The following is a 170,437-nucleotide window of genomic DNA, read 5'->3' as shown; positions in this document are numbered from 1 at the left end:
TTGTAGGCCCAGGCCGGATCGTCCAGGTAGTCGTAGAAGGTGGTCTGGTTCGGCTGGTCGGTGACCAGGTCGTCCTGGTCGATGCGGGTGACCACGTACTTGTGGAACCAGTCCAGCGTCGGGTCACCAGTGCCCGGCCAGGAGAAGTACGCCGGCATGCAGCGTTTGGTGTTCGAGTGCGGCGTCGGCCGGGTGCTGCGGGTGCAGTCGTGCCCCGAGTAGGTGACCAGGATGTCGCCGCCGGACTCGGTGCGGATCTGCTTGATCCGCCACCGGTTCAGCTCGGTGCGCTGGTCCGACGGCCCGTCCACCCGGTTGGCCAGCGGCTCGGCCCCCGGGTTGAAGGTGATCTCCGGGTCGGAGACGGCGACACCGCCGGCGGTGGTGACGTGCCCGGTCCGGGTGATCCCGCGCAGCCACATCGGCGTGCTCTCACCGGTACCGGCGTTGATGAACTCCTGCCGCAACGCCCAGGACTCCACATCCCGGTACGACGACGTGCCGTTACGCAGCTGCGCGGTGACCTTCGTCAGCCGCCGCGCCGACCAGAACGTCGGCGCGTTCAGCTCGTTACACGGGGCCTCCTTGCAGAACTGGTCCCACGGGGTGTCCGGCCACGAGGCCGGCTTCGGATCCGACGTCCACGCCGTACCCGTCCAGCAGTTCGACAGGCACCGCTCGTTGGTCTCGAACATCACCCGCAACGGCGCCGCCGCGCTGTACTCCGCGCCCTTACGCATGCCGTACTCGATGCGGTCCAGGTAGCCGCCCCGGTCGTAGGTGGTCCGCTGGGTCGGCGTGTTGTTGCGGCCGTACGCGCCGGTCTCCTTCTTGTAGAAGTACGCCAGCGAGTTGTTGTTCGGGTCGACCACGTAGTCCAGGTTCCACCGCCACCCCTGGTTACAGCGGGCGTCGGCGAACGTGGAGTCGTAGCACGGCTCACCGGAGTTGTTGCCGTACACCGGAGTCGTGAACGTCGAGTTCGTCACCGGATCCCCCGACGACCAGCCCGGCAGCCGGTGGTAACCGAAGAAGTACTGCACCCCGTCGGTGGTGGTCACCTTCCAGTACTCGTTGTCGTTGTCACCGTTGGCCCGGGCCGAATCGGTGACCCGCTCGATCTTGGTACCGTCGTCGTTCTTCATCCGCCACACCGAACCGTCGCGGATCAGCTCACCCGCCCGACCGTTCAACGACAGCGTCGCGTTGTCGTTGAACCAGCACAGGTCACCGGTCTTGTGGCCCGGGTTGTCGTCCGCGCAGGAGTCGTACCGCCGCTCGATGTAACCCGGCCAGGACGCCCAGCCGTCGCCGACCCAACCGCCCTGGTTATTCGACATCGTGGTCAACCCGTCCACGCTGCCCGACGAGTACGCCAGGCTCACCGACGGCTCGGGACCGCCCAATCCTGGGGGTATCCGCATCTCGTACGACCAGGAGAAATCACCGGTTTGGGCCGACACATCCCAGGCAGCGGCCGGTGAGAGGTCGGTGGCCTTATAGTCACCGTTGTCGCCGCCCGAGTCCGCCTGCACCGCCAGTAGTGTCACCGCCTTACCCGACAGGTCGACCTGCGCCGACACCGTTGACGCCTGCGGGTCGTTCACCGTCGGCACCGGCGTGGCCGTCTGGCATTCCGGCAGCTGCGGCGTGCTCACCGCACAGGCGGGACGCTGCGTCAGCCGCAGCCGCGACGCCCAGTCGCCGCCGAACGCCTGCGCGAACCCCGAATAGTCGACCCCGACCGACACCCGCCCATTGCCCGGTATGCCATCCGAGTGACCAAGACTCAGTAACACACCCTGCACGCCTGCCCGCGCGGTGGCCGCTCGGTCGAACACCCGCACCGTCACCGCTTCCGGCCCGGCCACACCCCGCGCGCCGAAGCCTTCTGACTCCACTGCGGACACGGTCACCGGCAGCCCACCAGCCCGATGCGCACCCGCCACAGTTGGGCGGGCCGTCGCCGTACCCGGCTGCGGCCAGGTCACGGGCCGTGGGCCCCGCACCGCACGCGACTCCGGGAAGGCCGTCACTCGTGCGGCCTGCGGCTTTGCGTCGGTCACCCGCAGTCCGGCAACATCCTTCGGCTTTGGCGGTTCCCACTTCGGCGCTGCCTCGACAGCCGACGGCTGGTCGATCATCGTGACCGCCAGGAGCACCGCCAACGGTGCGGACATCCAGCGCATCCGGCGCCCGACGCCAGGCCTTGCTTTCGTCCGCTGCGGCGGACCCTCGACTTCAACCCTCATGGCGCTGCTCCCCATGCATGCTTCTAGCGACGGAACCGGAGGTGAAACGTGACGAGCTGACGGCACATGAGTTGGGGACTCCTGGCAGCCTTACCGACATGGCAGTCGAGCCTCGCCCACTGACGGTGGCTCGGGCCGCCCGGAGTCCGGGTCGGATGGGTTACTGGGCGGCTTGCTGGCAGATTTCGATGTCGGAAAGGGTCCGCTGGAAGGCGTGGACGTCATCGATTTCGCCGCGCCAACGGTTCGCGGCGGCGCCCGACGACAGAGCACGGCCGATTGCGAACGATCCGGTCGCCGACCACGTGCCGGTAAAGGATGCTTCGGCGGTCTCACCGCCGCAGTTGAGCGGGTCGCCCATCACGAACGCACGGATCTTGTGGGCGGCCGCGTCGTACACCCCGGCGAGGTGCACCCACGTGCCCACGGACGGTAGTCCCCAGGACGTTCCGTCCGTGCAGGCGCTCGTCGAGTTGCCACCATCCGTGGGGCGCATGGCGAAGCACCAGCCGCCGGCGCCACTGTTGGCGTCCTTGTTGTACATCAGCTGGAAGCGGCTGGCCGTCGTTCCGTCCTGGCTCAGCGCCACCTGATAGTCGTGCGCAGCCAGGTCTGATGCGCGGACCCAGGCCATCACCGTGAAGCTCTTGGTGGTGTCCAGTACCGGGCCGCTCATAGTGATCTGACCACCGGTCCCGGTGAACGAGGCGGCGCCGCCCAGATAGCCGGGTGCGAACGACACCGAACCCGACAGCGTTCCCGGCGACAACGCGCTACCACCCGATCCTGAGTCCGCCGTCGTCGTCCCGGACATCTCGTCGAGCTTCCAGCGGGAGAACTTGTTCGGCAGGGGCGATACCCAGAACTGATGCAGGTGGGTCTGGCTGATGTTGCCGGCGATGTCCTTGGCCACCACGCTCAGCGTGTGGACCATGTCCGTCGTGGGGTTGTGCGTCACCGACGCCGTCTTTGGATTCGTGCCGGACGCGGTGACCGTCGTCGCCGATCCGCCGTCCGCCGACCAGGTGAAGTCCGCGACATCGGCTGCGCCGGCTAACGCGAACGTCCCGGGGGTGCCCAGCACTGCACCCCAGTCCCGCAGTGGGTACTGCGCCGACGACACCGACGTCACCACCGGTGGTGACGTGTCCACGCTCACCGTCTGCCACGTCGACCAGTCGCCTGTCAGATTGTTCTCATCTGTCGAGTACGCCCGCCAGTAGTAGGTCGACCCGTTGGACAAGCCGGAGGGCACTTTCCAGGTCGCAAGGCCCGGCGCCGCGGTAGTCGACGGTGCTGCGGAGTTGCTCGCTACCAAGGTCGCCGACGGCGAGGCCGACGTACGTACCTCAAACCTGGTCTTCAGGTTCCCGTTGTACGGGTCCGAAACGTTTGCCCGCAACGTCGGCGTCGTCGTGCGGACCACCGCCGGCGACGTGCACGCCTTGTAGCAGTCCGTCGTGGTGGAGAACGCCTGCGCGGCCGGAGGGTTCGGCTTCTTGTCGTACGTCGCGATCAGGTAGGTGTGAGCGGCATGAAACTTCTTCCACCGCTCCTGCAATGACTCGTGCTGGCCGTCGCTGTTACACGCACACAACCCGACCGTGTAAGTCGTCGCGTTCGCCGTCGCCCGCGCCTGCACGTTGTTCTTCAACGTGGAACCCTCGAACACGGCGGTCGCGTCCGGCTGGATCGAGCCGCAACCACCGGCCTCGTTCGCGTTGCCCTCCCACGAGTCCAACCAGTGCGACGAGGGCAACGGCCGAGTCGACCAGTTCATACGCCCGGCACTGGACACCGTGATGCCGTCAGTGTTGGTGCGGTACAGGTGCACCCACGACGGGTCACACGACCACGAGTGGTCCAACTCCATGGTCACCTTCGCCGACAGAATCTGCGTTCCCCGCAAGGTCGACACATTGAAATCGAAGAACGACCGGTACAACACGCCGTCGTAGTCGTTGCGGCCTACCCAGGCCCGGCTGCCGACGTCCCAGTTCTTGTTGGTGTTGTTCGCGTACGCCCACTTCGAGCGCAACCCGTTGAACGGCGGATCCACGAACACCGGCCACGTCACCGTCGGGTCATCCAACATCGCCTCGTCCGTCACCACAGTCAGGTCGCCGCCATCGACCTCCACAGCGACGCCCGTCCGCCGCGACGTGACACCCGGTTCCGCACCCGTCGCCGGCACCGCCGTCTCCCCGGCAACGCCGCGCGCCGAGATCACCTCACCAGCACCCGCCGGATCCACCGACGAATCCCACATCGACGCCCCATGCGTGACCGCGACCGTCTCCCCGCCCGGATCAACCAGGCGCAGCCCGCCACCGCCATCCGCCTCAACCTGCACATCCCCGCCCAGCGCATACCGGATCTGGCGCACCGCCGGGTTAGCCGCCGCAGCCGGGGTCAGAATCTCCACCGCATGCGAAAACCCCTCCCGCAGCGCAGTCACATGCAGATTCACCCCCGGCAACACACCGTCGTAGACCGCCGAGGCGCCCACCAGCCGCGGCGCAGGCAACGCACCCAACGGCCACGACAAAGTGAACGACGAACCGCCCACCCGCCAGGTTGCCAGCGGCCCCGACCCGCCCACCGAGAACCGCACATCGGCTAGGGTCGCCGCCGGCACCACCGCCCCGCCCACTACCGACAGAGTCGGATCGATCGCAGCCCACGAACCATCGGTCCGCTTAACCCGCTGCGGCACCGCCGCCACCGTCAACGTCTGCGAACCAGATGGTTCCACCACTACCTGCTCAAACTCGGTCCGTTCACTCAACGCCTCCACCGACACGCCACACTCGGCAGCCAGCGCAGCCGCCGCCGCCTCGTCCGCAGCCTCCGTCACCGAGCAATCCGGGACCACCGAGGACGCCGCAAGAGCAACGTCAGGCCCGTCCACTACCTCAAGCCCTGACCCAAGCACCGCAACCGCCAGCACGACCGCTGACCAGCGCGACCGGCGTGGCCGCTGAGCATGTAAGGACAAACCAGAACCGGCCAAAGCGACGCCCTCCCCGCGAGAAATGATCACCACCTTCGCCGACACATATCGATGTGTCAACATCAGCGAGCGGCGATCTGAGGGATTTGATCGACACTGTCGGGAAGATCATGTGTACAGCGAGTGGTCGACGTCGACCAGCACAGCCCAGCGCGCACACCAGAGGCACTGCGCCTGCGACGTCCAGGCGCCGCGCGGCCGAGTCGTAGGCTGGATCGCGGACCAGAACGAACACCGCCCGGCCGGCCGGGCGGGAGGCGGGGCGGGCGGGCGGGCGGGCGGGGCCAGAGTGTCGGCAGATGCCGAGCAACGATGATAAGAGTTGACAACCCGCGGTTACCAAACGTCACCCTGCCGAGCTTGTCATCGCTGGTCATAATTTGGCGTTGACCTGCATGAACGCTGTCCTGCATTCATCGCCTCTTGTCACTCGTAGTCAGCGCTGGGGTGGGGTTTTCGGGGGGTAAACGGGGGCACCCTGCCGGGTGCGATCAGTGAACGGATGCTGGCGCAGGTTGGTGCCCTGGGGTGGGGATGCATGGATCAAGGACACCTCGTCGTGCGGATTCCGAACGTCGAGTGGTACAGGCCAGTCCTGCGCTCCTGGCCCGCACGAGTGCAGTGGTGCGGCAACTCCTCGACAGGTACCGAGCCGAGATCAGAGCGCCGCCCGGCGGCGCATGTGCGCTAGCACTCCGTCCGACCACATTGCCATCGGACTCAGCTCTTGGTGATCTAGACGCTACTTAGAGTGTCGGTGACACGACAGCCTGGACAGCTTTTTGTCGACTCGACAAAAAGCTATGGTCGAGCGGTGCCCGATGACACGTGGAAACCACCCCGGATCCTGCTCACGGTCGATCTTGTGATCCTCACCCTGCGCGGTGGCCGTCTGCACCTGCTTCTCGTGCGACGCGGCGTCGAGCCGTTCGCTGGGCGGGCGGCGCTGCCTGGTGGGTTCCTCGCCGATGAGCGCGAGAACATCCTCAGCGCCGCCCGCCGGGAGCTGCGGGAGGAGGCGGGGCTCACCGACATCCCGCACCTGGAGCAGCTCGGTACCTACGGCGACCCCGACCGTGATCCTCGTGGACGTGTGGTCTCCGTCGCTCACCTCGCCATCGTGCCGCGCCTTCCCGAGCCCATCGCCGGAACCGACGCCGCAGCAGCCGAGTGGACGCCGGTCGACGATGTACTCGCCGCACGGGTACCGCTCGCCTTCGACCACCTACGCATCGTCGTCGACGGGGTGGAGCGTGCCCGTTCCAAGTTGGAGCACACGGGACTCGCGACCGCTTTCTGCCCCGAGGTCTTCACCCTCACGGAGCTGCAGCAGGTCTACGAGGCCGTCTGGGGCACGCCGCTCGACCCCCGCAACTTCTACCGCAAGGTCCAGGGCACGAAGGGCTTCGTGGTCCCCGCCGGTCCGCCCCGCGCCACGGGCACCGGCCGCCCGGCCCGCGTCTACCGCGCCGGTCCGTGCCGGAACCTCTACCCACCCATGATCCGCACGGTTCCGACCGTCGCAGCCGGAGGAGACGAGAGATGACCAGACCCGTGGTCGTGCTCACCGCACTGGACCTCGAGTACAACGCAGTCCGCGAACGTCTCACGAAAGTCGCACCGCACGTACATCCGATGGGCACGCGCTTCGAGCGTGGCACCGTGACCGGAGGCTCCTGTGAGATCATTCTCGGCCTTGTCGGCAAGGGCAACCACCCCTCCGCCGTCATCGCCGAACGCGCCATGACCGAGTTCGATCCGGAAGCGGTCATCTTCGCCGGCGTGGCCGGAGCGCTCTGGCCCTCCGTCGGCCTCGGCGACGTCGTCGTGGCCACCCACGTGTACGCCTATCACGGCGGCACTAGCGAGAGCGACGCGTTCCGCACCCGACCTCGCGTGTGGGAGATCCCCCATGCCTGTGATCAGCTCGCCCGGCATCTTGAGCGGGAGCGGGGCTGGGCGCGGGGCCTCGCCGGAGAAGTGCCCCAGGTGCGGTTCGGCCCAATCGCCGCCGGAGAGGTCGTCCTCGACTCAGCGTCCTCGCCCGAGGCAAAGCGCATTCGTGATCACTACAACGACGCGTTGGCGGTGGAGATGGAGTCCGCCGGGGTCGCCCAGGCCGCCCACCTGAACCGCTCTCTGCCGGCCGTCGTCGTCCGCGGCATCAGCGACCGTGCCGACGGGACCAAGGTCCACACCGACGGCGGACTCATGTTCGTCTTCGACGGCGGAGTGCTGACAGCGGACCAGACTGCGACGATCCGCCTGTGCCCCGACGAGCTGGACCGGTACGACTTCATCGAGCCGGAACGCCTCGATGAGGTGTTGATTCCTCGGTTGGCTCGGCGGGTAGCGACAGCGGTCACCGCCATCGGACATGGCGGCGTCTACCTCGAGGACGGACGTGCGACCGCAAGCAGGTAATCGGCCGCGCTGAACCATGAAGGTGCGCAGGTCAGGTCAGGCGACGCGGAGTTTAAGGTGGACACCCAGGCAAGGGCGGCCTCGACCTATGGTCAGGCGATCATCTGCCTCGGCCTCGGTCAACCCTCGGCGCGGACGACGATACTCAGCGCGTCGACGGCTAAGCGGGTGAGGTCAGGAAGCTGGTCTTCACCGAGAACGACGCCGTGAAGGTTGTCCAACGGTGTCCTGAAGTGTTGCAACCGGCTGCCCCGCAGATCGGCGCCGTCGAGGCGGCAGGATTCCAGCTCCAGGTCGCTGAGATCGCAGGAGCGCAGGGCAACGCCGGACAGGCGGCAGGACGACCAACTGCCGTGGCTGAGCGTGCATTTGGTAAAGGCCACCGAGCCGGCCGCGCTGACGCGATTCAGGGTGGCGTAGTCGAACCGGCAGTCGTCGAACAGGACGTCTTTGAGGCGGACGTCGATGAGCCGAGCGCCCGTGAACCTAGATCCTGTAAACGAGCACCGCTCGATGCTGATGCCGGTGAGGGTCGCGCCAGACAGGTCCGTCTGCGCGACCTCGCACCCGTAGAGAGCTCCGGCTTCCCAGCTGACCTCACCGAGGTCCGCGCCGGTGATCCGGCAACCTCGGATGCTCTGCTCCGCAAGCTGCTCGCCACGCCAGGAGACCCCATCGACGAGGCCGTCGCGGACGTCATCGTCGGACAGATCGCTGACCTGGTCGAGGTCCTCCGGATCGAGGTCGGGCAGGAGAAGGGTCACGTCGCCCACGGTGGTCGTCCGCATGTCTCCTCAACCTGTTCGGGCGCGGGGTGGGCACGCCACCCCACGTCGAATCGCACCGCCGGTCGGCGGGCTACGACTTCTTCTTGTTCCAGTTGTCCCAGGCGGGGCGGCTGTCGAACTTCCCCTTGTTGTCCCAGGTGGGCCGGTTGTCGAACTTCGCCGCGTCGATCGACGCTACCGCGCGGGTCGGGTCGGCGCCGAGCAGGGCGAGACGGTCCGGCGGGGCGTCGAGAAGCGCAGTGAGGGCGTGGGTCATGACGGTCCTCCTTGAAGGGTGAGGTGATCCGCAGCAGCGCAGATCAGGGCTTGCCGGGTCGTGCGGCAGTAGGCGGTCTCCCGCGGGGTGAAGGTGCCGTGTTCGAAGTAGCGATTGCCGGCCTGCGCACCCCGGCAGAAGTCGTAGAAGTCGCAGCGGTCGGCGCAGTCGTTGAGCGCGGTCACGAACTCGGTGACGTATCGCAGCTCGCTGGCATGGGCGAGCATGTCGCCGACCGGCTCGTGGAGCACGTTGCCTGCGATGAAGTCCGCGTAGCGCGGGTCTTTGATGCCGAGCAGTTCCGGTGACAGCAGAACCACCTGGCCGTCGTGGGAGACGGTGGGGATCGGCTCGTACGGGACGTGGTCGACAAGCCCGGCGCGGGTGGCGGCGAGGTAGTCGGCCAGGCGGTCCACGTCGCGGATCCGGAGCGGACTGCCAGCAAGCCGGTACCGCACGATCTGGTGCCAGAACCAGTACGCGGCTTCCTCGGAGACCGGCAGGCGGTCGGCACCTTCCTGCTCCTCGATGTTGAAACCCACCGACTCACAGCCCGGCAGACTGGCGAAGAACTCGACGAGGTCGTCGGCATGGTCGATGGTCTCGGGAGTAACGACGCAGATCACTGAGTACGTCAGTCCGTTGTCGACGAGCGCCTGTATGCCACGCATCGTCCGGGCGGTCGTTGCCTTCCCGGCCCGGTCGAGCCGGTTGCCGTTCAGCGTGCCTGGACCGTCGATGCTGATCCCGATCTCGAAGTCGTGGGTGGCGAGCAGGTCGCACCACCGCTGGTTGATTAGGGTGCCGTTGGTCTGGATCTCGTGACGCAGCCGGCCGTCGCGCCGCAGATCCTCAAACGGAGTCAGCAGCCGCTGAAAAGTCTCGGTGGGTGTAGCAGTCGGCTCGCCGCCGTGCCACACGACGCTGACCGGATGACTGCTGTTCTGCTGGGCGATCGATTCGGCGCAGGCTCGCGCGACGGCATCGCTCATCAGGCGGATGGATCTGCGGTCGGGCAGATAGCAATAGGTGCAGTCGAGGTTGCAGAAGCTGGTGGGCTGCACGACCAGTGTGTGAAACCTGCTGGCGATCGCCGGCTGACGATTGACGCTGATGAGGCCGATGCCGTTCACGATGTCTCCTCGTTCCCGATCGCCGTGGCGGTGTCGGCTCGGTAGGCGTGGGTGCGGGCGGGCCACCCGAGGAACCGGTCAAACAGTGAGGCGGTACCACCCGCCTCACTGGAATTGAGCCGTTGCAGGTCATCGATCGCGTCGTGCAGGCAGCTGGCCAGGTAGAGCAACAGGCTCACCGGGCTGTCCCGGTACTCGGCCGCGAGGGCGAGCTTCGCCGCGCCACACGGCCACGGCTGACCGCACCGCCAGCAAAGCCACAATGGCTGCATAGGCAGATGTTCCTGCCGGAACAGCGCTGCATTCGCTCGGGCCCGGCTCTGGCCCCGGTCGCCGGTCACCGGCGGCCGGCTTCCCGGACCTGCCGCTCGAACAGTTGACGCCAGGCGTGGGTGAGCAGTGGTGGATCAGCCGGGCGAGTCGTTTGTGGCATAGGGCCCTCGGCGATCAACGTCTGTCGCCAGAGGTGGTCGGCTTTCGCGTGACGCGAGACGTACACCGTCATGCCAGCACGTCCGTTCGAGACGGTGAGCGGTGGGCTCGCCGGGGGAAGGGCGAGCCCACCGCCGCCGCACGGCGGCCTCGGGCAGACCGCCGATCACTCACCCACGCAGCCCCGATGGCGGTACGCAGGCGAGGAAGACTCCGATACGGTGCGCTCCAGGACAGTCCGAGCCGGCGATTCGAGCCGCCCTCTGGTAAGCCGGTCATCGATTCCTCCATCCGCAGCTCTCTGTCAGGCGATCCAGGCCTAGGCATCGACATGCGACGGTGACCTGGGGTGCACTGAACGTAGGGGCGACCTGTCGAAGGGACCGGGAAAATTCGTACCGGGTCAGGCGGACATCAGCGGGCAGGGTGATGGTGTGCGAGGAATGACGGACGACATGACCATCGGCCAGCGCGTCGCCTTCTACCGGCGGCGGCGAGGGCTTTCCCAGGAGGTGCTGGCCGGACTGGTCGGCAAGACCCAGGAGTGGCTACGCAAGGTCGAGACGAATCGCGCCGACCTGGACCGCCTCTCGGTCATTCGCGCAATCGCCAGGGCCCTCGATGTCTCTCTTGGGGACCTCATCGGCGCACCGAGCTTGTTCGAGTGGTCCGACGATTCAGGACGTGAAACCATTCCCGCGTTGCGCGCCGCGCTCCACGACTACCGGCACCTCGCGCCAGCTCTGGCCAGCCCGGCTGCTGTCGATGCGCTAGCCCTGCGTGAGATCGAGAACAACGTGGCCGAGATCTGGACCGCCTACCAGCACTCGCGCTACGGCGCTCTCGCTCGCCGGCTTCCGTACCTCATCCACGACTGCCTGACCGCCACCGAGGCCTACGACGGAGACGACGGCCAGCGCGCACACGCGATGACCGCCTACGCCCACCAGCTCGCTGCGCTGTTCCTCACCAAGCTCGGCGAAGGTGATCTCGCATGGACCGCGGCCAGTCGAGGGCTGGCCGCCGCCAACGCCAGCCACGACCACGTCGTCATCGGCTCGCTCAGCCGCTCCGCCGCGCACTCTCTGATTGCGATCGGCGAATACGCGCAGGCCCGAGGCCTCGCCGCCACCGCAGCACAGTTCCTCGAATCACGGCTGACCAGACCCGCACCGCAGTTGCTGTCGGTCTACGGCAGCCTGCACCTCGTCTGCGCCCTCGCCGCCGCCCGCGACGACGACCGCGCCTCCGCGGACATCCACATCGCCGAAGCCGACGCCGCAGCGACCCAGCTCGGCGCCGACGCCAACCACGTGTGGACCGCCTTCGGGCCCACCAACGTGTCGATCCACAAGACGACCGTGGCGATGGAACTCGGCGACGTCCAACGCGCCATCGCCATAGGTACCCCACTCGACACCGGTGCCCTGCCCATCGAGCGGCAGGTCCGCCACGCCATCGAGACCGCGCGAGCGCTGGCGCGCTGGAACCGCATCGACGACGCCCTCGGCGCGCTGTTGGACGCGGAGGTCATCGGCCCAGACCAGGTGCGCTACCACCGGCTCTCCCGCGACCTCGTCCGGGACATCCTCATCCGCCCCCGGCCGCCCCGTCTGGCCGTCGAACTCAGCGAACGGATGGGCGTCCGGTCGGGTGGACCACGCTGGTAGCCGTCGTCAGACCAGCCGGCTCGTGTAACCGGCCGCCACCAGTCGCTCGAACGCAGCCCGGATTTCGTCCGGCATCTCCTGTGGGATCGCGAACCCACGCTCGGCGTACACCTCGATCCGCTGGGTGTCACCGACCAGCATCTCCACCACCCGCCGCGGGTCCCCGATGCTGCGCACGTAGTCGTCGAGTGCCAACGGGTTCGACGCGCAGACCACGTCGACCTCCGGCCACATCAGCCTGCAGGTGGCGTACGCCCGACGCTGCTGGTACGGCCGCGACATGATCAGCACTGACCGCACCGGGATACGCCGTTCGGCCAGGAGCTGCCGGGTGTACTCCAGGTTCTGGGCGGTGTTCGTCGCCCGTAACTCCACGAGAATCGAATCCGCCGGCACGCCCTGCTCCATCGCATATTCGCGGTAGTGCACAGCCTCGCCGCGAGGGAACCGCTCCACCGTCGTCGGCGCGTTCGCCCCGGTGAACACGATCCAGGGAAACAATCCCTCGTGGAACAGGCGCGTCGCGATCACCGCGACACCTAGGTCATGGCTGCCCAGCCCGATCCCCACGTCACACGACTGCAGTTCGTGGCCCATGTCGTGGTAGCGCCACAGCGTCTCCACATCGACACGGATCTCGTCGGGGATCGACTCAGCCGGCGCCGCCGGGCGCTGATTCATCAACAGGTACCAGGCAGGACCGTCACCGCAGTCCCTCGTCGGATCGGCCCAGTGCCGCCAGGCCCGCCCTCGCTACCTCCAGCGGCACGACAGCGGCGACCGGTTCATCCTGCTCGCTGAGGTAGACGACCTGCCCCTCACGAACACTCCGCAGCAGCTCAGGCAACAAAGCCGAGACCGGGAGGTCATCCGGCGTGGCGTAGGTCCGGTCCGCACTGGGTTCCCTCATGCCGCCAGCGTAGGGGTTGCGCGGCAGCGGGGCGACGCCGACTCCAAGCAAGGATGCTCTGCTCAAGCTGCCTACACCGAAAGCAGTGCCTCCTTGTTGGAGGTGATGAACTCGGTGAGCACTTCCGGCTTGAGATCCACCGCAGGCAGTTCCTCGATCGTCACTCGGTCAACCTGATAGTCACCACGCGACGGATCATCGAACTCCGGCCCCGTTCGAGCATCTTCTCGCAGCTCAAGTAGCCGACAGACGAAGAAATGCTGCACGGAAACACCATCCCCAAAGGGAGCGGTGAACAGGAACACCTGGGCGAACCGATCGGCCGAGGCACCGAGTTCTTCCTGCAACTCCCGACGAAGCGCAGCCTCCAGAGAGACATCCGTCGACTCCACACCACCGCCCGGCGTCGTCCAGTACGGCACCTGCCCGGACTTGATCCGCTTGATCAGCACGAGGCGGTCGTCACCGTCCAGCAGAATCGCCCGCACCGACGTACGCACGATCCGACGCATGACCAACCCCTATCCCCACCCGACGGGATGCACTGGCGGTAACACGCCCATGTGATCTTCGAGCCTGACCGCTGGCATCACACCGCGTCCCACCGACGCCGCCCCGGTCCAACGGCTCCCGAGCACCCACCGAGCGACCGCCCGCCACACGCGTACGCGAAAAAGGCCCCGACTGGCAGAGTTCTACCAGGTCAGGGCCTTGCTCGTTGGTGCGCCGCCAGGGACTCGAACCCCGAACCCGCGGATTAAGAGTCCGCTGCTCTGCCAGTTGAGCTAGCGGCGCTCGTTGGCAACGGGGAGAACACTAGCACGCACTGCGAACGGGGTTCCAATCCGATCCCCGGGTCGTCCCTTCGGACGAGCTTTCCGGACATTTGACGAGAAGACCTCACAAGGCGTGGGACGGGCTCATGCCGGACGGCGGCTATACGGCACGATGTCCGCCAGGTGGGCAACGACAGGGGTGGGGATGGGCAGGTTCGCGCGGGCCGGGGCGTTGGTGGGCACCCTGGGTCTGATGGCGTCGCTGGCATTGTCGGGCTGCGGTGAGGATCCCGTGACGGCCGAGTTCGTGCCCGGGGCGACGCCCGGGGCGACCGGTAAGCCGGCGCCGGGAACATCGGGGACACCCGGGACACCGAGCGGGCCGCCGTTGGCGGTGAGTCCGGCCGACGGGTCGAAGAGTCGGCCGGTCAGCGTGGAGATCGCCGCGAAGCTGCCGGACGGCGGTGAGGTGTCGCAGGTCAAGCTGACCACCGCGAACGGCAAGGAGGTCAAGGGTGCGCTGCGCAGGGACGGCTCCTCGTGGGTTCCCGCGGCCCCGCTCAAGTGGTCCACCCGCTACACCGCCACGGTGACCGCGAACCGGCCCGACGGCACGGTCAGCGAGGGCACCAGCACGTTCACCACGATGGCCAAGCCGGGCTCGATGATCACCTCCGGGCTCTACCTCTTCGACGACCGTACGTACGGTGTGGCAATGCCGGTGGTGGCCGAGTTCCACCCGGGCATTCCGGAGAAGGACCGGGCCAAGGTGCAGAAGCGGATGTTCGTGCAGACGGACCCGCCGCAGCCGGGCGCCTGGCACTGGGTGGGTAACGGCACGCAGGCGTACTACCGGGCGCCGGAGTACTGGAAGCCGGGCACCAAGCTTTCCGTACGCATCGCGCTGGCCGGCATCCCGCTGAGCAACGGCCGGTTCGGCAACGTCGACCGCACCGCCACCGCGAAGATCGGCTCGGCCTTCGAGATGAAGGTGGCCAACTCCGACAAGCAGATGCGGGTGTACGAGAACGGCCAGCTGATCAAGACGTTGCCGGTGAGCCTGGGCAAGAAGAAGACCCCCTCGTCCAGCGGCACCCTGGTGGTGATGGAGAAGAAGGAGTCGACGGTCTTCGACACGATGGACGACCCCGACCCGGAGAACCGGTACGTCACCGACATCGACTTCGCCCAGCGGATCACCTGGGGCGGCGAGTACATTCACGCGGCACCCTGGTCGGAGCACGTCCAGGGGCGGCAGAATGTCTCCCACGGCTGTGTGAACGTCTCCATGGCGAACGCCCGCTGGCTCTTCAAACGCACGAAGATCGGCGATCCGATCACCATCACCGGCACCGAACGTAAGCTGGCTGCCGGTAACGGTTGGACGGCGTGGAACCTGAGCTGGTCGGAATTCGTCAAGGGCAGCGCGCTGCCGGTTCCGGACGGTGGCGCCGGTCCGAGCCTCTGACCGGTCAGGATTTGTCACTATCCGGACATCCCGCTCCACGTGTTTCGGTTCACCTTCTGCAACGGGTACGTGAACTGGTGCGTCTGTGCTGTGGACGGGCAGCGGACCAGGACTGTGAGGACACCATGCGAGTTCGGGACCAGCGCAACCGACGGCGGGGGGTGCTCGCCGCGGGGATGCTCGTCGTGGCGTTGGCGCTGACCTCCGCCTGCACGGGCGGCAAGGGCGGCGACGACGGGCCGGGCTGGCAGGACGGTGCCGACCAGCCGGCCGCGAAGGCTTCGGTCAGCATCAGCGAGCCGGCCGCCGACGCGAAGGACGTGCCGGCCTCCACGGCGATCACCTTCGCCGCGAAGGAGGCCGAGGACACCAAGGTCGAGCTGACCGACGCCGACGGCGAGACGGTCGAGGGGGACCTCACCGCCGACGGCACGAGCTGGCTGCCGGCGAAGGCGTTGACGTACGGCGGGACGTACACCGCCACCGTCACCGCGACCGGCGACGACGGTCTTCCGGTGACCGCCACCAGTGCCTTCACGGTGATGAAGCAGCCGGCCAAGCAGGTGCGGGTCAGCAGCTTCCTCGGCGACGACCAGACCGTCGGGGTGGCCATGCCGCTGATCGTGAAGTTCGGCCGGGCCATCCCCGAGCAGTACCGGGCCGACCTGCAACGCCGGATGACGGTGACCTCGACGCCGGCCCAGGAGGGCATCTGGCACTGGGTCAGCCCCACCGAGGTCCGCTACCGGCCGAAGGAGTACTGGCAGGCCGGCAGCGAGGTGTCTTACCGGGTGCAGGCCGGTGGGTTGCCGCTGGGCGACGGCTGGTACGGCCGGGCCGACCTGACCGTGGACATCGAGATCGGCCCGAAGCTGGTCATGACGGTGGACAACAAGACCAAGCGGATGACCGTCACCAAGAACGGCGAGACGATCAAGACGATCCCGGTGAGCCTGGGTAAGAAGAGCACCCCGTCCTCCAGCGGCACGATGGTGGTGATGGAGAAGCTGCGCAAGACGGTCTTCGACACCTTCGACGAACTGGGCCCCGACGACGGCTACCGGACGAAGATCGACTACGCCCAGCGGTTGACCTGGGGCGGCGAGTTCATCCACGCCGCACCCTGGTCGGAGGGGCAGCAGGGCACCACCAACGTCTCGCACGGCTGCGTGAACGTCTCGATGACCAACGGCGCCTGGTTGTTCAACAACACCACGGTCGGTGACCCGATCGTGGTCAAGGGCACCGAGCGCAAGCTGCAGCTCGGCAACGGCTGGACGGACTGGAACGTCAGCTGGGACGAGTACGTCAAGGGCAGCGCCCTGCCGTACGAGCCGGCGCAGACCGACGGGGTCGACCCGGACGTCGCGCCGAGCAGTTCCGCCGAACCCACCGCCTGAGTCGACACCGGCGGCGGCCTCTCCTCGGCCGCCGCCGTCGTGGCTCCGCAACCACTCTCCTGGAACGCCGAAGGCCCCGTCCTCCGACGGGGCCTTCGCAGTGGATTCCGAGATCCACCAACCGGGTGACTGATGGGAATTGAACCCACGACAACCGGGACCACAACCCGGTGCTCTGCCAACTGAGCTACAGCCACCATGCCGCCTCGCCCCGGTCGAATCCCCGGGGCGGGTGCGGGGAAATCATACCCCCACCACGGCCGACCACGTACAGCGGGTTGCGCGCAAAGCCGACCGGCGGTCGGGAGACGCCGCTCAGAGTTCGGCGGCGATCGCCTTGGCGCTCTCCACGTCGGGCCCGGGCAGTGGGACGAAGATGGTGCGCCGGTAGTACTCCATCTCCCGGATGCTCTCCCTGATGTCGGCCAGGGCACGGTGGGCCAGGCCCTTCTGCGGCTGGCCGAAGTACACCCGGGGGTACCAGCGGCGGCACAGTTCCTTGATCGAGGAAACGTCGATCATGCGGTAGTGCAGGTGGGCGTCGAGGCGCGGCATGTCGCGGGTGATGAACCCCCGGTCGGTGGCGATCGAGTTACCGCAGAGCGGGGCGGTACGCGGCTCCTTCACGTGGCGGGTGACGTAGTCGAGCACCCGCTCCTCGGCCTCGGCCAGGGTGACGGTGGAGCGGCGCACCTCGTCGGTGAGCCCGGACTTGGCGTGCATCGTGCGGACGATCTCCGGCATCGCGGCCAGCGCCGCGTCGTCGGCGTGGATGACCACGTCCACGCCGTCGCCGAGCACGTTGAGATCAGGGTCGGTGACCAGTGCCGCCACCTCGATCAGCTTGTCGCCGCCGAGGTCGAGCCCGGTCATCTCACAGTCGATCCAGACGAGAAGATCAGCCACTCGGACAGCCTACGCGCAGCCCAAGACCCGTGGCTGCGCGCCGTGGGCCGCACTGACCGCTAGGGTCTTTCCCGTGCCCGCCGAACCTGCCACACCGTCCAGCGTCGACCTCGACGATCCTGGTAGCCAGACGGCACGCCGGGTGGTGGGCGTGCTGGCACTGGCGACGGTGATTCCGGTGCTCTACCTGCCCGGGACCATCCACAACTTCTTCGACCTGAAGATCTACATGAAGGCGATGGACTGGTGGGCCGCCGGCAACCCGCTCTACGACTACGCGCAGCCCGACCGGGTGCAGGGTGAGCTGTTCTTCACCTATCCGCCGTTCGCCGCGTTGCTGCTGCTGCCGTTCGCCGCACTGAAGCTGGGCGCCACCGTGGTGATCTTCACCGGGCTGACCCTGCTCGGTGTGGCAGTCACCACGAAATGGCTGCTCGACCCGGTGATCCGCCGGCACCGCCTGCCACAGCTGTTCACCCTCGCAGTGGGCGTGCTGTCCGTGCTCGCGGTGGAGAGCACCCGGGAAACGATCACCTTCGGGCAGATCAACATGCTGCTGGTCGTGCTGATCCTGGCCGACCTGCTGTTCGCCGTACCCCGGGGCAGCCGCTGGGCCGGGGTGGGCATCGGGTTGGCGGCGGCGTTGAAGCTGTTCCCGGCCATCTTCGTCGTCTACCTGCTGGCCAGCCGGCGCTGGCGGGCGGCGGTGGTGGCCGGTGCGACCGCCGCCGGGGCGACCCTGCTCGCGGCGGCGGTCGCGCCCGGCGACTCGTGGCGGTTCTGGACGCACGAGCTGTGGGCCACCGATCGGGTGGGCCGCACCGACTACACCGGCAACCAGTCGCTGTTCGGGTTGTTGAGCCGGCTCACCGCGCCGGAGGAGCCGAGCCGGCTGATCTGGCTGGCACTGGTCGCGGCAGTGGCCGGGTACGGGCTGTGGCGGGCGGTGCGGGCGGCGCAGGCCGGGGACGCGCTCACCGGCCTGACGTTGACCGGCCTGGTGGCGGCGCTGATCAGCCCGATCACCTGGACACACCACATCTACTGGTTCATCCCGGCGGTGGTGATCCTGATCGACGCCACGCTGAGCACCGACCCACGCACCGCCGTCGGGGCACGCCGGCGCCGCCGGCTGGGCCTGCTCTCCCTCGGCACCTCAGCGATCATCGTGTACGGCGTGGTCTCCTTCTACGACTTCGGCATCGCCCCGGTGCCCACCAGCACTCCCTGGGAGTTCCTGCTCCGCAACGTGTACGTGCTGCTCTGCCTCGTACTGCTGGTCGTCCTGCCGGTCCGCCCCGGAGCCGACCTGCCAAGAAACAAGGACCCGAAGCCAACCACCCGCCCCCAAACCCCCATCCACCACTGACCCCCTCCCCCCTCCCTCCCCTCCCCACCCCCACCCCACCTCTTCGCCGATCTTGCACTTGTGGTCGCCGCTATGACCCAGCTATCGGCTTTGTCCCGTGCCACAACTGCATGATCGACGAAAGTGGTCGGTGGGGTGGGGTTAGTGGGGTGGGGCTGGGGGGCGGAGGGGGTGGTGGGGGGCGGGGAGGTCGGGTGGGAGGTCGGCGGGGAGGTCGGCGGGGAGGTCGGGTGGGAGGTCGGCGAGGGTTTCCGGGCGGGGGACGGGGCCGATCGCTGGTCGGGCGGCGATCGGCACCGCGGCGGCCACCGAGACGAGTTGGCGTTCGGGCAGCCGGCGAGGGCCGGGCTGGGCCGGCGCGCCGAGGCCGGTGAGCGAGGTGAGTCCGAGGCGACCGGCGAGCACCGGCACCTGGTCAGGTTCGACCACGAAGATCACCTCACGGGGGCGGAGCGGGCGCAGCAGCAGCAGCGCGGCGAGGATCACCAGCAGCATCCCGCCGGCCAGCGAACCCCAGGTGGCCGGGGCGATCCACCCGGCCCGCAGTTCGGCGCGCAGGTCCAGAGTCACTTCCGGCCCGCCGTCGGGCCGCATCAGCACCAGGCTCAACCGCTGGCCGGCCAGGTCGGCGGGGCTCCATTCGAGCACGCCGGTCCCGGCGCGTACCCAGAACGTCTGTGCCGCCGGTCCGGCCGGGACGGTCGGTGGCACGCCGGCCGCCGGAGTGACCTGATCCAGACGGACCGGCAGCGGCCCCCGGGCCAGTGCGATCCGCTCGACCACGGCGTGCGGCGCGCCGGTCAGCCACCGCTGCACCTCGCCTGCCGGGGCCAGCCCGACGAAGGCCGGGCCCTCGGGGGTGCGGGCGTCCAGCCGAAGGCGGGCCTGCCCGGCCCGGGCGAAGGGCGCCTCCCGCCGCATCAACGTGTCGAGGTCGGTCACCACCACCGCGTGCCCCGGGGTCTGCACCGTCTCCATCCGGGCGGTGAACGCCCCGCCCGGGTCGGCGTGGCCGGTCAGCAGGCCAAGCGCGGCAGCGCCCAGCAGCGCGGCGGTGCCCATGGTCAGCAACAGCATCCCGGCCAGCGCCCACACGAAACGCATCCGCCCTGTCCCCCTCCGTAGCCAGATACCCGGCCGACCTTACCCACGCCGACCGGCTGATCAGCGGATATCCACGGCATGGGCGTCGAAAGCGGACGGGCCCGCCCGGATGATCCCGGCGGGCCCGTGGCGCGGCAACGCTTCAGGAGGTCGTTGCCGCCTGGTCGCCCTGGACCGCGCCGCCCTCGCGCCGGCCGCGCGCGAAGGCCAGCCCGCCGAGTACCAGCCCGCCGAGCCCGGCGACCAGGCCGGCGACACCGAGCCCGACGGCAAGCCCGTTGCCGGAGTCGCCCCCGGTCGAGTCGTCTGCGGCAGTGGGTGCCTCCGCGGCCCCGGTCGGTGCCGCCGAGGGCGCGTCGGCGGCGGCGGTCAGGGTCAGCACCGCCGCCGGGGTCGCGGGCTCCTCGCCGCCGGGCTCGGGCTCGTCGATCCAGCGCACCACCGCTCCGTCGGAGTAGGTCTGCAACGCCTTGAAGATCATCTGATCGGTCTCGGGCAGCGGGCCCAGCAGGACCGGGAACTCCTGGAAGGTGCCGGGGCCGATCGCCGTGCCGGCCTCGGCCGTCCATCTGACCTTGGCGACCACCTCGGAGATCTCGGCGCCGTGCACCTGGACCGGCGGGTCGACCGTGCGCTTCTCCACGGCCACCGTCCAGCCCGGCACGGGCGTGGTGGAGACCGAGCCGATCGCCGCGTTCTCCGGCAGGAAGACCTCGACCTTGGTGGTCGACGCCTCGTCGCTCTCGTTCGGCACCCGGAACGCGAACCGGCCGTACCCGCCCTGCTCGGCCACCTCCGGGCTGATCGTGACGTGGGCCGACGCGGGCGCCGCGAAGCCGAACACGGCCGTTACGACGGCGCCGAACGCCAGGGCGGCAGCGGTGCCTACCGTACGCCGGTGACGGATCATCGATGGAACCTTCCTATCGGATGGGCACGGTGGCGGTCACCGTGGCCTGGTCGATCTCGGTGGTACGGGCGGTCACCCGCAGCTCCCAGTCACCCGCCGCGGGCAGGCTGATCTCCCCGGTGGCGTGGTTGTCGGTGAGCGGCAGCAGCGGCACCTGGATCGCTTCGATCCCGGCCGACGGCAGGGCCACGGTGGCCCGCCACTCCACCACCGGCAGCGGCTGGTTGTCCAGCGTGTACGCGTAGAAGTGCACCGAGTTGTTGCCCCGCTTGGCCGGCGACATCTCGATCTGCAACGAGTAGAGCGAACTGTTCACCGTGGTGTTGAAGTAGCCGCTGTCGGTGGCCACGTCCGTCGACACGCTGCGGGCCGGGGTGGTCTGCACCAGGCTGGCCGAGACCCCGAGCACGATCGCGGTGATCGCCAACTCCGCCCAGATCGCCCGGCGTACCGGCGCTGGTCGGCTGGCCGCGACCCGGGTACGCACCAGCTGCCGGGAGTACGCGGCCACCGCGATGACCAGCGCGAAGAGCCCGATCTTGACCAGCACCAACTGCCCGTACGGGGTGTTCACCAACGCCGCAGGGGTAGCCACCTCGATCAGCGCCTGGACGATGCCGGCGAGCAGCAGCGCGGAGACCGCCAGCGCGGCCCAGCGCGACCAGATCGGCAGGATCGCGCCCAGTTCCCGCTCGTCGGCCCTGGGTAGCAGGAACCCGGCGAGCATCACCAGGCCGCCGAGCCAGACGGCCATGCCGCCCAGGTGCACCGCGTCGACGACCACCGACACCGCGGGCGCGGGCGAGGCCGCCGGATGCCCGGCCAGCGGCCAGGTGAGCAGCGCGGCACCGGCGAGCACGCCGAGGATCACCAGGTCGGTGCGGCCCACCGGGCCGGTCAGCAGCGGTCGCAGCAGGAATGCCGCCGCCGCCAGCAGACCGAGACGGACCAGGTGGGCGGCCCCGAAGGTGCTGCCGAGCACCAGGCTCAACCCGTCTGCGGTGATGTCGAACGGCCCGCCGCCGTTGGTGTAAGGCACCTGTAGCAGGATCGCCGCGACCGTGGACAGCGCCACCAGCCCGAGGCCGACCCAGGCCAGCCGGGCCGGTCCACTGCGGGACAGCCGACGCGGCCAGAGCAGGGCGAGCACCAGCGCGGGCCCGACGACCAGCAGCAGACCCGCGTACCCGAGGTACTTGGCGACCTTGACCGCGTTGCCGACCACCGCGTTCGCCCGACCGCTGTCACCGGTGTCCACCGGCGGCTCGGACGGGGCGCCCACGGAGTAGGTGAACGCCCCGGAGACCGGGTGGCTGTCGGCGGAGATCACCCGGTAGGTGACCAGGTAGGTGCCGTTGCCGCCGGCCGCGTCGACGGGGATGTTGACCACGCCGCCGGTAAAGGTGGGCTCACCCCGGTCCGCCCGGGACCCGTCCGGTGCGATGACCCGGATCCGGTCCGGCACCTTGCGGACCGTCTCGCTGAAGGTGAGCACCACCTCGGCCGGTGCGGTGGGCACCACGGTCGAGGCAGCGGGGCTGCTGCTGTTCAGCACGGCGTGGGCGCTGGCCGGGCTGGCGGGGGCGAGCAGCAGGGCGAGGACGGTGACCAACAAGCCGGCGGCGGCGGCCAACCGGGCGAATCGGCGGCGATGGACGGCAGTCATGCCCGTCATGCTCGCTGACGACACCCCTTCTCGGCGACCCACCCCGGTCGCCGACACCGCACGGCCGCCCCTCGACGACGCACGCGCGGGTCCGGGGGCGCAGGTCATGAGCGGATAGTCGGTCCGAACCCGGGAAAAGTTCCCGAAGTGGTCCAGGCCATGGAGGGGCCGAAGGACCCTGCTGCTCACCGCACCGCCGCGTAACCTGGTTTGTCGTGATCCCTGTCCCGCGCGACCCCTCCGCTGCCGCCGACCGCGCCGCAGCCGACGCGCGTGCCCCGGAGCCGACCAGCGCAAACTCGACCAGCGCGGAGTCGACCAGCGCGGACTCGACCACCGGCTGGGCGCTCGCCGCCCGCAGCGGTGACCCGGTCGCCCAGGCCGCCTTCGTCCGGGCCACCCAGCCCGAGGTGTGGCGATTCACGGCGGCGCTGGTCGATCCGGACAGCGCCGACGATCTGACCCAGGAGACGTACCTCCGCGCGTTCCGCGCGCTGCCCGCCTTCGAGGGCCGTTCCAGTGCCCGTACCTGGTTGCTCGGCATCGCCCGGCGGGCCTGCGCCGACCACCTGCGCACGGTGGTCCGGCGGCGGCGGCTCGACCAGCGGCTCACCGCCCATGCCCACATCGACGTGCCGCACCCCGACCCGGCCGGGCAGCTCGGCGCGGCCGACCTGGTCCGCCGGCTGGCCGCCGAGCGGCGCGGGGCGTTCGTGCTGACCCAGCTGCTCGGTCTGTCGTACGCCGAGGCCGCCGCGGTGGAGGGGGTGCCGGTGGGCACCATCCGGTCCCGGGTGGCCCGGGCCCGCGCCGAACTCGTCGACGCTGTCGGTGAGGCGCTGGCCGGATGAACGAGAGGTTGCGCAGCTGGCGTCCCTGGCTCGGGCTCGCCGTCCGGCTCGGCCTGGCGGCCGTCTGGCTGTACGCGGGCTGGTCGAAGGTGGATGACCTGGCCGCCTCGGGCCGCGCGGTGCACGCGTACCAGGTCCTGCCGTACGACGTGGCGATGGTCCTCGGCGCGGCGCTGCCGCTCGTCGAGTTGGCGCTGGGCGTACTGCTGCTGGTCGGGCTGGCCACCCGGCTGGTCGCCGGGGTCTCCGTGGCGCTGCTGCTGGTCTTCATCGCGGGCATCGTCTCGGCGTGGGCGCGCGGGCTGGCGATCGACTGCGGCTGCTTCGGGGTGGGCGGCGAGCTGCCGGCCGGCCAGAGCCCCAGCTATCTCCCGGAGATCCTCCGGGACCTGGGCTTCCTGGCGCTGGCCGGGTTCCTGCTGATCTGGCCCCGCACCGCCGTCTCAGCCGACGGCGCGCTGACGGGCGAACCGGTGGAGGACGATGATGAGTAGTCGCAAGGGACGCAAGGACGCGGCCCGGGTGGTCCGGGAACAGCTTGCCCGGGAGCGGCGCCGCAAGCGGACACTGTGGATCTCGCTCGGTGCGGTGGTGGTGCTGGTCATCGCCGGGCTGATCGGGTGGAGCGTCTGGTCGGGCCAACAGTCCGATGAGTACACCGCACCGCCGGGCGCCAACGACGCCGGCACCGGTGTGGTGGTGGGTTCCGGGCCGGTGACCATCGACATCTACGAGGACTACCTCTGCCCGGCCTGCAAGCAGTTCGAGCAGAGCAGTGGCGCCACCATCGCGCAGCTGATCAGCGACGGCAAGGTGCGGGTGGTGTACCACCCGGTGGCGTTCTTGAACCGCTACTCCAGCACCGAGTACTCGACCCGCTCGTCGGCTGCGTCCGGCTGCGCCGCCGAGGGCGGCCGGTTCACCGAGTTCTCCAAGGCACTGTTCGAGCGGCAACCGCCGGAGGGCGGTGCCGGCCTGAGCAACGACGAGCTGATCGACATCGGCGTCGAGGTCGGACTGGACCGGGACGCCTTCGGCAGCTGTGTCCGCGACGGGAAGTACCAGTCGTGGACGGACCACGTCACCGACGAGGCGACCCGCGCCAACATCACCGGCACGCCGAGCATCCTGGTCGACGGGGAGCCGGTGCGGGAGTGGACGCCGGAGAACATCACCGCCGCGGTGGAGGCGGCCGGCAGGTGATCCCGGCCCCACCGGTCCGGGCCCTGCTGGCCCGGGCCGGGCTGCTGCTCGCCGGCGCGGTCACCGCGCTCGTCGCGACCGCCACCCCGGCGCTCGCGCACGGCGCGGACGCGCCCGACGGCACCGACTACCGGGTCGAGGTCACCGAGGTGACCCCGGCCCGGCCGGAGCTGCGGGTACGGGTGATCGAGGCGGGCGCCCGGCTGGAGCTGACCAACACCGGCGGCGAGCCGGTCGAGGTGGTCGGTTACTCGGGCGAGCCGTACCTGCGGGTGGGGCCCGACGGTGTCTTCGAGAACACCCGGTCGCCCGCGACATACCTGAACCGCACCATCGTCGGGGACACCGTGCTGCCCGCCGAGGTGGATCCGGCCGCCGCCCCGCAGTGGCGACGCGTCGACGGTGGAAACACCGCCCGCTGGCACGACCAACGCGTCCTGTGGCGCGAGGCGGCACCGCCCGCGCAGGTCCGCGCGGCACCCGAACGCGAGCACCGGGTACGCGACTGGGTCGTGCCGCTGCGCGACGCCGACGGACCGATGGAGCTGCGCGGCACCCTGGACTGGGTGCCGCCGCCGGACGCGTACACCTGGTGGGTGGCCGCCACCCTCGGCATGCTGGCGGTGGGCGCTCTCGGGCTGCTGCCGGCGGCCTCGACTCCGGGCCGGCGGGCGCTGGTGGCCCTCGGCGGACTGCTGGTCCTCGGCGGGGTGGCGGCCGTCGTGCTCTCCGTCGGGCGGGTGCTGGACGCCGGAGCCGAGGGGGTCGGCGGCACGCTCGGCGGGCTGCTGACCGGCCCGGTGTGGGCCCTGCTGACCGGGCTCGGCGCGATCGCCGCCGGAGGCTGGGCGACGACGCGTACCCGCGCCCACGCCGACTTCGTGGTGGCGCTGGCCGGAGCATGTCTGGCCCTGTTCGCCGGGGTCACCAACGCCGCCGTGCTCGCCCGTGCGGTCGTCCCGATGCCGTGGCCGGCGACCGCCGCCCGGCTGCTGGTCGTCCTGGTCCTCGTCGCCGGGGCCGGCGCGCTGGCCGCCGCCGTGCTGCGCCTGCACACCGCCGGCCGACGCGCGGCGGCGGCTACTCCCTGACCGGGGTGGGGCCGGGGGTGGGACGGAAGAGGTAGGGCAGTTCGAGGCGGTGCCGGGCCAGCAGTTCCTCGTCGCCGAGGAGTTCGGGGGTCGGCCCGTCGGCCACGATCCGCCCGCCGTCGAGGATGACGGAGCGGTCACAGAGCTCGAAGGCGTACGGCAGGTCGTGGGTGACCATCAGCAGGGTCACCGGCAGGTCGCGCAGGATGCCGGCCAGTTCCCGCCGGGCCGCCGGGTCGAGGTTGGACGAGGGCTCGTCGAGCACCAGGATCTCCGGGCGCATGGCGAGCACGGTGGCCACCGCCACCCGGCGGCGCTGGCCGAAGGAGAGGTGGTGCGGGGTCCGGTCGCGGTGCTCGGACATGCCCACCGCCGCGAGCGCCTCGTCCACCCGCGCCGCCAGCTCCGCGCCGCGCAGCCCGAGGTTCGCCGGGCCGAACGCCACGTCCTCGGCGACGGTGGGCAGGAAGAGCTGGTCGTCCGGATCCTGGAAGACGATGCCCACCCGTCGACGGATCTCCGCCAGCCTCGCCCGGTCCGAGCTGACCGCCAGCCCACCGACGACGATGCCACCCTCGGTCGGGGTGAGGATGCCGTTGAGGTGCAGCACCAGGGTGGTCTTGCCGGCACCGTTGGGGCCGAGCAGGGCGACCCGTTCGCCCCGCGCCACCGTCAGGTCGACGCCGTGCAGGGCGACGTGACCGTCCGGGTACGCGTACCGGACGCCACGGACCTCCAGACTGGGCGCGGTGGGCTGCACCGTTCGATCATGTCAGCACGACTGCGGTGGCGGCGACGGCGCCCGCCAGGACCGGCACGGTGGCCGCGACCAGCCACTGCCCGGTCGTCGCCGCACCCGCGCCCTGCCAGACGGCCGGCATCCGGCCGGTGTAGCCGCGCGACAGCATCGCCAGGTAGACCCGCTCGCCCCGCTCGAAGGCGCGCAGGAACAGCGCCCCGACGCCGGCGGCGAAGCCGCGCAGCTGCCACACGAAGCGTGGGTCGTCGCCGCGGGAGATCCGGGCGACCCGCATCCGGCGGGCCTCGCCGACCAGCACGTCCAGGTAGCGCAGCATGAAAGTGGCGATCTGGGTGAGGATCTGCGGGCAACGCAGCCGGTCCAGCCCGACGATCAGGTCGCGGGTGGTGGTGCTCGCCGCCAGCAGCAGCGACGCCCACACGCCCAGGGTGCCCTTGGCGACGATGTTCCACGCGCCGTAGAGGCCGTCGACGGAGAGGCTCAGCCCGGCCACGTCCACCCGTTCACCCACGCCGAGGAACGGCAGCGCGACGGCGAAGACCACGAACGGCAGCTCGATCGTCGAGCGGAGCAGCAGCCAACGGGCGTTCACCCGGGCCAGCACCGCGACGGCCACGACCAGCAGGGCGTACGCGCCGAAGGCCCAGAGCGCCTCGCGGGGAGTGGCGACCACGGCGATGGTGAACGCCACCATCGCCGCGATCTTGACCTCCGGCGGCAGCCGGTGCACCGGCGAGTCGACCTCGCGGTACAGCACGTGGGCGTGCCCGGCGGCCACCCGCGCTATGCCTTGTTCGTGGCGGTCGGATCGGTCGTGGCCGGGTCCGTCCGGCCGGCGCCCGGCGATCCGGCGACGTGCTCCGGCGCCGGCTCCGGGCCGCGCCGGCGAACCAGCCAGAAGGTGCCACCGGCCACGGCGAAGGTCAGCAGCACCCCCAGCACGCCGGAGAGCCCGGTGGAGAGGATGTCGTTGTCGAGGCCCGAGATGCCGTAGTCGGCCAACGGCCCGCCGATCTCGTGCTCCTTCTCCTCCTGTGCCGGGCAACTGCCGCCGGTGATCTCGTCGTCGGCGTCGAAGGTGCAGCCTTCGCGCAGCGACGAGTCCAGCCCGTCCGGGTGGGACGAGGCGAAGTTGCTGACCACTCCGGCCAGCAGCAGGGCGACGAGCAGGCCACCGAATACGAACCCCAGGGACCGCTTCACCGGACACCTCCGAGCGCCGGTGCGGGTGCCGGCGTGGCCGGCTTCAGAGCGCGCAACGCGTACACCAGGTCGGGTCGTACCTTCGCCACGGTGACCACAGTGGTGGCCGTGATCAGGCCCTCGCCGACGCCGATGAACAGGTGGGACACGGCCATCGTGCCGGCCAGCCCGGACAGGTTGCCGCCGAGGTCGGTGGTGCCGCCGAGCTGGTACTGCAGCACGAAGCCCATCGCCGCGACGACCACGCTGACCAACGCGGAGACGAAGGCGGTGATGCTCAGTCCGGCCATGGTCCGGGGCAGCACCCGCAGCAGCAGCGCGATCACCAGGTAGGCCACCGCGATGCCGATGACCGCCATGTTGGTGATGTTGAGCCCGAGCATGGCCACCCCGCCGTCGCCGAAGACGAGGGCCTGCACCACGAGCACCACCGCGACGCAGAGCGCGCCGACCCAGGGGCCGACCAGCATGGCGGCGAGCGCGCCGCCGAGCAGGTGGCCGCTCACCCCGGCGGTGAAGATCGGGAAGTTGAGCATCTGGACGGCGAAGATGAAGGCGGCGACGAGGCCGGCCATCGGGGCCAGCCGGTCGTCCAGGTCCTGCCGGCCGCGCAGGACGCAGAGCGCCATCGCCGCCAACGCGATCGCCGCGAAGACCGCGGCGACCGGACCGTTGATGATCCCGTTGGAGATGTGCATCGCCAGGGTTTCCACGTGACCTCCCACGTGTCGGCGAGCCCGCGCTCACCGGCAGGGGGTGAGCCTATTTCCCGCACCATGCTGTTGCCAATAGCTGGCAACAGCACCGGCCCTTGCACACCTCGTGGGCGCGGCGCGCCCGAGGAGCCGGACCCGGACGGCGGTAGGGTCGTGCCATGACCGCACCCGCTCGCCTCTCCCCCGGTGACCCGGCGCCTGAATTCACCCTGCCCACCGACACCGGCGGGCAGCTCACCCTGGCCGACCTGCGCGGTCGCAAGGTGGTCCTGTACGCCTACCCGGCCGCGATGACCCCCGGCTGCACCAAGCAGGCGTGCGACTTCCGCGACTCGTTGGCCTCACTCAAGGCCGCCGGTTACGAGGTGATCGGCATCTCACCGGACAAGCCGGAGAAGCTCGCCAAGTTCCGCGACCGCGACGCGATCACCTTCCCGCTGGTCGCCGACACCGACAAGGCGGTGCTGAACTCCTACGGCGCGTACGGCGAGAAGCAGATGTACGGCCGTACCGTGACCGGGGTGATCCGCTCGACCTTCGTCATCGACGAGGACGGCAAGATCGAACGGGCGCTCTACAACGTCAAGGCCACCGGCCACGTCGCGAAGCTCCGCCGCGACCTCGGCCTGGACTGACCCACCCGGCCGACCTGCCGACCCGTCGCACCCGCCAGCCCGCAGACGACGCGTCAGCACCGGGCGCGGTATAGGTCTCGACAGCGGTCCGGCCCGACGCTCTAGACTCTCTCAGGCTGGCGGGAGTGGCGTAATGGCAGCCGCGGTAGGTTTAGGTCCTATTGTCCGAAAGGACGTGGGGGTTCGAATCCCCCCTCCCGCACCACGGTTCCCCTGTCGGGAGCATCACGATCACGGGCGGCCCGGGCTACGGCAGGTCAGGATGTCCGACGTGAGCCTGCGTTTCGTTCACGATCCCGTGCTGGCCCCAGATCTGCGCGCGCGGATCGTCGCACTCTGGGTCGACGTGACCAACGCCGGTGGTGCGGTCGGCTTCGTGGCACCGGTCACCGCCGACGAGGTACGCACGATCGCCGACCCCACGCTGGCGGGCATCGCGGACGGCCCGGACCGGCTGCTGCTCGGGTACGACGACGAGCGGCTCGTCGCCATGGCGATCCTCACCGATCCGCGATTCCATCTGAAGCCGCACCTGCGGGTGCTCACCCGGGTGATGGTCCATCCCGACGCTCAGGGGCGTGGATTCGGCGAGGCGCTGCTGCGCGAGGCAGAGCGGATCGCCCGGGACATCGGCCTCACGGGGTTGCAGGTGACCGTACGGGACGGGCTGGGGCTGGACCGGTTCTACCGACGGCTCGGGTACCGCGAGGTGGGCCGGTGGCCCGGGGCGCTGCGGGTGGCTCCCGGCGATGACCGGGACGAGATCCTGATGTGGCTCGGGTTGACCCAGGACCGGCACGGTCACCGCGCGGCCGACTGAACCCGCTGTCCCGGCGACCCGGAGCCGCCCCGGCCCGGTGGATCCGTCAGCCGCCGCAGCCCGGCGACGCGGCGAGCGACGCGGGCGCGAGCGCCGTATCCGTGGCCGGTGTGGCCGGGGCCGACGCACTGGCCGTCGCCGGCACGGAAGCCACGGACGAGGCGGACGGCGTCGGGCGGGCCGTCGCGCTGACGCTCGGCTTCGGGCTGGCCGACGGTGACCTGGTCGAGGTCGTCGACCCGCCCGAGGTGGCCCCGTACATCCGGACGGTGCTGCGCTGCACCTGGCCGGGAGCCATCCGGATGCCGGTGGCGGTGGCCCGGTGTCCCCGGGTGTCGGTGACCCGGATCTGGTACGGCCCCGGGCCGGCTCCCGAGTCGATCAGCCAGTAGTTGTAGCTCTCCCGGCTGGCCGCCCGCCACGCACCAGAGCTGCCCTGCCGTACCTCGACAGCGCGCAGCGGGTTGCCGTGTCCGGCGACCAGCACGGCGAACCAGTACCGGGAGGCGCCCTCCTTGATCCGGAAGGTGAGCGGGCCGGCCAGCGGCGGGTCGCCGACCATCCGGTAGCTGACGTTGACGATGCCCTGCACCGGCTCGGCGATCCGGGCGAAAGCCTCGCGGGACAGGTCGACATGGCCGGGGGCGCACTCGGGACACTGGTCCATCACCATGACCCGCACCTTGCCCTTCGGGCCGGTCACGTCGAGGTAGCCGCCGCACGCCGCGCCGTCGGCGTACTCGCTGGGGCCGAGCGCGACGTACAGGCGGTCGGCGGGGGCGGCGGGATAGGAGCAGTTGCCACCCGCGCCCTTGGAGTCGTAGAAGGTGGCCTTTCCCTTGTTCAGGGTGCCGGCAGCAGGCGGGGCGAGCAGCGCGGCGGCACGGGCGGGCGCGGCGCAGGCGGGCGCGGCACCGGAGCTCAGTGCGAGGCTCAGCCCGAGGACCGTGGCCAGCGCGGCAACGGCCCCGCCGGCCAGCCAACGTCCCAGCCGAGAAGGCGGGGCCGCTGTCCGGTCGGCGGGGCCGTCGGTTCCGTCGGTCACGTGCACACATGCTGCCGGAGAAGCGCCGGGACGGACAAGCGAGCTAAGCGAAAGCTAAGACAAGATCCAACGTGGCCGGTCAGTCGGCCAGCTCCACCGTGTCGCCGAGCCGCAGCGTGCCGGACTCCAGCGGCAGGAGGTTCAGCCCGAACAGGAGCTGGCGACCGATGTTGCGGTGCCGGGCGAGGGTACGCAGCGGCTCCCGGCCGCGTACCCCGGTCTCCTGGTCGGTGGTGGTGACCAGGCAGCGGGCCGACGGGTTGGCGGCACGGAAGGCCAGGCCGCCGATCCGCATCGGCCGCCCCTCCCAGTCGTCCTCCGCCCAGGCCGGGGCGCCGTCGACCACCAGGTTGGGCCGGAACCGGGTCATCGGCACCGGGTCCGCGCCGGCCTCGGTGAGCCAGTCGCCGAGCGCGGCCAACGACGCGGTGCTGGTCAGCAGCACCGGGTACGCGTCGGCGAAGCTGACCTGGTCGCCCGGGTCGTGCTTCTTGCTGCCCCGTTCGACGTGCCGGGCCGGCTCGGCGAGCCAGACCAGTCGGACCGGCCGGTCCAGCAGCGAACTGAGCCACGCGTCGGCGGCCGGACCGGCGGGCAGCGCGCCGACCCGCAGTGGCCGCCGCCGGAAGGTACGCACCTGGACCGGATCGGCGCCGGTCGGCTCGGGCACCAGTAGCTCCGGGTACCCGTCGGCACCCAGCAGCAACCCGCCGGCGCTCGGGTGGGCGCGCAGCCGGACCAGTGCGGTGTTCTCCCGCTGGGTGACGCCGACACCGTCGGCGTCCACCACCATCCAGCGCCGGTCACCGTCGAGCCCCCACGACGCCACCGCGGCCTGCTGGTGGCCGAGCCGGTGACAGCCCTTGACCGGATAGGTACTGATCTCGCTCAGCCGCACCCGGTCACCATGCCACGCCGATACCGTCCCCGGGGTACCAGTGGTTCGCCGGGGTCTCCCGATAGGCGAGGAACCGCCGGCCGGTGCGCTCGGCGTGGTCGGCCAGCACGTTGGTGTGGGTGACGTTGTCGGTGAGCAGCATCGCCCCCGGGGCCAGCTTCGGCTCGACGGCGGCGAACTCCCGCTTCTCGTAGACCCGGCTGTGGTCGCTGTCGTGCAGGAACAGGTCCACCGGCCGGTCCAGCGCCGTGATCGACTCGACCGAGTCGCCGATGACCAGGTCGATCACCTCCGACCAGGGCTCGCTGTGGGCCAGGTAGCCGGCCTCCGGATTGATGTCGATGGAGCTGACCCGGCCGGGGTACCCCTCGGCTGCGTTGCGCAGCAGCGCGGCAGCCAGTACACAACTGCCCAACCCCTTGTCGACACCGGTCTCCACGACGTGCTTCGGCCGGCGGGCGCGGACGATCGCGTACCAGCCGATCCGACGGGCGTACCGGACCTGCTTGTCGGCCAGGCCGCGACGCGCGGCACTGGCGATCGACGAGGTGATGTGCTGCCGCAGCGCGTCATCCGACTCGATCTCGGCCAGATACCCCCGGACCTGCTTGACCGGCACGTCGCAGACCACGCTCACGAACCAGGCGAGGTGACTGCGGCTCAGTTTGGTCAACTCGTAGGTGTAGTTGTGATGCTCCCGGGAGCCGACCAGCCAACGGGCCGAGGTGCGCAGCACCTTGGCGTCGTGACGGGCGACCGCGACAAGTCGTTTCGGAAAGGCGGCGACGGGGGCGAGGCGGGTACGGGCGATCGCCCGACGCAGCTTGACGGCATCCACCGCTGCGTTCTACCAGACCGAGGGAAACATCGGGGTAACAAACGGGAATCGAGCGTTTCGCGAACTTCCACAATGTTCGGCCCGATATCCCGGTCCGCCCATACGTCGAAACACGAATGGAACGCAAGGGGGAATGCGAGCGAGAAGTGAGAATCAGTAGCATCCCCCCATGCGCCAACACCACGGGGACGTCGAGACCGAGACCCTGTTCCTCGACCGGCCACCAACGGCTGACCCGCCGGCCGACGGGCAGCCGACGCCAGATCCGCCGGCCGAGAGCCCACGGCGACGGCGCCGCTGGCGGCGAACCCTGCTGATCACCTGCCTGGTCCTGGTGGTACTGGGCGGCGGCGGCATGCTCGCCAGCGGTCTCTACCTACGGTCCGTCGAGTCCGGCATCGAGCGGGTCGACGCCTTCGAGGGCGTGCCGGAGGAGTCCCGGCCCCAGGTGGTGGCGAAGGACGCGATGAACATCATGATCCTGGGCAGCGACTCCCGGGACCCGGAGAGTAGTTCCGGCTCCCGCACGGACACCATCATCCTGGCGCACCTGCCCGCCGACCGGTCGAGCGCGCAGCTCATCTCGATCCCCCGGGACACCTGGGTCAACGTGCCCAGGTCCGCGCAGGGCCGGGGAGGCCGGGACGCGAAAATCAACGCAGCGTACGCGTGGGGCGGTGTTCCGCTGATGGTGCAGACGGTCGAGAAGTTCACCGACGTCCGCATCGACCACGTGACGATGGTCGACTTCGCCGGCTTCAAGGAGATCGTGGACGCCCTCGGCGGCATCGAGATCACCGTCGAGAAGGGCTTCACCTCGCGGCACTCGCTGAACCCGGACGGCCGGCGAGAGTTCGTCGCGGGCAAGCAGACCATGGACGGCTCCGCCGCACTGGACTACGCCCGCGAACGGTACGCCTTCGCCGACGGCGACTTCACCCGCATCAAGCACCAGCAGCAGGTCATCAAGGCGATCCTGGACAAGGCCGCCTCCGGCGGCACGCTGGCCAGCCCACCGAAGCTGAACTCCTTCGTCCGGGCCACGGCGGACGCGGTGGCGGTGGACGAGTCGATGTCCCTGCTCGACCTCGGCATGGAGTTGCGCCACCTCCGTGGCGGGAACCTCGACTTCTACACCTGCCCCACCAAGGGAACGGGCCGGATCGGCACCGAGAGTGTGGTGCTGGCCGACACGGCGAAGGCCGACAAGCTCTTCGACGCGGTCCGTCGGGACGCGGTGCCGGAGATCCAGTCCGCCGCCAAGTAGGAAGGTGAACGGGTCATTCTCATGATGGCGGTCAATGTCAGCCGGCCGTATCCTGCGGTCGCCCTCCGAGCCTCCTAGCGCGATCGAGGGTTCCACGGGGGGAGCTCCAACATGGCAAGCCAACCAGCGACAAGCACGTCCGCGCCCGCCGCTCTCCGCACCGGGCTCGACACCACCGCGGTCCTGCCGTACGCCAAATCCCGGGCATCGTCGCGCACGCGCTGGCTGCGGGCGTGGATGATGACGCTGCCCATCGACATCGCCGCGCTGCTCACGCCGTTGCTGCTGAGCCAGACCTACTGGCGCGGGACGCTGGCCAACGCCGCCCTCACGGTGGCTATCTTCGCGGCTGGCGGACTTTACCGGCCTCGCCGACACGTGGGAATCCTGGATGAGCTGCCGATCCTCTGCGGGCGGCTGCTGGCCTCCGCCGCCGTGGTAGCGATCATCGCGGCACAGCGACACTCCTCTGTGGAGTACGTCAGCGGTTTCGTGCGTGGCGTCGCGCTCTCGGCTGGGCTGGTGATCGCCGGCCGGGCGCTCAGCCGGGCATTGACCATCCTCGTGCGCAAGCAGCGGTGGGTGGAGCACAACGCCATCGTCATCGGCAGCGGGCCCATCGGCCTCGAACTCGCCCGGCTGCTGCGCCGCTATCCGCAGTACGGCCTACGGTTCGTCGGTTGCGTGGACGCAGCAGCGGGACAGAAAACCGGCAGTGTACCGCTGAGCGGCACTCTTGATGACCTCGAACAACTCGTGCGGCTCCTGGAGTGCGAGGTCCTGGTCATCGCCGACCCGAACTGCCCCGAGTCCGCGCTGATGGAGACTCTGCTGCGACCCCGCAGCTCCCGCTGCGACCTCTGGGCCGTGCCGCGACTATGGGGCTCCGGTACGCAGGGCGGATACCCGGACCACATCGGAGCCATCCCGATCATCAAGATCAGCGACATCACGCTCTCCGGGCCGCGCTGGGCCATCAAGCGGGCCTCCGACCTGACGTTCGCCACGGTGGCGCTGATTCTGCTGACCCCGTTGCTACTGCTCTGCGCCGTCGCCACCTTCATCGACGGGGGCCGGGGCATCTTCTTCCACCAGGAACGGATCGGCCGGTACGGCAAGCCCTTCAAGGTCATCAAATTCCGGACCATGCGCCCGCTGGACGAGCAGGAGTCGCAGACCAACTGGTCGATCGCCCACGACCGTCGGGTCGGGCCGATCGGCCGGTTCATGCGTCGCACCTCGCTGGACGAGTTGCCCCAACTGTGGAACATCCTGCGCGGCGACATGAGCGTGGTCGGGCCGCGGCCGGAGCGGCCGTACTTCGTCGAGAAGTTCTCGGCGGAGTACCCGACCTATGCGGCCCGCCACCGGGTGCCCGTCGGCCTTACCGGGCTCGCACAGGTCAGTGGCCTGCGCGGGGACACGCCGATCTCCGACCGCGCGCGGTTCGACAACTACTACATCGAGAACTGGTCGCTCTGGCTCGACATCAAGGTCTTGTTGCGTACCGTCGCGGAGGTGTTCCGCGGCGGTGGACGCTGACGAGCCGCACCAGGGCGGTGTGAAGGACCAGGGCCTCGGCACCGTCCTATGCGGCGGTGGCTCCACCGGGCCGGGCCGGCAGGGGTTCCGCGAGCGCCACGGCGCGCAGGACACCCGCGTGGCCAGCCAGGGACTCCTCCGGATTGAAGAGCCCGATCGCTTCGTCACGCAGCCGTTGACGGGCGTCCGCCCACGCGACGCGGTCACGGATCATCGACGACATGGCCGCCACCAGTTCGGCGCGATTCGGCTGCGGCCGGTACCGAAGGTCGTTGATCACTGGCCAGTCCACCAGCTCGGCCTTTCCCGCCGGGTTGGCGACCAGGTAGCCCCGTCGTCCCCCGCCCAGTTGTTCGCGGGCCCCTCCGACGTCGGTGAGCACGACGGGAACCCCGGCCGCCAGGGCCTCCATCGACGCCAACGACCAACCCTCGAAGAAGGAGTCGAGAACGAAGGCGTCCGCCGCCGCCAGCAGGGCCAACGGGTTGGCGCAGTGGCCCCGCAGATGGATCCGGTCGGCGGCCGGCAGGGTGCTCGCGAGCTGGCGCGTCTGCTCGTAGTACAGCAGGTCGTCATTGGCCCGGCCGGCCACCAACAGGTGTGCGTCCGGGTGTCCGGCTGCCACCTCGCCGAAGGCCGTCACCAGACCGAACGTGTTCTTCTGCAGGCAGTACCGCGCTAGCGAGACGAACAGGAACTCGTCCGTAAGTCCCAGAGCGGCGCGCGCCCGTCCTCGATCCACGAGGCGCACCCGCGAGCCATCCACCCCATTCGGCACCGTGACCACACGGTCACTGGGATACGTCGGGTTGCGCGTCAGGTACTGCCGGCGGACGAGATCGCTCACCGCGACCTGCGCGGAGATCCGTTCCGCCCGCCGGCGCTCCGGTGCCCAGGAATGGGGGTGGTAGAGCCGATGCATGTCGTGCAGCGTCTCGACCCACGGGACGCCGAGTTCGGCGGCCAGATCGAGCAGCCAGTCTTCGGCATTGTGGGCGCTGATCACGTCGGGTCGCCAGGAACGCATCCACTCGGCGGCGTCTTCCGGGCCGAGCAGCCGCGTCGCGACCCCTTCGGCCGCGAGGGCGCGGGCGAGTCGTCCGCCCTCGCCGTCCTGCCCCGGCAGTCGCGTACCCGAATAGATGACCACGGTCTCGAAGCCGTGCCCGGGCAGCCGTCGGGCGAGGAACGCGGCAACCTCCTCCGCACCTCCGACGTCGAGCACACTCGCGGCGATGGCGCATCGCACGCGCCGTGCCCGGGTGACCGGGGCATCTGGCGGCAGCGGCGGCTGAGCGGCGACCGGCCGGAGCGCTTCGAGGTCGCCCGCGGCGGCGCGGGCGACGAGCGGAACGGACCAGTCCTCACTCGGACGCGACGTGCCGACGTCGGCACGCGTGAAGCGCCGAAGGCCGCGCCCGCCCAGACGACGTAGCGGCGCCGGGACAACGTGCGCCCGGCGCTGGGCCCAGAGCGCGAACCGTCGGGCGCGCGACGATGGGTCGGTCATTCCAACGGCCCTCCTACGACTCTCAGCTGGCACCTCGTTCCGCGCCGTCTGCCTCGTCCGACACCGATGCGGAACCCGCGGACCCGATTCCCTGATCGTGCCTGCGACGATCAAAGAGGATCGGGGCGAGGATTCCGGCCGCGACACCGGTCACCAGCGGCCACCGGCTCGTCTCGGACAGGAATGGCGCGGTCATCAGACACGGTGGCACGATCAGGCAGAACGCGGCCGCCGAGCGGGTGACGAGGTCACTTTCGGGATCGCGTAGGCGGGCCAGGGCGGCCAGAGCAGCGACCACGAAGAACAGCACCACCAGCAGCGGTGCCGCTGGACCGTACCGCAACCAGTCCTGCAGCAGCTGGTTGTGCACGTAGATCCGCTCGGCGTTCTGGGCGGCCAGGCCCGCGATCTGCGGCGCGAGCGGGCCGATTCCGGTCCAGAAGTTGGCGCGTACGTGCTCCCACCCGATGCGCAGGTCGGTCAGGTGCCCGGTCGTTGATGCGGCCTGATGGTCAGCGGTCTCGTTTCCCTCAGGCAGCGGGGCGCCAGGCGTCGCGGACACGGTACGCGGCCCGGGCGACCCTGGGCTCTCGGAGGGTCGTGTGGCACCAGCCGTCTCGGCCGGCCCGCTGGTCTCCGGCGCGCTCGTCTTCACTGGCGCGCTCGTCTTCACTGGCGCGCTCGTCTCGACTGGCGCGCTCGTCTCGACTGGCGCACTCGTCTCGACTGGCGCGCTGGTTGCCGGCGAGCCATCGGTCGGAGCCGCAGCTCCGCTGCCGAGTTCGAAGCTTCCCGCGCTTCGGAGACCCACATCGGCGGCGAGCCCCGGTGCGGCGAACACCACCACGGCCACCACGAGGCCCGCGAACGCGAGCCGCTGGATCATCGGCCGCCACCGGAGCCAGGCGACCAGCAGAGCGGCGATCACGACGACCAGCACGGCGAGCCAGACGCTACGCCGGAAGCTGATGACGACAAGGAGGGGCGCCGCGACGGCCAGGGACATGTGCCGCCAGTCCCAGCGCCATCCGGCGTCCCCGAGCATGCCGATGAACACCGCCGCCGCGATCGCGGGTAGCGCCGAGTCGTAGTAGACGAAGTAGGCGCTGAGTCGCTCGTCGGCGATCTCACCGAAGGGGATGGCGATGGCCGCCGCGACGAGTAGCAGGGTCAGGGCCGCTCCGACCGTGGCCGGCAGTACCTTGCGGTCGTCCGGCAGCCACCGCAGGCTCATGCCGAGGAGCAGTCCGAGCAGCAGCAGGACAAAGGGCCGGGCGTTCTGGTTCACCGCCGAGAAGACCGATTGCCCGTGCAACAGACCGGCGACGGTGGCAACGCCGACCAAGGCCGCGGCGAGCCCGAGCAACGCCCCACCGACGGACCAGAGCTGAGGGCGTCTCGCCGGCCACCACCGGGCACCGGCAGCCAGTGCAGCCGTCAACGCGAGCGGCAGGACGACTGGGATCTTCCCGGTGCTGATGAGCAACTGATGGCCCAGCGTCGTCAGCTCACCGAAGCGCCCGTTTGGTTTGATCTCCTGCGCGAGCACGGCCACAAGCACGATGCCGGTCAGCGGGAGGCGGAGCATGAGCAACGGCAGCGCGACCGCCAGGAGGAGACCGACGGGCGCGGGCAAGGCCCACGCGACGTACGCGGCGGAGAACACTGCGGCCGCCAACGATGCCCACCCAAGTGGGTGCCGCGGCGAGGTGGACAGGAACCGAAGGGCGCGGTGCGGCGGCACGGAGTCATCGACCGGTTCGGGTGGGCCGGATTGTTGATCGGCGGAAGGGAGGCCGGCTTCGGTGCCGGAACCAATCGTTCCTCTGGAACCCATTGCCGCCTTCGCCCCGTGAGCAGGCCCGTCCGTTCTTACCGGCACAGGGCCACTGACAAAATGCCGGATCGGCTGCCATGACAGTCGCGGGACGACCACCAGCCAGGTGACCCGGTGGCCCGGGCAAGCGTGCACTGTGGTGGGTCGAGCGGCACGCCACGGCGGCCATCGCGGCACACAGTATCAGGCTCGGGAACGATGATCGCCACCGTAAGTTTTCACCCGACATCGATTCGACCGGCCGGTTTCAGTAGGATGCCACCCGCGTTCCCGATTCCGATCCGGGACGCCGCCACGGCCTGCTGTCGAGGTTGTCGATCCCCCGGAGCCGAGATGATCGCCCGTCGCAGCCTGCTCGCCCTCGCTGGCGGCATGCTCCTGGCGGGCGACTCTCCGCGACCGAAGCGCGTCGTGCTGCCCGAACCGTCCGGCGGCGATGACACGGCGGCACTCAACGCCGCCCTCTGGGCCGGCGCGGGCGGTCTCGTGCACGGCCCCAAGGGTGCCCGTTACCAGGTCAGCGCGCCACTCGTGGTGCATCGCGGCACAACACTGATCATGTCGGATTGCGCGGTAACCCTGGCGGCGGGCAGCGGCTGCAACCTCCTCACCAACGCGGCGGTCACCGACAGCGGACGGGACGCGAACATCACCGTGATCGGCGGCAGTTGGGTCCGCGCTGCCGGTGTCGGTGGCAGCGGTCCCGACCTGCACACGCTGTGCTTCCGCCGGGTGGACCACCTGGTGTTGCAGGGGCTTACGGTGAAGACCTCGGGCGACAAGTACGCCATCTCGCTCGGTGACGTCACCGACGCGACCGTCACCCGAATCCAGTTCGAGGTGCAGTCCGACGGTGTGCATATCCAGGGTCCGGCGGCGCGGACCAGGGTCAGCGCCATCCGGGGGGTGACCGGTGACGACACGGTCGCCATCACACCGCGAGACTGGCAGTCATACGACGACGTCTCGGGCCCGGTCACCGACACCCTGATCGAGGACATCGACGTAGTCTCGGCTGCGGCGCTGGTCAAGGTGCTCGGCGGATCACCGGAGACCGCCGCGCTACGCACCACCGTGCGTGGCGTCGCCGGCCGCGCACACAACAACGTCATCTGGATTGGCGACGACACCGCCGAATGGCGTACCACGGGCGGCCGCGTCGACGAGTTGACGGTGGAGCAGGTCGCCGCCGCCACCGTCCCCGGTCGGCACGTGGTGTTCCTCAACGGGTCGAACGTCGGCCGGGTCCATGTCCGAGGGCTCACCTTCGCCGATCCGGAGGCGGACGGGGCCGTGCTGCGGGTCGCACCGCTGACCGCCGCGACCGTCGCGGAACTCGCCGTCGAGGATGTTGAGGTCGCTCATCTCGGCGCCGGGCCCCTACTGAGTGTCGATCCCACAGCGCGGCTGCAGCGGCTCCGGGTAGGCCGTCTGACCGTCGCCGCATCGGCTGCCGGCGCCACCCTCCTGCGGATCGCCGGCGCCATCGACGATCTGAACGTTCAGGGCGTCGACGCGGTTACGCCCGGCGACAGCTACCTGCTGGAACTGCCCGATTGGGCGGCGAGCGCCACGGTTCGGCAGGCGAGCCTGTCGGACACGGCGATCATCGGGCGCGGCGGTGGCCTGATCGCCGCCACCGCTGCCACCCACACGCTGCCTCGGGTAGCCATCAGCGGTGCCCAGACCACGGGGAAAGCCTGGCTGGCCGACCTGAACACCCGCACCGACCTGCTGTTGTCCCATGTCACCGCCGACGACACCACCGGCGGGATCGCAAGGGTACGCAGCTCGGGAGCGGCGGTGGTGCGCGGTAACGCCCTGCGCGTCGCCCCCGGCGCACAGGGTGTTGCCGTCGGGTCCGGCGGCTCCGTCACCTCGTACGTGCTGGAATTGGCCGTCGACGTCAGCAGGCTCGTCCGGGCGGAGGGCAGCTCGGCGACGAACACGAACGCCCGGTTGCCGTGCGGGGCTGGTCCGGTGGTGTGCACCGGTCTGACCTGGCGCAACCTCAACACCGGCGCCACCTACTGACGTGCCGGCGACGGCTGTGCTCACAGGGCCTTTCGGGACAGCACCCGGGTGAGATCCGTCATGGTGAGCGCCCGCGAGACCAGCACCGCAACGCCGAACAGGCCACCGGCAAGCGCTGCCTCGATCGGCCACGGGAGGTCGACCAGCCACAGCAGACCGATCGTGGCGACTCCGGCAAGCGCGACGCACGCCACCTCGCGCACGGGCAGCCGCGACGTCATCGCGCGAGCGGCCAGCAGGCAGGTTGAGAGGCCGATGATCAGCTCCGTACCCGCCACAACGGCTGCCGCGCCGGTTGCTCCCCAGCGGGCACACGCCCAGAACTGGGCCGCGAGGTTGACCACCGCCACCGAGACGGTCAGCACCGCGATCGGCCGTACGACGCCCAGCGCCGAGCAGATCGTCGTCCCGACGTAGCCGAGAGTGACACCGACGAAGGCCACGGCCAGCAGCATCAGCGGCCGCACCGCCGGGCCGTAGTCCTCGCCGTAGAGGAACGCGACGAGGACGGGAGCGAGTGCGACCAGCATGACCGCGCTACCGACGCCGACCACCATCCCGGTACGCGTCGCCAGACTGAAGACCAGGTTTCGGCGGTGGCCGTTCATGGACATGCTGGTCGCCACGATCGGCAGTAGTGGAGCCACCAGCATGGCCGGACCGAGCTGGGCGACGTCGAGGAACTTGTAGGCCGCCGAGTAGTAGCCGACCTCAGCGGCACCCTGGAGATGGAACAGGACCACCGAGCCGAGGCGGTAGTAGACCATGACCGCGAGCGAGCTGATGGCGAGCGGCCAGCTCAGCGCGAGGATCCGGCCCACCTCCGTCCAGGACGGCCGACCGAGGGGCACCAGCCTACGGTTGATCATCACGCCGATACCGGTCTGCAGCGTCACGACGGCCACGAAGAGCCAGGCGAGGAGCATCACGTCGCCGCCGGTTCGGGCGATGACCACGACCGCGATCAGCCACAGGACACCCTGGACGAGAGCGAGGATGGCGGATACCTCTGGACGGAACCGGGCGGTCGCCCCGGCCGTGAGGATGGACGCCGCGGACAGCGGTGTGGCGACCGCGACGACGCTGACCACCGCACTGGACTCGCCGAAAAGCCCCTGGGCGGCAGCGACGAGCAGGATCACCGTGGCGACCAGCGCCACCGCCGTGCGGATGGCCAGGCCCGTGGTCAGGATGCGCCCGGCCGACACCTTCTCCCGCGCGATCCGGGAGCTGACCGTGATCGTGGTGCCCATGTCGGCGACCTGCGCGGCCGCCGTACCGAGGGTGAGCGCGAGGGCGAAGACGCCGTACCCGTCAGGGTTCAGGTAGCGGGCGAGCACGGACGTGGTCGCCATGCCAACTGCCATGCCGACCAGCCGCAACCCGAGGGAGACGGCCGTGGCCATGCTGAGCCCGCGGGCCGACCGCGAGCCCGCCGTACCCACCGCCTCGCCGGTCGCGCCGGGCTCAGGCGGGGCGCCGCGTTCTCCCGGCTCGGTCGTCGTAGGCCAGGGCGAGCTCATCGGAGGCACTCCGCGAAAACCTGCTCGTACGCGTCCAACCAGGGCTCTCGGCCGTGTCGCTGCTCGACATACGCCGCGCCGCCGCCCCGCCCGGTCAGCAGCGCTGTCGCCCTCCCGGTCGTCAGCTCCGCCGGTTCCCCGATCACGAGGCCACCGCAGCGGCGCACCAGCTCGGTGCCGGGGTCGCCACGGAAGGCCACGATGGGCAGTCCACTGGCGGCGGCTTCGAGGACGCAGGTAGGCGTGCCATCGGTCTCCGCCCCGCAGTAGAGGTAGAAGTCGGCCGCCGCGAGAAGCTCGGGCACATCCTCCCGGTGGCCGGTGAAATGCACGTCGGCGCTGCTCGCGCCGAGCCGTTCCAGCCGCTCCCGGTCCGGCCCGTCACCGACGACGACCAGGACGCTGCCGCTGGCCAGCGCCGCCGCGATCGCCCGGTCGTGTCGCTTGGCTCGGTGCAGCCGAGCGGCGAGGATGGCTACCCGACGGTGCTGGAACCGGCTCGGAAGCAGGCGCTCGCGCAGCACCGCTCGGGTCGCGGCCGTCGGGGCGGCGTAACGCCGGGTGTCGATCGCGTTTGGCACCACGACCAGCTTGTCCCGCCCGATCACCGGTGCCAGGTCGGCGGCCACCGCATCGCTGACGCAGACCACCCGGGAGACATGCTCGGCGGCGCGCGCGTAACCCGCGAGAAGCAGTCGACCGGCCGCCCCGCCCATCCATCGTCCGTGCTCGGTCCAGACCACCGGGGCTCGGCGGGCCAGCGGTGCCGTCAGCGCGATCTGTTCCCGCTTGAACTGCAGATAGTAGATCGATGAGTCGGCGATCTCCCGGGTCCGGCGCCGTTCCATGGGCACCCGCGCCATTCCGGTGACCATCGTCCGCCTCGACCACTTCGGCCCGAGCGCGATCTCCCGTCGGTCAAGGCCGTGCTCCTCCCAACCCGGGCACCGGCCGTACAACAGGGCGCTGTGCCCGCGCTGCCGCATTCCCTTCCCGAGCGCGACGGTGTGCGCCTCGGCACCACCTGCGGTGTCCGATACGGAGATCACCGTAATGGTCATCGTTGACAAGGCACACCTCACTTCCGGCCCTTGGCCCGGCACTGCTGGGCGACGGTGTACTCGTGTAGGTAGCGGCCGGCTGCGTCCGCCGTGTCGAGCGGTTTCGCCCCGGTGTCGTAGGCGGCCAGGACGGCGTCGCGTACCGCCGAGGCGCTGTTGTCCCGGGCGACGGCGGTGGCAAATTCGGCCAGACCGCCGCACGGCACCACCGCCGTCGGCACACCGAGCCGGGCCGCCACCGCCAGGACACCAGACTGGCTGGCGACCTCGTACGGCGCCACGACGACGTCAGCGGCGGCGACCAGCGCGGTGAAGTCTTCGACGTCCAGATATCGATAGACGGTGGTCACTGCCGCCCCGGTCCGTGCGATCAGCGCGTCGATCTGCCGGCCCGGCCCGAGGTCCTCGCCGACCACCGCTGCCCGCCAGGCGGGCAGTTCCGCCAGTGCCCGGACGAAAAGCTCGGGGTTCTTGTCGGCGCGGACCTGGCCCGCCAGGAGGGCGAGTCTGGCTCCGCCGGAAGTCAGCTTCGCGCGCCAGCCGGCCACGAGGGCCGGGTCCGCGGGTGGGATCCACTGCACCAGGGGTACCCGGGCGACGTTTGCCACCCCTTGGTCGTGCAACCTCCGCCGGTCGGCGTCCGAGTAGACGAGGATCCGGTCAGCGCCCTCCAGTGCGCTGCGCAGCGCACGGCCCGCACCGCGGGCGTTGGACCGGGCGAAAGTGTTGTGCGGGCTGACGACCACGGTCGCGGCGCGCCGGCGGGCAACCGAGATCAGTTCTGGGGTCAACGCGAAACTGCCCTGGATATGGACCACGTCCTCGGCCTTGATCGCACCGCGCAGGTGCGGCAACGTCCGCAGGACGTACCGTGCCGAGGTCCTCGCCTGCCGGACCAGCCGGCTGGATGAGGTGCGGTGCCAGGTGACGCACCGGCAGAGGCGCACCGAGGCGGGAGCCGCCTCGCAGTCGTCGGCGGTATGCACGACGACGTCCACACCGAGTTCCACCAGACCGGAGGCGACCTCGACGCTGTGGTTGAAGACACCGCCCCGTCCGCCCGACTCGACGAGGTGAACCCGCCGGATCACGGCGTCGACTTCCGACCGGCGATGGCGGTCACGGAGTCGGTCAACTCGCCGACCGTCCGAGACCAGCCGAGCGCCTCGCAGTGCTGCCACCCGGTGCGCTCACGCGCGTGTCGCGCGGGCACGTTCCGCAGGGCGTCGACGACCGCCCGCGCGAAGGAGCGTGGATCGTCGCCAACCCAGTAGGCGTCGGCCTTCTGGATGGGTTCGGGAAGGCCCCGAGCCGCGAACGGGCTCATCACGACGGAGCGCCCCCGCGACATCGACTCGGTCAGCTTGAGCTGCGCGCCACCGCCGATGGTCGCGGGCGCGACGGTGAACGCGGCCGCGGCGTATACCTCCGACACGTCGTCGAGAGTGCCGAGCACGGCAACGCCGGGGACGGCGTCGAGTTCGGGAGCCAGCGTCTCGCTACGCCGGCCGGCGACCACCAGCCGCGCCTCGGGAAATTCCGCGCGAGCCAACGGCCAGACGTCCCGCACCAGTGTCCGGAGCGCCAGCACGTTCGGTTCGTAGTCGTACGACGCCAGCGCGAGCACGTACCCGTCCGCCGGTGAGGGGTGGTAGGGCAGGACGTCAACGCCGTTGGGGGCGAGGACGACGTCGCGAGTCCAGCCTCGCAGCACATCCAGATCCGGCCGGGAGAGGGCGACGCAGAGGGCCGCGCGGGCGGCGACCCGGGGCTCCCAGTGGCCGGCCTTGGCCGCCTCGGCACGGCGGGCCATTCGTTGCCATCCGTGAGCCGACGTCACCAGGGTCCGCAGGCGACGGCTCTCGATGTTGGCGAACTCGACGACGTTTGCGACTCGCCGGGACGCCGGAGGAGCCCACGCCGCCAGATAGGAGTGCGACCAGTAGACCGCGTCGGGACGGAACTCGTCGCACAGCGCGTCGAGGGCCCCGGCCACGGGCGCCAGATAGTGTCCACCCAAGTGCGGTCGACCGGACACGCGGGTGCGTAGCGCCGGTGGCGGCGACCAGGGCAGCGCCCGAGTCGCGACCGGGGGCTCATCGTCGTGCCGGCCGTGGTCGGGAAAGGTGACCAGCACCTCGACGTCACGGCTGAGCGCCTCGGCCACCCGGGCGGTGCGGATCCGCCCGCCGTGCTGTGCCGGCCAGGGCGGTTCGACGCTGACCACCAGAACCCGACTCATCCCCCCGACACCCCCGTCTGTGACCGCGGCGCGGTCGGCGATCGTTGCTCACGGCGCGCTATCGTCCCCGGCCCAGCTCGTTCTCCAGCAGGGTGCGCAGCACTGCGCCACGGCCTTCCCAGCCCTGCTCCGCCGCGCTCGCCATCCGGTCGGCCACCACGGTGTCGGACACCGGGTCGAGCAACTCCACCACACGGGCTGCGAAGTCATCGGCCTCGGCGACCGTGACGTGAGAATTCGTCTCGGCGAGCTCTCGCACCGACGGCAGCCCGGTGCTGAGTACCGCCAGACCGGAGGAGAGGTATTCGAAGCACTTCAGCGGGCTCACGCCCCGCGTGTAATCGTTGATCGCGTACGGGATGAGCCCCACGGCGCAGGTGCCGGCGATCTCGGCCAACCGCGCGGGGGTGAGGACACCGAGATGGCGGGCGCCCAACTCCTCGAGACGCCGCAGCTCAACGTCGAAGCTGCCGCCACCGGCGGCGAGCGGTCCGGCCAGCAGCAGCTCCCCCCGGCCGCGCAGGGCGGTGGCGACCGATTCGAGCAGCCGTAGGTCGAGCTTGTGGACGGTGAGGTTGCCGGAGAAGAGCACGGCGGGACGGCGCTCGGCCACTGGCCGGCTCGCCGCCGTGAAGACCGACACGTCCGCAACGTTCGGCAGCAGCTCGATTCGGGGAAAGCCGACGGCGGCGAGATGTTCCCGCACGGCCGTGCTGGTGGCGATGGCCACGGTGGTGCGCGACGACAGGGACGCCTCGCCACGGCCTACCGCCACGGCGTCCACGCCGGGGAAGGTCGCCAACAGGTCCACGCAGTGGTAGATCACGACGTCCGCCGACGCCTCCAGCCCGTACGTGACCGGGGTGAACGTCCAGAGGACGCGCGGCCGGGGGCCCGCCAGCCAGTCGCTGGTGGCGCGACGCAGCAGCGCCCGGTTGACCGGGAATGTCGGTGCCCGGTGTACCGGCAGCACCAGCGGCGACACGATCTGCGCGCCGGGTGGCCGGGGCCGGTGAGCCGGGGCGGCGTGCTCGCCGCCGAACGCCCGGCGGGCCCTCGACGCCATCCGGACGACATCGTCGCGCCGCAGCCTTGGCCGGCGTAGACCCAGTGACTCGACGAATGTCACCCGGGTGGTGTGGGCGAGTTCGCGCGCGACGTAATGCTGATTGGTCGCGATCGGGGAATCCCACTCGGCCGTGCCCAACATCAGAACGTCCGCCACCGACCCGTCACCGAGCCGGGACTGCTCCGGCACGGAGGCCGTCACCATAGGTCAACTCCCGCTCGCAGTGCTCTGAGCCCGGCGCAAGACTAAGGGAGGCGGCAGGCGAAGCCAATACCCGCCGGTCCGGCCCGGTCCCGGATGCCGAGGTCGGCTACGCCTCTTCGGCCAACCAGGCGGCGATGTTCGCCTGAAAGGCCTGGGGGGTGAACCGTCGGGCATTGGCCATGGTCGCCGCTGCGGACAGTCGCGTCGCCCGCCTTACCGGCGCCACGTACGCGGCCGGGTCGGTGGCGTCGAGAAGGACGCCGGTCTCGTCCGTCACCACGGTCTCCAGCAGGCCGCCACGGGCCCAGCCGACAACCGGCGTGCCGCAGGCCTGCGCCTCCACCGGAATCATGCCGAAATCCTCGAGCGCCGGATAGAGCAGCGCCATCGCCCCCCAGTACAGCTCGCGGAGCCGCTCCTTCGAGGGCCGAAACTCGAACTCGACCGGCACGTCGACCCGGGCAGCCAGCCGACGCAGGTTCTCCTCCTCCGGCCCTCCCCCGGCGATCACCAGAGGCAGGCGGGCCGCCGCGGCAATCTCGATCATCAGGTCGAAGTTCTTGTACGTGACCCAGCGGCCGACACCCAGCAGATAGCGGCGGTCCTGGTCACGCACCTGGGCCGGGGCCGCCCCGAAGTAGTCCACCTCGACCGGCGGGTTGATCACCCTTGCGTCGCGCCCCCAGTAGCGACGAATCCGTGCCTGCACCTCAAGGGAGTTCGCCGCGTAGCTGTGCACGTGCCGGCTCAGCCTCCGGTCACCTGCCTGGAGCACGGCGCGCACCGGTGCGAGCAGAGCGTTGGCGCCCCGCTGGTCCAGCTCCGGGCTCCAGACGTAGCGGGCCGGTGAGTGCACGTAGCTGAGGTGCCGGGTCCGATCCGGATTCCCGATCTTGGCAGTGTGCGCGAAGGCGTGACTCGACGACACAACGACGTCGTATCTTTTGCGGGTCAGCGTCCGCCAGGTCAACGGCATGGCGGGCAGCGCGAGGGCCTTGTTGCGCCGCAACGGGGTCTTCGCCATCCAGGACTCCTGGATGGCCTGGTCAACTGTGGCGTCATCGTCCTTCCACAGGACGAAGCGGTCCGCGTGCGGTACGACCTCGGCCATGCTCAGGAAGACCTGCTCGGAACCGCCGGTGGCACCGAACCACTCGTGGATCAGAGCGACACGACGGTCGGCGAGCGGTCGGCGCGCGGCCTCGGGTGTGGACGATGAGAGAGTCATCAGAAGACGGTGACGTCCCGGATGTAGCCGGCGAAGCGACGCAGTTGATACGCCTCGGGGACCGGTGCGGTCATCCGGACGACAACCTGGCGATTGATCAGACCCGCCTCGCCACTACGGAAGTAGGCGACGACGACCAGGCCGTGTCGCTTCTCACCGTCGATCTCGATGATCTGCTCGGCGAAGCTGCCGTACTGGCCGCTGCGGATCCACTGTGCACCCCAGGCCTCCTCGACCGCACGCATGGCGTTCTGCCACTGTTCGTTGCACGGTTCGGGACAGTTCCGCACGATCAGCTCGCCGCCGGTCAACTGGTTGCCCAACGCCGCGTTGCCGCAGTTGTACTTGACGTACCCGTCGGCCCGGGCGACGAGCGTGCACGTCCAGCCCTCCGGCACCTTGACCGGGAATCCGACCCCCTCGAGATCGACCAGCGTCTGCACCTGGTCCCGCTCCGTGAACTTTGGCCACTGCGTCGGCCACGCGCCGGGCTCCGGTGGCTCGATACCGGGCGACTGCGGCGGCGCGGTCGGCATCGGCGGCGGCGCCGCCATGTCGGGAGTCGACGCCACTGGCGGCACGGGGGCGTCGTTCCCACGGGAAAGCAGGGCGACGGCACCGGCGCTGGCGAGCACCACCAGGGCCAGTGCGGCGGCACCGATCCACAGCCCGGTACGCCGACGGGGCGGTCCCGAGGGTGTGATTCGACGGACGGGCGAGGCGAACGGGTCGCGGGGGGTGACGTCGACCGGCACCGGGTGTGGGGACGGAGAGGACGGTGCCAGCCCTGCGCCCGTCGCTGCCGGCGAGGCCGGAGCGCCGGAGATCGGGTGCGAGGCGAGCGCGGGCTGGTAGGGGATCGCCCCCGCCTGCGCTGCCCACGGCGGCTGCGGAGCGCCGGACGTCGGCTCGGGTGCCCCGGAGACCGGCTGCGGCGGCGCCGACACCGGTGGCGCCGAGGTCGGTGACGGGGAAGTCTGGACCGGCGTGTACTCGACGCCAAGGGAACGGAACAGCTTCTCCGCGCCCGGCCCGGCCTCGGCCGGATACGCCACCCACGGCGCGGCGGCGGAGAAGTCCGCATACGTGTAGGCCATATCCGAACCCTGGGCCAACGAGGTGACCATCCCCGCGAACGCCTCGCGCCAGCCCTCAGAGGCGGCCACCGTGGCGTCCAGGACGGCCACCGTGACGAGGCGCCCCTTGTCGTCGATGGCTGCCCACGCCTTGCCGACCGGCGACCCGCCCAGCAGGTGGGTGTACCGGTACGGGCCATCCGGCTGCATGGCAACTCCTCTGCTCGACCGCCGTGCGGATCCTATCGACCCGTCGCACCTCACCCTGCCCACCGGTCACCACACTCCGGGTGATCTTCCCGTAACCGCAGCTCAGCAGTAGTCCACTATGGAACTGTGAGATAGCTTGCTCAATGAAAGTTTTTATGCATAGAGTCATGGAATGAATGAGGCAGCTGCCATGGCGCCGACCGAACGGGTCGTCGGCCTGTTCGACGGGGTTCGGCTGACCCCGACGCAGCGGCGCATCGCGCACTGCCTGGTGCAGCACGCTCCCGCCATCGGCTACCTCTCCGCCGCCGAGGTCGCCGAGTTGGCCGGGGTCAGTCAGCCGTCGGTCACCCGGTTCGCGGTGGCGCTGGGCCACGACGGCTACCCCGCCCTGCGCCGCCGGCTGCGCGAGCTGACCGCCGCCGCGCCCGGTCCGGCCACCGCCGGCAACGAGCTCCAGCAGGCGGTACGCGCCGAGATCGGCAATCTGGATCGGCTGGCCGGACAGCTCGCCGACCGGGAGCGGATCGCCGAGATCGGCCGGCTGCTCGCCGCCAGCCGACCGTTGCCGGTGCTCGGTCTGCGGGCCGCCGCGCCGCTGGCCGCCTACTTCGCCTACTTCGCGGCCAAGGTGCATCCGGACGTGCGGGTGCTCGACGACGGTGGCAGCCTGCTCACCGACCGTCTTGAGCAGGCCGCCGAGGCCGGGGCGACCGCGCTGCTGGCGTTCGTGCTGCCCCGCTACCCCCGGGAGACCCTGGACGCGCTCCGCGAGGCCCGCGACGCGGGGCTGACCGTGGTCGCGATCACCGACTCGCCGGTCAGCCCGGCGGCCGAGTACGCCGACCTGGTGCTGCCCGCGGCGGTCGGCGCGCAGCTCGTCTTCGACCTGCACACCGCCCCGATGACCCTGGCCATGGTGCTGCTCCAGGCGATCTGCGATGCCGCGCCGGCCGAGACCCAGCGGCGGCTGGAGGCCTTCGAAGCCTCGGCCACCCGTCGACAGTTGTTCCTCGGTTAGGAGGAGATCCGCGATGACGCGATCCGACCAGGCCGCCCCCGGCACGGGACCCATTCAGGCCGCGCCCGGCGCGGGACCCATCCGCGCCGCGCGCGGCAGCGAGCGCACCGCCCGCGGTTGGCCGCAGGAGGCCGCGCTGCGGATGCTGATGAACAACCTCGACCCCGAGGTGGCCGAGCGCCCCGACGACCTGGTCGTCTACGGCGGCACCGGGAAGGCGGCCCGGGACTGGCCGTCGTACCACGCCCTGGTGCGTACGCTGACCGACCTGCGCGACGACGAGACGATGCTGGTGCAGTCGGGCCGGCCGGTCGGGGTGATGCGTACCCACGAGTGGGCGCCCCGGGTGCTGCTGGCCAACTCCAACCTGGTCGGCGACTGGGCCACCTGGCCGGAGTTCCGTCGCCTGGAGCAGCTCGGCCTGACCATGTACGGCCAGATGACCGCCGGGTCGTGGATCTACATCGGCACCCAGGGCATCCTCCAGGGCACCTACGAGACGTTCGCCGCCGTGGCCGCCAAGCTCGCCGGGGCCCGCGACGGGCAGCAGACCGGCGACGGCACCCTCGCGGGCACGCTGACGCTGACCGCCGGGTGCGGCGGGATGGGCGGGGCCCAGCCCCTCGCGGTCACCATGAACGGCGGCGTCTGCCTGATCGTGGACGTGGACCGCAGCCGGCTGGAGCGGCGCAGGCACGACCGCTACCTCGACGAGATCGCCGACAGCCTGGACGACGCGGTGCAGCGGGCCCTCGCGGCGAAGCGGGATCGGCGGGCACTGAGCGTGGGGGTGGTCGGCAACGCCGCCACGGTCTTCCCGGAGCTGCTGCGCCGGGGCGTGCCGATCGACATCGTCACCGACCAGACCAGCGCGCACGACCCGCTGTCGTACTTGCCGGAGGGGGTGGAGCTGGCCGACGCCCGGGACTACGCGACGGCCAAGCCGGCCGAGTTCACCGACCGGGCGCGGGCCTCGATGGCCAGACATGTCGAGGCGATGGTCGGCTTCCTCGACGCCGGCGCGGAGGTCTTCGACTACGGCAACTCGATCCGGGGGGAGGCACGGCTCGGCGGGTACGACCGGGCGTTCGACTTTCCCGGTTTCGTGCCGGCGTACATCCGGCCGCTGTTCTGCGAGGGCAAGGGCCCGTTCCGGTGGGCGGCGCTCTCCGGCGACCCGGCCGACATCGCCGCCACCGACCGGGCGATCCTGGAGCTCTTCCCGGAGAACGAGTCCCTCGCCCGGTGGATGCGGCTGGCCGGCGAGCGGGTCGCCTTCCAGGGCCTGCCGGCACGGATCTGCTGGCTCGGCTACGGCGAACGGGACAGAGCAGGCGTACGGTTCAACGACATGGTCGCCTCCGGCGAGCTGAGCGCACCGGTGGTGATCGGCCGGGACCACCTGGACTGCGGCAGCGTGGCCAGCCCGTACCGGGAGACCGAGGCGATGGCCGACGGCTCCGACGCGATCGCCGACTGGCCGCTGCTCAACGCGCTGGTCAACACCGCCAGCGGGGCGTCCTGGGTCTCCATCCACCACGGCGGCGGGGTGGGCATCGGCCGCTCCATCCACGCCGGCCAGGTCTGCGTCGCCGACGGCAGCGCCCTGGCCGGGCAGAAGATCGAGCGGGTGCTGACCAACGACCCGGCGATGGGCGTCATCCGGCACGTCGACGCCGGGTACGACACCCCGCACACCGGCGTCCGCATCCCGATGGCGGAGTGAGGAAGGGCCCCTTGTCAACGCATACGGTAGAGGAAGGGTCCCTTCCTGACAGGTTCCGGAAGCTGTGGGACGAGATCGCCCCGATCGGGCGCGATCCGGGCAGCGGCGGCTACCTGCGTTACGCGCTCACCGAGCCCGAGCTGCGGCTGCGCGGCTGGTTCCGGGAGCAGGCCGACGCGCGGGACATGCCGGTGCGCGAGGACGGCAACGGCAACCTGTTCGCCTGGTGGGGCGACCCGGACGCCGGGGACGCGGTGCTGACCGGCAGCCACTTCGACTCGGTGCCGCACGGCGGGGCGTACGACGGGCCGCTGGGCATCGTCAGCGCGTGGCTGGCCGTGGACGAGCTGCGCGCGGCCGGCGTCGCACCGGCCCGGCCGCTGGTCGTCGGCGCGTTCGTCGAGGAGGAAGGCGCGCGGTTCGGCGTACCGTGCCTGGGTTCGCGGCTGCTCACCGGGCAGATCGCCCCGGAGCGGGCGGCCGGGCTGCGCGACGCGGCCGGGGTGAGCTTCGCCGAGGCGCTGGGTGACCGGCCGGCGGGCGCCGACCCGGCGCTGCTCGGCCGGCTGGCCGCCTTCGTGGAGCTGCACGTGGAGCAGGGCCGCGCGCTGGTCGACCAGGCCGCGCCGGTGGCGGTGGCCAGCGCGATCTGGCCGCACGGCCGCTGGCGCTTCGAGGTCACCGGCGAGGGGAACCACGCCGGTACGACCCGGATGGCGGACCGCCGCGATCCCATGTTGACGTACGCCTTCACGGTGCTGGCGGCGAACAAGGAGGCCCGGCTTCGCGACGCCCACGCCACCGTGGGTCGGGTGGCCGTGGAGCCGAACGCGACAAACGCCATCCCGTCGCGGGTGACCGGGTGGTTGGACGCCCGCGCCGCCGAGCCGGAGACGCTGACCGGCCTGGTCGAGGCGGTCCGCGCCAAGGCCGCCGAACGGGCCCGGCGCGACGGCACCGAGGTTACCGTGGTCGAGGAGTCGGCGACCCCGCTGGTGGCCTTCGACGGTGGACTGGCCGACCGGCTGGCGCAGCTGCTGCACGCCCCGGTGCTGCCCACCGGTGCGGGTCACGACGCGGGGGTGCTGGCCGCGCACGTTCCCACGGCGATGCTCTTCGTCCGTAACCCCACCGGCGTTTCGCACTCCCCCGCCGAGTCGGCCACCGACGTCGACTGCGCCGCCGGGGTGACCGCCCTGGCCCGGGTACTTGAGGATCTGACCGGATGACCTCGACCCGCTGGCTCGCCGAGTACGCGTGGCTGCCCGAGCAGGCCGAGCCCACCGCGGACGTACTGATCGAGACGGTCAACGACCGGATCACCGGGGTGACCCCGCTGACGCCGGCCGGTCGGCCCGACGCCGGCGTCGACGTGCTGGTCGACGCGGTCCGGCTGCCGGGGCTGACGCTGCCAGGGCTGGCCAACGCCCACTCGCACGCCTTCCACCGGGCGCTGCGTGGACGCACCCACGCGGGGCGCGGCGACTTCTGGAGCTGGCGCGACCAGATGTACGCCGTCGCCGCCCGCCTGGACCCGGATTCCTATCTGGCGCTGGCGCGGGCGGTCTACGCCGAGATGGCGCTGGCCGGCATCACCTGCGTGGGCGAGTTCCACTACCTGCACCACGGGCCGGGCGGCACCCGGTACGCCGACCCGAACGCGATGGGAGCGGCGCTGGTCGAGGCGGCGGCCCACGCCGGGATCCGGTTGACCCTGCTGGACGCCTGCTACCTGACCGCTTCCGTGGACGGCCAGCCGCTGACCGGGCCGCAGCTGCGCTTCGGCGACGGCGACGCGCTGCGCTGGGCGGAGCGGGTCGAGGAGTTCAGCCCGGAGGGCGGGCACGCCCGGGTGGGCGCGGCGATCCACTCCGTCCGTGCGGTGCCGGCCGACCAGCTCGCCACGGTCGCCGCCTGGGCGGACCACCGCGACGCACCACTGCACGTGCACCTGTCGGAGCAGCCCGCCGAGAACGACGCCTGCCGGGCGGTGCACGGCCGCACCCCGACCCGCCTGCTCGCCGAGCACGGGGTCCTGCGCCGGTCCACCACGGCGGTGCACGCCACCCACCCCACCAGTGCCGACGTGGGCCTGCTGAGCGAGAGCCGGAGCGGGGTCTGCCTCTGCCCGACCACCGAGCGGGACCTCGCCGACGGTATCGGACCGGCCCGTCGGATGGCCGACGCCGGCATCCCGCTCAGCCTGGGCAGCGACAGTCACGCCGTGATCGACCCGTTCGAGGAGGCGCGGGCCGTCGAGCTGGACGAGCGGTTGCGTACCCGCCGGCGCGGCCACTTCGCCCCGGCGGAGCTGCTGACCGCGGCGAGCCAGGCCGGACATGCCGCGCTTGGCTGGACCGACGCCGGCCGGATCGCGGTAGGTGACCGCGCCGACCTGGTGACGGTGCGGCTGGACAGCGTACGCACGGCCGGGGTGAGGGCGGCGGGCGTCTGGTTCGCGGCGAGCGCCGCCGACGTCGCGCAGGTGGTGGTGGACGGGCGGGTCCTGGTGCGCGACGGCCGCCACCTGACCGTCGACGTGCCGCAGGAACTGTCCGCCGCTATCGCGGAGGTGACACCCCGATGAGTCTGCTGGTGGACAACATCGGTGAGCTGGTCACCAACGAGGCCGGTCGGGGCGAGGGCGGGCCGCTGGGCATCCGCCGCCGGGCCGCGGTGCTCGTCGAGGACGGCGAGGTGGCCTGGGTCGGCCCGGCCGCGGACGCGCCGGCCGCCGAGCGGCGGATCGACGCCCGGGGGGCGGCGGTGCTGCCCGGTTTCGTGGACAGTCACGCCCACCTGGTGTTCGCCGGGGACCGGGCCGCCGAGTTCGCCGCCCGGATGGCGGGGCAGCCGTACACCGGTGGTGGCATCCGGACCACGGTCGGCGCCACCCGCGCCGCCTCCGACGGCGAGCTGCGCGCGACCGTGCGCCGGCTGCACGCCGAGGCGTTGCGGCAGGGCACCACCACGATCGAGATCAAGAGTGGGTACGGCCTCACCGTCGCCGACGAGGCCCGCTCGCTGCGGATCGCCGCCGAGGTCACCGGGGAGACCACCTTTCTCGGCGCGCACGTGGTCCCGCCCGAGTACGCCGACCGCCCCGACGAGTACGTGGGGCTGGTCTGCGGGCCGATGCTGGCGGCTGCCCGGCCGTACGCCCGCTGGATCGACGTGTTCTGCGAGCGGGGCGCCTTCGACGCCGACCATGCCCGGGCGATCCTGACCTGCGGGCAGGCGGTCGGCCTGGGCGTACGGCTGCACGCCAACCAGCTCGGCCACGGCCCGGGCGTGCAGCTCGGGGTGGAGTTGGGTGCGGCCAGCGTGGACCACTGCACGCACCTGACCGACGCCGACGTCGACGCGCTGGCGTCGACCCGGTTCGACTGCATGTGCCACGAAGGCGGGCACACCACCACCGTCGCCACGCTGCTGCCCGGCGCCGAGTTCTCCACCCGCTCGCCCTATCCCGACGCGCGCCGGCTACTCGACGCCGGCGTCACCGTGGCGCTGGCCACCGACTGCAATCCCGGCTCGTCGTACACGTCGTCGATGCCGTTCTGCGTCGCGCTGGCCGTACGCGAGATGCGGATGACCCCGGCGGAGGCGGTGTGGGCGGCGACCGCCGGTGGCGCGCGGGCGCTGCGCCGCGACGACATCGGCGTGCTGCGGCCCGGCGCGCGGGCCGACCTGATCATCCTCGACGCCCCGTCCCACCTGCACCTGGCCTACCGGCCCGGGGTACCCCTGATCCGCAAGGTTCTGCACAACGGAGTTCCGCAATGACCGTGACCATCCAGCCCACCGGGATCTCCCCCGCCGACGTGCTCGCCGTGGCCCGCGGCACCGCCAAGATCGTCATCGACCCGGCCACCATCGACGCGATGGCGACCAGCCGGTCCATCGTGGCGGGCATCGAGGCCGCGGGACGTCCCGTCTACGGCGTCTCCACCGGTTTCGGGGCACTGGCCAATACCTTCGTCGCCCCCGAGCGCCGCGCCGAGCTGCAGCACGCGCTGATCCGCTCGCACGCCGCCGGGGTGGGCGCACCGATGCCCCGGGAGGTGGTGCGGGCGATGATGCTGTTGCGGGTGCGTTCGCTGGCGCTCGGGCACTCCGGGGTACGACCGCTGGTCGCCGAGGCCCTGGTGGAGCTGCTCAACCACGACGTCACCCCGTGGGTGCCGGAACACGGGTCGCTGGGCGCCTCCGGCGACCTGGCACCGCTGGCGCACTGCGCCCTGGTGCTGCTCGGCGAGGGCTGGGTGCTCGGCCCGGACGGCGAGCGGGTGCCCGCCGCGGCGGCGCTGGGCCGGGCCGGCCTCGCCCCCGTGCAGCTGGCCGCCAAGGAGGGGCTGGCGCTGATCAACGGCACCGACGGCATGCTCGGCATGCTGCTGCTGGCGATCCACGACGCGGCACACCTGTTCACCATGGCCGACGTGACCGCCGCGCTGGCGATCGAGGCGATGCTCGGCTCGGAGCGACCGTTCCGGCCGGAGCTGCACGCCATCCGCCCGCACCCGGGGCAGGGCGTGTCGGCGGCGAACATCCACCGGTTGCTGCAGGACTCGGCGGTGATGGACTCGCACCGCGACGACCTGGCGCACGCGGTGCAGGACGCGTACTCGATGCGCTGCGCTCCGCAGGTCGCCGGCGCGGCCCGGGACACCCTGGACTTCGTCCGCACCGTCGCCTCCCGCGAGCTGGTCTCGGTGGTGGACAACCCGGTGGTGCTGCCGGACGGCCAGGTCGAGTCGACCGGCAACTTCCACGGCGCTCCGCTGGGCTTCGCGGCGGACTTCCTGGCCATCGCCGCCGCCGAGGTGGGTGCGATCTCCGAGCGCCGGGTGGACCGGCTGCTCGACGTGACCCGGTCCCGGGACCTGCCGGCCTTCCTCTCCCCCGACGCGGGCGTCAACTCCGGGCTGATGATCGCCCAGTACACGGCGGCCGGGATCGTCGCGGAGAACCGGCGGCTGGCCGCGCCCGCCTCGGTCGACTCGCTGCCCACCAGCGGCATGCAGGAGGACCACGTCTCGATGGGCTGGGCGGCGGCCAAGAAGCTGCGTACGGTGCTGGACAACCTGACCAGCCTGCTCGCGGTGGAGCTGCTCGCCGCCGTACGCGGATTGCAGCTGCGGGCGCCGCTGACGCCGTCGCCGGCCGGGCGGGCGGCCATCGCCGCACTCCGTCCGGCGGCCGGCGAGCCCGGCCCGGACGTCTTCCTCGCCCCGGTGCTGGAGGCCGCCCGCACCGTGCTGGCCAGCCCCGACCTCCGCGCCGCCATCGAGGTCGAGCTGGGCCCCCTCGGCTAGCCGATCGTGCTGAGCCGACGGGCCACCAGGATCTCGGGTACGCAGTCGTTCAGGCGGTCGGCGGAAGCACCTTGGCGACCAGGGCGGCCAACTCACGCAGCGCTTTGCCGCGGTGGCTGATGGCGTCCTTCTCGTCGGGGCTCAACTCGGCGTTGGTGCGGTCCTGGCCGTCGCCGAGGAAGATCGGGTCGTAGCCGAAGCCGCCGTCGCCGCGCGGGGCGCGCAGCAGCCGGCCCGCCTGCCGGCCGTCGACGAGATGCTCCTTGCCGCCGGGCAGCACCAACGCGACCGTGCAGACGAAGGAGGCGCCCCGGTGCCCGTCCGGCACGTCGCCGATCTGGTCGAGCACCAACTGGAGGTTGGCCTGGTCGTCGCCGTGCCGGCCGGCCCAGCGGGCGCTGAACACCCCCGGCATCCCGTTGAGCGCGTCGACGGCCAGCCCGGAGTCGTCGGCGATCGTCGGCAGGCCGGTACGCCGGCACCCCTCCCGCGCCTTGATCAGCGCGTTCTCACCGAAGGTCAGCCCGGTCTCCGGCAGCTCGGGATACGCCTCGACGTCGTCGAGCCCGATCAGGGCGACCCGGTGCGCGCCGAGCGCCCCGTCCAGGATTCGCTGCAGCTCGATCAGCTTCTTGCGGTTCCGGGTGGCGAGCAGGACCTTGTTCATTGGAGCAGCGCCTTCCGCTGGGCTTCGGCCAGGTCCAGACAGCCCAGGACGGCCAGGTCGAGCAGGGCGTCCAGCTGCTCGCGGGCGAACACGCCCGCCTCGCCGGTGCCCTGCACCTCGACGAAATCGCCGGTGCCGGTGCAGACCACGTTCATGTCGACCTCGGCCGCCACGTCCTCTTCGTAGCACAGGTCGAGGCGCGGCTCCCCGCCGATCAGACCGACACTGATCGCGGCCACCGAACGGTGCATCACCGCCTCCGGCTTGCCGGTCAGGGCCTTGCGCGCGGCGAGCCAGTGCACCGCGTCGTGCAGGGCCACGTAGGCGCCGGTGATCGCCGCGGTCCGGGTGCCGCCGTCGGCCTGCAGGACGTCGCAGTCGAGCACGATCGAGTTCTCGCCGAGCGCCTTCAGGTCGATGCCCGCGCGCAGGCTCCGGCCGATCAGCCGGGAGATCTCGTGGGTACGCCCGCCGACCCGACCCTTGATGCTCTCCCGGTCGGACCGGGTGTTGGTGGCCCGGGGCAGCATCGCGTACTCCGCGGTCACCCAGCCCAGCCCGGAGCCTCGCCGCCAGCGGGGCACACCCTCGGTGACGCTCGCCGTGCAGAGCACCCGGGTCGCGCCGAACTCCACCAGCACCGACCCCTCCGGATGGGTGCTCCAGCCGCGGGTCAGGGTCACCGGTCGAAGTTGGTCGGGTCGCCGCCCGTCAGGTCGCGCCATGCCTGCACCCTATGTGGTGCGCTGATCGAACCATCCCGGGGTGTCCGCCCGTCGGTCACGACGCCGCCGGCAGGTCGACGACCGGGGTGGCGGCCCGGGCGGCCCGGTAGTGCCCGACGAGTTCGTCACCGACCGACGCCCAGCTGCGCCCGCTGACCGCCGCGCGCGCCGCGAGGCCGTACGCCTGGCGGCGGGACGCGTCGGCGACCAGCGCGGCCACCGCCTCGGCGACCGCCACCTCGTCCCCGGGCGGCACCAGGGTCCCGGTGCTCCCGGGCGTGACCAGATCGACCGGTCCGCCGCTGGCCGGCGCGACCACCGGCACCCCGCTGGCGAGCGCCTCCTGGATGGTCTGGCCGAAGGTCTCGTGCGGTCCGGTGTGCACGAACACGTCGAGGCTGGCGTAGAGGCGGGCCAGCGCGTCGCCCTGCTGCACGCCGAGGAAGCGCACCCCCGGCAGGTCCCGTTCGAGCTGGCGGCGCGCGGGACCGTCACCGGCGACGACGACCCGGACACCGGGCAGCCGGGCGGTGGCGGCGAGCAGTTCAACCCGCTTCTCCGGAGCGAGCCGCCCGACGTAGCCGACCAGAAGTTCACCTCCGGGCGCGAGCGCTCGGCGCAGGCTCGGGCAGCGCTGGCCGGGGTGGAAACGCTCGGCGTCGACGCCCCGGCGCCACAACCAGACCCGCTGCACACCGTGGGCGGCGAGGTCGGCGGCGGCCCGGGTCGAGGGGGCCAGCGTGCGCCGCGCCGAGTTGTGGATCTCCCGCAGCCGCCGCCAGGCCGCGGCCTCACCCCAGCCGACCCGGTACGCGCGGGCGTAGGCGGCCACATCGGTCTGGTAGACCGCGACGGTGGGCAGCCCGTGCCGGGCCGCCAGCACGGCCGCCCGCGCGCCGAGGACGAACGGACTGGCCAGGTGCACCACGTCGGGTGCGTGCTCCAACAGCACGCCGGCCAGCCGGTTGTTCGTCGGCACACCGAGCCGGAAACCCTGGTATCGGGGCAGCGGCACGCTCGGGATGCGGACCACCGGGTAGGGGTACCGGTCGGTGTCGCGGCGCAGCGCCCCGGGCGGGGCGGGAGCGATCACCAGCGGCTGGTGGCCGCGGGTGACCAGGTGCTCGGCGGCCCGCACGACCGAATGTGCGACACCGTTGACGTCCGGCGGGAACGACTCGGTCACGATGGCGATCCGCATGCCTCCCACCGTGGGGGCGGCAGCGAAGGTCCAGGAGACGTCCGGCTGGCCGGCCGGCGAACACTGCGGCACGAACCCGCGCCGGGCGGGTCAGATCTCGTAGCTGGCGCCGGGGCGGACCACTTCCAGCGGGCCGGCGTACGCGGCCGAGGCGGCGGCCACCGTGTGTGCCTCACTGCCCCAGGCGGGGACCAGGTGGGTCAGCAGCAGCCGCCCGACATTGGCCTTGGCCGCCGCCTCGCCCGCCTCGCCGCCGGTGAGGTGGAGATCCGGCGGGTTGTCGGCGCCGTCGAGGTAGCTGGCCTCGCAGAGGAAGACGTCGGCGTTCTGAGCCAGGCGCAGCAGCGCCTCGCAGGGGGCGGTGTCCGAGGAGTAGCAGAGCACCCGCCCGGCGTGCTCCAGGCGGACGCCGTAGGTCTCCACCGGATGCAGCACCCGGTCGACCGTGACGGTGAACGGGCCGATCGGGAAGGTGCCGGGTTGCAGCGAGTAGAACTGATAGACGTCCTCGACCGTGCTGTCCTCCTGCCCGTAGGCGGCGGCCAGCCGGTCGGGGGCACCGGCGGGGGCGTAGACCGGCAGTGGCGGATACGGGCCGTCGGGGGCGTACCGGCGCACCACCACGTAGGTCGCGGCGTCGAGCATGTGGTCGCAGTGCAGGTGGGTCAGGAGGATCGCGTCGGGGGCGTGCAGCCCGGCGTAGCGCTGGAGGGTGGACAGCGAGCCCGGGCCGAAGTCGACCAGGAGGCGGAAGTCCTCGGTCTCGACCAGATAGGCCGAGCAGGGGGACTCGGGTCCGGGGAAGCTGCCCGCACAGCCCAGGACGGTCAGTCGCATCGAGTTGTCTCGCTGTCACGGTAGGTAGTGATCGTGCCGGCCGCCGCTCCGGCGGTGATCACTACCGACGCGTACGCCACGCTGCGCAGCCTACGCCCGCCCGTGCAAGGGCAAGAATGATCTGCAGGAAGTTGTCACCAACGTGACACCGGTTTCGCCCGTCCGATCGACTCCCGATCACCGGAGTGGTTGGTGCGGACCGACCAACGCGACGAGGGCCACCGGCGGCGTGCCGGTAGCCCTCGTCGGATGCCGCTCGCGCCGCAGGTCAGGCCCAGAGCTGACCCTCCAGAGCCTCCTCGGCGTCGGCGAGGGTGCCGCCGTACGCCCCGGTGCTCAGATATTTCCAGCCGCCGTCACTGACCACGAACGCCACATCGGCGCGGCGCCCGTCGCGTACCGCCTCGTGCGCCACCGCCAACGCGGCGTGCAGGACAGCTCCGGTGGAGAAGCCGACGAAGAGGCCCTCCACCTCCACCAGTTGCCGGGTACGCAGCACCGCGTCCCGGGTGCCGACGGAGAACCGCCGGGTGAGCACGGTGGCGTCGTAGAGCTCCGGGACATACCCCTCGTCGATGTTGCGCAGGCCGTAGACCAACTCGCCGTACCGTGGCTCGGCGGCGATGATCTGAATGCCCTCTACCTTCTCGCGCAGGTAGCGACCGGTGCCCATCAGGGTGCCCGTGGTGCCCAGACCGGCCACGAAGTGGGTGACCGTCGGCAGATCGTGCAGCAGCTCGGGGCCGGTCGTCTCGTAGTGCGCCCGGGCGTTCGCCTCGTTGCCGTACTGGAAGAGCATCACCCAGTCCGGGTGCTCGGTGGCGATCTGCTTGGCGGTGGCCACCGCCTGGTTGGAGCCACCGGCCGCCGGCGAGAAGATGATCTCCGCGCCGTACATCCGCAGCAGCTGCACCCGCTCGGTGGAGACGTTCTCCGGCATCACGCAGACCAGGCGGTAGCCGCGCAGCTTGGCCACCATGGCCAGGGAGATGCCGGTGTTGCCGCTGGTCGGCTCCAGGATGGTGTCGCCCGGCCGGAGCCGGCCGGCCGACTCGGCGGCCCGGACCATGAACAGGGCCGCCCGGTCCTTGACGCTGCCGGTCGGGTTGCGGTCCTCAAGCTTCGCCCACAGCCGCACCGGCGGCGCCCCGTCGGGCACCGTCGGTGACAGTCGGGGCAGCCCCACCAGGGGCGTACCGCCGCAGGCGTCCAGGAGGCTGTCGTACCGCGCCATCGCGGCCGCCCTCAGCTCGCGGCGACGGGCACGCGGCGCCCGGCGGCGTTGTGCTGCGCGATCGCCGCGGCGGCCGCGAAGCCGAACGCACCGCCGGCCACCGCGGGCAGGATGGTGACGCTGTCACCGTCGTTCAGCTTGGCGTCCAGCGCGCCGAGGAAACGGACGTCCTCGTCGTTGACGTAGACGTTGACGAAGCGGTGCAGCGCGCCGGCCTCGGTGACCAGCCGCCCACGCAGCCCGCCGTGCCGGGAATCCAGGTCGGTGAGCAGGTCGTTCAGCGTGTCGCCGCTGCCCTCGACGACCTTCGCGCCGCCGGTGTAGCTGCGCAGGATGGTGGGGATGCGAACCTCGATGGCCATGGTGTCGTACTCCTTGATCGGGTGTGCTCGGTGACGGAGAAGGGTGTGCGGGGGCTGAGAAGATCAGCGACCCGAACACTCGTAGTCGACCGTCGCCGGGCTCTGCCCGAACATGTAGGACTGCACGGCGTGCGGATCAACCCCGGCGTCGAGGATCCGCACCGGCTCCTCGGTCACCACCCCGTCGGAGATCCGGAACGAACGGATCTCCTCCGTGTCGGGCTCGCGGGTGGAGACGAGCAGGTAGTGCGCACCAGGCTCACCGGCGAAGGCGATGTCCGTCCGCGACGGGTACGCCTCGGTGGCGGTGTGCGAGTGGTAGATGATGATGGGCTCTTCGTCCCGATCGTCCATCTCCCGCCAGACCCGCAACTGCTCCATCGAGTCGAACTCGTAGAAGGTCATCGAGCGGGCGGCATTCTCCATGGGGATGTGCCGGGTCGGGGTGTCGCTGCCGACGGGGCCGGCAACCACGCCACATGCCTCGTCGGGGTGATCCCGACGGGCGTGGGCGACGATCGTGTCGACGATCGACCGGTCGATGCTCAGCACGCCGCCAAGCCTAGCGCCGGCGGTCACCGCCCGCGAGGCGGTGCTGGTCACAATCAGTCGATCAAGGCGTTGAGCAGGGACTCCTGGAGATAACCGAGGTAGGCGTAGACCGAAAGCTGGAACACCCGGCTGGAGGCCGGGTCCTCCGCCACCGCGTCGTCGAGCTCCTCGCCCAGGTCCGTCCCGTCCTTGATCTCAAGCCGGACGCCCATCGCCAGCCGGGCGTCGTTGAGCGCCCGAAGCCAGGCCTCGGCCGCCTCGGCGTCCAGGCGGACCTCTCCGCCGCCGTCACCGGGGAGTGCGGCCAGGATCGCACCGGCCTGATCGATCTTGGCAGTCTTCAGGTCGCCCTCGGTGTAGCGGCGAAACTCGGCGGCGCCGGCCGCGTCATCCGGGTACGCCTCGGGAAAGAGCCGGCAGACGACCGGGTCGGTGTGGTCGAAACCGTCGGTGAGCAGGCCGACCACCTCGGAGGCGACCTTGCGCAGCACCCGCACCTCGTCCACGGCGAAGGTGGCGACGTAGCGGTCACCCCGGCGGCGGAACATGCTCACGACCGGTCCACCGTTGCCCAGAGACCGTACGCGTGCAACTGGGAGGCATCGTGTTCCATGCGCTCCCGGGCACCGCTGGAGACCACCGCCTTGCCCTTGTGGTGCACGTCCAGCATGAGCTGCTCCGCCCTCTCCCGGCTGTAACCGAAGAGCTTCTGGAACACCCAGGTCACGTAGGTCATCAGGTTGACCGGGTCGTCCCACACGATCGTCACCCACGGCCGGTCGGGTTCCGGCACCTCATGGGTGTCCGGAGTCTCGACCGGTGCAACCTGCGGAGCCGCCATACCCCCCATCGTGCCACCGGATCCGTGGAACCGAGGAACCGGAACGCCGGACCGGCCCGGATCACCACCGACGGCCGCGCCGTGACCACGACCGGTCGCCCTGTCGGCACGCGGCGCTGCCCCGCCTGCGCTGCCGGCGGGGTGGACACCGGGGCCGTCAGGCGAGCAGGATGCCGTGTTCAGCAGCATCCGACAGCACCGTGCCGAGCGAGAGGCGAATCGCCTCGAACCGGCGGGCGATCTCCCGCGACAGTTCCAGTTCGATCTCCCGAAGCGCCCGCTGGGCCCAGGCCCGCGCCGCGCTCGGATCGTTGTTGCCAGGCGTACGCCAGTGCTGCCAGCAGCCCCCGGCCAACGCCACCGCAACTGGTGGCAGCACCGCCGTACGGGCCGCCGTCGGGTACGCGGACAGCATGTCGACGGCTTCCGGACCGCTCAGTGACGTCACGCCCGCGTTACTGGTGACGAGCAGCGCCCGCTCCAACTCCTGCCCGGTGGTGTGGTCGGTCATGCTCCAGCGGACCGCCTGCTGGATACGCCGGTGGACACCCTCCGGCAGCGGTGCGCCGAAGAGCCGACCGGCGATGTCGTCGACGAGTTCGCGGACGTCGTGGTCGCACTGCGCGGTGGCCAGCAGCGACAACGCCGTCATCTCCCGGTCGAGCAGCTCGGGCAGGCCGGCACAGCCGACGCCGAAGACGATCTCCTGGACCAGCCGCAGGTGCATCTTGGCCAGCTCCAGCGCGAGGTGCTGCCGAATGCGCTGGGCGGCCAGCCGCGTCCGCCGGTCGAGCTGCTCGGCCCACTCGCCCGGTTCGGGCAGCACCGGCACCCGTCCGTGGGTGCCGGGCAACTCGGGCGGCTCCAGACTCGCCCGGCGCAGCCCCTCGTGGGCGGACCAGCCCACCAGCGCCCGTTTCAGGTCCGCCTCGCCGCCGGCGACCATCGGGAGCCAGCGGGCCTGCGCCAGCCCGGGCACGGCGGCGAGCAGCGCGGCCCGGTGCGCCTCGACGGTGACCGTGACCGGATCCACCGCCTGACCTCCGGACTCCCCCGATCCCTGCCCAGCCGCCGCGCCCTCGCCGACCGCCCAACCGCCGGCACCCGGCGTGACCGCGAAGAAGACCTGGACCGGGGTCCCGGCGATCTCGGACAGCACGGTCAGCTCGGCGGCGCTGAAGGACTGGTCCGCCGCGATCACGAACAGGAGCGCGCCGGCCCGACCGACCGCGTCGAGCAGGATGCCGGAGCCGGCCGCCCCGAGCGCGGCGATGTCCGGCGTGTCGACCAGGACGAAGCGTTTCAGCAACGGCTCAGGCAGGCTCAGCTCGACCCGGCGCGGCGGCCGGGCCAGCGCCGGCCCGACGGCCGGCAGGTCCGGCCGGTATGAGTGGGGCTGCCGGTAGCCGGGCACGTAGGCGTCCCGGGTGGCTGTCGCGGCGTGGCGTACCACCAGCAGAGCGCCGGGCGCACCGGCGAGCATTCCGGCGTCGAGTCCCAGCAGCGCGGCGAGCACCCGCTCCCGACCGGCGCCCGCAGGTCCCGCGGCGATCACCGCAAGCGGCTCGCGTGCGTCGGTGCGTGATACTCCGAGCCGCGTCGGAAACTGCGCTTGACCAGGAGGCATGGCGGCCTCGTCGGGCGTTCCGAGGTCAGGGAGCGGGCCCGGCATCATCAGTCGGCGGCCCTCCGAGGCAAGGCGGCCGGCGTGACCGGTCGCGGTGAGTATCCAGGAACGCACCCGGATTCCGGAAGAGTAAGGCTGCCAGCGTCGGGAACGGGACAATTGCGATACTCACGGGTAACTCTGCGACTACTCAACTTCACCCTCGCGCGCTACCGGGCCGACGGTAGTTCCGTCGATATGCTGCGCGAATGAGTCGGTGGAGCTTCGTGGGCCGCGCTGAGGAACTCGACCGCCTCCGGCTGGCGCTGAGCGGTGCCAGAGGGCGGGGCGTCTTCTTCACCGGCAGCGCGGGCATCGGCAAGAGCCGGCTGCTGCACGAGGGCGTCGCGGCGCTGCCCGGCGAGGAGTACGCGGTCTGGCGGATCGCGGCCAGCGCCACCACCGAGGCGATGGCCTTCGGCGGTCTGGTGCAGGTGCTTCCCGTCGAGCAACCGCAGGGCCTGTCCCCGGCCGGCATCCTGCGTTGGGCCGTGAACGTGTTGCAGCAGCAGGCCGCCGGCCGACGGATCGTGCTCGCGGTCGACGACGCGCACCTGCTCGATCCGCCGTCGGCCGCGCTGGTGCACCTGGTGGCCCGCGCGGACAACGCCTTCGTGGTCGGCACGCTGCGCGACGGGGAGCAGATCCCACTGCCGATCCGGGCACTGTGGACCGACGGCCTGGTCGAGCGCGCCGAGCTGAGCCCGATGACGCCCACCGAGACCACCAACCTGCTCACCGCCATTCTCGGCGGCCAGGTGGACAGCGGCTCCGCCGACCGGCTGGGCCGGCTCAGCGCCGGCAACCCGCTGCTGCTGCGCGAGTTGGTGCACGCCGCCAACACCGGCGGCGAGTTCACCGAGAAGTACGGCGTCTGGACCTGGACCGGCCGCCTGGAGCTGGCACCCAGCCTGACCGAGCTGATCAACATCCGGATCGGCCAGCTGACGCCCGGGGTACGGGCGGTGGTCGAACTGGTCGCGTTCGGCGAGCCGCTCGGGTTGCGGCTGCTGCACCAGGCCGTGGAGCAGCACGATGTGGAGTACGCCGAGGAACGCGGCCTGATCAGCATGGTCGAGTCCGACCGGCGGCTCGACGTCCGGCTGGCCCATCCGCTCTATGGCGAGGTGGTGCGCCGGCAGTGCCCGGTCAGTCGCACCCGCCGGTTGCAGGCACACCTCGCCGACCTGCTGGAGAAGGTCGGCAAGCGGCGGCGCGAAGACCTGCTGCGGGTGGCGAGGTGGCGGCTGGCCTCCGGCACCGCGCAGGACCCGGCGATGCTGATCGCCGCGGCCGGGGAGGCGTTCGCCCGCTACGACATACCGCTGGCGACCCGCCTGGCCCGCGCCGCGCTCGACGCCGGGGGTGGTTTCGACGCGGCCGAGCTGCTGGCGACCATCCTGATGTTCGGCGACCGGCCGGCCGAGGCGCTCGGTGTGCTCGACGCCGTCGCCACCGACACCGGCGAGGATGAGCGGCTCAGCCGGTGGCTGACGGTGCGCGGCATGGTGAGCTACTGGGGGCTGAGTCAGCCCTCCACGGTGGAGGAGATCGCCACCCAGGGAGCGAAGCTCACCGACTCCGCCGCGCAGGCCCGGGTCCGCGCCTTCGAGGCGATCATGCGCCTGCACCGGTTGGAGGCACCGACCGCGCTGCGGCTCGCCCAGGGCGTGCTGGACCGGCCGGCGGCCAGCGTCGCCGCCCGTGAGCTGGCCCGCTGCACGATCGCCCACCTGCAGGCCGTGCAGGGCCAACTCTCCCGCAGCGCCGCCGCGGTGGACCTGGTGCAGGCGAAGGTGGCCAGTTGGCGAGCGGACATGCCGTACCTGCAACTCGCCGTGGAGTTGGCCCGGGGCACCCGGCTGGCTCTCTCCGGCGACCTGACCGGCATCGACACCCTGGTCGCCGACGAGTTCGCTGACCTTGCCGACGCGGGCGACTTCCGGCTCGGCACCGGTTACCTGGCGATCCTGCGGGCGTACGCGGCGCGGTTGCGCGGGCGCAGCGACACCGCGTTGCAGGCCGCGCTCGGCGCCTGCGCGGTGCTGGCGACCAGCCAGGTCTATGCCGGGTGGGCCCAGGCCGAACGGGCGCAGGCCGCCGCGTTGCGCGGCGATGCCCGGCAGGCGGCCGAGGCGATCGCCGAAGCCGACCGCCTCCACTCGCCGAACATGGGTGTGCTCTACCCGTGGCTGGAGCAGGCCCGGGTTGCGGCGCTCGCGGCCGGCGGCGACCTGACCGGCGCGGTGGACAGGCTGCACGACCTGGTGGACCGGCTGCGCGCCGACGGCTTCGTCGGGCACGAGACCCTGGCGCTGCACGACCTGGTGCGGCTCGGCCAGGCCGGGGCACCGACCGGGCCGAGGTGTTCCGACGGCAGCCGCCGATCGGTCGCCCAGCGGCTCACCGAGCTGTCGGAGCAGGTGGACGGGGAGCTGCCGCCGCTGTTGGCGCGGCACGCCCGCGCGGCGGCCAACGGTGCGCCGGAGCAGTTGCTGGCCGCCGCCGACGGATTCATGGATCTGGGCCTCGCGCTCCCGGCCGCCGAGGCCGCGGCCGGCGCGGTACACCTGCTGCGACAGCGGCGCTCGCCGGATGCCGCCGCCGCCCGCGAGCGACTCGCCGCGCTGCTCAGCTGCTGTGACATGGTGCACACTCCGGCCCTGCAGGCGGCCACCCCGACGCTGACCGACCGGGAGTGGCAGGTGGCTCGGCTCGCGGCCGACGGTGGGACCAGCCGGGCCATCGGTGAGCAGCTCTTTCTCTCCGCCCGCACGGTGGAGAACCACCTGCAGCGCATCTACAGCAAGCTCGGGGTGGCCAGCCGGGCGGAGCTGAAGGCGGCGCTGCGGACTATCCCGGGCCGTGGCGGCACGACGGCAACCTGAACCCTAGGCTGAGGGTGTGCACACCCTTCGTCCCGCGCTGCTGACCGACCACTACGAGCTGACCATGGTCAGCGCCGCCCTGCGGGACGGCACGGCCCATCGGCGCTGTGTCTTCGAGGTGTTCAGCCGGCGGCTGCCGACCGGCCGCCGGTACGGTGTGGTCGCCGGTACCACCCGACTGATCGATCTGATCCGCGAGTTCCGCTTCGAGCCCGCCGACATCGACTTCCTGCGCCGCACCGGCGTCGTCGACGAGCAGGGCGCCGACTGGCTGGCCGACTACCGGTTCACCGGCGACATCGACGGGTACGCCGAGGGTGAGCTCTTCTTTCCCGGCTCGCCGATCCTGACCGTGTCCGGCAGCTTCGCCGAGTGCGTGGTGCTGGAGACGCTGGTGCTGTCGGTGCTCAACCACGACTGTGCGGTGGCCGCCGCTGCGGCGCGGATGGTGACCGCGGCCCGTGGCCGGGCGCTGATCGAGATGGGGTCACGCCGGGCCCACGAGGAGGCGGCGGTCGCGGCGGCACGGGCCGCCTATCTGGCCGGGTTCCGGTTCACCTCCAACCTCGCCGCCGGCCAGCGGTACGGCATTCCGACCGCGGGCACCGCCGCGCACGCCTTCACCCTGCTGCACGACGACGAGCGGGCGGCGTTCGCCTCGCAGGTCGCCACGCTGGGCACGGAGACCACGCTGCTGGTCGACACGTACGACATCAGTCAGGGCATCCGTACCGCGATCGAGGTGGCCGGGCCGAAGCTGCGCGCGGTCCGGATCGACTCCGGCGACCTGGCCGTGATCGCCCAGCAGTCCCGGCAGTTGCTGGACTCGCTCGGCGCCACCGAGACGAAGATCATCGTGTCGGGCGACCTCGACGAGTACGCCATCGCGGCACTGGCAGCCGAGCCGGTGGACTCCTACGGCGCGGGCACCGCCGTGGTCACCGGCTCCGGTGCACCGACGGCCGGCCTGGTCTACAAGCTGGTAGAGGTCGAGGGACGCCCGGTGGTCAAGCGATCCGAGCACAAGGGCACCATCGGCGGGCGCAAGGTGGCCGTCCGGCGGCACAAGCCGACCGGCACCGCCGTCGAGGAGGTCGTCGTCCCCCAGGGTGTACCCGACCACCGCCCCAACGACCGGCTGCTGCAACGGTCGTACGTCGCGGACGGCGATCCGATGGCCCTGCCGACGCTCGACGAGTCCCGGGAGCACCTGCGGCAGTGCCTGATCTCCATCCCGTGGGAGGGCCTGAAGCTCTCCGCGGGCGACCCGGCCATCCCGGTCACCGTGGTACCCGCGCAATGAAGGAGTGGAATCGGTGAGCAACGCGCTGATCATCGTGGACGTGCAGAAGGACTTCTGCGAGGGCGGATCGCTGGCCGTGGCCGGCGGCGCCGGTGTGGCAGCCGGGATCTCCCGCCTGCTGGCCGCCGAACCGGACCGCTGGGACCACATCGTGGCGACCAAGGACTACCACGTCGATCCGGGTGACCACTTCTCCGACTCACCGGACTACGTGAGCACCTGGCCCCGGCACTGCGTCGTCGGCACCTCCGGCTCGGAACTCCACCCCGAGCTGGCCACCGACCGGATCGAGGCGATCTTTCACAAGGGTGAGCACGCCGCCGCGTACTCCGGGTTCGAGGGGCACGCCGAGGGCGGCGAGGGTCTGGCCGACTGGCTGCGGCGACACGACGTGGACCGGGTCGACGTGGTCGGCATCGCCACCGACCACTGCGTCCGGGCCACCGCCCTGGACGCGGCCCGGGACGGCTTCACCACCACCGTGCTGCTGGACCTGACCGCGGCGGTCGCACCGGACACCACCGACGTCGCGTTGCGGGCCTTCGAAGGCGCCGGGATCACCACGCTCGGCACCCCTGTGATCAGAACCGCATGAGCCGGTAAATCGTTGGCGAGTGTCGTACCTGCCGTCGAGGATGTCCGACGGAGGTACGGACCGACGTGAACATGAACCCTTACCGGGAGGCGCTCGCCCTACCCGGTCTGCGATCGCTGCTGCTCGTGGCGGTGCTGGCTCGGGTTCCGCTGACCGCGACGGGCGTCACGCTGACGTTCTACGTCGTTCAGGACCTCGGCCGCGGCTACGGTGCGGCGGGCTTGGCCGGTGCCGCGATCACCGTCGGCGCGGCGGTCGGCGGCCCGCTGCTCGGCCGCCTGGTGGACCGTCGCGGCCTGCGGCCCGTCCTGGTTCTCACCGCCGTCGCCGAGGCCGTCTTCTGGTCCACCGCGCCGATGCTGTCGTACCCCCTGCTGCTGCCGGCCGCGTTTCTCGCCGGCCTGCTGGCGCTGCCGATCTTCTCGGTGATCCGGCAGTCCGTCGCCGCGCTGGTGCCGGCGGAGAAACGCCGCCCGGCGTACGCGCTGGACTCGATGTCGGTCGAACTGTCGTTCATGATCGGCCCCGCCCTGGCCACCGTGGGCGTCACCACCATTTCCGCCCGCCTCACGCTCTACCTGGTCGGGGCGGGCATCGTGGCCGCCGGCGTGGTGCTGTGGCTGCTCAACCCCCCGGTACGCAGCGTCGGCGAGGTTGCCACCGGCCCACAGCCGAGAATCGCCCGCCGGCAGTGGCTCACCCCGCGACTGGTCGCCGTGTTCGCGGTGAGCGCCGCGGCGACCCTGGTGCTCGGCGGCACGGACGTGGCGGTCATCGCCGTGCTTCGGGAGAACGGCGACGTCGGCTTCACCGGTGCGGTGCTCTCCGTCTGGGCGGTGGCGTCGCTGGTGGGCGGCTTCACGTACGGCGCGGTCCACCGCTCGTTCTCCTCGGTGGCGCTGATGGGCGCGCTGAGCCTCTGCACCATCCCGGTCGGGCTGGGCGGGTCACACTGGTGGCTGCTCTGCCTGGCGCTGATCCCGGCCGGCGCGCTCTGCGCGCCGACCATTGCGGCCACCTCCGACACGGTCAGCCGGCTCGCCCCGGCCAGCGTGCGCGGCGAGGCGATGGGCATGCACGGCTCGGCGGTCACCGTCGGCATCGCGGTGGGCGCCCCGCTGGCCGGAGCGGTGATCGACGCCAGCAGCCCCGCCTGGGGCTTCGCGGTCACCGGCGCGGTCGGCGTGCTGGTGGCGCTGGTCGTGCTCCCGATGGAGTTCCGCCGCCGCCGGGCCGAACCGCCGGCGCCGGAGGTCCATCAGCTCGCCGCAGCCCACTGAGCCGCCCAGCCCACTGACCCGGCCGACCCACTGACCCGGCCGGCCCACCGCCCGCGCTCCCGGGGCGAGAGGGTTGCCGGCAGCCGCCATGATGATCGCCATGCGCAGCAGACGGGTGGTGGCGGTGCTCCTGGCAGCCGGTACGGGCGGGTTGATTGCCTGCTCCGGGCCGCCGGACGAAAGCGGGCCGGTCCGGGTGGCGGAGCTGCCGGCCGAGGTCACCGGTCTGGGTCCGGCGGTCTTCCTGGCCGAGGTGCCCGACGATCGGCGCTCGGACCTGCGGGGGCTGTACCAGGTCGAGCGCTTCGGTGCTGACCTGGCCGGCGTAGCACCGACGCGTCGGCACGTCGAGGTGGGGGTCGGGGACCCCCTGTCTCCGACGGTGGCTCGGGGGCTCGCCGAGGATCCGCGGGACGCCTTCGTCCACGGCGGCCAGGTGCGCGACACCGTGCTGCCCGAGCACAGCTCGGTCGACTCGGTGACGCCCGTCGGCGCCGGTCTGGCCGTCACCGGCAGCCGCTGCCTGGTGTTGCGCGCAGACGGGCAGGTCCGGCAGCCGTCGGTCGAGGCCCGCTGCGAGGCGGCATCGACCGGCGGCGTCCTCTGGTCGGTCAACCCGACCGGGCAGTGGGGCGGCGTCGACCTCACCACCGGCACGCCGAGCCCCGGTGTCACGGTCACCGGTACGCCGTTCGGCGTGACCCCGGACGGCCGGCACCTGTTCGTCACCCAGCCCGGCACCCGCCGGGTGGCCGTGGTCGACACCTCCACCGGCACCACCATGCCGGTGGACCTGCACCTGGCGCGGGGCGTTCCGGACCACGGTGCGGTCGGCCCGGCCGGCTACGCGTACGTGCGGACGGCCGACAGGAAGCGCCGGTTGAGCCTGGTCGGCGTCGACGGGACGGTGCGGGACCTCCTCTCCCCGGTCGGTCACGTCGCCTTCACCCCGGACGGCACCCGGGCTCTGGTGGCCCAGCCGAGCGAGGGGTACCGGATCGTGGTGGTGGACCTCGCCAGCGGCGACGTACGCCCGTTGACCGGCGCGGAGCGTCCCACCGGGAAACTGACGGCCGTCCTCACCGACGAGCACGCACTGGTGGCCGACGTGACCGGCGCAGAAGATCGCTCGGCTCGCCAGGTCCGGCCGGTCCGGTTGTTCACCGTCGACCTGACGGCGGCCCGGCTGACGGCGGTACCCGGGGAGTTCGAGGCCAGCACCGCCCGGTTGACCGACGCGGTGATCACCCTCGAACCGGGCGGGGAGGTGCTGAGCCTGGACGGGCAGGGCCGGGCGGTGACCGTCGGGGCTGGTGCCCGGCCGGGTCCGGCACTGCCCGACGGCCGGCTACTGTACTGGCTCGACGACGGTGCCGGCGGTACCCGCGCCGACCGGCTACTGGTACGCGGGGCGGACGGGCAGCAGACCGAGCTGTCGACCGGGGCCGACAGTGACCAGGTGGTGTCGCACCTGCTGCCCACCCCGGACGGCGGGCACCTGCTGGTGTCGTTGCAGCCCGCTCGGGGCCGCGGGGCTCCCGGGCCGGGCAGCGAGATCGTGCTGGTCCGGCTGGACGGCACCGGCGACCCGTTGCTGCTCTACCAGGGGGCTCTGCTGGTCAGCCTGGGCCTGACCAGCTGAGCCGGCCAGCGGCAGCCGACCGGCCGTTGGAGGAGATTGGCGACGAGCGGCACGGGGAGCACAACCGCCGGTGAGCACAACGGCGCGGTGAGCACAACCGCACGGGCAGCACAACCGCGCGGTGAGCACAACGGCGATGGGCGCCGTACCCGGTTGGGTACGACGCCCATCGGAGCGCGCGGCGGGGTCAGCGGCGGTCGATGTCGCTGGCGATGTCCTCGGTGTAGCTGGCACCGCCGTCGGACTCGCTGGTCAGCGGCTTGGAACCGCCCTCCGGCGGGCCGGCCAGAGTCTGTCCGGCGGCCAACTCGGGGAACTTGTGGTCGAACGCCGGCCGCTCCGAGCGGATCCGCGGCATCCGGTCGAAGTTGCGCAGCGGCGGCGGCGAGCTGGTGGCCCACTCGAGCGAGTTGCCGTGGCCCCACGGGTCGTCGACCTCGACCACCGGGCCGGCCTTGTAGGACTTCCAGCAGTTGTAGAGGAACGGCAGCGTCGAGATGCCGGTGACGAAGGCGCCGATCGTGGAGATCATGTTCAGCGTGGTGAAGCCGTCGCCGGGGAGGTAGTCGGCGTACCGCCGGGGCATGCCCTCGCTGCCCAGCCAGTGCTGCACCAGGAACGTGGTGTGGAAGCCGATCATGGTCAGCCAGAAGTGGATCTTCCCCAGGCGCTCGTCGAGCATCCGGCCGAACATCTTCGGGAACCAGAAGTAGATGCCGGCGAAGACCGCGAAGACGATCGTGCCGAAGAGCACGTAGTGGAAGTGGGCCACCACGAAGTAGGAGTCGTGCAGGTGGAAGTCGAGCGGCGGGGCGGCCAGCAGCACGCCCGTCAGGCCACCGAAGAGGAAGGTGACCAGGAAGCCGACCGACCACAGCATCGGCGTCTCGAAGCTGATCTGCCCCCGCCACATCGTGCCGAGCCAGTTGAAGAACTTCATTCCGGTCGGCACGGCGATCAGGTAGCTCAGGAAGCTGAAGAACGGCAGCAGCACCTGGCCGGTGGCGAACATGTGGTGCGCCCACACGCTCATCGACAGGCCGGCGATGGCGATGGTCGCGGCGACCAGGCCCTTGTAGCCGAAGATCGGCTTGCGGGAGAAGACCGGGATGATCTCGCTGATGATGCCGAAGAACGGCAGCGCGATGATGTAGACCTCGGGGTGGCCGAAGAACCAGAACAGGTGCTGCCAGAGCATCGGCCCGCCGGTCTCCGGGCTGTAGACGTGCGCACCGAGGAGGCGGTCGGCGGCCAGCGCGAACAGCGCGGCGGCCAGCAGCGGGAAGACCAGGATCACCAGCAGGCTGGTGACCAGCATGTTCCAGGTGAAGATCGGCATCCGGAACATGGTCATGCCCGGCGCCCGCAGGGTCAGGATCGTGGTGATCAGGTTGACCGCGCCGAGGATGGTGCCCAGACCGGAGATGGCCAGACCGACGACCCACATGTTCGCCCCGACGCCCGGGGCGTGCTCGCTGGTGCTCAGCGGGGTGTACGCGGTCCAACCGAAGTCCGCCGCCCCGCCGGGGGTGAGGAAGCCGGCGGTGGCCATGGTGCCACCGAACAGGTACAGCCAGTAGGCGAAGCTGTTCAGACGCGGGAACGAGACGTCGGGAGCACCGATCTGGATGGGCACCACGTAGTTGCCGAACGCGAACACGATGGGCGTCGCGAAGAACAGCAGCATGATCGTGCCGTGCATCGTGAACAGCTGGTTGTACTGCTCGGGTGAGAGGAACTGCAGCCCGGGCCGGGCCAGCTCAGCCCGCATGATCAGGGCCATCAGGCCACCGATCATGAAGAACACGAACGCGGTGACCATGTACATGATCCCGATTTGCTTCGCGTCCGTGGTCCGCAGCAGCCGCGCGATGGCCGACCCCTTGACCGGCTCCCGGACCGGCCAGGGCCGGGTCACGACCGGCTTCGGTGCGACGGTGGTCACGAGTGGCCTCCGGTTCTGGGTTGTCCCGCTCGGCACGCGCTGTCTCGGCGGGCCGTCATCCGCAAGGAGGATAGTCCCCGGCAGGTGGCAGCGCCGCGTGGGGTCGTCGGGGGTGGATCACAGCGGGCCGAGGAGCAACCGGTAGTGCTCGCCGAAGATCCGGCCGCCGCGTCCGCGCAGCAGCGGGTCGCGCAGCGCGGGCGGCACGTCGCGGGTGCGGTTGCGGTCGCGGGTCCGATCCTGCACCCATCGGGTACGCGGCCTGCGGCGGCTCTCGTACGCGGTCAGCGCCGCGTCGACACTGCCCGCGGCGTGCAGCGATTCGGCGAGTACCACCGCGTCCTCGAACGCCATCGCAGCCCCCTGCGACAGGGTCGGGGCGGTGGCGTGGGCAGCGTCGCCGACCAGCACCACCCGTCCCCGGTACCAGCGCCCGAGCTCGACCTCGTCGGTGGTCGTGGCGTGCACCCCGTCGAGCGCGTCGAGTACCTCCGGCACCGGCCCGCCGTAGTCGCCGAAGAGCTCGCGCAGCCGGGCCAGCGGGTCGGCCGGCAGTGCGGTGCCGGCCTCGTCGGCGTAGCAGTGCAGCCGGCCGGCGCCGATCGGCACCACCAGGAAGCCGGAGCGCTGACCGAGCAGGGCGGTCCACTCCCGCACCTGCGGGCCGCCGCGTACGACACCCCGATAGACCACCTGCCCGGCGGGGCGGGGCGGACCGCCGAGGGCGGCCAGCGCCCGGATCGAGGAGCGCGGTCCGTCGGCGCCGATCACCAGGTCGTACTCGGTCTGCGTGCCGTCGACGAAGGTGACGCCGACGGCGGCCGGCAGCAGGCTGATGGTGCGCACCTCGGCACCGTGTCGGACCGCGCCACCGGCTCCGCTCAGCAGCACCCGGTGCAGGTCGGCGCGGGGCAGCGCGCGGCACTCGCCGACCCCGGCCCAGAGCGCGTCGAGGTCGACCTCGCAGAGCGGCGCGCCGGTCGAGTCGAGGAAGCGCTGCCGGTGGATGACCTGCCCGAAGGGGCGTACCGGGCCGTCGAGGTCCAGCCGGCGCAGCGCGCGGGCCGCGTTGCCCGGGAGGTAGAGGCCGGCGTCGGTGAGGTCGCCCGGCGGGGCCTTGTCCGTGAGGTCGGGCCGGAATCCCGCCAGGCGCAGCGCGCGGGCCACGGCCAGGCCGGCGATGCCCGCGCCGACGACGAGGATGCGCAGGGGGGAGCCACGCATGGGGGTGTACGCCTCCGGAGGGGTTCGGCACGCGTTGGAGGCAAGACACTACTCGGCGCAATCGGCGCACGCCAGAGGCGACCGGCCTGCCACCGGGGCCCCTCGGTGTCGACGGCTCCGCCCGTCGGCGCTGGCCACCGGCCATCAGGGGACGATCGGGTGGCCGATGGTAGCGTCCGTGACACACGTAACAATTGACGCCATTCGCCCTCCCCAGTTGCGCCCATTGTTTCAAGGATGTAAATGTGACGATGAGCAATGGGAGCGCTCCCGGGCCCACCCCGTCGGCGTGCGTTCCGACCGCTCCGTCCGCATCCGTCCCGGCGTCCAGGTGACGCCGCAGCGCAAGGAGCATCATGAGACGTACCCTGCGGGCCATCATGGCCGTCGGCCTGCTCGCCACCAGCTCAATCGCCGCCGTGGCCCTCGGCGGCACCGCCTCCGCCGACACCCTGATCTGCGACCAGTACGGCAGCACCGTGATCCAGAACCGCTACGTGGTGCAGAACAACCGCTGGGGCACCACCGCCCAGCAGTGCATCAACGTCACCAGCACCGGTTTCGAGATCACCACCCAGAACGGCAGCAGCCCCACCAACGGCGCACCGACGGCGTACCCGTCGGTCTTCGTCGGCTGCCACTACACCAACTGCTCCCCCGGCACCAACCTGCCGATCCAGGTCAGCCAGATCAGCAGCGCGACCAGCAGCATCAACTACCGGTACGTCAGCGGGGCCACCTACAACGCCTCGTACGACATCTGGCTCGACCCGTCGCCCAAGCGGGACGGCGTGAACCAGATGGAGATCATGATCTGGTTCAACCGGCAGGGCCCGATCCAGCCCATCGGCTCGGCCGTGGGCACGGCCAACATCGCCGGCCGGAGCTGGGAGGTCTGGCGGGGCAACAACGGCGGCAACAACGTCATCTCGTACGTCGCGCCGTCGGCGATCACCAGCCTGAACTTCAGCGTGCTGGACTTCATCAACGACACCCGCAACCGGGGCGCGATCACCAACTCCTGGTACCTGACCAGCATCCAGGCGGGCTTCGAGCCCTGGCAGGGCGGCGTCGGCCTGGCCGTGACCAACTTCTCGGCCGCGATCAACGGCGGCGGCAACCCGACCACGCCTCCGCCGAGCAGCCCGCCGCCCACCACGCCCCCGCCCACGGGTGGTGGCGCGTGCGCGGTGAAGTACACGGCCAACTCGTGGAACAACGGCTTCACCGCCGACGTGCAGATCACCAACACCGGTTCGAGCACCATCAACGGCTGGACGCTGGCGTACTCGCTCCCCTCCGGCCAGCAGGTGACCAACACCTGGAACGCCACGCTGAGCCAGAGCGGATCGTCGGTCACCGCCCGCAACGTCGGCCACAACGGCACGATCGCCCCCGGCGGCACGGCCAGCTTCGGCTACCAGGGCACGCTGAACGGGGCGTACTCCTCCCCCACCAGCTTCACCCTCAACGGCGCCGCCTGCTCGCGCTCCTGACGGGCTCCGGGTGGGGGTGCGGCACCAGCCGTGCCCCCACCCGGCACGAATGAGGCTGCCGGCCGGAGCACCTGCCGGCCGGCAGCCCCCGCCCGCCCCCGATGGCCGGCCGCTCAGACCCGGGTCAGGCGTACGGCGTCGGCGATGACGTAGCCGCTGGCGGAACTCCACCGGCTCACCGCCACCCGGTTGGCGTCACCGGCCGGCAGCGCGAAGGTGCCGAGGCCGCGCCACTGACCACCGCCGGTGCGCTGGTCCACGTACACCGTCCGGTTTCCGCTCGACGTGGCGACGATGTACGGCGTCGCGCTGTTGTAGCCGGCGTTGGCCGGGTACCAGACCTCCACCCGGTAGTTGGCGCTGGCCGGCACGTTGAAGCGGTACCAGGCGGCGTCGCTGGCGGCGACCGGGTCGGCGTACCGGTAGTCGGCCCCGTAGCGCTGGCCGGAGTACGACGAGACGCCCCAACTCGTGCCGGCGGTGAACCGGCCGGCGGTGCTGTTGTCCACCGTGGCGCTCCACGCGGTGCCGCCGGTCATCCGGGCCGCGACGTCCGAGCGCATCGTGTTCAGGTCGATGAAGGACGGGTCGATCTTGCCGGTGGTGCTGGTCTCCCGGTGCCCCCGGGCATGGCTGGCGTCCCGCCCGAGCCGGGTGAGCACGGCGGCGGTAGCGGCGATCGAGGCGTTGTACTGCGCGGCGGTCATCTGCTGGTCGACCCCGTTGTAGTCGATCTCCCAGCCGATCATGAGGGTGTTTCCGTCGCCGGCCGGGATCGGGCCGCTGCCGCCGCTGACCCCGGCATGGTTGCAGCGGCCGGCGGAGATGACGTGGAAGACGCCGTGGTAGTCGACCAGGGCCTGGCAGAGCGGACCGGGCAGGTCGGAGCGGCCGTTGATGCAGATGTTGAGTGCGGGATGCGGGTTGCTGGCGCTGGAGGTGGCCGCGGTGTGGTGCCAGAGCACTCCGATCGGATCGAACGAACCGGGGCGCATCCGGTTGAGCCAGTCGCCCTCCACCACCACCTGCACGCCGGCGCCGCGCAGCACGTCCACCAGCCATCCGACGGTGGCCATCAGGACTCCTGGAGCAGGTCGGCCAGGCACTCGGCCGGCGGGGCGGCGGTCGCGGCGGCGGGCCGGGCGACCAGGGTGAGTGCGGCGGCCACCAGGGCCGGTACGCCGAGCAGCCCTCGGCGGCGCAGACGGATGGGGTGGGCAGGGGTCATGGCAGCCCTCCGGACGACGACGGTCATCGATAGTTGGGCGAGACGCTAGAGCGCGACCGTCATCGATGTCAATAGTCTTCATGCCACGACGGGCAGCTGAAGCTTTCAACCGACGCGTCGGTGGGGTTGCCGCGCCACATCCGAAGCTCGGAGACTGAGGCCCGACGACGGGGGGATCGGATGCTGACCGTGGACGTACGCCTCGAAGGTGACGGGATCGTCCTGCGCCAGTGGTCCCAGCACGACCTGGGCCAGTTGGTGACGCTCTTCGACGACGCCGAGATGGCGTACCGGCTGCCGGTGGCCGCCCCGTTCGACCTGCCCGCCGCCGAGGCGTACCTGACCACCGCCCGGCACGCGCAGCTGGCCGGCGCCCGGATCTACCTCGCCATCACCAGCGGCGACGACCTGGCCCGCGGCGAGGTGATGCTCAACCTGGCCGCGGGCACCATCGGCTACGCGGTCGGGCCGGCCTACCGCGGTCAGCGCCTGGCCAGTCGGTCCCTACGGCTGATCACCGGGTACGCCCACTCGGTGGCCGGCCTGCCGACGGCCTACCTGGAGATCGAGGCGGACAACGCCGGCAGCACGGCGGTGGCCCGGTCGGCCGGCTACCGGCCGACCGGTGGCGAGCCGGTCTTCGTCGAGGACAAGGGCCGGCGGTACGCCCTGTACCGCTGGTCGCACAGCGAGCCGCCACCGCCGGCCACCACCTGAGGCCGCCCGTCAACGGTCAGGATCCGCCGAGGGCGTCGATGTCGCGGATCTCCTCGGCGGTCAGCGAGAAGCCGAAGATGTCGGCGTTGGCCCGGATCCGCTCCGGGGTCACCGACTTGGGGATCGCCACGATCTCGTGGTCGAGGTGCCAGCGCAGCACCACCTGGGCGGGCGAGACGTTGTGCGCGGCGGCGATCCGGGTCAACACCGGGTCCGACAGGTCGCTGGTCTTGAACGGGCTGTAGCCCTCCAGCACCACCCCACGATCCCGGTGCTCGACGTGCCGTTGCCGGTCGTACAGGCGAGGGCTCCACTTGATCTGGTTGACCGCCGGATTTTCCTCGGTGGCCTGGATCAGCTCGTCGATCTGCGCGGTACTGAAGTTGCTGACCCCGACCGCCCGGGCCAGGCCCGCGTCGCGGGCGGCGAGCATCTCCCGCCAGATCGGGATCAGGGCACCGGCGTCGCTCGGCGGCCAGTGCACCAACCACAGGTCGACCTGCTCGACGTCGAGGGCGCGCAGGCTCGCCTCGATCGTCTCCCGTTCCCGGCCGGCCCGCTCAGGCGGCAGCTTGGTGGTGATGAAGACGTCCTCCCGCCGCAGGCCGCTCTCGCGCACGGCCCGGCCGACCTCCTCCTCGTTGCCGTACATGGTGGCGGTGTCGATGTGCCGGTAGCCGGCGTCCAGCGCGGCGAGCACGGCCTTGAAGCCGGCATCACCGGTGGCCTGCCAGGTACCGAAGCCGAGCAACGGAATCCGGACGTCGCCGGGGAGGGTGGCGGTCGGGTGGTCGGTGTGGTCCATACCGACCGTTCTACCCCCGATGGCCGCCACCATGCCGGGGATCGGGGCATGGCGGCCCGCCGGTCCGGCGCGCCGGTCCGGTTTGCCGGAGAATGCGGGGCGTGGACGCGAGCTGAGACGGCGAGGAGCATCGTGTACCTGACCCACCTGGAGTGCCCGCGCTGCGGCCGGGAGCACGACGCCGGCGTACCGCAGAACCTCTGTGCGTGCGGCTCGCCGCTGCTGGCCCGCTACGACCTTGCGGCGGTGGCAGGGGCGGTGGAGCCGGAACGGTTCGGGTTGCGCCCGGCCGACCTGTGGCGCTACCGGGAGTTGCTGCCGGTGGCCAACGAGAAGTGCCTCACCACGCTCGGCGAGGGTTGGACGCCGATGCTGCGTGCGCCGTCGTACGGGGCCCGGATCGGCGTCGACGATCTGCTCGTCAAGGACGAGGGCCTGACCCCGACCGGCTCGTTCAAGGCACGTGGCGCCGCGGTGGGCGTCAGCCGGGCCCGGGAGCTGGGCATCCGACGGATCGCCATGCCGACCAACGGCAATGCGGGCGCCGCCTGGGCGACCTACGCGGCCCGCGCGGGGATCGGCGCCACGATCGCGATGCCGTTGGACGCGCCCACCATCTGCCGCCGGGAGTGCGTGGCGGCCGGCGCCGACCTGCGCCTGGTCGACGGACTCATCAGCGACGCCGGGCGCCAGATCGCCGCGCTCGTCACGGCCGCGGCGGGCACCATCTTCGACGCCGGTACGCTGCGCGAGCCGTACCGCCTGGAAGGCAAGAAGACGATGGGGTACGAGATCGTCGAGCAGCTCGGCTGGCAGGTGCCCGACGTGATCGTCTACCCGACCGGCGGTGGGGTGGGGCTGATCGGCATCCACAAGGCGCTCGGCGAGCTGCGCGAGCTGGGCTGGGTGGAGGACAAGCTGCCCCGGCTGGTGGCGGTGCAGTCCACCGGCTGCGCGCCGATCGTGCGGGCGTTCGCCGCCGGGGAGGACCGGGCGCGACCGTGGGCGGACGCGCGCACCGTGGCGTTCGGCATCAACGTGCCCGCGCCGCTGGGCGACGAGCTGATCCTGAACGCGCTGCGGGCCACCGCCGGCACCGCGATCGCGGTGGACGACGCCGAGATCCTGGCCGACCTGCGCGACTTCGCCGCCCGGGAGGGCCTGCTGGTCTGCCCCGAGGGGGCGGCCTGCCTGACCGCGACCCGCAGGTTGCGGGCCGGTGGCTGGATCCGCGCGGGCGAACGGGTGGTGGTGCTCAACACCGGTGCGGGCGTCAAGTACCCGGAGACGATCGACGTGACCGGCGTACCGGTCCTGCCGCGCTGACGCGCGACGCCCCGGGGCGGGACCAGCACCCGGGGCGTCGGCGGTACGGCCGGATCAGCGATACGTGAGCCGGCCGGCGGATTCTCAGGAGGTCGGGGGCTCGTCCTTACCGGCGGCCTCGGCCGCGTCGGCTTCCTCCTTGGTCCGGTGGACCGCCTGGTCGGCGTGCTCCGGCGGACCGTAGACGGTGTAGAGCACCAGCGGGTTCGGCCCGGTGTTGACGAAGTTGTGCTTGGTGCCGGCCGGTACGACCACCAGGTCGCCCTGCGCCACCTTGCGCTTCTTCCCGGCGACCTGCGCCTCGCCGACACCGCTGACGAAGGTGAGGATCTGGTCGATGTCCTCGTGGACCTCCTCACCGATCTCGCCGTCAGGCGGGATCGTCATGATGACCAACTGGGTGTGGTCCCCGGTCCACAGCACGCGCCGGAAGTCCGGGCTCTTCTCGGCGACAGTCGCGATAGTGAAGTGCTCCATGCCCGCTTCATACCCCATCGCGGGCTGGCCCACGCCGGGGTTCACAAATGGCGGAATTAGCCACGGTCTGAGGGTTTGGACCGGCACCGATCGGGGATCGACACGACCGACCGGCATCCTCCGGTCACGCCAGGTCCCCGCTGACGTACCGCCGTACGGCTGCGACGGTGGGAGACGGCTGAGCGCGGCGACGTTTCGACCTCGGGTCTGACGGCGCCGCGCGCTCGCCTGCGGGGCCCTGGTCGGCCGGTCAGGAGAGCACGGCCAGGTGGAACGGGCGGTCGGCGCAGACCCCCGCGCCGTCGAAGGTGATCACGAAGACCGCGTTCGGTATCCCGGTGCGACCGGCCACCCCGATCTAGCCGGCGGCGGCCAGCCCGGGCCGGGCGCTTCTCAGTCGTCGTCATCGGGCTCCAGTACGGGCACCCCAGCCACGCACCGCACCGACAGCTCGTACTCGCCGCTCGGGCCGACGAACTTCACCTCGGCGTCGTCGTCCGGGCCACGGTCGACGTCGTCGACCTGGTAACCCGGCCGCGGATTGAAGGACACCAGCCGCACCCCGCCCGGTACGCACTCCGCCACCGCGCTGCCGCCCGGGTTGGTGAAGCTGCGCCGGTTGTCGGGCTCGGCGCTCGGGCTTACCGGCAACGCGCTCGGACCGACCGGCGGCGTGGCGCTCGGATCCGGCGGACCAGGCGACCCGGTGCCGGTCGCAGCGGTGCCGCTCGGTATCGGCTCGGCGAGCGCGCGGGCGATCTCCTCCTGGCTGCGGACCCCGCCCGGCGTTCCGGTGAGGCTCTCCCCCACCAGCTGGATCGCGGCGAGCCCGATCAGGGTGGCGGCGACCGCGGTGGCCAGCCACCCGGCGACGGCGAGGAAGGTACGACGGCCCATCACCCGACTATCCCCGATCGAGGATTGGGCCGACCTTCGGGCAACGCTAAGGGACGGTTAAGGCACCCGGTCGCCCGCCACCGGCGGGGATACTCTGCCTGCTGTGGCCCGCCTGCTGCTCATCGAGGACGACCTGACCATCCGCACTCCGCTGGTACGGGCGCTGCGCGAACGGGGGCACGCCGTGGCCGCCGCGTCCACCGCGATGACCGGCCTGCGCGACGCCCTCGACGACCGCCCCGACCTGGTCGTGCTCGACCTCGGGCTGCCCGACCTGGATGGCCGCGAGCTGTTGCGGATGCTGCGGGCGGTCAGCGCGGTCCCGGTCATCGTCGCCACCGCACGTGACGACGAGCGGGAGATCGTCCGGGTGCTCGACGCCGGTGCCGACGACTACCTGGTCAAGCCGTTCACCGCCGCCCAGCTCGACGCGCGGGTACGGGCGGTGCTGCGCCGTGGGCCCGGTGGACCGGCCGACGAGGACCCGACGGTGGTGGTCGGCGGGCTGCGGATCGACCCCCGCTCCCGGCAGGTCAGTCTCGACGGTGAGCCGGTCGAGCTGACCCCCCGTGAGTTCGACCTGCTGCGGCACCTGGCCACCCGGGTCGGCGAGGTGGTGACCAAGCGGGAGTTGCTGACCGAGGTCTGGCAGATACCGTACGGCGGAGCGGACAAGACCGTCGACGTGCACCTGTCCTGGCTGCGCCGAAAGCTCGGCGAAAGCGCCCAGCAGCCGCGTTACCTGCACACCGTACGCGGCGTCGGGGTGCGGCTGGTCTCCCCGGAGGTGGCCGGGTGAGGGCGCGCCTGGCGCTGCTGGTCACCGCGGTCAGCGTGCTCATCGTGATCGCCTTCCTGGTGCCGCTGGCGCTGCTGCTGCGTACCGCCGCCGAGGATCGGGCGACCAGCCGGGCCACCGCGAACGCCCAGAGCCTCGCCCCGGTGGTCGGCACCGCCGACGTGAACACCGTCCGGCTGACCGTGGAGCAGCTGGTCGCCGAGTCCGGCCGGCCGGTCAGCGTGTTCCTGCCCGACGGCACCGTGCTCGGCACCCAGAGCGCGCCAACCCCCGCGGTCGAGTTGGCCGCCCGGGGGCAGAGCCTCACCGCCGAGACGGCCGACGGGCGCGAGGTGGTGATCGCGGTGCAGGGGCGCACGGACGGCATCACCGTGATCCGCGCCGTCGTGCCGTACGACGAGATGACCGCCGGGGTGGACCGGGCCTGGCTGGTGCTGGCCCTGCTCGGGCTGCTGCTGGTGCTGATCGCCCTGGCCGTCGCCGACCGACTGGCCCGCACCCTGGTCCGTCCGATCGGCGAACTCTCGGCGGTGTCGCACCGGCTGGCCCGAGCGGAGCTGGACGCGCGGGTCGACCCTTCCGGGCCGGCGGAGCTGCGCGAGGTGGGCGGTGCCCTCAACCACCTGGCCGGCCGGATCCAGGAGCTGCTGGTGCAGGAACGGGAACAGGTCGCGGACCTGTCGCACCGGCTTCGGACCCCGCTGACCGCGTTGCGTCTGGAGGCCGAGTCGCTGCGCGACCCGCAGGACGCCGCGCGGGTCACCGACGCGGTGGACGGGTTGGAACGGGCGGTGACCGGCCTGATCCGGCAGGCCCGCTGGCACACCCGGGCCGACAGCGCGGCGGTCACCGACGCCGTGGCGACGGTGGCCGACCGGGTGGCCTTCTGGTCGGTGCTGGCCGAGGAGACCGGCCGCCGCGTCGACCTCGACCTGGCGCCGGGTCCGCTTCCGGTAAACGTTTCGACCGACGAGCTGGCCGCGGCGGTGGACGCGCTGCTCGGCAACGTCTTCGCACACACCCCGGACAGCACCGCCTTCGCCGTACGGCTCGTGCCGGCCGGCGATCAGGTGGTGTTGACGGTGGCCGACGAAGGTCCCGGCATCGCCGCCGACTCGGTGCGCCGGGGCGCGAGCCAGGCCGGCTCGACCGGGCTCGGGCTGGACATCGCCCGCCGCGCCGCCCAGGCCAGCGGCGGCCGGTTGGAGCTGGGCGAAACGCCCGGCGGCGGGGCCGCGGTGACCCTCCGGCTCGGCTCGCCGAAGCCCTGACAGGTCCCCCGAGGACCTTCTTAACCCGGCCTTAGCGTTCGGACAGCGCGCCGCTATCGTGCCGGCACCGATCCTCGATACAACAACCGAGGAGAGGTGGACGAAGATGAAGCGCAACCCCCTGATCCTGGCGTCGGTCGGCGGCGCGGCGGCGGTCCTCGCGATAGCCGGGGTGTTCCTGGGCGTCGCGGCGGCCGACAACGACCGGGCGCAGCAGGCCACGCTGACCGCCGCGACCGGCGCCCCGGGCGTGCCGGACGACAGCGGCACCGCGAGCATCCCGGCCGACCCGACCGTGGCGCCGGCCGACCCGACCGTGGCGCCGACCGGCAGCGGATCGCCCGCCAGCGGCGACGACGCGGTGAGCCGGGAGCGGGCCGGCGAGCTCGCGCTGGCGCACGCCGGTGGTGGCCGGATCACCGACGAGATCGAACGGGACCGGGAGAACGGCCGGGCGGTCTGGGAGGTGGAGATCGTCAAGGGCGACACCGAGCACGAGATCGACATCGACCGGCAGACCGGCGAGGTGGTCAAGGCCGAGCAGGAGCCGGCGGACGACGATGACGACGACCGGGACGACGACGATGACGACGACCAGGACGACCGGGACGACGACTGACCGGACGATCCCGGGCCGATGACGGCCCACTGGCACCCCGGAGCGGCACCCGCCGGCCGGGGTGCCGCCGTTCCTGCCCCCGGCGGTAGTCGGTCGATCAGCCGTCGCGGTGCAGCTCGGTCGATCAGCCGTCGCGGTGCAGCCAGGAGAGCAGATCCGGCGGTGCGAGCGCGGCGCACCGGCTGCGGTACCGGGCCCGTGCCTCGTCGTCCAGCATGGCCCGGCCCTGACCGGAGCGACCGCTGCGGAAGAAGGCCTGCCGGTCCTTCAGCACGCCCGCCGGGTCGGGCGCGAGCCGGTCGGCGTGGGCACGCATCCGGTCGAAGGTGGCCGCCTCGACCAGCTCGGGCCCGGGCGGGTCGAGGCCCAGCCGCGCGGCGAGGCGGTGCATCTGCCCGGACAGGTCGGCACGGAGGTCGTCGTAGTGCACCAGGTGGATGTTCGGTCGGTGCCGGCGGACCCAGGCGTCCCGCAGATGCCACAGGACGCCGGGCAGGGAGTCCAGCTCGGTCCGCGGGTCCGGATCCGCGTCGATCCAGCGTACGAGCGCCTGCTCGATCGGCGGCCGGGGCCGCTCCGGCTCCGGCGCATCGGGCTGGCCGGTCAGTTCGGCGAGGCGTGCCCGATCGAGGTTCGCGGCCTGATGGTGCAGGGACACCGCCAGGTCGAGCGGGTGGCGGGCCACCACCACGTAGTGCACCTGGGGATCCGCCGGCACGCCGTCCAGCGGAGTGTGGGTCTTGATGAAGCGACGGTGGCGCTGGGCTGCCAATCGGGCGTACACCGCCTCCTGTGGTTCGACCAGCCAGTCCAGCCAGGGTGACAGCTCGCTCAGCGGTGCCGGCAGCTCCGGCGTACGCAGCACCAGCAGGGCGCAGATCATCTGCATCCAGGTGGTACCGCTCTTCGAGCGGGTGCTGATCACGATGTCACCCGGGCGGAGGGCGAGCCCCTGCCAGCGGGCGCTGTCCTCGTCGGAAGACCGGTATCGGGTCGGGGTGCCGGACACCGCGGAGATGATAGTCGCAGAGCTGACAGTTGGCCGGGTAATTTGCCGCCGGCACTCCTGTGAGGTGCGGTAATCGCCTGGCTACAGTGAATTCATGGTGCCCGCCCATAGTGGTCGGGCGGAGGAACCGGTCTACCGCCCCGTCCTCGCCGCCCGACGGGGCGAGTTGGAGGCGCTCGCTCACCTCGACGACGCCCTCGCCCCGATGCTCAGCCCGATCCTGCAACTGTCCGGGACGGACCCGTCCATCGTGGACGCACTGGCACGGATGCCGACGCGACTGGTCCCGGCCGTCGACATCGGCGCCCTGCCCGAGCCGGCGGGAACGGAGCTGGCCCGTTGGGGCGTACCGCTGGTGCCGGTGATCGGCCTGACGGACGGTGAGCGGCGACTGGCGGCGCTCGGCGGCGCGGCGCGGGCGTACGCCGGGCGGGCCGTGGTCCGACTGCGGATCCGCCAGGATCGGGCTGGCCCCGACGCCAGCACGGTGGCCGTGGAGCAGATCTGGCGGTACGCGTGGCTGGCCCCGGAGCAGTGCGACCTGCTGCTCGACTGCGGCGACGTGTGTTGCGCGGCGGACGTGCGGATGACCGAGCCACGGGTCCGGTGGGTGGTGGACTGGGCCCGGCGGCACGCCTGGCGTTCGGTGAGCGTGGTTGCCGGCGGCATCCCGCCGACGCTGTCCCGGCTGCCCACCGACGAGCCCGTACGGGTGGAACGCTGGGACTGGGTGCTCTGGCAGCGGCTGGCCGATCTCGGCGTCGGGTTCGGCGACTACGGCGTCAGCCCGGCCGCACCGGGAACGCCGTCGTCCGGTGACCGGCTGCCGACCGTCCCCTACACCGGCCAGGGCGCATGGTGGGTGCACCGCTGGTCACGGCGCCGGGGCCGGGGCGACGACCGGGTCGCCGACCTGTGCCACACGCTGGTGTCGGGACCGCACTGGCCGGTCACCGGCGCGAGCTTCTCCTGGGGTGACCACGAGATCCTGCGGCGGGCCCGGCGGTTCGCCGGTGCCGGTTCGACGACCAACTGGATGGCCTGGAGCACCTCGCACCACCTGGCCCATGTGCTGGACGCACTGACTCGGCCCGCGCGTGGCGGGGCCCGACGCCCCGGTCAGGCATCGCCGAACCGGGGCCGTTCGCAGCGCGGCGGGGAGACCCGCCGCGCTGGATGACCTTGCCCTACTGCTGCTCGGTGAACCCGAACTGCACGACGCCCTCGTCGTCGACGCTCGCGTCGACCGAGGCTTCGCCGAGCAGGTCGGCGGCGTCGGAGTCGAGGAAGATCCGGGCGCCCTGGTTGTCGACCACCTGGTCGCCCTCGACCGGCGCAGGGACCAGCTCCACGGTCAGCGAGCCGGCCGTGGTGTCTGCTGCGATTCGCACCCCACCGCCCTCGGAGACGTCCTGCTGGGCGGCCAGATCACGGATCACCAGGACGGCGTTGTCGGTCATCGTGAGCATGCTGAGACTCCTCGTGGTGTTCTCGCACTCCCGGTGCGGACGCACATTCGCGGATCTGCGGGCAGGCCGGACGATGGCCGTCCACCGCCGCATCGGGGCAGCTCAGGGGCCCCTCACCTGCCCACGGTGCCCGGTGCCGGGGCATCCGTCAAATAGAGCATCGTGCATACGATGCAGCGGCATGACCGCGCGCCGAACGGGTACTCAAGACCGTTTCGGGAAGGGCCCCCTCGCCTGGGGGGCCCTTCCGGCGGACCTCAGTCCGTCGGCCGGGGCGGCAGCGGAGCGGCCGGGTCGCCGCGTTCGATCAACGCGGCGATGTCGGCGTCGCGCAGGCCACGCAGCGCGAGCACCCGGGTGCCCCAACGGTGCAGCCGACACGGGTGCGGGCTGGCATCGTTGCGGCAGACCGTCCCCCCCGACCATCTCCGTGGCGCGTGCACCACGACGGCCCGGACCGCGAACTGGGCATCCTCGGCGGTCACGTACGGCGGCAGCGGGATCTCCCGCAGCCCCGCTCCAGCCCGCTCGCCGGTGGACGGGTACGGACGGACGGTACTGCTGCTGTTCATCGGCCTGACCTCCACACAGGACGGTCGAACACGGACAGCAGGACGTTACGATCCGTTCGACACGGGGTGACGGACAAACTGTCCCGGTGGCTCAGTCCACCGCCTGCGCCCGCAGCGCCGACGCGGTCTGGCCGGGGTCGTAGCCCGGGCCGACGCCGTCGAAGATGATCAGTGATGCCTCGATGTGCCGGGTACGCAACGGCAGGATCTCCTGGTACTCGGGCGAGTCGTACCAGCCGTGCGCCTGCTCCCGATCGGGGAACTCGAGAATGACCAGGCTGCCCGGCCACTCCCCCTCGCGGACCTCCACCTCCGGCCCGTGCACCACGAACCGTCCGCCGAAGGGCTCCAGGGTCGCCTGGATCCGCTCCAGGTACGTCAGGATGTCCTCGTTGACCTGCGGATCGCGCAGGTGAGCCAGGGCGAAGGCGGGCATCTGTGGTCCTCCCGGTCGTCTCGTCCGCCGGACACGAGCCCGGCGGTCACCGGCAGTCTGCCGCAGCCGATCGCGGTCGGCCAACCCGCAGCCGGGCGCGCCACGGCCGGCTGCGGGCGCGATGCCGCAGGTCAGATGCGTTCGAGCAGCACCACCGGAATGTCCCGGTCGGTCTTGGCCTGGTAGTCGTCGTACGCCGGCCAGATGCCGGTCATCAGCGGCCACAGCTCTGCCTTCTCCTCGGCCTCGGCGGTCCGGGCCCGGGCGGTGAACCGCTCCGCGCCGACCTGCACCTGCACCTGCGGCTCGGCCAGCAGGTTGAGATACCAGGCCGGGTGCCGGGGATCGCCGCCCTGGGAGGCGACCACCGCGTACGCGTCGCCGGACCGGCCGTAGATCAATGCGGTACGCCGCAGGGCACCGGTGCGTCGGCCCCGTGTGGTCAACAGCAGCGTGAAGACACCCGGCCGCCACTCGTGCCCGTCGGCCCCGTCGGTGTCGATGTACCGCTGAATGTGCTCGGCCACCCAATCCGTGGGGCTGTCGCGTACCTGGTCGCCTGTGGTCATCGGTCCTCCGGTTCGTGGATCGCTCGCCGACCACGCTACTGGGGATTCGCGCCGCCGGCCGTCCAACGCCGGGTTACCCGACGCGCCGCCGCCACGATCAGCGTAGGGCGACGGCCTGCAGGCCGACGTTGCCGCAGTGCGAAGTGAAGGTCTCCTCCACCGTCCAGGTGAGCAGCAGCCGGGTCCCCTTCGGCGCCTGGAACCGGATGGTCGCCCGGGTGGACTGGCTGGTGTGTCGCTCCTCCAGCCGAAGCGTCCGGCTCGGCCCACCGTCGGACAGCCGCATGTCCAACCTGCCACGGGCCATCCACACGCCGAGGTAGACGGTGGCGGTTCGCGGTTGACCGTCGGCGACCACCGCGAGGCTGAAGCCGTTGTCCACACCGCAGGTGTAGACCCCGTCGGGTGTACCGCCGGCCGACCTCACCGGCTCGCCGTCGCGCCACCGGAACAGCTCCTGGTTGCCGTCCCAGCCGCCCCGCTCACCCTGGCCGCCCAGGTCGCGGATCTCGGCCGAGCCGTCGCGCTTGCGGACCGTCGCCGCGCCGCCACCCAGTCCCCAGTGCACCCAGTCGCGCTCACCCGCATCGGTCAGGTTGACCGTCGCCGGCACGTCCGAGCGACCGACGGTGAGTATCAACGGCACCGTCGGGGGCGTCGGAGTGCCCGGGCGGACGCTGGGGCTGGGGCTGGGGCTCGGCGGACGTTCGCGGGGCCGCAGGCCCGGTACGGCAGGAGCGGTGGGCTGGCTGCTGGGCAGGCTCGGGCGGCCGACCCCCGCCGGCAGTCCCTCCCGTTCGGCCGGCTCCTCACCGCTGGGCTCCGACCACCACTGCGCGTACCCGACCAGGGCCAGCAGACTGGCCACGGCGGTAGCCGCGATCGCCTCCACCGCGTAGCGGCGACGTCTCCGGGCCCGGGCGAGCCGACGGGCGGCAGCGCGGGTCTCGCCCGTGGCGGCGGGTGCGTGTCGTCGGGTCTCCGGTGCGCGGTGCCGAGCGGTCTCGCCGCCGTGAACTGCCCGTGGGGGGTGCTCCTCCGCCACCGACCCTCCACTTCTGCCGGACCGGACTCGCACCGGCACACTCCACTCGGTTGTGCGGGTGCCTCACATTCGCATTGAGGAGACCTTTCGCGCTAGTCGGGAGGAACCGCCGTGTCCGGGTCGTGTCCCCGGCGGCGCGGGCACACCTCAGCCTCGGACGTCGAAGCCGAGGGCCTGAGCGAGGGTCACCGACTGCACCATGTCGATGACTGCTCCGGCACGCTGCACCGCCGTCGGGTCCAGCCCGGTCAGGTCGCTGCCGCGCAGGTCCGCACCGGACAGCCGGGTGCCACGCCACTGCACGTCGGAGAGGTCGACCCCGGTCATCGTCGCCCCGGTGAGGTCGACGCCGGACAGGTCGGTCTCCCGCATCCGTACCCCGGTGAACCGCCCGCCGCGCAGGTCGGCCCCGGCGAGGGTGACGAACGACCAGTCGCCTCCACTCACCGTCAGCGGGCGCAGGTCACAGCGGTCGAAGGTGCTGCCCACGACCTTGCAGCCGGTGAACTCCGCCTCGAACAGGTTGCAGCGGGTGAACACGCACCGGGTGAAGGCCGAGTCGGTGTGCCGCGAGACGTTGAACTGCACGTCGCCGAAGGTGCAGCCGTCGAAGACCGCGCCCTGGCTGGTCGCCTCGGTCAGATCCACCCGGTGGAAGGTGCAGCCGATGAAGTGCCGGTCGGCCAGCTCCTCGGCGTACCAGTCCTCGTCGTGGAAGGTCACGTCCTCGATCGGCTCCGGCATGCCAGGAGGCTAACCAGTGACACCGACAACCATGCCTTCCCGCCTCCGGTACCGGCCGGTAGGTTCGGTCGGGTGAACGTGGCGAGCAGCATCGACGCGGAGCAGCTGGGTTTCGACCCGGCCCGGTTGGCCCGGATCGACGAACACTTCGGCCGGTACGTCGACGACGGCCGGCTGGCCGGATTCCAGGTGATGGTCACCCGAGGCGGCCAGATCGCGCACAGCTCCACCCACGGGTTGCGGGACCGCGAGGCGGGCGCGCCGGTGGAGTCGGACACCCTCTGGCGGATCTACTCGATGACCAAGCCGATCACCTCGGTCGCGGCGATGATGCTCTGGGAGCAGGGCCACTTCGAGCTGACCGACGAGATCGGGCGCTGGCTGCCCGAATTCGCCGACATGCGGGTCTATTCGAAGGGGTCGACGCTCAAGCCGTACACCGTGCCGGCGATCGAGCCGATCCGGATCTGGCACCTGCTCACCCACACCGCCGGGCTGACGTACGGCTTCATGCAGACCTCGGTGGTCGACGGCCTGTACCGCGCGGCCGGCTACGACCTGTACCCACCCGCTGAGGTCGACCTGGCCGAGGCCTGCCGGGTCTTCGGCGAGCTGCCGCTGCTGTTCCAGCCCGGCACCGCCTGGGGATACTCGGTCGCCACCGACGTGCTCGGCCGGCTGATCGAGGTGGTCTCCGGGCAGAGCCTCGACACGTTCCTCACCGAACGGATCCTGCGTCCGCTGGGCATGGGCGACACCCGCTGGCACGTCGACGGCACCGACACCGACCGGCTCGCCGCGCTGTACGTGCCGGACCCGGCGACCGGCCGGGCGGTGCGCCACGACGCGCTCGGCGGCCTGGCGTACGAGAAGCCGGTGCTGCTCTCCGGCGGCGGCGGACTGATCTCGTCGGCCGCCGACTACCACCGGTTCACCCAGCTGCTGCTGCGCGGCGGCGAGCTGGACGGCGTCCGCCTGCTCGGCCCGCGCACGGTGCGCTTCATGACCCGCAACCACCTGCCCGGCGGCCAGGACCTGGGCGTCCTGTCCACCGGCGGGTTCGCCGAGACGACGCTGGACGGCATCGGGTTCGGTCTCGGCTTCGCGGTGGTGGACGACCCGGTCCCGAGTCGGGTGCCGAGCAGCATCGGCGAGTACTACTGGGGTGGGGTGGCCAGCACCGCGTTCTGGGTCGACCCGGCGGAGGAGATCACCGCCATGTTCTTCACCCAGCTGATGCCGTCGAGCACCTGGCCGATCCGGCCGCAGCTGCGCCAGTTGGTCTACTCCGCGCTGATCGGCTGAACGCCGGGATCGCCGTTCCACCGACGGTCGCCGGATCCGATCCATAGCCTGGGAGGCGTGAGCGACATCGTCGTGTTCGGTGCGGGAGGCACCGCGGGTTCGCGGATCGTCATCGAGGCGTTCAACCGGGGCCACCGGGTGGTGGCCGCGGTGCGCCGGCCCGAGGCGGACGCGCCGTACCTGCCGGCCGGGGTCCAGGTCGTCACCGGGGACGCCACCAGCGAACGCAGCGTACGGGAGCTGGCGCCGGCGGCGGACGCGCTGGTCGTGGCGGTCGGTGGCGGTGATCGTTCGCTCTGGCCCGACGCGGCGCGCACCCTGCTCGACGCGCTGCAGGGCATGCCGGCCGCACCCCGGGTCATCCACGTCGGTGGCGGGGCCACGCTACTCACCCCGGCCGGGACGCGGCTGCTGGACGAGCCGGACTTTCCCGAGGAGTACCGCGATGCCGCGCTGGGCCAGGCGGCTGCGCTGGACGTCTACCGCTCCGGCGCCGACGGCGTGACCTGGACGTACGTCTGCCCGCCGCCGCTGGAGTTCCGTCCGGGGCAGCGCACCGGCCGGTATCGCACCGGCACCGACCAGCCGGTGACCGACGCGCAGGGCCGGAGCGTGCTCAGTTACGAGGATCTCGCCGTCGCGGTGGTCGACGAGATCGAGGATCCGCACTTCCAGAACATGCGCTTCACCGCCGCGTACTGATCTCTGATCTTGAAAAAACGCCAGCTCGCCGGATAGATTCGAGTCTCTGTGACCGGGCGTCACACCCCTGACGTCCAGGTCGGACCTCGAATCAGGAGGGCGCCGTCTTGGCTTCGCTCGACGACACCGTGACATCCCCGCACGAATCGTCCCGCTCCACCGGATCAGGCCAACTCAACCGGCGACGGATGTTGACCGTCGCACTCGGTGGCGCCGCCACCGTGGCGCTGCCCGCGCCTGCCTGGGCAGCAGCCGACCACCGGCCCGGCGCGATCCGTCCGCCCAGGCTCACCCCGGAGGACCGCAAGGTCGTCGCCCAGCTCTCCGCGAAGCGCGCACTCGCGCACCTGAAGGTGCTCTCGGAGGACATCGGACCACGCATCGGTGGCACCGACTCGGAGCGTCGAGCCGCGCACTACATCGCCGGTCAGCTCGACAAGCTGCGCTACGACACCACCCTGCAACCCTTCCCGGTCGCCGACAAGTTCCTCGCCCAGCTCAGCTCGCCGGCCCGGCTGCCCGGGGACCTGAACTGGCAGGTCGGGGCGAGCGGACAGGCGGCGCTGGACACCAGGGTCACCGCGTCGGTGGTCGATGTCGGCGCGGGTACGCCGGCCGACTACCCGGCCGACGTCAGCGGGAAGATCGTGCTGGTGGACTATGTCGCGGCCCAGCGCGAGCAGCTGGCCGCGACCGCCGTGGCCGCCGGGGCGGCCGCGGTGGTCTTCCTCCCGGCCGACCTGGTGGAGCCCCGCCGGGCGTCTGCCTTCTCCCCCACTCTGCCCGGCTCCGCCTCCGCGCCACTGCCGATCCCGGTCGTCGGGGTGGCCCAGGCGCAGAAGCACCGGCTCCGGGCCCTGCTGGCCGCCGGCCCGCTCACCCTGACCATCGCCACCACCGCGCACCGCGGGCTGACCTCGCACAACGTGTTGGCCGAGCGGCGCGGGCGCTCAGGCGCGGGCGGCCCGGTCGTCATGGTCAGCGCCCACTACGACTCGGTCATCGGCGCACCGGGCGCCAACGACGACGGCTCCGGCACGGTGCTCTGTCTGGAGCTGGCCCGGGTGCTGAAGGCGGTGCCGGTCGACGCCACGCTGCGCTTTGCCCTCTGGGGCTCGGAGGAGCAGGGACTGATCGGGTCGCGTTACTACGTCGCTCAACTGCCGCAGGCCGAGCGCGACCGGATCCTCGCCGTCTACCAGAACGACATGGTCGCCACCAGCTGGGACCCGGCTACGCGGTACTGGCTGCTGTCGTTCACCGGCGAGAGCAACCGGGCCACCGACGAGGTCTCCGCCGCGGCGCGGCGGCTCGGCTACGAACCGCAGATCTCCCCGGTGACCCAGCGCGGCGCCAGCGACCACCAGTCGTTCCAGGAGGTCGGCATCGCCAGCGCGAACTTCTCCTGGCGCGGTGAGGAGTCGCCGGCGCTGCTGGAGCCGCCGTACCACAGCCCGGAGGACACCATCGCCAAGAACATCAGCCTGGAGCGGCTTCAGGTGTCGATGGAACTGATCGGCTGCGCCACGTACGCGACGGCACGGCACTGACCGTTTCGGGCGGGGCGCGGTCGCGCCCCGCCCGTACGGCCCGGTTGGGGCCCTAGTCGGCCAGCCGGGCCGGGAAGCCGCCGGTGGCGACCGGTCCCCACCCGGTGATGGTGACCCGGATCAGGGACTTGCCCTGCCGCAGCATCGCCTGCCGGTAGTCGTCCCAGTCCGGATGCTCGCCGGAGATGCTGCGGAAGTACTCGACCAGCGGTTCGAGGGCCTCCGGCAGGTCGAGCACCTCGGCGGTGCCGTCGATCTGCACCCACGGGCCGTTCCAGTCGTCGGAGAGCACGCACGCCGACACCCGTGGGTCGCGGCGGATGTTGGCGACCTTGGCCCGCTCCGGATAGGTGGAGACCACCAGCCGGCCGGTGGCGTCCACCCCGGCCGCCACCGGCGAGGACTGCGGCCGGCCGTCGGCGCGGGTGGTCATCAGCACCACCCGGTGTCGGGGGCGGATGAATTCGATGAGGTCTTCCCGGTCGACCCGGGCGTTGCGAGCGATCGTGCGTGGCATCGTTCGTTTCTACCAGCCGTCACCGGTGGTGGCTGGCGGACTGCTGGCTGGGCACCCTGGGCCGCGCCGACGGGCGCCAGGCCCGGCCGTTGGCGTAGATGATCCGGAAGCCGAGGTACGACGCCAGGGGCGCCCAGTGCGCCGAACCCATCCGCAGCTCGGCGGCGTTGTGTCGCCGGCCGTTGGCGAGCACGTCGAGCAGGACCGTCTCGAACGCCGCCGACTCGACCCAGTCGACCTCGCGGCTGAAGCCACAGATCATCGCCGCCCCGGTGACGTCGAGGAACTCGCGCAGCACCGACTCCGGGGCACGCAGCACCGAACAGCTGCCGAAGTAGAGGCGCCGCCCCTCGCAGCGCCCGGCCATCAGCTCGGCCACCTCGGTCAGCTCGACCGAATGCCAGTCGGTCAGGCACAGCCGGTTCGGTTCGCCGTGCATCGCGAAGAAGCCGAGCCGGTGGTCGGCGTACTGCTTCAGCAGCCAGCGGTCGATGAAGTAGAAGAGTTCGTCCCGGGTTGCCGCGTCCTTGTGAATGAAGCGGACCTTGCCCAGCCGTTCGAGCAGTTCGAGGGTGGGCAGCACGGAACCGCGCTCGTTGAGATCACGGTGCCACTGGCCCTCGACGCAGAAGATGCCACCACGTGCCACGCCCACCTCCCCGCCGTCGCCCGCGCTGACGTTACCGGTCCGGGCCGACCAGGGAACATGGCCCTCGGTGTCGCCCTATGCGCGCTCCGCGCGCAAATGGCCAGTCTGCGGCCGGTCGAGCATTGCTGCCCGTTTCGCAAATAGCCCGAATTCCCAGCGAATGCTCAGGTGCAACGAATTGTGAGGACATTTCTTGTTAATCGCCGCCAAAGGGCTGGGCCGGTGCGAGGGTGGATCCACGGGACGGTTCGGTCGAAGTCCCGGATGCCACCCCAATCGCTGCCTATCGGGAGGACTTCTGTGCGCGTACACACCCTGAAACGGGCAATCGTCGCCCTCGCCCTCGCCCTGCCGGGCGCCGCGATCGCCTCGGTGGTCGCCGCGCCAGCGGCCCACGCCGACGGCTGCTACACCTGGGACCGCAACCTCTACCAGGGGCGCTCCGGCAGTGACGTGCGTGAGCTGCAACTGCGGGTCGCGGGCTGGGCCGGCAACAACAACATCGTGGAGCTCGACGGCCGGTACGGCCCGAAGACCGCTGCGGCGGTACGCCGCTTCCAGTCCGCGTACGGCATCAGGGCCGACGGGATCGCCGGACCGCAGACCTTTGCGAAGCTCTACCAGATCCAGGACAACGACTGCACGCCCCGGCACTTCAGCTGGAGCGAGCTGGACAACGGCTGCGGCGGCAGCGGGTGGACCGGCGGCCCGCTGACGTCCGCACAGACCCGGCAGAAGGCGCTACGCACGATGTGGAAGCTGGAGGCACTCCGCAAGAGCCTCGGCGACCAGCCGCTGAACGTGACCAGTGGCTTCCGCAGCCGCACCTGCAACAGCCAGGTCGGTGGGGCGTCGGACAGCCAGCACCTGTACGGCAATGCCGCCGACCTCACCTCACGCAGCAGGTCGCTGTGCCAGGTCGCCCGCGAGGCCCGCAACCACGGCTTCAGCGGGATCATCGGCCCCGGTGTGGCGGGACACAACAACCACGTGCACGTCGACTCGCGGCGGGAGAACAACCAGGACCGCAGCGCGAACAACACCTACTGGGCCGCGCCCGACTGCGGGATCCCGGCCGGCTACCGCTGAGGTCATGACGCCGACCCGGGCGCGGGCGGGAACCGGCCGCGCGCTCCGGGTCGGCGTCGTGCCGCCGCGGGCGAGCCCTCTCAGCTCGCCCGCGGCCAGCGCGGCGCGGTGGCGGGGGGAGCCACCGGCCGGCCGGACCCGGCGGGCCGGACGCCGGTACGCGCCGCCGGAGCGGCCACCCGGGGGGCCGGACCGCGCGTCGGGTAACCGGTGGCACGGTCCGGTCGTGCCGGATGGCCCGCAGCCCGATCGGTGCGCGGCGGGTAGCCACGGTCGGTGCCCGCCGGACGTGCGGCGGGCGCCGGACGTCCGGCGGCGGGCCGGCCCGCCGCCGGTCCGTTGACCAGGAACGGGAACGGCACGTGCACGAACGGATTGCCGTGCCGGATGAGGGCGTCGAGCTGTCGCTCGTTGAGCCCGTGGTTCAGCAGCACCCGCCGACCCCAGCGGTGCAGCCGGCAGGGGAATCGAGCACCGTCGTTGCGGCACAGCGCCCCCGACGGCCACTCCTCCGCCGCGTGCACGACCACCGCCCGGACGGCCAGCCGGACGTCTTCAGGGGTCAACGACGCCGGTACAGGCAACTCGCCCAGAATCTGATCGATGGGATCCGTCGACTGCTCATCAACTCGCACGGCAGGCCTCCCGCAGCTCCGGTAGCGGTGCGCTTGAGCACCGCACCTCGCAAACTGGTACGGCTCCCGGTGCGGGAAAGTTCAAATCCTTTACCGAGCCGCTCAGGGGCGCCGCGGAGCGCCGCCGGTCGAGCCGCTCAGACCAGGCCGGCGTCGTGCACGAGCAGGGCCACCTGCACCCGGTTGTTGAGACCGAGGCGGGTCAACAACCGGGAGACGTACGCCTTGACGGTGGCCACGCTCATGAACAGCTCGGCGGCGATCTCGGCGTTGGTGTGGCCCCGGCCCAGGGCCACCGCGACCGCACGTTCCCGCTCGGTCAGGGCCGCGATCAGCCGGGCAGCGCGCTCCCGCCGTGGGTCGGCCGGCGTTCCGGCCGTGACGTGCTCGATGAGGGTGCGGGTGACCGTCGGGGACAGGGTCGCCTCGCCCGCGGCGACCCGGCGCACCGCCCGCACGATCTCGACCGGTGGGGTGTCCTTCAGCAGGAACCCGCCGGCCCCCGCCCGCAGCGCCCGCAGCACGTGCTCGTCGGCGTCGAAGGTGGTCAGCACGAGCACCTCGGGCGGCCGGGGCAGCGCCCGCAGTGCCTCGGTGGCGGCCAGCCCGTCCAGCCGGGGCATCCGGATGTCCATCAGCACCACGTCCGGCCGGCAGGCGGCGACGGCCCGGACGACCTCGCTGCCGTCGGCCGCCTCGCCGACCACTGTGAGGTCGGGGGTACCGCCGAGGATCATCGACAGCCCGGCGCGCACCAGGGCGTCGTCGTCCACGATCAGGATCCGGACTTCTCGGCCCGGCCCCGCCGGAGGTACGGAATCCGCCGGCACTGCCCGCCCGCCCTCCGGCACCGGGCCGCTCACGGCGCCGGCCACGGCAGCCAGGCGGCCAGCCGGAAGTCGCCGTGCTCGTCACGGCCGTGCTCCAGCCGCCCGCCGGCGAGGTTGACCCGCTCGGCGATGCCGACCAGTCCGGTGCCGGTGCCAGGGATCGGCACCCCGGTGGACTCACCCACCGGCCAGCGGTTGCGGATCTCCACGGACAGCCCGTCGCCCGGGGCGCCGCTGAGCCCAACGGTGACGGCGGCGCCGGAGGCGTGCTTGCGGGCGTTGGTCAACCCCTCCTGCACGATCCGGTAGACGCTGCGGCCGACCGCGACGGGCAGCCGGTCCGGCGCGGACACCTGGTCACGCAGATCGACCCGGATCCCGGCGGTCCGGGACTCGGCGACCAGCGCGGGCAGGTCACCGAGGGTGGGCTGGGGTCGTTCCGGATCCTCCGGGAGCAACACCTCGGCGCGCAGCACACCGATCACCTCCCGGAGGTCCTGCAGGGCGGCGTGCGCGCTGTCCCGGATCACCCCGGCCGCCCGCGCCACCTCCGACGCGGGGGCGTCCGGACGGAACTCCAGTGCTCCGGCGTGCAGGCTGAGCAGCGAGATCCGGTGGGCGAGCACGTCGTGCATCTCCCGGGCGATACGGGTGCGTTCCAGCTGCCGGGCCTGGGCCACCCGCAGCTGCTGTTCGGCCTCGGCCCGCTCGGCCCGCTCGCGCAGCGACAGCACCAGCTGCCGGCGTGCCCGCACGAACAACCCCCAGGCCAGCACCAACAGGGTGATCACCATCCCCCAGACGGTGGACACCCAGTACGGGTTGCCCGGCTCCGGGCGCAGCAGGGCGAAGAACAGGTTGGTGAACAGTCCGGCGGCGGTGACCGCCAGGGCGACCGCCGCACGGCGGTGCACCACCACCGTGAAGTAGATGATCAGCACTGCCGCGACGGAGGTGACGGAGAACATCGCCAACGGCAGTGTCACCAGCGCGAGCCCGAGTGGCCAGCGGCGGCGGAACCAGAGCGCCAGCGTGCACACCAGGCCGAGGAGCGCCTCCCCGACGATCATCCAGTCGTACGGCAGCTGTTCGGCGAGGGCCGGGCTCGGCGAGGCGGCGTCGAAGGTGGCCAGGATCACCCATCCGAGCGAGACCAGGAAGCAGAAGCTGTCGACCAGCCAGTCGCGGGCGGTACGCCGTTGCTGACGGGGTGCCGCAGCGCCGAGCGACCCGGGCAGCAGCCCCGGGTGTTCGAGTACGACGGCGCTGGTCACAGCCGCAATGGTAGGCAGCCGTGGGTCGTGCGGCCAGCTACCAAAGTCGAGACCTGAGAGTCGACCTTCGGCTAGCCGACGGTCGACCGTTGGCCGCAGCGGGCGACCGGGTGGCCCGGGCAGGCTGACCACATGATCGCGGTAAATCAGCTCACCAAACGGTACGGGCGCTACACGGCCGTCGACGACGTGTCGTTTCACTGCGAGCCGGGCACGGTCACCGGCTTCCTGGGGCCGAACGGGGCCGGCAAGTCCACCACCATGCGGATGATCTGTGGGCTGACCCCGCCGACGTCGGGCACGGCCACCGTCGACGGGCGCCCGTACCGCCAACTGCCCAACCCGGGCCGCACGGTGGGGGTGCTGCTGGACGCGTCGGCCCAGCACGCGGGGCGGACCGGCCGGGAGGCCCTGGCCGTGGCGGCGGCGACGATGGGCATCGACCGGCGCGGGGTCGGCGAGGCGCTGGACCGGGTTGGACTGGGCCCGGTCGCGGCCCGCCGACGGGTGCGCGCGTACTCACTGGGCATGCGCCAGCGGCTCGGCCTGGCCCACGCACTGCTTGGCAATCCCCGCGTGCTGGTGCTGGACGAGCCGGCCAACGGTCTCGACCCGGAAGGGATCTTCTGGATGCGTGGCCTGCTGCGTGACTTTGCCGACCGGGGCGGCACCGTGCTGCTCTCCTCCCACCTGCTGCGCGAGGTGGAGGCGGTCGCGGACCGGCTGGTGGTGATCGGGGGTGGCCGGATCGTGGCGCAGGGCGGCAAGGAGGAGCTACTGGCCGGCGACGGCACCGTCGTGCGGGCCCGCGACGGCGCGGCGCTGCGCGGCGCGCTGGAGCGGGCTGGCCTGACGGCCAGCGAGGGTGCCGAGGGGCTGCTGGTCCAGGCCGACCCCGACGCGGTCGGTGAGGTCGCCCTGGCGGCCGGGATCGCCCTCACCGAGCTGCGTCCGGCCGGCGGCGATGGCCTGGAACAGCTCTTCCTGACGCTGACCGCCACCGCCGCGAGCCCCGCTCCGGTGGGCCCCGCTCCGGTGGGCCCCGACGCGAGCCGTACCGACGCCGAACTGACCAGGGAGACCGTCCGATGACCATCGCCACCGAGGTGACCCCGACCGTCCGCGCTGCGCAGCGCCGACCGTCGCTGGCCCGGTTGACCGCCGTGGAGCTGCGCAAGCTCGTCGACACCCGGGCCGGCCGCTGGTTGCTGATCACCATCGGCCTGGTCACCGCCCTCATCGTGACGCTCCAGGTGATCTACACGGAGGCGCCGACCCAGACGTTCAGCAACTTCTTCGTCCTGTCGCTGCTCCCGGTCGGATTCCTGCTGCCGGTGCTGGGCATCCTCTCGATCACCAGCGAGTGGTCCCAGCGCACCGCGTTGACCACGTTCGCCCTGGTGCCCCGGCGGGAGCGGGTGATCGTCGCCAAACTCGCCTCGATGGTGCTGGCGGCGCTGGCGTCGGCGCTGACCAGCCTGGCGGTGGCCGCCGTGGGCACGCTGGTGGCCGGTGTGACGGGCGGTGCCGGTACCTGGCGGATCGAGGGTGCCCTGGTGGCGCACGCCGTCGTCTTCCAGGTGGCCGTCGTGCTGATGGGCGCGGCGTTCGGCCTGCTGCTGCTGAACACCCCGCTGGCCATCGTGGCCTACCTGGTGCTGCCGACCGCCTGGTCGATCGTGGGCGAGCTGGTCCGGCCGTTGCACACCGCGGCCGAGTGGCTGGACACCGGGCGCACGATGGAGCCACTGTTCACCGCCGACGTGACGGCCGGGCAGTGGGCGCGAATCGGGGTCTCGCTGCTGGTCTGGCTGGTCGTGCCGCTGGCCGCCGGGCTGGTCCGGACCATCCGGCGGGAGGTGGCGTGACGGCGTACGGTACGCCGACCGTGGTCAGCGGCGGCGCTACGGAACTGCTGGTGCTCTGGGGCGGGATCCCGCTCGTCGGTGGCGCGGCGGGTGGGCTGCTCGCGGCCGGATCGGGCTGGGTGGCCGGCCTGCCGTGGGCGCCGATGCAGGGCCTGTTCCGGCTGGTCGACGGCCTACCCGACGGGTACGCCCTGACCGGCGGCGTGGGCGCCGGCGTGCTGGTCGGGTTGGTGATCGCCGCCATCGGCCACGCCGAACGGGTGCGCGTCACCGTGTCGGGGCACCAGGCACGGCTGCGCCGCGGCAGCACCGAACGGGAGTTCGGCCGGCGGGACACCGGTGCGGTGTTCGTGGACGGCAAGGACCTGGTGCTGCTGGGCACCGACGACGGCGAGTTGGTCCGGCAGCGCGGCGACCTGCCGGCCGAGCGGCTGGCCGATGCCTTCCGTGCGCACGGCTGGCCGTGGGTGGACACGGATCCGCACCGGACGGCGTACCGACGTTGGGTGCCCGACCTGCCCGGCCTGCCGGCCGGCGCCGACGCGCTGATGCGGGCCCGGCAGGAGGCGTTGGAGCACGATCGGGGCGACGAGGCCCGGGAACTGCGCACGGAGCTGGCCCGCTACGGCGTAGTGGTCCGGGACGACGGCAAGCGGCAGCACTTCCGGCTGACCCGGTCCGCGACGCCGCCGGCCTGACGCGAACGGACCGGGCCCACGAAGGGACCCGGCCCGCTCAGCGCGGCAGTTCGGTCACCTCCCGGAGGGACCGTGCTTGTGCTTGTGGCCGTGCGACTTGCCCTTGCCGTGCGACTTGCCCGGCGTCTTCACGCCGTTCACCTTCGAGGTGTCGTGCGCGAACGTAATCACCGCGGCGGCGATGGCGTCGGCGTTGACGTCGAGGGCGAAGACGTTGACGTTGCCCTGGAGCTTGTACTTCTTGCCCAGCGACTTGTACACGGCGGCGTCGGCACCGTCGGCGACCGGCGTACGGCTGTCACATGCCTGGTGGTAGCAGGGGTCGTAGGCAACGTCCGCCAGCCCGCCGAAGAGAGCGACCTCGGCGGCCGTCTTGACGCCCTCGGCGCCGGTAAAGAGGCCCCCGGCCGGGATGTCGACGCCGATGAACGCTCCGTAGTCCGAGCGGCCGGTGAAGTCGGACGGCACGGTGGGCAGCTTGCGGGAGGCGAAGAACTTCTCGAACACCTGCTCGATCTCCGCCGAACCCTCCGGCCCCGGGCCGGCACCCTGCTGCGCCGAGTCGTCCCCGTCGTACACCCCGAACACGTAGTTCGGCGAGCCGACCATGTCGAAGTTGAGGTAGAGGGCGATGTCGGCGACCTGCTGCTCGGTCAGGCTGTCCACGTAGTACTGCGAACCGATCAGGCCCGCCTCCTCCGCACCCCACCAGGCGAACCGGACCGCGTTCTTCGGCTTCACCTTCGCCATCTGCAGCGCCACCTCAAGCAGCGCGGCACTGCCGGTGCCGTTGTCGTTGTAGCCCGGTCCGGCCGGGTCCGAGTCGAGGTGCGCGCCGGCCATGACCACGTTGTCGGTGCGGCCGTGCCGGGTCTGCGCGAAGACGTTCTCGGTGCTGCGGATCTCCGAGGTGGTGTCGGCCTCGATCTGGACGACCAGGTCGGCCGTCGCCGCGAACTGCGCCCCGGTGTAGTACGACACGGAGACGGCCGGGATGCCGACCGGCGCGCCGAGCGTACCGGCGAACAGGTCGTAGCGGTCCGCGTTGGCCTCGGGCGTACCGTTGCCCTGGTTCATGACGATCGCGCCTGCCGCACCGGCGGCCTCGGCGTTGGCGACCTTGTCGCCGAACCCGCAGGTGCCGCGCTGCAGCAGGGCGACCTTGCCGGCCACGTCGACGCCGGCGAAGTCGCTGGCCTCACAGCCGGAGGTCGAGGCACGCGGCGGATCGAGGACGAGGTCCACCGGGACGACCAGACCCTGGGCGGTGCCGTCACCGGAGTAGCTCATCAGCTCGTAGTCGACCCCGTCGACGTACGACGTCGGGTTCGGTGCCACCTGGGTGAACGACGAGCCGAACTCCTCGTAGAACGCGAAGTCGAACTGCTGGCGGGTGACCTGGTAACCGGCCTTCTTCAGCAGCTTGGCCACGTAGTCGGCGCTCGCGTCGTAGCCCGGTGTGCCGGAGGCGCGGGTGTCGTTGTTGGCGTCGGCGATGGCCTGGAACCTGTCGAGATGCTTGAGCACCCCCTTGACCGTCACCGCCTTGGTCAACCTCTTGACCGAGTTGTTGGGCGGGCTCGCCAACGCCGGGCTTACCAGCGCCGTCGTGCCCAGGAGGGTGCCGGCCGCGATGGCGGCGAGCACTTTCCTGCCGGAGAAAGGCACCACGATGTGCCACGTCCTTCCTCTGTTGGTCGCCGGCTCCCCTACCCCCGTACGCCGGACCTCTCGCCATCCTGATGCACGTCGATGTGCATGCAAAGGGCCTGTTCAGCCGAGCCGAGCCGACGTTCGGCCCGCCACCTCAGTCGATCCCCAATGGGTTGCGACAGCCTTCGACCCTCCACTCAGGAGATCAGGGCGACCGTCAGCGCGGTGGCGGCGGCCAGCGAACCGACCAGCGAGGCCACCCGTCGCCACGGCACGGTGGCGTCGTTGACCGGCAGCTCCCGCCAGCGGTACGCGACCAGGGCCAACCCGGCCCCGGAGGCCGCGAAGCCCACCGGCCAGAGCCAGCCGGGCACCGCCGACCAGTCGCCCAGTTGGTGCCCCAGAGCGGGGTAGAGCAGCGCCCAGCCCGCCGCCGGCAGCACGGTCAGTCGGTCCACCGCGGTACGCAGCGCGGTGCCGAGCAGCGACAGGCCGCCGATGAAGGTGAACAGCAGCGCCATCCCGGCGCCGACCCAGGTGGGCAACACCGGCGAGGCGGTGCCGGCCGACTCCTGGGGTACGCCGAGCAGCCGCAGCCCGATCGGCTCGACGCCCTTGTCGGTGTTGCCGAGTACCACCACCCCCTGGCCGGTGGCCCGGTCGAAGCCCACGTACGAGTGGAAGCCGCCGGTGGCGCCGTTGTGCCAGGTGATCTCGCGGTCGCCGTAGCGGGTGGTGAACCAGCCGTACCCGACGCGGGCCCGTTCGGTGTCCTCGAAGCGCGGGTCCCCTGCGTCGGCACCGGGCGCGGTGCCGGCGGCGGTGGCCGAGACGAGCCGGGCGAGGTCCTCGGCGGTGGACCAGACACCGATGCCGGCGGGCGCGTATCCGGCGCCGATCCACGGATCGGGGGTGCGTCCGCTGCTCTTGGCGCCCTGGGCCCGCCCGGCGGGCAGCGCGTCCGGGTCGGTGGCGAGCACCGTCGCCGTCATGCCCAGCGGGGTCAGCAGTTCCCGGTCGAGCAGGTCGGGGTAGCTGGTGCCGGCGTTCGCGGCGAGCGCCTGACCGAGCACCGCCATGCCGAAGTTCGAGTAGGCGACCCGCCCCCGGCCGTCGCCCGGGCCGTGTTCGTCGGTCGCCGCGCGGATCCGGTCGACGTTCTGACCAGCGTACGGGTTGCCGGCGGAGAAGTTGGACCACAGCACCCGTGCCCAGTCGCCGACCGAGCCGATGGCGACCCGGGGCAGGCCGGCGCGGTGGCTGGCCAGCTCGGCCAGGGTCACCTCGTGGGCGGGGCCGGTGACCTCGGGCCAGGTGACGCCGAGGGTGTCGTCGGGGCGTACCGCTCCGGCGGCGGCCTGCTGGGCCAGCAACATGCCGGTGAGGACCTTCGGCACCGAGCCGATCTCGAACGGGGTGCCCGACTCGACCGGGTTGCCGTCGCGGTCGCGGTCGCCGAGGCCGGCGGTGCGGACCTGGCCGCCGTCGATCAGGGCGACGGAGAGTCCCCGGTATCCCTTGGGGTCCTCGACCGCGGCCCGGGCCGCGGCGGCGAGATCGGCGTCGCCGGTGGTCTGTGCGGTCAGCCGGGGCTCGCGGGGCATGAGACCGAGTCCGGCGAGACCGGCGACGACCCCGGTGACGAGGGCGATGACGGGCGGCTTGCGCATGGTGATGTTCCCTTCCGTCGGCGCTCCGGCGGCCACCGGCTGTGGTGGCCGCCGTGCGCGGTCAGCGACCGGCAGCGGTGAGGATGACCAGCAGCGGCACCACCCGCTCGACGGGAATCGCGTACCGGCCCCGGCCGGCGCTGCGCAGCCAGCCGGCAGCGGTGAGCTGACGCAGGTGGTGGTGCAGTTGGCCGGTGGTGCCGAGGTCCTCGATCCCGGCCAGTTCGGCGGTGCCCTGCCGGCCGCCGAGGATCTCGCGCAGCAGCCGCAGGCGTACCGGGTGGGCCAGGGCGGAGAGGGCCGACGGCAGCTCGGCCCAGTCGTCGGCCAGCACGTCGTCGACGGTCCGGCCGTACTGCCAGTCGTACTGCTGGCCGGCGAGGCGGACGGTGCCGGTGTAGAGCGCGGCGCCGGAACTGTCGGCGGGGAGCCGCTGCTTGAGCCCGTCGAGGGCCCAGAAGGTGCCCTCCGGCGGTGTCGCCGGCTCACCCGCGTCGCCGAGCCGTCCGACCAGCTCGGCGACCTGGGCCTCCAGTGCGGCCAGCCGCTTCTCCACATCCGCCATTGCTCGATAGTACGAACTTACGTAGTTACGTGCAAACGACGGACGCCCGGAAAGATCGACTCCTGCCGGACGGCCCGCTACCGTCGGTCGTCTTGGGGAGGTACGTCGATGTACGTCGTGTCCGTAATCAACTACAAGGGTGGGGTCGGCAAGACCACGGTGACCGCCAACCTCGGCGCCGAACTGGCCAACCGGGGGATGAAGGTGCTGCTCATCGACCTCGACCCGCAGGCCAGCCTGACGTTCGGCTTCTACGACCCGGACGACTGGCGGGACCGACTGCGCGACAGCCGGACCGTGAAACGCTGGTACGACGGGCTGCGCGAGGGCGACTCGACAGTCACCCTCAGTGAGCTGGTGGTGTCACCCGGCCCGGCGAACAGCCGCCTCACCGGTGCCGGCCGGCTCGACCTGATCGCCTCGCACCTGCAACTGGTGGACATCGACCTGGCGTTGGCGCGCAGCGTCGCCGGTGGCGAGGAGTACGACGCCGAGCTGTTCCGGGTACGTGGCTCGCTCGCCGAGGGACTGCTCGACGGCGGCCTCGACCCGTACGACCTGGTCCTGATCGACTGCCCGCCGAACTTCAACGTGGTCACCCAGTCGGCCATCATCGCCAGCGACCACCTGGTCATCCCGGCCAAGGCCGACTACCTGTCCACCCTGGGCATCGACTACCTGCACGGCAACGTCCGGGAGCTGGTCGACCAGTACAACGCCGACGCCCGCCGGTTCGCCACCGTACGCCGGCACCAGAAGGTCGCCCCCGACGTCGCCGGGGTGGTCTTCACGATGATCCAGCTGCTCGCGCAGCGGCCCATCGCCACCCACCAGGGGTACATGGACCAGGTACGCAACCTGGGCCTGCCGGTCTTCCCGACCGCACTGCGGGAGAACGTCACCCTCTACGCCACCAACACCCCGCGCGGTGTGCCGGTGGTGCTACGCGACCGGGTCACCGTGCCCGCCGTCCGCGACGAGCTGCGCCGGCTCGCGACCGAGTTCCTCGACCACCTCCAACCCCGACGGCAGCCGGCGTGACCGGCCGGGACGGCCCCGAGGACCCGACCAGGGCCGCCGAGCGACTGGCGGCGATGACCAGCCGCGCCGACGGCACCGCCTACCTCTCCGACTGGCCGGCCCGCGACCTGCGGGAGCTGGCCGCGAGCCTCGGCCTACGCGGCCTCGGCGGGCTACGCAAGGCTGAGCTGGTCGAGCGGGTGGTCGAGCGGACGATCGGCTATCGCCTCGCCTCCACCGCCGTGCGGCAACGCTGATCCGGGATGCCGTTGTGACCTCAGTTGCACAAGCGTGGTGCGTTGACGGTTTGGCGTGAAAAGGTCGGCCACAGCGGGTATCCCGCGCGAATGGCAACCAAGATTCCGGACATTGCGCTCAACGACGGCAACACCATTCCGCAGCTGGGCTTCGGGGTGTTCCAGATCAGCCCGGCGGATACCGCCGGGTCGGTACGCACCGCGCTGGACGTCGGCTACCGGCACATCGACACGGCCGAGATGTACGGCAACGAGGCCGAGGTCGGCCACGGCGTACGCACGGCCGGGCTGGCCCGCGAGGACGTCTACATCACCAGCAAGCTCAACAACGGCGCACACCGTCCCGACGACGCCCGTGCCGCGTTCCAGGCGACGCTGGACGCGCTGCGCAGCGACTACATCGACCTGTTCCTCATCCACTGGCCGTTGCCGACCCGCTACGACGGCGACTTCGTCGCCACCTGGAAGGTGCTGGAGGAGTTCCAGCGCGACGGTCGGGCCCGCTCGATCGGGGTGTCCAACTTCCAGGTGCCGCACCTGGAGCGGCTGGCCGCCGAGGCCGACGTGGTGCCCGCGGTCAACCAGGTCGAGGCGCACCCCTACTTCACCAACGACGAGGTGCGCGAGTACGGCCTCAACCACGGCATCGTCACCCAGGCGTGGTCGCCGATCGCGCAGGGCGCGGTGCTCGGTGACCCCACCATCGCCGACATCGCCGACCAGGTCGCCCGGACCCCGGCCCAGGTGGTGCTGCGCTGGCACGTGCAGCGTGGCGACGTCATCTTCCCGAAGTCGACCAACCCGAAGCGGATCGAGGAGAACTTCCGGATCTTCGACTTCGAGCTGGACGACGCGGTCATGGAGCGGATCACCCAGCTCGACCGGGGCGAGTCCGGCCGGCAGGGTCCGCACCCGGACAGCTTCGACTACCTGCCGGACTGATCTGATGCGGGCTTGACCTCGAGTGCGCTCGAACACGGACGCTGGTGTGGCGTCCACCGGCTCGGGCGCACGAGAGGAGTTTTCATGCGGTACCGCACGATCGGCACGGACCCGCGTACCCGGCGCGAGGTCAGCGTGCTCAGCCTCGGCGCGATGCTGTTCGGCACGAAGACCGACGAGGCCACCTCGTACGCGATCCTGGACCGCTTCATCGAGGCGGGTGGCACCTTCATCGACACGTCGAACAACTACGCGTTCTGGATGACCGGCGGGCAGGGTGGGGAGAGCGAGGAGTTGCTGGGCCGGTGGCGGCGCAGCCGGGGCGTCGGTGACGAGATCGTCATCGCCACCAAGCTCGGCGCGCGGCCGCTGGCCCCCGGCACCAGCTATCTCGACAACCCGGAAGGGCTGTCCGCGAAGGTCATCCGGGAGTCCGCCGAGCGCAGCCGGGAGCGTCTCGGTGTCGGCAGGCTGGACCTGCTCTACGCGCACATCGAGGACCACCAGGTCCCGATCTCCGAAACCGTGGAGGGCTTCGCCGAGCTCGTCGCGGAGGGCACGGTGGGGCTGCTCGGCGCGAGCAACCACCGGACCTGGCGGGTGGAGCGGGCCCGCGCGCTGGCCGCGGCGGCCGGCCTGCCCGGCTACGAGGTGCTCCAGTACCACCGCAGCTACCTGCCGAGCCGGCTGGACGGGCCGAGCGACCTGGACCAGGACGGAAACGTGGGCGCGGCCGGCGGTGAGCTGGTCAGCTACCTGCGGTCCGAGCCCGGCCTGACCCTGGTGTCGTACGGGTCGCTGCTTTGGGGCGCCTACACCCGTTCGGACAAGCCGCTGGGACCGGGGTACGACCTGCCGAGCGCACCCGTCCGGCTGGCGGCGCTGCGCGAGGTGGCGGAGCAGACCGGCGCGACGGTCAACCAGGTGGTGCTGGCCTGGCTGATCGGCGGTGACATCCCCACCATTCCGCTGGTCGGTGCCTCCTCGGTGGCGCAACTGGAGGAGAGCCTCGGCGCCGTCGACCTGGAGCTGACGCCCGAGCAGCGGCAGCGGCTCGACACCGCCTGGTAACGGGGGCCGGCAGCGAAGCAGGGTTCGCTGCCGGTGGTGGTGCGCGCCGCGGCGTGGCGGGCGTCGGACAGCCGCCGCTAGATCTGATCTAGCGGCGGCTGTGCGTTTTCTCGCGCCTTCGGGGTGAGCCGGCCGACCACCCATCCCCGGTCGTCCTCGTTGTAGGAGGCGGACGGCGACGGGTGCGACGATTCTGTCGTACCCGTGCAGTGAGGTGGGCGGCGAGCCGCAGAGGTGCCGCGCGGCCGGCTCGCAGCTGAGACGATCCCGCAGCTGAGACGATCGAAGGGCGAATAAAGATCATGAGTAGACGCACCACCGGCCTCGCCATCGAGGCTGTCGGCCTTACCAGGTCGTTCGGCGAGACCCGCGCGCTCGCCGGCCTCGACCTCCAAGTGCCCGCCGGCGCGGTGTACGGCGTGCTCGGCCCGAACGGGGCCGGCAAGACCACGGCGGTGCGCGTGCTGGCCACGCTGCTGCGTCCGGACGGCGGGCAGGCCCGCGTCTTCGGCCACGACGTGGTCGCCGAGGCCGACGCGGTCCGCGCCCGGGTCAGCCTCACCGGCCAGTACGCCTCGGTGGACGAGGACCTGACCGGCACGGAGAATCTCATCCTGCTGGGCCGGCTGCTCGGGCTGCGCAAGCCGGCCGCCCAGCAACGGGCGGAGCAGTTGCTGGCCGCGTTCGGGCTGACCGAGGCGGCCGGCCGGCAGGTCAAGAAGTACTCCGGCGGGATGCGGCGGCGCATCGACATTGCGGCCAGCATCCTCAACACGCCGGATCTGCTGTTCCTCGACGAGCCGACGACGGGGCTGGACCCGCGCAGCCGCAACCAGGTGTGGGAGATCATTCGGGCGGTGGTGTCGCACGGCACCACCGTGCTGCTGACCACGCAGTATCTGGATGAGGCCGACAAGCTGGCCAGCCGGATCGCGGTGGTCGACCATGGCCGGGTGATCGCGGAGGGCACCCCGGGCGAGCTGAAGTCGTCGGTCGGTTCGGGCACGGTCCACCTACGGCTGCGGGACGCGGGCCAGCGTCCCGAGGCCGAGCGGGTGCTCGTGGCGGCGCTCAGTGTGCCGGTGCAGCTGGAGGCCGATCCGGTGGCGATGACCGCCCGGGTCGGCGGTGACGGCAGTGACCTGGACGCCGCCGCGCAGGCCGCCCGGGCACTGGGCGAGCTGTCCCGCGCCGGGATCGTGGTGGACGACTTCTCGCTCGGCCAGCCGAGCCTGGACGAGGTCTTCCTGGCCCTGACCGACCACCCTGCCGTAGCGACCGAGGACGAGCGGGACGACGAGCTGGAGGCAGCCCGATGAGCAGCGACACCGCCACCTCGACCGGCCGGGCGCCGACGGTCTACGTGCCCTCGTCGGAGGCGCTGGCGACGGTTCTCGCCCCGGGTGCGCGACCGACCCGGCCGAGCCCTCTGTCGGCGTCGCTGACCTTCAGCTGGCGGGCCCTGCTGAAGATCAAGCACGTGCCGGAGCAGCTGTTCGACGTGACCGCGTTCCCGATCATCATGGTGCTGATGTTCACGTACCTGTTCGGCGGCGCGCTCGCCGACAGCCCGCGTGACTACCTGCAGTTCTTCCTGCCGGGCATCATGGTGACCAGCGTCGTGATGATCACCATGTACACGGGTATCGGGCTGAACACCGACATCGAGAAGGGGGTCTTCGACCGGTTCCGGACGCTGCCCGTCTGGCGACCGGCGGCCCTGGTCGGCATGATCGTCGGCGACGTGCTGCGCTACGTACTCGCGGCGCTGGTGATCCTGACCGTCGGGCTGGTGCTCGGCTTCCGCCCCGACGGTGGGGTGCTCGGTGTCCTCGCCGGGATCGGCCTGCTGGTGGTCTTCTCGTTCGCCTTCTCCTGGGTCTGGACGTTCTTCGGGCTGATCCTGCGCAGCGAGAAGTCCGTGATGGGGGTCAGCATGATGGTGCTGTTCCCGTTGACCTTCCTGAGCAACGTCTTCGTCGACCCGTCGACCATGCCGGGCTGGCTCCAGGCATTCGTCAAGGCCAACCCGATCACGCACCTCGTCTCGTCGGTGCGCGCGGCGATGGCCGGTACGACGGACGCCTCAGCCATGATGTGGATCATGCTCTGGAGCGTCGTGTTCGTGGTGGTCTTCGGCACCCTGACCATGTACCGCTACAACCGCCGCTGACCAAGCTGCCAGCCACTGTCGATCATGAGGTTAGCGGCCTCCTTGAAGCCGAAAGAGCCGCTAACCTCATGATCGGCGCACGAGTCAGGGCGCCGGAGGTCAGAGGCGCCAGGGGACGGGGGCGGGCGGGAGGTAGCGGCAGGCGGTGCCGGTGGAGACCGTTTCGCGTAGGTGGGCGGCCAGGGGCGGGTGCCGCGCGTCGAGGCGGCGCAGCGTGTCCCGGATCCGGGCGGTGACCGTCTTGCGGACGCGTTCCGCCTCGTCACCGAGGCGGCGGGTGCGACCGGCCAGCCCGGCCGCCGCGCGCAACTGGTCGATCAGGGCCTGCCGCTCGGCGTCCAGCGCGGCCACCTTGGCGCGGTCGCCACGCTCGGCCAGCCGATCGATCTCGTCGTCGAGCCGCTCCAGGTGGCGCCGGTAGCGGCTCTTCGCCTCGTCGTCGAGCACCTGGTCACCGCCCATCCGGCGGGCGGCGACGAGCTCCGGCCCGGCCGCCGGGTCGAGCAGCTCGACCGAGGGCACGTCGACGCCCGGACGACCGAGCAGCAGGCGAAGGTCGTGCAACCCTTTGGCGTCGGGCAGATGCACGGTGGCGCCGTCGTAGGTGAGCCGCCAGACGTCACCGTCGCGCCGAAACTCGTAAGCCGGGCCCGACGCGCCACCGGCCCCGACCGCCACCGACGCCGCCGCCACCGACCCGACCGCCACCGACCCGACCGGTGTCGACCCGACCGGTGTCGACACGACCGGTGTCGACACGACCGGTGTCGACACGACCGGCGCCGGATCGACAGGTGCGACGTCGGCGAGTCGGGCGAGCACTTGCCGCATGTCGAGTTCCCGGGCCGCCCGGTCGGCATCGGCGCGCAGGGCCGCCGCGCTCGCCGCGTCGCCCGGGCCACCCCGACCGGTCAGTGCGGCGGCGAGCGCGACCTGAGCGATCAGCGACCACGGGCGGGCACCCATCCGGTCGGCGGCAGCGCGAGCGGCGGAGAAGCCGGCGACCGCGTCGTCCCAGCGCTGGTCGGCAGCGTCGATCACCGCGAGCCAGTGGTCGACCGGGCCGCTGAGGTCACAGCCGTACAGCGAGACGAGCCACTGGCCCCGGTACGGCAGCAGCGCCTGCCGGGCATCGGCGCAGCGACTCGGGTCCGCGACGGTGGCCTGGGCGCGTAGCCGCAGCCAGAGCGGGGAGATCGAGCCGGGGAACCGGGTGCCGGCGGCCTCGAGCCGGGCGACGATGCGGCCCGCGCTGCCATGGTCGCCACGCTCGGCGGCGGTCACCCCACGGAGCAACTCCAGGTGCGGGTGGCCGGCCTGGCCGAGGCTGCGAAGCATGACGTCGATCTCGTCGAAGCGGCCCCGCAGCAGCAGTAGCGACCAGAGCAGGTGATGGCCGAGGAAGGCGTGGTCGGCCTGCTCCCAGTCGTTGAGGTCGCCCAGCTCGGTATAGCAGGCTTCGGCGCCGGCGAAGTCGCCCCGGAAGGCGCTGGTGATGCCACCGTCGATGGCGGCGGCCATCCGATGTCGAGCCATCTCGGTCTGCCGGCCCGCAGTCACGAAGGCAGCGACTTCGTCCCGGTAGCACGGGTCGCCAAGCTCCAACAGCGCCACCCAGCGCAGGGAGGTGGACCACAGCTCCGTCTCCCGGTCGTCGTTGCGGCGGGCGACGTCGCGGATCTCCGCGGTCAGGACGGCCCGTTCCTGGGCCGTGCCCAACCCCCAGGTGGAGTCGTGCCGAACCCACAGGCTGAAGGTGAGTGCCTCGTCGTCGTGGGATGACCGGGCGAGCGTCTCGGTGGCGGTGATCAGGTCGGCTTCGAGCACGGCAGGCCCGGCGGTGTCATCAGGTTCGCCGATCAGCCGCCGGTACGCCTCGCGCAGGAGCGCATCGACGCCAACGTCCGAGACGGAATTGAGCCGGCTGTGGCGCCGTACGTTGAGGGCGAACCGGGCCAGCAGCGCCTGGTCGTCGATGGTCAGAGCCAGCGCGGTGGTGTCGGTGAGCAGTTGGTGCGCTTCCTCGCGGCGGCCGGTGTGGAAGAGCTGCTCGGTCAACACCGTCATGATCTTGACTTGCTGGGAGCCGTCTCGCGCGAGCTCCAAGGCCCGGCGGAGGTGGACGGTGGACTCGTCCAGCGCAAGTCGGCATCTGGCATCCCGGGCTGCGCTGAAGAGCAGCTCCGAGGCGCGGGACGCGTCCAGGTGCTCGCCGGCGTGCCAGGCGTGGCGGGCCAGGTCGGCCGGGATCAGCAGCTGGTCCAGCGCGTCGTGCTCGTCGACGGCCCGGACCACGGCGGCGTGCCGGGCCCTGCGGTCGCCGTCACTCAGCCCTTCGTACAGCGTCTCGCGGACCAGGTCGTGGGCGAACGAGTAGCGACCACCACCCGGGGCGAGCAGCAGCCGCGCGGTGACCGCGACGTCGAGGAGTTCGTCGACCCGGGTCGGTGGCAGACCGGCGCTGGCCGCGAGGATCTCGCCGTGGAACTCCCGGCCCAGCACGGCGGCCTGGGTGAGCGCGTCGACCACCATCGCCGGGAGATGGTCCAGCCGACGACTCACCACCTCCCGCACCCCGGGAGGGATCGTGGTCAACGCGCCGTCGGTGTGCCAGAGCCGGGCGGTCTGCTCGACGAAGAAGGGGTTGCCGCCGGTGCGCCGGTGCACGTCGTCGACGCACTGGGAGTCGGGCTGCCGGCCGGCGGTGCGGGCCATCAGCGCGCCGACCTCGTCGCGGGACAGGCCGGAAAGGGTGATCGTGGTGGCCTTGGCCACCAGCGACATCAGCAGCGGGCGCAGCGGGTGGTCGCCGGCCTCGACCTCGGCGTCCCGGTACGTGCCGACGAGCAGTAGCCGCTCGAACCAGGTGTGCTGGGCGGCGAACTGGAGCAGCCGCATCGAGGCCGCGTCGGCCCAGTGCAGGTCGTCGAGGATCACCATTACCGGCCGGCGCTGGGAGACGGTGACCAGGGCGGTGGTGACCGTGTCGTAGAGGGCGAACGCCTCCTGCTCGCCGACGTCGCCCCCGCCGGGGATCCCGGCCGGCCACAACGGTGCACCGGGGGCAGCGGCCGGCGACGACGACGCGCCGGGTGCGCCGGCCGGCGAGGAGGTCACGCCGGGGACAGCGGGCGGCAGTGGGTGGCTGCCGGTGTGCACCGGGACGGCCACCTCGCCGAGCAGCAGGGCGAGCGCCGGCTCGGCGGACTCCCGGGCCACCGCCCAGTCGTCCGGCGACCGCCGCAACCCGCGCAGCACCTGCGCCCAGGGCCAGTAGCCGGGTGCGCTCGCCGAATCCCAGCAGGCGGCGCCGAGCACCAGCGCGCCCTGCCGACGGGCCTCGTCGGCGGCGGCGGTCACCAGGGTCGTCTTGCCGATGCCCGGCTCGCCGGTCACCAGGACGAGACCACCATGGCTGGCCGCTGCCCGGTCGACCTCGGCGCGCAGCAGACCGGCGGGATGGTCCCGCCCGAGCATCGCTTCCCCGGACTGCGCCTTCATCGCAACCGACGGTAGCCCACACCACTGACACGGCGAGGCGGCTGAGCCTCAGCGGGCGTCGGTGACGACGTGAGCGCAGGCCGCGCAGGCGGCGGGTCCCTGCTCGGCAAACCAGCGGCAGGTCCGCCGGATGGCGCAGCGCGGCAGGTCGACCTCCGGTTCGCCGGCGGTCTGCGCGTACGAGGCGACGAGGCGTTCGCCCAGACCACAGTGCTCACCGGTCCAGAAGCCGCAGCTGCTGGTGACGCAGGGGCCGGCGAGCCGGTACCGCGCCTCGACCGGGGCACCCGCCTCCATCGCGGCGTTGACGGCCACCTCGGCGGGCAGCGCCGGGGTGACGTAGGCGACCCGACCCGCCGCAGTGATCATGCCGAGGAAGACCGTGGCGTTGGCCGCGGGCGTACTCGGGCACATCCGCTCCGGCGGGGAGGGTCGGTCCGGCGGTCGGGTCACTTCTGCAGCCAGAAGCCGATGTCGTTGATCTTCTCGCCGAGGTCCTGGGCGAACGGACCGTCGATCACCCACAGGCCGTACCACTCGGGCCGCAACCGCAGGTTGGCGTGGCCCAGGGCGATCGGGTTGGTGAGCTTCGTGCCGGCGACCGAGAGCGCGGCCAGGCCGGCCTTCTGAATCTCACCGGCGATCTGGCTCTGCTGCGCTGAGGTGAGGTCGACGCCGTCGACCACAAAGCGGAACTCGTGGCGTGCCATGGTGTTTCCTCCGGTTCGTCAGTACGTGTCGGTCCGCAGCCCGCGCCGCAGGGCCGTCCTGGTGAAGGCCGCCCAGGCGGGGCGGGAGGCGCTGTCGGCGTGGCCCACCAGGTGCCGCCACGGGGCGACCCGGGCGGTACGCACGCCCCACAGTCGGTCGCAGGCCGCGAACGCGAACGCGACCTGCTCGGGCGAGCCGGTGAACCCGGCCTCGCTGTCGACCACCCGCAGCCCGCCACCGGCGATGACGGTGACCTGCCCGAAGTGGTGGTGCAGGCTGGCCAGGGTGCCCAGGTGGGCGTGGTCGGGCCGGCCGGCGACGAAGGCGTCCACCGGCTGGTCGTCCACCACGACCCGGATGGCGTGCAGGGTGAACGCTTCCCCGGTGGCGTCGGCCTGGCCGGCCACCTCGGTGGGGACGCTCCAGCCGCGCGGCGAGTTCGCCGACCAGAACGCCAGCCAGGCGCCGAGGCGCTCGTGCAGGTCGGGCTCCAGCACCGCCGGTGCGGCCAGTCGGGCGGTGGCGATCCCATCGTGGGTGACCGCCGGTAGTGCCGCGCGGACCGGGCTGGCCGCGACGGCGGGTGCGGTGGCGACGGTTGCGGTGACGGCGGCGGCCGAGGCGACCGCGGTGCCAGCGAGCAGCCCGCGCCGGGACAACGGAGCAGATGGGGATTTCACACAGCTCACGCTATAGACGGCGGCAGATCATCTGAATCGATGTTCTATCGGTACAGCGACACAGAACCGGGTGATCGAGGACGGCGTGAGTCCGTTCACCCTGCATGCCGTCCTCGCTGGTCAACGCCCTGGGTGGGTGACCGTGGCCAGGTGGGCGAGGATCGCCTGGTGGGCCTCCCAGCCGTCCGGGAACTTGACCGGCACGTCCAGCTGCGGCGCCTCGGTCGACGGGTGGGCGTCCAGCAGCTCGCCGATGCCGGCGCGGGCAACCACGACACAGGCCTGCCGGTGCCGTGAGGCGAGCACACAGAGCCGCCCCGACTCCAGGTGGAAGGCGGTCGCGTCGCGTCGGCCCGACAGCGGGTGCAGCACGATCGTCACGTCGTACTCGCGGCCCTGTAGGCGGTTGGCGGTGTCCACGGTGACGTCCGCGCCGGCCTCGCCGAGCTGTGCCCGGATGGCCGCGACCTGGTCGCGGTGGGCCGCCCCGACGGCGATCCGGTCGGCGGTGACCGGCGCGCCGCCGGGCGCCTGCTCGCTGACCGCGACCGCACCACGCCGCAGCATCCGCAGCGCGAGCGCGGCACACGCGGCGGCGGCCTCGCCGTCGGTACGCAGGGTGTGCCGGGCCGGCAGCTCGTGCAGCGCCCAGCCGGTGGCCGCCGCCAACTCCACCGCCCGGTCGACGGCGTCACCGGGCCCGGCCTCGGTGAGGTGCAGGGCACGCTCAGCGGTCGCGGTACCGGCCCGGAAGCCGGTGAACGGGTAGAACGCCCGGGACACGACCGGTGCGGCCGAGGCGGGCAGCCGCCAGGACACCGGCAGCCGATGCACCGGCAGCTGCGGGTTGTGTCGCAGCAGCACCGCCACCGCCGACTGCATCGGATCCCAGGTGAGCCCCGCCCACCGCCCGGTCTCCACGGTCGAGAACGGATCGAGCTGCCCCGGATCCCCCACGAACAGGGCCCGCTCGAACCGGCTGGCCACCCGCAGCAGGGCGTCCGAGCGCATCTGGTACGCCTCGTCGACGATCGCCCACGGCCAGCGACCCTCGGTGACCGTGGCCCACTTGGCGGCCGTACCGATGGCCACTGCCGAGGCGCTCAGGTCCGCGGCCTTCGCGGCTACCCGGACGTTCTGGTGGCTCGTCACCCGCGACGACGGCCGGTAGTCGGCGGCAGAAAGCCGGCCCACCCGCAGTTCGGGTGCCTTTCCGGCGAGCCGGTCGATCAGGTCGTCGACCTGCTCGTTGGTCTGCGCGATGATCATCAGTGGCTCGCCGGTGGCGGCCAGCTCAACGGCGGCCCGCACGACCAGCGTCGACTTGCCGGCGCCGGGCGGCGAGTCGACCACCACCCCCCGATGGTCGCCCGAACGCAGGTCGGCAAGCACGGCGGTGATCACCCGCTCGGCCTCGACCGCCGGCGGCACCGCCAACTGCGGCATCATCGCCCCCACCTCCCCACCCCGCCACCACCCCACCCGGCGCCCCGCACCCTACCCCCGTCGATCTAGGGATTCTCGTCGTTGCTGGAGATCGACTAACGACGTTTGTCCCTAGATCGACACGGCGGGGTGGGTGCGGCGGGGTGGGTGAGTGGGGTCTGGGTGGGTGGGTCAGTGGGTCAGTTGGTCAGTGCACGACGACCGGGACGGTCGGCTGGTCGGTGGGCTGGTCGTCCAGCAGGTGTGACCGCTCCCGCCGTCGAGGTAGGAACGCGGCCGGGATGAACGTCGCCGCCACCAGTGCGAACGCCACCCAGAAGGTCGTGGCGAAGGAGTTGGCGGCGAAGTCCAGGCCACGCTCGATGAGCGACGGGTCGGGAACCTGCTGCGCCAGTTCCGGCCGTTGCTGGGCGGCGATGGCCAGGCCGGCCTCGGTGATCGGCGCGCCGTTCGGGTCGGTCAGGCCGGGGATCGTGCGGGAGCCGTTCAACTCGTTAGTGAGGATCACCGACATCGTCGCGGCGCCGACGGAACCGCCGATCTGCTGGAGGATGTTCACCAGCGTGGAGCCCCGGGCCACCTCGTGCCCGGTCAGCGTCTTCAGCGCCGAGGTCATGATCGGCATCATCGTGCCGCCCATGCCCAGGCCCATCACGAACAGCGAGCCGCAGAGCAGCAGGTACGAGGTGTCCGCGTCGAGCTGGGTGAAGGTGAAGAACCCGGCGAGGATGAGCAGCAGCGCGAACGGCACCGTGCGGCCGACCGGCACCTTGTCGGCGAGCATGCCGGCGATCGGCATGGTGACCATGGCGCCGATGCCCTGCGGCGCCATCAGCAGGCCGGCGTGCAGCGTGGACTCACCGCGCACCTGGAGGAAGTAGCTCGGGAACAGCAGCCCGGCACCCATGAAGGCGATGATGAAGACGAACATGGTCAACGCCGCGATGGTCAGCCTGCGGTTACGGAACAGCCGCAGGTCGAGCAGCGGATGCTGAGGCTTGAACGAGTAGAGCACGAACGCCACCACCAGCACGGCACCGATCAGCATCGGCCCCCACACCTCGGAGTCGGCAAAGGTGCCGGCCTCGGGCAGCGTGGAGACGCCGTAGAGGAAGAGGGCGAGACCCGGCGAGAGCATCAGCATGCCGAGGAAGTCGAACGACTCTGACGGCTGGGGGCTGTCCTTCGGCAGGGCCAGCTGGGCGTAGACCAGCGCGACGACGCCGATCGGCAGGTTGATCAGGAAGATCCAGTGCCAGCTCGCCACGTCGATCAGCCAGCCGCCCAGGATCGGGCCGCCGATCGGGCCGAGCAGCATCGGGATGCCGAGGACGGCCATCAACCGGCCGATCCGGTTCGGCCCGGCCGCCCGCGTCATGATCGCCATGCCGATCGGCATGAGCATGCCGCCACCGAGGCCCTGCAACACCCGGTACGTGATCAACTCGCCGATCGTGTCGGCGGTGGCGCACAGCCCGGAGCCGATGGTGAACAGCGCCAGGGCCATCATGTAGAGGCGTTTGGTGCCGAACCGGTCGGCGGCCCACCCGCTGAGCGGGATCACCGTGGCCAGCGCGAGCGTGTAGCCGGTCATCGTCCACGCCACCCGGGCGTACGACGCGTCGAACTCGCTCTGGAACGTCGGCAGGGCGACGCTTACCACCGTCACGTCGAGGATCGACATGAGCGCACCGAGCACGACGACACCGGCCACCTTGAGCACCGCGGCGTCGAGCTTGTCCGAGGTCGGGACAGGCTGCGGTGCCGCGACAGATTGCTGTGTCACGAGGTCTCCTGTTGTCAGAATGTCCATAGGACGAGCGGTGGTGGCCGACGTGGCGCCCACTGGCCGGCGCGACGGCGGTGGTGAAGCCCGCACGGCACAGTAGCCCTCGCCAACGACACTTCGCCGCCCGTTTAGCGACCAGCAGAGCCTTCTGTGAGCACGGCCACGGCGACTCTGCGGCGCGAGGCGTGACCGGGCGGGAAACGGGTACGCGCGGCACGCGGTCAGGGCCGGGCAGACGGGTGGGAAGGTGGTGCCAGCGTGGCGAAGTTCCTGGTCACGGCGATCTACACGGTCCCGGGAATGGCCGGGCTGGCCAAGGATGGCGGGACTGCGCGGGCCGAGGTGATCGAGGCCCTGATCGAGAACGCCGGCGGGCAGGTGGAGGCGGTGTACTACGCCTTCGGCCAGTTCGACCTGTACGTGCTCTGCGAGGTGCCGGACAACGTGACAGCCGCCGCACTCGGCATCGCCGTGCGGGCGGCGGGCGGCGTCGACGCCCGCATCGTGCCGCTGCTGACCACGGCGGAGATCGACGCCGCCGTCCGGCTGCCGGTCACCTACCAGCCGCCGACTCCGTGACCCGGGTCGGGCCGGACGGCGATTCGCCGCCCGACCCGACCCGACCCGAGCCGCCCGACCCGAGCCGCCCAGCCCGAGCCGCCCGGCCACCCGGACCACGCCACCGGACGCCCGACCTGACGGCCCGACGTCAGCTGCCACCCAACACGACATGCGGCATCTCGCGGCTTCCCGCGAGCAGAAAGCCCAACATCCCGCAACCCGCGACCCCCACAGCCCCAACCGGCCGTCAGGCCAGGCCCGGCCGCCGGGTCGGGGTCGTCGGTCAGCGGCGGCGCTCCCCCACCCGGTACGTGACCAGGTTCGGGTCGGCCCGCAGCTGCTTCTGCGTGAACTTGATGGTGTCCCAGCCCTTGCCCGAGTACAGCCGGGTCTGGTCGGCGTACCAGGGCGAGTTCGGGTTGGCCGACTGCGAGTAGGTGAGCAGCTGCCGGCCCGACGGCCCGTCGCGGTCCAGTTCGACGGCCATCAGGTACGACGTACCGTGCCGCACCTTCGGGTAGCCGACGCCGGGCTGCACCTGGTTGATGATCATGTTGAAGACACCGGCCTCCGGCCAGCCGCCGTGGATGGGGATGCGTTCCGTGCCGCGCGGCTCGCTCTGGATGTCGCCGAGGCGGGCGTCCAGCGGGATGCCGTCGAGCAGTTTGACGGCGTCGGCGAGCGCCGTGCGGACCCTCGGGTCGTCGACGGCGAGCCGGTTCGGCGTGGTCAGCGGAGTGGCCGGGTCGAACGGGTCGGCGAAGCGCAGGCCGCCGGCCCGAGCGAACTCGGTGAACACGTGCGAACCCCGGCTGCCCAGGTCGACCCGGAGATCCCAGCGTCGTAGCGCGACACAGGCGGCCGTCAGGTCGACTGTGCTGCCGTCCGAGGCGGTGGCCGTCGGCTGAGCTTCGCAGAGCCGGACCAGGTCGTCGCGGACCAGTTCGCCGCCGTACGCCCGGTTGCCGAGCGTCACGTCCCACAGCCTGCCGGTGGTGAAGCCCCGGCCGGGCAGCCCGTCGGTGCCGGCGAGGCGCTGCCGCACCTGGTGCACGCCGAGCCGGGTCCGCAGGCTGCGGACGGTTCGCTCGTCGCCGATGATGCGCGGGTACCCGACGAGCGGGCGAGCGGGGTTGGCCAGCCAGTAGCTGTCGTTGGAGTTGGTCACGTAGTCGTCGCGGACCAGCGTGGGCAGGTTCGCCGGCCCGAGGATGCCGGGTACCGCCGCGTCGCGGTCCCGGCCCAGCTCACACGATGATCGGGAGCCGTCGAGGACGGCTTGGCCGCTTGTCGCGTACAGACTCTGGAAGGAAGCTGGAATGCACGCGGCCGCGAGGGAGTCGGTGACCCGGGGCACGACGGAGTGGTCGGCGTAGAGGGCGCGGCCGTCGCGGTCGGCGGCGATCACGTTGACCCAGGGCAGGAACTGCCGGCGGTCCAGCACCGACCGCAGCTCACCCACCGACTTCGCCCGGCCCATGGCGAGCCAGCCGTCAAGCGCACGGTTGTTCGTGGCGTTGACGTCGGTGATCGCGTACGCCGTGTCGGTGGTCCAGTCGAAGCGGCCCGGCACCACCACGACCGGGCCGAAGTGGGTGTCGTGGAGGGTACGGCTGACCGGCCCGGCGGGAGTCTGGACGGTGACCGTGCGGGCTGTCATCTTCCGGGTCTGGCCGTCGTAGCGGTAGCTCGTCGGGTCGCCGGGCACCAGTGCGAGTTGGTGCCAGACGAAGCGGCGGGCGGTGGAAACGGTGTGCGACCAGGCGACCTTGCCGTTGTGTCCGATCTCGACGAGCGGGTCGCCGATCAGGGCCGCGCCTTCCACGTCGTATTTGCCGGGCACCTTCAGCCGCATCCGGTAGAAACGCTCGTCGCCGTCCCACGGGAAGTGCGGGTTCGCCAGCAGCATGCCGGCACCGCTGGTGGTGGCGCCGCGTCCCAGACCGTACGCGTTGCTGCCCACCCCGGCCGGCGCCCCGTCGCGGGCGGTGACCACGGCTTCCGCCCGCGGGGCGCTCACCGTTGCGCTGCTCCCAACGGCGCTGCTCCCGCCGGCGCCGCTTCCGTTGGCGCCGCTTCCGCCGGTGCTGCTCCGGCCGGCGCTGCTTCCGTTGCTGGTGGCGGCGGGCGGCGCGGCGACGACGATGCCGTCGGCGAGTGCGCCGGAACTGGCCCGGACCATCCGGGCCCAGTTGGCCCGCCACAGGTCCAGCTCGCTGATCGGACGCACCCACTCCTTCCCGGCGCAGGCCGGGTCGTTGATCTTCTTCTGCGCACCCCGCAGGTAGGCGTTGTAGCCGGCGGCGAAGCCGCGCATCTGGTCGCGTACCTCGTTGGAGGGTGCGCGGAGGCCGTCGCGCCGGCCGACGAGCCAGCGCTCGGCGGCCCGATCGTCGATCGCCTTCTGGTGGAACAGGTCGCTGCCGACGTTCTCGGTGTCGGCACCGAAGAACCGGGACCGTTGCGCGCTTACCGTCACCACACTCTCGGCGATCAGGCAGATGTTGTCCTCCGCCTGGGCGTACCCGACGCCGTAGCCGAGGCCGGCGAAGTCGCGCGCGGTGATGTGCGGTACGCCGTACGAGGCCCGCTGGATCAGGGCCGAGTAGCCGCCGCCGTGCGCGACGGCGGTCCCGCCGGTCACGGCGAGGCCGGCCGCGACCAGGACGGCGGCGGTGGCCGTGGCGACGATGCGTCGCCCCCTCATCGGACAGCTCTCTTCATGGGACGTCCTCCCCGTATGTCGACTGTGCCCGGTCAACTAGTTGCCCGATCGAGGCTAATCACATCGACCGATCCGGCAATCCGGGATCACCACCACCCTCCTCCGGGTCAACCCCCACCGCACCCCGCACCGAGCCCCGCGCGCCGCGCGCCGCGCGCCGATCATGCAGTTGTTGGTACTACCCAAACAGCGGCATACCACCATCAATCAGGAGCCACACCTGCATGATCGGCGAGGACAGAGGGTGGGGCGAGGGCTGGGGGCGGGTCAGGCTGGGGGTGGTGCGGAGGCCCCTGACCAGGGGACGACCTGGTCGCAGGTGGACCCCGGAGCGCTCGGCCGGATCGAGTCCCGGCAATACTGACCATTGATATTCATGCATTCAGCTCTCTAGCATGCGCACTATGCGTGCTCGTCGGGTAACCCTTGTCGCAGTCCTCGGCATAGTGCTCGGGCTCTCCGGTACCGCCGTCGCCCGTGCGGCCGACGATCCGGTCCTGACCACTCCCGGCGCACCGGTGGTGGTGGCGAACGAGCCGCACCTGCTCAGCCTGACCTGGTCGCCGTCGACCTGGATCGGCGAACCGGGCGGGACGCCCATCCGGCACGAGGTGCGGGCCTGGCTCGGCCCCAACGTGTACCGCAGTCTCGGCACCACCACCGGTACCGACCTCACCCTGACCGACCTCGCACCAGGCACCGAATATCGGCTCACCGTGTGGGCGTACACCGACGGCGGGTACTCCCTCGACTCGGCGGTGACCCCGGTCCGCACCGCGTACGGGAAGGCCCGGGTCAGCTACCGCAACCTGAGCTGGTCGCCGACGGACAACCAGATCCAGCATGTCCTCCAGGTCATCAACACGGGCACCGCCCCGCTCGACCTGGCGGACGTGCGGATCCGCTACCACCTGACGTTCGAGGGTGGGAACACCTCGCTCGTCACCAACTGCGACTGGGCGGCGATCGGCTGCGCCAACGTGCAACGCCACATCCAGTACTTCCCACCACCCCTGCCGCCGGGCCCGCCGGGCACACCTGCCTCGCCACCGCCGGCTGCGCCATCGCCGCCCGCCTCGGGATCGTCATTGTTTCCCGCGACGACCACGTCGCCGCTGCCGCGGACTCCGACGCCCACCCCGACTGTCTTCCCGCCGCCCGGCACCCCGATCCCCGGCTGGATCGAGCTGACCTTCGCCGGCAGGGAACTGGCTCCCGGCGAGTCGACCGGACCCATCTACCTCCGTCACCACCGTCCGAACTGGTCGACGATCGACGAGCGCGACGACCGCAGCTGGCAGCAGGCCACCGGCGAGTGGGCCGACAACAGCCGGATCACCCTCGACGTCAACGACATCCGCGAGTACGGCGACACATACGCCTGAGCCATTGACGTGGCTCGCCAGCCGACGCAAGCAAGATCGGCGCGCTAAGGGGCAGGCTCAGGATTTCGCTGGAACCGGTTCGAGGACGAAGACGGGGATCTGGCGGTCGGTCTTGCGCTGGTAGTCGGCATAGTCCGGGTACGCCTCGACCGCCCGGCGCCACCAGACGGCTTTCTCGTCGCCGAACACCTCACGGGCCCGGTATTCCCCGGTCTTGGTCCCGTCCTGAAGCTCGATCACCGGATCGGCGACCAGGGCGGCGTACCACTGCGGGTTCTTGGGCGCGCCGCCCATCGATGCGACGGCCGCATAGTGTCCCTCGTGCTCGACCCGCATCACCGGCGTCTTGCGCAGCTTGCCGGTCTTGGCGCCCCGGTAGGTCATCAGCACGACGGGCCGGCCGGCGATCGTGACGCCGTCGGTCGTGCCGTTACGGACAATCTGCTCGACCTGCTCGCGGACCCACTCCAACGCGCTCGGCTCGTAATCACCCGTCAATCCCATGCCCCCAACGTACGCGACCTCTATGGACGTCGCCCCACGCAACCGCCGACCGTCCCAGTCGACCACCCCGCGTCGATCTTGCAGTTTTCGTCGCGACAAAAACCTAGATCCCGGCCATTTTGCCGACCGAAAGTGCAAGATCGACGAGTAGAGGCGATGTCGACGCTGCTCGACCGTCCGGCGCCACCAGAGGGCCTTCTCGTCGCCGAAAACCTCACGGTGGCGGCGACTGCTTCGGGTTGACGGTCAGGCGAGCCGGAACAGTTCCTCGACCGGCCCCCACTCCAGGCCCCCGCCAGGAACGAGAGCGGCCTCGCCCCAAGAGACGCCGAGCAGCCCCTCGTCCGAGTTACAGGCGAAGCCGATGAGCAGTGTCCTGGGCTGCGGGGAGAGCTGTTCGATCTCCTGACGCAGCGCCGTCCGGTCACGGGCCTCGTCCGGCGTCGGGGGCATCTCCGGCAGTGTCGGTTCTTCATATCCGGACTGTGGGCCGAAGAGGATCAGCAGGTCACGGATCAGCTGATTCTTGAGGCGACCCCGGACACGCCGCATATCGATGCCGCGGCGCTTGGCGTACATCCAGGGCAACAGCAGATGGTCGCGGCAGATAGTGACGCGCACCTGCGCACCCGATGGATGCACGTCCTTGACATGCGGCAGATCCTGGAGCTGCTCGTGCAGCGACTCGTACTGCTGCTTCCAGCGAGTCGGACCGAAGGCGTGATCCGTGTCCAGCGCCGAGGCCATGCGCGCATCCTGGGCGAGCTCGACAGCCCGCTGCAGGGCCTTGGGTATCCGTGCCCGCAGGTCGAGAGCCAGGTCCGGGCCGAACTTCTCGACCGACCAGCGAGACGGCTCCTCAGCAACCCCCACGCCACTCACCCCCTGTATCGAGGCGATCACCGACCGATACAAGGTCTCACATCTGTCGATGCGATTGACAGCCCTGATGACGTGGCAGCCATGACGGTTGACCGCCGCTGCCTGGGAGCAGCTGGCAGATGCTCCTCGGCCCTAGAGTCGGGACGTGCAGGAGACACGGCTGACGGTTCGGCCGGCGACGCTGGCGGATGTCCCCTCCCTGGTGGAGTTGCGCCTGGCCAACGCCGAGGCGCACCTCGCTCTTGACGCTGGCACCTACCGCGTCCCGCAGCGTGAAGCGGTGGCTCGCCACTTCGCGACCATGCTGGCCGACGAGGCGGGGCCGGATGGTGTTCTCGTCGCTGAGGCTGATGATGGCCGGGTGGTCGGCATGGTTGAGGTGTTGCCACGACCTGATCCGCCCGAGCACCAGATCCTGCGGCCCGAGCCTTCAGCGCAGGTACACACGGTGGTGCTGCCCGATGCCCGAGGGCTCGGGGCGGGATCAGCGCTGCTGCGTGCGGCCGAACGGTGGGCGAGCGCCCGGGGAATCACGTACCTGTCGGCCGGTATCCACCACCGTAACGACGGTGCGGTGCGCTTCTACAGCCAGCACGGCTACTGCGACGCCGGCCTCTCCCTCGGCAAGAACATGAACTAGCGTCGGCCAGGCGAGAGTCATTGGATCGTGGGCAGGTGGAGCCGGTTGGTGGGTATGCCGGCGGCGGGAAGTCGGTGCCGGGCGGTGTCGAGCATCGCGGGTGGGCCGCAGACGTAGACGTGTTGGCCAGGGCGGTAGTGGTAGAGGCCAAGGGTCAGTGCGTCACCCTGTTCGGCGGGGGCGGCGATCGGGTCGTGGGAGAAGGCGGGTACGACGGTCAGCCAGGGGTGGGTCTGGTCGAGTTTGTCGAGGGTGATGGCGTCGTAGAGGTCGGCGATGGTGCGTGCGCCGACGATCAGGGTCACCCGGCAGCCGTCCGGGGCGGCGGCGACCTGCTCGATCAGGGCACGTAGCGGGGCCAGTCCGGTGCCGCCGGCCACCAGCAGCAGATCCCGGGGCGGTTTCGGGGTGGCGGGCAGGCTGAGGCCGATGTCGACGGGTGGGCCGAGGTGGAGCAGGTCGTCGGGGCGTACCTCATGGACGAGGGTGCGGGAGACGATGCCGGCGGGGACCGCGCGGACATGCAGCTCGACGGTGCCGTCGGGGCGTGGAGCGTTCGCCGGGCAGTACCAGCGCCAGCGGCCGGGGTGTTGCGGCAGACAGAGCGGCACCGCCTGGCCGGGGCGGAACGGCAGCCGCCGCCACGGGCGTACGGTCAGGATGACGATGCCCTCGGCGGCCAGGTCACGGCCGACCACCTCGGCGGGCCAGAACGCCGGGCCGTCGCCCATCCGCCCGGCGGCGCGCTCGATCAGCGCCCACGCCCGACGCCAGCGTCGCTCCCAGCTGACCTGCGGCGGGCAGAGTCGCGGCGCCACCGGGGCCAGCGCGGCACCGATAAGCGGGCCGTGCTCGGGGCGCAGCCGGTACCGGCGGTGGACCTTGCCGAGCACCGCCAGCAGCGCCAACCGCCCGACCCGGTCACCGCCGCCGCTGACCAGCCGGGCCAGCGCCGCGACGACGAGCGCCGTCGCCCGCTCCGGCAGCAGCCCCGGGCAGTACGCCTCCAGACCGGCCCGGAAGCTCGCGGCAACCTCGTCTATCACTGCGTCGTCGCCAGCCGCCCCGGTCACCGGCGCTCCCCCGCCGAATGCCCGTGGGGTCGACACTCGGCGTGCCGGGACTGCCACTGCCGCAACGCCTGCCGGATCCGCTCCGACTCGGTGTTCGCGGTCGTCAACTCCCGGTGCAGCCGGGCGAGTTCGTCGGCGACCCGGTCGAGATAGTCGTACACCTGGGCGGGGTCCAGGCCCCGCCAGCGCCTGCCGAACTCGGCGGCGCGTACGTGATGCGATTGCAGGCGTTCCCCGGACAGGTAGATCATTTCCGCGGTGCCTCCTGCTCGGCGATGAGCGCCTGCACCTGCCGGTCGCTGAGGCCGCGCCGGTCCAGCACCCGCCGCCCCCACCGATGCAGCCGGCACGGATGCGGCGCGCGGTCGTTCCGGCAGCGCGGCCCCTCGGGCCACTGCTCCGCAGCGTGTACGGTCACCGCCCGCACGGCGAAACCGACATCCTCCGCTGTCACGTACGGCGGCATCGGCAGCTCGCCGAGCACCTCGTCGATCGAATCCATGTCCCTCCCCTGCTGTGGTTGCGGCACCGAGGCGGGCGGGGACGGCGCACCGTCGGGGGTCGGCACCGCCGGAGCCCAGCACCCGCCCCGGGCCATGTCTGGCAGAGTTGTGGATCAGCAGGACGGGCCGTATGACATGGGCGAAGTAGGCGACATGCACATGCCGTATGCGGTCGGTCTACCGACCGTTGCGGCTCACCCGGTGGTCTCGCCAGCGGCGGGCGGCATCAATCAACGGCCCGTGGTGCGGGCCGGGTGCGGAACGTTGCTTGCGTTCCCACAGGCACACCAGCCCGTCGGCGAAGGCGTGCAGCGCTTCGTCGGAGGCGTGCCCCCATGCCGGGATCTGCGCGGCCCATGCCTCGGCTTCGACGGGAGGATGGCTGGCGCGGATGAGACGGACCAGCATGAGGGCGGTGTCGATCCACGCCGCGCCGCACGCCGGGCTAGACCAGTCGACCAGCCACAGCCGGTCACCGACGAGGAAGTTCCGCGGCGTCATGTCGGTGTGCAGCAGCGTCTCGCCGTCGATCAGGTTGGGAGCGATCAGCCCCTGCCAACGGTCGGCGAAACGCTGCACCTGGACGGGCGGGCTGGGAGTCAGCAGGCGGCTCTGGGTGGCGAGCAGGTCCGCGACCGCCGTCAGATCCGGCGATCCTGGAGCAAGGCCGGGATGCCGGCCGGCAACGTACTCGAAGCCGAGGATCAACCAGCCTTCCGCCTCGACCGTCCAGCGCAGACGGGGTGCCACATCAGGTAGCCAGGGATTGACGCGGGCCTCGTTCCGGTAGAGCCAGGCGGCCGGTCCTTCCGCCGCGCCGCCCTTGCAGAAGACCCGGCCGCTGTCGGTGTCGACAACGGCGGCCAGGTCGCAGGAGGCACCGGTCGGTACGGAGTAGGCGGCATGGACAGCACCGGTGCGTTGTTCGATCTGCCGGCGTACCTCTTCGGGAAGCTCGTGCCAGTCGCGGCGACGCGGCATCCGGTGGCCTCCCGAGGGCGAGCGGTCCCGGGCAGTTTATGCCCGGGACCGCTGGTGGCCTGCCTATCGAGTCGGGCTGTCGGTGCAGCCGGCGTGGCACTGGGTGCAGTCGGCCACCCGGCCACCCCACAGTTCATGATCGACGGCGAAGCCGGCGGCGGTGATCGCGGCGACCGTCCGGGAGATCGGAGCACCGATCGGCTCAGGCCCCGACGGCGGCTCCTCCGACGTGGGCTCCGGCTGGTGGTGGATGAACCACCCGGCGATGCGCTGGCAGAAGTCGGCGTATTCGCGGGTGTGCAGGATGAACGTGTGCCAGCCGATATCGACCAGGTCGCTCGGCCCGAGCGGTCCGGTGGCGGTGGCGCAGGTCCCGAGGAAGGCGAGCGCCTGATCGAGGATTCGGGCCGGCAGGTCGGGGGCGAGTTCGGGGCGATCGTGAGCGATGCGGGCGGTCATCTGGGCGAACAGCTCGTCGGAGACGAGCGCCCGTCCGGTGCCGACTCGGTCGATGGTGAGCATCCTGCTCCTTCCGTTGGGTGGTCTCACCGCAGGCTGCGCCCCGATGCCCTCGATCCTCATAACGCTGTGGGCATTGCCGATATACGTGGCGCGTATACCGCGAGCCCACGAAGGCGTTTGAATGGTTAGGCTCGACGGAGCGCAATGGACACAGCCACCCGCGAACGGCGAGGTTGCCGGTGACACCTGCGAACTGCCCCCGCTGCGGGGCACGCCTGGCCCGCGACAACGACAGCGGACGCTGCGCGCCCTGCCAGGCCGCCGAACGCGACAGGCTGAGCGCTCCGCCGGAGGTTCCGGCGTCGTTCTGGTCGCATCCGCCGCTACGGGCGGCCCTGGTGGAACGACACCTCGGACGGGTGATCCGGGCGTACCGACACCACCCCTACCACGGAAGGGCAGCGTTGCCGCAGGCCGTGGTGGCGGGCTGGTTGGGAATCACGCAGGCACAGCTCAGCCGCGTGGAGAACGGACCTCCTCCGGTGCATCTGGACCTGCTTGCCCACTGGGCAGCGCTGCTGCGTATACCCGCCGGGCACCTGTGGTTCGACGTCGTGGGTGGAGATCGTGTTTGCGGGAGCAGGTCAGCACCTCAGGCGGTTCCAGGGATCAAAGGTCCGGACGGGAGCCGGCGGATGTTGCTGGCAGGCATCGCCGCCGTGGCTGCCGGCGCGGGACTGCTCGGCGGCACCACCGCATCACGATCCCGGCGAGTTGGCGCTGCCGATGTCGCGCGCTTGAACGCCGTCCTCGACCTATACCGATCGGTCGACTATGAGTGCGGCGGCGGGGTTCTTTACCAGGAGGTGGCCCGATTCGCGGAGTCGGTATATCGGATGCTCGACTGGTCGCACCCCACCAGCCTTACACCTCAGCTCGTCGCAGCTGTGGCAGCGGCTCGGCAGGTGGCCGGCTGGACGGCCTTGGATGCGGGGCGACACTCGGACGCCCAGCGACACTTCGTCGCCGGTGAGCGGGCAGCACTGGCCGCTGACGATGGTTCCTTAACCGCCATGATCCGGTATTCGCAGGCCAAGCAGCTTCAACACCTACGGCACAATCGGGACGCCCTGGCTACGCTCCAACTCGCTCGCGGGCAGCTCGGGTCCCAGGCCACGCCAGCGGTCAAGGCTCTGATCCTGGGGGCGGAAGCTGCCTCGCTGGCGTCTCTGGGCAACTACGCAGCCGCCGATCGAGCGCTCGGTGAGGCCAGCTCGCAGTTCGAGCGGATTCACTCAGATCGGGAGCCGGGCTGGATGGCGTTCTACGACCGTGGGGAGTTGCTGGCGCAATACGGCCGCGTCTACCGCGATAAAGCCCGCCAGGACAAGAAACACGGGTCGGCGGCGGTGCGCTACGTGGCGGACGCGATCGATGCCTTCGGTCCCGGAAACGTACGGAGCAGCGTGCTCAACGAGGTCGGGCTCTGCAGCGCGCTCTTCCTCGCCGACGAACCCGAGCAGGCGCTAGACGTAGGGCGCCGCGTCTTGCGCCAAACCCAGGGCATCAGCTCGGCACGGGTGATCGATCGGGTCGCCAACCTGCGCCGTGATCTGGCACGGCACCGAGAGCTTCCAGAAGTTGCCATGTTCGCGCGGGACCTCGCCGCGCTCAGGGCAAGGGCGTGAGCGTGGGTGCCACAGGCCGGTTCACCGAAGAGGCGATGACTCAGGCCATGCGGCAGATCGCCGCCCGGCTTGCCGTCCCGACCGACGATGCCCGGCTGCTACACCTCACAAACAACGCAGTCTTCGCCCTTCCCGAGGCGAAACTGGTCATCCGGATAGCACGGACCCATCGGCTTCATGACCGTGTGGCAAAGGTGATCGACCTCGCGCGCTGGTTCGCGGCAACCGACGCACCTACGATCCGGCTCGCCCCGGTCGTCCAGGAGCCAATAGTCGTGGGTAGCCTGCTCGCCTCGGTGTGGACCTACGTCCCGCCCACGACTCCAGCGCCCACGGTCAACGATCTCGGGAAAGTCCTGCGGGAGTTTCATTCTCTCCCCGCTCCACCGATCGCGCTTCCCGAGTGGGACCCGATCGGCGACGCCCGTCGTCGGCTAGCCGACGCCGAAGGGCTCAGCCACGATGAGCATGGTTTCCTCTCCCGGTGGTGTGACCGCCTGGAGCCTCAGGTGACAGCTCTAATGACGCAGACGTCCCCTCGCCTCGTTCACGGGGACGCCCACGTTGGCAACCTACTCAGAGAGCCCTCCGGCCGAGTCGTTATGTGCGACTTCGACGCCACCTGTCTCGGCCCGTGGCAGGTGGACCTGGCGGCAGTCCCTGTTGGCGAAGCTCGCTTTGGTGGGGTCGGCAACCACGCCAGACTGGCTGCCGCCTACGGCTTCGACGTCGTGACCGACCCGTGGTGGCCGCTGCTCCACGAGGCACGTGAGCTGAAAATGATCGCTGCGGCCACGCCGTTCTTGGCTAGTTCTTCCGTCATCAGGGCGGAGTTTAGGTGGCGTGTCAGGTCGGCACAGAGCAACGATCACGACGCGCGCTGGACGCCCTTCGCCGACCTCGCAACGCCTGCCAAGGAGTAGCAGCCCGCCGCCTGGACGTGGCTCCCGCTGAATCACGTCAAATACAGGTGCCTACCTCAATCTTGTTGAGGTCTCCTCCTGTCTGACTTACGACAAAACTGCGTCCCGATTGTGGACATCAGTGGAGCTTTCCTCACGCAAGGTGCGACTGCCGAGCGGCCGAATAGATGCCACCTTCTGATCTGCTGGCTAGGGTTTCGGCTCCGCACTCATCTACCCCTTAGCTACCCCTTAGGACAGACGTGGGAATCCTCAAGGAGATGCAGCGGGCGCACGCACGTCAGGTACGCGCTCAACGGCAGGTTCAGGCTGCGGCCTACCGGCACCACCGACAGCTGCAGCGGGAGGCGGAGCGGGCCATGAAGGAAGCCCAGCGCGCTGCCCCGGTGAATGAACGCGAACGCAAGCGGCTCTACGCCGAAGCGCGAATCGCAGAGGTGGCCGCCATGAACGCAGACCTTCAGCTCCGCCTTGACACGCTGGACAACCTCCTGGCTGCGACGCTCGAAGTTGACGATCACATCGACTTCAGCCGACTGAAAAAGAACGTGACTCACCAGCCTTTCAATCCCGGCAAGCTCGGCTCCCCTCTGCCGCCGCCGGATTGGCGCCGTTTCGAACCGTCGCCACCGACGATCTTGAGCAAGATGTTCGGGGGACAGACCAGGTATCAGCAGCAGCTCGCCATCGCGCAGCACGCGTTTGCCCAATCTCAGGCGGAACATGCGACGGCCGAGGCGGACCGCCAGCGGAAGCTTGCCGCCGCACACCAGAGTTATCAGCGTCGCTGCGCCAAGATTGACGAGGAGACCGCCGCACACAACGCCGAGATCGACCGGTTCGCCGCCGCGTTTGCCGCCGGGGAGCCTGCGGTGGTCGTCGAGTACTTCAGCATGGTGCTCGGCAACTCGGTCTACCCCGACGACTTCCCGCAGCAGTTCCGGCTGGCCTACGTCCCCGAGTCCCGCCAGTTGGTCGTGGAGTACCACCTGCCGACGCTCGATGTTGTCCCACCGGTTCGGGAATACCGATACGTCAAGGTCCGCGACGAGATCACCTCGGCCACGCGACCCGCGAAGGACAGCAAGGAGCGGTACGCGAACCTCGTTGCTCAGCTCACCCTGCGTACCGTGCACGAACTCTTCGAGGCCGACCGTGCTGGACTCGTGGACACGATCGTTTTCAACGGCATCGTCGACACCACGGATCCGCGCACCGGAGCCTCGGTGCAGCCCTGCCTGGTGACGCTGCGGACGACCCGCGACGTGTTTAGCGGGCTGCACCTCGGCATGGTCGAACCCAGCGCCTGCCTGCACCATCTCAACGCCTCGGTGTCGAGGCGTCCGGCTGAGCTGGCACCCGTCCGCCCAGTGTTGGAGTTCGACATGGTCGACAAGCGCTTTGTCGACGAGGTCGACGTGCTCGCCGACCTCGACCAGCGGCCGAACCTGCTCAAGTTGAGCCCCACCGAGTTCGAAAGCCTCATCCAGAACCTGTTCGCGAAGATGGGATTGGACACCAAGCAGACCCGCCCCTCCCGTGACGGCGGAGTGGACTGCGTCGCCTTCGACCCTCGGCCGATCTTCGGCGGCAAGGTAGTCATCCAAGCCAAGCGCTACCGCAACACGGTCGACGTCTCGTCTGTACGAGACCTCTTCGGCACGGTGCAGAACGAGGGCGCGTCCAAGGGAATCCTTGTGACCACCAGCGGGTACGGGCCAGCGTCATACCAGTTCGCCTCCGGCAAGCCGCTAGAGCTGATCGACGGCTCCAACCTGCTCTTCCTGCTCGCTGAACACGCGGAGGTGAAGGCCCGCGTCGACCCGAGCGAGCTGGACTGATCGATGGCAACCGGAACCGACAGCCGGCCAAGACCGATCTGGATCATGCACTTTACGCACATCGACAACCTGCCGCGCATCCTGAAAGCTGGTCGGCTCTTCTCGGATGCCGGAGTCGGCCCGCAATTGTCGACCAACGTCGGCGCCGTGGAGATCAAGACTCATCGACGGCATCGGCCCGTCCCCTGCCCGCCGGGCGGCGTCGTAGCCGACTACGTACCGTTCTACTTCGCCCCGTGTTCCCCGATGATGTTTCGGATCGCGTGCGATCACCGGGAAGGAAGGCAGGGTTGCTACCCAGGAGGGGATGATCCGCTCGTCTATTTGTTGAGCACGGTGGAGGAAGTTCATGCCGCCGGCCTCCCCTGGGTGGCGAGTGACGGCAACTGTGCTGCCGGGCTCACCACCTTCTCGACCGATTTCGATGAGCTGGCGACTCTCGTCGACTGGCCATTGATGCGAGCGAAAGTCTGGAAGGATATCCCCGAGGACATGGACCGGAAGCGCCGGCGGGCTGCCGAGTTCCTGGTGCACCGTGAGTTTCCTCTCCACCTGCTCGCCGGTTACGCCGTACGGACAGCGGAACGGCGGGAAGAGGTGAGGCAGGTCCTCCATGACGCTGGCATGATCGAGCCATACGTTGATGTCAGACCGAACTGGTACTACGGATACACGCGGAGGGAGGTGCGCTGATGATCATCCTCAGTCATGGCAACCTGCTGACCGCTGACGCCGACGCGTTGGTCAACACCGTGAACACGGTCGGGGTGATGGGCAAGGGCATCGCTCTCCAGTTCAAGCGCGCCTACCCGGCCAACTACGCGGCCTACCGCGCGGCCTGCGCGAAGAACGAGGTCCGGCTGGGCCAGATGTTTGTGTTCGACTCGACCCGCCTCGGCCTCCGCAGATTCGTCATCAACTTCCCCACTAAGGGCCACTGGCGAGCCAACTCCAAGCTGCCCGACATCCAAGCCGGCCTCGCTGATCTCGTCCGCGTCATACGCGAACGGCAGATCACGTCAGTAGCGGTGCCCGCCCTGGGCTGCGGTAACGGGGGACTGGACTGGGACGAGGTCCGGCCAACTATCGAGCAGGCTTTCGCCGAGCTCCCCGACGTGCGGGTGCTGCTCTTCCCGCCGGAGGGGGCTCCGGATCCGGCCGACATGCCGGTAGCCACCGAGAAGCCCTCGCTGACCCCCGGGCGAGCCACCCTGCTGCGGGCCATTGACGGCTACCTGCAACGAGCACGGGCCATCGAACCCCGCGACGGGGTCACCCTCCTGGAAATCCAGAAGATCGCCTACTTCCTCCAGGTCCTGGGGCAGCCGCTGCGTTTGGAGTTCACTCGCGGTCGATACGGCCCGTACGCCGAGAACCTCAACCACGTCCTCGACCGGTTGGAAGGGCACTACCTGACCGGCTTCGGCGACCGGTCGGCACGGGTCGAGGAGCTCCAGCCGATCCGGCTCACCGCCGACGCCACCGAAGCGGTCGCAAGTTGGTGGGCGGCCCAGGGCTCGGCACCGCCCGACGCCCTGGAGCAACTTTCCCGGCTGGTCGACGGCTTCGAGGCCCCCTACAGCCTTGAGCTGCTGGCCACCGTCCATTACGCGGCTACGCTGACTCCGCCAACCAGCGACCTCGCCGAGTTGACCGAGCGAGTTCGTAGTTGGAGTGGCCGTAAGGCACGCCTCTTCACACGCCCGCACATCAAGCTGGCCTACGACCGGCTACAGACCGCCAGCCTCCTACCTGCACTGAATCCGGCCTGATCGTCGCGGTGTCGAACCGGCAAGACCGCGAGATCAGCAGGAACGACGAGAAGTGGTTGGGTTCGCGGGTGACGGATCTTGAGCGGGGTCTATACGAGCACGTCGTCACGCGCGACCTGGCCGATCGGCTCCAGCGGGTCGACGCCACACTGATTCAGCACGGGAAACTCGATCCGGCTGACGCCCCCGATGCCCTTGCCCGTCACATCGCCGCCCTGGCGCATCGCGCCCTGCACGCTGTCACTGGCGGGGACGACAGGCTCCACCATCAGGTCGAGCTGGCCAACCGCATCGCCGAGACCATCGCCGCCCTGAGCCCGCAGGCCGCCACCATCGATGACCAAGTCACCGACGCGAAGCACCTTCTGCACGCCATCGCCGCGCCGCCGACCCCACCCGCGCAGCCCACCTTCCCGCCACGCCCCACCACCCCGCTCTCGACCGGCGCGCTGCTGGTCAACGGTCGTCATCAGCCGCGCATCGGTCACGAGGTCACTCACGAGATGGCGTCCGCAGACCAGGTCGATCTGCTCTGCGCGTTCATCAAGTGGCATGGCCTGCGCATCATCGAGCCCGCCATCCGCGACCTGATCGATCGTGGCGGCCGTCTCCGCGTCATCACCACGACCTACCTCGGCGCGACCGACCAGCGCGCCCTCGACCGTCTCGCCGAACTCGGCGCTGACATCAAGATCTCCTACGAGACCAGGACCACCCGGCTGCACGCCAAAGCGTGGCTGTTCCGTCGCAACAACGGCATGACCACCGCGTACGTCGGTTCGTCGAACCTGTCGAAGGCGGCGCTTGTCGACGGGTTGGAGTGGAACGTCAGGATCTCCAACGTCGAGCAGCCCTACGTCATCGACACGTTCACCGCCACCTTCGAGGACTACTGGCACGATCCGGCGTTCGAGGACTATCACCCGGGCAGGGACGGCGAGCGGCTGCGCACAGCGCTGCGCGGGGAACGACGCGACGAGGCGTCGACCGAGATCGCCAACCTGGATGTGCGGCCGTACCCGTACCAGGCGGAGGTCCTGGCCGACCTGGACGCCGAGCGGAAGGTCCATGGCCGCTGGCGGAATCTGGTGGTGATGGCCACCGGTACGGGCAAGACGGTGGTGGCGGCGCTCGACTACCGCCGGCTGCACCGGGAGAAGGCCGTCGACTCGCTGCTGTTCGTGGCGCATCAGGAGCAGATCCTGCGGCAGAGCTTGGCGACGTTCCGGCAGGTCATGGGGGACGGTAGCTTCGGCGAGACGCTCGTCGGGGGTCGGGAGCCGCAGCACTGGCGGCACGTCTTCGCCTCGATCCAGTCGCTGCACCGGCGGGAGATCGACCCCGGGGCGTACGACATTGTGATTGTCGACGAGTTCCATCACGCGGAAGCGCCGACGTACGCCCGACTGCTGGAGCGGCTGACGCCGCGCGTACTGCTGGGATTGACGGCGACGCCCGACCGCAGTGACGGCGGCGACGTGCGGCGGTGGTTCGATGGTCGCGCCGCCGTTGAGCTGCATCTGTGGGAGGCGCTGGAGCGGCAACTGCTCGCGCCGTTCCAGTATTTCGGGCTGCACGACGACGTCGACCTGTCGCAGCTGCGGTGGAAGCGCGGGCAGGGGTACGACCCGGCGGAGCTGGACGGCGTCTACACCGGCAACGACGCGCGGGCGCGGATGGTGTTGCGGGCGGTACGGGACAGCGTCGACGTCGACCGGATGCGGGCGCTCGGGTTCTGCGTGAGCATCGGGCACGCCGAGTTCATGGCGGGTTGGTTCGGCAGGCATGGTGTGCGGTCGGCGGCGATCACGTCCCGCGTCGACGCGGCCGGTCGGCAGGCGCTGCTCAAGGAGTTCAGGGACGGCACGGTCAAGGTGCTGTTCACCGTTGACCTGTTCAACGAGGGTGTGGACCTGCCGATGGTCGACACGATCCTGATGCTGCGGCCGACCGAGAGTGCCACGATCTTCCTTCAGCAGCTCGGCCGTGGGCTGCGCCTGGACGACGACAAACCGTGCCTGACCGTGCTCGACTTCATCGGCGGGCAGCACGCCAACTTCCGCTTCGACCTACGCTGGCGGGCCCTGACCGGGGTCAGCCGCCGCGCGATAACCGAGGCGGTACGCGACGACTTCCCCTCCCTGCCGAGCGGCTGTCACATCCAGCTCGATCGGGTGGCCAAGGACATCGTGCTGGCCAACCTGAAGTCAGCCATGCCGACCTCGAAGACCGGGCTGGCGAAGGAGCTACGGCTGCTCGGAGACGTTGGCCTTGATGTGTTTCTGCACGAGGCGGGGGTGGAGATCGAGGACGTCTACCGGTCGGCGAGCGTCGGCGGGTGGACCGGGCTGCGGCGGCTCGCCGGGCTGGAAACCTCAACGGGCGGGCGGGACGACCGCGAGTTGGGTCGGGCCATCGGGCGGCTGCTGCACCTGGACGACCTGGACCGGCTCGACCTGCTGGCCCGGATGGTGGCCGGCGAGCGGCCGGCGGCCGGGCCGCTGTGGGACATGCTGCACTTCGATCTGTGGGGGCCGAACGCGCCGCTCACCGAACGCGAGGAGCGGCTGTCGCGGCTACTCGCCGAGCCTGCCCGCTGCGCCGAGCTGCGGCAGGTCACCGAGGTGCTACGCGACCGGATTCACCGGGTGACGCAGCCCGTCGGAGGGCTGCCGTTGAACGTGCACGCCCGGTACAGCCGCAACGAGGCGTGCGCCGGCTTCGGCATGTCGAAGCCGGGATCGCTGCGCGAAGGGGTGAAGTGGCTGCCAGACGCCAAGGCCGACATCTTCTTCGTCACGCTGGTCAAGTCCGAGCAGCACTACTCCCCCACCACCATGTACGCCGACCGGGCCATCACCGAGACGCTGTTCCAGTGGGAGTCGCAGAGCACCACGTCGTCGGCGTCGGCGACCGGGCAGCGCTACATCCACCACGCCGAGCGGGGCTCGACCGTGCATCTCTTCGTGCGGGAGACCAGGATTGCCGACCGGGATCTCGGCGCACCGGCCTACCTGTACGCCGGGCCGATGACCTACGTCGAACACAGCGGCGACCGGCCCATGCGGATCGTGTGGCGGCTGGACCATCCGCTACCCGCCGACATGTACGCCGCCGCCCGCGCCATCGCCGCATAACGACAGCCTGCGGATGACGCTGAACCCGACGGCTAGTCAGTCGAACGGCCATCGTCCAGACTGAGGATGCCGCGATCCAGGTCCGCCCGCCGGAGGCCCCAACGGGCGCTCGGGGACAGGCAGGGCGCACAAGAGTCCATCGAACGCGCCACGGGCTGCGAGCGTCGCGAGTTGCGGCATCCCGGGCTATCCGGCGAGGTAGAAGCCGCGACTTGCGGCATCTCGTGCCAGCCGGCAGCCCCCAGGGGTTGCCTGATGAGAGTCCACGTGCACAGGATACGGAGACGCTCGATCAGCGTGCGTAGATCCACCGACAGCCGGCCACCCGGGGTCGGGCGGGTCTTCCACCAATGAGGAGGTTTCGTGGCACGACGCCGCTTCGCGGGGATAGCAGCCAGCGCCATCGTCCTACCGTTACTAGTCATCGCCCAGCCGGCGTCGGCCAACCCGGAGGCCACCGTGGTGCGGCCCGCTCCGGTGCCGGCCTCCGGGGTCGCCAGCGATGTCCGCGAGCTGAACCGGAAAGACTTCACCTTCAACGGTGAGAGCCTTGAGGCACCCACCCAGTATCAGCCGCGTACCCAGACGCGGCGGTCGCAGGCCGCCGAGACGCCGCCGGTCGGCACCGTGCGGCAGTGGCTCGCGCTGGACGACTACCAGGGCGTGATCTACCTGAAGCCGTACACGCTGCGTGGCGTGGGCGACAACATCGAGGTGTGGGTCGCCAACGACACCGCCTTCCCGGAGGGCGACTGCCGGCGGCAGGTCGCCAACTCCACGGTCATCACCGACGCGCAGGTCGCGGACCTGGTCGACGAGTTCGACACCAACATGTACCCGAAGTCCACGGCGGCGTTCAGCACCCCGCCGGATCGGGACGGCAGCAACGCCTCCATCGACGGGGACTTCACCGGTGCCGGCAACCGGACCGTGACGCTTGTCGACAACGTCCGGGACGACAACTTCTACGACTTCCCGGCCGCGCCCACCTACATCGCCGGCTTCTTCTTCTCGCTCTTCAACGAGCTGCTCGACCGCAACGTCATGACGATCGACGCGTTCGACTGGGCGCACCGCACGGGCGTGAACCCGCCGAACGAGCCGACCGACGACCTGTGCACCAGCCGGCCGGCCCGCCCCAACCTGTACGAGGGCACGTTCATCCACGAGTGGCAGCACCTGGCGCACTACTACGCCGACCCGTTCGAGAGCATCCTGATCAACGAGGGTCTCTCCGACTTCGCCCAGACGCTCGGCGGCTACTCCGACGCCACGGCCCGGGTCGACCAGCCGGGCGCGGACAGTCACATCTACTGCTTCCAGGGCTTCGGCACCGTCCAGACGGACTACAACACCAATCCCCGGGACTGTGGCGGCCCGGAGAACTCGCTGAACCTCTGGGACGAGGGCGGCAATCCGAACGCCGTACTCGCCGACTACGGCAACGCGTACTCGTTGATGTTGTTCCTCTACGACCGCTACGGCCTGGACTTCATCTCGAAGCTGCACCGCGACGGCGACCTGCAGGGGCTGGCCAGCATCGAGGCCGCGCTGAAGGACGAGGGCGTCAAGGACCTGTACGACGTGATCCACGACTACCAGACGATGAACCTGGTCGACCGGATCGTCGGCAACTCGAAGCTCGGCGTCACGCTCGGCGTCGACAAGCGCAAGGTCACCTCGGCCAGCCTCAACGCCACGGTCAACCTGGCCAACCCGGCCTCGCACGCGACACCGGGCGCGGCACCCAACGGCGCCGACTACGTCCAGTTGCGCAAGGCCAACGGCAAGCCGCTGAGCCGGGGCGAGCTGCGTTCGATCAGGTTCAGCGGCGCGAAGTCGCTGCCGGCGGTGCCGCTGGCCTGGACCACGGTGACCGACGACCCGGACCGTCCGGGCAACTCGGTGCTCTGGTCCGGCAACGGCAACAGCCTCGACGCCGCCGCCGTCACGCCGGTGACCGTGCCGGCCGGCGACCCGACGCTGACCTTCCTCGCGAAGTACGGCGCCGAGGCCGGCTACGACTACGGCTACGTCAGCATCTCCACCGACGGCGGCAAGAGCTACACCGTCATCGAGGGCGACCAGACCATCGACGGTCCGCTCGGCCCGGCGCTCAACGGCACCACCACCGGTTTCGAGCCGCACTCGTTCGACCTGTCGGCGTACGCCGGGCAGGACGTGCTGGTCAGCATCCGGTACGTCAGCGACGGTGGCGTCAACGAGGGTGGCCTGCTGATCGACGACATCGCCGTCGGCGGCACGCTGGTCAGCGACGGGTCGAACCTCGACGCGTTCGACTCGCCGTCGGAGATCGCGCCGACTGCGGTGGCGAACTGGAACGTCCGGTTCGTCGGCATCGACGAGAAGCTCAAGCTGGCCCTGCAGTTCGAGGTCGACGGCAAGTCTGGCTTCACCCTCGGGCTGATCCAGACGGCGCTGCTGACCGCCTTCCCCACGGTGGTCGCCATCGTCGCCTACGACGAGCCGACCGAGCAGGTCGCGCAGTACGCGCCGTACCAGTTGACGGTGAACAACGTCGTGCAGCCCGGCGGCGCGCCGCTGAGCTGACCTGAACAGAAACTCCCGGTGCCGCGGGCGCGGCACCGGGAGTTTCTCTGTTTTGCCGGCGAAGCTGCCGGATCCGGCGACGCGGACCGGCGTCGGTCCCTAGCCTGGCGAGCAGAGGCATCGTCGGGGGCAAGCTGCGGGGGACACCATGACCAACGCGATCGGTGACGAACTTGATGGCGTACACGAGGTCGAACTGACCGTGACCGGTCGCCGGACCGGGCGGCAGATCACCCATCCGGTGTGGTTCGTCCAGGAGGACGACAACGTCTTCCTGGTGCCGGTGACCGGCTCGGACAGCCAGTGGTACAAGAACGTCCGGCAGACTCCGATGGTCCAGTTGGCCGTGAACGGCACCGCGTTGAGTTCGAGCGCCACCCCGATCACCGAGGCCGACCGGGTCGACCACGTCGTGGCGATGTTCCGCGACAAGTACGGCGCCAACCAGATCTCCACGCTCTACTCGAAGCACGACGTCGCCGTCCAGGTTCCCCTCGGGTAGCCCCGCCATGCCGGGGTAGGTTGCCGTGATGGAGCAGCGTCTCAGCCTGATCACGCTCGGCGTCCGCGACGTGGCCCGCTCCCGCGAGTTCTACCGGCAGCTCGGCTGGCAGGGCCAGGAGGTCGAGCGAACCGTGTTCTTCCAGGCCGGCGGGCTCGCCGTCGTGCTGTGGGCGCGGCAGTCGCTGGCCGAGGACGCCGGTGTAGACGACCGGGGTGCGGGCGGGTTCGCCGGGTTCACGCTGGCACACAACGTGCGCGAGCGCGGCGAGGTGGATCAGCTGATGGCCGCCGCCGCCCGGGCCGGGGCCGCGGTCACCCGACCGGCCCGCGACACCTCCTACGGCGGGTACGCCGGCTACTTCGCCGACCCGGACGGTCACCTCTGGGAGATCGCCTGGAATCCGGGTTTCCCGATCGCGGCGGACGGCACGATCACCATCCCCGACTTCGACACGGCCTGATTCGACGTGGCTTCGTGTTGAGCCGCCGTGCCATGCTCTGCGCAACGGCTCTTGGATCGGGGTGTCGATGGAGCTGCGTAGACGCCGCGGCGCGTTGGTGCTCGGACTGGTCTTCTTCGCGACCGGCGCGTTCGTTCTGGGCTGCTTCGAGTACCTCACCGTGCTGGGGTGGATCGTCGGCCTCCTCGCCCTGCTGGTGGGCGGCGGGGTCGTCCTCGCCGAACGCCGTCCGTTCAGGTTCCACATCGGGCCCAACGGGATGGTCCTACGGGTCGCCAGCCTCAACCGGGCGGTGCCGTGGACCGAGGTCGACGCGATCGTCCTCGACCAACAGGTGCCGACGATCGGCGAGAAGCAGCCCATCTCCTCGTCGCTGCTGCTGGTGCCGCCCACGAATTCGTTCGTCGAGGGCCCGCTCGACGGCCGGAGCCCGGTCGACGGCCGGCCTGCGCTGATCCTGCTCGATCTTGCCGATGTCCGGCAGTCCGTGGACGAGGTGGCGGCGGCCCTGGCCCGCTTCGCCGGCAGCCGCTTCACGGATGTCCGCCACCTGCGCCGCGCACGTTTCGACTCCCCGGATTTCAACATCAGGCCGGGAGGATACGAGCCTGCCCAGGTGGACGACCTGATCCGGCAGGGCCGAGACGGGCTGCTCATCGATCAGCTGCTGCCACGCTGGGCAGCCAAGGCGACCTTCGAGCGGGCCCGGGCGGAGCTGCCCGCCAGCGAGCTGGGCTACGACCGCACCGAGGTCGACTCGTTGCTGGACGAGCTGTCGGTCCTGATCGCACGGTCGCCGAGCCGGGGCACCCAGGCCGGCTGAGCATCAAAGATCACTGGTGACGGGTGCGGGCGAGGGTCAGCAGCATCAGCAGGGAGACGTTGGGCGTTTCTCCTCCGGTGGGCAGTGCCGCAGGTGGTGTCGACGCGACTCAGGCAGCGTCGGCGTCGGGGGTGAACCTGACGTCGAGCTTCTTGTGCAGAGCCCGCGCGAGACGCTCCGGGACCGGCAAGGTCGGCATCGTGCCACCTGCTTCGAACCGAGCCATGGCGGACGAGGCGGCAGTCAACCGCCACACCCAGGTTCGCGTTGATCATGGGTCGGTGCCGGTTGCGTCGGCGTGCCATGCTCTGCACGGCCGCTTACAAGATCGAGGTGTCGCTGTGGAACTGCGCAGGAATCGACGTTCGCTGGCGCTCGGCGTCCTGCTGCTCGCGTTCGGCGGGTCCCTGCTGCCCGGCGTGGACTCCGCCGGGATCGGAACTTGGATCTTCGTCGGAGCCGCGCTACTGACGGGTGGCTGGATCACCGCCCGGTCGCTGCGGCCGTTCAGGTTCCGCATCGCGGCCGAGGGGCTGGATCTGAAGGTCGCCGGGCTCAACCGGCTGGTGTCGTGGGCCGAGATCGACGCGATCGTGCTGGGCCAGGCCGCGGATGCCGGCACACCATCCCCGTCGTTGCTGCTGGTCCCGGCCGGGTCGACCATCGACCGTCCGCTCGCCGGCCGCAGCCCGGTCGACGGCCGGGCCGCGCTGGTCCTGCTCGACCTCGCCGACGTGCGGCAGTCGGCGGACGAGGTGGCAGCCGAGTTGACCCGGGTCAGCGGCGGTCGCTTCACCGACGCCCGGCAACGCCGACCGGAAGGTCTCGACGAGCCGGTCTTCGACTCGGCGCTGCGCGGCTATGACAAACGGATGGTGGACAGCCTGGTCCTGCGGGGTCTGGCGGCGCGAACCGCCGGTTCGACGGCGCAGCGTCAGGCGATCAGGGCGGAGTTGGACCGGACCGGCACGACGCTGACCGTCGCGCTGCGCGGCTACCACATGGGGCAGGTCGACGACTACCTGGAACGGCTCTCGGCCGCCCTCGCCGACAAGCCGGCATAGCCGACAAGCCGCAGTAGCCGCCCTACTGCACGCGGGTGGGGCGGGCGAGGGTCAGCAGCATCAGGAGGGAGGCGGCGGCTGCGCCGCTGAGTACCACGGCCATCGGAATCGCGCTGCCCTCACCGCCGAGCCCGACCAGTGGTGCGGCGCTGGCCGCGACCACGGCCTGGACGCCGCCAAGCAGCGCCGCAGCGGTGCCGGCGCGGGAGGCGTGCCGGTCCAGGGCGAGCGCGGTCCCGTTGGGCATCACCAGGCCGAGCGAGCCGAGGAAGACGAAGAGCGCGACGATGACCAGAGGCAGGGTGTCCAGCAGTGCCCCGGCGAGCACACCGAGGGCGGCGAGCAGTCCGAGGCCGAGGCCGCTGACCAGCAGCGGTCGGGGATCGTAGCGGTCGAGTAGTCGGGCGTTGAGCTGGCCGACGGCGACGAAGGAGAGCGCGTTGAGACCGAAGAGGACGCTGAACGTGCCGGCGGAGAGGCCGAAGACGTCCTGGAGGACGAACGAGGAACCGGAGAGGTAGGCGAAGAGTCCGGCGAAGGCGAGGCCCTGGGTCAGCGCGTACCCGAGGTAGACGCGGTCGGCGAGCAGGGCGCGGCCGGCGGCGGCGGTCGCGGCCAGGCCGCCGGTGCTGCGTCGCGCGGCGGGCAGGGTCTCCGGCAGCCGCCACGCGACGGCGGTGGCGAGCAGGGCACCGACCAGGGCGAGGGCGACGAAGATGGTGCGCCAGTCGCCGACGTTGAGCACCAGGCTGCCGAGGGCGGGGGCGACCATCGGTGCGATGCCGAAGATCAGGACCAGCCGGGAGAAGTACTTCGCGGCGGCCCGGCCGGAGTAGAGGTCGCGGACGACGGCGCGGGCCACGACCGTGCCCATGCCGCCGGCGAAGCCCTGGGCGAAGCGGGCCACGGCGAGGGTCTCCGCCGACGGAGCGAGGGCGCAGACCAGTGACAACAGGGTGTACGCGCCGACGCCGACCAGCACCGGCAGGCGACGCCCCCAGCGGTCGCTGAGTGGACCGGTGACGAGTTGGCCCAGGGCCATGCCGATCAGGCAGGTGGTCAGCGAGAGCTGGATCTGTGCCTGGCTGGCGGCCAGGTCGCGGGTCATCCCGGGGAACGCCGGCAGGTAGGTGTCCAGCGACAGGGGCCCGATCGCGGTGAGGCAGCCGAGCAGCACCAGCAGCGCGACGGCGGCCCGGCCGGTGGGTGCGGCGAACCGCTCCGGCGGGCGTACGGACGGCGCGGCGGTCTGCGGCATCGGCGGTCCCCTCGGTTGGTTGGTGGCGCCCGGCTACGATAGCTCTGCCTACAGAGATATCGCAGCTGGAAAGGGTTCCACTGTGACCGAGGAGACGCTCAGCCAGCTCGGTGCCGCCCTCGGCGACCTGCACCGGGTGCTGCGCCGCCGGGCCAGTCAGCGGACCGGCCGCGCGTTGATGCCGGACGCGCAGGTGGAGGTGCTACGGCTGGTGCAGCGCCAGCCCGGGATCAGCGTCCGGGAGGCCGCCGAGCGGCTCGGCACGGCCGCCAACACGGTGAGCACCCTGGTCGGCGAGCTGACCGCCGCCGGTCTGCTGCGCCGGGACCGGGATCCGGAGGACCGGCGTACCGTCCGGTTGGGGCTGACCGAACAGGCGTGGGAGCAGATCGCCGCGTACGGGCAGCACCGCCGCGATGTCCTCGCCGCCGCGCTGGCCGGCCTCGACGCGGCGGACCGGGAGCAATTGCTCGCCGCCGTACCGGCGCTGACCCGCCTGGCCGACCGAGCCGCCGAGCTGCGCTGACCGGAGGCCCCGCCCCCGGTCAGCGCAGCAGCCGAGCCGGTCAGGGCTGCGACGCGAGGTCCTCCCACTCGGTGACCCGACGGACGTCGACCTCCGTGTCGGTACCGGCCTCGGCGAAGAGTTCGGCGAACCGCCGACCCCACTCCATCGCCTCCGCCTTGTCCCGGACCTGCATCAGCGCGAACCCGGCGATCAGCTCCTTGGTCTCGGTGAACGGCCCGTCTGTGACGGTCGACTTGCCGCCCGTGACGGTGATCCGGCCGGCGTCCACGCTGCTGGGCCGCAGCCCCTCACCGGCGAGCAGCACGCCCGCCTGGGCGGCCTCCTCCATGAAGACCCCCATCCGGGCGATGAAATCGGGGCTCGGGTTCCACAGCTCGGGCTTGTTCTCGTCCAGCTTGTGCATGAGCATGAAGCGCATCGATCCTGCCTTCCAGTTTGTTGTACCTACGTCAGTGGGACGAAACAGCCAGCAGCCGGGCGGAGACCACCGAGAGCCAGCCGAAGAGCAGAGCGCAGCCGAGCGCCATCCGGATGCTGAGGCTGCCCTGATCCGGCCAGGCCATGACGACGGCCACCACGATCGCGCAGGCCAGCGAGAGCGTGGCGGCCACGCGCTGGCGGTCGCGGGCGTACCGGCGGGCGAAGACCAGGCAGGCGGCGGTCAGCGACAGGAACGCGAGCATGGCGCCGACCCCGTGGCCGATTGCATGCCAGCTCAGCGTCTCCGCTGGCCCTTCCGGCGCGCCGGCCGGCCAGCCCATGCTCGGGTCGGAGACCAGCACCCCGCCGATGATGGTCCCGACACCGAAGGCGGCCACCAGCCGCGGCCCCCAGGTGCCGGCGGGCTGGCCGCGCAGCACGCGACGCATCCCGGCCGCGCCGGCCAGGGCCAGCAGCCCGCTCACCACGAAGGTGGCGATCTGGATCCACCCGTGCTCGCCGAGGGCGAGCAGGCTCAGCGGCTGCCGGGTCAGGTCGAACCCGTCGCGGCTGAGCACCTGCGCCGTGGCCGACACCGCGAACACCGGGCCGGCGGCGATCCCGCCGGCCAGCAACACCCGCGTCGTACGCCGGGTGCCGCCGCCCGCCACCGTGGGCCTCCCGCTCGTCGCCGTGGGCCTCCCGCTCGTCGCCGTTGCCATCCGTGCCTCCTCGTCCCGCCGGCCGACCGCCGGTGTGCCGTGCCGGTTCGCCCCGGCCTCCACTGACGCGTCGAGCGGCCCGGCCGGGATTCGACATGGCGGACGGATCTTTTTCCGGGACTCTCTTCAGCGCCTCTTCAGCGCCGCGGCGGTACCCCTCGGGCGCTGTCGGCGGCCCGGTCGCGCAGCAGCGCCTGTTCCCGGGCGTTGCCGGTCAACTCGGCCGCCCGGCTGAACTCGGCGGCAGCCTCGTCGTAACGGCCCAGCCTGGCCAGCAGGTCCCCGATCACGGCGGGCAGCAGGTGGTAGCGGGCCAGCGCCGGCTCGTCGACCAGTGCGCGCGCCACCAGAAGAGCGGCGGCCGGACCGTCGGCGAAGGAGACCGCCACCGCCCGGTTCAGCTCCACCACCGGCGACGGCGCGATCCGGGCCAGCTCCGCGTAGCCGGCCGCGATCCGCGCCCAGTCCGTCTCCTGCGGGGTACCCGCTCGCGCGTGGCACGCCGCGATCTCCGCCTGGAGGGTGTACGGGCCGGGCGGGCCCCCGGTGGCTCGGGCGCGGTCCAACGCCGCCAGGCCCCGGCGGATGAACAGCCGGTCCCAGCGCCGCCGGTCCTGCTCCATCAGCAGCACCGGTTCGCCGTCGGCGTCGGTGCGTGCTCCGGTCCGCGACGCCTGGATCTCCAGCAGCGCGGCCAGCCCGTGCACCTCGGGTTCGTCCGGCATCAGCCGTTGCAGCACCCGGGCCAGGCGTAACGCGTCCTCGCAGAGCGCCGGACGCATCCAGTCGTCGCCGGCGGTCGCCGCGTACCCCTCGTTGAAGATGAGGTAGATGACCTCCAGCACGCTGGCCAGCCGCTCGCCCCGCTCGGCCACGCCGGGCACCTCGAACGGCACCTTCGCCTCGGCGAGGGTCTTCTTGGCCCGGGTGATCCGCTGCGCCATGGTGGCCTCCGGCACCAGGAACGCCTTGGCGATCTCCTCGGTCTTCAGGCCGCCGAGCATCCGCAGGGTGAGCGCCGCCCGGGACTGCGGGGTGAGCACCGGATGGCAGGCGGTGAAGATCAGCGGGAGCAGGTCGTCGTCGATCCGCTCCTCGAAGGCCGCGTCGAAGTCCGGGGTGAAGGTCTCCTCGGCGAGGTCACGGCCGAGTTCGGCGACCTTGCGGTCCTGCACCTGCCGGCGCCGGAGCCCGTCGATCGCGCGCCGTTTGCCCACCGTGGTCAGCCACGCCCCGGGGTTGGCCGGTACGCCGTCGTGGGGCCATCGCTCCAGCGCGGTGACCAGCGCCTCCTGGGCAAGTTCCTCGGCCCAGCCCACGTCGCGTACCAGCCCCGCCAGGGCCGCGATCACCCGCCCGGACTCGATCCGCCACACCGCCTCGATCGCGCGGTTGACCTCCGGATGCACAGTCATGGGCGCATCAGACCAGGCGGTTCGACCCGGGGCAACCGAAGCACGCGGTGGCGTACCGCAGGTCCTGTCGTACCCGGGTCCTAGCCTCTGCTTCGTCCGAATCTTCCCGTCCCGCCGGAGGCAGCAGATGCTCGACCATCTCGGCATCCAGGTCCGTGACCTCGACGCCAGCATCACGTTCTACGACGCGGTCCTCGCCGCGCTCGGCGCCCGGCGGATGCTGCAGTACCCGGAGGCCGTCGGCTACGGCAGTGACAAACCGGACTTCTGGCTCAGCCCGGCCCCCGCCGAAGGTGCCGGGCAGGAGAGCCACATCGCCTTCACCGCACCCGACCGGACCGCAGTCCGGGCCTTCCACGACGCGGCGGTGGCCGCCGGCGCGCAGGTGCTGCACGAGCCCCGCGTCTGGCCGGAATACCACGCCGACTACTTCGGCGCGTTCGTCCGCGACCCGGACGGCAACAACGTCGAGGCGGTCTGTCACACACCCGGCTAGGGGTCCTCGGTCGAGGGCTTCGCCACCGGGCCTGGGTGCGGGTCAGGCCGAGACCGTGCGGCGCACGCCGCCGTGCGCCCCGCAGGCCCGAGAGCTGCCGCCGGCCAGGCTGACCTTCCCGTCCTCGCACTGCACCAGGTAGCCGCGGCCCTCCCAGAATCCGGGCACGCAGTCGAAATGGTCGCACACCGCACGCGCGGGTTCGCGGATCCGCTCCCCGCCACAGAAGTCGTACCCCATCGGGTTGGTGGGGGCGCCGCAGCGTCGCTCCGGTGCCGGGCTGGTGCGGCGTGGCTTCGGTGAGTCGGTCGCGCGGGGCGACTTCGACGCGTTGCCGGCGGCCGGTGCCGGGGTGGCAGCGACCGCGGTCTCCGAGCGGGTCGGATCCGACGGCCCGGAGTTCGCCAGGGCCACCGGCACCATCACGGCGAGGGCGGCGGCGACCACCGCAGTGCGTCGGCCGCCGGGGATCAGCGCCAACAGCCGGGCCTGCCCGGGGGTGGCGATGCCAGGGCGGGACGGGCGCAGCCGGGCGTGCTCGGCGATCAGCTCGTCGAGCTGGTCGATGACCGCCTGCCGCTGCTCGATGGCGTCGGCGAAGGCCAGGGTGAGCACGAAGCGGAACTCGGCCGCCGCATCGGGGCGCAGCAGCACCCCGGAGACGGCCCGCCGGTCCAGCACCTGGAGCAGGGTGACCGACGCGTGCGGGTCGTGCGCCAGACCGGTCATCCGCCCGTACGCCCAGTCGCGCCGGCCACGCCCGCCGAGCAGGACCAACCGCCGGTTGGTGATCACTGCCATGCCGGCGTCGATGACCCGCACCCCCTCGGGGATGCGCTGACGGAGCCGGCCGGTCTGCGCGGCAACGGTCAGATCCGGGGCGGGCAGCACGGCGGTGTGTCGCATCTCGACCAGTTGCCCGCCCGGCACCACCCGGAGCACGACCTCGTCGGCGGCCAGCTCCAACGGGAGGCCGTCGCCCGCTCCGGCCGAACCGTGACACTGTTCGGCGAGCGTACGCAGTCGGCGCAGCTCCTCGTCGCGTCGCCGCCACGTTCCCTCGGCGCTGCGGAACAACCGCAGTCGGCGCTCGTTCTGCCGGCGCGCCCACCGGTACCGCCATGTCGAACCCGTCGAATCAGTCCTCGCCACGCCGACTCCTTCGCCGCGCATGCCACCAACCGCAGGCCACCAGATGGGGTGTCACAGTGTTAACGGCTGCGAGCACCACCATGGACACGGCCAATACGGGGCTAATTACCCGATCGGTGGACTAAAAGGGGCGATAAGGCGGTTTCGGTGCGCCGACCACCGGCGCACCTACCCGAAAATCAGGGTGACTCGACCGCACCGATCAGGAACTTGTGGACCTCGGCGCCGACGAGCGCCACCTGCTGCTCCGGCTCCGGGCCGGAGCCACGGAACTCCATCAGGTGCTCGTCGGACTCCCACCGCTCGTAGACGTTGATCCGCGCCGGCTCGATCAGGTCCGCGCTGATGGAGAAGTCGAGGCAGCCGGGCGCTTGCCGGGCCTGCCGGACGATCTCGGCACAGGTGGCCAGGTAGTCGTCCCGCTCCGCCGGGTCGACGTAGAGCGTGCCGGCGACGATCAACACTGCGTACCTCCGAAGATCAGGGGATCTGACACGCCAGTCATACTCCCCCGGTCCGACGATCCGCGCTCGCCGATCGACCCCGATCGAGGTGGCCCCGCCGGTCGCCGGGCCACCCCGATCGACGTCAGGCGCGGGTGATGGCGTTGGCGTGGATCGCCTCGGCCAGGTACTCGGCCAGCCCCGGCGCCATCGCCTCGTAGTGTGCGGTGAACCGCTCGTCGGCCAGGTACATGTCGGCCAACCCGGTGTGGATCTCGTACGAGCACTCGTAGAACCAGCGGCTGATCTGCTGCCGGTGCTCCTCGGCCAACTCCCTCGCCGCCGGCCCGTCCGCGGGCGCGCCCGAGGCCAGCAGCGCGATCATCCGCCGCCCCCAGTCCTCGTTCTCGCCCTTGATCCGCAGCCAGTCCTGCTTGGTGTAGCTCGACGCCCGCCGGTTCGACTCCCGGTACGCGTCAGTGCCGCCCCATCGCTGCTCCGCCTCCTCGGCGTGTGCCTCCGGCTCGAAGTCGCCGAACACCTCGAAGCGTTCCTGCGGGGTCAGTTTGATGTCCAACTTGCTCGCCTCCATCGCGAACTCGATCGCCGCGACCATCTCCTGCAGGCGCTTGATCCGCACCGTCAGCAGCTCGTGCTGCCGGCGCAGGTGGGCGCCGGGGTCGCTCGCCGGGTCGTCGAGGATCACGGCGATCTCTTCCAGCGGGAACCCCAGCTCGCGGTAGTACCGGACCAGCTGCAACCGCTCCAGGTCCGCCTCGGAGTAGCGGCGGTATCCCGCACCGCTGCGCCCGCTCGGCGTCAGCAACCCGATCTCGTCGTAGTGGTGCAGCGTCCGGACCGTCACACCGGCGAGCCTGGCCACCTGACCCACGGTGTAAGCCATGGTTCCCTCCCTTCCTGGGAACCACGCTCCCGCCTGCCGTTACGTGAGGGTCAAGCCCGATTCTGCGACGTCGGTCACCCCCGACGGGCCGGACTTCGCCAGGACGCTACGCAGCTCGGCGAGCGCGGCCGGGCGACCGTACCGGTAGCCCTGCCCCTGCACGCAGCCGATCGCGGCCACCGCGTCGTGCTGCCGTTCGGTCTCCACCCCCTCGGCCACCACGCCCAGGTTGAACGCGCCGGCCAGCCGGGTCACCATCTCCACCGTCGCGTACGCCCGGGTGTCCTCGGGGATCCGGGCCACGAACGACCGGTCGATCTTCAGCTCGGTCGCCGGAATCCGGTGCAGGTAGCTCAATGACGAGTACCCGGTGCCGAAGTCGTCGATGGCGATCCGGATGCCCAGTTCGCGCAGCTGACTCAGCCGATCCAGCACCGCGTCGCTGCCCTCGATCAGGGCCGACTCGGTCAGCTCCAGGGTCAGCGCCCGTGGTGCCAGCCCAGCCCCCGCGGTGGCCTCGGTGACGGTGGCGATCAGGTCGGGCCGGCGCAGGTGCGCCGCGGCGATGTTCACCGCCACCGTCGCCGACGGGCCCCGCTCCTGCCAGGTGGCCGCCGCCCGGCACGCCTCGTGGATCACCCACCGGTCGATCGGCAGGATCAGCCCGGTCTCCTCGGCCAGCGGCAGGAACCGCGCCGGGGAGAGCACGCCCAGCCGGGGATGCCGCCACCGCACCAGCGCCTCCGCGCTGCGTACCACCCCGGTGGCCAGATCCACGATCGGCTGGAACTCCAGGTGCAACTGCTCCTCGTCGACCGCCCGCCGCAGGTCGGCGATCAGCTCCGCCCGGCTCACCGCCGACTCCCGCAGCGCCTGCGTGCTCCGTCGGTACGCGGACTTCCCGGCCGCCTTCGCCGCGTACATGGCGATGTCCGCATCGCGCAGCAGATCCGTGTGCGAGATGTGCTGCGGCCCGTACTCGGCGATGCCGATGCTGGCCGACGGGTGCACCCCGACCAACTCCTCGCCGGGCGACGGTTGCAGCGCCGCCAGCAGCCGCTCGGCCAGTCGCTCCGGCGTCGCCGGCCGCCCGCCGGTGACCAGCACGGCGAACTCGTCGCCGCCGATCCGGGCGATCATCCCGTCGTCGCCGACCGCCCGGCGCATCCGCCGTGACAGACCGGACAGCAGCGTGTCGCCGGTGGTGTGCCCGAACCGGTCGTTGACCTGCTTGAACCCGTCCAGGTCCAGCAGCAGCACCGCGACCCGGTTCGCCCCTCGCAGGGCGCCGCGCAGGCGGCGGATGAACGCCAACCGGTTCGGCAGCCCGGTGAGCTGGTCGACATAGGCGAGCTGCCGCAGCCGGGCCACCAGCCGCAGATTCTCGTTCGCCGCCAGCCCCTGCCGCAGCGCCAGCGTCGCCAGCAGCGCCATCATCGCCAGGAAGATCGGCAGCGGGGTGTGCCCGCTGGCGTCGCGGGCCAGCATGGTCGCCACGATCGCCCCGGCCACCGGCAGGTATGGCAGCACCACCCGCCACCACGGCGGCAGTGGGACGTCGCTGGCCTCCTCGGCACCATCGTCGTACTGCGGCGGCGACATCCGGGTCGCCACCACGATCAGCAGGTAGCTCAGCGGCCAGAGCACGTCGACCGGGGTGCCGAGCTGGTAGGTGCCGGCGGCCACCAGCGAGACGTACACCGCGTCGGCTATCGCGCGTACCGTCAGGCTCACCCCGAGCAGCGCCATCGGCCGCCCCGCCGGCCGGCCCGGGCCGACCACCGCGACCAGGATGGTGAGTTGCATCAGGTCGAACATCGGGTAGAGCAGGCCAGCGGTGCGCAGCGGCTCGTCGAGGTCCGCCATCGTCACGTTGCGGAAGATCAGCAGCCAGCCGATCGGGATCAGCGCCAGCCCGACGATCACTCCGTCGAGCAGGGTCCGCAACCGGCCGACCGTGGTACGCGGCGCGGTGACCCAGCAGAGCAGGGCGCCGGTGCCGGTCAGCAGACTGGCCGCGAAGATCAGCCCGATCGGCAACGTGTGCGGCAGGCTCTCACCGAGCAGCCGCTGCGACGTCCACAGTGCCCGCCCGGCCAACGACAACGCCATGGTGGCCGCCAACAGCAGCCAGAACCGCCGCAACGGCACCGGATGCCGACGGGCGGCCCCGACGCAGGCCACCCCTGCCCAGCCGGCCACGGTGATCGCACCCAGGTCGCTGACCAGGGCGCCGGCGGGCAGACCCAGCACCAGCCACAGTGCCTCGAATGCGACGACGGCACCGGCACCCACCAACCCCACGCGACCGGCCCGGTCCTTCCGGGGCAACCGCGCGGCAGCCTGTCCGATGTCCCTTCGCGACACAGCGATCGCTCCGGCTCTCTCTCGTGCGTACACCCTCGGCGGCGAGGACCGGCCCTGGTAAACCCCGAAAGCCTAGCCACGCGTGCAACCGCCCCGCCAGATCCGGCAGTATGCAAGTCCACACCCTGACGGCCGTACCGTCCATCCGCATCCGTCTGCGGCACCGTCTCCCGGACACCACCCGCCGGAGTGGACTCCGGCCACGATGCGTGACGAGTGGCAGGTTGAGGTGGGCTCAGGCCCATTCCTCGTCGGGTTCAGGCTCAGGCTTCAGCTCAGCAGCAACCCTGAGGGCACCGCCAGCCGCACCGTCGGTGGCGCTGTCGGCCGCCGGGCCCGCGGCAGGGGGGCCGCCGTGCGTCCACGGGGTCTCCTCCACTGCTGGGAACGCCCCGCCGGGCACGTATGCCTCGCTCAGCGTGGTGTAGCAGAGCCGTTGCCCCACCTCCGGCACGCTGCCCGGGGTGGCCGTCAGGCCGCGCCCCATTCCGCCGGACAGCTCCAGCACCACCTCGACCTTGCCGTCGGCCGCCGGGGTCACGAAGACCACCCGCGCCTTCTGCCCGGGTCGGGTCGGGCTGGACATGCTCGCGCCGACCGGCACCAGCACCGGTTCGGTGGTCACCAACTGGATCCGCGGGCGCAGCACCGGCCGTCGGCCGCTGTCGTCCACCCGGGTCGGGTCGGCCAGGACCACCTCGCCGACGAACGCCTCCCCGGTCAGCCGGTGCTCCGCCATCACCAGCGGATCGTCGTAGGCGCGCTGCACCGCGTAGGTCTCCGCCGCCCGCTCCAGGCGGTGCAGCCGGGCGGCGGCGGCGACCGCGCCGTCGCGGCGCGGCTGGGGCGCGCCGCCGTCGGCAAGGTGGTCCGCGTATGCGGTGAAGGCGTCCCGGTCGCCGTCCCACCGCCCGGACACCCGGGCCCCCGGCTCCAGCGCCCGCAGCAGTCCCAGGCCGCGCCACATCAGCTCCCAGGTGGGCGTCAGCTGGTCCCGCAGCAGCCCTTCCAGCTGCGCGTACGCCTCGACGCGCGCCGTCTCGTCATCGGCGGCGGCGTACGCCTCGATGGCCGGGGCCAGCAGCTGGTTGTCGAACTCGGGGTCGGTGGCCGGCCCGGCCGGCGGGCAGACCGAAGGGTCCTCGGCCCGGGCCGCCGCCTCGGCGCCGGAGAGCCCGGCCGGCGGGGCGATCCAGCTCAGCAGCGCCGGCAGGTGCAGGTCCTCCACCGCGCTCTGGCCGGTCGCCCAGTGCAGCGTCAACGCCTGCGTCATCGCCACCAGCGCCGACGAGCCGGGGTGCTCGGCCCGTTCGGCGAAGAAGGTCAGCCAGCGGCCCAGCAGCGGCACCTGCGGCGGCACCGGATATTCGCCGTCGATCCGGCGGAAGCGGGTGGAGCGGCCGAGCAGCCGCAGGAACGTCACCCCGGCGGGGTTCGGCACCAGCAGCTGCGGCGCGTCGAGGTAGCGGTACCGCACGTCCCGGCCCCGGTCGACGGAGACCGCCTCGGTGCCGGTGCGGTGCGCGTCCACGTACGGCAGCAGGGTGGCGGCCAGCTCGGTGGCGAAGGCGAACCGCTGGTCCCGGTTGCGGGGCTGCGGCACGATCAGCAGTCGACCATCGCCGGGTGCCGACCCGACCATCGCGGCGAGGGGGGCGTTCGCCTCGCCGGCCATCGACAGCGGTATCAGCACCAGGGGCCGCCTCGACAGGTGCAGATGCCGGACGGTGGCCACCGGCTGGGCGGCCCCGGCGGCAAGGGCCTGCGCCGCCGCAAACGCCCGCAGCGTACTCATTTCTGCTCGCTCATGCCGTCGCCGTGAGGGCGTCGGCGCGTAGGCGGGCGGCGGCGCGCAGCAGGGCGGCGGCCTCCTCCTGCTCCGGGTCGGCGGCGCGTTGCCCACCGGCGAGCGCCAGGACCTCGTCGAGGTCGGCGATCCCGCCGAGCGCCTCGCGGACCGGGCGTCCGAGGGCGCCGGTCTGTCCGCGCGCCTCGTGCCGGCAGAAGTACGCCAGCTCGCAGCTGGCCAGGCACTCGGGGGCGTATCGGGCCGGCACCTGGGCCAGCGAGCCGGCCAGGGTCTCCGGGTCGGCAGCGGGGTCGGCGGTGAAGTCCGCCGGCACGTCGGTGAGCAGCGTGTCGAGCCGGTCCATCCGGTCCAGTTGCCGGCGCACCACCAGCAACTGCTTGCGGACGTCGAGCAGGTGCGCCACCGGCTGGTTGGTGAAGTCGCGCGGGCAGACCAGCACCACCTCGGGCGACACCAGTTGGGGATCAACGCTCTGTGCGGCGAGCAGTTCCCGCAGGGCCAGCACGTAGACGGCGGACTGCACCGCCGCGGCGGCCAGCTTCGCCGGATCGGCCTGCCCGTCGATCACCGGGAACGACTTGATCTCCACGACGTGGAACCGGCCGGCCAGCCGCGCGGCCACCAGGTCCGGCTCCAGGTGCACCCGCTGGCCGGCGACCTCCAACCCGAGCATCGGGTGGTCGAACAGCGCCGCCGGCTCGTCGTGGTCGGTGGGGGCGGGTGGCAGGGCCTCGGTCAGCAGGGCGGCCGAGCGTCGTGCCCGGCCGGCCGGATCGTCGCCGTCGCCGAGGTCCGTCCAGCTCGCCGCCGCCGGCACCGGTACACCCAACCGCTCGGCGACCAGCCGCAGCAGCTCGACACCGCCGTCGGCCTTCACCTGCGCCTCGAACACGTTGCCCCGGGTGATGGCGAACCGGGACTGCCCGAACCGGGCCGGGAAGCCGACCCGCTCGGCCAGCAGCGGCTTGTCCACTCCCGCGCCGTCGAGGACCGCCCGGCGGGTGCAGCCCGGGTTGCCGGTCAGTGCCGCGATGGTGCGGGCGTTGTGCCGTTGCGGGGGCACCGCACCCCGGATCGTGGCCAGTCGCTGCTCGCTGCTCGTCACGACACGCCACGATAGCCGCGTCAGCGGCCCGGCACCCGCGTCAACACCCTCGCCCTGCGGGGCCCGGCCGAGATCATCGGGTGATCAGGGTCGGGCCCCCGCCCGGGTGGACTCAACCAGCCGTGGTGGCCATCTCCTCCGGCAGCCAGATCGGCTGCCAGTCCGGTACCTCGTGGAAGCGCCGCAGCTCGGCCAGCCCGGAGACCGTGCCGGACCAGGCCGCGTAGGGCGGGTTCTGCTCGTCGAAGCCGCTCTGCACGAAGGTCAGCTTCGTCCGTCCCTCGGACTCGGCCAGCTCCCAGCTGGTGACGCCGGGCGGTCCCCAGTCGACGGACATCCGCCGGCCGGGCTCAAGGTCGACCACCTTGGCCGCATAGCCGCTGTCGAAGCCACCCATGGCGTACCGGCCACCGACCCAGGGCTCGATCCCGATGGGGTAGCCGAACCAGGCGCTGGCCTGCTCGGAGTCGGTGAGCGACTGCCACACCTTGTCGGCCGGCGCGGCGATCACCATCTCGCCCCGGAAGTCGGTGGCGGTGAAGTCGGTCTTCGGCAGCAGCGGCTTGCCGGCCAGGTGGGCTTCGAGGTTGGCGATCGCCAGGGCCCAGTAGGTCTGGAGGACGCCCCGGATGCTGGTGCCGTTGACCACGTCCGCGAAGTCGAAGTGGGTCTGCGACAGGGTCAGCACGGTGGCGTCCGGTCCGTCCGGGCGCAGGGTGATCTCGGTGGTGGTCTCCACGCCGTCGAGCAGCCAGCCCAGGCGCAGCCGGTTGTCGTCGGCGTGCAGCAGCCGTTGGTGTGGGGCGTCGCCCTCCGGCGTGTAGCGGCCCCAGAACTCGTACCGCTCGGGCAGGTCGACCTCGGCGTGCTCGGCCAGCCAGACGCGTAGCTCGGCCGGGTCGGTCAGCGCCTGGCGGACCCGCGCGACGGGCGCGGCGAATCGGGCGGCCAGGATCATCGGGTCAGTCATTGTCGGTCCCTTTCGGGTAGCAGGCCACGGCGAGCTTGAAGGCGTCACCTTCGGCGCCGCCGTAGCGGGAGAACAGGTCCTGCAGCGCGGACTGCAGGTCGTGCAGGAACTCCTGCCGACGCTCGGCGGGCACCCGGATCTCACCGGCGACGCCGATCGAGGGCAGCTCCGGCGCGGTGCGGTCCAGGGCGGCGACGTCTGCCTGGACCTCCTCCATCAGGTCCAGCAGGTAGCCCAGGCTCAGCTCGTCGCGGGCCCGGCGCAGTCCGATCCGCCCCACCAGGCGGGGCGAGAGCCAGTACGACCGGGCGGCCGCCTGGTAGATGCCCTCGGTGATGCCGCGGACCTTGCGCTGGTCGACCTGCTCGACCAGCCCGGCCGCGACGAGTTGCTTGACGTGGTAGTAGACGCGCTGCGGCGTCTGCTCCAGCCGGGCGGCCACCGCGGTGCAGGTGCGTGGCTCGGCCAGCTGCCGCAGGATCTCGACGCGCTGCGGCTTCAGCAGCACCTCGGCCTGCTCGATCTGTTCCAGGTACAGGACATCCTTCATGGCAAAACAAGTTTGTACGTAAAAAACTTGCTTGTCAATCGGGTCGACGAAGGCCGCGCCGGAAAATCCGGCGCGGCCTTCGTCGACTCAGCTCAGGGCAGCCAGTCCGGACGTAGCGGATAGCCGCTCACCGCGTCCGGCCCGTTGCGCGTCGCCAGCACCTGATGCAGCTGGATGCCGTTGCGCTCGAACGCCAGCCGCGACCCGGCCATGTAGAGACCCCACACCCGGGCCGTGGCCGTACCCACCTCGGAGACGCAGAAGTCCCAGTGCCGCACGAGGTTGCGGCACCAGGCGGCCAGGGTCAGCGCGTAGTGCTGGCGCAGGTTCTCCTCGTGGTGCACCTCCAGCCCCGCGTCGTGGATCTCCCCGATCACCCGGCCCGGCCCGGCCAACTCCCCGTCCGGGAAGACGTACCGGTCGATGAACGCGCCCGACCGGTGCGGCGCCCGGTTGTCCGCCCGGGTGATGCAGTGGTTCAGCAGCCGTCCCTCCGGACGCAGCCGGTCCCGCAGGAACCCGAAGTAGCTCGGGTAGTTGCGCACCCCGACGTGCTCGGTCAACCCGATCGAGGAGACCACGTCGAACTGCTCGCGCGGTGCGTCGCGGTAGTCCAGGTGCCGCACCTCGGCCAGTTCGGACAGCCCCTCCCGCTCGATCGCCGCCTGCGCCCACTGCGCCTGCGCCCGGGACAACGTCACCCCGAGCGCCTTGACGCCGTACTCGCGGGCGGCGTGCCGGACCATGCCGCCCCAGCCGCAGCCCACATCCAACAGCCGCATCCCCGGCCGCAGCGCGAGCTTGCCGGCCACCAGGTCGTACTTGGTCGCCTGCGCCTGCTCCAGGGTGTCGTCCGGGCTGCGGAACACCGCGCAGGTGTACGTCATCGACGGGCCGAGCACCTTCTCGTAGAAGGCGTTCGACACGTCGTAGTGGTGCAGGATGGCGCTGCTGTCGCGGCTTCGCGAGTGCCGCAGGCCGCCCAGGATCCGCTTCCAGCGCGGCAGCGCCTCCTGCGGCGGCGCCGGTGGCGGCACCAGCCGCTCCCAGCCCAGCCCCCGGGCCAGCGCCAGCCCCTCGGTCAACGCCGGCGGCCGTACCCGCACGTCCTTGAGCACCTGCAACGCCTCGTACGGGTCGCCCGGGTGCACGCCCTCCAAATCCAGGTCCCCGCTGACGTAGGCCCGCGCCATGCCCAGGTCGCCCGGGGCGGTGAGCAGGTACGACAAACCCCGCTCGGATCGGATCGACAGGGTTATCCCGGCGTCGGCCGGGCCGATGGCGCTGCCGTCGTACCCGCGCACGCGTACCGGCAGCGGGCCTGCGGTCAACGCTCGGACGATGTCCGCCACAGTCGGGCCACTCCGCCGGCCCCCCGGGGGCGGCGTGGCGGGAGCGCCGGCCGCCCCCTGGCTTCGGTCGGTAAGGCTCATGCTCGTGCAACCGCCTTTTCGTACAGTCCGGTCAGCCGATGCGCCGGGTCGTACCGGTCCCGGACGGCACGCCACGTGTCGCCGCCGTAGAGCCGGTCGAAGGAATCCCGGTCGTAGTACGCGTCGGAGTAGAGCGACTTGTGCCCGCCCGCCTCCGACACCGCGCGCTCGATCTCCCGGTTGACGTCACCGTCGGTGGCGCCCTCGGCGATCGGCACGCTCCCCCAGAACCCGATGTTGACGTAGTCCTGCCCCGGCCGCATCGGGTACAGCGGCCAGGACCGGGCCGATCCGGCGCCCGCCGGCTCACGCAGCCGCAGCGGGCACAACCACACCGGCGTCATCCCCACCCGCCGGGCGAACCAGTGCAGGAACTCGGCGGTGCGCTCCAGCGGGACCTCCACGTCCTGCACGACCCGCTCCCGGGCCGGCTGGCCCCGCCACCGGTCGATCCGGCCGGCCACCTGGTGCCGGTGCTCCAGGCGGACGATGCGGTGGTAGACGTCGCTGCGCCGCCACCGCGCCGGCCACAACCGACGCACCACGGGATGCTGCGCGCCGAACGCGGCGGAGCACCAGAACCAGTCGGTGTCCCAGCGCCACAGGTAGTCGTGGGTGCTCAGCGCGTCGTCCTGCCGCCGACGCAGCGAGCGGTAGTAGATGTCCTGGCCGGTGTAGTCGGAGACCGCCGGCACGTCGTCGGTGAAGCTCGCCAGCACGAGGTACGCCTCGTCGGTGCTGAACATCACCCCGTCCATCGCGTCGACGCTCACGCCGGCCCAGGAGCCGGTGGCGGTGATCTCGGCGATCGCGTCGGTCAGCTCGGTCAGGTTGCCGAACCGCAGGTTGCGCAGCGCCACGTATCGGCGGACCGGTTGCAGCTCGATGCGCAGCCGGGTGGCGTAACCGAGGCTGCCCAGCGAGTTGGGGAAGGCCGCGTAAAGGTCGGCGTGCTCACCCTCCGGCCGGACGGTGACCACTTCCCCGGCGCCGGTGAGCACGTCCATCTCGGTCACCGACTCGTGCGGCAGGCCGTTGCGGAACGAGGTCGACTCGATGCCCAGCCCGGTCACCGCCCCGCCCAGGGTGATGGTGCGCAACTGCGGCACCACCAGCGGCATCAGGCCGTGCGCGAGGGTCGCGTCGACCAGCCGTTCGTAGGTGCACATGCCCTGCACGTCGGCGGTGCGGGCGACCGGATCGACGCCCAGCACACCGCTGAGCCCGCTGACGTCGAGCCCTGTGGTGGGGGCGTTGCGGGGGCGGAACAGGTTGGAGGTGCGCTTGGCCAGCCGCACCGGCTGACCAGGTGGCACCGCAGCGTACGACCGTCGCAGCTGGGCCACCGCCAGGTCATGATCACGCACGGCGTGCATGGGATCACTGTACGCGTCACGGCAGTCCGTGTGGGGATGTCCGCCGGGGGTGGCTGGCTGGTGCCGGCCGTTGTGGGACAGGATGCCGGCATGTCGGAAACCGATGGATCGGGCACCGTCTACGGCACCCGTCGGGCCGGGCCGCGCCACGACCCGCTGCTGATCGCGGCGCTGGCGGTCGGGCTGGTCGGCGTACTGGCCGGGGTGTTGTTCGCCGCCGGGGTGCTCGGTGGCGGCGAACCGGCACCGGCACCGACGGTGGCCGCGCCCAGCCCGCCACCGGCGCAGCCGAGCCCGACCGGGAGCGAGCCGGAGCCGAGCACCACATCAGCCGAGCCGAGCCCCTCGCCCTCCCCCAGCGCCGACCCGGACGCGATCGCCGGACCGAAGGTGTTCCGTGGCGTCGGCTCGGGCCGCTGCCTCGGCCTCGACGGCGACGGCGAGCGGGCCGTCGCCAAGTTGGCCGAGTGCAGCGGCGGACCGGAGCAGCAGTGGGTGGTCACCGCCTTCGGCCCGGAGACGGTGACGCTGACCAACGCCGCGCACAACCAGTGCCTCGACGTCGAGGGTGGCAGCGGCGACGACGGTGCCCGGTTGCAGCAGTTCGGCTGCCACGGCGAGGGCAACCAGCAGTGGCGGCTCCAGCCGGTCGACGGCGCGACCCTGGTGGTGGCCGCGCACAGCGGCAAGTGCGCACAGGTCCGCGACGGTGGCGCCGACGCCGGCACCGACATCGTCCAGGCGCCCTGCGACGGCAACCCGGCCCAGCGCTGGGCCTTGCAGTGAGTCAGCCGACCGCCCCGTCGGCTCCGGGCCGGCTCCCGGGTGTGCTCACGGTCGACGAGTCGGGTCGGCGAGCTGCCGGAGGTGCGCGCGGATCACGGAGCGGGCCCCGGCGGGGTCCTCGCCGTGCAGGACCGTGTGCAGGATGAGTCCGTCGACCAGGGCGTAGAGGCGGCGCGCCTCCAGCCCCTGGTCCGCACCCGGACCGGCGACCCGGGCCACCATTGACCTGAAGGCGTGCCACAGCAGCCCGTGCATCTCCTCCCGGAGGGCTCCGAGCTGCGGATCCACCACCGACTGAGCCGAGAAGGAGAGCCAGACCTGGCACTCGGCCAGCCTGTCCTCGTCGAGCGGCAGCATCTCCTCGATCATGCGGCCGGCGACCTCCTGCGGGTCGCCGGTGACCCCGACCGCCTCGACCCGGGCCTGGATCCGCTCGGCGACCAGCCGCATGGCGAAGAGCGTCAACTCGGACTGGGAGCCGAACGAATGGCGCAACGAGCCGGTCGACAAACCAGCCTCCAGCGCCACGTTCCGCACCGAGGCGTGGGCCAGGCCGCCGCGGCGCACCACCCGCCAGACGGCCTCGGCCAGCTCCACCCGACGGGCAGCGGCATCCACGACTTTGGGCATGGACCTTTATAACACGACCGTGTTAAATAATCTTTATGACACACTCGTATCAAATAGATCTGGGGCTGATCGGCGTCAGCGCCGCCGTCGAGGTCGTCGTCCTGGCGGCGATCGTCTGGCTGCTCACCCGAAGATCCGCTCCGGCGATCGCGGACCGCGCACCGGCCCATCCGGTCGCCCGCTTCGAGACGCTGGCCCTGCTGCTCTACGGGCTGCTGGCACAGTTGCTGGGCGTGGCGCTCGGGCACGCCCTCGGCTGGCACCCGATCAGCTTCCACCTGGCCGGGACCCTGGTCGGCACCGAGGACCACATCGGTGTGGCGGAGACGATCGGCTGGGCCACGTACAACTTCACCGCCTTCGCCGTCGCGCCCTTCCTCTGGTTCCGCCGCCGCTACAGCTCCACGCAGCTCTGCCTGCGCTCGACGAACCGTCGCCGCGACACCCTGATCGTCGTGATCATCCTGGCGGCCGGAAGCCTCACCCAGCTCCTCGGTCTCAGCGCCGCGATCCTCGCTCTCGACGGCCGCCAGCTGGCGCTGGGCGTACCGCTGACCTTTGTGCTGTACCTCCTGGGCACCGGCCTACCGACCCTGGTCTTCGTCCAGGCCATCCTGGTGCCGAGACTCGTCCGGCTGGTCGGCACCCCCGGCGCCGTCATCCTGGGTGGACTCACCTACGCCGCCCTGCATCTCGGCGACGCCTGGGTTCGCTTCACCAGCCTGGGCGAGGCCGTCACCTCGATCGGACTGGTCCTGCTCGTCTACACCATGCCCGGCGCGTTCAAGACGTTCCTCACGACACGGACCGGGAATGCCTGGGTCCACCTGTGGGCGTATCACGCCATCGCACCCCACACCCTTATCGACACGCCATTGATCGTGCGGATCTTCCGCCTCTAGCGCATCGGTCGGCGGAGCCTAGCGGCGACCCCGGCGGGCCCGCAGGTAGTCGCTGACCACGTACTCGCCGAGGTCGTCGGCGTCCGGTGTGAAGACCCGGCCACCACTGCGGCGGGCCACCGCGTCGACGAAGCGGCGTAGCCCGGGGTCGTCACCGAGCATGAAGAGGTTCAGGGTCGCCCCGTACCGGCCGAGCCGGTCCACCTCCCGGATCGTCGCCTGCACCGTCTCCGGCAGCGACGGCCAGTGGAACACCGCCTCGCCGTCGTCCGGGTCGAGATGGGCGGTCGGTTCCCCGTCGGTCACCACCAGCACCACCGGCTCGGCGTCCGGGTGGCGACGCAGGTGCCGTCCGGCCAGCCGCAACGCGTGCTGCAGGTTGGTGCCCTGCGTCATGTCCGGCTCGACCCCGGCCAACTCCTGTTGGGTCAGCGTGGCCGCCCGCCGACCGAACCCGATGATCTGCAACGCGTCCTGCGGGAACCGGGTCGCCATCAGGTGGGCCAGGGCCAGCCCGGTCTGCTTCATCGGCCCCCACCGCCCCTGCGAGATCATCGAGTACGACAGGTCGACGCAGAGCGCGACCGCCGCCGACGCCCGCCGCTCGGTCTCGACGACCTCGAAGTCCTCCACAGCCAGCTGCACCGGCACTCCCGGGCCGGCCCGGGAGACCGCCCGGGTCAACGTCCGCACCACGTCCAGCGGCTGCTCGTCGCCGTACTCCCAGGGCCGGGAGGCGCCGCTGACCTCGCCGGCCGCCCCGGCCGAACGCAGGTCGTGTCGACCTCGCGGGCCGGCGGTCAGCTCGGCGAAGACCTGCCGCAGCGCGGTGCCGCCGAGCCGGCGCAACGCCTTCGGGCTCAACGTGAGGCCCTCGGTGTCGCGGGTCACCCAGCCCTGTCGACGCAGCTCACGCTCCAGCTCCCGGAGCCGGCGTACGTCGTCGGCGGCGTCGCGGCCCAGCGTCCGGGCGACCGCGTCGACGTCGATGTCGTCCAGGGTCGCCCCCGGATGCGCCTGGCCCAACTGGTCGAGCAGGTCGTCCAGCTCGGCGACCTCGTCGAGCGCCCCGGTCGCCTCGCCGTAACCGAGCGGCTGGCCGCCCTGCATCCGCTCGCCCCGCCCCCAGGGCAGCTCGGGCCGCAGCGCCCGCAGGTTGCCCTCCAGCGCGGCCAGTTCACCGGCGAGCCGGTCGCCGAGCGACTCGCGCATCAGGCCGGCCAACTCTTCGCGCTGCCGTTCCGACAGCGAGTTCAGCAGCCGCTGCCCGGCCGCCGACCGCCGGGCGAGCAGGTCGATCAGCTCATCGACGTCACGCGGCCGTTCCGGGAAGAACTCGCCGTGCCGGCGCATGAACTCGGCGAACGCGTCGGTGGTGTCCTCCGTGCGGGCGTGCCGGGCCAGCAGGGCGTTCAGGTCCCGCATCATCTCGGCCACCCGCTCCTGCACCGCCGGGTCGGCCGTCAGCCGCGCCGAGTCGCGCAGTCCGGCGAAGCGCTGGCCGAGCACGTCCTCCCGCAGCCCGCCGAGGATCCGCTGGTAGGTCTGCCGGGCCTCGTCGCTGGCCCACTGGTAGCCGGAGAGCTCCCGCACCGCCTGTGCCGTGGAGCGGGGCAGGTTTCCCAGCACCGTCTCGGCGAACCGGGCCGCCTCGTCCTGGCGGCCGGCCAGCTCGTCCCGCTCCGCGGCCAGCGCCTGGTCGAGCAGAGCGCGGGCCCGGGTCACCGCGCCGTCCAGGTCGCCTCGACGCAGCGCCTCCCGCCGCAGCCGGCGGGCGCGGGCGGTCAGCCCGTCCAGCCCGCCCCGCCCCTGTGGGCCCCGACGCAGCAGATCCCGCAGCGCGTCGCGCAGGCTGCCGCCGGTCAACACCTCCGCGCCGACCTGATCGACGGCGGCCTGCACGTCGTACGGCGGGGCCAGCGGGTCGGGGCCGCCGCGCCACTGCCCGTACCGGAACCGGTTGCCGGCCATGCTCAGTCCCGGCCGCCGTAGCGGGTGCGACCCGAATCGGTCACGTCCTTGCCCAGCCGGCGGTTCAGGTGCAGTCCCTCCAGCACGAACTCGACGGCCGCCGCCGCCTGCCCGGGGCTGGGCGCGTCGCCGATGCCGAGCCGGTCGAGCACCTTGGCCAAGCCGGGTACGGTCCCCACCTGGCGCAGCAGCTCGGCGGCCGGCACCAGCTCGCCGGTCTCGATCGCCTTGCCGTCGTCGACCAGCGCGGTGAAGCCGGACAGGTCCAACCCCGCCAGCCGGGCCCGGAACGTCTCGGCGGTCGCGGTGCGCAGCAGGTGACCGAGGATCTCGATCTCCCGGCCCTCCTCGCCGCTCTCGAACTCCACCTTGCCGCGCAGCGTGGAGGTCACGGACACGGCGTCGCCCACCCGCGCTACCGGGGTAAGGAAGGGCACCTTGTTAACGCCTGCGGTAGAGGAGGGGGCCCCTGTTAACACCTCGTCGCGGTCGCGCGACGCGGCGAGCAGGCCGGCCCGGCGCAGCGCGGCGGCGGCGACCGTCTCGGCGGCGGCGATGGCGAACCGGGCGGAGACACCCGAGCGCGGGTCCACCGACGGCGACTCGCGCACCGCGCGGGCGAACCGGGCGAGCACCTCCAGCACATGCTCCGGAACCTCGGCGACCAGGTCGGCCTCCTGCCGGATCAGCTCCAGCTCAAGCTCCAGGTCGGTCGGATAGTGGGTACGGATCTCGGCGCCGAACCGGTCCTTGAGCGGGGTGATGATCCGCCCCCGGTTCGTGTAGTCCTCCGGGTTGGCGCTGGCCACCAGGAGCAGGTCCAGCGGCAGCCGCAGCTGGTAGCCACGGACCTGGATGTCCCGCTCCTCCAGCACGTTGAGCAACGCCACCTGGATCCGCTCGGCCAGATCCGGCAGCTCGTTGACCGCGAAGATGCCCCGGTTGGTACGCGGCACCAGCCCGAAGTGGATCGTCTCGGGGTCGCCGAGGGTGCGCCCCTGGGCAAGCCGGATCGGGTCGACGTCGCCGATCAGGTCGCCGACGCTGGTGTCCGGGGTGGCCAGCTTCTCGCCGTACCGCATCGAGCGGTGCAGCCAACCGATGGGCAGGTCGTCGCCGGCCTCGGCGACCAGCGCCAGTGCTGCCGGGGTGACCGGGTGCAGCGGGTGCTCGTTGAGCACCGAGCCGGGAATCACCGGGGTCCATTCGTCCAGCAACGTCACCAGCGACCGGATCAGCCGGGTCTTGCCCTGGCCCCGCTCGCCGAGCAGCACCATGTCGTGCCCGGCGAGCAGCGCCCGCTCCACCTCGGGCAGCACGGTGTCGTCGTAGCCGACGATGCCGGTGAACCGTGGCCGGCCGTCGCGCAGGCGGGCCAGCAGGTTGTCGCGCAGCTCCTGCTTGACGGTGCGGTACGGGTGGCCGGCCGCGCGCAGCGCGCCGAGCGTGCCCGGCAGGTCGGCCGGCGGCACCGGAGTTACCGGGGATGCAGTCACCCGCCCAACGCTAGCGCGCCACCGCAGCTTTCAAAGACCGTCGCAGAACGCCGGGTACGGTATCGCGTGTTCCGGGACACGGGGGAAGGAAGTGCCATGGTCTCCATCGACCACGAGCCGTGGGAGTCGACCGACGCCGCGCGGCTACGCGCCGCGCAGCGGACCGAACTCGACGCCCGCTACGGCTCCGACGACCACGAGCCGGGAGCACCACCCACCGCCGAGACCGTGAGCGTCTTCCTGGTCGCCCGCGACCCCGACGGCACCGCTGTGGGCTGCGGCGGCCTGCGGTTCCTCGCGCCCGGCCGCGCCGAGATCAAACGGATGTACGTCACCCCGCCGGCCCGGGGCACCGGTGTGGCGGTCGCCATCCTGCACGCCCTAGAGGGCGAGGCCCGCACCGCCGGCGTACGCACCCTGGTACTGGAGACCGGCACCGCCCAGCCCGACGCGATGCGCTTCTACGAGCGCGAGGGTTACCGGCGCATCGACAACTTCGGCCCCTACCTGGGCGAACCGCTCTCCGTCTGCTACGCCCGCGACCTGCCGGAAACCTGAGGGCGGGGCGGCCGGCCCGATCCGAGGCCACCCGCCCGCGATGCTGGTCGGCCGGCCCGACCCCCGTGCGGGCCGGCCGACCAGCGGCTCACCCTCGGCCGCAGTGACCGCACACACCTCGGCGGCGCAGGTGGTACGCGTACGTTGCCGCGCCGAGCGCCAGCCCCCAGAGCGGGAAGAACAGCATCGGAGCGGTGGTCATGCTCAGCTCGCCGGTCAACGCCCAGAACTGCGGGTTGCTCAGGAATCCCAGGCTTGCCGCGGTGACCGCAAGCGCCACCAGGCCCGCCGGCACCACGGCCAGCCGCACCGGCACCGGCCGCCCGGCCAGCCCCACCATCCAGCGCGGGAACCGCTCGCCCCAGCGCTGCACCAGACCGAGGGTGAGGACCGCACCGACCAGCGCGAACGCGCCCAGCGCCGCGCCGCCCCAGACGAGGCCGGTGCGCTGCATGTCGGCGAGCATCTCGGTGGAGATGCCGAACGGTACGCCGGCCGCCCAGGCGAACCGCGTCAGGGCGTAGCCGGCGGGGACGGCCGCCGCCAGGTACGCCGCCATGCGGCCCCAGCGGGCCGCGGACGCCGGGCTCGCCCAACCCGCCTCGGTGGCGGCCCGGCCGCACGCCGCGCAGGCATCGGCGGTACGTCGCTGCCAGCGGAGCACCAGCCGGCCGAGCAGCAGCCCGCCGATCATCGCCGCGACCTTCACGGCCAGCGCCCAGGTGAAGACTTGGGCGTAGTCCACGTCCGGCCAGCCGAACGGCGCGCCGAACAGCAGGATCGGGGCGTACCCGAGCATGATCAGCACCCGTGCGTCCGGCACCACGACGGCGAGCACGAAGGCCACCGCCCAACCGAAGCCCAGCAGCGGCACCCGCCAGCGGACCGCAGTCTCGATGGTGGGGTCGCGCATGGTCAGTGCCGCCACCGCCGCCGCGAGCAGCAGCACGGCGAACAGCGGTGGCGCGATCTCCACCGGGACCAGTCGCAGCAGGTTCGTCCCGCCACCGCCCTGGTCGTTGGCGCCGAGCGGATAGCCGGCACCGGTGATCGTGGCGAGCAGGGCGAGGATGGCCCAGAGACCGAGCCACCCGGCGGTGAACAGGCGGAGCCGGTCCGGTCCGGTGGCGGTCGACCGCGATGGGGCTTTCGTCGTCATGTCCTCAGCCTCGACCGGCGCGGGTCGGGAAACCTCCCACCGGACGGGGAACCGGCTCCCCCGGGCGAGGGAGCGGTCAGCCGGCGGGGACCACGAACCCCGACTCGTACGCGGCGATCACCGCCTGGGTGCGGTCCCGCACCCCGAGCTTGGCCAGCACGTTCCCGACGTGCGTCTTCACCGTCTCGACCCCGACCACCAACCGGTCGGCGATCTCCGGATTGGACAGTCCGGCCGCCATCAGTCGCAGCACCTCCGCCTCCCGTTCGGTGAGGCGGGCCGCCCGCAGCCGGTCCGCGTCCCGCCGACCGTACGCCCCGACCAGCCGGCGGATCGCGGCCGGGAACAGCAGCGACTCGCCCCGGGCCACCACCCGTACCGCCTCCACCACCTCGGCCGGGCGGGCCCGCTTCAACAGGAAGCCGCTCGCGCCGGCGCGCAACGCGTCGTAGACGTACTCGTCGTTGGCGAAGGTGGTGATGACCAGCACCCGGGGTGGGTCGGCGGACGCGGCCAGCAGCGACCGGGTGGCCTGGATGCCGTCGATCCCCGGCATCCGCACATCCATCAGCACCACCTGCGGCCGATGCCGGGCGACCAGCGGCGGCACCTCCGCGCCGTCGGCGGCCTCGGCGACCACCCGCAGGTCCGGCTGGGCGTCGACGATCGCCCGCAGCCCGATCCGGATCAGTTCGTCGTCGTCGACGACCAGCACCCCGATGGTCATCCGGCCGCCTCGATCGGCAGCCGCACCCGCACCCGCCACCGGTCCCCGGACGGCCCGGCGGTCATCCCACCGCCGAGCAGCAGCACCCGCTCGCGCATGCCGACCAGCCCTCGCCCACCGGCCGGACCCGCCACGTCGCCGGGCGCCGGCCGGGGAAGGTCGTTGACCAGCTCGATCTCCAACCCGTCGGACGGTACGTCGATCCGCAGCGTCACCGGTCCACGGCCGTGCCGGGCCGCGTTGGTCAGCCCCTCCTGGATGATCCGGTAACCCTCCCGCGAGACCACCGGCGGCAGCGCGTCCAGCACACCGTGCAC

Annotated in this window: 159 protein-coding genes, 3 tRNA genes and 2 pseudogenes (1 of these 164 running past the window's edge); 66 read left to right on the top strand and 98 right to left on the bottom strand. The window is 71.3% G+C overall.

Translation table 11 applies throughout. From position 1 onward, the window contains the following. Window positions 1-2,189 (bottom strand): annotated as a pseudogene (locus tag BMY89_RS23695) (hypothetical protein); the annotation flags it as partial. Between the two features lie 223 nt (window positions 2,190-2,412). Then, on the bottom strand, window positions 2,413-5,109 hold the full coding sequence (locus tag BMY89_RS23690; protein WP_232521515.1) for a LamG-like jellyroll fold domain-containing protein: 2,697 nt from the start codon (window positions 5,107-5,109) through the stop codon (window positions 2,413-2,415). 970 nt (window positions 5,110-6,079) lie between these two features. Between BMY89_RS23690 and BMY89_RS23685 the strand changes: the two genes are divergently transcribed. Continuing rightward, the gene (locus BMY89_RS23685; RefSeq protein ID WP_092382248.1) at window positions 6,080-6,811 is read left to right on the top strand and encodes an NUDIX hydrolase; all 732 of its coding nucleotides are present in this window, start codon (window positions 6,080-6,082) and stop codon (window positions 6,809-6,811) included. Continuing rightward, window positions 6,808-7,470 (top strand): annotated as a pseudogene (locus BMY89_RS23680) (5'-methylthioadenosine/S-adenosylhomocysteine nucleosidase family protein); the annotation flags it as partial. The gene BMY89_RS23685 and the pseudogene BMY89_RS23680, both read left to right, overlap by 4 nt. 338 nt (window positions 7,471-7,808) lie before the next feature. Here BMY89_RS23680 and BMY89_RS23675 read toward each other — a convergent pair. From BMY89_RS23675 to amcA (BMY89_RS31485), 5 genes are all read right to left on the bottom strand, one after another. Further along, a complete protein-coding gene (locus BMY89_RS23675) occupies window positions 7,809-8,477 on the bottom strand; it encodes a pentapeptide repeat-containing protein (RefSeq protein ID WP_092382247.1) in 669 nt (222 codons plus the stop codon). A gap of 70 nt (window positions 8,478-8,547) precedes the next feature. Then, complete coding sequence (gene amcA, locus BMY89_RS23670) at window positions 8,548-8,733, bottom strand: multiple cyclophane-containing RiPP AmcA (RefSeq protein WP_092382246.1); 186 nt, start codon at window positions 8,731-8,733, stop codon at window positions 8,548-8,550. After that, window positions 8,730-9,866 (bottom strand): cyclophane-forming radical SAM peptide maturase AmcB, encoded by a 1,137-nt coding sequence (gene amcB / locus BMY89_RS23665; RefSeq protein WP_092382245.1) that lies wholly within the window; start codon window positions 9,864-9,866, stop codon window positions 8,730-8,732. The genes amcA (BMY89_RS23670) and amcB overlap by 4 nt, the downstream gene beginning before the upstream one ends. Next, window positions 9,863-10,138, bottom strand: a complete 276-nt coding sequence (locus tag BMY89_RS23660; protein WP_232521514.1) for a hypothetical protein — start codon at window positions 10,136-10,138, stop codon at window positions 9,863-9,865. The genes amcB and BMY89_RS23660 overlap by 4 nt, the downstream gene beginning before the upstream one ends. 65 nt (window positions 10,139-10,203) lie before the next feature. Further along, complete coding sequence (amcA, locus tag BMY89_RS31485; RefSeq protein ID WP_307818761.1) at window positions 10,204-10,371, bottom strand: multiple cyclophane-containing RiPP AmcA; 168 nt, start codon at window positions 10,369-10,371, stop codon at window positions 10,204-10,206. Between the two features lie 370 nt (window positions 10,372-10,741). Between amcA (BMY89_RS31485) and BMY89_RS23655 the strand changes: the two genes are divergently transcribed. Beyond that, window positions 10,742-11,968 (top strand): helix-turn-helix domain-containing protein, encoded by a 1,227-nt coding sequence (locus BMY89_RS23655; RefSeq protein ID WP_175510409.1) that lies wholly within the window; start codon window positions 10,742-10,744, stop codon window positions 11,966-11,968. 6 nt (window positions 11,969-11,974) lie between these two features. Here the strand turns inward: BMY89_RS23655 and BMY89_RS23650 are convergent, their stop codons facing one another. From BMY89_RS23650 to BMY89_RS23635, 4 genes are all read right to left on the bottom strand, one after another. Beyond that, window positions 11,975-12,655, bottom strand: coding sequence for a YdcF family protein (locus BMY89_RS23650; protein WP_175510411.1), 681 nt, complete (start codon window positions 12,653-12,655; stop codon window positions 11,975-11,977). A 16-nt stretch (window positions 12,656-12,671) separates the two neighbouring features. Continuing rightward, window positions 12,672-12,878 carry a hypothetical protein gene (locus BMY89_RS23645; RefSeq protein WP_092382243.1) on the bottom strand — a complete coding sequence of 69 codons (207 nt, stop codon included), beginning with the start codon at window positions 12,876-12,878 and terminating at the stop codon, window positions 12,672-12,674. A 71-nt stretch (window positions 12,879-12,949) separates the two neighbouring features. Then, window positions 12,950-13,390 carry an NUDIX hydrolase gene (locus tag BMY89_RS23640; RefSeq protein ID WP_092382242.1) on the bottom strand — a complete coding sequence of 147 codons (441 nt, stop codon included), beginning with the start codon at window positions 13,388-13,390 and terminating at the stop codon, window positions 12,950-12,952. 207 nt (window positions 13,391-13,597) lie between these two features. Further along, window positions 13,598-13,673 (bottom strand) — tRNA-Lys (locus tag BMY89_RS23635). A 186-nt stretch (window positions 13,674-13,859) separates the two neighbouring features. Between BMY89_RS23635 and BMY89_RS23630 the strand changes: the two genes are divergently transcribed. Both BMY89_RS23630 and BMY89_RS23625 read left to right on the top strand, forming a co-directional pair. After that, on the top strand, window positions 13,860-15,122 hold the full coding sequence (locus BMY89_RS23630) for a L,D-transpeptidase (RefSeq protein WP_092382241.1): 1,263 nt from the start codon (window positions 13,860-13,862) through the stop codon (window positions 15,120-15,122). A gap of 125 nt (window positions 15,123-15,247) precedes the next feature. Beyond that, entirely contained in the window at window positions 15,248-16,522 is a 1,275-nt protein-coding gene (locus BMY89_RS23625; RefSeq protein ID WP_092382240.1) for a L,D-transpeptidase, read from the top strand. A 124-nt stretch (window positions 16,523-16,646) separates the two neighbouring features. Here the strand turns inward: BMY89_RS23625 and BMY89_RS23620 are convergent. Both BMY89_RS23620 and orn read right to left on the bottom strand, forming a co-directional pair. Beyond that, a tRNA-His gene (locus BMY89_RS23620) sits at window positions 16,647-16,719 on the bottom strand. A gap of 118 nt (window positions 16,720-16,837) precedes the next feature. Then, window positions 16,838-17,428 carry an oligoribonuclease gene (orn, locus tag BMY89_RS23615; protein ID WP_092382239.1) on the bottom strand — a complete coding sequence of 197 codons (591 nt, stop codon included), beginning with the start codon at window positions 17,426-17,428 and terminating at the stop codon, window positions 16,838-16,840. 73 nt (window positions 17,429-17,501) lie between these two features. Between orn and BMY89_RS23610 the strand changes: the two genes are divergently transcribed. Next, on the top strand, window positions 17,502-18,797 hold the full coding sequence (locus BMY89_RS23610) for a glycosyltransferase family 87 protein (protein ID WP_092382238.1): 1,296 nt from the start codon (window positions 17,502-17,504) through the stop codon (window positions 18,795-18,797). 141 nt (window positions 18,798-18,938) lie between these two features. Here BMY89_RS23610 and BMY89_RS31580 read toward each other — a convergent pair whose 3' ends face one another. From BMY89_RS31580 to BMY89_RS23595, 3 genes are all read right to left on the bottom strand, one after another. Beyond that, entirely contained in the window at window positions 18,939-19,901 is a 963-nt protein-coding gene (locus tag BMY89_RS31580; protein WP_092382237.1) for a hypothetical protein, read from the bottom strand. Window positions 19,902-20,043: 142 nt separating this feature from the next. Beyond that, the gene (locus BMY89_RS23600) at window positions 20,044-20,811 is read right to left on the bottom strand and encodes a YcnI family copper-binding membrane protein (protein WP_092382236.1); all 768 of its coding nucleotides are present in this window, start codon (window positions 20,809-20,811) and stop codon (window positions 20,044-20,046) included. Between the two features lie 13 nt (window positions 20,812-20,824). After that, window positions 20,825-22,486, bottom strand: a complete 1,662-nt coding sequence (locus BMY89_RS23595) for a copper resistance CopC/CopD family protein (RefSeq protein ID WP_092382235.1) — start codon at window positions 22,484-22,486, stop codon at window positions 20,825-20,827. Window positions 22,487-22,692: 206 nt separating this feature from the next. Between BMY89_RS23595 and BMY89_RS23590 the strand changes: the two genes are divergently transcribed. The 4 genes from BMY89_RS23590 to BMY89_RS23575 are packed head-to-tail and all read left to right on the top strand — an operon-like array spanning window position 22,693 to window position 25,622. After that, window positions 22,693-23,328 carry a sigma-70 family RNA polymerase sigma factor gene (locus tag BMY89_RS23590; protein ID WP_092382234.1) on the top strand — a complete coding sequence of 212 codons (636 nt, stop codon included), beginning with the start codon at window positions 22,693-22,695 and terminating at the stop codon, window positions 23,326-23,328. Beyond that, window positions 23,325-23,822, top strand: coding sequence for a MauE/DoxX family redox-associated membrane protein (locus BMY89_RS23585; RefSeq protein ID WP_092382233.1), 498 nt, complete (start codon window positions 23,325-23,327; stop codon window positions 23,820-23,822). Before BMY89_RS23590 ends, BMY89_RS23585 begins: the two co-directional genes overlap by 4 nt. After that, on the top strand, window positions 23,815-24,531 hold the full coding sequence (locus BMY89_RS23580) for a DsbA family protein (RefSeq protein ID WP_092382232.1): 717 nt from the start codon (window positions 23,815-23,817) through the stop codon (window positions 24,529-24,531). Before BMY89_RS23585 ends, BMY89_RS23580 begins: the two co-directional genes overlap by 8 nt. Beyond that, on the top strand, window positions 24,528-25,622 hold the full coding sequence (locus BMY89_RS23575) for a hypothetical protein (RefSeq protein ID WP_232521513.1): 1,095 nt from the start codon (window positions 24,528-24,530) through the stop codon (window positions 25,620-25,622). The genes BMY89_RS23580 and BMY89_RS23575 overlap by 4 nt, the downstream gene beginning before the upstream one ends. On the opposite strand, the gene BMY89_RS23570 is transcribed toward BMY89_RS23575, so the two are convergent. From BMY89_RS23570 to BMY89_RS23555, 4 genes are read right to left on the bottom strand one after another with little or no spacing between them, the layout of a single operon-like run. Further along, entirely contained in the window at window positions 25,612-26,382 is a 771-nt protein-coding gene (locus BMY89_RS23570; RefSeq protein ID WP_092382231.1) for an energy-coupling factor ABC transporter ATP-binding protein, read from the bottom strand. The two genes, BMY89_RS23575 and BMY89_RS23570, sit on opposite strands and share 11 nt — an antisense overlap. Before the next feature lie 7 nt (window positions 26,383-26,389). Next, window positions 26,390-27,160, bottom strand: coding sequence for a cobalt ECF transporter T component CbiQ (gene cbiQ / locus BMY89_RS23565; RefSeq protein WP_092382230.1), 771 nt, complete (start codon window positions 27,158-27,160; stop codon window positions 26,390-26,392). Between the two features lie 5 nt (window positions 27,161-27,165). Beyond that, entirely contained in the window at window positions 27,166-27,585 is a 420-nt protein-coding gene (locus tag BMY89_RS23560) for a PDGLE domain-containing protein (RefSeq protein ID WP_092382229.1), read from the bottom strand. Further along, a complete protein-coding gene (locus BMY89_RS23555; protein WP_092382228.1) occupies window positions 27,582-28,298 on the bottom strand; it encodes an energy-coupling factor ABC transporter permease in 717 nt (238 codons plus the stop codon). The genes BMY89_RS23560 and BMY89_RS23555 overlap by 4 nt, the downstream gene beginning before the upstream one ends. 161 nt (window positions 28,299-28,459) lie before the next feature. On the opposite strand from BMY89_RS23555, the gene bcp reads away from it, so the two are divergent. From bcp to BMY89_RS23540, 3 genes are all read left to right on the top strand, one after another. Further along, window positions 28,460-28,936 carry a thioredoxin-dependent thiol peroxidase gene (bcp, locus tag BMY89_RS23550; RefSeq protein WP_092382227.1) on the top strand — a complete coding sequence of 159 codons (477 nt, stop codon included), beginning with the start codon at window positions 28,460-28,462 and terminating at the stop codon, window positions 28,934-28,936. Window positions 28,937-29,055: 119 nt separating this feature from the next. Next, window positions 29,056-29,141 (top strand) — tRNA-Leu (locus tag BMY89_RS23545). A 66-nt stretch (window positions 29,142-29,207) separates the two neighbouring features. Further along, on the top strand, window positions 29,208-29,756 hold the full coding sequence (locus BMY89_RS23540; protein ID WP_092382271.1) for a GNAT family N-acetyltransferase: 549 nt from the start codon (window positions 29,208-29,210) through the stop codon (window positions 29,754-29,756). Window positions 29,757-29,802: 46 nt separating this feature from the next. Here BMY89_RS23540 and BMY89_RS23535 read toward each other — a convergent pair whose 3' ends face one another. The 3 genes from BMY89_RS23535 to BMY89_RS23525 all read right to left on the bottom strand — a co-directional run bounded on the left by BMY89_RS23535 (window position 29,803) and on the right by BMY89_RS23525 (window position 32,537). Continuing rightward, window positions 29,803-30,801 (bottom strand): expansin EXLX1 family cellulose-binding protein, encoded by a 999-nt coding sequence (locus tag BMY89_RS23535; RefSeq protein WP_232521512.1) that lies wholly within the window; start codon window positions 30,799-30,801, stop codon window positions 29,803-29,805. A gap of 79 nt (window positions 30,802-30,880) precedes the next feature. Then, on the bottom strand, window positions 30,881-31,699 hold the full coding sequence (locus tag BMY89_RS23530; protein ID WP_092382225.1) for an MOSC domain-containing protein: 819 nt from the start codon (window positions 31,697-31,699) through the stop codon (window positions 30,881-30,883). Between the two features lie 4 nt (window positions 31,700-31,703). After that, a complete protein-coding gene (locus BMY89_RS23525; RefSeq protein WP_092382224.1) occupies window positions 31,704-32,537 on the bottom strand; it encodes an O-methyltransferase in 834 nt (277 codons plus the stop codon). A 169-nt stretch (window positions 32,538-32,706) separates the two neighbouring features. Here BMY89_RS23525 and BMY89_RS23520 point away from each other — a divergent pair, with 169 nt between their 5' ends. Continuing rightward, entirely contained in the window at window positions 32,707-33,804 is a 1,098-nt protein-coding gene (locus BMY89_RS23520) for an LCP family protein (protein ID WP_092382223.1), read from the top strand. A 111-nt stretch (window positions 33,805-33,915) separates the two neighbouring features. Continuing rightward, window positions 33,916-35,346, top strand: coding sequence for a sugar transferase (locus BMY89_RS23515; RefSeq protein WP_092382222.1), 1,431 nt, complete (start codon window positions 33,916-33,918; stop codon window positions 35,344-35,346). A 46-nt stretch (window positions 35,347-35,392) separates the two neighbouring features. On the opposite strand, the gene BMY89_RS23510 is transcribed toward BMY89_RS23515, so the two are convergent. Then, the gene (locus BMY89_RS23510) at window positions 35,393-36,856 is read right to left on the bottom strand and encodes a glycosyltransferase (protein ID WP_092382221.1); all 1,464 of its coding nucleotides are present in this window, start codon (window positions 36,854-36,856) and stop codon (window positions 35,393-35,395) included. A 22-nt stretch (window positions 36,857-36,878) separates the two neighbouring features. Next, window positions 36,879-38,792, bottom strand: coding sequence for an O-antigen ligase family protein (locus tag BMY89_RS23505; protein WP_139218002.1), 1,914 nt, complete (start codon window positions 38,790-38,792; stop codon window positions 36,879-36,881). A 234-nt stretch (window positions 38,793-39,026) separates the two neighbouring features. Between BMY89_RS23505 and BMY89_RS23500 the strand changes: the two genes are divergently transcribed. Then, window positions 39,027-40,727, top strand: coding sequence for a hypothetical protein (locus BMY89_RS23500; RefSeq protein ID WP_092382219.1), 1,701 nt, complete (start codon window positions 39,027-39,029; stop codon window positions 40,725-40,727). 20 nt (window positions 40,728-40,747) lie between these two features. Here the strand turns inward: BMY89_RS23500 and BMY89_RS23495 are convergent, their stop codons facing one another. The 7 genes from BMY89_RS23495 to BMY89_RS23465 form a co-directional block, all read right to left on the bottom strand. Beyond that, on the bottom strand, window positions 40,748-42,250 hold the full coding sequence (locus BMY89_RS23495; RefSeq protein ID WP_092382218.1) for a flippase: 1,503 nt from the start codon (window positions 42,248-42,250) through the stop codon (window positions 40,748-40,750). Further along, the gene (locus BMY89_RS23490; RefSeq protein WP_092382217.1) at window positions 42,247-43,311 is read right to left on the bottom strand and encodes a glycosyltransferase family 4 protein; all 1,065 of its coding nucleotides are present in this window, start codon (window positions 43,309-43,311) and stop codon (window positions 42,247-42,249) included. Before BMY89_RS23490 ends, BMY89_RS23495 begins: the two co-directional genes overlap by 4 nt. Window positions 43,312-43,328: 17 nt before the next feature. Further along, complete coding sequence (locus BMY89_RS23485) at window positions 43,329-44,402, bottom strand: glycosyltransferase (RefSeq protein WP_170147766.1); 1,074 nt, start codon at window positions 44,400-44,402, stop codon at window positions 43,329-43,331. Continuing rightward, entirely contained in the window at window positions 44,399-45,553 is a 1,155-nt protein-coding gene (locus tag BMY89_RS23480) for a glycosyltransferase (RefSeq protein WP_092382270.1), read from the bottom strand. The genes BMY89_RS23485 and BMY89_RS23480 overlap by 4 nt, the downstream gene beginning before the upstream one ends. Before the next feature lie 58 nt (window positions 45,554-45,611). Next, window positions 45,612-46,826: a glycosyltransferase gene (locus BMY89_RS23475; protein ID WP_232521511.1), complete on the bottom strand. Its 1,215-nt coding sequence runs from the start codon at window positions 46,824-46,826 to the stop codon at window positions 45,612-45,614. 106 nt (window positions 46,827-46,932) lie between these two features. Then, window positions 46,933-48,054: a glycosyltransferase gene (locus BMY89_RS23470; protein WP_092382215.1), complete on the bottom strand. Its 1,122-nt coding sequence runs from the start codon at window positions 48,052-48,054 to the stop codon at window positions 46,933-46,935. Further along, the gene (locus BMY89_RS23465; protein ID WP_092382214.1) at window positions 48,054-49,340 is read right to left on the bottom strand and encodes a hypothetical protein; all 1,287 of its coding nucleotides are present in this window, start codon (window positions 49,338-49,340) and stop codon (window positions 48,054-48,056) included. Before BMY89_RS23465 ends, BMY89_RS23470 begins: the two co-directional genes overlap by 1 nt. 172 nt (window positions 49,341-49,512) lie before the next feature. On the opposite strand from BMY89_RS23465, the gene BMY89_RS23460 reads away from it, so the two are divergent. The 6 genes from BMY89_RS23460 to hutH are packed head-to-tail and all read left to right on the top strand — an operon-like array spanning window position 49,513 to window position 57,405. Continuing rightward, complete coding sequence (locus BMY89_RS23460) at window positions 49,513-50,361, top strand: MurR/RpiR family transcriptional regulator (RefSeq protein WP_092382213.1); 849 nt, start codon at window positions 49,513-49,515, stop codon at window positions 50,359-50,361. A gap of 13 nt (window positions 50,362-50,374) precedes the next feature. Then, window positions 50,375-52,087: a urocanate hydratase gene (hutU, locus tag BMY89_RS23455; protein WP_232521510.1), complete on the top strand. Its 1,713-nt coding sequence runs from the start codon at window positions 50,375-50,377 to the stop codon at window positions 52,085-52,087. An 11-nt stretch (window positions 52,088-52,098) separates the two neighbouring features. Next, window positions 52,099-53,316, top strand: a complete 1,218-nt coding sequence (locus BMY89_RS23450; RefSeq protein WP_092382212.1) for an allantoate amidohydrolase — start codon at window positions 52,099-52,101, stop codon at window positions 53,314-53,316. Beyond that, the gene (locus tag BMY89_RS23445) at window positions 53,313-54,674 is read left to right on the top strand and encodes a formimidoylglutamate deiminase (protein WP_092382211.1); all 1,362 of its coding nucleotides are present in this window, start codon (window positions 53,313-53,315) and stop codon (window positions 54,672-54,674) included. Before BMY89_RS23450 ends, BMY89_RS23445 begins: the two co-directional genes overlap by 4 nt. Next, window positions 54,671-55,873 carry an imidazolonepropionase gene (gene hutI, locus BMY89_RS23440; protein WP_092382210.1) on the top strand — a complete coding sequence of 401 codons (1,203 nt, stop codon included), beginning with the start codon at window positions 54,671-54,673 and terminating at the stop codon, window positions 55,871-55,873. Before BMY89_RS23445 ends, hutI begins: the two co-directional genes overlap by 4 nt. After that, window positions 55,870-57,405 carry a histidine ammonia-lyase gene (gene hutH / locus BMY89_RS23435; RefSeq protein WP_092382209.1) on the top strand — a complete coding sequence of 512 codons (1,536 nt, stop codon included), beginning with the start codon at window positions 55,870-55,872 and terminating at the stop codon, window positions 57,403-57,405. The genes hutI and hutH overlap by 4 nt, the downstream gene beginning before the upstream one ends. Window positions 57,406-57,454: 49 nt before the next feature. Here the strand turns inward: hutH and rdgB are convergent, their stop codons facing one another. The 10 genes from rdgB to BMY89_RS23385 form a co-directional block, all read right to left on the bottom strand. Continuing rightward, on the bottom strand, window positions 57,455-58,072 hold the full coding sequence (gene rdgB / locus BMY89_RS23430; RefSeq protein ID WP_092382208.1) for an RdgB/HAM1 family non-canonical purine NTP pyrophosphatase: 618 nt from the start codon (window positions 58,070-58,072) through the stop codon (window positions 57,455-57,457). Next, the gene (gene rph / locus BMY89_RS23425; protein ID WP_092382207.1) at window positions 58,069-58,797 is read right to left on the bottom strand and encodes a ribonuclease PH; all 729 of its coding nucleotides are present in this window, start codon (window positions 58,795-58,797) and stop codon (window positions 58,069-58,071) included. The genes rdgB and rph overlap by 4 nt, the downstream gene beginning before the upstream one ends. 55 nt (window positions 58,798-58,852) lie before the next feature. Beyond that, window positions 58,853-59,998, bottom strand: coding sequence for a glycosyltransferase family 4 protein (locus BMY89_RS23420; protein WP_092382267.1), 1,146 nt, complete (start codon window positions 59,996-59,998; stop codon window positions 58,853-58,855). A gap of 90 nt (window positions 59,999-60,088) precedes the next feature. After that, window positions 60,089-60,835: an MBL fold metallo-hydrolase gene (locus BMY89_RS23415; RefSeq protein ID WP_092382206.1), complete on the bottom strand. Its 747-nt coding sequence runs from the start codon at window positions 60,833-60,835 to the stop codon at window positions 60,089-60,091. Between the two features lie 268 nt (window positions 60,836-61,103). Further along, on the bottom strand, window positions 61,104-62,069 hold the full coding sequence (locus tag BMY89_RS23410) for a PLP-dependent cysteine synthase family protein (protein ID WP_092382205.1): 966 nt from the start codon (window positions 62,067-62,069) through the stop codon (window positions 61,104-61,106). An 11-nt stretch (window positions 62,070-62,080) separates the two neighbouring features. After that, entirely contained in the window at window positions 62,081-62,431 is a 351-nt protein-coding gene (locus BMY89_RS23405; RefSeq protein WP_092382204.1) for a MoaD family protein, read from the bottom strand. A gap of 63 nt (window positions 62,432-62,494) precedes the next feature. Next, window positions 62,495-62,983 (bottom strand): M67 family metallopeptidase, encoded by a 489-nt coding sequence (locus BMY89_RS23400; RefSeq protein WP_092382266.1) that lies wholly within the window; start codon window positions 62,981-62,983, stop codon window positions 62,495-62,497. A gap of 53 nt (window positions 62,984-63,036) precedes the next feature. Next, window positions 63,037-63,531 (bottom strand): DUF2017 domain-containing protein, encoded by a 495-nt coding sequence (locus BMY89_RS23395; protein ID WP_175510410.1) that lies wholly within the window; start codon window positions 63,529-63,531, stop codon window positions 63,037-63,039. 2 nt (window positions 63,532-63,533) lie between these two features. Beyond that, entirely contained in the window at window positions 63,534-63,824 is a 291-nt protein-coding gene (gene clpS / locus BMY89_RS23390) for an ATP-dependent Clp protease adapter ClpS (protein ID WP_092382202.1), read from the bottom strand. A 157-nt stretch (window positions 63,825-63,981) separates the two neighbouring features. Beyond that, window positions 63,982-65,379: a P-loop NTPase family protein gene (locus BMY89_RS23385; RefSeq protein WP_232521509.1), complete on the bottom strand. Its 1,398-nt coding sequence runs from the start codon at window positions 65,377-65,379 to the stop codon at window positions 63,982-63,984. A 320-nt stretch (window positions 65,380-65,699) separates the two neighbouring features. Between BMY89_RS23385 and BMY89_RS23380 the strand changes: the two genes are divergently transcribed. The 5 genes from BMY89_RS23380 to BMY89_RS23360 all read left to right on the top strand — a co-directional run bounded on the left by BMY89_RS23380 (window position 65,700) and on the right by BMY89_RS23360 (window position 73,198). Further along, window positions 65,700-68,378, top strand: coding sequence for a LuxR C-terminal-related transcriptional regulator (locus BMY89_RS23380; RefSeq protein ID WP_092382201.1), 2,679 nt, complete (start codon window positions 65,700-65,702; stop codon window positions 68,376-68,378). A gap of 16 nt (window positions 68,379-68,394) precedes the next feature. Beyond that, a complete protein-coding gene (locus BMY89_RS23375; protein ID WP_092382200.1) occupies window positions 68,395-69,681 on the top strand; it encodes a nicotinate phosphoribosyltransferase in 1,287 nt (428 codons plus the stop codon). Window positions 69,682-69,694: 13 nt separating this feature from the next. Beyond that, window positions 69,695-70,276 (top strand): isochorismatase family protein, encoded by a 582-nt coding sequence (locus tag BMY89_RS23370; protein ID WP_092382264.1) that lies wholly within the window; start codon window positions 69,695-69,697, stop codon window positions 70,274-70,276. A gap of 71 nt (window positions 70,277-70,347) precedes the next feature. After that, the gene (locus BMY89_RS23365; protein WP_092382199.1) at window positions 70,348-71,556 is read left to right on the top strand and encodes an MFS transporter; all 1,209 of its coding nucleotides are present in this window, start codon (window positions 70,348-70,350) and stop codon (window positions 71,554-71,556) included. 100 nt (window positions 71,557-71,656) lie between these two features. Then, on the top strand, window positions 71,657-73,198 hold the full coding sequence (locus BMY89_RS23360; protein ID WP_139218001.1) for a YncE family protein: 1,542 nt from the start codon (window positions 71,657-71,659) through the stop codon (window positions 73,196-73,198). Between the two features lie 187 nt (window positions 73,199-73,385). Here BMY89_RS23360 and ctaD read toward each other — a convergent pair whose 3' ends face one another. Further along, a complete protein-coding gene (ctaD, locus tag BMY89_RS23355) occupies window positions 73,386-75,143 on the bottom strand; it encodes an aa3-type cytochrome oxidase subunit I (protein WP_092382197.1) in 1,758 nt (585 codons plus the stop codon). A 117-nt stretch (window positions 75,144-75,260) separates the two neighbouring features. Continuing rightward, on the bottom strand, window positions 75,261-76,367 hold the full coding sequence (locus BMY89_RS23350) for an FAD-dependent monooxygenase (protein ID WP_092382196.1): 1,107 nt from the start codon (window positions 76,365-76,367) through the stop codon (window positions 75,261-75,263). 356 nt (window positions 76,368-76,723) lie between these two features. On the opposite strand from BMY89_RS23350, the gene BMY89_RS23345 reads away from it, so the two are divergent. After that, window positions 76,724-77,863, top strand: a complete 1,140-nt coding sequence (locus tag BMY89_RS23345; RefSeq protein ID WP_092382195.1) for a glycoside hydrolase family 12 protein — start codon at window positions 76,724-76,726, stop codon at window positions 77,861-77,863. A 113-nt stretch (window positions 77,864-77,976) separates the two neighbouring features. Here BMY89_RS23345 and BMY89_RS23340 read toward each other — a convergent pair whose 3' ends face one another. Beyond that, window positions 77,977-78,939, bottom strand: coding sequence for a golvesin C-terminal-like domain-containing protein (locus BMY89_RS23340; RefSeq protein WP_092382194.1), 963 nt, complete (start codon window positions 78,937-78,939; stop codon window positions 77,977-77,979). Further along, window positions 78,939-79,091: a hypothetical protein gene (locus BMY89_RS30535; RefSeq protein WP_170147767.1), complete on the bottom strand. Its 153-nt coding sequence runs from the start codon at window positions 79,089-79,091 to the stop codon at window positions 78,939-78,941. The genes BMY89_RS23340 and BMY89_RS30535 overlap by 1 nt, the downstream gene beginning before the upstream one ends. 180 nt (window positions 79,092-79,271) lie before the next feature. On the opposite strand from BMY89_RS30535, the gene BMY89_RS23335 reads away from it, so the two are divergent. Further along, complete coding sequence (locus tag BMY89_RS23335) at window positions 79,272-79,808, top strand: GNAT family N-acetyltransferase (RefSeq protein WP_092382193.1); 537 nt, start codon at window positions 79,272-79,274, stop codon at window positions 79,806-79,808. A 16-nt stretch (window positions 79,809-79,824) separates the two neighbouring features. On the opposite strand, the gene BMY89_RS23330 is transcribed toward BMY89_RS23335, so the two are convergent. Beyond that, window positions 79,825-80,613, bottom strand: coding sequence for an aldo/keto reductase (locus tag BMY89_RS23330; protein WP_092382192.1), 789 nt, complete (start codon window positions 80,611-80,613; stop codon window positions 79,825-79,827). Between the two features lie 132 nt (window positions 80,614-80,745). Between BMY89_RS23330 and BMY89_RS23325 the strand changes: the two genes are divergently transcribed. After that, window positions 80,746-81,939: a threonine synthase gene (locus tag BMY89_RS23325; RefSeq protein ID WP_092382191.1), complete on the top strand. Its 1,194-nt coding sequence runs from the start codon at window positions 80,746-80,748 to the stop codon at window positions 81,937-81,939. A gap of 84 nt (window positions 81,940-82,023) precedes the next feature. On the opposite strand, the gene BMY89_RS23320 is transcribed toward BMY89_RS23325, so the two are convergent. Together BMY89_RS23320 and BMY89_RS23315 are read right to left on the bottom strand one after the other, a co-directional pair. After that, window positions 82,024-82,416 carry a cupin domain-containing protein gene (locus BMY89_RS23320; protein ID WP_092382190.1) on the bottom strand — a complete coding sequence of 131 codons (393 nt, stop codon included), beginning with the start codon at window positions 82,414-82,416 and terminating at the stop codon, window positions 82,024-82,026. A 393-nt stretch (window positions 82,417-82,809) separates the two neighbouring features. Further along, a complete protein-coding gene (locus tag BMY89_RS23315; protein WP_092382189.1) occupies window positions 82,810-83,313 on the bottom strand; it encodes a septum formation initiator in 504 nt (167 codons plus the stop codon). A gap of 103 nt (window positions 83,314-83,416) precedes the next feature. Here BMY89_RS23315 and BMY89_RS23310 point away from each other — a divergent pair, with 103 nt between their 5' ends. The 3 genes from BMY89_RS23310 (at window position 83,417) to BMY89_RS23300 (ending at window position 86,002) form a co-directional block, all read left to right on the top strand. After that, on the top strand, window positions 83,417-84,112 hold the full coding sequence (locus BMY89_RS23310; RefSeq protein WP_092382188.1) for a response regulator transcription factor: 696 nt from the start codon (window positions 83,417-83,419) through the stop codon (window positions 84,110-84,112). Then, complete coding sequence (locus tag BMY89_RS23305; protein WP_092382187.1) at window positions 84,109-85,383, top strand: sensor histidine kinase; 1,275 nt, start codon at window positions 84,109-84,111, stop codon at window positions 85,381-85,383. The genes BMY89_RS23310 and BMY89_RS23305 overlap by 4 nt, the downstream gene beginning before the upstream one ends. A gap of 106 nt (window positions 85,384-85,489) precedes the next feature. Next, window positions 85,490-86,002, top strand: coding sequence for a PepSY domain-containing protein (locus tag BMY89_RS23300; protein WP_092382186.1), 513 nt, complete (start codon window positions 85,490-85,492; stop codon window positions 86,000-86,002). Between the two features lie 124 nt (window positions 86,003-86,126). On the opposite strand, the gene BMY89_RS23295 is transcribed toward BMY89_RS23300, so the two are convergent. Continuing rightward, window positions 86,127-87,011 (bottom strand): sulfotransferase domain-containing protein, encoded by an 885-nt coding sequence (locus BMY89_RS23295; RefSeq protein WP_092382185.1) that lies wholly within the window; start codon window positions 87,009-87,011, stop codon window positions 86,127-86,129. A 94-nt stretch (window positions 87,012-87,105) separates the two neighbouring features. Here BMY89_RS23295 and BMY89_RS23290 point away from each other — a divergent pair, with 94 nt between their 5' ends. Continuing rightward, on the top strand, window positions 87,106-88,191 hold the full coding sequence (locus tag BMY89_RS23290; protein WP_092382184.1) for a beta family protein: 1,086 nt from the start codon (window positions 87,106-87,108) through the stop codon (window positions 88,189-88,191). Window positions 88,192-88,198: 7 nt separating this feature from the next. Here the strand turns inward: BMY89_RS23290 and BMY89_RS23285 are convergent, their stop codons facing one another. The 6 genes from BMY89_RS23285 to BMY89_RS23260 all read right to left on the bottom strand — a co-directional run bounded on the left by BMY89_RS23285 (window position 88,199) and on the right by BMY89_RS23260 (window position 91,846). Beyond that, on the bottom strand, window positions 88,199-88,480 hold the full coding sequence (locus BMY89_RS23285) for an adhesin (RefSeq protein ID WP_092382263.1): 282 nt from the start codon (window positions 88,478-88,480) through the stop codon (window positions 88,199-88,201). A 257-nt stretch (window positions 88,481-88,737) separates the two neighbouring features. Next, window positions 88,738-89,052: a hypothetical protein gene (locus BMY89_RS23280; RefSeq protein ID WP_092382183.1), complete on the bottom strand. Its 315-nt coding sequence runs from the start codon at window positions 89,050-89,052 to the stop codon at window positions 88,738-88,740. A 91-nt stretch (window positions 89,053-89,143) separates the two neighbouring features. Further along, on the bottom strand, window positions 89,144-89,488 hold the full coding sequence (locus BMY89_RS23275; RefSeq protein WP_092382182.1) for a DUF1330 domain-containing protein: 345 nt from the start codon (window positions 89,486-89,488) through the stop codon (window positions 89,144-89,146). A gap of 131 nt (window positions 89,489-89,619) precedes the next feature. Continuing rightward, a complete protein-coding gene (locus tag BMY89_RS23270) occupies window positions 89,620-90,057 on the bottom strand; it encodes a nitroreductase family deazaflavin-dependent oxidoreductase (RefSeq protein WP_092382181.1) in 438 nt (145 codons plus the stop codon). Between the two features lie 97 nt (window positions 90,058-90,154). Next, the gene (locus tag BMY89_RS23265; RefSeq protein ID WP_175510407.1) at window positions 90,155-91,102 is read right to left on the bottom strand and encodes a hypothetical protein; all 948 of its coding nucleotides are present in this window, start codon (window positions 91,100-91,102) and stop codon (window positions 90,155-90,157) included. 147 nt (window positions 91,103-91,249) lie between these two features. After that, window positions 91,250-91,846: a pentapeptide repeat-containing protein gene (locus BMY89_RS23260; protein ID WP_092382180.1), complete on the bottom strand. Its 597-nt coding sequence runs from the start codon at window positions 91,844-91,846 to the stop codon at window positions 91,250-91,252. Window positions 91,847-91,918: 72 nt separating this feature from the next. On the opposite strand from BMY89_RS23260, the gene BMY89_RS23255 reads away from it, so the two are divergent. From BMY89_RS23255 to BMY89_RS23245, 3 genes are all read left to right on the top strand, one after another. Beyond that, window positions 91,919-93,151, top strand: a complete 1,233-nt coding sequence (locus BMY89_RS23255; protein WP_092382179.1) for a serine hydrolase domain-containing protein — start codon at window positions 91,919-91,921, stop codon at window positions 93,149-93,151. Window positions 93,152-93,208: 57 nt separating this feature from the next. Next, window positions 93,209-93,853 carry an NAD(P)-dependent oxidoreductase gene (locus BMY89_RS23250; protein WP_092382178.1) on the top strand — a complete coding sequence of 215 codons (645 nt, stop codon included), beginning with the start codon at window positions 93,209-93,211 and terminating at the stop codon, window positions 93,851-93,853. 188 nt (window positions 93,854-94,041) lie between these two features. Then, window positions 94,042-95,403, top strand: a complete 1,362-nt coding sequence (locus BMY89_RS23245) for a M20/M25/M40 family metallo-hydrolase (RefSeq protein ID WP_092382177.1) — start codon at window positions 94,042-94,044, stop codon at window positions 95,401-95,403. Between the two features lie 52 nt (window positions 95,404-95,455). Here BMY89_RS23245 and BMY89_RS23240 read toward each other — a convergent pair whose 3' ends face one another. Then, window positions 95,456-95,920 (bottom strand): PPOX class F420-dependent oxidoreductase, encoded by a 465-nt coding sequence (locus BMY89_RS23240; protein ID WP_092382176.1) that lies wholly within the window; start codon window positions 95,918-95,920, stop codon window positions 95,456-95,458. Between the two features lie 19 nt (window positions 95,921-95,939). After that, window positions 95,940-96,569 (bottom strand): DUF6642 family protein, encoded by a 630-nt coding sequence (locus BMY89_RS23235; protein WP_092382262.1) that lies wholly within the window; start codon window positions 96,567-96,569, stop codon window positions 95,940-95,942. Window positions 96,570-96,869: 300 nt separating this feature from the next. On the opposite strand from BMY89_RS23235, the gene BMY89_RS23230 reads away from it, so the two are divergent. After that, window positions 96,870-97,658 (top strand): D-Ala-D-Ala carboxypeptidase family metallohydrolase, encoded by a 789-nt coding sequence (locus BMY89_RS23230; RefSeq protein ID WP_092382175.1) that lies wholly within the window; start codon window positions 96,870-96,872, stop codon window positions 97,656-97,658. An 80-nt stretch (window positions 97,659-97,738) separates the two neighbouring features. Here BMY89_RS23230 and BMY89_RS23225 read toward each other — a convergent pair whose 3' ends face one another. The 3 genes from BMY89_RS23225 to BMY89_RS23215 all read right to left on the bottom strand — a co-directional run bounded on the left by BMY89_RS23225 (window position 97,739) and on the right by BMY89_RS23215 (window position 100,397). After that, window positions 97,739-98,224 carry a hypothetical protein gene (locus BMY89_RS23225; protein WP_232521508.1) on the bottom strand — a complete coding sequence of 162 codons (486 nt, stop codon included), beginning with the start codon at window positions 98,222-98,224 and terminating at the stop codon, window positions 97,739-97,741. 206 nt (window positions 98,225-98,430) lie between these two features. Next, on the bottom strand, window positions 98,431-99,177 hold the full coding sequence (locus tag BMY89_RS23220) for a response regulator (RefSeq protein ID WP_372433338.1): 747 nt from the start codon (window positions 99,175-99,177) through the stop codon (window positions 98,431-98,433). Next, a complete protein-coding gene (locus BMY89_RS23215) occupies window positions 99,153-100,397 on the bottom strand; it encodes a sensor histidine kinase (RefSeq protein ID WP_092382173.1) in 1,245 nt (414 codons plus the stop codon). Before BMY89_RS23215 ends, BMY89_RS23220 begins: the two co-directional genes overlap by 25 nt. A gap of 132 nt (window positions 100,398-100,529) precedes the next feature. Between BMY89_RS23215 and BMY89_RS23210 the strand changes: the two genes are divergently transcribed. The 3 genes from BMY89_RS23210 to BMY89_RS23200 are packed head-to-tail and all read left to right on the top strand — an operon-like array spanning window position 100,530 to window position 102,963. Next, window positions 100,530-101,489, top strand: a complete 960-nt coding sequence (locus tag BMY89_RS23210; protein WP_092382172.1) for an ABC transporter ATP-binding protein — start codon at window positions 100,530-100,532, stop codon at window positions 101,487-101,489. Then, complete coding sequence (locus tag BMY89_RS23205; RefSeq protein WP_092382171.1) at window positions 101,486-102,265, top strand: ABC transporter permease; 780 nt, start codon at window positions 101,486-101,488, stop codon at window positions 102,263-102,265. Before BMY89_RS23210 ends, BMY89_RS23205 begins: the two co-directional genes overlap by 4 nt. Beyond that, window positions 102,262-102,963 (top strand): YqeB family protein, encoded by a 702-nt coding sequence (locus tag BMY89_RS23200; protein ID WP_092382170.1) that lies wholly within the window; start codon window positions 102,262-102,264, stop codon window positions 102,961-102,963. The genes BMY89_RS23205 and BMY89_RS23200 overlap by 4 nt, the downstream gene beginning before the upstream one ends. A 54-nt stretch (window positions 102,964-103,017) precedes the next feature. On the opposite strand, the gene BMY89_RS31575 is transcribed toward BMY89_RS23200, so the two are convergent. The 3 genes from BMY89_RS31575 to BMY89_RS23185 form a co-directional block, all read right to left on the bottom strand. Continuing rightward, window positions 103,018-104,634 carry a M28 family metallopeptidase gene (locus tag BMY89_RS31575; protein WP_139218000.1) on the bottom strand — a complete coding sequence of 539 codons (1,617 nt, stop codon included), beginning with the start codon at window positions 104,632-104,634 and terminating at the stop codon, window positions 103,018-103,020. 179 nt (window positions 104,635-104,813) lie between these two features. Then, entirely contained in the window at window positions 104,814-106,286 is a 1,473-nt protein-coding gene (locus BMY89_RS23190) for a serine hydrolase domain-containing protein (RefSeq protein WP_111313861.1), read from the bottom strand. 61 nt (window positions 106,287-106,347) lie between these two features. Then, window positions 106,348-106,851, bottom strand: a complete 504-nt coding sequence (locus BMY89_RS23185; RefSeq protein ID WP_092382167.1) for an ArsR/SmtB family transcription factor — start codon at window positions 106,849-106,851, stop codon at window positions 106,348-106,350. A 108-nt stretch (window positions 106,852-106,959) separates the two neighbouring features. Here BMY89_RS23185 and BMY89_RS23180 point away from each other — a divergent pair, with 108 nt between their 5' ends. The 6 genes from BMY89_RS23180 to BMY89_RS23155 all read left to right on the top strand — a co-directional run bounded on the left by BMY89_RS23180 (window position 106,960) and on the right by BMY89_RS23155 (window position 112,314). Then, window positions 106,960-107,892 (top strand): ParA family protein, encoded by a 933-nt coding sequence (locus BMY89_RS23180; protein WP_092382166.1) that lies wholly within the window; start codon window positions 106,960-106,962, stop codon window positions 107,890-107,892. Beyond that, window positions 107,889-108,128, top strand: coding sequence for a Rho termination factor N-terminal domain-containing protein (locus BMY89_RS23175; RefSeq protein WP_092382165.1), 240 nt, complete (start codon window positions 107,889-107,891; stop codon window positions 108,126-108,128). Before BMY89_RS23180 ends, BMY89_RS23175 begins: the two co-directional genes overlap by 4 nt. Window positions 108,129-108,218: 90 nt before the next feature. After that, window positions 108,219-109,070 carry an aldo/keto reductase gene (locus BMY89_RS23170; protein WP_092382164.1) on the top strand — a complete coding sequence of 284 codons (852 nt, stop codon included), beginning with the start codon at window positions 108,219-108,221 and terminating at the stop codon, window positions 109,068-109,070. A gap of 84 nt (window positions 109,071-109,154) precedes the next feature. Further along, complete coding sequence (locus BMY89_RS23165; protein ID WP_092382163.1) at window positions 109,155-110,141, top strand: aldo/keto reductase; 987 nt, start codon at window positions 109,155-109,157, stop codon at window positions 110,139-110,141. Between the two features lie 302 nt (window positions 110,142-110,443). Then, the gene (locus tag BMY89_RS23160) at window positions 110,444-111,460 is read left to right on the top strand and encodes an ATP-binding cassette domain-containing protein (protein ID WP_092382162.1); all 1,017 of its coding nucleotides are present in this window, start codon (window positions 110,444-110,446) and stop codon (window positions 111,458-111,460) included. Further along, window positions 111,457-112,314 (top strand): ABC transporter permease, encoded by an 858-nt coding sequence (locus BMY89_RS23155; RefSeq protein ID WP_092382161.1) that lies wholly within the window; start codon window positions 111,457-111,459, stop codon window positions 112,312-112,314. Before BMY89_RS23160 ends, BMY89_RS23155 begins: the two co-directional genes overlap by 4 nt. A gap of 99 nt (window positions 112,315-112,413) precedes the next feature. On the opposite strand, the gene BMY89_RS23150 is transcribed toward BMY89_RS23155, so the two are convergent. From BMY89_RS23150 to BMY89_RS23125, 6 genes are all read right to left on the bottom strand, one after another. Next, complete coding sequence (locus BMY89_RS23150; protein ID WP_092382160.1) at window positions 112,414-115,815, bottom strand: AAA family ATPase; 3,402 nt, start codon at window positions 115,813-115,815, stop codon at window positions 112,414-112,416. A gap of 48 nt (window positions 115,816-115,863) precedes the next feature. Further along, entirely contained in the window at window positions 115,864-116,268 is a 405-nt protein-coding gene (locus tag BMY89_RS23145; RefSeq protein WP_232521507.1) for a hypothetical protein, read from the bottom strand. Next, on the bottom strand, window positions 116,265-116,525 hold the full coding sequence (locus BMY89_RS23140; protein ID WP_092382158.1) for a hypothetical protein: 261 nt from the start codon (window positions 116,523-116,525) through the stop codon (window positions 116,265-116,267). The genes BMY89_RS23145 and BMY89_RS23140 overlap by 4 nt, the downstream gene beginning before the upstream one ends. 18 nt (window positions 116,526-116,543) lie before the next feature. Then, window positions 116,544-117,206, bottom strand: coding sequence for a hypothetical protein (locus BMY89_RS23135; RefSeq protein WP_092382260.1), 663 nt, complete (start codon window positions 117,204-117,206; stop codon window positions 116,544-116,546). A 120-nt stretch (window positions 117,207-117,326) separates the two neighbouring features. Beyond that, window positions 117,327-118,655 carry an AAA domain-containing protein gene (locus BMY89_RS23130; protein ID WP_232521506.1) on the bottom strand — a complete coding sequence of 443 codons (1,329 nt, stop codon included), beginning with the start codon at window positions 118,653-118,655 and terminating at the stop codon, window positions 117,327-117,329. Window positions 118,656-118,839: 184 nt separating this feature from the next. Beyond that, complete coding sequence (locus BMY89_RS23125) at window positions 118,840-120,438, bottom strand: DHA2 family efflux MFS transporter permease subunit (protein ID WP_092382157.1); 1,599 nt, start codon at window positions 120,436-120,438, stop codon at window positions 118,840-118,842. 303 nt (window positions 120,439-120,741) lie between these two features. On the opposite strand from BMY89_RS23125, the gene BMY89_RS23120 reads away from it, so the two are divergent. Further along, entirely contained in the window at window positions 120,742-121,020 is a 279-nt protein-coding gene (locus BMY89_RS23120; protein WP_232521518.1) for a GYD domain-containing protein, read from the top strand. A gap of 265 nt (window positions 121,021-121,285) precedes the next feature. Here BMY89_RS23120 and BMY89_RS23115 read toward each other — a convergent pair whose 3' ends face one another. Beyond that, window positions 121,286-123,709, bottom strand: coding sequence for an acylase (locus BMY89_RS23115; protein ID WP_092382155.1), 2,424 nt, complete (start codon window positions 123,707-123,709; stop codon window positions 121,286-121,288). A 422-nt stretch (window positions 123,710-124,131) separates the two neighbouring features. Here BMY89_RS23115 and BMY89_RS23110 point away from each other — a divergent pair, with 422 nt between their 5' ends. Next, window positions 124,132-125,112, top strand: coding sequence for a cellulose binding domain-containing protein (locus BMY89_RS23110; protein WP_092382154.1), 981 nt, complete (start codon window positions 124,132-124,134; stop codon window positions 125,110-125,112). Window positions 125,113-125,169: 57 nt separating this feature from the next. Here the strand turns inward: BMY89_RS23110 and BMY89_RS23105 are convergent, their stop codons facing one another. Together BMY89_RS23105 and BMY89_RS23100 are read right to left on the bottom strand one after the other, a co-directional pair. Next, window positions 125,170-125,682 carry a nitroreductase family deazaflavin-dependent oxidoreductase gene (locus BMY89_RS23105; protein ID WP_269766890.1) on the bottom strand — a complete coding sequence of 171 codons (513 nt, stop codon included), beginning with the start codon at window positions 125,680-125,682 and terminating at the stop codon, window positions 125,170-125,172. A gap of 180 nt (window positions 125,683-125,862) precedes the next feature. Beyond that, window positions 125,863-126,489: a hypothetical protein gene (locus BMY89_RS23100; RefSeq protein WP_139217999.1), complete on the bottom strand. Its 627-nt coding sequence runs from the start codon at window positions 126,487-126,489 to the stop codon at window positions 125,863-125,865. Between the two features lie 154 nt (window positions 126,490-126,643). On the opposite strand from BMY89_RS23100, the gene BMY89_RS23095 reads away from it, so the two are divergent. Then, complete coding sequence (locus BMY89_RS23095) at window positions 126,644-127,138, top strand: GNAT family N-acetyltransferase (RefSeq protein ID WP_092382151.1); 495 nt, start codon at window positions 126,644-126,646, stop codon at window positions 127,136-127,138. 17 nt (window positions 127,139-127,155) lie between these two features. Here the strand turns inward: BMY89_RS23095 and BMY89_RS23090 are convergent, their stop codons facing one another. From BMY89_RS23090 to BMY89_RS23070, 5 genes are all read right to left on the bottom strand, one after another. After that, window positions 127,156-128,211, bottom strand: a complete 1,056-nt coding sequence (locus tag BMY89_RS23090; protein WP_092382150.1) for an FAD-binding oxidoreductase — start codon at window positions 128,209-128,211, stop codon at window positions 127,156-127,158. Then, window positions 128,208-128,462, bottom strand: a complete 255-nt coding sequence (locus BMY89_RS23085; RefSeq protein WP_092382149.1) for a DivIVA domain-containing protein — start codon at window positions 128,460-128,462, stop codon at window positions 128,208-128,210. Before BMY89_RS23085 ends, BMY89_RS23090 begins: the two co-directional genes overlap by 4 nt. Next, window positions 128,459-128,713: a hypothetical protein gene (locus BMY89_RS23080; protein ID WP_092382148.1), complete on the bottom strand. Its 255-nt coding sequence runs from the start codon at window positions 128,711-128,713 to the stop codon at window positions 128,459-128,461. Before BMY89_RS23080 ends, BMY89_RS23085 begins: the two co-directional genes overlap by 4 nt. Before the next feature lie 178 nt (window positions 128,714-128,891). After that, window positions 128,892-129,695: a BUD32 family EKC/KEOPS complex subunit gene (locus BMY89_RS23075; protein ID WP_092382147.1), complete on the bottom strand. Its 804-nt coding sequence runs from the start codon at window positions 129,693-129,695 to the stop codon at window positions 128,892-128,894. A gap of 63 nt (window positions 129,696-129,758) precedes the next feature. Beyond that, entirely contained in the window at window positions 129,759-130,217 is a 459-nt protein-coding gene (locus tag BMY89_RS23070) for a glycine-rich domain-containing protein (protein WP_092382146.1), read from the bottom strand. Window positions 130,218-130,852: 635 nt separating this feature from the next. On the opposite strand from BMY89_RS23070, the gene BMY89_RS23065 reads away from it, so the two are divergent. From BMY89_RS23065 to BMY89_RS23010, 11 genes are all read left to right on the top strand, one after another. Next, window positions 130,853-131,845, top strand: a complete 993-nt coding sequence (locus BMY89_RS23065) for an NsdA family TPR-like regulatory protein (RefSeq protein WP_232521505.1) — start codon at window positions 130,853-130,855, stop codon at window positions 131,843-131,845. 47 nt (window positions 131,846-131,892) lie between these two features. Beyond that, complete coding sequence (locus BMY89_RS23060) at window positions 131,893-132,768, top strand: aminoglycoside phosphotransferase family protein (protein ID WP_092382258.1); 876 nt, start codon at window positions 131,893-131,895, stop codon at window positions 132,766-132,768. Window positions 132,769-133,010: 242 nt separating this feature from the next. Next, on the top strand, window positions 133,011-134,609 hold the full coding sequence (locus BMY89_RS23055; protein ID WP_092382144.1) for a restriction endonuclease: 1,599 nt from the start codon (window positions 133,011-133,013) through the stop codon (window positions 134,607-134,609). Window positions 134,610-134,612: 3 nt separating this feature from the next. Beyond that, window positions 134,613-135,302 carry a type II toxin-antitoxin system toxin DNA ADP-ribosyl transferase DarT gene (gene darT / locus BMY89_RS23050; protein ID WP_092382143.1) on the top strand — a complete coding sequence of 230 codons (690 nt, stop codon included), beginning with the start codon at window positions 134,613-134,615 and terminating at the stop codon, window positions 135,300-135,302. Then, window positions 135,302-136,381, top strand: a complete 1,080-nt coding sequence (gene darG / locus BMY89_RS23045) for a type II toxin-antitoxin system antitoxin DNA ADP-ribosyl glycohydrolase DarG (protein ID WP_092382142.1) — start codon at window positions 135,302-135,304, stop codon at window positions 136,379-136,381. The genes darT and darG overlap by 1 nt, the downstream gene beginning before the upstream one ends. A gap of 68 nt (window positions 136,382-136,449) precedes the next feature. Continuing rightward, a complete protein-coding gene (locus tag BMY89_RS23040; protein WP_092382257.1) occupies window positions 136,450-139,518 on the top strand; it encodes a DEAD/DEAH box helicase in 3,069 nt (1,022 codons plus the stop codon). A gap of 363 nt (window positions 139,519-139,881) precedes the next feature. After that, the gene (locus BMY89_RS23035; RefSeq protein WP_232521502.1) at window positions 139,882-142,089 is read left to right on the top strand and encodes a choice-of-anchor J domain-containing protein; all 2,208 of its coding nucleotides are present in this window, start codon (window positions 139,882-139,884) and stop codon (window positions 142,087-142,089) included. Between the two features lie 148 nt (window positions 142,090-142,237). Beyond that, the gene (locus BMY89_RS23030; RefSeq protein ID WP_092382140.1) at window positions 142,238-142,591 is read left to right on the top strand and encodes a nitroreductase/quinone reductase family protein; all 354 of its coding nucleotides are present in this window, start codon (window positions 142,238-142,240) and stop codon (window positions 142,589-142,591) included. Between the two features lie 28 nt (window positions 142,592-142,619). Next, on the top strand, window positions 142,620-143,054 hold the full coding sequence (locus BMY89_RS23025; RefSeq protein ID WP_092382139.1) for a VOC family protein: 435 nt from the start codon (window positions 142,620-142,622) through the stop codon (window positions 143,052-143,054). Window positions 143,055-143,121: 67 nt separating this feature from the next. Next, window positions 143,122-143,877, top strand: a complete 756-nt coding sequence (locus tag BMY89_RS23020; RefSeq protein WP_139217998.1) for a hypothetical protein — start codon at window positions 143,122-143,124, stop codon at window positions 143,875-143,877. A gap of 341 nt (window positions 143,878-144,218) precedes the next feature. Beyond that, entirely contained in the window at window positions 144,219-144,941 is a 723-nt protein-coding gene (locus BMY89_RS23010; RefSeq protein WP_092382137.1) for a DivIVA domain-containing protein, read from the top strand. Window positions 144,942-144,963: 22 nt separating this feature from the next. Here the strand turns inward: BMY89_RS23010 and BMY89_RS23005 are convergent, their stop codons facing one another. Next, on the bottom strand, window positions 144,964-146,199 hold the full coding sequence (locus BMY89_RS23005; RefSeq protein ID WP_092382136.1) for a multidrug effflux MFS transporter: 1,236 nt from the start codon (window positions 146,197-146,199) through the stop codon (window positions 144,964-144,966). An 82-nt stretch (window positions 146,200-146,281) separates the two neighbouring features. Between BMY89_RS23005 and BMY89_RS23000 the strand changes: the two genes are divergently transcribed. Continuing rightward, window positions 146,282-146,725 carry a winged helix-turn-helix domain-containing protein gene (locus BMY89_RS23000; RefSeq protein WP_092382135.1) on the top strand — a complete coding sequence of 148 codons (444 nt, stop codon included), beginning with the start codon at window positions 146,282-146,284 and terminating at the stop codon, window positions 146,723-146,725. Window positions 146,726-146,765: 40 nt separating this feature from the next. Here BMY89_RS23000 and BMY89_RS22995 read toward each other — a convergent pair whose 3' ends face one another. The 3 genes from BMY89_RS22995 to BMY89_RS22985 all read right to left on the bottom strand — a co-directional run bounded on the left by BMY89_RS22995 (window position 146,766) and on the right by BMY89_RS22985 (window position 149,285). After that, window positions 146,766-147,146: a YciI family protein gene (locus tag BMY89_RS22995; protein ID WP_092382134.1), complete on the bottom strand. Its 381-nt coding sequence runs from the start codon at window positions 147,144-147,146 to the stop codon at window positions 146,766-146,768. A 31-nt stretch (window positions 147,147-147,177) separates the two neighbouring features. Beyond that, window positions 147,178-147,870, bottom strand: coding sequence for a DUF998 domain-containing protein (locus tag BMY89_RS22990; protein WP_092382256.1), 693 nt, complete (start codon window positions 147,868-147,870; stop codon window positions 147,178-147,180). 137 nt (window positions 147,871-148,007) lie between these two features. Then, window positions 148,008-149,285 (bottom strand): RNA polymerase sigma factor, encoded by a 1,278-nt coding sequence (locus BMY89_RS22985; RefSeq protein ID WP_092382133.1) that lies wholly within the window; start codon window positions 149,283-149,285, stop codon window positions 148,008-148,010. Window positions 149,286-149,412: 127 nt separating this feature from the next. On the opposite strand from BMY89_RS22985, the gene BMY89_RS22980 reads away from it, so the two are divergent. Then, entirely contained in the window at window positions 149,413-149,781 is a 369-nt protein-coding gene (locus BMY89_RS22980) for a VOC family protein (protein ID WP_092382132.1), read from the top strand. Between the two features lie 42 nt (window positions 149,782-149,823). Here the strand turns inward: BMY89_RS22980 and BMY89_RS22975 are convergent, their stop codons facing one another. The 10 genes from BMY89_RS22975 to BMY89_RS22930 all read right to left on the bottom strand — a co-directional run bounded on the left by BMY89_RS22975 (window position 149,824) and on the right by BMY89_RS22930 (window position 161,891). Continuing rightward, on the bottom strand, window positions 149,824-150,933 hold the full coding sequence (locus tag BMY89_RS22975; protein WP_092382131.1) for a hypothetical protein: 1,110 nt from the start codon (window positions 150,931-150,933) through the stop codon (window positions 149,824-149,826). A 179-nt stretch (window positions 150,934-151,112) separates the two neighbouring features. After that, the gene (locus tag BMY89_RS22970) at window positions 151,113-151,397 is read right to left on the bottom strand and encodes a putative quinol monooxygenase (RefSeq protein ID WP_092382130.1); all 285 of its coding nucleotides are present in this window, start codon (window positions 151,395-151,397) and stop codon (window positions 151,113-151,115) included. A gap of 124 nt (window positions 151,398-151,521) precedes the next feature. After that, window positions 151,522-152,280: a MerR family transcriptional regulator gene (locus tag BMY89_RS22965; RefSeq protein ID WP_092382129.1), complete on the bottom strand. Its 759-nt coding sequence runs from the start codon at window positions 152,278-152,280 to the stop codon at window positions 151,522-151,524. A gap of 39 nt (window positions 152,281-152,319) precedes the next feature. After that, complete coding sequence (locus BMY89_RS22960) at window positions 152,320-154,575, bottom strand: putative bifunctional diguanylate cyclase/phosphodiesterase (RefSeq protein ID WP_232521501.1); 2,256 nt, start codon at window positions 154,573-154,575, stop codon at window positions 152,320-152,322. A 307-nt stretch (window positions 154,576-154,882) separates the two neighbouring features. Continuing rightward, window positions 154,883-156,442 (bottom strand): hypothetical protein, encoded by a 1,560-nt coding sequence (locus tag BMY89_RS22955; RefSeq protein WP_232521500.1) that lies wholly within the window; start codon window positions 156,440-156,442, stop codon window positions 154,883-154,885. Between the two features lie 10 nt (window positions 156,443-156,452). Continuing rightward, window positions 156,453-157,562 (bottom strand): hypothetical protein, encoded by a 1,110-nt coding sequence (locus tag BMY89_RS22950; protein WP_092382128.1) that lies wholly within the window; start codon window positions 157,560-157,562, stop codon window positions 156,453-156,455. 112 nt (window positions 157,563-157,674) lie between these two features. Next, the gene (locus BMY89_RS22945; protein ID WP_092382127.1) at window positions 157,675-158,532 is read right to left on the bottom strand and encodes an SRPBCC family protein; all 858 of its coding nucleotides are present in this window, start codon (window positions 158,530-158,532) and stop codon (window positions 157,675-157,677) included. Further along, the gene (locus tag BMY89_RS22940) at window positions 158,525-159,082 is read right to left on the bottom strand and encodes a winged helix-turn-helix domain-containing protein (RefSeq protein WP_092382126.1); all 558 of its coding nucleotides are present in this window, start codon (window positions 159,080-159,082) and stop codon (window positions 158,525-158,527) included. Before BMY89_RS22940 ends, BMY89_RS22945 begins: the two co-directional genes overlap by 8 nt. 92 nt (window positions 159,083-159,174) lie before the next feature. After that, window positions 159,175-160,515, bottom strand: a complete 1,341-nt coding sequence (locus BMY89_RS22935; protein WP_092382125.1) for a class I SAM-dependent methyltransferase — start codon at window positions 160,513-160,515, stop codon at window positions 159,175-159,177. Next, window positions 160,512-161,891 (bottom strand): FAD-binding oxidoreductase, encoded by a 1,380-nt coding sequence (locus tag BMY89_RS22930; protein ID WP_092382124.1) that lies wholly within the window; start codon window positions 161,889-161,891, stop codon window positions 160,512-160,514. The genes BMY89_RS22935 and BMY89_RS22930 overlap by 4 nt, the downstream gene beginning before the upstream one ends. Before the next feature lie 90 nt (window positions 161,892-161,981). On the opposite strand from BMY89_RS22930, the gene BMY89_RS22925 reads away from it, so the two are divergent. Then, window positions 161,982-162,677, top strand: a complete 696-nt coding sequence (locus BMY89_RS22925) for an RICIN domain-containing protein (protein WP_092382254.1) — start codon at window positions 161,982-161,984, stop codon at window positions 162,675-162,677. 45 nt (window positions 162,678-162,722) lie between these two features. On the opposite strand, the gene BMY89_RS22920 is transcribed toward BMY89_RS22925, so the two are convergent. Next, window positions 162,723-163,307, bottom strand: coding sequence for a TetR/AcrR family transcriptional regulator (locus BMY89_RS22920; protein ID WP_092382123.1), 585 nt, complete (start codon window positions 163,305-163,307; stop codon window positions 162,723-162,725). Window positions 163,308-163,342: 35 nt separating this feature from the next. Between BMY89_RS22920 and BMY89_RS22915 the strand changes: the two genes are divergently transcribed. After that, window positions 163,343-164,209, top strand: a complete 867-nt coding sequence (locus tag BMY89_RS22915) for a hypothetical protein (protein WP_092382122.1) — start codon at window positions 163,343-163,345, stop codon at window positions 164,207-164,209. A gap of 18 nt (window positions 164,210-164,227) precedes the next feature. On the opposite strand, the gene BMY89_RS22910 is transcribed toward BMY89_RS22915, so the two are convergent. Continuing rightward, window positions 164,228-166,180: a vWA domain-containing protein gene (locus BMY89_RS22910; RefSeq protein ID WP_092382121.1), complete on the bottom strand. Its 1,953-nt coding sequence runs from the start codon at window positions 166,178-166,180 to the stop codon at window positions 164,228-164,230. 2 nt (window positions 166,181-166,182) lie between these two features. Beyond that, a complete protein-coding gene (locus BMY89_RS22905; protein ID WP_092382120.1) occupies window positions 166,183-167,676 on the bottom strand; it encodes a magnesium chelatase ATPase subunit I in 1,494 nt (497 codons plus the stop codon). A 96-nt stretch (window positions 167,677-167,772) separates the two neighbouring features. Between BMY89_RS22905 and BMY89_RS22900 the strand changes: the two genes are divergently transcribed. Continuing rightward, entirely contained in the window at window positions 167,773-168,234 is a 462-nt protein-coding gene (locus BMY89_RS22900) for a GNAT family N-acetyltransferase (RefSeq protein ID WP_092382119.1), read from the top strand. 88 nt (window positions 168,235-168,322) lie between these two features. On the opposite strand, the gene BMY89_RS22895 is transcribed toward BMY89_RS22900, so the two are convergent. From BMY89_RS22895 to BMY89_RS22885, 3 genes are all read right to left on the bottom strand, one after another. Then, on the bottom strand, window positions 168,323-169,393 hold the full coding sequence (locus BMY89_RS22895; protein ID WP_092382118.1) for a hypothetical protein: 1,071 nt from the start codon (window positions 169,391-169,393) through the stop codon (window positions 168,323-168,325). Window positions 169,394-169,469: 76 nt separating this feature from the next. Further along, window positions 169,470-170,120 carry a response regulator transcription factor gene (locus BMY89_RS22890; RefSeq protein WP_092382117.1) on the bottom strand — a complete coding sequence of 217 codons (651 nt, stop codon included), beginning with the start codon at window positions 170,118-170,120 and terminating at the stop codon, window positions 169,470-169,472. Continuing rightward, window positions 170,117-170,437, bottom strand: the final stretch of a protein-coding gene (locus BMY89_RS22885; RefSeq protein WP_092382116.1) for a sensor histidine kinase. 927 nt of this gene lie beyond the right edge of the window; 321 of the gene's 1,248 nt are visible here — the last part of the coding sequence; its start codon lies off the right edge, out of view — the gene reads right to left on this strand; it ends in the stop codon at window positions 170,117-170,119. Before BMY89_RS22885 ends, BMY89_RS22890 begins: the two co-directional genes overlap by 4 nt.

This window comes from Micromonospora phaseoli (assembly GCF_900109115.1).
GTDB lineage: Bacteria > Actinomycetota > Actinomycetes > Mycobacteriales > Micromonosporaceae > Micromonospora > Micromonospora phaseoli.
The sequence above is the reverse complement of the archived record's forward strand: the minus strand, read 5'-3'. Positions and strand labels throughout refer to the sequence as shown.

What these genes read in the sequence shown, in the direction of transcription:
- BMY89_RS23660 (WP_232521514.1), bottom strand. Translation starts at nt 10,138, where the DNA reads ATGCAGCCATTGTGGCTTTGCTGGCGGTGCGGTCAGCCGTGGCCGTGT.
- BMY89_RS23405 (WP_092382204.1), bottom strand. Translation starts at nt 62,431, where the DNA reads ATGGCCATCGAGGTTCGCATCCCCACCATCCTGCGCAGCTACACCGGC.
- BMY89_RS23420 (WP_092382267.1), bottom strand. Translation starts at nt 59,998, where the DNA reads ATGCGGATCGCCATCGTGACCGAGTCGTTCCCGCCGGACGTCAACGGT.
- BMY89_RS23065 (WP_232521505.1), top strand. Translation starts at nt 130,853, where the DNA reads ATGTTGCTGGCAGGCATCGCCGCCGTGGCTGCCGGCGCGGGACTGCTC.
- BMY89_RS23140 (WP_092382158.1), bottom strand. Translation starts at nt 116,525, where the DNA reads ATGGCACGCCACGAGTTCCGCTTTGTGGTCGACGGCGTCGACCTCACC.
- BMY89_RS23260 (WP_092382180.1), bottom strand. Translation starts at nt 91,846, where the DNA reads ATGCCGGAGCCGATCGAGGACGTGACCTTCCACGACGAGGACTGGTAC.
- rdgB (WP_092382208.1), bottom strand. Translation starts at nt 58,072, where the DNA reads ATGAACAAGGTCCTGCTCGCCACCCGGAACCGCAAGAAGCTGATCGAG.
- BMY89_RS23465 (WP_092382214.1), bottom strand. Translation starts at nt 49,340, where the DNA reads ATGCAGCCGGATGGCCCGTACCGGTACACCCACCTGCTGGGCGGGTCG.
- BMY89_RS23165 (WP_092382163.1), top strand. Translation starts at nt 109,155, where the DNA reads ATGCGGTACCGCACGATCGGCACGGACCCGCGTACCCGGCGCGAGGTC.
- BMY89_RS23640 (WP_092382242.1), bottom strand. Translation starts at nt 13,390, where the DNA reads ATGCGTCGGATCGTGCGTACGTCGGTGCGGGCGATTCTGCTGGACGGT.
- BMY89_RS22915 (WP_092382122.1), top strand. Translation starts at nt 163,343, where the DNA reads ATGACACACTCGTATCAAATAGATCTGGGGCTGATCGGCGTCAGCGCC.
- BMY89_RS23070 (WP_092382146.1), bottom strand. Translation starts at nt 130,217, where the DNA reads ATGCTCACCATCGACCGAGTCGGCACCGGACGGGCGCTCGTCTCCGAC.
- BMY89_RS22995 (WP_092382134.1), bottom strand. Translation starts at nt 147,146, where the DNA reads ATGCGCTTCATGCTCATGCACAAGCTGGACGAGAACAAGCCCGAGCTG.
- BMY89_RS23490 (WP_092382217.1), bottom strand. Translation starts at nt 43,311, where the DNA reads ATGACCATTACGGTGATCTCCGTATCGGACACCGCAGGTGGTGCCGAG.
- BMY89_RS23320 (WP_092382190.1), bottom strand. Translation starts at nt 82,416, where the DNA reads ATGGAGCACTTCACTATCGCGACTGTCGCCGAGAAGAGCCCGGACTTC.
- BMY89_RS22895 (WP_092382118.1), bottom strand. Translation starts at nt 169,393, where the DNA reads ATGACGACGAAAGCCCCATCGCGGTCGACCGCCACCGGACCGGACCGG.
- bcp (WP_092382227.1), top strand. Translation starts at nt 28,460, where the DNA reads ATGACCGCACCCGCTCGCCTCTCCCCCGGTGACCCGGCGCCTGAATTC.
- darG (WP_092382142.1), top strand. Translation starts at nt 135,302, where the DNA reads ATGATCATCCTCAGTCATGGCAACCTGCTGACCGCTGACGCCGACGCG.
- BMY89_RS23415 (WP_092382206.1), bottom strand. Translation starts at nt 60,835, where the DNA reads ATGCGACTGACCGTCCTGGGCTGTGCGGGCAGCTTCCCCGGACCCGAG.
- BMY89_RS22940 (WP_092382126.1), bottom strand. Translation starts at nt 159,082, where the DNA reads ATGAAGGATGTCCTGTACCTGGAACAGATCGAGCAGGCCGAGGTGCTG.
- BMY89_RS23330 (WP_092382192.1), bottom strand. Translation starts at nt 80,613, where the DNA reads ATGGACCACACCGACCACCCGACCGCCACCCTCCCCGGCGACGTCCGG.
- BMY89_RS23205 (WP_092382171.1), top strand. Translation starts at nt 101,486, where the DNA reads ATGACCATCGCCACCGAGGTGACCCCGACCGTCCGCGCTGCGCAGCGC.
- BMY89_RS23085 (WP_092382149.1), bottom strand. Translation starts at nt 128,462, where the DNA reads ATGATCTACCTGTCCGGGGAACGCCTGCAATCGCATCACGTACGCGCC.
- hutU (WP_232521510.1), top strand. Translation starts at nt 50,375, where the DNA reads ATGACGCGATCCGACCAGGCCGCCCCCGGCACGGGACCCATTCAGGCC.
- BMY89_RS23120 (WP_232521518.1), top strand. Translation starts at nt 120,742, where the DNA reads ATGGCCGGGCTGGCCAAGGATGGCGGGACTGCGCGGGCCGAGGTGATC.
- BMY89_RS23655 (WP_175510409.1), top strand. Translation starts at nt 10,742, where the DNA reads ATGACGGACGACATGACCATCGGCCAGCGCGTCGCCTTCTACCGGCGG.
- BMY89_RS23460 (WP_092382213.1), top strand. Translation starts at nt 49,513, where the DNA reads ATGAATGAGGCAGCTGCCATGGCGCCGACCGAACGGGTCGTCGGCCTG.
- rph (WP_092382207.1), bottom strand. Translation starts at nt 58,797, where the DNA reads ATGGCGCGACCTGACGGGCGGCGACCCGACCAACTTCGACCGGTGACC.
- BMY89_RS23030 (WP_092382140.1), top strand. Translation starts at nt 142,238, where the DNA reads ATGACCAACGCGATCGGTGACGAACTTGATGGCGTACACGAGGTCGAA.
- darT (WP_092382143.1), top strand. Translation starts at nt 134,613, where the DNA reads ATGGCAACCGGAACCGACAGCCGGCCAAGACCGATCTGGATCATGCAC.
- BMY89_RS22920 (WP_092382123.1), bottom strand. Translation starts at nt 163,307, where the DNA reads ATGCCCAAAGTCGTGGATGCCGCTGCCCGTCGGGTGGAGCTGGCCGAG.
- BMY89_RS23480 (WP_092382270.1), bottom strand. Translation starts at nt 45,553, where the DNA reads ATGAGTCGGGTTCTGGTGGTCAGCGTCGAACCGCCCTGGCCGGCACAG.
- BMY89_RS22910 (WP_092382121.1), bottom strand. Translation starts at nt 166,180, where the DNA reads ATGGCCGGCAACCGGTTCCGGTACGGGCAGTGGCGCGGCGGCCCCGAC.
- BMY89_RS22980 (WP_092382132.1), top strand. Translation starts at nt 149,413, where the DNA reads ATGCTCGACCATCTCGGCATCCAGGTCCGTGACCTCGACGCCAGCATC.
- BMY89_RS23180 (WP_092382166.1), top strand. Translation starts at nt 106,960, where the DNA reads ATGTACGTCGTGTCCGTAATCAACTACAAGGGTGGGGTCGGCAAGACC.
- BMY89_RS23075 (WP_092382147.1), bottom strand. Translation starts at nt 129,695, where the DNA reads ATGCCGCGTCGCCGCGACTGGCACGAGCTTCCCGAAGAGGTACGCCGG.
- BMY89_RS23155 (WP_092382161.1), top strand. Translation starts at nt 111,457, where the DNA reads ATGAGCAGCGACACCGCCACCTCGACCGGCCGGGCGCCGACGGTCTAC.
- BMY89_RS23345 (WP_092382195.1), top strand. Translation starts at nt 76,724, where the DNA reads ATGAGACGTACCCTGCGGGCCATCATGGCCGTCGGCCTGCTCGCCACC.
- BMY89_RS31580 (WP_092382237.1), bottom strand. Translation starts at nt 19,901, where the DNA reads ATGCGTTTCGTGTGGGCGCTGGCCGGGATGCTGTTGCTGACCATGGGC.
- BMY89_RS23335 (WP_092382193.1), top strand. Translation starts at nt 79,272, where the DNA reads ATGCTGACCGTGGACGTACGCCTCGAAGGTGACGGGATCGTCCTGCGC.
- BMY89_RS23170 (WP_092382164.1), top strand. Translation starts at nt 108,219, where the DNA reads ATGGCAACCAAGATTCCGGACATTGCGCTCAACGACGGCAACACCATT.
- BMY89_RS22985 (WP_092382133.1), bottom strand. Translation starts at nt 149,285, where the DNA reads ATGACTGTGCATCCGGAGGTCAACCGCGCGATCGAGGCGGTGTGGCGG.
- BMY89_RS23005 (WP_092382136.1), bottom strand. Translation starts at nt 146,199, where the DNA reads ATGCCGCAGACCGCCGCGCCGTCCGTACGCCCGCCGGAGCGGTTCGCC.
- BMY89_RS23580 (WP_092382232.1), top strand. Translation starts at nt 23,815, where the DNA reads ATGAGTAGTCGCAAGGGACGCAAGGACGCGGCCCGGGTGGTCCGGGAA.
- BMY89_RS23290 (WP_092382184.1), top strand. Translation starts at nt 87,106, where the DNA reads ATGGTGCCCGCCCATAGTGGTCGGGCGGAGGAACCGGTCTACCGCCCC.
- BMY89_RS23445 (WP_092382211.1), top strand. Translation starts at nt 53,313, where the DNA reads ATGACCTCGACCCGCTGGCTCGCCGAGTACGCGTGGCTGCCCGAGCAG.
- BMY89_RS23475 (WP_232521511.1), bottom strand. Translation starts at nt 46,826, where the DNA reads ATGGTGACGGCCTCCGTGCCGGAGCAGTCCCGGCTCGGTGACGGGTCG.
- BMY89_RS23500 (WP_092382219.1), top strand. Translation starts at nt 39,027, where the DNA reads ATGATCGCCCGTCGCAGCCTGCTCGCCCTCGCTGGCGGCATGCTCCTG.
- BMY89_RS22925 (WP_092382254.1), top strand. Translation starts at nt 161,982, where the DNA reads ATGTCGGAAACCGATGGATCGGGCACCGTCTACGGCACCCGTCGGGCC.
- BMY89_RS22935 (WP_092382125.1), bottom strand. Translation starts at nt 160,515, where the DNA reads ATGAGCCTTACCGACCGAAGCCAGGGGGCGGCCGGCGCTCCCGCCACG.
- BMY89_RS23150 (WP_092382160.1), bottom strand. Translation starts at nt 115,815, where the DNA reads ATGAAGGCGCAGTCCGGGGAAGCGATGCTCGGGCGGGACCATCCCGCC.
- BMY89_RS23510 (WP_092382221.1), bottom strand. Translation starts at nt 36,856, where the DNA reads ATGACCGACCCATCGTCGCGCGCCCGACGGTTCGCGCTCTGGGCCCAG.
- BMY89_RS23270 (WP_092382181.1), bottom strand. Translation starts at nt 90,057, where the DNA reads ATGACCACAGGCGACCAGGTACGCGACAGCCCCACGGATTGGGTGGCC.
- BMY89_RS23515 (WP_092382222.1), top strand. Translation starts at nt 33,916, where the DNA reads ATGGCAAGCCAACCAGCGACAAGCACGTCCGCGCCCGCCGCTCTCCGC.
- BMY89_RS23380 (WP_092382201.1), top strand. Translation starts at nt 65,700, where the DNA reads ATGAGTCGGTGGAGCTTCGTGGGCCGCGCTGAGGAACTCGACCGCCTC.
- BMY89_RS23410 (WP_092382205.1), bottom strand. Translation starts at nt 62,069, where the DNA reads ATGGCGCGGTACGACAGCCTCCTGGACGCCTGCGGCGGTACGCCCCTG.
- BMY89_RS23630 (WP_092382241.1), top strand. Translation starts at nt 13,860, where the DNA reads ATGGGCAGGTTCGCGCGGGCCGGGGCGTTGGTGGGCACCCTGGGTCTG.
- BMY89_RS23210 (WP_092382172.1), top strand. Translation starts at nt 100,530, where the DNA reads ATGATCGCGGTAAATCAGCTCACCAAACGGTACGGGCGCTACACGGCC.
- BMY89_RS22945 (WP_092382127.1), bottom strand. Translation starts at nt 158,532, where the DNA reads ATGACTGACCCGATGATCCTGGCCGCCCGATTCGCCGCGCCCGTCGCG.
- BMY89_RS23060 (WP_092382258.1), top strand. Translation starts at nt 131,893, where the DNA reads ATGCGGCAGATCGCCGCCCGGCTTGCCGTCCCGACCGACGATGCCCGG.
- BMY89_RS23520 (WP_092382223.1), top strand. Translation starts at nt 32,707, where the DNA reads ATGCGCCAACACCACGGGGACGTCGAGACCGAGACCCTGTTCCTCGAC.
- hutH (WP_092382209.1), top strand. Translation starts at nt 55,870, where the DNA reads ATGACCGTGACCATCCAGCCCACCGGGATCTCCCCCGCCGACGTGCTC.
- BMY89_RS23495 (WP_092382218.1), bottom strand. Translation starts at nt 42,250, where the DNA reads ATGAGCTCGCCCTGGCCTACGACGACCGAGCCGGGAGAACGCGGCGCC.
- BMY89_RS23625 (WP_092382240.1), top strand. Translation starts at nt 15,248, where the DNA reads ATGCGAGTTCGGGACCAGCGCAACCGACGGCGGGGGGTGCTCGCCGCG.
- BMY89_RS23275 (WP_092382182.1), bottom strand. Translation starts at nt 89,488, where the DNA reads ATGCCCGCCTTCGCCCTGGCTCACCTGCGCGATCCGCAGGTCAACGAG.
- amcA (WP_307818761.1), bottom strand. Translation starts at nt 10,371, where the DNA reads ATGACGGTGTACGTCTCGCGTCACGCGAAAGCCGACCACCTCTGGCGA.
- BMY89_RS23245 (WP_092382177.1), top strand. Translation starts at nt 94,042, where the DNA reads ATGTTGACCGTCGCACTCGGTGGCGCCGCCACCGTGGCGCTGCCCGCG.
- BMY89_RS30535 (WP_170147767.1), bottom strand. Translation starts at nt 79,091, where the DNA reads ATGACCCCTGCCCACCCCATCCGTCTGCGCCGCCGAGGGCTGCTCGGC.
- BMY89_RS23645 (WP_092382243.1), bottom strand. Translation starts at nt 12,878, where the DNA reads ATGAGGGAACCCAGTGCGGACCGGACCTACGCCACGCCGGATGACCTC.
- BMY89_RS23280 (WP_092382183.1), bottom strand. Translation starts at nt 89,052, where the DNA reads ATGAACAGCAGCAGTACCGTCCGTCCGTACCCGTCCACCGGCGAGCGG.
- BMY89_RS23315 (WP_092382189.1), bottom strand. Translation starts at nt 83,313, where the DNA reads ATGGGCCGTCGTACCTTCCTCGCCGTCGCCGGGTGGCTGGCCACCGCG.
- BMY89_RS23110 (WP_092382154.1), top strand. Translation starts at nt 124,132, where the DNA reads ATGCGTGCTCGTCGGGTAACCCTTGTCGCAGTCCTCGGCATAGTGCTC.
- BMY89_RS23185 (WP_092382167.1), bottom strand. Translation starts at nt 106,851, where the DNA reads ATGGCGGATGTGGAGAAGCGGCTGGCCGCACTGGAGGCCCAGGTCGCC.
- BMY89_RS23365 (WP_092382199.1), top strand. Translation starts at nt 70,348, where the DNA reads ATGAACCCTTACCGGGAGGCGCTCGCCCTACCCGGTCTGCGATCGCTG.
- BMY89_RS23300 (WP_092382186.1), top strand. Translation starts at nt 85,490, where the DNA reads ATGAAGCGCAACCCCCTGATCCTGGCGTCGGTCGGCGGCGCGGCGGCG.
- BMY89_RS23130 (WP_232521506.1), bottom strand. Translation starts at nt 118,655, where the DNA reads ATGATGCCGCAGTTGGCGGTGCCGCCGGCGGTCGAGGCCGAGCGGGTG.
- BMY89_RS23285 (WP_092382263.1), bottom strand. Translation starts at nt 88,480, where the DNA reads ATGCTCACGATGACCGACAACGCCGTCCTGGTGATCCGTGATCTGGCC.
- amcA (WP_092382246.1), bottom strand. Translation starts at nt 8,733, where the DNA reads ATGACCCACGCCCTCACTGCGCTTCTCGACGCCCCGCCGGACCGTCTC.
- BMY89_RS23350 (WP_092382196.1), bottom strand. Translation starts at nt 76,367, where the DNA reads ATGCGTGGCTCCCCCCTGCGCATCCTCGTCGTCGGCGCGGGCATCGCC.
- BMY89_RS22955 (WP_232521500.1), bottom strand. Translation starts at nt 156,442, where the DNA reads ATGAGTACGCTGCGGGCGTTTGCGGCGGCGCAGGCCCTTGCCGCCGGG.
- BMY89_RS23115 (WP_092382155.1), bottom strand. Translation starts at nt 123,709, where the DNA reads ATGAGGGGGCGACGCATCGTCGCCACGGCCACCGCCGCCGTCCTGGTC.
- BMY89_RS23675 (WP_092382247.1), bottom strand. Translation starts at nt 8,477, where the DNA reads ATGCGGACGACCACCGTGGGCGACGTGACCCTTCTCCTGCCCGACCTC.
- BMY89_RS22890 (WP_092382117.1), bottom strand. Translation starts at nt 170,120, where the DNA reads ATGACCATCGGGGTGCTGGTCGTCGACGACGACGAACTGATCCGGATC.
- BMY89_RS23595 (WP_092382235.1), bottom strand. Translation starts at nt 22,486, where the DNA reads ATGACGGGCATGACTGCCGTCCATCGCCGCCGATTCGCCCGGTTGGCC.
- BMY89_RS23025 (WP_092382139.1), top strand. Translation starts at nt 142,620, where the DNA reads ATGGAGCAGCGTCTCAGCCTGATCACGCTCGGCGTCCGCGACGTGGCC.
- BMY89_RS23600 (WP_092382236.1), bottom strand. Translation starts at nt 20,811, where the DNA reads ATGATCCGTCACCGGCGTACGGTAGGCACCGCTGCCGCCCTGGCGTTC.
- BMY89_RS23470 (WP_092382215.1), bottom strand. Translation starts at nt 48,054, where the DNA reads ATGACTCTCTCATCGTCCACACCCGAGGCCGCGCGCCGACCGCTCGCC.
- BMY89_RS23585 (WP_092382233.1), top strand. Translation starts at nt 23,325, where the DNA reads ATGAACGAGAGGTTGCGCAGCTGGCGTCCCTGGCTCGGGCTCGCCGTC.
- BMY89_RS22990 (WP_092382256.1), bottom strand. Translation starts at nt 147,870, where the DNA reads ATGGCAACGGCGACGAGCGGGAGGCCCACGGCGACGAGCGGGAGGCCC.
- BMY89_RS22900 (WP_092382119.1), top strand. Translation starts at nt 167,773, where the DNA reads ATGGTCTCCATCGACCACGAGCCGTGGGAGTCGACCGACGCCGCGCGG.
- BMY89_RS22930 (WP_092382124.1), bottom strand. Translation starts at nt 161,891, where the DNA reads ATGCACGCCGTGCGTGATCATGACCTGGCGGTGGCCCAGCTGCGACGG.
- clpS (WP_092382202.1), bottom strand. Translation starts at nt 63,824, where the DNA reads ATGGCGGCTCCGCAGGTTGCACCGGTCGAGACTCCGGACACCCATGAG.
- hutI (WP_092382210.1), top strand. Translation starts at nt 54,671, where the DNA reads ATGAGTCTGCTGGTGGACAACATCGGTGAGCTGGTCACCAACGAGGCC.
- BMY89_RS23395 (WP_175510410.1), bottom strand. Translation starts at nt 63,531, where the DNA reads ATGTTCCGCCGCCGGGGTGACCGCTACGTCGCCACCTTCGCCGTGGAC.
- BMY89_RS23020 (WP_139217998.1), top strand. Translation starts at nt 143,122, where the DNA reads ATGGAGCTGCGTAGACGCCGCGGCGCGTTGGTGCTCGGACTGGTCTTC.
- BMY89_RS23340 (WP_092382194.1), bottom strand. Translation starts at nt 78,939, where the DNA reads ATGGCCACCGTCGGATGGCTGGTGGACGTGCTGCGCGGCGCCGGCGTG.
- BMY89_RS23080 (WP_092382148.1), bottom strand. Translation starts at nt 128,713, where the DNA reads ATGGATTCGATCGACGAGGTGCTCGGCGAGCTGCCGATGCCGCCGTAC.
- BMY89_RS23360 (WP_139218001.1), top strand. Translation starts at nt 71,657, where the DNA reads ATGCGCAGCAGACGGGTGGTGGCGGTGCTCCTGGCAGCCGGTACGGGC.
- BMY89_RS22965 (WP_092382129.1), bottom strand. Translation starts at nt 152,280, where the DNA reads ATGGCTTACACCGTGGGTCAGGTGGCCAGGCTCGCCGGTGTGACGGTC.
- BMY89_RS23240 (WP_092382176.1), bottom strand. Translation starts at nt 95,920, where the DNA reads ATGCCACGCACGATCGCTCGCAACGCCCGGGTCGACCGGGAAGACCTC.
- BMY89_RS23190 (WP_111313861.1), bottom strand. Translation starts at nt 106,286, where the DNA reads ATGCGCAAGCCGCCCGTCATCGCCCTCGTCACCGGGGTCGTCGCCGGT.
- BMY89_RS23160 (WP_092382162.1), top strand. Translation starts at nt 110,444, where the DNA reads ATGAGTAGACGCACCACCGGCCTCGCCATCGAGGCTGTCGGCCTTACC.